The following is a 230686-nucleotide window of genomic DNA, read 5'->3' on the forward strand; positions in this document are numbered from 1 at the left end:
TCATCTTCTGCTGATTCAGCTTGCTCAACTTCTTTATCCGTTTCTGTAACAGAGTCAGTTTGTGTATCATCAATTAATGCATCTATATCAAACTCATCATCCTCGGCTGATTCATCACTATCAAGCAGATCATCAATCTCAACATTTTCATCTACTTCGTCTTCATTTATAGGTTTATTTTTTGCCATATCTTCATCTAATAATGAATCTAATTCATCATCATCTAAATCATCAGGCTGAGTCGCAGAGTTTTGTTGGGTATCATCAATTAATGAGTCTATGTCATTTTCATCAATTAATTCAGTTGCGTTAGAAACTTTTTCTGCATTAGATATTGGAGGTAATAATTCGTCCTCATTATCATCATTTAAACCATTAAATAATGAATCAAGCTCATCTTGAGATAACTCACTAGATTCTTCTGTAGGCTCTTTTTCCGCTTGTTTATCTACTTCTGGAGTTAATGGTTTTTGATTAGATTCCCCAACTGTTTCGAGTAAAGCATCTATATCATCTTCAGACACAATATCGTCCAAATCATCATGTGATTCATCATTAACTAGATCATCAAGAGACTGGTCTAAAATATCATCACCAAAATTAACATCTGCACTGTTTTGTTTTGCTGAGTTTACTTCCGAGTTCATAGGTGAATCTAATAAATCATCATCATCCATTAATAACTCATGATCCATAGATGAAAGCAGATCGTCATCATCTAACCGAATACTTTGCTCACTCGAAGATGATTGAATCGGACTGGCTGAAAAATCATTCGCCTGATTTTCAAATAAATCATCTGTCGGCATTGAGCTATTGCTTGGCGTAAACTCAGGCTCTGTTGTTTGAGATTGATTAAAATGATTGGCTTGCTCTTGCTGATCTGGTTGTTTTTTCCGAACAAGCAGCCACCAAATTAATAAACCAACCAGAATTAACCCCGGTACTGTACCTAATAAAATTAAATATAAAATATTTGAACTAACCGCTTTCCAAAAATGAGTTAATGCACTGTCATTCTTTTCAGCTAACTCTTTGCGTTGCTGCTCAAGCATTTCAGTCTGTTGAGCTAATATGGTTTCCATTTGCAGTTGTAATTGACTGCCCTGTCCTACTTGCGAACGCAAGTCAGTGACTTCTTCGTTAACAGAAGCTAGGCGATTTTTTAGCCGTTCATTTTCTTCAATCAGCGCTTGAATATTGGTTAACGAAGCAGAAAATTGCTCTTTTAATGACTGATAAGATTTTAATTGTTCTTGCTGAAGTTGCTGTAATCTGTCCTGAATTGCATTTTTTGCCGTTTCTAAGTCAGCTTGCTTGGCAGTTTCTTGCCGTTTTTTCTCTTGAGGATCTTGCTGAGCAGCAATAGCTTTGTTTTGTCGGTCAGCCCAAATTTCATCATCCAGATCAGATTTATTTTTTGCTGCGGTTTTATTCACTTTACGCATCGCGCTTAAAGTTGGCACCTGTAAAATCGCACCACTGCGCATGCTATTCAAGTTATTGTTATTAAATGCATTTGGGTTAGCTTGATAAATAGCAACCATCACCTGATAAGTCGAGATACTACTATCTGGTTTCAGTTGTTCGGCTATTTTCCACAATGTATCTTGCCCAGTAATTGGACCATAAGTTTGTGAGGTTAAGCCTGTATCGTTTTCTTTATCACCACGAATTTGGATTTGCGCATACGCTTTAGGAGCAGAAATAAGCTCTACAAAGCCGATATAAGTACCTATTAACGCCAGCCAAACGACAGCCAAACCAATTTTTCGATACAAGCGCATTATTATTAATCCTAAATCTTGCGAAAGGTCGCATCTAAAACAAATGTTTTTGCCTACAAATAGTGTTAAAACATTAAGTTAGCTAAATATATTATTACTCACTGTCTGTTTGTTTGTTAACGTCTATTTTTTGACACTATTGTTAAAAAGAGGCAAAAACTATTCCAATGTTATTATTTTATATTGTTATTAATCCGACAGATTAACTTTTTAAGCTGGTATTAAACCCTAAATCAGTAAATATTGGCAATAAACTTTGGTCACATTTCACTTTAAGTGAAGTAACTTCACGTCTAATCGCATAATTTTTTCTAAGTTTATCAAAACTATCCGGTGCTTTGGCTAAACCCATTCTAAAGTCTAGATCATCATTACGAATATCATAAATTAAATTCATAATGGCTCTGTACTGACGCTGACTTAAAGTGTAATTATCAGTTAAAGTCATATGCTCAATTGCCAGTGCTGGCAATAAGTTCTGAAGTTGGACTTTGGCTTCAATTCCTAGCCTTTCACAAATCATTTGATAAAGAATTTCTGTCCCTCTGGCTTTCCCCTCCAAGCTATGCCCAGCAATATGAGGCGTGCCGTACTCTAAATAAGGTAATAATCCAAGTTCAATTTCTGGCTCGTTTTCAAACACATCTAAAATCACATGAAGCTGTTTACCGGATTCAAAAAATTTAAGTAAATCCTGATTATGTACAACTTCACCACGGCAAGCGTTAATTAAAATGGTATTTTCTTTTAATTTAGATAAGGTTTCAAAATCAAACATGTGTTCGGTTGCATGTGGACCATGTTTAACTAAAGGAACGTGACAAGTTATTAAATCGCATTTCAGGATGTCTTCAAATTCTGCGCTAATAAAATTAGGGTTTTCAGCTGCTTTCACTGGATCGTATTGCACCACTTGACAGCCAATTGCAGAAAAACGTCTAACCAAACGCTCGCCTATCTGACCAACCCCAACAATGCCAATGACTTTATCTTTTAATTCAAAACTATATTTGTTTGCTAAATTAAAACCTGTGCTTAATACATAATCTGCTACTGCATCGGCATTACAACCGGGCGCTGCGCTCCATGGAATATTACGCGAAGCCAGATAATCGCTGTCAATATGGTTATATCCAGCGGTTGCCGTCCCAACAAAGCGTAACTTGTGGCAATCTTTTAACAGCGTTTCATTTACTTTAGTGGTTGAGCGGGTTAATAAAAAATCAGCCTGAGCAATTTCTTCACTGGTGACATCCCGCCCTTTAAAACGTGTAATTTGCCCAAGTTCAGAAAAAAATTCTTCAGCATATAAAAGAGAATCTTCAATAAAAAAATGCAATTTGTCGCTCATGATAATCCTAAAGTGTTGTTATTCTAGTTGCTCTGATTAGCGCTGGTTATTAAATTGTGATAACTAAAAAGCCGCACTGTGGCGGCTTTTTAATGCAGGTGTAACAATAAGTTATTTTTACGCGTTTTGGTAGCGTTTAAAAATAAGGGTTGCGTTTGTACCACCAAAACCAAAGCTGTTAGACATTACAGTATTTAACTCAGCTTCGCGTGTGCTGTTTACTATGTCTAAACCTTGTGCTTTTTCATCTAGTGTTTCAATGTTAATTGAAGGTGCAATAAAATTATTTTCCAACATCAACAATGAATAAATTGCTTCGTGTACACCAGCAGCACCAAGTGAGTGACCTGTCATCGCTTTAGTTGCACTGATTGCCGGTTTTTGCTCAGAGAAAACCGTTTGAATCGCTTCTAATTCTTTTACATCACCAACCGGCGTTGAAGTACCGTGTGTATTTAAATAATCAATTGGTGTATCGACTGTTGCCATAGCTTGTTGCATACAACGGATCGCCCCTTCACCAGACGGAGCAACCATATCATAACCGTCAGAAGTGGCGCCATAACCTACAATTTCGCCATAAATTTTAGCGCCACGAGCTAAAGCATGTTCTAGTTCTTCAACTACAACAATACCGCCGCCACCAGCAATAACAAAACCGTCACGCTCTGCGTCGTATGTACGCGATGCTTTTTCTGGTGTTTCATTATATTTGGTTGATAACGCGCCCATACCGTCAAATAAACAAGCTAAAGTCCAGTGTAGTTCTTCACTACCACCAGCAAATACAACATCTTGTTTACCAAGTTGAATTTGTTCCCATGCATGGCCAATACAATGAGCCGAAGTCGCACAAGCAGAACTAATTGAATAGTTAACACCTTTAATTTTAAATGGCGTTGCTAAACAAGCTGATGCAGTTGAACCCATAGTTTTTGTTACCATGTAAGGGCCTACACGACGTACCCCTTTTTCCTGCATAGTTTGTGCTGCATTCACCTGATTTTCAGAAGATGCTCCGCCAGAACCAACAATTAAACCGGTTCTTGGGTTAGATACTTGCTCTTCTGTTAAACCTGAGTCAGTCACAGCTTGTTGCATTGCAATATAAGCATAAGCAGCCGCATCGCCCATAAAACGAAGTTGCTTGCGGTCAATGTGCTCAGAAAAATCTATATCTACGTTGCCCCATACCTGACTACGCATGTTTACGTCAGCAAATTGCTGAGAATGAGTAATACCTGAGCGGCCAGCTTTTAATGAAGATGTTACTTCCTGCGCATTGTTCCCTATGCTAGATACAATCCCTAAGCCAGTGATCACAGCTCTTTTCATAAAATTCCTCTTAGTGCGAAAGACACGACTTTATGCCTAATTAATTTTTCTGATATGCTAAAAGTTGCTTATTATCGGTTAATTTGAAGTAAAATGCGATGCTTGAAAAGCAATTGAGACGATAAAATTGACAAAAATTCAAACCGCCAGCTTAGAATTTCAACAAAACGGTACCCCAGTTTCAACTGAGTTTGACGATATTTACTTTTCTAAAGACAACGGCCTAGAAGAATCTTTGTATGTCTTTCAGCAAGGAAACGACTTACTCAACCGCTGGCAAAACTGGCAACAATCACACTTCACTATCGCCGAAACCGGCTTTGGTACAGGCCTTAATTTTCTTGCTGTTTGTCAAACTTTTAGTCAATTTAAACAAAACAATCCAAATCATCCATTAAAGCAACTTAATTTTATCAGTTTTGAAAAATACCCATTATCTAAAACTGATCTTGCGCAAGCTTTAGCCCCTTGGCAAATGCTTTCTTGCTGGTCAGAGCAGCTAGTAAATGCCTACCCTTATCTTGTAAAAGGGGCACACCGACTTGAGTTTGATAACCAGATAAAACTCGACTTATGGTTAGGTGATATTTTAGAGCAGCTGCCAGAAGTGCCTGATAATCACAATGGCGTTGTTGACGCATGGTTTTTAGATGGTTTTGCCCCTAGTAAAAATCAGGCAATGTGGCATCCAACTGTATTTGAGCAAATGGCCAGATTAGCTTCGCCAAACGGGACATTAGCGACTTTTACCGCGGCGGGTTTTGTCAGGCGGGGATTAATCGAAGCAGGCTTTACCGTAAATAAACGCAAAGGCTTTGGCTATAAACGTGAAATGCTTACAGGTATTTTCCAACCGGATTCAGCAAAACCAAAAACAACCGTACATGCGGCGCAATTTCCGGTTAGTTCAAGTTCAAGTAAACAGACTTGTATTGTTGGTGGCGGTATAGCAGCAATATGTAGCGCACTGACTTTAGCGTTACGAGGTCATCAAGTTCGTTTAATTTGTCAGGGAGAACTGGCAGACGGCGCATCTGGTAATCGACAAGGTGCTATTTATCCGTTAATTCAAAATAATCATAACTCAATTACCGACTGCCATTTAAAAAGTTATCAATATGCTTGCCAGTTTTATCAAAAATGGCGCAATACTTTTGAATTTTCGGCAGATTTTTGTGGTGTGGTTCAGCTCGCTTTTTCAGATAAAATGCAAGCCAGACAGCAAGCCTTGTTAGATAATCCAGTTTGGCCACGCGAAATTTTTGAGTGGGTAACTCAACCGGATATTGCCGAATTGACCGGCATACAATTTAACTTTGCTGGTTTACACTTTCCGGATGCAGGTTGGCTCAATCCTATGAGTTTTATTTTAGCTGCGATTAAGTATTTAACAGCTCAAAATAGTTTAACGGTTTCAGTTAATACACAACTGACTGAATTTAATCGTATTAATAATAGCTGGCATTTATCCTGTCAACAGAATGGTAAAACAGTTGAATTTAAAACAGATAATTTAGTGTTATGTCAGGGCTGGCAATTAAATCAAACCACCCAAACGCAGCATTTAAAGCTAGAACCAAGCCGTGGCCAGGTCAGTTATTTAACAGCAACAGAGCAAGTAACTTCACTAAAAAAAGTAATTTGCCATAAAGGGTATTTAACACCGAGTTGGCAAAATTTATTATGTGTGGGTGCAACTTTTGAGCAGGATAATACCAATTGCAATCATCTTTATCAGGATGATATTAAAAACCTTCAACTCCACCAAAAACATACTCCCGAGTTAACTGACTGGTTAATACCAGATAATTTGGACTCCAGCCGCGCCTCTATTCGAGCGACAACAAAAGACAGATTACCTATGATTGGTTGTTTTAGTCCAGTTAACAGTTTTACTGCCGATTTTGCTCACTTTGCCAAAGGAGGCCGAGCGCCTAAACAAGCGGCTCAGGTTTATCCCAATTTATATGTACTGGCAGGTTTAGGGTCGCGCGGATTAACTAATGCGCCGTTAATGGCAGAGTGTTTAGCCGCCATTATCAATGATGAAATTCTCCCTTTATCAATCAAAACGTTTGAAGCTCTGCATGCCAATCGTTTTATCATCAGAGAGATGAAAAGAAACGAGTATAGTAATTAATATTAAGCTGGTTGATTAACTGAAAAATCAACCGCGATATAATCTGTTTGATATTGCTTTTTTAAGGTTTCTATATTGTGATTTAGGGTTTTGATAGACTTAATCACATTATTAACAGCTGCCATTTCATCATATTGAATGGTTGGTTGAACAAAATCTGCTTGATCTAAACTAATAACTTGTGACATAAAAATACCTAATCAGCTAACATATTTGTTATATCGGCAAGCTGATTAAAAGTTTAAACATTTTTATATTTTAAATTTGCATATATGTGTTTGCGGAGGCGCTATGGATCATTTCGATGACTGGAAATCATTTAGCCTGGAAATGAGCGATGTTAAACCAATAGAGCAAGATACAGTTATCACAAAAGCCAAACATTGTGATTCTGAACTTGCTCAATTGAAACAGCTAAATGCAGCCAAATTCGATTATGAAGATGAAAACGAACTGACAACCGAATTTGTAGAACCAGTTGATCCTTACGATTATATTGAGTTTAAACAAAGTGGTGTGCAAGACGGTGTTTACCGTAAATTACGACTCGGTAAATACCCAATAGAAGCTCAGCTTAATTTACATCATTTATCAGTTAATCAAGCCAGAGTTGAAGTATTTAAATTTATTAAAGAATGTTACCAGTTAAATATCCGCAGTATTTTAATTATTCATGGGCTAGGTTTAAACGGTAAACCTTACCCCGGGGTATTAAAAAGTTACCTAAATAAATGGCTGCCCAGCTTAGAGCCTGTGTTAGCGATGCATACCGCATTAAAACACCATGGTGGCTACGGTGCAACCTATGTACTGATTAAAAAATCAGAAGACAAAAAACGTGAAAACCGCGAACGCCATTTAAAACGATTAGCTTGATTTTGCCCCAACAAAACAAGTTAGGGCTATCGATAAAACCGAACAAGGTTTACAATTAAATTAATTAGAAATGTAAATAAGACTTGAGATATGCTATTTCGACCTCACTTTAAGTGACATATTCAAGCTTGAAAAAATTGGAGAAAAAACATGAGCGAAGCCAGACATAGCCGTCTGTTGATATTAGGATCAGGCCCTGCGGGTTATACAGCCGCAGTATACGCTGCACGTGCAAACTTAAACCCAGTTTTAATTACTGGTATGCAGCAAGGTGGTCAGTTAACCACAACAACAGAAGTTGAAAACTGGCCGGGTGATGCCCATGATTTAACCGGTCCTGCATTAATGGAAAGAATGCAAGCGCACGCTGAGCGATTCAATACAGAAATTATTTTTGATCATATTCACACTGTTGATTTTAAACAAAAACCTTACCGTTTAACGGGTGATGCTGGTGAATATACTTGTGATGCGTTAATTATTTGTACCGGCGCATCTGCAAAATATTTAGGGTTAGAATCTGAACAAGCCTTTCAAGGCCGTGGTGTATCAGCTTGTGCAACTTGTGATGGTTTTTTCTATAAAAATCAAAAAGTCGCTGTAGTTGGTGGCGGTAATACTGCGGTTGAAGAAGCGTTATATTTATCAAATATTGCGTCTGAGGTACATTTAATTCACCGCCGTGATACCTTTAAATCAGAAAAAATTCTAATCGACCGTTTAATGGATAAAGTAGAAAACGGTAATATCACACTGCATACTGACCGTACTTTAGATGAAGTATTAGGCGATGATATGGGCGTGACCGGTGTACGTATTAAAGACACTAAAAGTGATGCAACCGAAGAGCTTGAATTAGCGGGCGTATTTATTGCTATCGGCCACAAACCAAACACTGATATTTTTGCTGGCCAGCTTGAAATGAAAGATGGTTATATCGTTATTAACTCAGGGTTAAACGGTAACGCAACCTCAACCAGTGTTGAAGGTGTATTTGCAGCTGGAGATGTATGTGATCATATTTACCGTCAAGCAATTACCTCAGCTGGTACTGGCTGTATGGCGGCGTTGGATGCTGAGCGCTATTTAGATGCGTTAAAATAATCCGTCATCTTTTGTATCAAGGGTAGAATCATTCTACCCTTGTTTTATAGACTAAAGTTATTGAGGTGTCACATAGCCTTATTTCAACTAGATGATGACAACATCACTTTCCCTCCGGCTCAACTTGCGCTGAAAAATCCAAACGGCTTACTTGCAATTGGTGGTGATTTATCACCAGAACGGCTGTTATCTGCTTACCACAATGGCATATTTCCTTGGTTTAGTCCGGGAGAACCTATTTTATGGTGGAGTCCAGACCCCAGAGGCGTGCTATTTTTAAATGATTTACACATCAGTAAAAGCCTAAAAAAGAGTATACGAAAAAGTGACTTTCGCTTTACGATTAACCAAGCATTTTCGCAAGTGATTCAACATTGTGCCCACATTCGCGCTGAAACCGATGGTACTTGGATAACCGATGAAATGATCTATGCTTATACACAGCTTAACCAAAAAAATCATGCCTATTCCATTGAGGTTTGGCAAAACGAACAATTAGTAGGTGGTTTATACGGTATTTTAGTTGGCGGATTATTCTGTGGGGAATCTATGTTTCATAAAGTAACGGATGCATCAAAAGCAGCATTTTGTTGTCTGGTTGATTTGTGTAAGCGCTCTGGCGTTGAGCTAATTGATTGCCAAATGCAAAATTCTCATTTACAAACACTTGGGGTCAGCGAAATTTCCCGTAATCGGTTTTTAGATAAACTGAATACACTCAAAACTAAACAGATTAATCGTTCGCTTTGGGAGGCTTGCACTAATGAGTCACTCAATCCCTATTAAATTTGGTATTAGTCAAAATTTTCCTTGTAATTATCTACCGCAGAAACAAGAAAGACTATTAGTTGCAATTGATAGCATTATAAAAACGGCTGAAAATTATGAGCAATTAATGGCGCTGGGATTTAGACGAAGCGGCGATCAAGTTTATCGTCCGCACTGTCAAAACTGTGATGCCTGTCAGTCAATCCGTATCCCTGTACAAACATTTTCAGCCAGCAAAAGCCAAAAACGAACCTTAAAAAAAGCGCGTGAGTTTACCGTTTATTTAAATCAAAACTGTAAAGATATTATGCGTTACTACCCTCTTTTCGAAAAATATATTAATCAGCGCCACTCTGACGGCAGTATGTATCCGGCTAATGTTGAACAATATACCAATTTTATTTTAATTAGCTGGTTGCCTGTTGCCTATATGGAAGTGCTTGAAGGGGATAAACTCATTTCTGTGTCTGTGGTTGATGTTCTCCCCAACAGTTACTCAGCGGTTTATACATTTTTTGATCCTGACTATGAGCATTTTTCACTCGGTCGCTTTGCCATTTTACAAATGATTGAACTGGCCCGTGCCAGTCAAAAGCAATTTGTCTATTTAGGGTATCAGGTTGATGGATGCAGGAAAATGAATTATAAAACCCAATACACCCCTCATCAGCGCCTCATTGGCGGCCACTGGATAGATAGCTAATAAATTAAAGGCTATAGCAACTGTTTATCCAGAGTTAAGGTTAAATAGAAAAGAAAATCGCTCAGTATAATCTTCAAATTTTAGCTAATTCGGAGAAAAAAACAGCTAAACCTTTACATACGCAGCTGCTTAGGGCATGATCTGCGCCAATTTTTATAGATACCCAATTTTGGGTTGATTTAAACACACATTCAATAACTGAGGTTTTTTATTTAGATGGCAAAAGAAGATTGCATTGAAATGCAAGGAACGGTTTTAGATACCTTGCCTAATACCATGTTCCGCGTTGAACTTGAAAACGGCCACGTTGTCGTTGCACATATCTCTGGAAAAATGCGCAAAAACTATATTCGTATTCTGACTGGTGACAAGGTTACTGTTGAGATGACACCTTACGACTTGTCAAAAGGTCGTATTGTTTTCCGTCAACGTTAATATCCGATTTGTCACAACTGAGCTTTGTCAATAATTGCTCTGCTAAATAAAAAAACCGACATCAGTCGGTTTTTTTATTGGCTCGGCTTTTAAGATCAAAGCTTAACAATATCATACTTAATGTGGCTCTGCTTCTGCCGGACAATCTTCATATTGAAACTGAAGTTCATCACCATTAACCGAAACCGTCACATTGCCACCTTTCACTAATTTGCCAAATAATAACTCATTAGCTAGCGGTTTTTTCAAGTGCTCTTGAATTACTCGTGCCATAGGTCTTGCGCCCATCGCTTTATCATAGCCTTTTTCTGCCAACCACTCTCTGGCATCGCTTTGTAAATTAAGAGAAACACCTTTTTTATCTAACAGAGTTTCAAGTTCAGCCACAAATTTATCAACAACCTGAACAATAATATCCGGGGTTAAATGGTTAAACCAAATAATATTATCCAAGCGGTTTCTAAACTCTGGACTAAATGTTCGGTTAATTTCATTCATTGCATCTGTGCTGTAATCTTGTTGCTGAAAACCAATTGATTTTTTAGTGGTTTCCTGCACACCAGCATTGGTTGTCATCACAAATACAACGTTTCTGAAATCTGCTTTTCGGCCATTATTATCCGTTAAAGTACCATGATCCATCACTTGTAATAAAACATTAAACACATCAGGGTGCGCTTTTTCAATTTCATCCAGTAAGACCACCGAATGAGGATGCTTAATGACCTGATCAGTTAATAAGCCACCTTGATCATATCCAACATAACCCGGAGGCGCACCAATTAAACGAGAAACAGCATGGCGCTCCATATATTCAGACATATCAATTCTAATTAACTCAACCCCAAGTATTTTAGCTAACTGCTGGGTAATTTCGGTTTTACCAACACCGGTTGGTCCAGCAAATAAGAAACTACCGACTGGTTTAGTTTCATCTTGCAAGCCCGAACGAGATAAACGAATCGCAGCGCTTAAAGTTTCAATTGCCGGATTTTGTCCAAAAACCATCATTTTTAAATTGCGCTCAAGGTTTTTAAGCAAATCTTTATCTGACGAAGATACTGACTTTTCAGGGATCCTTGCCATTTTAGCAATAATCAACTCAATATCGCTGACATTGATCGTTTTTTTGCGTTTGCTTGGCGCTAATAAACGCTGACTGGCACCCGCTTCATCAATAATATCGATTGCTTTGTCAGGCAAACGGCGTTCATTCATATATTTAGCAGACAACTCTGCAGCAGCTCGAACCGCTTTAGCAGTGTAACGAACACCGTGATGAGACTCGTAACGAGATTTTAATCCCATTAAAATTTTAGTGGTATCGTCCACTGACGGCTCGCTAATATCGACTTTCTGAAAACGTCGGACAAGCGCTCTGTCTTTTTCAAAAATGCCCTGAAACTCTTGATAAGTTGTTGAGCCAATACATTTAATTTTACCACCTGATAATAAAGGTTTTAGTAAATTAGATGCATCTAACACCCCACCCGATGCAGCACCCGCACCAATAATGGTATGAATTTCATCAATAAACAGAATCGCTTTTTCATCCCGCTCAAGTTCTTTTAATAAACTCTTAAAACGTTTTTCAAAATCACCACGATATTTTGTACCAGCTAATAAACCGCCCATATCTAACGAATAAATAGTGGCATCTTCAATCACTTCAGGTACTTCTTTATTAACTATCCGGTAAGCTAACCCTTCAGCAATCGCGGTTTTACCTACACCCGCCTCACCCACTAATAATGGATTATTTTTACGGCGACGACATAAAACCTGGATCGTCCGCTCAAGCTCTTGCTCGCGGCCAATTAAAGGATCAATTCTGCCCTTTTCAGCTTCCAGATTTAAATTAGTTGAAAACGAACGTAATACGCTGCCTTCTTCAGATTGGACTTCTTCACCATGTTCGGGAGCATTACTTTGTGATTCAAATCCATCATCGCTCTCTGTTTTTTTAATTCCATGCGAAATATAATTTACAACATCGAGACGATTTACATCTGATTTTTTCAATAAATAAACAGCTTGAGATTCTTGCTCACTAAAGATTGCAACTAATACATTCGCCCCAGTCACTTCAGATTTTCCCGAAGACTGGACATGGAATACTGCTCTTTGCAATACTCGCTGAAAGCCTAGTGTTGGCTGCGTTTCTCGATCCTGCTCATTTTCAGGAATTAAGGGGGTAGTTTCATCTATAAATTCAGATAATTCAGCTTCTATGCTTTCAAGAGGTGCCCCACAAGCAATCAATGACTCTCTTGCTGCCGAATTTTTTAACAAAGCGAGTAGTAAATGTTCCACAGTCATAAACTCATGACGGCTTTCTCTTGCTCTTCGAAACGCTTCATTTAATGTCTGCTCTAAATCTTTATTTAGCATAAGGTACTCCACAGGCTGAACAAAATTAGCGTCCTTACAACTCTAGGCTTGTTCCATGGTACATTTCAACGGGTGTTGATTCTCTTTTGAGTATTGATTGACTAAAGCTACTTTAGTTTCAGCGATTTCATAACTAAATACGCCACACACCCCCTTACCGTCATAGTGAACAGCTAACATTACTTGTGTTGCTTTTTCTGAATCCATTGCAAAAAATTTCATCAGGACATCAACAACAAAGTCCATTGGTGTGTAATCATCATTATTTAAAATAACTTTATATTTTGAAGGCGGTTTTAATTTAGGTCTGACCGCTTCACCAAGCTCATCAAACTGGCGACTTGGTTGGTTTAACTTACCCATAGTTAAAATATAGCTCTCGATTAATTTTATGCATAGCGAAATTTATTCTTAGCCAAAATAATATGTTTTTTTGCTTAAAAATGAAAATTAACTTGACTGAAAATATATTTTATCTACAGTGAATATGTAGGCTGTAATTTGATTTTCAATGTTCAATTTCAAATTAGCAGTATAGCCTAAGTAATATAGAACAAAACAAGTTTTAGATTTAGAAGGAATTAGCAGTATGGCTATCGGTAAAGTTAAGTGGTTCAACAATGCTAAAGGTTTTGGTTTTATAGTACCTGATGGTAAAGAAGAAGACGTATTTGCGCACTATTCAACTATCAGCATGGACGGCTATAGAACGTTAAAAGCAGGCCAAGAAGTTGAGTTTGAACTCGAAGAAGGCCCTAAAGGCCTACATGCAACGAATATCAAATTAACAGATATGGTAAAATAGAAATTTATTATATCTGTATTTAGCTTGATAAATTTAAAAATTATTTACTACGATTAAATAATTTTTGATTTTATGCTAAAAGCCGATAACAAAAAGCAGCTTAGCTGCTTTTTGTCTATTTTTGGAAATAGATAATCTGTATTAACTAATAACTCAAACGTTCAAAACTTATGATTTTATTTTGAGTATTGGTTAATAATCTAAATCTTCCTTTGAGCCCTCTACTATCTAGATGTTTCCTTAAATTAATGATAGGAATCTGAACTCTACACCCGTCTTCAGATATTAATAAAGCATGCTGTAACTGCCCTGTATAAAATACCTGACACTCAAGATAACTTATATTTAAACTAAAGAAGTATATATTATAAGGAAATGTCAAAACTTTTGACCTCTGCGAAAGACTAATCCAGTTTTATATGTAACTGGGACATTCATAAGAAATTTTGAGCAAAATAAACCTGATATTAGGGTTTGTTAACTCTTCTCTTTATGCCCTGATAGCTGTTTGTATAATAAAACATTTCTGACTAATAGTTTGCAATTAGTAATTAGTCAGAAAAATAGCTTGTAGGTTAGGTAGTTATGTACAGTTTCAATTATTTCACTTAGCTACTTCCATGTAATTAAGTTTTTTACTTGGCTTGCCTATTTAGGCAATGCCTTCGTAATTTTTTCAAATAAATCTTTTGATAAGCCAGGTAACTCTGCAAGCTGTTGTAGCTGTTCAATAATCAGTTGCTGACGAGCAGAATCTAACTTTTTATATTGGATTAACGGTGTAATCATTCTGGCTGCAACTTGCGGATTGATACTGTTTAATTTTTTAATAACTTTAGCTAAATACTGGTAACCACGCCCAGATGCATGATGGAATTGAGCATGGTTAAACATAGCAAACTGGCCAATTAACGCTCGTACTCGGTTTGGATTATGCCAGTTAAAGTCTGAGTGCTGTTGCAGCTCATCTAATTTATCTAATACAGAATCAGAATCGAGTTTGGCAAAGGTAGCAAACCATTTATCCATTACTAACGCATCACCCCGCCAGTGATTATCAAAATCTTGCATAATTGCATTAAATACACCTGCACAAGCTAATTTAGCCGCCGCAGACATAGCTGCCAAAGTATCTGTCATATTGCTCGCATTTTGATACTGCAGCTTAATTTTAGCATCAATATCAGCCTGATTTGACTCAGCTAAGATACACAAGCAGGTGTTAGCCAAAGCCCTTTGCGCAATCGCTTGCTGGTTATATTGATATTCAGCACAATAATTTGCCTGATAAACCTGAGTTAATTCTTCAGCTAACTCTGTACTAATCGCCAAACTTAACGCTTCTCTTGCCGCAAGAATTTTATCTACATCCGCTTGCTGATAGTGCTCAAGAATAGAAGCAAACGACGGCACTTTTAATAAATCAGCCAGTAAAGCTTTATCTAAAGCAGGATCCGCTAGTAGCTCTTTTAATAATCCAAAAATCGCTGCTGGATATTGATAATCTGAGTGTTCAATATTGAGTTTAAGGTGTTGAATATATAAAGTTTGCATGAGCTCCCATTTAGTATATTCACTCGACTCAGCCAAGATAAGTGTTCTTAGTTCATTATCATCATATTGATAATCCAGTTTGACCGGCGCTGAAAAATCTCTTAAATACGAAACAATCGGCTGCTGATTTACTTTAAAGCTAAAACTTTGCTCTGCTTGAGTGAGATTCAAAACCTGCTCGTTAGATTCTTCATTATCTAAAGTAACGGCAAGTGGCTCGCCTTTATCATTATAAAACGCAATATTAATAGGAATATGCAAAGCCGACTTTGCCTGTTGATCAGCAGTTGCTGGCGTATTTTGAGTAATATGAATAGTAAAAAGCTGAGCGGTTGGATCATAGTCGCTAGAGATCCCAACAACAGGTGTACCGCTTTGTGAATACCAAAGCTTAAACTGGGTTAGATCAATATTTGAAGCATCCTGCATTGCACTAACAAAATCATCACAGGTAACCGCCTGACCATCATGTCGTTCAAAATAAAGTTTCATACCGGCCTGAAATTTCTCTTCACCCAAAATGCTATGCATCATTCGGATAACTTCAGCGCCTTTATCATACACTGTGACCGTATAAAAGTTATTCATTTCAATCACAGATTCAGGGCGAATTGGATGCGACATTGGGCCAGCGTCTTCTGCAAACTGGTGTTCACGCATAATCTTAACCTGCTGAATACGATTAACTGCTCTTGAGCCTAAATCCATACTGAATTCTTGATCTCTAAATACAGTCAAACCCTCTTTTAAACTAAGCTGAAACCAGTCACGACAGGTCACCCGATTCCCTGTCCAGTTATGGAAATATTCATGCCCCACAATCGATTCAATACTTAAATAGTCACTATCGGTTGCACTTGCGCTATCAGCCAAAACACATTTGGAATTAAATACATTTAACCCTTTATTTTCCATTGCCCCCATGTTGAAAAAATCAACCGCAACAATCATGTAAATATCTAAATCATATTCTAGTGAAAAACGACTTTCATCCCATGCCATTGCTTGTTTTAACGATGCCATCGCATGATCAGCTCGGGCTAAATTGCCTTTATCGACAAATAATTCAAGTACCACTTCACGGCCAGATTTTGTGATAAATTTATCGCTTAACACATCAAAATTACCGGCAACCAAAGCAAATAAATAACATGGTTTTTTATAGGGGTCTTGCCAAGTCACTTTGGTTAAACCCGAATCTAATGTTTGCTCAGCAACCTTATTACCATTTGATAATAAATAAGGATATTGTGTTGGATCAGCAATAATATGTGTTGTAAAAGTGCTTAAAACATCCGGTCTGTCTTGAAAATAAGTAATGCGTCTGAATCCTTCCGCTTCACATTGAGTGCAATAAGCACCATCTGATAAATATAAACCTTCAAGCGATGTATTATTAGCCGGATCAATCTGGCTAATAATTTCAAGTTCAAACTCGGTTAAATCAGTTTTAATCACGATCTGCTCTTCGCTTAGCTCATAATCATTTGCTGATAAAACTTGCTGATTTATTTTTACAGAGATTAATTTTTGGTGTTCACCATTTAAAGTTAATGGCAAATCATGCTGACCATTTTTAATATATTTAACCGTTGCTGTTACTTGCGTAAAACCTGAATTCAGTTCAAAAGTTAACTCAGTATCATTCACTAAATAAGGCGGCACAGTATAATCTTTAAGATATCTGGCATTTGGCGCATTGGTCATTTCATTTTTCATTTAAAGGCTCCATCCTGATATTAAAATCAGTGTCAAAACTATTTTACCGCGCGACTCAAACTGTATGTTTAGAGCTATCACGTGGATATTTAATCTAAATTTACTTAAACAGATTGATTATTCTGGTCATATAAATAAATACGATCAATACAATTGCGGGTGTTACATATTTCAATAAGATAAAACTTAATTTAAAAGCATTTTCGGGTAATTTTAACTCAGCCGCTAAATCATTCTGTCTAACTTTCCAACCCACAAAAATGGCAATTAATAACCCACCCAGAGGCAACATAATATTCGAGGTCAGTTTATCAATCACATCAAATAAACTAAATTGTAATGACATAATGTCAAAATTAGCCCAAGTAGCTCCGGTAAAACTGAAAATACTTAATAAACTTAACAGCCATAAGCCTGTAGCAGATAAAACAGCAGAGGCTACACGGCCATATCCCTTTTTCTCAACAAACCAAGCAACACTGGATTCAATTAATGCGATAGCAGAAGTAAAAGCCGCAAAAACCAGCATCACAAAAAAGACAGTTCCAATAATCTGACCACCCGGCATTTGGCCAAAAGCCAATGGTAAGGTTTCAAAAATCAGACTCGGTCCTGCACTAGGGGTTAAATTATTTTCAAATACAATTGGAAAAATAGCTAAGCCAGCCAATAACGCGACTAAGGTATCTGCTATTGCAATCCAAATAGATGTTTTAACAATTGAGGTTTCATCCGGTAAATAAGCACCGTACATAATCATGACCCCAGAAGCTAAACTGAGCGTAAAAAATGAATGCCCCAAGGCTTCTAAAACCGCATGAACCGTTAGCTTGCTAAAGTCCGGCTCAAACATAAAGCTTAAAGCTTGAGAAAAATCACCATAACTGGCTGAATAACCGGCAATAACCAACAGTAAAATAAACATTGCCGGCATCATATAACGCACACAACGTTCAAGTCCTTGTTGCAAACCTTTCGCAACAACCGCAGCAGTAATTGCCAGCATAAAAGTCGTCCAGCCAATTAAAGTTAAAGGCGAACTGGTTAGTTCGGCAAAACCCGTTTGAATTTGTGCAGGCGTTGCATTATCGAACTGTCCGGTGGCCGATTGAAGCACATAAGCACAAGCCCAACCAGCAATCACTGCATAAAAAGATAAAATTAAATAACCCGCAGCAACCCCCATGCCACCAGCGTATTTCCAACAATTGCTGACAGAGTATTGTTTAGCAATAGTCGCCACTGCTCTCATTGGGCTTTGTCGGCCTTTTTTACCTAAATAAACTTCAGCTATCATCACTGGCACACCAACAATAGCAATGCAAAATAAATAGACTAAAACAAATGCACCACCGCCGTTTTCCCCAACAATATATGGGAATTTCCAGATATTACCTAAACCAACTGCAGCCCCTGTTGCTGCTAAAATATAGGCAAAACGATTAGACCATTGAGCATGAGTTTTATTAACTTTTGACATAATGAGTTTCCAATCAAGGTGACGACCTGTTTATCTTTATTATTGATAGGTGTGAGATTTTCTTAATAATTGTAAGTTTAGACTAAATTATAACGAATATAATTTGTGGGTTTTGATAATAAAAACCCCGAGTCAAAGCCCGGGGTTAGTCTGTTACTGTTTGGCTAGTTTATCTGTATTTGGCATAACCCTAGCATAGTCCAGTAAAATATTGGCAGCTTCATTTAAGAAAATATCATAATCGTTAATGTCTTCAGGAATATCATCAACGCTTTCTACCTTCTCTTTACCCATTCTAACTAAACGTTCATTCGCTCTTTTTAATCGCTCAACTTTAGCATCATCGCGTTCTTTAATGCGCTTGCCTTCGTTAAGTGACTCATATTTTTTATCTTTATTTTGCTGATATTCTTTAATATCTTCAAAGATATAGCCAAATTCAACATCTTGTTTAATTCGTTCAAGGTGCTTTTTATCTAGTGAGCTGATTAAGCCAGAATTTATTGCATCAACCGCAGTATATTCTGCACTTGGAATTTTATCCCAAGGCAAAGCATTATCTTCTTTACTTTCGCCCCAATCTGCCGGATCAATTGCTGATGGGAATTTAATATCAGGTTCAACCCCTTTATTTTGAGTTGAGCCGCCATTAATCCGATAAAATTTAGCAAAAGTATATTGGATATGACCAAGCGGTTTTTCTAAAATATCAAAACGGCGTTCTAAAGACCTGTGCTGCTGAACCGTACCTTTACCAAAAGTATGTTCACCCACGATCACACCTCGACCATAATCCTGAATTGCAGCAGAAAAAATTTCTGAGGCAGATGCACTGTATCTGTCGACCATCACAACTAAAGGACCAGAATAAAATACACGTGGATCTCTGTCTTGCTGAACATCAATTCGGTTGCCAACACTTCTTACCTGTACCACTGGCCCTTGCTCAATAAACAGACCCGTTAAATTAATAGATTCAGGTAAAGAGCCACCACCGTTACCACGTAAATCTATGATAACGCCTTCAATATTTTCAGCTTCTAATGACTTTAGCTCTTTAACAACATCACGTGTAATACCAGAATAAAAACTTGGAATTTCAATCACGCCAACTTTTTTATCCTTATAAATCCCTGAATCTGGGGTATACACTTTTGAGCTTGCGGCTCTATCTTCGAGTTTAATTTTATCTCGGATAATAGATACAATGACAGGCTTGTTATCAGCAGAGTCACCTTTTAGCAGTTGTAATCTCACTTTAGTCCCTTTTGGACCTTTAATCAGATCAACCACATCGTCTAAGCGCCAGCCAATAACATCAACAACTTCATCTTCGCCTTGGGCAACACCAATAATTTTATCTTCCGGTTTGATTTGCTGAGATTTATCCGCAGGGCCACCCGCTACTAAACTTTTAATGACAGTATAATCATCTTCGGCAAATAAAACGGCACCTATCCCTTCAAGCGATAAATTCATCTCCATCGCAAAACGATCCGCTCTGCGTGGGGATAAATAACTGGTATGTGCTTCAATACTGCGGGCAAATGCGTTCATCACAGCCTGAAAAACATCTTCACTTTGCGATTGTGACAAACGTTTAATTGCAGTTTGATAACGTTTGGTTAAACGCTCAACAATATCAGGCCACTCTTTACCTGTTAACTTTAAATTGAGTGCATCATATTTAACCCGTTCACGCCAATACTCTTTTAACTCAGCTTCCGACTTAGCCCATTTGGCTTCTTCTCTGTCGTAAAAATATTTATCATCCTGAGTGAAATCCATCGGTTTTTTTTCATCTAACAAAGATAAAGCGTAGTTATACATAGCTTCGCGTCTTTGTAGATTGCGATAATACATATCATAAACAAACGCTAAATCGCCGCGATAGAAAGCTTCATCAAATTTATTTTGATTAACCGACATAGCTTCAATATCTGAAGCTAAAAAGAACTGTTTATTGTAATCAAGCTGGTCGATGTAACGTTCAAATACTTTTTGAGAAAAAGTATCATCCATTTGAAAACGTTTATAATGTTCGCGGGTAAATAAGTGATAAATCCGTTTGCTAGCCAGTGCATGTTGGCTTTCTTGAGTCAATTTAGGTAGTGAGATTGGCTCTTCGGTTGCCGAAGTGGCAAAGGTTGGATTAACAAGAAAAATTGCAGATGACAGTAATAAACTGCGGATCGGCATTTTTATGGACATCAAGTACACTCCTAAATTATCAATTTAAGCCTGCATAACACTGCTCTAAAAAACACTCAACTTATTGCAGAGCTTATATAATGTGTTTATTAATCAAACCATCTGAACAATAAACACATTATTCATTAAATTATCGGTTTAGATAATTTTTTTCTTTTCAGTTTTTACAGTCATACCGGTTGCAGTTTCTACAACCACTTCATCACCGTTAATTTCTTTGAGTACACAGCTAAGTGGCGAGTTCCCTAATAAAACATTTACTTTCATCCCAACTTCAAGTGGAATTGAAGGATCACGTTTTTCTACTCTTTCAGCTTTAGGTGCTGGATTACGGCTAGTTTTACCTGCACCAGCTTTAAAATTAGCTTTAGCTGGTTTTTTACGGGCTGGATTAGCCTTTTTAGCATCTGCCGGTTTACGCTGTTGTTTGCGTTTTTCTGCCACTTTTTGTTTGCTTTCAGCTAAAGCTTGAGCTGCATGCTCAGCATGTTCTGCTTCAATAACAGCAACTTCATTACCATCAATATCAACTCGCTGAGCACCCTCTTTTATCGAAGCCAAATAACGCCAGCTTGAGGTATATTTACGTAACGCAGAACGCAAAACGGTTCTTGATAACTTTTCGTCATCATCAATACGTTCAGCAATATCCTGAAAAATACCTACTTTTAACGGTTTAGCATCGCCTTTAATTGAAAAACAATTTGGAAATAATTCAGCTAAATAAGCAATTACATCCTGTGGTGCTTTTAGTTTATTAGATTCGCCGTTTTGATTATCAGCTTGTGCAGTTTCAACTGCGTTTTCATTTTCTTGGTTTGTGTGTTGCATTATGTAATTTCACCATTGAATTATGTTTTATTGTTGAGCTTTTAAAAAAGTCTCAACCCATAACATAATTTCACTTTCATCTTCAAACTCGCACAAATATTCATCAGCAGCTAATGCATGCCATACCTGTTCAAGTAAACCTTCTAATTGCTCTGTTTCAATATCTTCATCAGCTAATTGATAAACTGTATGAATAACCTGATTGTAATTGTCAGCAGCAAGTTCGCTATTTTCATGCCAATCGGCTAAATCTTCTGCGCCCACTAAATAATGATGCACTGAGACTAATTCTTTCAACTCTTCACCCTTTGTGGCTTATTGTAAGCTTGGGAGGCGCTATTTCAGTTTTGCTATCCATCATACACTTAAATTGATATAAGTTTAATGTTTTAAAGCTGTGATAACGCTAATAAATACAGAAAAACGAGACAAACTTTACCAGCCCATAACATTTTTTACAAAAGGAATGGTTAACCGGCGTTTTTCAGTTAATGACTCTTTATCCAATCGTTCTAAACATTTCAAAATACTGGCATTGTCCTGCTGGCAGCGCAATACAATATAACTGGCTAAATCATCACTCATTGGAATACCGCGCGCTTCGCTTCTCAGCTGTAACATTGCTTGACGCTGAACATCGCTCAACGGCTTTAATAACCAGATTTCCCCCCAGTTTAACCTTGAGATAAGATCGGGTAATTCAAATCCAACATCCGATGCGGGTAACTTAGCACTAAATAATAATTTACAGCCTTGTTCTAAACAGCGGTTAATCAGGTCAAATAAAGCTTGCTGCCAATCATAATCAGACACTAATAAATCGACATCATCAATGACCAATAAATCATTTGATTCTAACCCTAAAGTAAACTCTTTAGGCAATTGCATCAATTGTTCGGCTGGTAAATATTGTGCTGTTTTACCCAATTCATCAGCAAAATGGCAAATAGCCTGCAAAATATGAGATTTACCACAGCCACTTGCCCCATGAATATATAATAACTGGCGACTATATTGCTGCGATTCTAAATTGATAAACTGTTTTAAATTAGCCACCAAAAGCGCATTATCGGCAGGGTAAAAATATTCAAAACTGGCTTCTGGTTCAAACGCAAAATTAATTGTTAACTGCTTCTTCAATGGTTTTAACCCTTCCATCGATAGAGATGTTCTTGCATCTTTGTCTCTTGCGAAAATTTTGGTACAACTTTTTCTATTCTATTATCAAATGCTAACGCATCAAATACATCTACAGCTTGGCCTAATAAATTAAGCTGATAATTAACACCTTGAGCGTTAAGCTGTTGAATCTGAACACTATCAACCGCAGAAATACTGGCTAAAAAGTTTTGAATTAACACAGCCTGAGCGGCATTATTCACATTTTCAACTGTTAAAACAATAGATTGAGAACTTGCTTCACCAGCTTTAATAGCATACTTTTTAGCAAGTAAATCAGTCACCTGATCAACTACCTGCACCCAAAGTTCATTTAAATCGGCAGAGCTTAATGCAATATTATGCATTTGTGAACCTTCAATTAACTGAAGTTCAGCAAACCATGCTTGGCTGGTAACAGAATCCTGAGAAGCGGGCTTAAATACTTTTCCGTAAACAATACCTTCAGCGCCATACCTCTGGCTGGCTGTGACAACGGGCTGTTCAAAACGCCCCCAAACATCTGTCACAGATACTTGCATTAAATCATCAAAATCCACTAGCGGAAACATAGATGGTAAACCACGGTTTTTGCTTTGCGTTAAAATAGGTTGAACAATCTCAGGTTCTCCGTCTGCCACTATATGCCGCTGCTGATTATCATCTAATGCAATCCACCAAATTAACTGAGGCCGTCTCGCTCCCCAAATCGCTTCACCAACCGATTTAATTAAATCATTCACCGCTTTTTCATTAAACTGGGCTTTTAAAAAAAGCTGGCTATTTTTATGCTCAAACTGGTATTGAGTTAAATAACGAGTAGGTTCTGCAATCGCTTGTTTTATTTGAGGATAAGTTAAAATTTGAGATTGTCCGCTTGCCCGGATAAACACAGTTTCAATCGCTTGTTGATAAGCTTTTTGTTTTTGCTGATAACTTTGCCCTTCAACTTGGATTTGTGCCATATATAAATCCTGCATTTCAATTGCATAACAGCTAAATGAAATCACAAGCGGCAAATAGCACCAAGCAGTAAATTTAATTATTTGTTTAAAAATCATCCTAATCAACATATTAAACCCAGCAAATAATAATGGCGTTAATGATAATGTATTTAACAACTAAAAACGACGTGCTTTTAACACAGAATGATAAAACCGTCTAAATAACACACAATCTTACGCTTTTATGATAAATATCCTGCAAAAGCTTTTTATTCCGATTTTATAATTGGTACAATATTGCAACTAAAATATGCCGCGCTAATTGAGTCATGTTAGAGGCCATTTTGCTACTCTAACAAAGAAAAAGTGTGACCATATCAACAATTATTAATTAATAGCTAAAACAAGCTGTTAGTTAAACGAACAACCTCTAATTCGCAATTAAAACGAGTTTGAGTATAATTATTTGAGATTTGATTTATTAATAGGAACCACTGTGGCCGATCAAAAAGCAACTTTAAATTATAAAGACGCTGGCGTTGATATTGACGCTGGTAATGAATTGGTTGAACGTATTAAAGGCGTTACAAAAGCAACCAGTCGCCCTGAAGTAGTTGGTAATATTGGCGGTTTTGGCGCGTTATGCCGAATCCCTGAAAAATATAAACGCCCACTACTGGTTTCCGGTACAGATGGTGTAGGAACAAAGCTCAGATTAGCAATCGATTTAGGGTTTCACGACACAGTAGGTATTGATTTAGTTGCTATGTGTGTGAATGATTTAATTGTACAAGGTGCTGAGCCTTTATTCTTTTTAGATTATTATGCAACAGGCAAATTGGATGTAGATATTGCAGCATCGGTTGTGAAAGGTATTGGTGATGGTTGTAGCCAATCTGGCTGTGCCTTAATTGGTGGTGAAACGGCTGAAATGCCGGGTATGTACGAAGGCTCAGATTACGATTTAGCTGGCTTTTGTGTTGGTGTTGTAGAAGAAGCTGACGTGATTGACGGTTCACGAGTTCAAGCTGGCAACAAGTTAATTGCCCTTGCCTCTTCCGGTCCTCACTCAAATGGTTACTCTTTAATTCGTAAAATTATCGAAGTGAGCCAAGCGGATGTAAATCAGGACTTAAACGGTCAGCCATTAAAAGAGCACTTAATGCAACCAACCCGTATTTACGTAAAATCTGTACTTAAATTATTAGAAAGCGTAAAAGTAAATGCAATCAGCCATATTACTGGTGGCGGTTTCTGGGAAAACATCCCTCGCGTATTACCTAAAAATACCAAAGCGGTTATTGAGCAAAAAAGCTGGCAGTGGCCTGATGTTTTCACTTGGTTACAACAAGCCGGTAATGTTGAAACCCGTGAAATGCTAAGAACCTTTAACTGTGGTGTTGGCTTAATTTTAGCAGTACACGAAGATGACGTTGAGCAAGCGCTTGTTAATCTTCGTCAGTCTGGTGAAAAAGCTTGGTTAATCGGTTCAATTGAAGAAGCTCAAGATAACGAAGCGCAAGTAGAGATGGTATAAGAGTGACAGCTGAAAGCAAAAAAATCGTTGTTTTGATTTCAGGCAGTGGCTCAAACCTACAAGCATTAATTGACAAACAACAAGCCGGCCAAATTTCTGGCCAGCTTGTTGCTGTTATCTCAAACAAACAAAATGCCTTTGGTCTGACTCGCGCTGAAAAAGCCAGTATCGCAACTCATGTTGTTGACCATACCCAATATTCAAGCCGATCTGAGTATGATCAAGCGCTTGCAAATGTAATCGATACCTACCAGCCAGATTTAGTTGTTTTAGCTGGATTTATGCGTATTTTAACGCCCGAATTTGTGCAAAAATATGTTGGAAAAATGTTGAACATTCATCCATCTTTGCTGCCTAAGTATCAGGGGTTAAATACACATCAACGTGCTATTGATGCCAAAGATGAAACCCATGGTGTAAGTGTTCACTTTGTTACCGAAGAATTAGATGGCGGCCCAGTTGTGTGTCAGGCTGAAATCCCAATTCTACCCGATGATACTGCTGAAACACTTGCTGAGCGAATTCATACAAAAGAACACATCATTTACCCTTTAGTGGTAGAGTGGTTTTGTCAAAATAAGCTAGTAATGAAAGCAAATCAGGCTTATTTTGATAATCAAGTGTTACCTTCAACAGGTGTGCCTTATGTTGAGAAAAGTTAATTGTTTTTCAGTTTCTTGTCTATTAGCTTTGAGTTTATTTAATTCTCAGGCTATCAGCTCAGAGCAAGCCGCTGTAGCTGAACAGTCTGAAAACAGTAGCAGTACAGAATCACCAAAAATGACTGTACTAACCCCTTTTAATGCAAAATATAAAGTGTCAAAAGGTAGATTAAACCTAGGCTCAGCCAAACGCCAATTATCACAAATAGGCGAAAATCGGTTTACCTTCTCCTACTTTTCTGACCTTTCATTTTTAATTTTAAGTGATCACAGGCGAGAAACTTCTGAATTAACAATTAACGAAGGCAATGTCACACCGATTCGTTATTTATTTAAACGCGAAGGGACCGGCAGCGATAAAAGTACAACATTAAGTTTTACTGACGGCCAAATTCTTGATTCTGAAGAAAATGCCAAAATTGAAGCAGCAGAAAATATCCACTGGTACGATGAAATTAGCTACCAGCTACAAATGAAAATGGATTTAGCTGCTGGTAAAACAGAAATGAAATACTACTTAATCGATCATAAAAAACGCGATAAGTTATATCATTTTAAAGTAGTCGCCGAAGAAATCATTGAAGTACCAGCCGGTAAAATTAATACAGTTAAGCTCCAACGTATTCGCCCAGGCGACGACAGATTAACTGAATTTTGGCTAGCACCTGATTTAGGTTATTTATTAGTGAGAATTCGTCAGGAAAGAGACGGCAGTGAAGTTGCTGACGCACAATTAGAAAAATACGTTTTTACCCCTATGTAATTTAACTAAAAATATAAATACATACAAAGAGATATAAAAAAGCCGCTTTTAAATTTAATTTAAAGCGGCTTTTTTATTGGCTGGATTTATCTTTAAATAACAAAAAGGCCGCTTACGCGACCTTTTTTAAGCAGTTAACTTGGCGATTGCCAAAGTTAGCAATTAAGCATTTCTGTTACGAAAACGCTCAATTAATGCATTAGTTGAGCTATCACCATCTAAAGCAATTGAGCTGTCTTCTAACTTAGCTAAAACGTCATTACCTAACACTTTACCTAATTCAACACCCCATTGGTCAAATGAGTTAATACCCCAGATAATGCCTTGTACAAAAACTTTATGCTCGTACATCGCAATTAACTGACCTAAAGCACGCGGTGTTAATTTTTCCATTAAAATCGTATTGCTTGGTTTGTTACCTTCAAATACTTTTTGTGGTGCTACTTTTTCAATTTCAGCGTCAGTTAAACCTTTGCCAGCAAATTCAGCTTTAACTTGCTCAACTGTTTTACCTTGCATTAAGGCCTGAGTTTGACCAAAACAGTTAGACGCTAACATCGCGTGGTGGTTAGTCATTTCGTGCTGTGAATGCAATGGCATAATAAAATCAGCAGGAATTAATACTGTACCTTGGTGAATTAACTGGTGGAAAGCGTGTTGGCCGTTTGTGCCTTCACCACCCCAAATAACTGGGCCAGTTGCATAATCTAAATAATCACCGGTTGGTGTTGCAGATTTACCGTTAGATTCCATATCTAACTGCTGTACGTATGCTGGGAAGCCACGTAAGTAGTGATCGTATGGTAATAAAACATGGCTTTGAGCACCAAAAAAGTTGATGTACCAAACACCTAATACACCTAATAATGCAGGCACGTTTTCTTCTAAAGGTGCGGTTAAAAAGTGCTGGTCCATGTCATAAGCACCGTCGATTAAAGCTTCAAAGTTATCAAAGCCTAATGCTAATGCAATTGGTAAACCGATTGCTGACCATAATGAGTAACGACCGCCAACCCAGTCCCACATTGGGAAGATATTGGCTTCGTCCATACCAAACTCAGTCGCAGCTTTAATGTTTGAAGATACACACATAAAGTGTTGAGCGATATCTTCAAATTTACCGCCGTTATTTAAGAACCAGTCTTTCGCAGTTAATGTATTTTTTAATGTTTCCTGAGTACCAAAAGACTTAGAAGACATTAAAACTAACGTAGTTTCAATTGGTAACTTAGCTAATACATCATGGATGTGAGAACCATCAACGTTAGCAACAAAATGTACATTTAAACCTTCAACTTTATAAGGCTTTAATGCTTCGGTCATGATCTTAGGACCTAAGAAAGAACCACCAATACCAATTGCTAATACGTCAGTGAATTTTTTACCTGTGTAACCAGTGCGAACACCGTTATGCACTTCTTCAACAAACGCTTTCATTTTAGCCAATGTTGCGCGCACTTCCGGCATTACATCAACACCGTCAACTAATACTTCTTTGTCTGACTTGTTACGTAAAGCTGTGTGTAATACAGCACGGTTTTCTGACGTATTAATACGTGCGCCATTAAACATGCCATCACGTTTTTCTTCAACTTTAGCTTCACGGGCTAAATCTAATAATAATGCTTTAGTTTCATCTGTGATGCGGTTTTTAGAATAATCTAATTCGATACCACAAGCTTTAGCAGAAAACTTGTTAAAACGCTCAGGATCTTGCGCAAACAAATCGCGCATGTGTAAATTTTTAGCTTGCTCAAAATGAGCTTGCAAAGCTTGATAACTTTTTAATTGGGTAAATAAAGCCATGTTTAAACTCGTAAAAATGATGTGCTATGAACAAATAAGGCGGTTAAAACCGCCTTATTTCCGAAATAGACTTTAAAAATTAAAGTTTAGCGCGAAGCATGTCTTCCAATTTGTTTTGGTCAACAGCGAAGTTACGAATACCTTCAGCTAATTTTTCAGTTGCCATTGCATCTTGGTTGTGTTCCCAACGGAACTCTTCTTCAGTCATACGAGCTGGACGCTCTTTAGTTTCGCCTTCGTAAGCTAATTTAACTGGTAATTCACCTTCAACTGCTTCTAACTCTTCTAATAAGTTAGGACCAATTGTTAAACGGTCACAACCTGCTAACTCAGTAATTTCGTCGATGTTACGGAAGCTTGCACCCATAACAACTGTTTCATAGCCGTGCTCTTTATAGTAGTTGTAAATGTTTGTTACAGAAACAACACCTGGATCTTCAGATGGTGCATAGCTGTCTTTACCTTCAGCTTTTTTGTACCAGTCTAAAATACGGCCAACAAACGGAGAAATTAAGTACGCACCTGCTTCAGCACACGCACGCGCTTGAGCAAATGAGAACAATAAAGTTAAGTTACAGTTGATACCTTCTTGCTCAAGAATTTCAGCAGCTTGGATACCTTCCCAAGTAGAAGCTAATTTGATTAATACACGCTCGTTAGAGATACCCGCTTCGTTGTAAAGCTTCATTAATTTACGCGCTTTAGCTAATGAACCTTCCTTATCGAAAGATAAGCGTGCATCAACTTCTGTAGAGATACGGCCTGGGACGATTTTTAAAATCTCTAAACCGATGTTAACTGCTAATTTATCACCAGCATCAATAATTTGTTGTTCAACATCATCAGATTGAGTTTTCGCCCAAGCAATCGCTTCGTCGATATATTTTACATATTCAGGAATTTGAGCAGCTTTTAATAACAAGCTAGGGTTTGTAGTTGCATCTTGAGGTTGGAATTTTTTAATTGCTTCAATGTCGCCAGTATCAGCAACAACTGTGGTTACTTTACGTAAATTTTCCAGCTTAGTAGTCATGTATAACTATCCTATAGGTTTCAATTGTTTTAACAAAACATCAGAAATTTAACCAAAACCGGCTGATTTAGCCAGCTTTGAGACGATAAAAATCGATTAATTCGATTATACAGAATTCGTATGTAGAGCGCTATTCATCATATATATATCAGATATATTGGGGATGAAAACCTGATTTGCAAGCACGCTCGGTAAAAATCCCATCACAGCTTGCCATTTTCGCGCTTTCTTGCGCGCGATTATAACATAAAAAAGCCCTGAGATTAGAAATTTATCTTTAGCCTAACCGATTAAAATGTCAGTTTTCTTAAATCTGGCAAATATCCTAAACAAGGTGGCGGCCACCGTCTAACTTCAAGGTTCGCCCTGTCATATATTCACTGGCCAGAATAAATTCAACGGCTTTGACCATCTCCTGAATACCCGGCTCAATACCTAACGCTGATTTTTGTAAAGTTTTTGCCCGGTACTCGGCAGAGTCGGTTTCGTTAAATACAATCAACGAAGGAGCAATGGTATTTACTTTAATATTGGGTGCATATTTTTTTGCAAAAGAAAGCGTTAGATTAGCCAGCGCGGCTTTGCTTGCCAGATAAGCAATATGCTTATCACTTCCCTTCTCCACCGCATAATCCGTGATATGAATAATGTCGCCAAGTTGATGATTTAAAAATAAATCAGCTAAGGCTAAATTGATTTGATAAGGCGCTTGCACATGCACTTGCATCATTTTATTCATTAGCTCACTGGGCGCAATTTTATCCGACTCAGCACACCAGTCACTGGCATTATGAATAATGGCCCTAATGCTACTCACTTTTTGTTTTATTTGGCGAATAAAATCATCTATGCCTGTTTGAGTGGCAAAATCAGCCTGAATACAACAAATTCCATGTTGCTGTAAAGTTTTAACACCTTGTTTGTCTGAGCGGTAAGTTACCACCAAGTTTTCACCTGCTTGTTTTAATGCAAGTGCGGTGGCCAAACCAACACGCTGCGCCCCACCTGTAATAATAATTGTATTTTGCAACTTCACTTTACTCCAAATAAACCCCAATCACGGATACAAGCTTGAGTATATGAACTATCCTAAAGTAGCTTGCCTAAAATATTCAAGGTGAAATCCAATGGGTGAAAATGATTTTTTACATATCACAACTCAACAATCCGACAACCCAACCGGTAAAGGCTATTGGAAAGTATTAGTGATTGATGATGATAAATTTATTCATCAGGTGACTTTACTGGTTCTCAAAAATTTGTTGATCGAGAATAAAAACATTCGATTATACAGTGCTTATTCGGCACAACAAGCCAAACAAATCCTCAGCCAACATAAAGACATAGCACTGGCTTTTATTGATGTGGTAATGGAAACACACGATGCCGGATTAACCCTAATCCGCTGGATAAGAGAAACGCTAAACAATCATTCAATCAGAATTATTTTGCGTACAGGCCAAGACAGCCATACCTTAGAAGAATACGCCATTAAAACTTACGACATCAATGATTACAAAGACAAAGCGGAATTGACCGCCAATAAACTCATCTCAACCACTTATACCGCCATTCGCTCTTATCGGGACATTATTAACCTTGAAAACCAGCTTACCCAATTAAATGTTTTAATAAAAAGTGCAGCAAACGATTGTTTATCAGAGTCTGCACATGAATTTTCTAATCATACCTTTATTCAATTAATCGATTTATTAACAATATCTAACGATGCACTGCATGTGCTCAAATTGGAGCCGTCTATCGTATCGCAACAGGAACAATTTCAAATATTAGGTCAACAAGGTGAGTTTACTCAGTTAAACGCGTTAAAAGATTTACCGCCACAAGTTTATGCGCTTATTTGCCGTTCGTTTAAACAGAAAAAAACACTTTCCCACCAAAATTACCAAATTATTTTTTCTGCCCAAAGTGAATATAGCCAGTCTGTTTTTGTTTTAAAAGATCCGATAAAACTGACTCAATTTCAACTCAGCAGTTTAAACTTATACTTGGTAAATATGGCGCTGAACTTTGAAAATATTAGCTTTAAATTACAGATGGAAGCTGCACAAATAGAGCTAATCAGAGTATTAAGTGATGCAATTGAAACTCGTAGCCCTTGTGCTGGAGAACACGGTAAAAAAGTTGCGCTATTCAGCCAAAAAATAGCGGAGCTTTTTGGCTGCGAACAAAAAATTTGTTCGGCTATTGCTTATGCTGCGCCATTGCACGATATAGGTAAAATTATGGTGCCCGAATCTATTTTAAATAAGCCAGCAAAATTAGACCAAAATGAGTGGCAAATTGTTAAACAACATAGCAGCGCTGGCGCTAACCTGCTCGCCCATTCCCAATACCCATTAACTCAAACCGCAGTAAAAATAGCACAGGCTCACCACGAAAGCTGGGACGGAACAGGTTACCCCAAAGGATTAAGTGCAGATGAAATTCCGCTAGAGGCACGCATTGTATGCTTAGCCGACGTTTTATCTGTTTTGGCAGAACCAAGCTGCTATCGCCAAGCTTGGCCAATGGATAAAATCAAAGACTATGTCACAGAACAAAGTGGGAAAAAATTTGACCCGACACTCGCTAAGCTAGTTATTCAAAACTTTGATACTTTTAAACAAATTCAAACTCAGTTAAGTGCTAGTTAGCGGCACAGCATCATTATCTTAATCGAAACTTATAACCTAGAAATAAAAGCTAGCGCCAGATAAAAACAAAAAACGGCAATTCAATGCCGTTTTTTGAGTTGATGTTACGCGTATGCGTTTTTATGCATTATCAGCTTGAGCTGAATTATGCACATTATGGTGTTTTCCTTTAGTTAAAAAGTATAACCCGGCAAAACACACAATTAATACCATAGGGAAATACATGATATTGGATAATGTAACCTGACCGGCTACAATTTCAGCCTGCGCACCAATGGCTCCAGCTTGTTCTGCTGCAACTCGGCCTTCATCAATCCAATTACCAATCACCGGATTCCACATACTCACCGAAAACATACCAGCACCGCCCATTAATGACATGCCAAGTGCGCCTGTTTTTGGCGTGTATTCACTAATAAAGCCTATCATAGTTGGCCAGAAATAAGTCACCCCAAGCGCAAATACAATGGCTGCAACATAAATTAACCCACCAGCCGCAATACTTAATAAGTAAATCCCCAGCGTTGAAATAATCGCAGACGTTAATAATACTCCAACCGGATTAAGCGCATGTACCAGTGGGCCTGCAAAAAAGCGCCCTAATGCCATAACACCGGTTGTCATTGCTAAAATAAGCATTGGATTAGCTTCGGTTGAGCCTAAAATACGATCAATCCACTGCTGAGGCCCAAACTCTGTGATAGCTGTTAATGTCATACAAAAAATCATAAACAAAAACAAAGGCGTAAATAAAGCTTTGATATTTTCAGGGGTTGAAGTTTCCACCTCATCATCTTTAGGAAAGGTTTGACCAAACATCAACCAACCATAAATTAAGGTAGGTAAAATCATCACCGCAATTTGAGATTGCCAGCCTAAATCTAATCCGGTCATAAAGTTAGAGGTAATCGCCCCAATCACAATCCCGCCCGGGAACCAAACATGGAACTTATTAAGCATGGTGGTTTTGTTGTTTTTATACATTTCGGCAATTAATGGATTTGCACCAGCCTCAACTGAACCGTTAGCAAACCCAACAAAAAAGCTGGATAAAAGTAACAGTACAAAACCATCTGCCATCATAGTTAACACTAAACCTAATAAATGACAGAAAAATGCTAAAAACATCAGTTTTTTCGCACCTAAAAAGTTATATAACAAACCGCCGACCATCATAGCGACTGGAAAGCCTAAAAATGCCATGCCGTTAATCCAGCCTAATTGAGTATCGGTTAACCCAAAGTCAGTCCCCAACTGGCCTAAAATACCTGCTCGTATTGCAAATGTCATCGCGGTGACAATAAGCGCAACACAACAAGCCAAGAAGATTCTTGATTGATTGATATTATTCATTTTATTTTTCTCTTGTTAGTGTTTTTAAAATTGTTGAATTTACTTTAAAAAAGCAGTGGTTGCTCACCACTGCTTAATCACTAGTTTAGACCTAAAACTTTTTTATTAAAGTTTTCATCAATTCCGGCAGCGGCAAAATCATCAAATGCTTTTTCAGTTACATTAATGATATGTTTAGCAATAAACGGCGCACCTTCTGCCGCGCCTGTTTCAGGATGTTTAAGGCAACATTCCCATTCAAGTACCGCCCAACCAGCAAAATCGTATTTTGCCATGCGGCTGAAAATACCATTAAAATCAACCTGACCATCACCTAAAGAGCGGAAACGTCCCGGTCTGTCGACCCAACCTTGATACCCGCCATAAACACCGGCTCTACCATTTGGTACAAATTCAGCATCTTTAACATGAAAAGCTTTGATTCTGTCATGATAAATATCAATAAACTCAAGGTAATCAAGTTGCTGTAACACAAAGTGACTTGGATCATACAAAATATTCGCGCGAGGATGGTTATCTACTGCCGCTAAAAAGCGTTCAAAGGTAATGCCATCGTGTAAATCTTCACCCGGATGCAACTCATAACAAACATCACAACCAGCTTCATCAAAGGCATCTAAAATCGGTAACCAACGTTTAGCTAGCTCAGCAAAACCTGTTTCAACTAATCCAGCCGGACGCTGCGGCCAAGGGTAAACCGTATGCCATAACAATGCGCCAGAAAAAGTCGCATGTGCAGTTAACCCTAAATTTTTACTGGCTTTAGCGGCAAACATCATTTGCTGTGTAGCCCATTCAGTTCTTGCTGTTGGATTACCGTGATATTCAGCCGGTGCAAATCCGTCAAACAGATCGTTATAAGCCGGATGGCAAGCAACTAACTGTCCCTGCAAATGTGTTGATAATTCTGTAATTTCAAGACCGTGTTCGGCTACAATTGACTGCACCTGCTGGCAATAATCTAAATCGGTTGCTGCTTTTTCTAAATCAAATAAACGTTTATCCCAAGACGGGATCTGAATGCCTTTATAACCTAAACTGGCAACCCATTCACAAATATTTGGCAGCGTATTAAACGGCGCTTCATCACCGGCAAACTGAGCTAAAAATATAGCCGGCCCTTTTAATGTTTTCATAATTTTGTCCTCTTAAAATTTAAGCTATTAATCGGTAAGCAGCGGTTTAATATCAAACCATTTTGTTTCGGTATTACTGCTGTCAACAAAAGACTGCACAATCGCCATCCCACGAACGCCATCGTCAATAGATGGAAAATCATATACTCTAGGATCAATTGACTTACCCTGAGCAAAATCTCCCACGGCCACAGCAAAGTTTTTATAAATATTGGCAAAAGCCTCTAAATAACCTTCTGGATGCCCTGCCGGAGTGCGGGTTGAATCAAGCGCATTTTGGGAGTTAACCAAACCAGTTCGTAAAATTTGCATTGCACCCGATAACGGTTTAACCATTAAACTGTTTGGTTCTTGCTGACGCCATTCAAGTCCGGCTTTTTCACCATAAATACGAATGGTTAAATTATTTTCTTCACCGGCAGAGATTTGGCTAGCTTGTAAAGTCCCTTTAACGCCATCTTGCATTTTGAGTAAAACAATGCCGTCATCATCTAATCTGCGGCCTTCAACAAAAGTAGATAACTCAGCACAAACATGCGTGATTTGTTTACCGCAAATATATTCAGCTAAATGCGCTGCATGGCTACCAATATCGCCCATGCAACCAGAAATACCGGAGCGCGCCGGATCGGTACGCCAGCTTGCCTGTTTATTATCTGCACTTTCCTGCTCAGATAACCAACCCTGAATATACTCAACCATTACCTTACGCACTTGGCCAATTTCACCATTGGCAACCATTTGTTGAGCATGTTTAACCAGTGGGTAACCCGAATATGTATGTGTTAATCCGTATAATAATCCGGTTTGTTCAACAATTTTTTTCAGTGATTTAACTTCATCTAAATTCAAAGTTGCCGGCTTATCTGATAACACATGAAATCCAGCTTCTAATGCCGCTTTTGCAACCGGATAATGCATGTGGTTTGGCGTTACAATAGCAACAAACTGCATACGCTGATCTGCCGGTAATTGAGCTTCCTGCTCAAACATAGTTTGGTAATCCCCATAAACCCGGTCTTGAGGTAAAAATAAGGCTTGGCCGGATGCTTTGGATTTTTCGGCATTGCTGGCAAATGCGCCACAGACTAATTCAATTTGACCATCAATATTAGCAGCGATTCTATGAACTGCGCCGATGAAAGCCCCTTGGCCGCCACCAACCATTCCCATTCTAATTTTGCTCATTTAATTCTCCAGTCTGTATTTGATGCTTAAAGTATCATTTGATCTTGGTTGAAATTCTGTAATAATTCAGTCTAATTTTATAACTAAATCAGCAAATGTAACTTAAAAGACAATAAAAGGTTTCTTTTTTAACATTTAAGATAAGTATATGGCAAATAAAATAGAGATGCTGGCATTTTATCAGCAAAACCAACTAGACAGACCCAGTCAGCTTTTTGATACTTTAAGTGATTGTTTCTATTTTGCTAAAAATTTAAAAGGTCAGTTTGTATACGCCAATCAATTATTTTTAGAACATTTTCAATTTAATCATTTAACCCAAATTTTAGGTAAAACCGATTTAGATATTTTACCCAAAAGCATTGGCGAAAAAATTCAGCAGGATGATCAGCATATCATGCAAACCGGTCAGGCAATTGCCAATATTGTTGAGCTAATCCCCGGCAACTCAAGCAAAATGCGTTGGCATGTAACCACAAAATCACCTTTAATTAACCGCTTAGGTGAAACAGTTGGGATTGAAGGCATTACCCGAGATTTATCGTTAGCCGATAAACAATTGGAGCCTTATAGCCAATTTAAAGATACCGTAGGCTATATTCAGCAAAATTTCAGTGAAAATATTGATATTGGAATTTTGGCAAAACAACTACACATGTCAATTAGTACATTTGAGCGCCAGTTCAAAGCTCGTTTCGCTTGTTCTCCCAGCCAATTTATCAAAAAAACACGAATTGCCGCGGCCTGTAAATTATTACGTGAGGGGCAAAATATTAGCTTAACCGCAACTCAATGCGGATTTTGTGACCAAAGTTATTTTACTAAAGAATTTAAATCTTTAATGGGTCTCACCCCTAAACAATTCCAAAAAAGCCTTGAAGTCACCACTCATAAAATTGATTTTATAAAATAAAGTTAACTAATTTTGAGTTTAAGTTCGTTTGCTAATGTTGAGGTTAAGTATATAAGCCAGACTTATTCAGTCTGGCTTATTAATTTTAAGTTAATGCAGGTTCAACAATTTTTTTAGTCGAATTAAAGCTTTGTATTGGCATACAGCCTTTGTATTCCGGTGGAAGTTGAGGATCAGGGTGCACATAACTGAACTGTTCCGGTAATTTATCCAGTTTATGTTTTAAATCAACTAACACAGCATCTTCAGCGGTTTCACTCGGGCTGATAAAAATCCCCATTCGGTAGCATAGACGGCCTAATCGCAAACTACTTGAATAACGAATAATGGGCGCTGCAATCACTAAACCAAATAATACAGGTGTCATCCACCAGAAAAAAACCGGTGCATAATAATAGGTTATTCCACCCCATACAGCAGCAATTAAAGTCGCCATTAAAGTATAATTAAATGCCTCTTTCCAAGGCACCATTCGCCCTTCTCTGGCTTGCGCATCCCAGCTCACTTTACGGCCAATAAATACGCATACAACAAAATAAGCGTGAAAAACCATCATCATAGGCGCAATTACAATGGCAAATATAGTTTCGATAACAAAACCAAAAATGAGCTTAAACACACCACCAAACTCAGCTCTGCGATGCACCAAGGCAATAATTAACCCCATTACTTTGGGTAATAATAATAAACCAGAGGTTAAAAATAACAGGGAGTAAATTAACTCGGTTTTGGCGATTTTCCAAGTTGGGAATAATTGATAAGCCTGCTCAAAAAATACATTACTGGTTAATGCTCTGGCAACCGCATCAATTGAGCTTAAAAGCAGCATAGATAACCAAATTAAAGACGAAATATAAGCCACAGCACCTAATAAAAAGTGAAACTTATTCATCCATTTAAGTTTTTTAGCCGGTAATAATGCAAGGTGTTGAATATTACCTTGTACCCAACGGCGATCACGCACTGCATAATCTAAGATATTACTTGGCACTTCTTCATAACTGCCCTCTAAATCGGCCAGTAAAATCACCTGCCAGCCTGAACGGTATAACAACGCCGCTTCAACAAAATCGTGACTTAAAATTTCTCCGCCAAAAGCCCCTTTACCCGTTAACTCCGGCAAACCACAATTTTGCATAAAAGCTTTGGTACGAATAATCGCATTATGACCCCAGTAATTTGCACCATCGGTTTGCCAAAACGCTAAACCAGTTGCTAACATCGGGCTATATAACTGCGCAGCAAATTGTAAAAAACGGCCAAAAAAGGTTTGTTGCCGCACAGGGATAGGAACCGTCTGAATCAAACCCGCCTGAGGGTTTTGCTCCATCGCATTTACTAAATTCAGCATACATTCGCCAGTCATCACACTGTCGGCATCCAGCACTATCATGTGTTCATATTGGCTGCCCCAACGTTCACAAAAATCGGTTAGGTTACCCACTTTTCGAGATTTATTATCGCTGCGGCGACGGTAAAAAACATGCTCAGATAATTCGCCTAAGCGTTCACATAAACCACCCCATGCATTACGTTCTGCGGTAGCAATTGTGCTGTCTTGTGTATCACTTAACAAATAAAAATCAAAGTTATGCAGTTTATTTAATTGTGCTAATGAGCGAATACAAGCTTCAAAGCCGCCAATAACTCGTTTAGTATCTTCATTATAAATCGGCATAACCACTGCCGTTTTATGTTTGCTAGACACCGCCATCGGGTTAAAATTTGGTTTAACTTGGCGTTTTAAAGTTAATGGGTCTAATTTAAACAACTGTAAAATAAAACCCAGTGCCCCGCTCCAAAATGCACTAACAATCCAGCTAAAAGTAATGCCAAATAATACCAACAGCGTAAACTCTAATCCGGTTGTGCCATTTGAACTTAAAATATCAAACATAATCCAGATGCCGTAAACAGCTGTAGCAATCACTAAGCTAACAAATAAGAGCTTTCTGGCTAATTTGAAGCGTATTTGTCCGCCGACTTGCTCGGCAATTTTATTATGATGCGTCATTGGTATACCAAACATAGTTCCATACCTCGCTGATTTGTTGATCTCTTAATTTAAGTGATAAGCGCATATCAATCACAGGTTTATCTTTTGGTGAAATTTTAAAACTGACACGCCAGCCTTGATTCTCCGGCAATTTAGTCACAGTTAAATCTTCAAAAGACCCACCCGATAAAGCTAAATCTGCGTTTAACGGTAATTTTTCAGATAAGTTTTCTAAGTCGCCACCTTTAAAATCAACAATAAACTGACGTTTAGATTTAGGTGGCGGATTATTTTCACCCGGCAAAGCCGCCCAGCCATTACGGGTTCGGATAGCCTGAGCTTGTTGGTGTTGCATTAAACTAGAATCAAAAGTGCTTAAAGTGTAACTAAAGTTTCGAGTTTGACCCGCTTTGAGTTTTTGATCCGACACCCAGTAGCTCACTATATTGTCATTGGTTTCAGTATTAGTTGGAATTTCAACTAGCTCAATTCGACCGTCTCCCCAATCATTATCTGGCTCAATCCAAATACTTGGGCGCTTACCATAATGCGCTTCAGCATCTAAATAATGGTTAAAATCTCTATCCCGCTGCAATAAGCCAAACCCTTTAGGATTAGTGTATACAAATGAAGTTACTCGTAATTCTTTAGGATTAGTTAATGGTCTCCAAGTCCATTGACCATCACTTGCCTGCATTAATAAACCATCCGAATCATGCACTTCAGGTCTAAAGTCATCCACAAACCGATTTGTATTTTCGCCGTGATGGAACATGCTGGTCAGTGGCGCAATACCCAATTTTTGAATATCCTGGCGGGCAAATAAACGCGCTTCGACTTTGAGTTTAGTAGTCGCCGCAGCTTGTAAATTAAAACGATAAGCGCCAGCTACAGATGGGCTGTCCAATAATGCATAAATCACTAAATTGCTTTGATTTTCTTTGGGTTTTACCAACCAGAACTGTTTAAAAGTTGGAAACTCTTCACCTGATGCAGCCGCAGTATCAATCGCTAAACCTCGTGCAGATAAGCCATAAATTTGATTAGGTCCAACTAATCTAAAATAAGAAGCGCCCTGGAAAACAGCCACTTCATCTTTATATTCCTGTGTATTGAGCGGGAAATGCACTCGAAAACCTGCATGGCCTAACTGAGTTGCACCTAATTGCTCTTTTATTAGCTTTTCAAGCGGGGCTGCGGTTTGTTCGTATCGGTATGCGTCTGGACTAAATGGAATTTTAGTCGCATCACCCTGCTCATTTACCGTTTCAATCGTAACAGGTTGTTTATATAAAAAGCCTGGATGAAAAAATTGAACTTCAAATAAACTTTGATTACGCCAAAGCGCATTTTCTGCTTTAAACCGGATAGCTCGATAAGCTTGATAATCAATATCTGTTAGCGCTTGCAACTCAATAGGTTTTGCTTCTTGATAAGGTTTTTCTGCAAGTGCTTTAGCTCTTGCACTCACCATATCAAATAAAATACTTTCTGGAGTTTTAGCCTGAAAATTTTCAGTATTGGCATAACTCGTATTTGTGAAAACCAAACCAGATAAACAAGCTACTGAGAATAATTGTTTACGCAAATGAACTGGGGTAATTTTTTTTATGACGTGATTAAACATGATGACCTCCTTGACCTGATTCAATTCACCTATGAAGCTCCCTTGCTACTGGCGAATCATTCCACTTTGCCTGATAAACTGGCTACATAGGTTGATATTTTGGCTTACCTATATCTAACTGCAAAACTTGCTGACAATCTAGTGATTTTATAGCTTGCTTTGTCAGATTGTTAACTCGGTAACAATTTCAATTTTTTAAATAAAATGAGTGAACTTACCTTGGCTTTAATTTAAAACTGAGCTAACTCAAAATTCGAGTTAGCTCTTACTCTTATGTTATTTAATTAAAAGGTATACGATAGAGAAATACCGGCATAATCAACCTCGGTATCTAAATCGTCAATTTCCGCAAAAATACCGATTTCATCTCGCTCAAACTCTAAATCAAAACGGGTATATTCAAGATTTAAGTCCCAACTTTCTGTTAAAGCAAATGAAGCGCCAACACCATAAAATAAGTCCTGACCGTCGACATCTTCACTATCGTTGGTATTACTTAAATCCGACTGCCACCAGAGCTGGCCACCTTTTGCATACAAAGTAATTCTTTCATGCAACGGAATACCCGCTTTTAATGCCAATGTATAACCATCTACTGATGAGTTAAAAACATCATTACCGTATTCACCAAAATCAATATAACCACCTTCTATCGATAAAATTTGGTTAAACTGCAGACCAGCAAATACATTGACTGCATTGTCTTCATCATCAAACTCATCATCACCTTTAACTTTTAACAAGCCATAACCAGCGCCCACATACAAACCATTATGATCAACACCTGTTGAGGAATCGGCATGAGCCAAACCAGATAATAATAAAGATGAACCGGCAAACATTGTCATTAAATACTGTTTTTTCATTTTAAAAATCTCCATTTTCAGTTTGAAGCACCTAAAATCGTTCACTTTAGGTTACAGTAGCAATAACAATAAATGTGCCAAAAAATAAATATCAAATAAAAACAATAAACTACAACACTTTTGGTTGATTGTTTTTGACGTGTTAATTTTTTTGAAATGTAATTTTGGCTGACGTTAAATGAAAAAATTACATTGTTGAAATCACAGAAATTATTCGGTTTCTATCCGAGTGCTTTAATTAAATAATGTTCAGAAGAATCAATCCAGACCTGAGATTAATAGCGCATATCCGGAGGAATTGGTAATTTACTAGGGCTAAATTGCTTAGGCCGTTTTTTAGCTTTACCTTTTTTATAATCTTTAAGCGCAAATACATAAGCTAATACTTGTGCAACCGCGGCAAACAGCTTTTCGGGGACTTCGTGTTCAAACTCGGTGGTGTGATAAATAGCACGGGCTAACATAGGCGCGGTTAAAATAGGCACTTCATGCGCTTCGGCAATTTTACGAATATGCAGCGCCATTTCATCCACCCCTTTAGCCACTAAAGTCGGCGCTCGGTTACCATTAGGGTCGTATTTTAATGCAACCGCAAAATGAGTCGGGTTAGTCACAACTACATCAGCCTTAGGCACCTCTTGCATCATCCTACGCTGAAAAGCCTGAAACATAGCTTTTCTAATCCGCCCTTTTACTATCGGATCACCCTCAGCATTTTTATGCTCATCTTTGACTTCTTGTTTGGTCATTTTAAGCTGTTCATTATTCTGATGAAGCTGATACGGTACATCAATCACAGTAACAATAATGAGCGAACTACTTAAAATTAAAAATACCCAAATTAGAATTTCTAACGCTTTAAATAAGCCCTGCGGCATAGCATCAACATTAATGTGTAATAACTCTTCATAAAATAAGTTAAAACACAGATAAGCCGTGCCAATTATGACTGCAACTTTGGCGATAGACTTAACCAGCTCAACCAGTCCCTGAACCCCAAAAATTCGTTTAAAACCATTAATCGGATTCATTTTGCTCCACTTAGGCGCCATCGCTTGAGTGGAAAAATTGTAGCCACCCAAAGCAATATTGCCGATTACAGCAAATACGACTAGTACGGCAATTAAAGCAATTGAAGGCCAAGCCACCTCGTACAACAGACTTTCCATCTGTACAAACATACGCGACATATCAAAAGCATCTTCACGCTCTAACTTAAATCCTTCCTGAAATATAGCAAATAAAGCAGTTGCCAAATAATGGCCATATAATAAAAAACCTAAGCCGCCGCCAACCAATACCATCATAGTACCCAGTTCACGGGAACGCGGAAGCTGCCCTTTTTTTCGGGCGTCTTCCAGTTTTTTGGAGGTGGGGTCTTCCGTGCGACCGTCGTCTTCTGCTGCCATAATTTACGCCTTTAACAACCTAAAATATCACACATTAAATATGCTGCATCTTGCCAAATCGTATCAAAATGCAGCATAAAGACAGACAAACTAATCCAAACGACAATTAAACCCGTAATTTGAGTCACCGGAAAACCAATAGAAAAAATATTAAGCTGAGGCGCTGCTCGGGTCATAATACCAAAGGTAAAGTTCACCATTAACATCGCGGTAATTGGGGTTAGCGCTAAAGTAATTGTCGCTAAAAATAGCCATTTACCCCACTCAACCACTTTATAAATTTGTTCAACAGACAACCATGTCCCAACCGGCATAGCTTCAAAGCTGAGCGCGATCATTTTGATCATCGTTAAATGGCCATCAACCGCCCAAAAAACTAAGGTAGCCAGAATGACATAAAACTGACCAATTGCCGCAGTATTAATGCCGTTAACCGGATCGACTAAAGTCGCAAAACCTAAACCCGTTTGTACTGCAATTGCCTGACCTGCCATGACAAAAGTATTTAGAAAAATTTGAGAGATAAAACCAATTGCAACACCGATTAAAATTTGCTGAATAACCAGCAAAAATCCAGTTAACGAAAACAGCTCAATAAAACCGGGAGATGGGATAGTAGGCGCGACCAAAAAAGCTATCATTAAAGCCAATAAAGCTTTGACTTTAGTTGAGACACTTCTGCCGCTAAAACCTATCATTGCAAATAAAAGTGCAGAAATACGAACAAAAGGCAACATTAAATCGGCCAACCATTGCATGATTAATGTTGTAGAAAACTCCATCTAGCCAACCACTTGCTGTACACGCATAAACATATCTATGGTGTATTCCATCATCTTATTTATGCCCCAATGGCCACCATAAATAATCGCCGCCAAAGTGACTAATAAACGAGGTAAAAAGCTTAATGTTTGCTCATTAATAGAGGTTGCAGCCTGAAATACGGCGACAATCAAGCCGACTATCATGCTCGGAACAATCACTAAACTAACCAGCAAAATCACCATGAACATGGCTTCTTGCAAAATATCAACAAAGACTTCTGGTTGCATAAAACGCCTCTTTGTTAGATCAAGTTAAGTGCCGACACCAAAGCTGGTTGCCAGCGTGCCCATAGTTAAATTCCAGCCATCTACTAAGACAAATAACATAAGTTTAAACGGCAAAGATACCATCATCGGCGATAACATCATCATACCCATAGCCATTAATACAGAAGCAACCACTAAGTCCAAAATCAAAAACGGAATAAATAACATAAAACCAATTTGAAACGCAGTTTTTAACTCACTGGTGACAAATGCTGGAATTAAAACCCGCATTGGCACATCTTCCGGCCCGTTTAAGTTTTCATAACCGGCAATTTCAGCAAAAGTAGCAATATCTTTAACCCGAGTTTGCTGAAGCATAAATGCTTTCATTGGCTCTTGGGCTTTAGTAAAAGCTTGCTGAATGGTTATTTCTTCAGCAATGTAAGGTTGCAAAGCTTCATCATTAATTTGTTCCAGCACTGGGCTCATAATAAAAAATGTTAAAAATAGTGCGATACCAACTAACACCTGATTTGGCGGAGATGACTGTAAACCAATTGCTTGTCTTAAAATACCTAATACAATAATAATCCGAGTAAACGAAGTCATCATAATCACAATGGCTGGCAAAAAGCTCAGCATTGTCATTAAAGCTAAAACTTGCAGGGTAATGGTGTAATTCTGCCCGCCGTCTGGATTATCCGTTATGGTTAATGCCGGTAATCCGGGTTCAGCAATTGCAATCGAGCTGAAAAAAAGAGAACTGAATAGCAGTCCACCTAAAAAAATCCAAATCGGGCTGAATTTACGCATAATTTAATCGTTCTTATTATCTTTTTGTTGAGGCTGCATAAACTTACTCAAAGTGTGTTTAAAATCCTGCTGCGGCATTTTAATGGGTTCATCCAGTTCTTTAATCAATTGGATAGACTGTGCTGTCACCCCAATCAACAACTGTTGTTTACCAACTTCGACTATCATCATTTTTTCGCGGCCAGATAAAGGCAATACAGACAACACCTTCATGCCGGGGGATTTTAGCTGCATAAAATTTGTTTTTTTAGCTAATCCAGCCAATAAATAAATTAACCCCAGCATAACGACTAAACCGACTAGCAAAGTAGGTATAGTACCCGCGATATTTGGCGTAGACGACTCTACTGCTCCCTGCTGAGCATAAACTAATGAACTAAAATTAAATAGCGATAAACTGGCAGCGATGGCAAAAATTTTCATTACTTAAGCTTTTTAATCCGCTCAATTTGGCTAATAACATCCGTTAGGCGAATACCAAATTTATCGTTTACTACAACAACTTCTCCATGGGCAATTAAAGTGCCATTAACCAATACATCTAAAGGTTCACCAGCAACCCGATCTAACTCAACCACGGATCCCTGATTTAACTGTAATAAATTACGGATACTGATTTTACTCCGGCCAACTTCCATCGAAATAGTCACCGGAATATCTAAAATTGTATCGAGTTTGCGTTTTTCTTCTGCGCTAATGGGTGCTGCGTTTTCGCTTAACTCTTCTAACTCTGCAACCTGAGCTTCACCTTTTTCGGCAGCTTCGGCTTGTGCTTCTGATTCGGCTTGCTCGGCCATTGCCGCTGCCCAATCATCCATTTCATCTGTCATAATTTACTCTCTGTTTGATACTAAGAATCAAAATCTTCTAGCTCGCGAAGCTCTGCTTCTGCGTCAATTCGTCGGCCACCACGTGTAACCATCTGTAACTCAGATTTAACTGACTGTGGCCGTTTAATTTTTTCAGTAATTTGTACTGCGATATTATCTTGAGAACGACCCATTTTGGCTCGGTAAGTCGGCAAGTCTTCTACAAATACAGTTAAGGTTTCTGGCATTTCAACCGGAATCACATCACCCGCCTGTAGCTCCATAATTTCGGCTAATGTTAGTTCAAAGTCTAACAATTTAGCAGCAACATCCACCTGAACATCCATAATTTCATCGCGTAGAGCTTTACTCCAGCGTAAATCTGTATCTTCTTTATCGCTTTGCACACCCGCATCTAATAATTCACGGATAGGCTCTAACATTGAATAAGGTAAACAAATGTGGAAATCGCCGCCACCGCCATCCAGTTCAATATGAAAAGAGCTGATAACAACAACTTCTGTCGGGCTAACAATATTCGCCATTGCTGGGTTAACTTCTGAATCCAGATACTCAAAAGAAACATCCATTACCGGCGCCCAAGCTTCTTTATAATCTTCAAATACCAGCTTTAACAACATTTGAATGATTCGGCGTTCAGTTGGGGTAAATTCACGACCTTCAATTTTTGCGTGGTAACGCCCGTCACCACCAAAAAAGTTATCCACCAGAATAAACACTAATCTGGCTTCCATGGTAATAAGCGCTGTGCCTTTGAGTGGACGAAAACGCACCATATTTAAACTGGTCGGCACAAATAAAGTATGTACATATTCGCCAAACTTAATCATTTGTACGCCATTAATCGACACCTCTGCGGTGCGGCGCATCATGTTAAATAAGCTGATCCGCATGTGTCTGGCAAAACGTTCGTTTACAATTTCAAGCGTTGGCATTCGCCCGCGAACAATTCTGTCCTGAGACGAAAAATCATATTCTGACGCGCTAGCAACACCGCTACCGGGTGTGCCGGCACTTTCATCTATGTCTTCTTCTTCAACGTCGTCAACACCATGTAAGAGCGCGTCAATTTCGTCTTGGGATAATAAATCACTCATAGGTTTTCAATCACTATTGCATTACAAAACCAGTAAACAGCACTTTTTCAATCACGGTTCTACCGGTAATGCTTAGCATTTCATCCTGAACTGCTTTTAAAGAGTCATTTTTTAATGCTTCTTTACCTGCAGTTGTACCTAATTGATCTGCACTTGCCCCACTAAATATACGCAATAAAGTCCCTTCAATTAATGGAATATGTTTTTTAGTCGTTTCTTCATTTTGTGCGCCGCGAACCAATAGCTGAACTTTAATTTGAACTAACCTATCCCGTTGACTGCCCGGTACATTAAATACAAAAGGACGTGGCATAGCGACATATAATGCAGAGCCCATCTGTACATCACCAGCTGTCGCACCATTTGCCGGATTCGCTTCGTCTAAACTCTCGATTGTGGCTGGTGCAGGTTCTGCTGAGTCTCCCGACAGTAAAAAGTATCCACCAGCAGCTAATAATAAAACGACAATAACCCCAATAATAATGAATAGTTTGCCTTTCCCGGCTGGTTTTTCTTCTACTTGTAATTCTTCTGGTTGCGCTGCCATAGCAAACTCCACACTAATACTTGAATATAACTGTCAATTTATCCGATTAAGACAATTCAAACGGCTAATTAATTTTATTCTTGAGTATAACAGTAAAACCTGAAATCGGGTTTTAATATGTAAATTAATTGCTTAAAATGCAATCAGTTATACTGCATCGTTAAGCTTATGCATAATAGTCTACCGCACCTAAGTGGCCGTTCGTAATATTTTGTTGAATATTTATTTCTTCGTCTTCATTACTTTGCTGACCGTTAGCATTTTGTCCGCCGTTTCCCTGCCCTTTAGCTGTTGATTCTCCGCGGCCATTATTGCCCTGCTCCGATACATTTGACTCACCAAGTTGAATCCCTTGCTGATCTAACATATCTCTTAATTTAGGCACTGACTGATCCAATAATTCTTTAGCTTGTTGGTTTTGCACCACGATGCTCACGCTAGCCTGGTCGCCATTCATCTGAATTTTAATTTGCATACTGCCCAGTTCTGGCGGATCAATGCGGATTTCTGCTGACTGAATTCGACTATTGATCATATATTTGACCGAATCATTAAGTGCAGAGGCCGCATCGTTTTTGGTTAAATTAATTTGCTCTTTAAGCTGTTGCTGAATGCTTTGTTGTTTTTCAACCCCTTTATCAGCCTGTACTGCCTGCTCTTGTTTGTGGATTTGCTGCACAGTTTGAATATGCTGAGTTTTAGTCTCTGTATTTTGCTCTGCGGCTTTGGTTTGGCCACTGCTAATTTGCTGATTCATTAAATCCTGCATTTGGCTTTGTTTATCCGCCAACTCAGCTTTGTTATCGTCCGGTTTAAGTTCAGTATTTAGCGCTTGCTCTTTGGTTTTTATATTCTCGATTGCTGAATCTTTGACACTTGTTTTGGTATCAGCCTGCTTGTTAGCAGAAGATTCTGTTTTACTATTTTGGGTTGCTGATTGAACTTGAGTTTTAACTTGCTCAGCCGCAGATTTATCAGCCAATTTTGTATCTAGCTGCGGATTATCTTTATTAATAGTAGTTTCTGAGTTAATCGCCTTATCCTGATTAACCGTTTGAGTTTGAGCTTGCGCTTTCACAGCATCTTTTTTGCTAGTTTGTTGCGCTTTTTCTGAGCTTGCTTTGCTATTAACTTGTTCTGCTGTAGTTAATTGAGCTTGTTCTACTGAGCCATTTGCCCCTTTATTTTCTTTGGTAGATTTTTCAGTTAATTTCTCATCTAATTGTTCAGCTTTTTGCTCTGACTTTTTATCTGTTCGCTTTTGTTCTGCTAATTTTTTATCCACCAATAAAGAAGATGCATTATCAGATTTATCTGTCGATTGAGTTTGCGCTTTTTGTTCAGCAGATTTCGCCGCATCAGCAATATGTGTTTTACTCTCAGTTTGAGCTTTAAGCTGAGCATCTTCTTGCTTTATTTCAGCTTTAGCCGATGTTTTCTGGTTTAGTTTTTCACTTTCAGTAGCGGCTGATTTTTCAATATTTTGCCCTGTTAGTTGCCCTTTAGTATCAGATTTCGTTTCAGTGGCAACCCCTAATTTTTGACCTGCCGCTTGTTTTTCTGCATTCACCATTAACTCAGATTCTGCACTATTTTCCTGCTGATTATCTTGTTTTAGTTTAGCTGCATCCTGCTCTGTATTTTTACTATTTTCCGGTTGTTTGCTTAATTTTGCTTTACTATTATTGGCTGACTGTAAAAAATTAAGAAAATCAAAATCATCTTGCTTTAAATCTGAGTCTTTTTGCGCCAGTGTAAAACCATTGTCATTTTGAGTTGATGATAATGCTGAGTCTTTTGAATCAGGCTGCTGAACTGATTTATTGGTTTTTTCTGCCTTTGATAATTTATTATCCGCTAAAGTTTCAGCTGACTCTGCTTTATTTGATTTTGGTTCTGCCTGCTGATCAGCCAGTTTTTGTTCTAAATTTCGCGATTCGTTTTGCGACTGTGATTGTCGATTCGATACTAATTGAGAGTCTGCTTTTGCAGGCGAGTTTGAACCAGGCGATAAATTATCATCTGCCGATCTAGCTTTATTATCAGCAACTAATGCTTGCTCTCTGCTTGTTTGTTTAGCGGTAGATTGTTTAAGGTTATGCGCTTTTAAAATATCCGAAAAATCCTGCTCAGACGATAATAAACCCGAACTTTGCCCAGCAGGCTGAACGGCACTTTTAACAGAAGCGGCAACATTTGTCTGAACACTGGCAAGATACTGCATGGTATTTTCCTATCCAATCAAAAAGATATTATAAATATATTTATATCAACAGGTTAAAAATATAAAAAACATATTTTTGACACTTAATCATGACTTTTATAGTCATTTCAAGATTTATACCAACTTAGTATTTTTGTCTGAATTGATTTTGTGAAAACTCGTCTAACAGGGCTTGTTCCTGTTTATTTTGCTTATGCAGGTACTGTTGCTCTTGTTTTTCGAGCAGTAATTCAACCGATTTTCGTTTTCTTTGCTGGGCGAGCCAAAGTGCGCGGCGTTGATCAACCACTTTTTGCGCTTTTTGGATTGTGCCTCTTTGTTGAGTGCAAGCTTTATCGAGTTGCGCGATAAAATTTTGAAACCTTAATAATTGCTCGGGTTTAATACCGCCTTGCGCATTTTTATGCATATTATTCATATAACTGCGCTGGTGCTGAATAAGCGCACTCAGTTTTTCTTGCTGCGCAGTTAATGCTTGTTGAGCTTCGGCAAATTGCTGAGCTAATTTATCTTCTTTATTCTGCTCGTTTTCGGCGATGAGTTTAAGCTGCTTATATTGCATTCATTCACTCCTAAATTAAGCTCTGAATGCGCTGGTTAAGTTAGCCAGTTGAGATAAACAATCATCGTAAGTAATCACTTCTTTCATTCCTTGCTGTAAAAACTTATCCATTTTAGGTTTAATTTTAATCGCAGCATCAATGGTAGGATCACTGCCTTTGTTATAAGCCCCTATCGCAATTAAATCTTTACTGTTTTGATAATTAGAATAAAGCTGCTTTACAATTCTGGCTTGCTGCTGGTGTTCATCCCTGGTCACGGCCGGCATAACCCGGCTGATAGATTTAGCTACATCAATTGCCGGATAATGACCTTCATCCGCCAATTCACGTGATAAAACAATATGGCCGTCTAAAATTGCACGCGATGCATCTGCAATCGGATCTTGCATATCATCACCTTCCGATAATACGGTAAAAAAAGCGGTAATCGAACCTTGTCCGTCACCACCGTTTCCGGCACGTTCAACTAACGCAGGTAATTTAGCAAATACCGAAGGTGGATAACCTTTAGTGGCTGGCGGTTCACCAACTGCCAGTGCAATTTCACGTTGAGCTTGCGCATAACGGGTAATTGAGTCCACCAGCAGTAATACATTTAATCCCTGATCACGAAAATATTCAGCAATCGTTAATGCAGTTTCGCAACCTTTTAAACGCATCAACGGCGCATTATCGGCTGGCGCAGCTACCACCACAGAGCGACTACGACCCTCTTTACCTAAAATTTCTTCAATAAATTCTTTAACTTCGCGGCCACGTTCACCAATTAAGCCAACCACTATCACATCTGCAGCGGTACCGCGTGTCATCATACCTAACAACACACTTTTACCCACACCAGAGCCAGCAAATAAGCCAATTCGTTGTCCCATACCAACTGTTAACATGCTATTTATGGCTCGAATACCGACATCTAACGGCTGGGAAATAGGTTTTCGGTGTAAAGGATTTAGTTTGGATGCGGGTTTAGTTTGTTCTGGATTGGCTGGAATTTTACCCAATCCGTCAAGTGGCTGACCTCGTGCATCAACAACCCGACCTAATAAATCCATACTCAATTGTAATTGTGACTGGCTAACCTGCGGAATCACTTTAGCTCCGGGTAATATGCCTTGTATATTTTCAGACGGCATTAAATAAATTTTATCCCCCTCAAAGCCAACCACTTCTGCGTCAATAAAGCCGGTGTTAGATTCAACCATACATAAACTGCCCACCGCAGCCTGACAGCCAATCGCCTCAAGTGTTAAGCCAATAACACGGGTTAAACGACCAGCCACCTGAGGTTTACTCTGAATAATTTTTTTTTGGTAATGATGTAATCTTTCACTTAATGTTAAGCTCATTGCAGATCACTTAATTAGATGGCGAACTAAATTGTTCAAGAATTTCTTTAACTCTTTGTTCCAGCGTATAACTTACGCTCGATAACTCTGTTTTAATTTCAATACCACCACGGGCAATGTTAGGATCGCTATGCAAATGCCACTGACGTCGTTCTAGTTCTTTTTCTCCATAGCTAGATTGGATTAGATCAAAATCCTCTGGGTTTACCAATAATTGGCATTGCTGAGTATTAAAAGGTAAATATTCCGCCGCTTTTTTGACTGTTTGTAAAATAATTTCTGGATTGGTTTTTAACTCAGTTTGAATCACGGCCTTGGTTAAATTAACCACTAACTCAATTAACTCTTGCTCAACCTGATTATCCAACTGCTTTAATGGTTCATCTAACCGCGCAATTAATTGATTCCAATGCTCGGCTTTTTCTTCCATTAAACTTGTGCCGCTGGCTAATCCTTCCTCATGGCCTTGTTGTTTGCCTTGCTCTAATCCAAGTTGATAACCTTGCTCTTTACCCTCAGCTTCACCTTTTTCAAAACCTTCGGCTTTGCCTTCTGCAAACCCCTCCTCGTAAGCGGCTTGCCTAATTGCTTCAACGTCTTCAATGGTTAAAGGCTTAATTTCTTCAGCTTCTTCGTCCGCTTCAGGTGGCTCATAAACCCAATTATATTTCTTGCCTAATGCGTTAGTATAATTTTCATCCCTTTTATGCGCATCTGCATCCATATCCGGAATATCCCATGCTTTGGCATCAGCAATCATATCGTCATCTCGACGAATGGATTTACGAAATTTAAAGTCATCAGCCATCAGTTAATCTCTGTTTTTGGACTCTTGAAATTGTGCGTTTACAGGAATTCTTCGCCGCCACCGCCGCCAAGCATAATCTCGCCTGCGTCAGATAATCGACGAGCCACACTCAATACTTCTTTTTGAGCCGCTTCAACTTCGCTAATTCTAATTGGCCCCATAGCTTCTAAGTCATCCATTAACATTTCCGCGGCTCGTTTAGACATATTACCAAGAATTTTCTCTTTAAGTGCTTCATCAGCCCCTTTAATTGCAGGCAGTAATACATCTTGCGGCACTTCACGTAATATTGCCTGTATCCCTCTGTCATCAACATCGGCAAGGTTATCAAATACAAACATAAGATCCTGAATTTGTTGGCTCATCTCTTCGTCATGTTCACGAATAGCATCCATCAACTGACCTTCAATGTTGGTATCTAAGTAGTTCATAATATCGGCCGCTGCTTTTAAACCACCCATTTTCGCAGCCTGAGCACCTGCCTGACCAGCAAATTGTTTTTCCATAATTTCGTTTAATTCTTGTAATGCCGCAGGCTGAACTTCTTCTAAGTTAGCAATACGCATCATTAGGTCTAAACGAACTTTTTCAGAGAATTGATTCATAATTTCAGCCGATTGCTCAGGCTCTAAATAAGCCAAAACAATGGTTTGAATCTGCGGATGCTCGTTACGGATAATATTGGCAACCTGTTTTGAGTCCATCCATTTAAGCGAGTCTAAACCTTTAGCACCGCTGCCCATTATAATTTGTTCAATTAAATTACCGGCTTTATCTTCACCTAACGCGGCAGTTAATGCTTTACGCACAAACTCGGTACTTTGGAAGCCAATGGTACTAAAGCTTTGAATATCATCGATAAAAAGTTTATGAATCGCTGTGATTTTGGCCTGACTAAAATCGTCGATTGAGGCCATTGCCATACCTACTTTTTGCACTTCTTTTGGCTCAAGGTGCTTTAATATTTGTGCAGCGTCTTCTTCCGATAAACTCAGTAATAATACCGCTGCTTTTTCTACACCTTCGAGGCGACTTACATCAAAGTCTTCAGTTTGATTATCAGGCATCTTCGTTTAACCACGCTTTAACAACTTGGGCTGATAAAATAGGTTCGTTAGCAACTAATGCACGAACCGCTTTTAAAATATCTTCATCTTTGTGCAGATCAGGTAACATTAAAGTACCGTCTGATGAGAAACCAACTGCACTGGCATCAAAATCATTTGATAACATATCCAGGGTTTCATCGCCTAAATCAACACCCGACGACAAAGTATCTTCTGAATAATCATCAACCACTTCTTCAGGATAGATTAATTTACGCAGCATAGGTCTTACCACCGCAATTATCAAGACGATAATAATTGCCGCCCCTAATACTAAACGGATTAACTTAGCAAACCAAGGCTGTTCAAAAATAGGGGTTTCGGCAATTTCGCCAATATCTTCACGTACAAATGGCATAGCGACCACTTCAAGTGTATCACCACGTTGTACATCAAAACCGATTCCACCTTGCAATAAACGACGAATATTAGCCAGCTCCGCTACCGGACGAGGCTCATAAGTGACTTCACCGGTTTCTGCATTAGTGGTTGCGGTATAATCAACCGCAACTGATACACTTAACCGACGAATAACCCCCGTTTGCTGACGAGTATGGCTAATGGTGGTATCCAGTTCATAATTACGGGTTGCTTCGCGGTGGCTTTTACTTGGCGCAGCATTGGCTTCACCATTTGTTGCCTCTTCCGGAATGTTAGATTCAAGCGGCGGTTGATTAGTTAATGCCCCCGGAATACCAGCAGCAATTCCACCTAAAGAATTGGTTTCTAAGGTCATTTCGCTGCGAACAGCTGGTAAATCTGGGTTATAACTTTTTTGGGTTTGCTCAACTGAGGTGAAATCCATAGTCACATCAACTTGTGCTGTGTAGTTACCCAAGCCAACCACAGGAATTAAAATAGTATCAATTTTTTCTAAATATTCAGTTTCGCGTTTTTGCTCTATTTCGTACTCTTTACGACTTCTTGCCGATAAATCATTTTGAGAGCCAGAATTTAATAAACGGCCATTTTGGTCTGTTACCGTTACTCTGTTCGGTTCTAGGTTTTGTACCGCAGAGGCCACCATATCAACAACAGAGTCGATTTCTTCTGAAGATAAAATAGCGCCACGTTTTAAAGTTAAAACAACGGTTGCACTTGGTTTTTTCTCATGACGGGCAAATACGTTTTCTTTTGGAATCGCCAGTAATACTTTCGCACGTTGAATCGAATGTAATTCTTCAATAGTTCGGGCTAAAGTTTGCTCTCGGCTATATTTTAAACGCTCAGTTTCAACGCGCTGACTTACCCCAAAGCCCATATCAGTTAATAAAATATCGGCACCGGCAGAAGGTTCGGCATTAACCGCTAAACCAGAGCGTTTAAGTTTTAATTTAATGTCCTGATACTCTTCTTCAATCACATAAATCACATCGCCTTCTAAGCGATAATCTATTTTTTCCTGATCTAGAAAGTCTAAGGTTTGGATTAACTCTTCGGTTTGCATTTTGCCTAACGGGCGATAATCCGGCTCGCTGGCCCAAACAATAATAAAAATGGCAATCGCCAAACAAATGGCCAATGCTAAAATTAATGTCACCTGACGCAATACATCAACACTGCTTAATGAGCTTAAAAAGCCAGATTTTTGCTCTTCATTAGCAATATCTGAACTGTCATTATTAGCGTCTGATACGACTAAATCATTACTTGCTGCTTGTTCGGCCACTGTTTGCTACTCCATACCTGTTTTGCGGATTAAACCGGCATGTTCATTATTTTTTCGTAAGCTTCTAAAACTTTGTTGCGCACCTGCACTGTCGCCTCAAAAGCTATGCTGGATTTACCTTTAGCTATCATTACATCAGCTAAAGAAATACTTTGATCACCCATTTCAAATCGGGTGGTTTTTTCTTTGGCTTCAACCCCTAATTCATTCACATTGTTGATTGCATCCGTTAATAACTGGCCAAATTTAGCCTGTGCAGGGTTTTCAACTTTAGGGGATTGATTTGGCGTGATCTCTAAATTAGGCGGCTGAATAGTAGAACCAGCGCCTATCGCCATTTTTTGCATTTCTGCGTATAAAGAATCAGAACCTATTTTCATCTTTATCCCCTCTGTCAATTTTTTGAATTGAAATATTTGTTATCAGAAGTTATGCACTTAATATGCCAAGCAAAATAAACAGCATCGAAAATAAACTCAAGGCATTGATTATAAATGGATATTTAAGTTAAAATTCAAAGAAAATAAGAATGTGAGAAAGGAAAAAATAATTAAACGCCAAAAATACGTCTACATCCTTGTAGACAAACGATTAGCTAGGCTATCAGGTTAGCTAATCTTGCAGGTAAAGATAAAATTTGATTTACAGTGGAATATCTATCCCATGTTCTTTCATTTTGGCAATTTTGTATCTAAGTGTTCTGGGACTAATCCCAAGCTTATCTGCGACTTGATTACGTTTTCCATGACAAGCAATTAGCGTATCAATAATAATTTGATGTTCCTGTTGTTTAAGTTCATTGTCCAAAGTTTCAGCTTGTGGCACCGAGTTGCTTTGAGTTTGATGCACAACCATGGCTGTATCGGTTTCAATTAAAATATCACAGCCATCAATTAGCTGATTTTGCGATAAAATAAGCGCCCGCTGGATCACATTATCTAACTCGCGCACATTACCCGGCCAATTATGCTGTTGTAATAATTGTTTGGCTGATGCTGATAATTCTGGCACAGTCTGTTTATTACGCTTGGCATGACGATTAATTAAATGCTCAGCAAGTGGCAAAATATCCAATTTCCGCTGATTTAACGGTAACCAATTAAGCGGAAAAACATTCAACCGATAATATAAATCCTCTCTGAATTGCCCACTACTTACAGCTTGTTTTAAATCTCGATTGCTGGTTGCTATCACTCTAACATCTAAATCAATTGTTTTTCGGCTACCAAGGCGCTCAACCTCACGCTCTTGCAATACTCGAAGTAACTTAGCTTGTAACGATAAATCCATTTCAGATATTTCATCCAACAAAATAGTGCCATGCTGCGCCTGCTCAAACTTACCCGGACAAGCTTGCAGTGCGCCAGTAAACGCGCCTTTTTCGTACCCAAATAATGTTGCCTCCAGCATGTTTTCTGGTATTGCGGCACAATTAATTGCAATAAAAGCTTGGTCTTTACGCGAAGACTGCTCGTGAATGAACCTTGCTAATACTTCTTTGCCAGAGCCGCTTGGCCCTAAAACCATGACTGATGCATCGGATTTAGCCACTCTGGCTGCCAGATTTAACAACTTAATACTCACAGGATCAGCCACAACAGGATTAAATTTAGGTGGTTCAACTTGCGGTAAATAACGGCTCACTAAATTGAGTAATACTTCAGGTGAAAATGGCTTAGCCAAATAATCTGTTGCACCTTGACGCATAGCATCTACGGCATCTTTAATATTGGCAAATGCAGTCATTAACAATACGGGTAATTGCTGGCTTTTATTTTTAATCACTTTTAATAAAGCTAAACCATTCATACCCGACATTTGTACATCGCTGATCACTAAAGCTATTTCTGCCTGATTGAGCTTAATTAAAGCTTGTTCACCGCTATCGGCTTCAATACATTGATAATGCGCAATTGCTAAGGTATCCACAATTGCTTCACGTAAATCTGCATCGTCTTCAACAACTAAAATGAATTGAGTCATGATTTACTCCGTTAGTTTTGGCCAACCGCTAAATTGGCAACTGTAATTTGAGCCATATCTAACTCAATTGAAAAAGTACAGCCTTGATCTGGTATTGAGTTAACACAAATACTGCCCTGATGCTGCTCAACCACAGCTTTAACAACAGCCAACCCTAAACCTGTGCCTTTACCCCGTGTTGTAAAAAATGGTTCAAAAATTTGCTGTTGTAAGTGAGGCGCAATGCCAGGGCCATTGTCAGTTACCTGAATTAAAACTTTGTTTTGCGTTGAACGCTTTGCCACTAATTCAATTTTGGCACCACTACCAATCATTTGAATACTGTTATGAATTAAGTTTTGAATGGCGCTGCACAGTGCATTTTTGTTGCCATAAATTTCAATGTCAGGCTCAGGTAAATTCAATATTAATTCACCTTGGTTTTGAATTATCATGGCTTCACAACCGGCTTGAATTTCCGTTAATAGCTGTTGGAGCGATAATTTTTCAGCAACCTGTTTTTGTCCACTTTTAGCAAATAGTAGCATGTCCGTAATCTGGCTTTCTAAGTCTTGTAATCTGGCCATTAATTTTTGCTGAAAGCTCGATTTGGACTGATTAGATAAAGAATGATTAGCTAAATTAGCTGCATATAACATAGCTGCAGAAAGTGGTGTACGAATTTGATGTGCCAGTGATGCCATCATTTTGCCAAGTACACTCAGTTGCTTAAACTGGCTGAGCCTTGCCTGTAATAACCGGGTATCTGTCATATCAGTTAACACAACAAGCTGGCCAGGCTCTGGCGTTAGTGCTGTTGTTTCCAGTTTAACTAAGCGCCCATTGCGTAATGATATTTCATGTCCGTCATCTGCTTTTGGATTAAATGCTCGGTGAATAATACTCACCCAAGTTTCCCCAACCAAAGGTTCACCTAATAAATCGACTGCAATTTGGTTAGCTTCTTCAACTCGGCCATTTGCCGATAAAATAACCACACCCGCCGGTAAAATATTAACCAAATGACGCAAACGAGCAGATTGCCCTCTCAGCTCATTTAGCTCTCCGGCATATCTTTCCTGTTCCAGTGATTGCTCTGGTTTATCACCTGAGTTATCGAATTTTTGGGTATTCAGTTGAGATAATGATTGCATTATTTAGCCTGCGTCAAAAGTTTAACGAAATATTTTAACAGGACAAATGCAAACCTAATGCCAACTAAATTTAAATTAAATATCAAGTAGTTAAAAAGTATTTTATAAGGTTATTTTTTTGACAGCTAAGCATGGTTACTCACACTTAGCTAAAAACAGGTTGGTTTTGGGAGTGCAGATACAAAAGTAAAGCAGCTTAAATATGAATAAATTTGAGTATTAATTTAATCCGTACTTACGCATTTTTTCAACCAGTGTGGTGCGTCGCATACCCAACATTTCAGCAGCTCTCGCAACCACCCCATCTTGCGCAGCAAGCGCTTGATTTATTAAATCAATTTCTAACTCCGCAAGATATTCTTTTAAATTAATACCGTCTTGCGGCAACTCAACTATCATTTGAGTTCCATTTTGCTCATCTTCACTTTCTTCTTCATCATCAGAAAATGAAAACAAATCATTGAGCGCTTCACGCTCAAGCATCGCTTCTGGATATTCAGGCTCAAATGCCTCTACTTCAATATGCTGATATTTTTTAGGCAATTCGGCAACATCAACTAACTGGTTAGGATATAAAATGGATAAACGCTCAATTAAATTAGCCAGTTCCCTAACATTGCCAGACCATTTGTGTTCCATTAACGACTGAATCGCATTATCTGTTAACTTAACAGATTCCTGCCCTTGCTCAGTTAACCTTCGGCTCAACTCATTAATTAATAAAGGTAAATCTTCTCGACGTTCACGCAAGGACGGAGTTTCTACCGGAAATACATTTAACCGATAAAATAAATCTTCACGGAATTTGCCTTCGTCCACTAGCTTTTCAAGCTCTCGGTGTGTCGCAGCTATCACTCTAACATCTGATTTTATTTGAAGTGCAGAACCAACCCGTTCAAATACACGCTCTTGCAAAACCCTAAGTAACTTAACTTGCATTTGCAGCGGCATGTCACCAATTTCATCCAAAAAGAGTGTACCGCCTTGCGCCAGCTCAAAACGGCCTTTCCGAGCACTAATCGCACCGGTAAAAGCCCCTTTTTCATGGCCAAATAATTCACTTTCCAGTAATTCACCAGGAATTGCGCCGCAGTTAACAGGTACAAACGGCCCTTTTGAACGTTTCGATAATCTGTGGATAGCTTGAGCCACAACTTCTTTACCTGTGCCAGATTCACCTAATACAAGCACATTGGCATCAGTAGGCGCAACCTGTTCAATCAGTTTACGGACTATTTGCATTTCATGGCTGTGACCAACCAGGGTATGTTGCAAATCTTTGGAAGATTTTAATTGCTGATTAGGTTTATTACGTAGATAAAGTTCGCAGCGATGTAAGGCTTGAGTAAAACCGGAATGCGTGACTTGAGTATCAAATGCCGCAACTACATTCGCCAACCCAGTTAAGTCTGATAAACGTTGATCAACAATAAAAGGCAATTCAGGCGCTTGATTAATCAGCATTTGACACAAGTCAAAATTTTGATGATCGGTACTCAGTAAAACTGCTTTCCAGTGATGATGTTGAGCTAATAAGTCAGACGCAGCGGTTAAATCGACGCAGTCAAAATCTTCATCCATAAATTTAAGAATGGTTTTTAGTGTCGAAAAATCGCCAGCAGTTGAGTCAATCAGTAAAATACGTCTATTACTTTGCATACGCCTGTCAAATTATTGTTATCAGCTTATCCGTTAGCTGAATTATTGACGAAAGCGTAAAATTAATCCAGTAAAACTAATAAAAACGTCAATTTTTTGTTGAATTGAAAGATAAATTTAAAATATATTTATCCGAGGTTTAATATAAAAAGCACGCCGAAGCGTGCTTATTTGAAATATTAACGACAAAAATCGGCAGAATTAGTTAGCTCAATAAATTTAAAACCTGCTGCTGATTTTGTCTGGCTTGTGCGGCAACAGCGGTTGAACTTTGAGTTAATACATCATTTTGCGCCTGAGCTGAAGCGGCTTGTGCATAATCAGTATCCTGCAAGCGGCTTTGCGCAGCCTGAACATTCACATTTGTAGTCGATAAATTATTAATGATTGAAGCAAATGCATTTTGCTGAGCACCTAACTCCCCACGTTCAGAGCCAATAAAAGACAAAGCACTATCTAAAGATTCTAAAGAACTGGTTAAATCGCTACCATTGGTCACATCAATATTTTGTAAACCGGATAATTGAGAAGCTAAATCGCTGGTATTAACCGACGTTTTTTGCCCTGCACCAGAGCCCACTTGAAAAGAAAATTCATTATCCTGATTGAATAGCGCCTGACCATTAAACTCAGTATTATTAATCGTATCCTGAATGTTTTGTTGAAGCCCAGAGATTTCAGATTGAATAGCTTGGCGATCAGCATCCGTTAAAATACCGCTGCCAGATTGAAGTGTTAGTTCACGAATGCGCTGCGCATCTTCATTTATACCTTGTAGCGCACCATCTGCTACCTGAGATAAAGAGATACCATCGTATGCATTACGCGAAGATTGCTGATAAGCATTTGATTCTGCTGTAAGTCTGTCAATAATTTGCTGGGCTGCGGCAGCATCAGCCGATTTATTCACCTTTTTACCAGATGCTAATTGTTCAAAAACAGTATCCTGCTTTTTATTCAACTGTTCTAAAATACTAGCATTATTAGATGAAACACCATTAACATTCATGACTACAACTCCTAAATCAAGATAATGCTCATATTATAGCCTATCAGGCATTGAGATCAATAATTCGCCCCAATATCACAGAGCATTCAACTAACCTTTAAGTGTAACGTCACTCATTTTGTAAACTAGTCACAACCTGCTCAATTTCGTCGTCTGATAAATAAGGATGCATGGGCAAGCTAAAGCAAGATCTGGCAATTTGCTCTGCATTGGATAAATCTAATCCTGCTGTATTGATATCTTTAAACACAGTTTGTTGATGCATGCATGTAGCATAATAAACTGCCGTTGGAATTCCTTTGTTTTGCGCTCGTTGAATATAAATGTCTCGATGTTTATCGACTGCCTGCACTGAATATTGAGCCCAACTACTATATGTATTCTCCCGACAAGTAGGAAGGATAAAATCGGATTGAGAGCTCAAATATTCTGAATATAAGTTTGCTACTTCATTCCTGCGGACTAGCTCAGATGGGAAAATTGCTAGTTTTTCTAATAAAATAGCAGCTTGCAAGGTATCTAGTCGGCTGTTAAGTCCAACTCTTACATTATCGTATTTGTCTTTGCCTTTTCCATGTAATCTGATTGAACGAATCAATTCAGCGTAATCATCGTTATCAGTAAAAATAGCACCACCATCACCGTAACAACCTAAAGGTTTAGCTGGAAAAAAGCTAGTGGTCGCAATATCCCCAAAACACCCTGCTTGCTTACCGCTGATACCGCCACCAAATCCTTGTGCAGCATCTTCTATCACTTTTAAATTATATTGGATTGCCAATCTATTAATTTTTTCATAGTCAGCTGGCTGACCGAATAAATCTACGGCCATAATTGCTTTGAGGTTAAGATCCGTACAATTAAGTACGTGCAGAATAGTAGCCTCTAGTTTAGAGGCATTTAAATTAAAACTCTCAAGATCACTGTCAATAAAAATTGGTGTAGCACCCGACAGAGCAATCACTTCGGCCGATGCGAAAAAGGTAAATGTCGGCACAATGACCGCATCTCCTTTTCCAATTCCCATAGTCATCAGTGCAATTTGCAATGCATCAGTGCCGTTTGCACAAGTAATTGCATGTTTAACACCAATATATTCAGCAAGTTTTACTTCTAACTCATGAACTTCTGGCCCCATGATATATTGGCCATGTGACAAAACATCAGCAATTCGTTTATTGATATTTACTTTGGATTGTTCGTATTGAGCTTTTAAATCAATAAATTGCATTAATTATCTACCTTCACTAGCTCATTATTAGTTAAGCGGTATTCGACATTTTGATGGGGACAGGTTGCGGATGCATTTCCGGTTAAGGGGAGATCCAGCTTTTCTCCAAACTCACTCATCCAACCAACTTGTTTTGCTGGTACTCCAACCATCAACGCATAGTCAGGTACATTTTTATTAATAACAGCACCCGCACCAACAAAAGCATATTTACCAATAGTGACGCCACAAACTATCGTACAGTTAGCCCCTAGAGTTGCTCCACGTTTAACATATGTATCTCTATATTCTGCTTTTCGTTCTATCGCACTTCTGGGATTATAAACATTGGTGAAAACCATACTCGGCCCGCAAAACACGTCTTCTTCAAGCGTAACATTGTCATAGACGGAAACATTATTTTGAATTTTACAATTGTTACCAATAACGACTTTATTACCTACAAATACATTTTGCCCCAAGGAACAGCATTTGCCAATTACAGCGCCTGAACATACATGAACAAAATGCCAAACTCGAGTGCCTTCCCCTATTTGAGCGCCTGCGTCAACGATTGCCGATTCGTGGATAGAAAAATTTACCATAGTTTATTAAATTAACCTTTGCAAAAAAGGATGGGCTTTCGCCTCTTCTGCTTCCACTATATCTCCTTTCTGAATCTGAGATACAGTTTCAACGCAATGTCTGGCATCTTCAATACCATAACCGCGGCCAGCTAGTATTTCCTGATAGCTAATGGTATGAAGATCGGTAAAGCCTTGTGAAAACTCGATTTCGTCACCATCAACGGTAATTGAACGATAGGTACTTTGTTTGCCTTGCACCAAATCCGGTAAGTCATTTGCGTCAATTGATAAAAACCAAGGAACAGTTGCATTCTCATACTCAAGATAACCACATGCTTTTTTGTCATCAGCATAGTGCAATTCGTTACATACTAATTCTCCAAACATGAAATGCAGCATATCAAAAAAGTGAACGCCAATATTAGTTGCAATACCAAATGATTTGCGAGGGTCACCTTTCCAGCTTTCCATATACCATTTGCCACGCGAAGTTATATACGTCAGTTCGACTTGATATTTTCCAGTTTTATCCTGCTTTTGAACTTTATCTTTTAAAGCTAGGATTGCTGCGTGGTGTCTAAGCTGAAGAATGTTATAAACTTTTTTCCCAGTTTCTTGCTCAATCAATTTAAGATCATCTAACAACTCAATACTTGGAACCAAAGGCTTTTCACAAATGACATCACAGCCTAAACGAAGCCCAGCTGCAATATGAGCGTGGTGTAAATAGTTAGGCGAACAGACTGAAACATAATCTAACTTTGTATCCGCTTCCCGCTTTAATTTAAAAGCAAAATCGTAAAATCTTTCAAACTCCGTAAAAAATTCACTTTGAGGAGAAATACTATCAATTATCCCAACAGAATCATTTTTATCGTAGCAAACAGCAAGGTGATTGTTGGTTTCTTTGATTGCTTTCATATGTCTTGGTGCTATGTACCCCGAAGCACCAACTAGGGCAAAATTTTTCATAACATGTTTCTTTTTAGTATTCTAAGCTTTAACGATTTTTGCAGACTGATGTTTAAAATAACCGCGAGTGTCTATGATTAACGAACTTGCTTTTTCTATTAACTTGTAATCAAACGCATCGTGCGCAGTGGCTAAAATAACAGCATCGTAAGAGCTTAAGATTTCAGTGGTTAAATTAATGCTACATAATTCAAAATTATATTTTCTAACTCTGGGTAAACATTTCACATGAGGGTCAGAATATTCAACATAAGCCCCTTTGTGCAAAAGCATATCCAGTAATTGAAGTGAAGGCGACTCTCGCATATCGTCCACATTCTTTTTGTAGGCCATACCCAGTATTAAGATTCGGCTACCATTAATCGCTTTTTTATGTTGATTTAACGCATCTGCAACTTTATCTACAACCCAGAGTGGCATTGCTGAATTAACCTCACCGGCAAGTTCAATAAAGCGGGTATGAACACCGTATTCTCGAGCTTTCCAAGTCAAATAAAATGGATCGATAGGTATACAATGTCCACCAATACCTGGCCCGGGATAATAAGCAGTAAAACCAAATGGCTTAGTTGCTGCGGCATCTATGACTTCGTGAATATCGATTCCCATTTTATCTGCAACTATCTTCATTTCATTAACTAAGCCAATATTCACTGCACGATGAATGTTCTCAAGTAACTTAGTCATCTCAGCCGCTTTAGTGCTACTAACAGGCACAACTTTATCAATTGCGTTTGAATACAGCGCAATTCCTACTTGCAAGCATTCAGCAGTATAACCACCTACAACTTTGGGGATGGTTTGAGTATTAAAATTGGGGTTGCCCGGATCTTCTCGCTCTGGCGAATAGACTAAAAAGAAGTTTTCCCCCACGGATAAACCTTGTTGCCTGATATATGGCAACAACTCTTCATCCGTTGTCCCCGGATAAGTGGTACTTTCAAGTGACAAAGCTTGGCCACTTCTAAAGTACGGTGCAACTTGTTGCATCGTATTCAACACAAAACTTAGATCTGGTTCGCGGTATTTATTCAGTGGAGTGGGCACGCACAAAATAATCGCATCACACTCACTTATTAATGAAAAATCGGTCGTTGCTTGAAAACCAGCTTTCTGAGCAAATTCGATTGATAAAGCCGAGATATGTTCGATGTGACTTTTTCCAGTATTTAAACCCCAAACCACCTTTTCAGATATATCAAAACCGATAACACGATAACCTATTTGAGAATATCTTAAAGCTAGCGGTAACCCGACATATCCCAAGCCAACAATTGCAATAACAGAGTGACAAGATTGCAAACTGGTTTGTAATTTTTCACTTATGTTCATAAGAACCTCATTCGTAAAATCGCCTTAAACCTTGTACGTTATACAATCTCTAAGCGCTTGCTGGTAACTTTCCAAGCTTCCAATATCTCTCAGGTAACCGTTAGTTACCCACACTTTAATTTTGGGAAGGATATTGGGGATCACATCCAAACTAATATCAAATAACTCAGTATCCAGATTAAAAAAACCAGCTAAATCACTGAATAGATAAATAGCCGCATTGGCTAAATTCCCAGGTGGGTTTTCTTTTTTTTCATGGAATGCTAATAAATTGTAATACTCATCACATTCCAAAATTCCACACAGTGATGGTTTATCCGTTTCAAATGCCATCAGGCTAACGTCTTTATCACTGCACTGATGGAATTCAAAAAAAGCCTTCCAATCACAAATGCATACATTATCGGCATGAGCAACTAAAACTGATCCATCATCAAAAATATAGTTCTGAGTTATATGTTTCACTGTACCTGCAGTGCCTAACAACTTTTCCTCATGAATTAATATGATGTTATCTAACTGTTTATATTGTATAAGTGTATCAACGACCGCATCTGCAAAATAATGGGTATTAACAAAAATACGCTCTATACCAACCGCCTGTAATTGTTCAATCCAAATAATCAATAATGGTTTTTGATTAATCGGCACCAAACATTTAGGCATAGTGTCTGTTAATGGTCTAAGCCTTGTGCCTAATCCTGCAGCAAGCAATATCGCGCTTTTAACTTGTTTCAAAATTCAATCTCATTAATCACTTGCAGTAATTCAGATTGCATTAACGGCATGTTTCCAACTCGATTCACTTGGCACGCAGCAGCAACAGAGCCTAAAAATGTAGCAACCCAAAAATCAGCACCAACCGCCAATGCCAATGTTGCAGAAGCTAAAAAACAATCACCAGCGCCCGCTGGGTCAACCGCTTTTTCAGCCAATGCAGCAAGCTTATCATTTAACCAAGAATCCCCATGTGACAACTCTGGATTAAGTTTATGCAAAAAGGCACCGTCTTCACCCAAAGTGATGACTATGTGCTTAGCTCGACATTTTTGTCTTAATTTTTCGGCCAATAAAACTAAACCGTCTTTGGCGTTATTCAGAGCTAATCGAGCTTCTCGCTCGGTTGGAGTCACTAAATCTACATCGGTGAAACGACTAATATCACCCACTTGCGATGAAGATTGGCTGTCCGCAGCAATCACTACGTTATGAGCTCGACAAAGCTGAGTAATTCTATCGACCAATGTTTGGGGCAACACGCCATAATTAAAATCAGAAAAAACCAATACATCTAACTGTGATATTTTTTGTTCTAATATAGAAAAAATCCGCTGTTGGATACGATCTTCAATATCATGGTTTCTTACCTCATTCACGCGTAACATGGTTTTATTACCAACACGGTAACGTGTTTTTAAATTGGTAGGTCGCGTATCGTCCTCAGTGATAATAGCTTCCACGCCATATTCACCTAACTTGCTTTGAGTATACTCACTGTAATCATCGACTCCTGTCACGGTAAATAAGCTAACAGACTTAGCCCCCAAACCTTTAGCATGAGCCGCAGTAATGCCCGCACCGCCTAAAAATAATGATTTGGAATTTGGAGTGACAACAATAGTAGGATCTTCTTGAGACATGCCAACCGCATTGCATTGAATATATTGATCGATTATCACATCGCCGATAACTGCCACATGTAAATTATTATATTTTTCAACCGTTTGCTTGCACATGCTCTTGCTAATTTTATGGCGTTTTAAAAACCCATTCAGTTTAGCAGTGCTAATAATGGGTAGTGGTGATGCGCTTTTTAGATAACTACTTGCATTAAATGAAGCATCCCCTGAGCAAAATATCAGCTTGCCGCCGCATGCTTCTATCACTGTTTTTTCTGGGTTTTCTTTAGATTGATATTCGAACCCTTTAACAACAACATTCGGTTTTAATTGCTGAACAACTTCTTCAACATGCTCTGTATTGATAAAACAGTAATCAACAATCCCTAATGCAGCCAACACTTCTACGCGATAGGCTTCATCCATATAATCTGGATTGTCTATAACCGAGTCGGAATTAATACCAACTACTAATTTATCGCCACAGTCTTTAGCAAATTTTAATAATCGAATATGACCCGGGTGCAGGGTATTAAAATTACCCATCACTAACACCACTTTTTTTCGCGTGAGTGACAATTGATCAATAATGTGGGGTAACGACAGTAATGTTGCCATAACTATTTCAGATTAATGAGGGCTCTAACAATTTGACGTTGTTCCAAATCGTTTAAAGCGTCGTTTATCTGCTCCAATGAATATTCATTTGATAAAAGTGTTTGCACAGGTAATTTATGCTTAACAATAATATCGGCAATGATGGGAATATCTTTATCGGGAACAGAGCCCCCGCCCCAGCTTCCTTCAATTTTTTTGCCACAAATCAATTCAAATGGATCAAGACTAATTTTTTGTCCATGTGGTGGGTGAGACGCAAAAATACAACGCCCGCCGCGTTTGATTAACTCAAATGCAATTTCGATAGATTTTGTTGAACCCGCCGCTTCAACAACGGCATCAACCCCATGCGGAAATTGTTTTTTAAATTCAACAATCCCTTCAGGCGTAGCACTAAAGCAATAATGAGCACCAAAGGATTCAGCTATGTTTAGTTTGTGCGCTTCGATGTCCATGGCAACTATCGTAATGTCATTAAAGTATTTAAGTGCCAGCAATGCACTTAAACCAATCCCGCCTAAACCATATACTAATACGGTAGAATTAGCTTGCGGTTGTAATTGATTTAACACAATTCCAGCACCTGTAGGCAACGCACACCCCAATAATACAGCAACTTTATCATCAAAAGTCTGCGGTACTTTGACAATTCGATTTTCGGATACCAAAGTATAATCACTAAAAGTCGTCACCGCACCCGCGTTAATTGACCCAATAGAGGATTGATAAACACTGCCCCCCGCATCAATACCTTCCCCTTTAATCCAGCCTAAAACCACTTTATCGCCAACTGTTACTTTTGTAACATCTTCACCAATCTGTTCAACAATACCTACACCTTCATGCCCAAGCATATGCGGTAAATATTTGTCCTCTCCACGCATGCCTCTAGCTTCCATTAATTGGCTATGACATACACCTGCATACATCACTTTCACCAAAACTTGGCCACGTTTTAAAGGAGGAATTTGAATGTCATCAAGAATGACGAGATCTTCGTTTAGTGTTTTGATAATTGCGGCTTTCACATCATTTCCTTCGGCTAAAATTGTTCAGCCCATGCTTTAAATAGCGCGGTATTTAACTTAAACGAGCGACCAAATTCTCTGGTGAATCGCTCAGTTGACACAATTATGTGTGGGCTATTTGGTACGTCTAAACATTGCACTTTATCAGAAGAAAGCAAATTTAACATTAAATTTTTCAATGAGTTAACAGGTTCATATGCAATATTGAATACCCCATTCACTAATTTCTGATGACTTAAAATAGAAATTAAGAAAGCACTTAGATCATCTGCATGGATAAAATTATTAAAAGGTTTATCTGCATTGGTTAACTTAATGAGCCCTTGTTGCTGGCACTGTTTCAGTAACCTTGCTATCAAATGTAAATCGCTATGGTCAGCTAATATCGCAGGAAAGCGAAATATCAAATGGTTGGAGTGAAAGCTTTTAATAAGCTCCTCGCCCATTTTTTTTGATTGTGCATAAATACTGCTTGGGCGTAACTCTAAAGTTTCATCCAGCAGTCCATTTAAGTGCTCATAAACACTGATAGTAGAAGCAAAAATAAGTAATGTATTAGGGTTGATTTTTGCCAAAATATCAGAAAGGTAGCTTAAATTTGAATGAATAATTTCAGCTTTAGATGCTAAGGGGGATTTGGCTGCTAAATGGATAAAAACATCACAATCAGCTGAAGGATAGCAACTTGGCTCTAGTCGTATATTTTGCTTAGCTGCATTTTTAATAAACAAACGGCCAAAGCGGCCGTTTTCACCTGAAATTTGAATTTTCATAACCTATCCATATAACGCAAATAACTAAGCTTAAAATGGCCCTTTAAAATATTCACCCGGAATGTCGTGGTGACCTTGCACGTTTAAACTATCAACCTGCGTAGGGTCAATATCGATACCTAGCATAGTCATTATTTTCTCAACTATTTCTTTTGCGCCAAAATAAAAGTCTTTAGTTAATGAGTAACTGGTCGGCTCTGGAATATCTGGCATTGCCATGCGAGCAGGAGCAGCTAACAATTGGTCAAATAACATTTCACTCACTTGAGCTACTATTTCACCCGATATAGACCCAGTTCTAGCACCTGCATCAATCACCAATACACGTTTGGTTTTAGCAACTGATGTATAAATAGTAGGCCAGTCAATTGGGTTCACTGTGCGTAAATCAATCAGCTCAACAGATACATCATGTTGTTCTAAAAATTCACAAGCTCTAATTGCTTCAACTGTTAAATAAGAACTAGACACTAAGGTTAACTCAGTTCCTTGCTTGACCACTGCTGCTTGCGAAAGCGTTGATTTATGGTTTGTATCTATGCTTCCCTTTTGGTTATGTAACCATCTATGCTCAATAAATACGACTGGGTTATTATCCTTAATGCTTTGTTTTAACAAATGATATGCGTCGTTAACCGAGGTTGGAATAATCACTTTCAGCCCAGGAATATGTGCAAACCAAGCATGTAAATGCTGAGAATGTGTTGGGCCCTGTCCCCAGCCTCTCCCAATAATTAAACGAATAACAATTGGCACCGTACTTTTGGCATCAAACATAAAATGCCATTTAGCCGCCGCGTTCACTAATTGATCCATAGCCAACAAAAAGAAGTCGAGCCGTTGGTGTGTCATGACTGGTCTTAACCCATTAAGTGCAGCACCAATTCCTACGCCTGTCATGCCATTTTCGGAAGTTGGCATATCAAATACCCGCTCAGGATAAAGCTCGACTAAGTCTTTGGTTGTAGAAAATATTCTTAATGGATCATCTGCACCTAACCCATAACAGATAACGGAATCATCTTCTACCATTGCATCTTTAAGTGCGCGGTTAATTGCTTGGGCAAAGGTAATTTCTGCAATTGAGTCAGTCATATAGTTAACCATAAATTGTATTCGCTAGTTTGTCAGCGCTTGGAAACTCCGACACTTCGGCAAACTCAAAGGCAGCATTAATCTTGTGCCTAATTTGCTGACGTATTTTAGCCATGTCAGTAGGTGACATTAATTGATAATCAGCCAACCATTGTTCAAATCGAGCAATCGGCTCTTTTGCTTTCCAAGCCAGATATTCTTCCTCAGTGCGGTAGCCAATATGATTGTCATAGTTTGGGCCGCAATGCTCACGCCAACGATAGGTTGAAAACTCTATAAATCTTGGCCCTCTCCCCTCGCGGATTTGCTGGATTTGTTCAGAAAGCACTTGGTAACATTCAACTACATTATTGCCATCTGCAATTGCAGTGTTTATCCCAATTCCATTGACAACATCAGTAATTTTTCGCCCTACTGGCTGCCTTTTAGATAACGGTGCATAAACTGAATACAAGTTGTTTTCACACACAAACAATACAGGTAATTGTTTGAGTGCAGCAAAATTGGCAGCTTCATAAAAGACACCTTCTTCAATGGCACCATCTCCCACAAATACCACAGATATATTGGTTTCTTGACGTATTTTTTGAGCGAGTGCCAACCCGACGCCAATAGGGATAGTATTACCAACAATAGCGGTGCTCCCTTTAAAACCAACAGACTCGTCAATTAAGTGCATTGAACCACCTCGTCCGCCCGAACACCCTGTTGCTTTTCCATATATTTCAGCCAACATAGCTTTAGGGCAACCGCCCTTGGCTAAATAATGCGCATGAGCTCTGTGGGTTGAAACAGCCAAATCTGTGATTTTTAATAATGGTGCTAATGCAGCTGGTACGCCTTCCTGCCCAATCGAAAGATGGGTTGGGCAACGCATTTTCCCTTGCGGATATCGCTCAGCAATACCTTCTTCAATATCACGAATGAGATATAAAGTTTCTAAAATCGTTTTTTGATGTTGTAGAAAATGTTTAAGATCGCTCACAAATCACCTATGGGATAAACCAATAATAATCACCTGTATAACCCACTTTTTTGAAGAATGCTTTCCACTCATCTACGTGCATCATGGTTTTTGCAGTTAAGTTCCAAGCTTCCATTCGCTCTTTTTCTTCATCGTTTCGGTAGGCATCAACCGTAATAAAACTTTTCCCCCGTTGTTTTAATACTCTCTCAATTTCCAATAACGATTTTGCCAAGTCATCTTCTTCTAAATTGTGTAACGTAGTAATTGAAAAAACCGCATCAAAACTGTTATTTTCGTAAGGTAACTCAACAGCACTGCCCACTAGTAAATGAGGTTTAACTGACTCTACAGCATGCTCTATCGCATACTCAGACACATCAATCCCACTTACTTGAATGCCAGGAATGAGTTGTTGAAAGTCATACAGCATAAACCCTTTAGCGCAACCAATATCCAAAATATGGCTGGTGCTATCCAACCCATAATGTGCCTTAAAATCTGGGATAACAGGTTGCCAAAACCTTGGCATATAACTAAACCCCCCATAGCCAGTATCACGAGAGCCATCAAAAAACGCTTTACCAAACTGACGTGCTATTGCTCTATCTTCGGGAGTTTTGGTGTGCCCTCTTCCAGATACATCACGTTTGGTTTTTGGATAATTCGCCATTAAATCAATTTCTTGACCCATGATTTTTTCCTTATTTATTTTGCATTGAGTTGCTCAGCAACTTGGATCACCGACTGGATCACATATTTCACTTGCTCGTCTGTCAACTCAGGGTAAATTGGTAAACTCATAATGCGTTCAGATTGATTTTCCGTGATAGGAAAATCACCTTTTTGATAACCCAAACTCTGCGCAGCCTGCATTAAATGTAAGGGAATAGGATAATGAATTTTACTCTCAACACCACGCTCTAGAAGTGCTTGCATAAAGGCTGAACGGTGGCTGACTTGAATGACAAAATTGTGAAATACAGCTTGGGAATCTGCTGAAATTTCTGGACAGATAACAATAGATTTTAAACCTTCATGATAGCGGTGAGCGATAGCTTGAAAGCGTTCAGTCCATTTAGAAAAATACGGTAACTTAGCATTGCCAATTGCTGCTTGCAGCGCATCACAACGACTATTTTGTCCCCAAAAACCTGCTTCATCACGATTTTTTAGCCCATGATTTCTGAGCATTTTCATTTTTTCGAAAACCACTTGATCTTGCGTAGTTACAAAACCAGCATCGCCCATTAAATGAAAATTTTTAAGTGGGTGTAAACTAAAACAAGCAACGTGTCCTAAACTACCCACTTTTCGCCCTTTATATTCGGCACCAATGGCCTGAGCTGCATCTTCAATCAAAATTAAATTATGAGCATGAGCAATTTGGTTTAGCTCATCCATCTTGGCTGGATTACCCGTTAAATGAACGGCAATGATCGCTTTGGTTTTCTCTGTAATTGCTTTTTCGACTTCTGCTGGGTCAAGGTTGTAATCAGTACCCACATCTGCAAATCGAATGGTTGCACCCACTTCATTAATAGCACCCGCAGAGGCAATGAACGAATTAGGTGCGGTAATCACTTCATCACCGCGGCCAATACCATAAGCCTGCAAAGCTAACACAATCGCATCAGTCCCGTTAGCTACACTCAACGCATATTTGCTTTGACAAATTTCAGCCAAGCCTTGCTCGAACTGTTCGACAGGCTGACCAAAAACATACATGCCAGAGCGTCCAATTTGCTTGAAAACATCAACTAGCTGATCTTCTAATTCAGCAAATTGAGCCGCTAAATTAACAAACGGCACGTTCATTTTTTTAGTTGAATTATGGCTTATTGGCGCATTCATTTTGAGTAAAACTCCTGGATACACTCCACCATATAATAAATTTCATCTCGAGTGATAAATTCGTGCACAGGTAAAGACAGACAATTATTTGCTAAAAACTCAGCCGTAGGAAAATCACCTACTTGATGACCAAGCGATTTTGCCGCAGGTTGTAAGTGCATAGGTACTGGATAATGAACTTTGGCATCAACGCCTTTTTGATTTAAGAATATCTGCAATGCATCTCGCTGCTCAAAGATAGCCATGTATAGGTGGTAAACACCGATTTTACTGCTATCTCTTGGAGGTAGAACAATCTGCGGGATTTCGCTTAATAATTGGTCAAATAAACCCGCATTTTCAATTCGTTTTTGGCTAATATGTTCAATTTTATTATCGAGTAAATGTTGGGCAACGACGGCTTGAATGGTGTCTAACCGCGAGTTGTATGCCCATTCTTGACAATAATCACGATTGATTAATCCGTGATTACGCATCGAATAAAGTTTTTGAGCGAGCTGTTCGTTATTGGTCACAATAACGCCACCATCCCCCCAAACATTCAAATTTTTAAGTGGGTGCATACTAAAACAAGCCACATCACACACTTGAGCCATCCCTTGACCTTGATAACGGCTTAAAATGGCATGGCACGCATCCGCAACTATCACTAAATTATATTGTGTTGCGATTGTTTGAATTTTATCCATGTCACATGGAATACCCGCCCAATGCACAGGCATTATAGCTTTTGTGCGCGGCGTAATGGCCGCTTCAATTAACTCTGCATTGATATTGTGATCATCACCAATATCCACAAAAACAGGTTTAGCACCCGCAGTGACAATAGCCCCAATAGTGGCAAAAAAGGTAAATGGGGTTGTAATAACCTCATCCCCGTCGCCAATGCCTAACGCTTTTAAACTTAAAAATAACGCATCGGTACCACTACCCACACCCACACCAAACCGACCATGATTTAATGCAGAAAAATCAGCCTCAAACTTATCGACTGCTTGACCAAGCGTAAAATCTCCATCAATCACCACTTGCTTAACTTTTCTCCAAATGTTTTCATAATCTGCAAACTGACTAGGCAAATAATTGTGATTAATGGGGTACTGGCCGGTTTTTGCGTACTGCTCAGGATAAAAATTATTCATATTAAACTTTGTGAATGTAGTTAAGTGGTTGAGTTTGAATAACGTCCCAGTGGCTTTCTATCCAATCAAGCGTATATAAAAGCCCTAGGCGTAAATTAACTTGCGGCTGCCAGCTTAACTCGGTTCTGGCTTTTGAGTCGTTCATTAAATATTGCAGGTCTTTTCCTAACCTATCTTCAGAGATTTGTACAAATTCATCAAAATTAACGCCTTGAACCTGATTAATTTGTTCAACCAAGTCACGAATACTGACAAATTCATCGGTTGAAAAATGGTAGCTTTGACCGATTTCGCCTTTTTCTAAGGTAAGCCTTAAACCATTTGCCGCATCATCGCCATAAATAAAAGCTCGAATTGCTCTGCCGCCACCGTGCAAAGATAATTTTTTTCCCAATTTTGCATAGATCATAGTTCTTGGAATAATGCGGTAAAGCTGCTGAGTTGGGCCATAAAAATTTGAAAAACGAGTCAATATAGCCGGAAAATCAAACTGTTTGTGATAAGCCATTAAGTGCATGTCTATCGTTGCATGGCTAATCGCATACGGAGTGCTTGGATTGTAATTTGACGATTCGGAGATCAATTGCTCTGTACTTCCATAAACCTCTGGAGTAGACACCCGAACATATTTTTCTAAAAAGTGTTTATCTTTTAAAAAGTTAATCAGTTTAGATTTGGCAACCACATTGGTTTGATACCATTGGTGCGGGTTTTGCCAACTTTCGGCTACCATACCTTGACCCGCAAAATCGACAATGTACTGCGGCGAACATTGCTCTATTAACTGGCAAATTTCGCTGTAATGTACATTAATATCGTATGGATAAAACTGGTAATATTGCCCCAGATTAGCCAATTTATAAGGCACAAACTCAGGTGTTTTTTCGTCGCTACGGTTAATTCCAACAACTTTATACCCATGCTGTAACATGTGAGCGACAAAACACCCACCCGCAAACGAGTTGGCACCTAACACAAATACTGTTTTGGCAGCGCGCATTAGCACGCCCCTTCGTCGCACAACATTCGCATTAACATGTGGCCGACAATTAACTGAAGGTCCTCAGATATTTGCATATCGTCAATTGCAAAATGGATCGGCAGGTCTACTAATTCTTTTGCTTTACCGCCTTTATAACCCAAAATACCCACTGTTATCATTTGTTTTTGTTTAGCGGCTAAAATTGCTTCAACAATATTTGCTGAATTGCCACTGCCCGATAATACGATTAGCACATCACCTACATTCCCTTTCACATCAATCTGACGAGAAAAAATATGCTGGTAACCTAAGTCATTCCCTAAACACGTCAACACAGAACAATTGGCTGAAAGTGCCTCGACTCTAAGTGACTTAGCTTTTTTAGGACTCACCCCATACAAAAAATCATTGGCAAGATGCTGTGCATTACCCGCACTGCCACCATTTCCACAAATATACAAAGCACGATTTTCAGTGATAGCATTTTGTAAAATTTGACCTAACTGCGTCACTTGCGACCAATCCGCAGATGTAAGCGCTTGGCTCAATTGAGAAGCATACTCTGGGCAACTGAAATTGTTCATAGCACTGTCTTTTGCATCCATTTTAAATTGTAGTATTCCTCTTTATCGGCAAGCAGTCCTTTTTGATAAGCCTCAATTAACTCTTCTATCGCAATTTCTACCGATTTTTTTGGCCTAAAGCCTGTCGCTAACAATTTATCCGAGTTTACACGGTACGAGCGGGGATCATTTGACGGAGTGGTTATTACTTCAGCACCTGTTCTGCGGGCTAATATTTCTGCAATTTCTGCAATGGTGATATTTTCAAAACCAGCGTTGTAAACACCTGTAACGTCCGGACGTTCCAATAAGAACACATATAAATCTGTAATGTCATCCATATGGATATTCGGTCTTGATTGGTCGCCACCAAATACGGTGATCTTGCCATTTTTAATCGCTTGCATGGTAAGCATATTAACCGCAACGTCTAACCTCATTCGCGGTGATAACCCGCAGACGGTGGCAGGGCGAACAATTTGAACAACCATTTTATCGCTGTAACTTAATAAAACTCGCTCAGACACCATTTTGGTTTTATTGTACTCAGACAAAGGTTCAAGCGATAAATCCTCTGTAACATTTTGTTCTTCTTTAACCCCATAAACGCTGCCTGAAGATGCATATACAAAATGTTTAACACCTTTGCGTACTGCATGATCAGCCAACTGCATAGTGGCTAATGCGCTTACTTCCCAAGTTAGTTTGGGATCAAGATCACCACACGGATCGTTAGCAATAGACGCTAAATGTACAATCGCATCAACACCTTCCAGCGGAACAGTTTCAACAAATCTTACGTCACCTTTTATCACGGTTAGATTGTCGTGCGGTTGTAAATGGTTACCAAACCACTGCGTATCAAACGCTATTACTTTATAACCCTGAGCTAAAAGCTTAGGTACTAACACTGTACCTTTATAACCTGTTGCACCTGTAACTAATATAGTTTTCATTTTAAATTGACTTCCAAAAATTGTTGTTCGTATTGTTCAAAAGCAGATCGCATGTTGTCAAAATTATCTGCTCCCCAATTAAATACTTGGAACTTTGAGAAAAACGTAGGGGTTTCCCCTTTATATAAACCAGTTTGATTAAAAAGTTGTTTTGCATCATACACTAAGGTTTCGTTAAAAAAGGAAATAAAACGACTTTTTTTATTGAGCATCAGTGTGACGGCAGCACCTGACGCAGCAGTCAGGTTAACTAAGCTGGCGGCTTGAAGTGCACATCGTAAATGCAGATTCAGTGCTGCTGGATAACAAATCTGCGTTCCTTTAAACAACTCAACAAATGCCTGACTCATGGTTTGTGAGATATCTGGCACTATATAAACTTGGTATCCCTTACAAAGTAAATAGGCAGATAATTTTGACCATTCATCAATTTGAGAATTTTTGCCTTGCACATAACTGCTTGCACGGATAGTCAAACAGACAGCTTTTGCTGAATCAAAAGCGGGAAAGATCCCTTTTAGATAATCAAACGCTTGTGGATTAATCTCTAAAGTTTGCACATTAGGCAAATGGTTTTTGATTTCATTCAAGCCTTTTAAAGTAATGCTGCAATAATCTTTACTTAAAAAGCCTTGTTTCACCGCGTTTTGAGGGAAAATATCCCGATCGTCATATTCCGCCGCTAAACCATTTTTTTCTTTTTCGCTCACAAATAAAATTTTGGAAAACAAGGGCACCATAGTCGCTAACGGGTGCAGCATATTTTCAAAACGCCACGCGTATTGCTGCGCACTATATTTGCGGCTGTCGTTTAACGACACCCGACTAAAATTGCCTTCAACCACAACAAAAGTGATAGCGTCGTAGCCAAAATGCTCAGCATAAGCTTGAGCTTTATTGACAAAATAAGCGAAATTAAACGAAAGGTGATACTGGTTTAAATCGTAAACTGCTAATAAATTTTTACGCGTGGGTTTGCGAGGATGGGACGCAACATCCGAAATAGGTAGCTCAACGAATGTTTTGTAATCAAACACAAATATCTGATCGATACAAAATGAAAAATTGATTAAATTTTTATAAATATCATTTACATACTGAGAGCATATAACTACTTTATCTGCCCAATTTAAATCATCTTGGGATAATTGATTTATCGGCAAGCCGTTAAAGTGTTGTCCTGTTAATGTGGAAACTATACGGCTATTTTGTGCGATACCGTGTTTAGTTAAGTTATCTATATATCGAGCAGCTAACCCACCCGCACCAATAATTAACAACTTCATATTTGGTAGCCTTTAGTTGCCGTGGTGATATTGCATAAGTACATTTGAAATTTGAATTGCCGCTTGGCCAGTCCCATAAACAGGTTTAAATGCCAAAGTGGGTATAGTGTCTGTCAAAACGGCGTTTACTTTTTCCAAGATCAATTCAGCATTTGATCCCACTAAAAAATTTACCCCCATATCAACCAACTCAACCCATTCGGTTTCGTTACGTAACGTCACACAATATTTTTGACTAAAATAGGCTTCTTTTTGCAAACCACCACTGTCTGTTAATACACATTCACAATGTTGCAATAGCCATAGCATTTCTAAATATCCAACAGGCTCAATCAATTGCACATTTGGTGTAAAACTAAGCAAATGCTTTTTAATGGTTTGAACCGTTCGAGGATGAATAGGAAATACTACCTGAATCTGCTCACTCAGCTGATTAATAGCATTCACTAGCTGAGTTAAATGCACCAAAGAATCGGTATTCTCTGCCCTGTGCATCGTTAACAGGACAAATTTTTCGGCAATCTCTGCTTTGGGCTGTACGCATTTATCTTTGTAAAACAACAACGCATCGTACATCACATCACCAATGTTTGAGATATGTTTAGCACGCTGAAACAAACCTTCCGTTTGTAAATTTTGAATAGCCGTTTCAGTTGGACAAAACAAAAAATCACTTACTTGATCAGTTAAAATTCGATTGATTTCTTCAGGCATTGCCATGTTAAAAGAGCGCAAACCAGCTTCAACATGAATAAGTTTTATATGTAATTTAGATGCAGTAATTGCTGCCGCTAATGTTGAATTGGTATCACCATACACTAATACAAAATCAGGCTGTTCAAGCAACATTACTTTTTCAAGTTCAACCATCATTTGAGCTGTCATACTTGCATGGCTACCACCATTGACCCCTAAATTATACTTGGGTTGAGGAATTTGCATTTGCTCAAAGAAAATCTGGCTCATATTTTCATCAAAATGCTGACCCGTATGGACTAATACTTCTGTGATCTGCGGATTTAATAAAAAAGCATGAGACACAGCCGCGGCTTTAATAAATTGTGGTCTGGCACCTATAACCGTTAAAATTTTCATCATTGTAAACCTGTTGCAACAAAGCGTGTCTGATATGGCCAACCGGGAGTGTTAGCGGAATGAACCGAATAAAAATTAAGCCAATGCTCAGACCACTCCAATAATTGATGCTGTTTGAGCAAATTAGCTAATATACGCAATTGAACGATATGTGTTTGATGGTACCCAAGATCAAAATTTGGGGGCAATTGAAAAATTAAATAACCTAAGTCATAACTACTTAACCCGTCGATATCAAATAAGGGTAATAGATTGCACAGTAAATCAACTTGCTCTGCTAAAAAATCTTCAGCAATTTGCCTTTCCCTCAAATGATTAAATTCAGGTAGATTAAGCAACTGCAACAAATCATAAACACCTAACAATGCGTACATCCAGCCGTTTAACGTAACTGCACTTTTAGTTAACGGATATTCTTCTACAAAATTTAAATGCTTTAAAGCTGGCGATACAGATGACAAATCGGCTAACACACCGCCCTCAATCACAGGTTTAAGCATAAAGTGAAACGCAGCTAACGCACTGTCCAAATATTTTTTTTCGCCAGAGGATTTAACCCCCCTAACCCAGACACTGATTGCTTGACCTTGAGCCATACCCGAGCACCAACCACTGGTTAAATAGTCATTTTTAATATAATAAAACCAGTCAAATAAATAGGGTAATTTCCCATCCAAAGTTTGTACATGGCATAACTGATCAGCTAATTGATAAAATATCGCTAATTGATCTGTTTGATGTTTATCGTTAGAGGTTGCTAATTTGGTTTGATTAAACGCACATAATGCTGCTTGGGCGGTAATGACTGGATTTTCAGCCAAATAAGACTGCCCATTTCTATCTTTGTAGTTCAGAAAAATACGGCCATCCGCTTCAACTTTGATGCGTGGATTTTGAACATAAACAAAATAATCTTTATCAGGATGCATTAAGCTGTAAAAACCAAATGCGCTATACAGATCTACAAATGTAAATGGCGGATAAGTATTGATATATTTCTCAACATATCTTGTGCATCCTTCTGATTTATCAAGCCATTTATTTTTTGAAACAGCAGATAACGGACTATGCTGTTTTAATGTTTTGACAATCTCAGTAACTGGGTTCATAGATTATTCCTGTGTCAGAATTTGCTCTAGGCGAGTAACCTCTTTATCAAACGTTAAATCCTGACGTACTTGCAAACTATTACTTTTATAAGTAGATATATCTTTATCGGTCAGCTGATTGAGAACATTAGCCACTTCTTGAATTTCAGGTAAATATTCAAAACCAACGCCGGTTTTGTATTGGTTGACTAGTGTGACCATTTCTTTAGAACCAGAAACAACCAACATTAAACCAGCCCCTACAAATTCAAAAAATTTGTTTGGCAGTGCAAACTCGTGCTGATTTCCACCTTGAGGTTCCATTAAATGGATACCTATATCATATTTAGTTAAATTATGAATAATGTGTTCAAAAGCAACAGGCGCAATAAACCTGATGTTACTAAATTGAGCCGCACGTTTTTTTAAATCGGTTAAATACGCAGGAACGGTAGGCATTAACATTAACGTCAGCTCAAACCCATCACCCAACACGCCAGCCAAATCAATTAAATGTTCAAGACGACGATTAGGCATAGCGCCACCATGATGAATTAATTTAATAGGTCGATTGATTTTTTGGTGTGGGTCAATCTGCGGCAACTCACCGTCCGGGTAGCTGCGAAATAACACAAAAGGTATGTCTAACCATTGCTCATACAATTCAACAATTGAACTCGATACTGTTAACCGTACTTTGCAATGTTTTAAATACTGCTCACATAAAGAATGAAAAACTCGACCGACTTGATATTGCCACTGTTTATCTTCACTGTTTTGTAGTGGATAAAACTCTCTAGCGTCAAAAACGACCTTGTGTAGTACCTTTTTAAACAATGGCAACAAATGAATGTCATGTACAAAAATCAGATCATATTGCTCTAGGTCATCTAAATTGTGTAAATACTTACGCATATCGAGCTGCGCAACCCACCCTAAACAATTCAATGTGAGACCAATAGAACGAAGCGTTTGTTCAAATGGAGAAAGCTGTGATTTCACCAGATAAAAATTACGCTTAGCAGGTGATATTTGACTGGGTGTGCGCGATAAAACATCTACTTTGTTTAAACGACTTAAATAATTTAATAAACGCTTTGGTCTTGGACAGGTAACTATAGGTGCGTCTACCGCAATCAAAATGGTTTTGCCTGTTAGCATAAATCTAATCCAATAATTTGAGAGGGTTGCACGCCTTGCTCTAATAAAAAATTTTTAATTTCAGACAAATACGCATTAGATGCGATCACAATGTAATCAAATTGTTTGGCATCTAATTGTTGAGGTGACTGAATATCAAAATCAAATACCGAAAACGGTTTGACCTGAGCTATCTTATCAAACCAAAAATCCGCCGTTAAATTATTCGCTAAAGCTCTAAAATAGAGATCTTGTCCTAACTCACCCGCACCATAAATAGAAAAAGTTTGATGACTCTTGATTTGTTTTTTTAGCAGATACAAAAGCCACGCTGCGTCAGAGTAAAAATGCGCACGCCATTTAAATAAACTCAAGCGCATGTTACTAGTCCTTCAATTGCTGCATGGCAGGGGTAATAGTTTCAATTAATAACGAACCAAAAGCAGACCAAGTTAGATTAGCTTGTGCATATTGGCGTATTTCATCACGAATATTCGTGTTTTGGTTTAGCTGCTCAACAAAATCGACAACCCGCTGAATCTCAATCGCGGCATTTGAGTTTGGGCAAACCAATTTATGCGGAAACTGGGTCAAATCAGGGTCTTCACACGCATAAACAATGGGTAAGCCATTCGCTAAATACTCTCTTACTTTCAACACACTGCTTTCAAATAAGTCAATCCTATACAAACCTAATGAGGCAATACCCACACTACTGCTATCCATAAACTCATTCAGCTCAACGCCTTGTTTAAAGCCTACAACATTCACGTACTGAGTTAAATTTAAAGATTTAATTAGTGATCTTAATTGCGCTAGTTCAGGACCTTCACCGACTAAATCATAGTATACAGGCCGTGATGGGTTATGCGCGTAATACTCCGCCAACCCATATAACAACCTATCAAACCCATGCCAATGACAATTATTGGCTATGGTTAACAATCGAATTGATTGGTCGGTATGCAGCAAAGGACGAATGCTTTGACTGGCATGTTTAATCAGTTGATCGCTGATTTTATTTGCAAAAAAGATATTTTTAACTTGTTGTAATGGTGGCTGTCTAGATGTACTAAACACTAGATCAACACAATCATTTAATTGCTCACGATGAGCGCGATCAGTGTCTATTCCTACTCGCCCTTGTAATTCATCCTCGTAAGGAAAAGTTGGAAACTCAAGCACTTTCAAACCGCAATTCGGTTTAACCTGCTGGTAAAAATCTAAGATAGAAGAGTTATCCAACATGAAATCATAACGAGCGTAAAGGCAATCAAAGCCCCCCTGATTAACCAGTTGAGTCGCATTTTCCCAGAATTGTTTTTTTTGGGTTGCAACCTGAATATCAGGCCATGCAGTTTGCTCAATTAATTGTTCGTTTTGCCATTTTGCTAATACTTGGCGGCTTTTAGACATATATACAGCATAGACATCCACACCTTGGCTAGACACTCCCACCATTTGACCTAGCAACTTTTTAAATATTCCTGCCAATCCAACTGAATATTGATTTACGTTGTATAAAAATAAAATTTTCATAAATAGATCAGCTCTAGCTTGTCTGTAATAGCTAAGGTTTTAGCCGTTTCATTAATGGTTTTAATAATGTCATGGCTAAACGCAAATGATAGGATCACAAACTGTCTTTTACCCTCTTTTAGAGCAGTTTCAATTGAAATAACTGGGTAGCCTTTTTCAAAATATGAACCATTTAAAGTTGCCTTTCTATCTACTACGGCCTCGATATAAAACGGATTAGAATCTAGATAAGGTAAAAATTTTTCAAAAATTTCACCCGCGCCATACACTGAAAACTGACTCCATTTTGCTTGCTTTACTTTATTGATTAATGCAACAAGCTCGGATGTTTCTTCTGATGATGCAGAACAATAATAACGCTTAAAAAAACCAGGGTCAGATAACGCAATAATTCCAGGTATCCAAGTTAAAATCCGCTTTTGCCAATTCAAATTCTGTTTGTACTTAATATAAGCAGCCTCAAGTCCTTCTGCTTGCAGAATTTCAATTTGAGTTTGATCGATTACAGGATACAAGTTATTTGCACCGAAGTTATCTTCGTGCAATAAATCTTTGATAATACTTGATTCTTCATAGGTAGGCGCTTGTATATATCGTGCAAGTATCGCAGTGACTTGTGACTGCTCGATATGCTTACCATTGAAATATTTAACAAAATTAGAAAAAAATGCAATAACTCCTTGAGTAAATTCTTCAACTGCCGACTGGTTTTCTTTAATTGTCTCACCCAGCATAGGGCATCCTGAAGATTCGTAATTTAGGGTTGTTCCGGTGTAACCTACAAGTAAAGCCTCAATGCATTCTGGAGAACGTGCAAATATCTCATTTATAGCCCAAGCGGCATTATGACTATCAATATAGCTGCAGTATTGAGTTTGATTGATGAATCTATATATACGCCTGTTCGCGTAAAACAATAAATTAGCCTTTGCTTGGCAATTTAATAGTTGCTCTAAATAATGCTGAGTGGTGCCGCCATAGCCCAAGTCAACCACGATAGAGTCTGATAGCTCGCAATTTAATGAATTGAAATGTCGTTTAAAAGCGCGATTTTGTGAATCGATAAATTGTGCGATTTTGTGTTTATTCTCATACGCTTTTAAAATGAGATTTTGATATAACGTACTAGACTCATACTTAATCGAGTCAGTATGCTTTAAGTTTAATTCGTAAAAATTATAAAACGACTTACTCGTAATTTGAAAGTCACGACAAAATGCCCTTACTGTGTACCCCATGACTTGCGTCATGGTTTGAAGTAACTGCTCAAACCATTTTTCAGATTCTGTTTCAACTCCCGCCCAAAATACAGATTTACGCGATGCAAATAACAAATTTACTTTTACGCCATCTTCACCTAAAGAGCGTATACGTGATTCAAGCAACTCTTTGAGAAGCTCCCCTTCACGCATAATACATAAAATATGTTTTGCTTGTAAAGAAAACGATTTTTCGATGATCCAATCTACAAACCCGAATAAAATAGGCCCCCAAACATACGCACCTAGTTGGTAAGAAAGGTTAAAATCTTTCTGACAACTCGCAGCAATGCATCGAGCTGAATTAAAACTACAACTAAATTGAAATCCTTTTTCTTCAATCTGAGTAATAGTCTGAAAGTCTAGACCTTGCTGTGTCAGTATGGCATTCATACCGAGTGAAATCGGCACTTTATAGTCAGATATAGCATGATCGCCAACATGCAACCAGCGCTTGTAAGTAATGTTGAGTTGCTTACGAACATGTTCAAATAACAAACCATTGCGCTTTGTCGCTTTAACTTCACTCGATACAAATATAGGTAAAGAACATAAAAAAGGATCTAACTGAAAACAGTATTGCTTAATTTGATCCGCCGACAGGTACATGTCAGAGATTAAAACTATTTGCTTGCCTGACCCCTGCATTGACTTGAGTAGTTCTACCAGTTCTTCGAAAACAAATGTTTGCTCGCTCTCGACGGCAAGCTCACAGTTCATTAATTGGGTTTGAAACGATTTATTTATTGGTAGCTGGTCATATATATCACAAAGAGAGACCTCTCTGTGCCCAACTAGCGATCTGCTTTTTCGTTCTGCATTGATACGATAAGAAACAAAGTCTTGTGCACTCCATCCTGTTTCACCCTGAATAGCGCATGTATTAAAAGCTAATTTAAATATATCAGTTGGCTTTGCTACTTTTCGAAAAACAATTGTGTCAAAAATATCTACGGAAATAGTATCAATTGACTGATGAGCTACATCGTTAAAAAACTTGTTTATTACCATAATTATAGGCGGCCAGATTAGTAGTTTAATAAAATTGCCTGTCGGGCTTCATCAATTCTAACGTTTCTTTTTTGGTAAAGTCATTAACAAATAATTTTGAATCTAGTTCAACTATGTCGCGCCAAATACCACGATTCCCCACAGAATCAACAAAATGATACTCACCCGCATTGTCGTCAAAACCAAGGTAATCATGGAATTCATAAAAACCTTTATATGCTTGAAGTTCTGACAATACAGCAGTTTCTTGCTTACTCTCTAAAAAGTTATTTTCCTCTATCCTAGAATAGAACATTTTAGGTATTAATAGGGATGGTTTGTGTTTGTTTATCATAAGCTTCAATAGCCACCACACATAATTACTTTCAAATAACCAAGGTTTTTTGGATTGTTCAAACAGCACCAAATCATTTTGCTCTTTGATGTAATCAACAAATAAGACACAACTTAACTTAGTCAAAGTTCCAGCAACCATATTTTTAAGAAAATCGACATATTCAAGGTTAGTCACTAATGCATAGATATGATTTATAAAGCTGTTGCCATCACTTTGGGAAAATAATTTTTCTTGGCAAAACTGGCTATTTAACGTGACTAAATCCTCATGACTAGTCACTATTACTGCCCAAGTCTTGTATTTCAACGGGGACAGTTCAGTAGTTTGTTCGATCGGATGTCCTAGCAGATTTTGAGTTTGCTCTTTGATCATGTCTGATAATCGAGAACTTGCCCACATTCCGAACTGAGCATTAAATTGCTTAATATGACTCAATTCTCTTTGAGTCGCCAAAGTGCTCGTGTAATCAAATTCGAACAAATTCAAACTGACATCTCGTTTAATCTTTTCAAGACAAGCAAGCCAATCACCTCGAATTAGATTCAGGTCCTGCAAATCAAATACTTCATTTGTGCAAATTTTGAGAAAGACAGAATTTACATAGTTTACTGTTCCATACAAAAGATAAAAAAGCAGTGACCGCCCACTTGAATAAGATTTAAATAGTATATGTTTTTGCTGATCAACATACGCTTCAACTTGCTCTTTTGATTCAAAGTCATTCTGAGCTAATTTCACGAAGCGGCGCAAATCCTCAATGAATCCCTCGCCCATAAATTTCTCTGAAAAAGCATCAGAAAAAGTGCCACTTCCTTGATATGCAGTAAAAGCTTCACTTTTGAGTTTGTTAAGAACAGTTGCCTTCCTTAAAGGGTCTTCCGAAAGAAGGATTAATTCGGGGTCTAAAGCTTGCGTACCTCTGATAAAGGCACCATCGCTACAATTGTAGCAATCGACTTTTGATCGAACAAGTAACTGTTCAATAATAGTTCGCGAAACTTTAAACTCATGCTTGGTAAATACTGTTTTCCTAAAATTCCCTTTCGTAGTTAGCGAAGTATTATTTTTCATCGCATAATTGTATATGCCCTTTCCACTCTCGTTATAGTAACCGGATTGTTTAGAATGATGTTTAGCTTGGTCATTAAATCCCAAATCAACCCCGAACAAATACAACTGATTAAAACCTAACTTAGTAAAAACGTTTAAAGCAAAATTACAAACAGTTGGAAAAGAGTACTGAAGCTCTTCATAATTAGCTCGCCCTAAAATTTCTAGGGAAGACACAGTAGATGATTCGCCTTCTTTAAAAGCAATATAAACATCTTTAAATAAATCACATGTATCAGGGTGAATACCATTACAACTAATCAGACTTATCTGTTTTAGGTATTCGGAGCTACCAGCCCGAGAACACCAATCAAATGTAGAACGATTTTGTTCTATCTCAGCGTGGAAATCAGGGACTATTCGATTTTTATACAGCGGCATCAAAGCCGTGCCACAGGACACAAGAATAACGCTATCTCGATATTGCTTGATGTATTCGATACCGTAGTCCAATGATGGACCATTACCAATGAAAAATACTGGAAGTTGCTTTTCGTAGCGATTAAATGTTGATTCAGAATCCTTTTTCAACATAGGATAATTGCGACATATACCTTCGATTGTATGGGCGATACCATATCTAGCATGGTCGTAATACTCACCCATTGAAATAACGATTTGAAGCTGTTCCCGCAATTGCGCAACAGCTTCAACCAACTCTGTATTGAAATAGCCCTGATAAAAATAGGTACTTGCTAGAATATAGGGGCCAATCGAATAAAATTGTTGCAAAAGATCACGAAATAAGTTGCGTCCGTCATCACCAATATTAATGTACAGGCGCCCACCGGTTTTATTAACTGTATCTAATATTTTTACCCAGTCCAATGCAAACAATGACGAATAGAAGAAGTCTCTATTAGGTTCACAAATAAAAAGATTTTCTACTGTATGAGAATTTAACAAATTTTCTAACTGGTAACCAACTCCAAGTCCAAAAACAATTAAAGACTTAATATTTTTTGGAAGTGATTGCGCTTTTTCATCCACGTTGGCCAAAAAAGATTCTGTTTTTGCAACAAATTTATAGTGAGTATAATGCTTAAGTTTTGTCCCAGTATATCCTAACACTAAACCATCTTTGTTTGGAAAACGTTTAAAAAACTCGGCACTAATATTACATTGTTCTTTTGGAGAAGCTCCATATAAAGTAGCTAACAACTCTTTGTGTAACAGGTTTACTTCACTATTTTCAGAAGTAATAGGTATCCAGTATTTAGGCTGGTACTCTTTAAATTCAGAATATATTTTCGGGAAATACGTTTTAAATGCAGCTAAATTTTTTGAGAATAAATCCGATCGTGACTGATTAACCAAACTATAACTATCCAACTTTACCCCTTCCGTCCAATGAGGCAAATATTGGTTAGGGTCTTTACGAAATTCAATCGATACACCTTTTTTACACAATGCTCTCCAATTTTCATTCAATAATGCCGAATGTATTTTATTGAATACTGGATGGTTGTAATGCTTATAATAATAAAAACCTGGTATATTGAAATGACTTTTCAACTCCTGCATATCCGCAAGTAAGTCTCTTCCATCTTTACCCAACTGTAAATATATATTTGTATTTTTGGATTTAATTTCTGAAAAGATGTGCGCCCAATTTAAAGCCAATATTGAGCAGTGAAAGTACTGCTCTTCAGGTTCATAAATTACCAAATGTTTGATTTCATAATTCTCTATTAAGTACTTCAAATGAGTTCCTAAACCAATACCAAATACAACCAAAACTTCTATCCGTTTAGACAAGGGCTTAAATGATAGATGTTTTTGATATGTTTCTAAAATATCAAGTCCATCAGGTTTCGACTCAGATTCTGAAATTTGAAGCGGATGACAATCAAAATCAATGTAATTTGCATGTTCTGAATATTCAAATATATGTTGAATAATTTCCTTATTTGGGTTCACCCCATAAAGCGTTCTACCTTGACCATAATCGACTATATTATACTCACCATTTTTGTTAACGAAAACCGATATGCTCTCAGCCGTTATGTTCTGGACGCTTGGCAACAAAGAGGGGATGTTCTCAGCAAAAGCTTGAATGTTGCGTAAATGATTACGCTGAATGTCCGCTGAGTTTTTCTCTTCGATCTCTGCCTGTTCTTGTTCGTCGTTCAAAAGATGAATACGTATATCTTTTAACATTTTTATAACCTTAAGTACTTTTCCAGCAGCGCTTTTATGCTTTGTAAGCTGCTAAACAGTTAATTTTTTCCAAATGTTGCTAATTTTCGTTTGGATAACGCTTCAATTGTAAGAGCCCTAATATTGTCAAAATTTGGCTTTCTTTTCGGGAATGAAGTTTCGAAATTAAAAATATGATTCTGAGATGATAACTGATCAATCCAGAAAAACTCGTCGTCGATCAATACACCAAAGTTAGCAGGAGAATTACCTTTGAGCGTCGCCGAGTGAAAAAAATATTGTTTTGCTCTATTAGTTAGTGCTAATGGGCTGCCTAAACAAGCGTAATTATAATCAATGCCCAAAAGATCAAAAAATGTTGGAAATAAATCAAAGTGACAAGAATGCTCAATATTCTTATCAGTTAATTTAGGGTGCGTCATCATAAACGGGACTTGAATCTGTTCTTTCACAACGGAGTTACTATGGAAACTGTACCCGTACTCTCCAAATGACTCACCATGATCACCGGTAAATACAATTAATGTGTTGGATAAATCAATCTTTTCCCCAAACTCGGTTAAAAATCGTTCGAGGATGGAATCAACTTCTTCTATTGCATTAAGATAAACTGACTTATTTGAATTGCCCTTATGGCGATTAAATTGCTCTTTCTTAACGACTTTATAGGGCATATGGGTTTGATCATTTATGATGTGTAAAAAAAACGGGCTATTGTCTATTTCTTGTACTAATGGCTCAATCATATTCAATAACCGATAATCGGCCATTTCCTTGTCACCAATCAAATCATCGGTTCCCCAAACTTTGTCAAATCCGATACGCTTCAGTAGCTTCCGATAGTCATACAGATTAGTATCTGCGGAGTCTAAAAAAAAGGTTTTGTAACCAGCATTTTTTAAAGTGTTGATATGCTCTGGAGAATCCCCCTCAAATATTGAATCTTCCCGATTATATGGGTTGTTGGAATATGCCCCAGTGTAAATTTGATTAGTAGACACTGTTGTATTGGGGCATAAACAAAAGTGGGATTTTGAAAACCATCGATTTTGACGAAACCTTTTTGACAACATTGACGGTACAGCGTCGCTGTATGGTTCGATGTAGGTTCCTAGAGATTCTAATGTAATTAAAATGATATTTGCACCTTGAAGTGAAGCAAATTCATTTGTCTTTATCTGTTTGATTTTTTCTGCATTTATGAAACTTTTCAATTCATCATTTAAATTTACATTGTCTTGCGGTTTATAAACAAGTGTATTTTTCCGAAATAAATTTATAACACTCAAGGGAGAAGAAAAGAAGGCCGTTTTAGCAGAAGTATATTTTTTAAACAAATTCATCACTAAGATAAACACCACAACACTTAAAAATATGGCATTACTAAATTTTCCATTGGGTTGGTAAATATAAACCAGTATATTGATTAAACCCAAAACAAGTAAAAGCAATTTCGACACATTTCGCTTAGTTAGAATTAAAGTCACAATTGAAGCAAAGATGAGTAGCGCAAATCCTACCGGAGACAAAAAGTACATAGGGAATATTGCAGGTAAAAACAAAGCTGGAGGAAATTGTTTGAAGACATCAACTAAGTGCGGAATACCTTTAATCAACCCCTTACTTCCAGTAAAAAACCAAAAAATAGATTGGGTATTAATTTCTATTTTATATTGCACAAATAACGCTGCATCTAACCACAATACAAATAAGTAAACAGATATAAGCGTAATTAAAATACTATTACCAATTCTTAGTTGTAGCATAAGTACTACGGGCAAGGTAAGTATAAAAATTACTGTTACATCTCTCAAACTCAAAAATGAAACTAATGCCCCTCTTAGCGATCTAAAAGACTTGATCATCTGAAAGCAAAACAAAAGATTTAGAAATAACAAACAAAAATCAGGAGTAATTTGTTCAAAATAATTCATCAAAGAATGCTCTGCCATTTATTCCTAAATAGATAAAAAAGATTTTATTAAATCAATACCATCCCAAACGGGATTAAATTCTAATGCTTTGCCTAACGGCGCAATCCGCTTAAACATACCAGACTCTTTGTTTAATTTTGCACCCACGTTGCCAAATAGACTGATAGTTTGCAGTTTTTCAGCAAAAGGTAATTCGTTGTCAGCCTGGATGTCCATTTCAAATACAAGGCCATTTCCAGTATGTTGGGCCAACATTTGCGCAGTCAAAGTTTTGACTTTTGCTCTGCCTAACTGGCCAATACTTTGTATTTTGGCAAAAGAAGCAATTTTGTTGCCAGAATTATCATTTAATTCAATTGCTTGAGCTGCCGCTAGCTTTTGCAGCAAAATATGCTGCTCAACCTTATTGCTCAGCCCTAGCTGATGCTCTTTATTTTTAAGTTGCTCTTTAATTGTTTGCCAAAATGCGTGCTGAATATTATCAGGTGTATTTAGCCAATAAATCGCTTTAGGAGAAGAACAGGCTTGCTGATTAAAAGGTAAAATATCGGTTAAAAATGCCTGAGCAACCGCCTGAATATCATCCTTATCCGTTAATTGTATGACCGCGATTGAAAATCGGTCTGGAAAACAGATTTGTCTGGTGCCTGGGGCAATTTTTGAAACTGCCTCAATCGCATTATCGCCACCCCAAACCACTCGTAAATCTGCCCAAACACTAAACTGTTCGGTGACCGTTTCTTGCAGTGAGGAATATTGGGTAATCGCAATTTTATCTTTAATGGGTTTGGCAACCGGCATCGCAAGATAGTGTTTCAGTAGTTCTACCAATACCCAGGTGACATCACCACTACGTTCGCTCACTCTGACAATATTCTGATTGCCCGTCAAAACAGATAACAGCACCGAATATAAAAAAACGGTATCCACATTAGCAGGCGCGATATGAAATACTTTATTAGCGTTAGTTGGTTGCGTATCTGTGATTTGATGTTTGCCAGATTCTGCCAGCTTGGTTAAATGAGATGCTCTGAACCAGAACGCAAGCGCGATAATTTCAGGGTACTGGCGAAGTTCTGCTTGTTTTAAAATAAAATCTGAAAAACCCGATACTGCTTTTAGCAGATCAGCATGCCACGGCGCATATACAACCGCCTCAGAGCTCGCAGGCCTGATATGCCATTTGACTTGTTCTGCAAATTTAAGCGAATGTGTCACTGCAGCCTCTCACCTGTGCTTTGGGTACTCGTCCGTGCACTGTAAAGTATTTACCTAAACGGCCACACTGACAATCATCTTCTCCAACTATCCTGCCTAAATCTTCGGTTAAAATGCAGTGCCCCGGATAGCTGGTCGCGAGCACAGAATTAACCTGAATTAAACCAATATCCCCCTGCTTGACTAAAGTTAGATCCTGAGGGTTTCTAATTAATACATCAGACCAAACCGGCGTGTGCAAATATCCGTGTTCGCATTGCATATATATAGTACCTGTCTGTTCTACCATACCGTAATAATCGTGCACCGAGACATTGCCCAACTGCATTTTAATTTGCTCGCGGAACAATTCATCTGACACAGCTTGCTCCTGCATTTTTTTCCAGCCGCCACCATGAATTAAAATAGCGTTATCAAGACTCAATTGAATATTTTTTGCTTTTAAAGCTTGAATGAACTGCTGCCACACAATAAAGGTAAAACCAAATATCAGTACAGGCTCATGCTTAAACTGTTCAGCAAACTCAGTTACTTTCTCAACATCCAGCTGCATATTGTCGTCCAGAGCGTAACAATGATTTCTGCCAAAAAATGATAGCCCCTGTAAACCTGCAGCTCGCGCTGACATGCCACCGCCAATTTTAATTGTGCTTGCTGAATCAATCAGCAACATGGGTCGTCTTTGTTTGCCCAGCCAGGCTTGTAAAATTTTAACCAGTATTTGACTTTGTCTTTTAGCCGAGTTGGCATCCAGTACAATTTTAGAGGCTTGCCCGCTTGTACCAGAAGATCGCATTTGTCTGAAAACATTTTGCGATTCAATACTACTTAATTCAAAGTCTTTAAATAATCTAGCGGCAAGTGGAATCAAATCTTGAGCCGTTTTTTGTTCAAATTCGAATCCGGAGCAGTCTATCAATCGTTTATAATGAGCTGAGTGCTGGTAATGATAACGACTTAAGTCGAGTAAAGTTTGATTGAGAAAAGCCTGCTTTTCTGCTTTTTTTAAGCCGTAAACCGGTAGAGTCAAAATATCGCTCTGATACTCAAACATTGACAGCATCCTGATTCAGACATTGACGATTAATCTCAGGGTAATCGCATTTTCCATTCGATAACCTTGGAATAACGGTAATCTGCTTTAATTGAACATACTTTTGATGAATAGCCAATAGTCCTGCAATCTCATTAACCAGTTTATCTTGCTGCTCATCGTCCAGTAAATCAGTTACAACCAGTAGCAAACGATCATCCTGCCCCACCACGCTATATGCAGTTTGAATTTGATTTTCAGTCAGCAAAGACGCAAAAATTTGCTCAACCTCATCAAGACTGATTCGTTTGCCGGTAATTTTGATAAATCGTTTTAAACGACCGGTAATATAAAAATCACCTTCTTGGTCAAATTTAGCTAAATCCCCCGTTGCCAACCAGTCGATTGCCTCTATATTCGCCAAATCAGCTCGATTTTCAGCAAGTCCTAAACAAACATTATCACCGCTATAATACAGCTCACCTATCGTTTGCGCTTGCACAATCTCTCGGCCAGCTTCATCGCACAGTTTAAGTTTACCACCCTGTATTGCCTGACCGATTGACTGCATTTTTTCAGCCAGTATTTCTGGTTTTAAATAGGCAATGCGTGCCGTGGCTTCGGTTTGCCCGTACATTATAAATAATGGTTTATGCAGTTCAGCACACCAGCTATGCATTAACTCAGTAATCTTCAGCGGCATTTTGCCACCAGCCTGAGCAAAATAACTAAAAGAATCCAGCGGTAAACGTTTTAACCCTAACTGTGTGAGCAACTGATAGCTGAATGGCACACCATAAAACCCCTGAGGCCGATACGTTTTTATCAATTCCCAAAATGGCTTTTGCATCAGGCTAAAATTATTCAAGACGATATTGGCACCTTGCTGTAAATGCGTGTGCAATACAGATAATCCAAAACTATAGTGCATAGGCAAAGTGCAAACTTGCGTATCGTCAGGTTTAACCGGTAAATAAGCTAGAATTGACTCACAGTTGGCGGCCAGATTTTTTAAACTGAGTTTAACCAGTTTAGGGCTGGCAGTTGATCCACTGGTTGATAATAAAAGGTTTATGTCGGCATGGATTGCTATATCACTTTGATAGCCAGTCTTTATAAATTGGGGTAATTGCTTATCTGATTCTGTAGTAGCCAAATCAAATAAAAATTCAACCTGATATTGATTTAGCAAAGTCTGTTTTTGTTCAGCATTAAGATTTGGATCAAGTAATAGAATACATTGCCCACTTCTCAGCAAGGCCAGATAAGTAATCAGCGCGGCTAAACTATTATTTGCCTTAACTGCATATAAAAATTTCCCTTCAGGGAAAGTATGAATCAGGTCTTCAATCTTTTGATTCAGTTCGAAATAACTGAGTTTAGTTTGCGACTCTGCATCAAATATAAATCCCTGCTTTATGGCAAGGTTATTATCACAGAAACCTTGCATTAATGAGTCCCATTGGTCAGTGTCAATCCACCATCAACCGCAAAATTCTGACCGGTAATATAGCTCGCAGCATCGGACGTCAGAAACAGAATAAGCTGTGCAACATCATCGGCTTTACCCAAACGTTTTAAACAGGTTTGTTCGGCAATTTGTTGTTTTTTATCCTGACTGTAGTGTTCAACTAAGGCCGTTTCAATAAATCCGGGTTCAACCAAATTTACCCTGATTTGCTGTGTGCCTAATTCTTTAGCCAAGCTTTTTGTTAAACCATGTAACCCTGATTTAGCACAGGCATATACACTTTGCCCTGCGCTGCCTTGCATAGCAACAACAGATGAGATAAAAATCATGCTGCCGCCATGTGTATTACGCACCATAAAACGACTGGCAAACTGGGCTAATAAAATACTCGAGGTTAAATGCTGTTGCAGTTGTAGCTGAATATCTTCAATTTTGCTGGTCATCAAACTGCTTTCATATAAAGTGCCCGCGCAGTTAACCAGTATATCCAGTCCGGCAAGCTGTTTTTGTACCTGCATAAATGCTGGCTTGAAGTCGTCAACCTGATTGACATCCAATATCGCGGTTTCCACTTTAACGGCAAACTCATCCTCTAACTGAGATTTAAGTTCACTCAGTTTGGTTGAATCTCGTCCGGTCAACATTAAACTGGCACCTTGTGCTGCGTAAAGTCTTGCGCAAGCTTTGCCTATGCCGCCGGTTGCCCCTGTGATAAAAACGCGTTTAGCCATAAATATAAAGTTAACTCAGTTTGTTATATTCAGTTTAGTCAAACTGCCTTCATTTTGCTTGGCAGGCCTAAAATTCAAGCTCGTATTTGGCTAGTATTTCTTTTGCTTTAGCAAAAGAGCTCATGTCGATGATATCGTCAGTATCCAGCATAATTTCAAACTGAGATTCTATTTCTGCAATGAGTACCATGTGGGCGGTCGAATCCCATTTAGCATGTTCGCTATATGCTAATGAATCTGTAACTTCAGAGTCTTCTATACCTAAAGCGGTTACAAAGGCTGTTTTCAATTGTTCTAATTTCGCCACTTTATCCTCTACTTAACCAAGTTTTTAATTGTTTAGTTGCATTGTTATAGTTATCGGCCGTCAGTTTGATTTCTGTAAAGTCTTCATCAAGTGGAGAAAACTGATAACCTAATTGCTGATTATATTTAATCGCCGCCTGATTTGTTAACCTGACTTTACTCGCTAAGTGATTGATGCCAAGATCGTTAAAGGCATAATCGTTAATCGCTAGTGACGGCGCAAACGCGAGAATATTATTTTTATATTTAGCCTCGGCAATATATAGACCCACTTCGGCTGAGTCAGCCTGATATAAATACGCTTGCCTTGTTCTGATATTAATTGAACCAATCGCTAAATCTTTATAATAAATAACAAAATGCTGCTGATTTAGCGCATGTTTAACTGATTCGTACCAAATTTGATGGGAAGACATTGAAATAAGCTGTTGATTAACCATTTGTTCGCGAATTTCGGGCTGATTACGCCACTGCTGCAACAGAGCATAATTGTTGTCGTCAATCTGTTTCAGCACTATTGAATAAGCTCGGATGTCAATTTTTAGGTCAGTCATAATTCTTAATTTTGTATTAACGCCTCAACCAGATTGTCTGCGCCCGCACGGCTGCTATTCGTCATAATTTCCTGCATTTGATACCTTACTTTATCCTGCATCATTTGCTTAACCGCATCGTTTAACTGCAATGCATCAAATTTTTGTCTGAAATCTAATACTTCAGCCCAACCCTGTAGTTGTGCGGCCTGACTGTTGCGCCATTGATTATCAAAAGAGACTAATAAAATGGCTGGCGTTTGCATTGCATACAACTCAAACTGAGTACCACCCGCAGCACTTATAACAAACTCCGCTTCGGCAAACAGTTTAGCTATATTATCAGCTTGATAAATATAACAAAAATTATTTGGTAAATGTTCTATTTGTTTGATTAAACTCTGCGCATGTTTAAAACCACTACCAATTAATACGGTGACTGGGGTATTTAAGTTAAGGCTTGCTAATACAGTTAAACAGTGTTCAGTATAATTGAGCGGATCACTTCCTCCCATGGTAACCACAATGCCGCGCTTTTGTGTAAACGCAAGCTGGGGTTGCTCAACAAACTCTTGCCTTAATAACCGATATTGCTCACCTGCAAAAACAGTTGCGTTTGGTGCTAATATTTTATAATCCGGGGTTGAATCTGCCATGCAGGTTGGGTTAATAATGACATCGGCACAGGTTAATGCACCCTCAATTTCTCCGCCATTGTCATCCATTATCGCAAGTTGTATTTGATGAATTTTTAATATGCTTTTTAAAAGTTGGCGATAATTTAAAGTGAAATGATAGCCATCTAAAATCAAATACTGAATCTGGTAATCCCGATTAAGCTTTTGTATAAGCGTGGTAAGTTCGTCTTCCTGATTCTGCTCTGTGTAATTGAGTTCGTTATTATGATGGTAAGCAAGGCTGTAAAACGGAAAATTAAACGCTTTTAAGGTATTAATTAAATTTTCAGTAACCGTATCTAATAAAAAAACAGCCGAAATTTTTGCTCTTTGACAAGCTTGAGCAAATGCAATGCATCGCATTAAGTGCCCCATGCCAATGTTATTACCGGCATCCACTCTTATAATAACGGCCTGCTCTAAATGTGGCTTCATTAATCAAACAAAGTTTCTGTTAACGCTGTGCCCGCCTGAATATCTTGATTTGCGGTTTTACCCAGCACTCGAGACCAGTGTTTTGGGGTAAGACCAATTGCCGGGCGAACAATTTTCAAATTATCACTGTTCAATATTTCCCCAGCTTTAATATCTTTGCAAACAAAAATTGAGCGACGATAATATTTAGATTTTTCTTCCGCAGCACTGCCGCCATAAGTTATTTTACCCAAGGCTTTATGAGCTAATTCAGCATTTTCAACCAAAGCTTTAAATTCACTGGGTTCAAGTGAAAACGCAGCGTCAACACCACCTGCATTTCGGTCTAATACAAAATGTTTTTCAATCACACAGGCACCCAATGCAACAGATGCAACGGCAACGCCAATACCTTGAGTATGATCAGACAAACCAACCAAACAACCAAATTTTAGCTGCATGTCTTTAATTGTAATTAAATTAGTATTTTCTGCGCTGGCAGGGTAAGTGCTAGTGCATTTTAAAATAATAATGTCGTGACAACCGGCAGCTTTAGCTGTGTTAATGGCTTCAATAATTTCAGTTTCAGTTGCCATACCGGTAGACATAATAAGAGGTTTACCTGTACTAGCGGCTTTTTTGATTAAAGGCAAGTCAGTTAATTCAAACGAAGCTACTTTGTAACAAGGTACATCTAAACTTTCTAAAAAATCGACAGCGGTTTCATCAAAAGGAGAGCTAAACGCAATTAAACCCAGCGCTTTAGCATAGGCGAATAAATCTTTATGCCACTCGTATGGAGTTGCTGCGTGTTGGTAAAGCTCGTGCAAATGGCGGCCATACCACAAAGAGTCCGGTTCCATAATTCTAAAATTATCAGAGTCAATATTCAGGGTCATTGAATCAGCAGTGTAGGTTTGCAGCTTAATCGCATCGACCCCTGCATCAGCAGCTGCTTTGATCATAGCTTTCGCTAACGCAAAGTCTTGACTATGGTTACCGGATAGCTCCGCAATAACAAATGGTTTGGTCTGTTCGCTAATTAAGCGTCCGGCAATAGTGATTTGTTTGTCCAACATAATAATCAATTAACTGTCAATTGAGTCTAATAATTCAGTAATTTGTTCAGCCAGCACTTGAGGCTTAATACAAACACATAGCAGTTCAGAGTGTTGTCCTTGTAAAGCTTGCAAACAAGCGGTACAAGTTGGAGTTGGCTCAGTCACAAAATCCGGCATAAGCACTGCTGGATCTGAATCCCCAGTGATCAGTAAGGTTTGACAATGAGCCGCTTTAGCCAGCCAATAAAACTCAGCCGGCGGGCTAACCAGTAAATCAGTTGCAGTTAGTTTTTCTAACTGGCGTTTAATTGGCTGTTCAGATAAAGCTTCAGACCACACAACATAACCTTTGGCTTGCAGCATGGTTTTTAATTCATTGAGATAAGGATAATTAGGCAGAGCATTGGATGTTAAAGCGATTACTTTTTGTTTTGCTGACGCTGCTTTTTTTGAGATTAAATCAGCATCGGCTGCTACTTGAATTTGCATATCAAACTCAAGCCGGTCAAACCCACAACAATTAGCCAAATAATATTCTGGGTAACCATTTTCCGGCACAAAGCTGGATTCCCACCAACGACTAAACCACCGGCTCATTAAAGCAAAAGTCGAGTCCATATAATGCGCTGGTGCGCTAACATATTCAGGTAGCAGGGTTTGCGCCTGAAAAGCTTCAATCAGTTCCTGCACCGACTGATTCATATAATTACCCATGACTCGCTCACCAGCATCTTTTAAAAATCGAGTTAAAAAACAAGCCATAAAGCTAGTATCCAGATTAATAATCTGGTCGTACCCTTCCCCAACGATTTGCTCTGCAAACCCTAAAAACGATTCCATTGCAGGTAATAAATTATCTGGCCAATCGGTTTTGTCCAGTTTGATTACATTGACACTCGGTTCGGCAAGCTCAATGATTTCTCCTCCTTGAGCAAAAGTCATAAAACTAATTTGTGCTTCAGGATACTGCTTTTTAAAATAACGCAGCGCAGGCACGCCAATTGACGCAACATCAGAGACATTTAATAAACGAATAATTAATATTTTTAATCTACTACTAGCTGTATTCATAGTCGTCCTAGGTTTTTAACCTGTTTTTGTAATGAGCTTATATAGTATTTCGGCCGTCTGCCAGTCTTCTAAAGTATCAATGTCCTGAACTAGGTATCTGGGCAGAAAAATTGGAAGGCTGTGTGGTGAAAATATACCCTTTGGAGATAAATAATCATTTGTGCGCCCCCAATAAAACTGGCCAGCATCATGAAAAGCTTCAGTTAAATCTTGTGAGCGACTGCCAATGTGTTCTGGGTACATAGGCGTTACACCATCGCCATCATGCTTAAGCGCTCTTTGCACAGGAAATGGAAAACTACAAACTGAAAAGGCAAATGCTTTATCTAACTGTTGTTGAAGTTGTTTTAGAGCGCCAGCCAGATAGTCAGCTTGTAAAAGCGGTGCAGTTGCATAAATGCAGCAGGTAAACTCAATTTGAAATCCTTTATCCAGATAATATTGAATGGCGTGATTAGTAACCGCTCTGGTGCCTGTGTAGTCATCCGATAGCTCTGCTGGGCGAATAAAAGGTACTTCAGCGCCATATTTAGTCGCGACCTCTGCGATTTCATCACTATCGGTAGAAACCATGATTTTATCAAAGCAATTGGATTCTATCGCTGTTTCAATACTGTGCGCAATAAGCGGTTTTCCGGCAAAAGATTTGATATTTTTTTTAGGAATGCGTTTACTACCGCCACGAGCCGGAATAATAGCTAAGTTCATAACAAAATTTGTTCCAAAGCAGTAATCACTTTATCCTGCTCTTCAAACGTCATTTGTGGATATAAAGGCAAAGTTAAAGTGCGAGAGTAATAAAATTCAGCATGAGGAAAATCCCCTTTTTTAAATCCAAGCTTTTGATAATAGGGTTGAAAATGGACGGGGATATAATGAACATTCACACCAATACCAGCCTGCTGTAATTTCTGATAAGCAAGTTTTCGGTCAAAGCCTTCAAACTCAATTGAGAATAAGTGCCAAGCACTGGTATTTAAATTGGCTTGGTCCGGTAAAACGAGTGGTAAATGGGCGAGCTTTGCGAAATATCGTTTTGCTAAAGTTCGTCTTTTCTGGATGAATTCATTTAATTTTTTGAGTTGTGAAATACCTAAAGCAGCATTTAAATCACTCATTCTGTAATTAAATCCAAGTTCAATTTGCTGATACGCCCATGGACCATCTAACTCGCCTTGAATCAACTCAGCGTCTTTAGTCACACCATGTTTAGCATACAGTGCGGCTTGTTTCATTAAACTTGCATTATTAGAAACGATTGCCCCACCTTCGGCTGTCGTCATAGATTTAACCGGATGAAAACTATACACGGTTAAATCTGAGTGCACACAACTCCCAATTTTTTGATTTAAATAATCACCACCTAATGCATGGCAGGCATCTTCAATAATAGCAATATTATATGATCGGCAGATTTGGCTAATTTGCTGCATATCACAACTTGCGCCAGCAAAATGCACACAAATAATCGCTTTGGGTAGCTGGTTATTTTTTTCTGCAATTTTTAATTTTTCTAATAATGCATTTGGGTTTAAATTTCGGCTCTGCGGATCTATATCAACAAAATCAACATCTGCACCACAAAAGCGAATACTGTTTGCTGAAGCAACAAAGGTAATAGGGGTTGTCCAAACAATATCGCCTTTACCAATACCTAAAACTAAACAGGCAACATGAAGTGCAGAAGTGGCACTGTTAACAACAAGCGCATAATCTGAACCAGAGTATTCAGCTAATGCTCGTTCAAATTGTGGGACTTGCTGGCCTTGAGTTAAAAACTGATTTTGCAATACATCAACAACGGCTTCAATATCCTGATTATCTATATGATGTTTACCATAAGGTATCATAAAACGCTTTTATCCAGCTCTTTTAGCTCTTCAACCGTTAAAAAGTGAGGATTAGTACCCGAATGATATTCAAATTGCTCAGCCACTAATTTACCTTTTTCTGCCAATTTATTTTTAGAGTAGTCTAGTTCACGCTCAAAAAATTTGATCGCTGGAGATATGACATAATGATCGTCAAATTCATAGGTTTGATGAGAAACTTCTTCTGGAACCATAACTTCATGCAGCTTTTCACCCGGTCGAATGCCTATAAGTTCATAATCTTTAGAGCCGCTCATAGCTTCAACTAAATCTAAAATACGAACCGAAGGTATTTTAGGAACAAAAATTTCTCCACCTTGCATACGTTCAAAGTTTTTAACAACAAACTCTACACCTTGTTCTAGTCTTAACCAAAACCGGGTCATTTCTGCATGTGTCACCGGAAGCTTTTGACAACCTTCTCTTAATAAATTCCGATAATAAGGTACAACTGAGCCACGTGAACCAACTACATTGCCATAACGAACAACCGCAAAACGAGTGCCTTTTGCCCCTGCTATATTATTTCCAGCAACAAATAATTTATCAGAAGCCAATTTAGTTGCACCATATAAGTTAACAGGGTTTGCAGCTTTATCAGTAGACAAAGCAATCACTTTATTAACATTGGCTTCTATCGCTGCTTCAATCACATTTTGCGCGCCCATAATATTGGTTTTAATACATTCCATTGGGTTGTATTCAGCAGCAGGCACTTGCTTTAACGCTGCAGCATGGATAACAAAATCAACACCGCGCATTGCGGTTAATAATCTGTCTTTATCTCGTACATTACCGATAAAATAGCGCATAGACTTATCAGTAAAGGTCTGCTGCATTTCAAATTGCTTAAGCTCATCACGGGAAAAAACAATCAATTTTTTAGGTTGGTAGTGGGTTAATACATATCTTATAAAGCACTGGCCGAAAGAGCCTGTACCGCCAGTAATTAAAATTGATTTATTGTTAAACACATCTTAACCCTACATGATTTATTCTTATACTTGGCTTGATTGTAATAGATAATTTAAATATTGCATCAACCAATCTCTAATTCTTTAATTTTTCAATTGTTTTTATGCAAAAATCACTTGTAATGCTTAATAGCTTTCTGACTTTTTTTTAAATTCACTAACTCTTTTTCAGTATTATTAAATAGTTTCTGGCATTGTTGAACCAAATAACGATTCACAATCAGTTCTTGTTCTATAAATTGCTTTTGAATATCAACTTGTCCATTCAACTTTTTTAACTCATCCGATATAAGTTCATCTCTTTTATCTATAAGTTTTAATAAAGTTGAAGAATCGATTTCAGTTTGCTTTAGAATAGAAGAGACCTGAGCATTTAATTGCCTTAATAGCTCAGGCGTTAAATCATGATCAAGCGCAATAGAGTTAAACTGCTGCATTTTGTTGACGTTGAGTTTCGTAAGCTTGCTGTTTAGCATCTTCCGGTATTTGAGACCAAGCTGTTTTAATCGGGAGCATTAAACCAATCACTTCATCAATAATACTTGTATTATTTTGAATATGGGCATCCGTTAATCGATTTATCATATACTCATATAAAGCATACAAATTATCAGCAACCTGATTATCTTCCTGGTTAAAATCCAGCGTATCTCTTAAATTAACTAAAATAGCTGATGCTCTGGATAAATGTTCCGATTTTGCTTCAAACTCTTTACGCTCCATCGCACCTTTAGCATAAGCCATTCTATCTAAGGCCCCTTGCATAAGCATAAGCGTTAACTGATGCGGGTCTGCTTGCGCAATTTGTTGTTTTAAATTGCCTTTTTTATAAGCATTGATACCGCGATTATACATATTAAAACCTCACAAATTTGTTATGCGTAACCTAAAGCTGCCATTAATGAGCTTTGTGTTCTTTGTAGCTTAGAAACTGTTAAATCAAGATTAATATACTTGTTACGCAATAATGTTTCATAATCTGCCATTTGTAGCTCAAAACGTTCGCGCTCATCGGATAACAAATCTTTTTCATCTTTCTTAGCACTCTCTCTTGTTCGTAAAAGACCACCATAGGTAGTGTATTCATGAACAAAATCATACATTTTATTAGCTATCCCTTCATCATCGTCAGAGAATAAAGCCGCAATTTGATCATAATTATCATCTAGAGCATCATCGAGTAAATCTTCACCACTGCCAAAACCAAAATCATCGGTTGAAGAAATTTGTAGTTTACCATCATCATCAAATGAAACGCCTATCTGAAATAGGGTACTTAGCGAAGAAGTACTAACTGAGCCACTCACGATTGAGCTTAATCCAGTTTGAATACTCCGAGCCATATAATCGCCAGCCAAAGGACCATCTTCTTCTAATTCAGATGTACCATATTTAGTTAGAGTAGCAATTTCATCCATTATAGAATTGTAGTTATCAACAAAATCTGTAATTTTGTTTTTTAGGCCATCTTTATCATAACCAATTTCGAGTTTCGAGGTTTTAAACTCGCCTAGAGCATCTTTTTCACTCACTTCTTCTGCTTCAAATGAAACATTTTCAATCACATTCTCAAATTCATTTGTCTGACTTTCAACCGCTATCCCATCAATATTAGCGATTGCATTTTTAGCTGCGGTTACATCCATGCCAGCAGTAGACACTTTATCTAATTCAGCATTATTATTAGTAACAACTAAGTCATTACCCTCACCAGTTTTATCTGAAGTAAACACTAACTTCGCACCTTCAGCTGTACCTGTATCTATAATGCTGGCTTTAATACCATATTCTTCACCAGCAGAATTAACTGCAGCACGTAATTGCGCTACCGTCATACCAGCTGTGACATTGATATCAAATGTATCTGAACCTGCGGTAAAAGTCATAGTGCCGGCAGTTGAACTTACTGCGGAAGAAGATGAGGTAAACCCGGCGCCATTAGTTTGTAAACGACTACCACTAGCTAGTTGCTCAATTGCAATTCTATATTCGCCTTTTACAGCACTATTTGAAGCTTCAGCCGTGAAAGGACCAGTTGATGATTCATCATCTGAGCTGATATTTGGGTGAGTGACTAATGCTTTACGACCTTGTAAATCATAACTGCTTCGCAATTCACGAACAGCCTCTTTAAACTCGTCTAACTTAGATTTTAATTTTCCAATGGCAGAAATTTCGCTTTCAAGTGTTTCTTCTCTTGTATCTAAGCGTGCTTGTTTAGGGGCTCTTTCGGCTTCAAGTAACTGTGTAACTAAGCCACTTAAATCTAAACCTGAACCAACACCAATAGATGAAACACTCATAATGACCTCGTACTAATTTACACTTGCCGATTAACTAAAACTCCTATCGCTTCTCCAGCATCAGTTTGAAGCTCTTTAATCCGCTGTGCCAATTTTAAAACATCTTCAGATGGGATTTGTCTAATAACATCACCTGAATCTGAATCGGTTACTTTGATGATAGAACGATTACTATCTTCATCAAAAGAAAAATTTAATTGTCGATTTTGTAATTGAATAAAATCCGTTACCTGAGATAACGCATTTTCAATTTGAGCAAAACCTTCTTCGGTTGTAATACTAAGTATATCGGCTGTATCTGTTGTAACTTTAGTATTTGAAACTAATTTTTGCTCCGATACACTACCTTTGGTATTACTTTCGTCACGCCCATTATCAACATTTTGGGTTGATGTATTTACTACACCAGAAGCTAAAGATAGTTTATCATCTGAGTGTGTCGAATTAGCTAAAGAACTCTGTTCACTCTCTAACTTTGTTTTGTTAGTAGTATTCTGCCCGTTAACTAAATTAGCAAAATAACCACTTATTTGTGAAGCTTGGATTTCCATAAAACCTCCCACAAATCAGTTACGGCTTATACTTTAAACAAATTAACTGGCTGAGACAATTATACCCAACCAGTTAATTTTAATCAGCCATACCAATTCGTACAACTTATCTAACTCAAAATTAACCTAAAAGCGATAAAGCACTTTGAGGTCTTTGGTTAGCCTGGCTTAATACAGAGATACTAGCTTGTTGTACAATTTGATTACGAGTTAGTTCAGCAGTTTCACTTGCGAAGTCTGTATCACGAATCTGCGAACGAGCTGAAGATACATTTTCAACTACATTACTTAAATTACGAATAGTTGACTGAAAGCGATTTTGAAGCGCACCTAAATCAGCTCGAGCAGCCCCAATTGTAGATATAGCGCTATCAATTGACGCTAAAGCGCCTGATGCACCTGTCGCAGTAGAAATATCAACAGAGCCTAAGCTCAAACCTGATGCGCCATAACCACCAGCTTGATCTAAGGAAATTGTAATATTCTGACCACCGTTTGCTCCAACTAAGAAAGAAGATGAATAATCACCTTTTAATAAGTCAACACCAGCAAATTGGGTATTTTGACCAATTCTGCTAATCTCTTGTTTAAGAGCAGATACTTCTTTTTGAAGTGCTGTACGGTCAGCAGAACTGTTAATACCATTTTGAGATTGAACAGCTAACTGACGAATACGTTGCAATGACGTTGTAATTTCTTGCATCGCACCTTCTGCTGTTTGCACAACAGAGATACCGTCGTTTGCATTTCTTACCGCTTGGTTTAAACCCTGAATTTGAGTTGTCATACGATCTGAGATTTGCATACCAGCTGCATCATCAGCAGCTCGGTTAATACGAAAACCAGATGATAAACGCTCAAAAGATGTATTCAATTGGGTGCCAGAATTCATTAATTGGCGTTGTGCGTTTAATGATGAAACATTAGTGTTTACAAACATACCAGACATATATATACCTCCTGAGAGCTGCTTCAGGTTCCCTCAAACCTAAACAAAACAGCTCGCCTATAAAATAAACTCGGAACGAGTCGCCTCTAACTGTGGTAGACAATTTGTCATGAGCCCCTCAACCCAAAAACAAATTACTTTTCCCCTCGTATAACTATATCGACTGATACTTGAGAAACTTTAGTAATTTTTTTTATTATTTTTTGAATCAATTCAAAATAAACGTAAACATCTGTTTTAATTTAAATTAATCTATTAAAAACATTAATCACCCTGCATCTATTTAAATTTTTTAAGACGTAAATTAAAAAATAATTTAAAATAACATCACTTATTAGCAATTAAGAGAAATGGTATGGAAGATATATTTAAAGGTGTCATGGCTTTTAAAAAGCATGGCTTTGAAGAACGTAAACAATTATTCAAAGAATTAGCCAACAGCCAAAACCCTGATGTTTTATTTATTACTTGTTCAGATTCTCGCATCGATCCTAACCTCTTAACCAATACTAATCCGGGTGATTTATTTATCTGTCGTAATGCGGGTAATATTGTACCTCCACACAGTAATGAAACCGGTGGTATGACAGCCTCTATTGAGTTTGCGGTTGCTGTATTAGGTGTTAAACATATTATTGTATGTGGTCATAGTGATTGTGGTGCTTTAAAAGGCGCACTCAACCCTGAAGCATTAAAAGATTTACCGCATGTAAAAGAGTGGATTGGTCATTGCCGTAGTGCAGCTGATATTGTTAAAGCCAAACATGGCTGCTTAGGGACTGAGCAACTAGATGAAGTTATTGAAGAAAATGTTGTTATGCAAATGCACCATTTACGAACTCATCCGGCTGTTGCTACTAAACTAGCATTAAACCAAGTTCAACTACATGGCTGGGTTTACAACATTAAAAAAGGCACAGTTAACGCTTATAGTGAAGCCAATAAAGGCTTTATTAGTGTTGAAGACGCTTATAAAGAGTGGTCTTCTCAAGAAAGTTAAAACTGCTAGTATTAGTTTATACCCAAGCGTTAATCCACTTGGGTATAAATTTTTAAATGATTAATCCTCATCCTGCGGAATATACTCAGTGCCCCAGCCGTCATACTGAATTTTATATTGCTGAGCAATTTTTTCCATTTGTGCACTTTGACGATTAATTTCTTCTAAATCTAATCCTGATTCGATAATTGCATCAAATGCAAAAATATCAGCACCATCATCTGTTTCAAACTCTTCTGCATCTGTCACTTCATAATTTAATTTAAAAACGGCAACAGCCGCTTTCTCTAACATATCAAAGTTAGTCGATGAAAAATGATGTTCTATTTCATACACAGCATCAGGATCACTGCCATCTTCTAATAAAGACTCAATAACAAAAGCAGTAAAGGCTTGAGGATCATCTTGGTATTCCATTATTTTTGCCCTTTTGTTTGGTTAATCTGTTCAACTTCGTCATCTAACTGACTAATTTTTTCCAGCATAATAGCGTGAAAATATTCGCAAGTTTGTTTTAAGTTAGCTTTTTGTTCATCTGTTAAATGATACGCAGGTAAGCTTTCAATAATAATCGTACCATTAGACCAGCGGTTTAGTTTAATTTTATCATGCGTGGTACTCATACACACAGGTACAATTGGAACATTTGCAGCTTGTGCAAGCTGAAAAGCCCCTCGTTTAAACGGTAATAAACCTCGTCCGTATGAGCGAGTACCTTCTGGAAACATCCAAATAGAGGTATTGCGTTTATTTAACGCATTTGCTGATATTTTTAAGGCCGCCATCGCTTTTTTGCGGTTTTCTCTGTCAATTAAAATATTCCCACTTAACCAATATATCTGACCAAAAAATGGGATCCACTTTAAGCTTTTTTTACCTATGGTTACTGTGTTGGGTAAAACCCCACGACACAAAGTAAAAATATCGTAACTGTTTTGATGGTTAGCAATAAATACAGCTGGCACATTTACTTTGGCTTCTGGGTGATGTCTGACAATCAAACGACACCCCAAAATCCAAGATGCTCTACTATACAAATGCCCTAGCCAATAAACATTGTTACGATGAAATGGCCTGATTAAACAAAAAAGAATGCCCAATAAACTGGCAACAATAACAAATAAGCCAATTAAGATAAGTCGAATTACTGCTAACAAGGTGGATTTTCCTGTCTAAGGTTTAAAATACTACTCCATAAGGGAGACGAAAATTAAAAAAGCCCAGTTGCGCTGGGCTTTTATCAATAAAAACTCAATAAATCTGGTTGAACTATTCGTTTTCGGCCAAAGGTTGCTCTATATCAGAAGTACCTTCAACATAAAGTTCATCAACTCGCTGCAAACCACGAGGTAGTTTATTGCCACGACGACCACGCTCACCTTTGTAATGAGACCAATCGTCCGGTTTTAGCGTCATTTTACGTTTACCAGCCACTAAAACCAATGATTCAGCTTCACCAACAACGGCTAAATGACGAACAAATTCCTCACGATTTCTGGCTCTTTCGCTACTAATGCTAATCATTTTATTACCCTTGCCTTTACCCAACACAGGCAATTCAGCTAATGGGAAAACCAGCATTCGTCCTTCATTTGAAATGGCCACAACCAACTGATTTTCTGGTTGGCTAACCACTACGGGCTGAAGCACTTTAGCATTTACAGGTAAAGTTAATACCGCTTTACCATTTTTGTTTTTACTAATTAAATCAGCATACTGAGTCACAAAACCATAACCAGCATCCGATGCAATTAAAAATTTCTGCTCAGGGTTAGCCAATAAAGCATGTTCAACTCTTTCACCTGCGGCAATCGTAAAACGACCAGATAAAGGCTCACCCTGACTTCTGGCTGACGGCAGGGTATGTGTTTCGGTTGAAAAAGCCCTGCCACTAGAATCAATAAAAACAGAAGCCTGATTTGAACGCCCTTTAGCTTGAGATAAAAAGCTATCACCTGCTTTATAGCTTAATCCTTGCACATCAACGTCATGTCCTTTTGCACAGCGTGCCCAGCCTTTTTCTGACACCACTAAAGTAACAGATTCACTTGGTACTAAATCTTTTTCACTTAATGCTTTCGACTCTTTACGCTCAACAATCGGAGAGCGCCTGTCGTCACCATATTTTTGTGCATCTTCAGTTAATTCTTTTTTAACCAGTTTTTTAAGTTCATCTTCTGAACCTAAAACAGACTCAAGCCACTGCCTTTCGGCTTCTAGCTCATCTTGTTCTGAGCGTATTTTAATTTCTTCTAATTTAGCTAATTGTCTTAATTTTAACTCTAAAATCGCTTCAGCTTGCTTATCTGTTAGCTGAAAACGATCAATTAACGCTTGTTTAGGATGCTCTTCGGTTCGAATGATATGAATCACTTCATCTATATTTAAGAAAGCAACTAATAAACCTTCTAAAATATGTAAACGCGCTAGCACTTTATCCAAACGGTAATTAAGCCGCTTGGTGACTGTGTCTAACCTAAAACTTAACCATTCAGTTAAAATATTAGCTAGGCTTTTAACCTGCGGGCGGCCATTTAAGCCGAGCATATTTAAATTAACACGGTAGCTTTTTTCTAAATCGGTTGTTGCAAATAAATGCGCCATTAAAACATCGGTATCAACCCGGTTTGAACGCGGAACAACAACTAATCGAACAGGGTTTTCATGATCTGATTCATCCCGTAAATCAGCGACCATAGGCAATTTTTTAGCCTGCATTTGCGCAGCAATCTGCTCTAACACTTTACCGCTAGAAGCCTGATGTGGCAGCGCATTAATGACTATTTCACCCTGTTCAAGTTCGTACACGGCGCGCATTTTAATTGAACCACGCCCAGTTTGATAAATTTTTCTGATTTCATCTGACGGGGTGATAATCTCAGCTTCGGTCGGAAAATCCGGCGCTGGTACAAACGACATTAATTTTTCAATGCCTGCGTTTGGATGATCAAGTAAATATTTTGCAGCCGAAACCACTTCTCTAACATTATGTGGCGGAATATCTGTTGCCATACCAACAGCAATACCGGTTACCCCGTTTAATAATATATGCGGCAACCGTGCAGGTAAATTAACTGGCTCTTTTAAAGTACCATCAAAGTTAGGCCCCCACTCAACTGTGCCTTGCCCTAACTCAGCTAATAAAACTTCAGAAAACTTAGATAAACGGGCTTCGGTATAACGCATCGCCGCAAAAGACTTAGGATCGTCCGGTGCACCCCAGTTACCTTGTCCGTCAACTAAAGGATAACGATAGGAAAACGGTTGGGCCATTAAAACCATAGCTTCATAGCAAGCTGAGTCGCCATGAGGGTGGAATTTACCTAAGACATCACCCACGGTTCGAGCTGATTTTTTATATTTAGCAGCAGCAGACAAACCTAATTCAGACATAGCATAAACAATGCGTCGTTGAACGGGTTTTAAACCATCTGATATATGCGGTAATGCCCTGTCCATGATGACATACATGGAATAGTTTAAATAAGCATCTTCAGTAAATTTTCTCAGCGCGATCTGTTCAACGCCGTCGGTATTAATAAGTATTTCTGACATAATTTTATAGAGTTATTAGCCTGTCAAAATTGGGAATTTATAACTGCCAATGTACATCATAGTTTAAACTAAACAAACTAAAACTTTGTTGAAGCGCTTTAACCGGCCTGATTTAATTTAATTTGTTTAAATAAATTATAGAAATTTTCTGTGGTCGCTTGCGCTAAAGTTGATAGTGGCACACCTTTTAAATCTGCAACAAATTGAGCAACTTCATGCACATAAGCAGGTTGATTTTGCTTTCCACGATACGGTTTTGGAGCAAGCCAAGGCGAATCAGTTTCAATTAAAAGCCTATCTAAAGGCAAAGCTCTTACCACCTCGCGTAGCTCAGTTGCATTACCAAATGTGACAATCCCAGATATAGAAACATAAAAATTTAAATCCATCGCTGCTTTTGCCATATCTAAAGATTCAGTAAAACAGTGCAGCACACCGCCACATTTATCCGCAGACTCTTGCGTTAAAATATCAATTGTATCTTTGCGTGCATCTCTGGTGTGGATAATTAAAGGTTTATTTAGTTCAACGGCAACCTGACAATGCTGACGAAAAGCCTGTTTTTGCCAAGGTTTGGTTTCCTCACTGTAAAAATAGTCCAGCCCAGTTTCACCAATTGCAACGACTTTATCTTGTTTAGCTAACTTTAATAGTTCATCTTGGGCAAACATATCTTCTTTATGCAGTGGGTGAACACCGCAAGATACAGAAACATCAGGATATTTATCAACCACCTCAGCCATTGCTTTAAAATCATTTAAAGTCACACAAACACATAAAAAATGTTCTATTTTTTTAGCTCGGGCTTTTTCAATAACAACATCTAAAGAACCGCCCAGTTCTTCCAGTTTTAACCTATCTAAATGGCAGTGTGAATCTACTAACAAATTTAACTCCGGAGGTTTTCTTTTAAAGTGTGTGGGTTGGCTCTGTCGATCCTAGCAATGTCCCCAGCTGAGTTTCAATCCGTTGTTTTAAATTATGTTGATCATCAACAAAAGCGACCCCAATTCCTGGCGGGGTATTATTATGGGATGCTGTAGAATTAATCCAGACCACTTTACCTGCTATAAATGTATACTGCTGCTCTTCTGGTAATAGTACTTTTAGGGTGACTGTCTGCCCTATCTCATATTCATCATTTGTAGCTACAAACAAGCCACCTTCCTTCATAAATGACATATATGCTTTATATAATAAATTTTTTTTACTAAATTCAAGTGTGAACTCTTCCATAATCACCCCAAAAACAGTTTAACTTTTAAGTTTATCCAGCATATTAAAACACAGGCTTTGAAAAACAATTTTTTTATTCACGCCAGACTGCAACATTTGCATTTTAGCTTGAACAATTAAAGCTAACAAATCACTGATAACCAGCCTTTTAATTGCTTGTTGATTATTTTGTACCTGAGTTTCCAGCTTAGCTCCTAACCAGCTTAATACAGCTTGATTCAGCCAATCTAATTGTTGTAAATAATAATTTTCATCAAAGGTTTGGCTAAATTCAAAAGCAGACGTTTTACCTGTGATTAATAATTTAAATTGTGCCAAAAAAGCAGCTTGCTGAGTTAAATAATCGCCTTGAGCATATTCGAGCGCGACTAAAGGCGCGCCATTCACTTTAGCAAAAATCTGGCTAAAAGCATCAATATCAACAGCTTGATTTTCTAACCACTGGCTCAAATCCGCTAGTTTAGGCGGTTTTAAAACATATTGTTGGCAACGGCTAATAATAGTGGCTAATAAACGATTAGCTGCACTTGTTGTTAAAATTAAATATTTATTATTACCCGGCTCTTCTAATGTTTTTAATAAAGCATTTGCCGAAGCTTCAGTCATTTTATCGCAATCAGGGATATAAAAAACTAAAGCGCCGCCCAGTTGTGACTTTTGCTGTGCACGATTAACAACTTGGCGAATCAAATCCACCCCAATACTTTTAGCATCTGCGTCTTCAGCAATAAAAAAGTCTGGATGAGCTTGAGTTTCCAGCAATAAACAAGACTTACACTGACCACACGGTAAACCTGTTTTCTTCTCGCACAATAAACCTGCGGCTAATTCAAGCGCAAAAGTACGTTTACCCATACCTTTAGCCCCACAAATTAATAAGGCATGGTGTAATTTATTTTGCTGATATTGAGCAGCTAATAAATCAATTAATGGATTAAGCCAAGGATATTGCACAATTAAACCTTACAAATGTTGAAAATGCTCTGATAACAAATTTTGTATCTGTTGCCCAACTTCAGTAGGGGTTTGTTGGGCGTCTATTATTTTAATTTTGTCATCCGCGTTCGCTATTTCCAAATATTTAGCTCGGGTTTTGCTAAAAAAATCCATCTGCTCTAATTCTATGCGATCTAACTCACCACGTGCACGCGCTCGACTCAAACCAATTTCTGGCGGGATATCCAAATAAAAAGTTAAATCAGGTTCAAATCCTTTTAAAACAGCTTGTCGTATAGGCTCTATTAACTCATCGGCAATGCCTCTGCCTCCACCCTGATAAGCTCTGGATGATAAATCATGCCTGTCGCCGACTACCCAGATGCCTTTTTGTTGCGCTGGTTTAATCACATTTTCAATCAGCTGAATCCGACTTGCATACATAATTAACAATTCAGCTTCTGGTGTTACTGTTTCATTTTCACGAATCGCTTTAACTAGATCTCTGAGCTGCTCAGCCATAGGCGTACCACCCGGCTCACGAGTTTGAATATACTCAATTTTTTGAGCTTCTAACCAAGCTTTTATGTAGCTTAATGCCGTTGTTTTTCCGGCACCTTCTAAGCCTTCGATTACAATAAAAGGAGCGTGTTGAATCATATTAAATTATCTATTTCTGATTTGTTTTAAGTAGTTTTGGACTGCTTTATTATGTGATTTAAGGTTAGTTGTAAATACATGCCCACCTTTGCCGTCTGCCACAAAGTATAAATAATCACTTGTTGCCGGATTAAGCGCAGCTTTTATTGCCGCAATGCCCGGCATCGCAATTGGCGTTGGCGGTAAGCCTTTAATTTGATAAGTATTATACGGCGTTTTTTCTTGTAAGTGCGAACGTTTTATATCTCCCTGATAACGCTCACCTAAACCATAAATAACAGTAGGATCGGTTTGCAAACGCATATTTTGATTAAGCCGGTTCACAAAAACAGAAGCAACCAACGGCATTTCACTTTCAATTGCAGTTTCTTTCTCAATAATTGAAGCCAGAATTAACGTTTGATACCAGTCTTGCTCAGACAATTGAGGTGCTAATTCAGCTCTGGTTTGTTGCATGCGATCAAAAGCTGCTTTAATCAATGAAAAAGCCGAGCTATTAGCAGTAAAGTAATAAGTGTCTGGAAATAATAAACCTTCTGCGGTTTGATAAGGCTGAATTAATTCAGCCAACTCTGCACTATAGTCTGTTTGGGTTAGCCAACTTTCTTGTTTTAAGGCTGCCTGCCATTGTTTAAAGTTAGTTCCTTCAACAAATGTGAGTTTAAATTGGTGCGGATGCCCTTGTGTTAAATGGTAAATAACATCCAAACTCGACATTTCACCTTGCAGCATAAAAGTACCAGCCTGAATATGAGCTAAGTCTGGGTTGAGTTTAGTTAAAACTTTAATTTGCCAGCCTGCACTTATTAGCTTTTTTTGTTCAAGCTCAGCTAGCAAAGTAAACAAAGATTCGCCAGGTTTAATCGTAATTAACTGAGGTTCAATTAGCTGTTTTTGTGAAAGTTGTTGGCTTATTTGCCAACCGATAACTAACACGACAGAACTTAATAAAAAAACACCGGCAATAAAACTGATTAATAACTTAACCGACAGCTTCATTTAGCTTCCTTGTAATTGTTTTGGCAAATTCCAAATTTAACTTTTTACCGTTTATATTGTTAATTGGAGTAGCTTTAATTAAAGCATTGGTAATAAAACCAGCTTGAATTGAATCTAATTCATTAATTGAAATATGAGCGACTTTTACTGATAAACCCAAAGCTTGAAGTTGTTCAAGTGCAAAAGTTCGCATAACACCACTCACGCCAGATAAACTTAAATCGGGTGTAATCCAACTATCACCTAGATAAAAAAACACGTTTGCTAAGCTGGTTTCAATTATGTTTGAACCTTGATCCAGTACCAAACCATCGGTTAATTTATTCGCTAATAATTCCTGTTTTATTAATACCTGCTCTAACCTATTACAGTGTTTTAATCCGGCTAAACTAGGTTGCTGACCAATAACCGTTTTTACAATACCCAGCTCAACCCCATCTGGATATTGAAACTGTTGTGGCAAATAATCTGAAATATACAAATAAACTTCAGCTTCTATCGCATCCGGCACTGCATATCCACGCGCACTGTTACCACGACTAATTAAAATTTTAACAATTTTTGAGAGCCCAGTTTGAGCAATTTGATTAAGCGATGCTTCGATTTGAGTAAAATCTAAATCAGGAAATAATAAAACTTGATTGGCATGTATTAATCTTTGTTTATGTAGGTGCCATAAATGCACGGTATAGTTTTCGATTAATAAAGTTGTGAAATGACCATCACCAAATTGAAACGCTCGGTTAAAAGCGCTAACTTGATGATGGTTTGAGTCAACCTGAATTAACTTCATAACATAAGGGCCTAAAATAAATTAGACCATTCAGGTTAAACTTTACGGAACAATAATGAACCGTTTGTACCACCAAAACCAAATGAATTACATAAAGCGTATTCAAACTTAGCCTGACGCGCTTCATGAGGTACATAATCCAAATCACAACCTTCATCTGGATTATCTAGGTTAATTGTTGGTGGAATGCTTTGATCTTGCAATGCTTTAACCGTAATAATCGCTTCAATTGCACCGGCTGCACCTAATAAGTGACCCGTCATCGATTTGGTTGAGCTAACCATTACTTTTTTCGCATGATCTTTAAATAGATTTTTAACTGCATTGGTTTCAGCTAAATCACCGACCGGTGTAGATGTACCATGAGCATTTAAATAACCAACTTGCTCTAAGCTAATTTGACCATCCGCAACAGCATTAGCCATAGCTTGTTGAGCACCTGCACCATCATCAGGTGGAGAAGTAATATGATTTGCATCACCACTCATACCAAAACCAGATAGTTCAGCGTAAATTTTTGCCCCGCGCGCTTTTGCATGCTCATATTCTTCAAGCATCATCACACCAGCACCATCACCCATGACAAAACCGTCTCTGTCTTTATCCCAAGGGCGGCTTGCGCGAGTTGGGTCATCATTACGAGATGAAAGTGCGCGGGCAGCAGCAAAACCACCTAATCCTAATGGAGTAGTGGCAGCTTCTGCGCCACCAGCTAATACTGCATCAGCATCACCATAAGCGATCATACGTGCTGCATGACCAATATTGTGAACACCTGTAGTACAAGCTGTAGTGATCGCGATATTAACGCCTTTCAAACCAAATAAAATCGATAAATGACCTGAAATCATGTTAATAATAGTTGATGGTACAAAAAACGGAGACATGCGCTTAGGGCCACTCGACAGGAGTTTGCTATGGTTTTCTTCGATAAGCGATAAACCACCGATCCCGGAGCCAACAGCAGCACCAATACGATGTGCATTTGCTTCAGTTACTTCAAGACCTGAATCTTTAAAAGCCTGGATACCAGCGGCTACACCATACTGGATAAAAGTATCCATTTTTTTAGCTTCTTTTTTAGGTAAATAATCTTCGAAGTTGAAGCCTTTAACTAAACCACTAATACGAGTTGAAAAGCTGCTAACATCAAACGTATCAATTAGTTGAATACCACTTTGACCTGCTAATAATGCTTTCCAAGAATCGTCTACTGTATTACCGACCGGAGATAACATCCCAAGACCGGTGACAACGACACGACGTTTTGACACTAGATAAGCCCCCAAACGGAGTATTTTGAAAGGTATAAAAAAGGCGGTCTAAAACCGCCCAGAGCATTAATTATTCTTTGTTAGCAACTACGTAGTCGATAGCTGCTTGAACAGTTGTAATTTTTTCAGCTTCTTCGTCTGGAATCTCAGTATCGAATTCTTCTTCAAGAGCCATTACTAATTCAACTGTGTCTAATGAGTCAGCACCTAAATCGTCAACAAAAGAAGCTTCGTTTGTGATTTCTTCTTCTTTAACGCCTAATTGCTCAACGATGATTTTGTATACTCTTTCTTGGATATTGTTACTCATAATATAAAGTTTCCCTCAGACAAAGTGCAGTATGCACAAATTTGCCGTAGTTTATTAAAATAAATTCGCTCGATGCAAGTTAAAACTTGCTTTTAAATACTGGTCTAACCTGTTAAAAATTAAACCATATTCAAACTCAAAACATTCGAATGGCGCAAATGATACCCGTAAATTCAAAAAGAATCTACACTCTATTGCACCTAAACGACGGCATTAAGCCATATACATGCCACCATTCACATGAATGGTTTCGCCAGTAATATATGCTGCTTCTTTAGCAGTTAAAAAAGCAACAGCGGCTGCAATTTCTTCAGGTTGACCTAAGCGACCTGCCGGAATTTGTGCAAAGATAGTATTTTTTTGCTCTTCGCTCAACTCTTTTGTCATGTCGGTGTCAATAAAACCCGGTGCAACTGAATTCACAGTAATACCACGAGACGCAACTTCTTTAGCCAAAGCTTTAGTAAAACCAATCAAACCTGCTTTAGCTGCGCAGTAATTAGCCTGACCAGGATTACCTGTTGAGCCAACAACCGAGCCAATATTAATAATACGGCCTGAACGTTTTTTCATCATCGCGCGCAGTACCGCTTTAGATAATTTAAATACTGAAGTTAAGTTAGTGGTTAAAATATCTTCCCACTCTTCTTCTTTCATGCGCATCATTAAATTATCACGTGTAATACCAGCGTTATTGACTAAAATATCAATATCACCAAAATCTGCTTTAATTTGTTCAAATAAAGCAGCGATAGAGTCATTATCTGTCACGTTTAAAGCTAAACCTTTGCCATTTTCGCCTAAATATTCAGAAATGGCTTCAGCGCCTTTTTCAGAGGTAGCCGTACCTACAACCGTTGCACCGGCTTCAACTAATTTAAGTGCAATCGCTTTACCGATACCACGGCTCGCACCCGTTACTAATGCAACTTGTCCTTCTAAGCTTGAAAACATAATTTTACCCGTTGATATAAGATTCTAAAGATGCTTCATCATTAACTGATACCGCAGTTAATGTTTTAACAATGCGTTTAGTTAAACCATTTAAAACTTTACCTGGTCCAACTTCAACTAACTGAGTCACGCCTTGGCTCGCAAGAAACTCAACTGTTTCTGTCCAACGTACTGGACAATATAATTGTCTAACCAATGCTTGCTGAATAGCCTCTGCATTGGTTTCAACTTTAACATCAACATTATTGATAACGCTGACAGATGGTGCTGAAAATTTAATATCAGCAAATGCCTGAGCCAGTTGTTCCGCTGCTGGTTTCATTAATTCACAGTGTGATGGCACACTAACAGGTAGAGGTAAGGCACGTTTTGCGCCAGCTTCTTTACACAATACAGATGCAGCATCTACTGCGGCTTTATGACCGGCAATAACAACCTGACCCGGTGAGTTAAAGTTAACAGCAGCTACAATTTCATTACCACTAGCTTGCTGACAAGCTGCAATAACCGCAGCATCATCTAAACCAATAATGGCTGCCATCGCGCCAACACCTTGTGGTACAGCTTGTTGCATTGCTTTACCACGTAACTCAACTAATTTAACAGCATCATCAAATGCAATAACACCTGCCGCGGTTAAAGCTGAATATTCACCCAAGCTATGACCAGCCATAAATGCAGGGGCACCAACACCTTTTTCGGTTAATAAACGATAGACCGCTGTACTGGCCGTTAATAACGCAGGTTGTGTGATTTCAGTTTTACCTAAATCTTCTGCTGGGCCATCTAAAATAATTTTAGCTAAATCATAACCTAATGCATCAGAGGCTTGTTCAAAAGTTTGTTTAACACAAGCATGCGCCTGATATAAATCAGCTAACATGCCAACGGTCTGTGAACCCTGACCCGGAAAAACAAATGCAATTTTTTGTTCAGACATGAATTTTCTCGTTCTTTTAAATCAAAATAAAACTTAATATTTAATGAGCGTTGAAGCCCAGGTAAAACCACCACCAAACGCTTCAAGTAATAAAGTTTGACCACGTTGAATACGGCCATCACGAATCGCTTCATCCAAAGCAGTGGCAACAGATGCCGCAGAGGTATTACCATGCTTATCTAAAGTGACAACTACTCTATCCATTGTCATGTTAAGCTTTTTGGCAGTTGCTTTAATAATTCGATAATTAGCCTGATGCGGAACTAACCAATCAACTTGTGATTTATCCAAATTGTTGGCTTTTAAGGTTTCTTCCACAATTTCACTTAATTTAGTGACTGCGACTTTAAAAACTTCGTTGCCTTTCATATAACCATAAGCTTCGTGTACACTGGCTTCATTACCACGAGTTGGTAAATCTGCCCCGAGTAAATCAGCAAAACGACCATCAGCATGTATGTGGGTAGATAAAATTCCCGGCTCTTCGCTGGCTTCTAAAATACACGCACCTGCGGCGTCACCAAATAAAACGATCATAGTGCGATCATTTGGATCTAATAAACGGGTTAATGCATCTGTACCAACCACTAACACTCTTTTTGCGCTACCGGCTTTAATAAATTGTTCGGCAACACTGAGTGCATAACAAAAACCAGCACAAGCAGCGCCAATATCAAAAGCTGGCACACCCGGTAAACCTAATAAATTTTGAATCTCACAAGCCGCACTCGGTAGCGCTTTTTCCCAGCTAGTTGTTGCAGATATAATTAAATCAATATCACTTGCTTCAATGCCAGCGGCTTCAATCGCTTTTAAAGATGCCTGATGACCCATGGTTGCTACGTTTTCATCAGGTCCTGCAATTCGGCGTTCACAAATACCAGTTCTTTCAACAATCCACTCATGGCTGGTTTCAACCATTTTTTCTAAGTCAGCATTTGTTCTGACTTGTGCAGGAAAATAACTTCCTGTACCGATAATTTTTGAATACATATTTTATTATGACCTGTCTGTTAACGCCGTTTCGATTCTATTACCTATTTTTTCAGGTACTTGAAGGCGAATTTCATTGATAGCTTCTTCAATTGCATACTTAAAAGCATCTTTAGAAGCATTACCATGACTCTTGATAACTATGCCGCGTAATCCTAACAGACTTGCGCCGTTATACTGGTCAGGGTTCATTTGCCGATATAGCTTTTTTAACATTGGCAACGCAATAGCTGCGAATATTCTACTGATCCAACTCCCAGATGCTACTGTTTTTATAGAATTAACAACGGTTTTAGCTAAGCCTTCACATGCTTTCATCGCAATATTGCCAACTAAACCATCGCAAACAACCACATCAACTTTATCTGTAAAAATATCATTACCTTCGACATAACCTATATAATTAACAGATTTGTCTTCTTTTAATAGCTTAGCGGCTTTTTTAATGGTTTCACTGCCTTTGATTTCTTCTTCGCCCACATTCAGCAAACCAACACGGGGGTTTTTACACTCGCTTTTTTCGATCAACACACTTCCCATCACCGCAAATTGGTGCAAAATATGTTCATCGCAAACCACGTTAGCACCTAAATCCAAGACATAAGTTTTGTGCCCTTCAACACTCGGAATAGCCGTCACTAAAGCCGGTCTTTTTATGCCGGGTAGCATTTTGAGCACCCGATAAGCCATAGTTAATAAAGCACCAGTATTACCTGCACTAACACAAGCCTGAGCTTTATTATCTTTAACTAAATCGAGCATGACCCGCATCGAAGAATCAGGTTTATTGCGCAAAGCAGCAGATGGTTTGTCACCCATAGCAACAACTTGGGAACAATGAATAATTTGGATACGTTGAGAAAAATTTTTGGATATGCCGGCTAAAAGCGGCTCTATCTGGTATTTATCACCGCATACCAGAAAATTTAATTGAGGGTTTTCGGCTAGCACACTGAGTGCAGCAGGAATAGTAACGGGAGGCCCATAATCGCCTCCCATTGCATCTAACGCTATCGTTAGATTCGTCAAAGCAGACTCTCTTATACAGAAACTACTTTTTTGCCTTTGTAGTAGCCATCAGCAGTAATGTGGTGACGACGATGAGTTTCACCAGAAGTACTATCGATTGACAAGCTAGCAGCAGTTAGCGAATCATGAGAGCGACGCATGTCACGCTTAGAACGAGATTTTTTGTTCTGTTGAACAGCCATTTCTTATCTCCTGTTTATTTTGGATTCTTTAAACTTTTCAGTACATCAAACGGATTAGCTGGCTTTTCTTGGGCAGCTTTATCAAGCTCCCCCCAACTCATGTCTTGCTCTGTAATTGCACACTCATTAACAGGGTGTTTAGGTACAAATGGAATTGCCAGCAAAAGCTCATCTTCAATCAAAGCTTTAAAATCTAACAATCCGTATTCATTTACATCTATAACACTGTACTCGTCAGGAATTAAATCCTCATCGGTACTCTTCAAGTTTGGAGTATAAGTAGCATTAACACTTATATCTAAGGTTAAATTACCACCACAGCGCTCACAAGAGACTTCAACAGCCGTTTTTGCATCGATGAGCATAATTGGTAATCTCTGCTCATCATAGGTACATTTAAGATTAACCTCAACTTGGCCGTAATCGGACAAGACGAATTCGTGTAAACGACTTAAATCTTTCAGTTGATATATACCTACAAAGTCAGAGCGTTTTTGCGCACTTTTTACAGGATCTAACTCAACTGGCATTTTTACCTTTTGCATAGGGCGCGAATACTAGCGATCTGCTATTGCTTAGTCAAATAAAAATCGGAGAAAATAGCGTATCATGAGAAAAAAAATTTTACTAACCCTAAATTAAGGTAAAAATATGCATCAGCAACCTCAAATTGTCCTCGCATCCACTTCACCTTTTCGCAAAGCTTTGCTTGAAAAATTCCAGATCCAATTTTCAACATGCAAACCACAAACAGACGAAACACCACTTGAAAATGAACAACCAGAGCAATTAGTTGCTCGTTTGGCTCAATTAAAAGCGCAAGCAGGTGCAAAATTACATCCAAATAGTTTTATTATCGGTTCTGATCAGGTTGCAGTTGTAAAAGGTCTAATTTTGGGGAAACCCGGCACAGTGGAAAAAGCACAACAGCAACTTGCTTTATTGAGTGGCCAAGCTGTAACTTTCTACACTGGCTTAACCTTGATTTCGCCCGATCAACAGATTAAAACCATTGTTGAACCGTTTAATGTACATTTTCGCCAATTAACCGAAAACGAAATCAACTCTTATATCGAAAAAGAGCAGCCGCTTAATTGCGCAGGCAGTTTTAAAAGCGAAGCATTAGGCATTTGTTTATTTGATAAATTGGAGGGCCGAGATCCAAATACGTTAATTGGTCTGCCATTAATTGCATTAAATGATTTATTTAAACAGTTTGGGTTTAATCCGCTCACTGCGCCCGCTGTATAATAGCGCTTGATTCAACCAAGGCAAAATTCATTTCTGCCTTGGTTTGTCTAAACTTAACCTATCAGGCAATTGATAAGCTCGGTTCTAGCTTTAAAATTGCGTATAACTCGCTAAGCGAATCAATAATAGCAACCGACTCAATTGTCTCAAGCTGATCGCGTGAGCTAGCGCCCATAGTGACCCCAACAGCCTGCATTTGAGCATTTTTTGCCATTTCCAGATCTAATAAACTATCCCCGACCATAATCGCCTGATCAGCAGAAATTTGATTTCGTTCAAGTAACGTCAACAACATATCCGGTGCCGGTTTTGAAACGCTTTCGTCAGCACAAATAGAATCATCAAAATAATCAGCAATACCTGACTGAGCTAATACTCTCAATAAGCCACTTCGCGCTTTTCCGGTTGAAATAGCCAGCTTGAAACCTGCATATTTTAAATCTCTAACCAATTGCTCTGCACCACCTAATAAAGGCGATGGTGTTTGATTATTTTCAATATACTGAAACTTATAAGCTTGAGCTAAAGCGTCTTTAGTCGCTGAATCAATTTCCGGAAATAAAGTATCAACCGCTTTAGGCAGACTCATACCAATAATTGCTTTTACTTCCTGATCGGACGGAATAGCTACCCCAACCTCTTGAGCGGCATCCTGTAATGACGAAACAATCCGCGCAATTGAATCCATTAAAGTGCCATCCCAATCAAAAATAACCCATTTAATCTCTTGCATTTACTACTCTCAATTCGATTCTGTTGCTAAATTATCCAAAGCATCTTTTAAACTTTGCTCCAAAGGTGCTTCAATTCTAACTTTTTCTTCGCTGCGCGGATGAATAAATGTCAAAGTCGCCGCATGTAAAAACAAGCGGTTTACGCCCATCCTTTTCATTTTTTTATCGAACTCAGATTCACCATACCTGTCATCTAAAGCAATCGGATGACCACTTTCAGTAGCATGAACCCTAATTTGGTGGGTGCGCCCTGTAACCGGAAAAGCTTCGACTAACGTCGCTTCACTAAAACGTCTTAAAACTTTAAACCGGGTTTGTGATGGTTTGCCATTAACCTGATCAACTTTAACATTACGTCCGTTTGCAGCGTTTTCATTCTTAAAAAGTGGTAACTCCACGCGTTTTAATTTACTTGGCCAAGCGCCACTGACCAATGCCCAGTAACGTTTATCGACCACTTTTTCCCGTAATTGCTGATGCAAATTACGTAATGCTGAGCGTTTTTTAGCGATCATTAAACAGCCAGAAGTTTCTTTATCTAAGCGGTGAACAAGCTCAAGTTGCTTAATATTAGGCCTAATTTGTCTTAATGTTTCTATGACCCCAAACTGTAAACCAGAGCCACCATGAACCGCAATGCCTGAAGGTTTGTTAATTACCAGCATCACTTCATCTTCAAATAAAATAGATTCTTCAATTACTTTTTGTAATCTGTCACCAACCGTAAATTCAGCTTCTTTTTTCTGATCCAGATGAATAGGTGGAATACGTAAAACATCACCCGCTTGAAGTTTATATTCAGGCTTGATTCGTTTTTTATTTACCCTAACTTCGCCTTTACGAAGAATTCGGTAAATTAAAGAAGTCGGTACACCTTTCAGTTCTCTTTTAAGCCAATTGTCTATTCTTTGACCAGAATTATCTTCATCTATGTCTAAAAAGGATACCGACCGGTGGTCATTTTCTTTCATAACTAATTATCTTCGCATATTTGGTTAAATTCGATTGCCGCTAGGGCAATAGCTTTGCTATATTTTCACTGATGGTATGAATTAATACCAGAGTTTTTGAAAAAACGTGTATAATAACACACGATTTGATGGTGACATTCTGACTGTGTAAGAGGTCTAAATTGCAGCACTAAATTTGAATGACGCAAAAATTTTTGTTCATTTTTAGATACGCATTTTTAAAACAACCGAAGTGAGTAATTTTTCAGCTTGTTTTAAAACAATTTACCCAACAGAGAATGCCAAGTTTATTGATAGAAACGCCACTACCAGTTAAAAAGTAAAGAACAGACTGACAAGTATACCAGCAAGGCCGATTGCCTGCTGTTATGAGTTTGACATAACAAAAATAAAGATGAAACAACAACGACCTTTTTCCTGTTGTTGGTAATTTTTAGCAAACAATGAGTCAATAGTTGATAGCCAAAAGCAACGGCTTTTGTGATCCATAAAATCTCTTGTTATGCAGTTGTAAGTCAAACAGCCAAGAGACTCGGGAGAGTGACTTAGTTCAGAAAACCGTGTATTTCCAACTTGGATATGGCGTTTCATTTGTGGTGAAAAGAACAATATGAAACGTATGTTAATTAATGCAACTCAAGAAGAAGAGTTGCGTGTTGCTCTGGTTGATGGGCAACGTCTTTATGATCTGGATATTGAAAGCCATGGTCATGAGCAGAAAAAAGCAAATATTTATAAAGGTAAAATTACTCGTGTAGAACCCAGTTTAGAGGCAGCTTTTGTCGACTATGGTGCAGAAAGACACGGCTTTTTACCACTTAAAGAAATTGCCAAAAGCTACTTCCCTGATGGCTATACATTCTCTGGCCGCCCTAACATTAAAGATGTTATTAAAGAGGGTCAGGAAGTTATCGTTCAAATTGATAAAGAAGAACGCGGCCAAAAAGGCGCGGCGTTAACTACTTTTATCAGTTTAGCGGGCAGCTATTTGGTTTTAATGCCAAACAATCCTAGAGCTGGCGGCATATCACGCAGAATCGAAGGTGATGAGCGCACTCAATTAAAAGAAACGCTTGCTAAATTATCTTTACCTAATGGTATGGGCTTAATTGTACGTACCGCTGGTGTTGGTAAAGCGTTTGAAGAGTTGGAATGGGATTTAAATGTTTTATTAAAGCATTGGGAATCTATCCAAAATGCTGCTAATTCACGCTCTGGTGCATTCTTAATTCATCAAGAAAGTAATGTGATAGTTCGAGCTATTCGTGACTATTTACGCCGAGATATTGGTGAAATTTTAATTGATCACCCACAAGTTTATGAAAATGCTAAATCGCATATCGCGTTAGTACGTCCTGATTTTGTTAACCGAGTTAAGTTATATCAGGGTGAAGTGCCTTTATTTACTCACTTCCAAATTGAAAGCCAAATTGAATCTGCTTTTAAACGCGAAGTTCGCTTACCATCGGGTGGCTCAATTGTTATTGATCCAACGGAAGCTTTAACTTCAATTGATATCAACTCGTCTAAAGCAACTAAAGGCGGCGACATTGAAGAAACCGCACTTAATACAAACTTAGAAGCCGCAGATGAAATTGCTCGCCAATTACGTTTACGTGACTTAGGTGGCTTAGTTGTTATCGACTTTATTGATATGGGTCCTGCCCGTAACCAACGAGAAGTTGAAAACCGATTACGTGAAGCGGTTCGTCCAGACCGTGCAAGAATCCAATTAGCACGAATTTCCCGTTTTGGTTTAATGGAAATGTCGCGCCAGCGTCTGCGCCCTTCTTTGGGTGAGAGTTCAAATATGAGCTGTCCTCGCTGTCAAGGTACAGGGGTTGTTCGTTCAACAGAATCATTAGCGCTTTCTATTCTTCGTTTATTAGAAGAAGAAGCAATTAAAGAGAATACAGTTCAAGTACAGGCTCAGGTTCCGGTTGAAGTTGCTACTTATTTGTTAAACGAAAAACGTGGTGCAGTCCGTTTTATCGAAAAAGGCCATGATGTTAGAGTAGTTGTTGTACCCAATCCACATTTGGATACCCCAAACTATGAAGTCTCACGTGTCAAAATTGATGATTCAGGTGATGAGTTAAGTTACAAACTGATCTCAAAACCAGAAGAAGATATGACTATTCCAATTTCTCCTTCAATTAAACCTTTGGAGAAAAAAGAAGAACCAGCTTTAAAAGGATTTGCAGCGCCAAGTGCCCCTGCTCCAACGGTAGCAGAAAAGCCGCAGGTTCAGATTAAAGCAGAACCAGCAAAACCTGGTTTATTAAGCCGATTATTTGGCTGGGTTAAATCTTTATTTGCAGGCTCTGATGAAACGGCCAAAAAAGAAGAAAATACCCAAAGAAAACCGGCGCCTAACCGTTCGAGATCAACTAACCGCAATAAACCTCGTTCGAACAAGCGTAATAATAAACGTACGCCTGGTAATCAAGCGAATAAAGATTCACGCTCGCAAGATGCAGATCAAAATGAGTTAGCGGATAATAAATCGCAAAAACCAAACCGTAATAATAAGAGTAATCCTCGTAAAAACCGCCCTAATAATAAAGAGCAAGGGCAGCAAAACGAGGTTCAGGAAGAAAGAGTAAAAGAGCGCAGAGCTCGCCGTCAGCAAAGACGTAAAGTCAGAGTTGATAAAAATACACAGCCTGAACAAGCTCAAAATACACAGGTTCAAGCTAAAGAATCAGAAAAACCACAAACGCAGGCTGTTAACCAAGCAGTCAACGAAGTGGCAAAAGAGGCTGTACCTGAAGCTTCAGTCCAGCCTAAACCACAAGTTAAGTCGGTTGAAGCGGAAGCAGTAAAAACAGATTCAGCACCAGTAACACCAGTTGAAAAACAGGATGAAGCTGTAACCAATCAGGTACATGAAGTAACACAAGCAATTACGCACTATACTTCTGAACCAGAAAAAGTGACGGAAGTTAATCATCAGGAAGTTGTTGAACAACTGACAGATGCTGAGCCTGAACTTCAGCTTGAATTGCATGAGCCACCAAAAGGTGATGCTAAAAACCGTCAACGTCGTGGTACGCGTCATTTAAGAGCAAATAGCCAACGTCGTCGCCGTAACCAAAACGAACAAGGTAATGGTGAAACGGCTAATTATGATGCTTATTACAAAAAAACAGAGCAACAAAACGAGCTTGAGTTTGAAGTAATGCAGCATGCTGAAATTACTGAAGATCCTGTTCAAAGCCGTTATCCAGAAGAGTCGGATACAACAGCCCAGCCAGAAACCGCTGCGGCAGAAACGATACAACCGGCAAAAGCCAGTGAACAAATGCAGCATAGTTTACCACTGGATGAAGAGGTAGATATTCCAGCAGCGGCGGCAGCTGAAATAGAGCCGCAAGTTAACCCTACCGAAATTGCTCAACCAGTAGAGGCTAAAGTAGAACCACAAGCTGAAACAGTGATTGAGGAAGTCGTAGTAAGTGAAACGGCTGAACAGGTGGAAGAGCAAGCAGCTAAGCCTCAGGACAGTGAAACAAAAACTGAAACTGTAGCGCAAGCTGAAACGCCAGAAATCACTGAAGCTGTAAAATCACTTAACGTGAAAAAACATCAGGTCAGTGGATTTGCCAGTGCACCAATGACCCAAACTACACCGGCACAAATTAATGTCGAACAGGCATTAGTGATTGAGTCTATTCCGGCTGAATTACGTAGTGTAGTTATTAAGTCAGGTAAATATGGTGGTGCAAACGCAGCAACGGCTCGCAGCGCTTCACCCGCGACTGACGCAAGATAGTATAGTAGTAAAACTAAATTATAAGCAGCCTGACCATCATCAGGCTGCTTATTTGACATTTCTCTTTCGCTTAAATCCCCTACCTACCGATCACATTACTTGTTTTAATGCTTGTTTAAATTTATAAGCTATAACCCGATCTAAAAACATAAAAGTAATTGCTCAACTAACAACCCATGACGGTTGCGCTATTGCTGATTCTGGCTTTGATTAATCAAAATATTAAAGTTAAAGAAAGAGACGAGTCAGAGCTGGATAAGGATGGGAAAAAATAGAAATAAAGCTATTCAATACTTGCTAAAGATTTACGAATATGAATATCGCTAAACACTTGATTTTGAACCAATGTGATTAGTTTCTCTTTAACTAATTCCATAATTGCTAAAAAAGTAACGACCACGCCAGACTTCCCTTCTGTTACCTCAAAAAAGTCAGCAAAAGGAATGTATTGATTAGCATCAATGCTGTCCAGATAATCCAAAATAGCACTCATTCTGGCTCTGGTAGATAATACCTCAGGGGTAATATGATGATGTTGAAAGTTATCTGCGCGCTTTAAAACAGACGCAAAAGCCAGCGCCAGTTCTTTAAGTTCAACTTCGGGTTGAATAATAACCGGTTTGCAATTTTCGGCTACAGCAACCGGAGCATAAAAAAAGTCTCTTTCATTACGAGGTAAATTATCTATGCCCTCAGCCGCCCTTTTAAAAATTTCATATTCCTGTAGCTGACGAATTAAAGCTGCACGTGGATCTTCCTCTTCATCTTCTTCAACTTTTAATTTGGGCAATAAAATTCTGGATTTAATTTCGGCTAACATCGCCGCCATTACTAAATATTCAGCCGCTAATTCCAAATTGACATCTTTCATTACCTCAACATATTCCATATATTGTTCAGTAATTTGATGAACCGGTAATTCAGCAATATCAAATTTTTGGCGGCGAATTAAATACAATAATAAATCAAGCGGCCCTTCAAAAGATTCTAAAATAACTTCCAGCGCTTCGGGTGGAATAAACAAATCCTCAGGTTTTTCAATAACAGCTTCACCCCTAACATAAGCTAAGGGTAACTGCTGCTGGATTTGAATTTGAGGGTTAGCTTGGTTCATAAATTGTCATTAAACAAAAGCAGATATATCGCCATTGCCTTCACGCAATACCACAACTTCATCTTCTGACATATCAATCACACTGGTAGGTGTTTCGGATAAATTACCGCCGTGAATAATTAAATCAACCTGATGTTCAAGTGCATCACGGATTTCTTCCGGATCAGCTTCGGCAAACTCTTTACCCGGCAAAATTAAAGTGGATGACATAATAGGTTCAGCTAAACAAGCCAATAAATCTAACGTGATTTTATTATCAGGCACTCGTAAACCAATTGTTTTTTTCTTTTTATTTTGCAATAACTTAGGTGCTTCACGTGTTGCTTTTAAAATAAAAGTATAAGGCCCAGGCACACTATTTTTTAGCATTCTGAAAGTTTGGTTTTCTACTCTGGCATAAGTAGAAAGTTCCGATAATTCACTACACACTAAAGTAAAATCATGATCTAACTCAAGCTGTCTTATCCGACAAATTCGCTCCAGGGCAGATTTATTACCAACCTGACAACCAATTGCATACCCCGAATCTGTCGGATACACCACAACACCGCCTTGTTTAATAATTTCACAGGCTTGTTGAATTAATCGTTTTTGTGGATTTTCCGGATGCACATAAAAAAACTGGCTCATTATTTACTCCATATTTATGGTTGCAGATACTTGCTCAAGGTGTGTCCAATTGCGCCATACCGGCTCACAAGTTTCTGGCAAATCTAAAGTTTTCCCTAATTCAGTATAAGGTGAAACTCGGTGAAAGTCAGATCCTTGTGATACTTTCAACTGAGCTTGATTCGCATAATTGACCAATTGAATGAGTTCATTTTTATTTTGCCTTGGTAAAGCAGCTTCTATTGCATCGCCACCTGCAAGCTTAAATTCTTCAATTAATTTTTTAACCCACTTATTGGTCATATCGTAACGAGTTGGATGAGCCAACACAGCTTCACCGCCGGCTTGATGAATCCAATTAATCGCTTCTTCAATACTAATCCACATTGGTGCCACATAAGCTTTGGCACGGCGAGCTAAATATTTATCAAACGCTTGTTGAATATGACTGACATGGCCTGCTCTGAGTAAATATTTGGCAAAGTGAACTCGGCTAATGCTTTGCCCTTGGGCTATTTTTTTTACTTCATCAAAACAATTTTCAAAACCTATCGCTGCCAGTTTACCTGCAATTTTTTCGGCTCGTAAGTTACGTGTCGCAATTTGCTGAGTCAGTCTTTGCTGTAATAAACTATTGTTGCTGTCTATATTTAAACCAACAATATGGATCTCAAAACCATGCCAACTTGTTGATATTTCAACACCTTCGATTAAAGTTAGGTTGAGTTTATGTTTTTTGATAGCGGCTTTTGCTGGGGTGATCGCCGAGACTGTATCATGATCAGTAATGGCTAAAACATCAATTGCTTTATTTTCAGCCCGTAATACTAATTCCTCTGGGCTTAGTTCGCCGTCAGAACAATTGGTGTGGCTATGTAAATCAAATCTCATTTAAAGCAGCTCATTTAATAAATCTAAGGTCATCTAACTGGCTAAATGAATAAAAATAAGCCAGTTACTTTTAAAAACAGTTGACTTTAACACAAATATGCGTTTCATTAGAGCTATTATTTTATCCAGCGAGAATTGAACATGAATTATACAACTTTAACTCACATTTGGTGGTGGCCTTCGTCTCGACGCGGGTAAGTTGTATTTATTGGATAAAGAAATACAAAAAAGCCCGCATTTGCGGGCTTTTTTCTTTTCTGGATAGGTTACAATACTGCGGCAAACCAGAAGACAAAATAAAACAGATAAATAGAAGTCGACAGAGTCAAATAAAATTCAAATCAGAAATAAAAGAGAGTACACCAGTGAGTTTATTGTTTAAAAATTTAGGTTGTTGGCGATGGCAAAACCAAACTTACTTTTTCAATCGAACCAATTTGAATTTTGCTAGCTAATATTAAGAGCCTGACATGAGTAAACAATTTACAACAACCCAAGTAACCACCCAATATATAGCCGATCCACTGGCTGTATATTCATCTTTAGCCAAAGATCATATCCATAGCCTGTTATTAGAATCGGCTGAAATCGACAGTAAAGACAATTTAAAAAGCATTTTATTGTTAGATGCTTGTATTAGAATTGAATGTAATGGCCAGCAAGTTGATTTACTGGCGTTAAATCAAAACGGTGAAGCCGTACTCAGCAAGCTAAAACAAACCTTAAAACATTACCTAACCACCCAAGAACCTCAACAAATCAGCTTTGTTTTTCCAAAACCTATTCAAGATTTAACCGAGGACGAGCGATTAAAAACAGCGAATCCATTTCAAGTATTGCGTAGCCTGTTAGCATTAAACACCCAAGATCAAACCCCGTTATTTTTAGGCGGTGTCTTTGGGTACGATTTAATTGGTGTGGTTGAAGAATTAACTCAGGTTGGTCAGGGTGAAAATACTTGTCCAGATTATGTATTTTATTTAGCTGAAACTTTATTAATAAGCGATCACCAAGATAAAACTGGTGAGCTAATTCATTTTAATTTTAGTGAGTCAGAACAAACACACGCAGATAAAGTATTAGCAGATTACCAACAGCAACTGGGTTTATTACAAGCGCATAATGAAGAAGCGATTTGCACTTATTTAACTCAAGACGATATCAAAGTCGATGTCAGTGATGAAACATTTTGTCAGTCTGTCGTTAAACTCAAAGAGCATATTCGCGTGGGTGATATTTTTCAGGTGGTTCCGTCCAGAACGTTCAGCCTACCCTGCCCAGATTCTGTAGCTGCTTACCGTAAACTCAAAAAACAAAACCCTAGCCCATATATGTTTTACATGCGAGATAAACACTTTGAGTTATTTGGGGCATCTCCAGAATCTGCTGTCAAATATACCAAAGCGTCTAACGAGGTTGAGATTTACCCAATAGCCGGTACACGTCGTCGAGGGTTTAACGATGATGGCAGTATTAATTTAGATTTAGATGCTCGTATTGAGCAAGAGCTACGCAGTGATAAAAAAGAACTAGCGGAGCACATGATGCTGGTTGATTTAGCACGTAATGATGTGGCCAGAGTATCAGAGCCCGGCACACGTTATGTTTGCGATTTACAAAAAGTAGACAGATATTCTTTTGTAATGCATTTGGTTTCTCGGGTTAAAGGCCAGTTGAGAGCCGATTTAGATGCGCTACATGCTTATCAGGCCTGTTTAAATATGGGAACTTTAGTTGGTGCACCTAAAGTAAAAGCCGCAGATTTAATTCGTCAGACCGAAAACAAACGACGCGGCAGTTATGGCGGTGCGGTTGGTTATTTAACCAGTGACGGTGATATGGACACCTGTATTGTGATCCGCTCAGCTTTTGTTGCTAACGGAACCGCGCATGTTCAGGCTGGAGCCGGTGTGGTATTTGACTCAGTCCCTCAATCTGAGGCTGATGAAACCCGCAGTAAAGCACAAGCTGTTTTAAACGCTATTATCGCATCGCAGGAGGCTTAATCATGTCAAATCCAACCAATACCACTGTTTTTTTATTAGATAATTTTGACTCATTTACTTACAACTTAGTGGATGAGTTAAAATCTATTGGTTATGAGCTTGTGGTTTACCGTAACAATGTTAATCCGCAACTGATTTTTGATAAAATGCAAGCCTGTAAAAACTCAGTTGTGCTGATGTTATCGCCAGGTCCTGGTAACCCAAAAGAAGCTGGCTGCATGTTAGAACTAATTAAAATGGCTCGCGGGCACTTTCCAATTATCGGCATTTGTTTAGGCCATCAAGCAATTGTTGAAGCTTATGGCGGCAATGTTGGTGGCTCGGGTGAAATTGTGCATGGTAAAGCATCACCAATTGAACATAATGAGCATCAGGTATTTGATGGTTTATCTAACCCACTCTTTGTTGCGCGTTATCACTCATTAATGGCAACTTTAGTCCCGGATTCTTTAGATGTGATTGCAAAAGTAAATGATATTCCAATGGCGGTTGTCAATGATCAAGAAAAAGTGCTTGGTTATCAATTTCATCCAGAAAGCATTTTGACCACTTATGGTTCTAAATTGCTGCGCCAAAGCCTGACGTTTTTAACCGAATCAAACTAATTTAAGGACAGCCCATGTTAGAATTTATCAATAATACATTTAATGGTCAGAATTCAACTAAAGCTGAAAGCTTGGCTTTTTTTAGCCAAGTTGTACAAGGTCAGGTTGACCCATTAATGTTATCTGCAATGTTAGCCGGCTTAAAAGTAAAAGGCGAAACGCCAGATGAAATCGCCGGCGCAGCGCAAGCCATGCGAGATAACGCACTGGCTTTTTCAAGACCCGATTATTTAATTGCAGATAGCTGCGGTACAGGTGGTGATGGTGCTGATACCATTAATATTTCAACCACTGCCGCAATTGTTGCAGCAGCTTGCGGTTTAAAAATGACCAAACATGGTAATCGCAGCGTTTCAAGTAAATCTGGCTCATCTGACTTACTTGAAGGCTTAGGCGTTAACTTAACGCCAAGTCCGGAGCAAGCCAGAAACTGTTTAGATAAGGCTGGAATTTGTTTCTTTTTTGCACCTCAATATCACTCAGGTGTAAAACACGCAATGCCGGTTCGCCAAGCGCTTAAAACTCGCACCATTTTTAATATTTTAGGACCTTTAGCAAATCCAGCAGCACCTGATATTCAATTACTTGGGGTTTATACGCCCGATTTATTATTGCCTGTGGCTAAAACATTACAGGCGCTTAATGCCAAACGCGCTATGGTTGTGCATGGCTCAGGTTTAGATGAAATAGCCATTCACGGTTCAACCTTAGTCGCTGAACTGATTGATGGTGAGATTAAACAATATTCATTATCTCCCGCAGACTTTGGGGTAGAACAAGCAACATTACTTGATATAAAAGGCGGCACACCGCAACAAAATAAAACTATTTGTGTCGATATGTTATCAGGCAAAGGCAAAGCAGCTCATTTAAATGCAGTGGCGATTAATGTATCTGCTTTATTAGTTATGGCAGGTATTGCGGATAACTTTAAACAAGGTGCAGAGTTAGCTTTAGATGCGATGCAATCAGGTAAAGCATTAAAAACTTTAGAATTATTTGTGGAACATTCAAATGGCTAATGTATTAGAAAAAATTTGTGCTGATAAACGCGAAGAAGTCGCTCAGCAAAAAGTGGATTTTCCGCTGGAACAATTTAAAGACACATTAACGGTCTCAGATCGCAGTTTATATAATGCGATTAAAAATGCGTCAACCGGCTTTATTTTAGAGTGTAAAAGAGCCAGTCCGTCCAAAGGTTTAATTCGTGAGCAATTTGATTTAGATGAAATGATTAACGCTTATTTACCTTATGCTTCGGGGATTTCAGTATTAACAGATAAAAAGTATTTTCAGGGTGAACATAAATATCTCGAATATGTTCGAGCTAATGTGCATCAGCCTTGTATCTGTAAAGACTTTTTTGTTGACCCTTATCAAGTGTATTTAGCTCGCTACCATAATGCTGATGCAATTTTATTAATGCTGTCGGTATTAAGCGATGAAGAATATCAAACGCTGGCCGCTTTGGCGGGTGAATATCAACTTGATATTTTAACAGAAGTATCCAACCAGCAAGAGCTTGAGCGGGCTATCGCATTAAATGCCAAAATTATCGGGATAAATAATCGCGATCTAAGAGATTTATCAACTAACTTACAGACAACCCGCGAGTTAGCGCCACAAATACCAGATGATAGGTTAATTATTTCAGAATCCGGCATTTATACCCATGATCACGTTGCCGAGCTATGTAATTATGCCGATGGCTTTTTAGTAGGCAGTTCGCTAATGGCGCAAACTGATTTGCCATTAGCGGTTAAAAAATTAATTGTGGGCGAAAACAAAGTTTGTGGTTTAACTCGCCCGCAAGATGCCAAAGCCGCTTTTGACGCAGGTGCGATTTATGGTGGTTTAATTTTTGCTGAAAAATCACCTAGGTTTGTTACTGTAGAACAGGCTCAAGCAGTTCAACAAGGTGCGCCACTTGACTATGTTGGGGTGTTTGTTAATGCACCGGTTTTAACCATCGCCGATACAGTTAAAGCGTTAAATTTAGCTGTAGTTCAGTTGCATGGTGATGAAGATCAGGCTTATATCGACAAATTAAAACCTAAATTACCTGCTAATGTGAAAATTTGGAAAGCACATAACCCAACACTTTCTGCGTTACCGGATTTATCTAAAATTGATCGTTGGCTACTGGATTCTAGTACAAAACAAGCTGCTGGCGGCACTGGCCAAACATTTGACTGGCAAAGTATCCAAGCACTTAAATTAGAAATACCCTTTATGCTGGCTGGCGGATTAACACCGGATAATGCCCAGCAAGCCGCCAGACAAGGCGCAATTGGATTAGATTTAAATTCAGGGGTTGAAGACCAACCCGGCATTAAATCAGCAAATAAATTAACTGCCGCATTTAATGCATTAAAACAATATTGAGGAAATTATGACACAACATCTTGATGCCTATTTTGGCGAATTTGGTGGTATGTTTGTTCCTGAACTTTTAGTTCCGGCTTTGGAGCAATTAGAGCAAGAATTTATCAAATCGCAAAACGATCCTGAGTTCCAACAAGAATTTCAGCAGTTATTAAATGAATATGCAGGTCGCCCTACACCACTAACATTAACTCGAAATTTTTCACCAAATCCTTTGGCAAAAATTTATTTAAAACGTGAAGATTTATTGCATGGTGGTGCGCATAAAACCAATCAGGTTTTAGGTCAGGCGTTATTAACTAAACGTATGGGCAAAAAACGTGTGATCGCCGAAACAGGTGCTGGTCAACATGGCGTTGCCACAGCTCTGGCATGCGCATTATTAGGGCTTGAGTGCAAAATTTATATGGGCGCAAAAGATTGCGAACGTCAGCAACCAAATGTATTCAGAATGAAATTAATGGGTGCAGAAGTTATTCCGGTTGATGCTGGCTCTGGCACATTAAAAGATGCAGTAAACGAAGCATTACGCGACTGGGCTGCTAGTTACGAAGACAGCCATTATTTATTAGGTACAGCAGCGGGTCCGCATCCATTTCCAACTGTAGTACGTGAATTTCAAAAAATGATTGGCGAAGAAGCAAAAGAGCAAATTGTCAAAGCAGAAGGCAGATTACCGGATTATGTTGTTGCCTGTGTTGGCGGTGGCTCTAATGCAATTGGTATGTTTAACGATTTTATTAAAGAAGAATCGGTTAAATTAATTGGTGTTGAACCCGGCGGTCATGGTTTATCTAGCCTTAAGCATGGTGCGACTATTTGTAAAGGGACTAAAGGTATTTTACACGGTGCAATCACTTATATTATGCAGGATGAGCACGGCCAAATCGAAGAATCTTATTCCGTTTCTGCCGGTTTAGATTACCCGGGTGTAGGCCCTCAGCATGCTTATTTACACGATATTGGCCGCGCAGAATATGTCGCAGCTAATGATGACGAAGCACTCGAAGCATTTCAACGTTTATGCCGCTGTGAAGGGATTATTCCTGCATTAGAATCTTCCCACGCGCTTGCCCATGCACTTAAACTTGCTGAAGCAGCGACAGAAGAAACGATTATTGTAGTTAATTTATCTGGCCGTGGTGATAAAGACCTGACCCACGTTCACCGTGTATTAGAGGCTGGAGGTCATTATGAGTAAACGTTACGCTCAGCTTTTTGCAAAATTAAACGATAAAAATCAGGGTGCATTTGTTCCTTTTGTTACAATTGGTGATCCAAACCCTGAATTGTCGTTTGAAATTATTAAAACCTTAATTGATGCTGGTGCTGATGCGTTAGAGCTAGGTATTCCTTATTCAGATCCGGTTGCCGATGGTCCAACCATTCAAAAAGCGAATATCAGAGCAATTGATGCCCAAGTAACCCCGCCACAATGTTTTGAGGTTCTTAAAAAAGTACGTGAATACAACGCTGATATTCCAATTGGTTTATTGCTTTATAGCAATATTGTTTTTGCCAAAGGATTAAATACTTTTTATCAAACCTGTGCAGATATAGGTATTGATTCAGTATTAGTTGCAGATGTACCAACCCGCGAAAGTAAAACGTTTTGTTTAGCGGCTGAAAAGCATGGTATTGCGCCAATTTTTATTGCGCCACCAAATGGCAAACCTGAAAAATTAAAACAGGTAGCAGAGCTTGGCCAAGGTTATACCTATTTATTAAGCCGCGCAGGGGTAACGGGTACAGAAACCGAAGCTAGCATGCCAGTTGAAAGCATTATCAATGCGTTAAAATCGTATAATGCACCACCAAGTTTGTTAGGTTTTGGTATTTCTAAACCTGAGCATGTAAAAGCCGCCATAACAAGCGGTGCAGACGGTGCAATTAGTGGTTCTGCGGTCGTTAAAATTATCGAAGAAAACCTTGATAATCCGTCCGAGTTACTTGCTCAACTAAACCAGTTTATTTCATCAATGAAAGCGGCTACTCAGCGTTAATTCTAAGCACTCAGATATCAAAGGTAACCTTTGGTATCTGAGTTGTCTGAATATTGAATTGAGTCATTTATGCAAAATTTATTTGAATACCTTCACATCGCTGTTTTTTTTATTGTTTACAAAACAGTTGATATCTATTGGGCAACCGCCGCATTAATTGCGACCACTGGCCTACATTTAATTTATGAATGGGTTAAACAAAAACAGTTACCTAAAAAGCAGCTGATTTTGTTTTTAATTGTACTAGTGATGGGTGGTTTAACCATTTATTTTCAAAACGATGAGTTTATCAAATGGAAAGTCACCGTTGTAAACGGTATTTTTGCACTTGGTTTATTTATCAGCCAAGCTGTATTTAAAATCAGCCCAATTGAAAAAATGTTAGGTAAAGAAATTGAATTACCAGCTAAAGTTTGGGCAAAAGTATCGTATGCATGGAGCGCATTTTTTGCAGTGCTTGCGATATTAAATCTTTATATTGCCTATAACTTTTCGCAGGACTTTTGGGTGAACTTTAAACTATTCGGTTTAATGGGGTTAACTTTAGTTTTTACTATTTTAACTATGGTATTTTTATACCCTTACCTACCAAAAGAAAGCACTAAAGAAAAAGAGGAAAATAAATAATGTGGTATGCCATTGTGAGTCAAGACGTAGCTAATAGTTTGCCGCTACGTAAAAAAGCAAGAGAAGCTCATTTAGCACGTTTAATTGACCTAAAAGAGCAAGGCCGTTTATTGGTAGCAGGTCCTAATCCAGCTATCGACAGCGAAGAGCCGGGTGAATCAGGGTTTACTGGCTCAACCGTGATTGCTGAGTTTGAGAGTTTAGAAGCCGCACAAAGTTGGGCAGATGCAGATCCATATATTGAAGCGGGTGTGTATCAAAGTGTTTCAGTAAAACCATTTAAAAAAGTATTACCTTAATCGCACATCAAAAATATAAATTAAAAAGGCGATAAAATTTATCGCCTTTTTCTTTTTATGCTTTTGTTTTAATTTATCTTTAAGTTGCCATCTATTACATATAATTTCGTTTGCGTTTAGTCGTAATGGTATCTAAATAACCATGCCAAGTGGCAAATCCTAATAAAGGCATAATCACCAAAAATGCAATAAAGTTAGTTAAAAAGCCAATTAATACGCCAACAAATATAATACCAGCCCACAGCAACATAACCCCTTTGTTAGACCATACCGCATTGATACTGCTTAAAACTGCGGTCATTAAATCAACTTTTCTTTCAATTAAAATTGGCTGAGTAAATGCGCTAATCGTAAATACAAATAAAGCTAACAGTGCACCAACACTCATCCCAACAGCTAAAAATGGAATTAACTCAGAATAATCATTCGAGATATAAGATGGATAAAAAGCATGAATTAACGAAGCAATTCTGAGCCAAAAGATCATGATCACCAGCAATAACACAGCAAATGCCCATTCGTGAACACTGTTTCTGTGTATGGCTTTTATGCTATGCCATAAACTGGGTTTACGACCTTTACCAAACTCCCAACTGGCATCGTATAATCCGGCCGCCAAAAATGGCCCTACTAACATAAAACACACCAGCGCCGGTGCAATCACTAAATGATTTTCGGTTAAAGAAACTAAATAAACGATTCCCATTGGAATTAACATAAAAATAATCCCATAAAATAATGTCACTAAAGGCGCCCGAGTTAAATCCAGCATAGCTAGCCTCAGCCAGTTAAATGGATCAGCCCAGTCTAACTCGTTGCAAGGTATGACCCGACCGAGTTCATTATCATGTAGCGCATTTTCCTCTTTTCTCATTGCATGTGACATAATATTTCCTCTACTCATTTACCGTTTAAGCAGACATAAACGGGTTATCAATTGCTTCGCGTGTTGCTAAAAATTGAGCTTCCGGATGTTTTTTAGACATAACACGTCGCACAATTTGCTCTTGTTCATTGGTAATATAAACCAACATGACCAGCTTGCCCTGTTTCAGCAGTTGATGAAAAGGGCTGATTTTGTAATTTTCAAAATGTAAACCAATAACCCCTCCTAACCATGAAAACAATACAGTAAATAATAAAAATGCGGCTAAATAGTTAACGATTGAAGCCTGCCAATCTATTGGCCGAAATACCAACAATAAAACAAAAAAGACAACTGAGGTTATTACCCCAAATAAAGCCCCCCTAATCCCTAAATGCAGCATATCGGTTTCTTCAATGGTGGATGCAGCATGTAAACCGGAGCGCGTTAATACTTTTTGATCATTGGCAACAAAATGAATATTGTCACTTTGAATACCCAACTCAACCAAGTCATGGTCAAGCACTTTACCTTCGCTATCGTTATTGACTAAATACTGAAGCTGTAACATAACGCCACCTCAATACAATTAAGACCTGAAACTTTGTAATATTTAAAGTATCAGGCGAAATAAAATTCCTTACCGTATTAGGTTAATTACGTATCCTTAGTTAATTTAACTATAGACACTAGAATTGCTAACGCGCAACATAAGGTTAAAGTTTTTTTAACTTTAAAGGCGTTTTTAAGTCGTTTTTTTAAGCAGCTTCTATTTGACATAAAATTTCTTTCAACAAGGCTTCACAACAGGCTTTGGTTAAGTTAACTTGCTGGTTCAAATTATTATTTCAGGTCATTTTTAATTCATGGTTTCAATTAAGCAGTCCAATAAACTCCAACACGTTTGTTACGATATTCGTGGTCCAGTATTAAAAGAAGCAAAACGTTTAGAAGAAGATGGACACAGAGTATTAAAATTAAATATTGGTAACCCTGCCCCATTTGGATTTGAAGCCCCAGACGACATTCTTAAAGATGTCATCCGTAATTTACCGACAGCCCAAGGTTATTGCGACTCAAAAGGGATTTATTCAGCCAGAGTAGCGATCATGCAATATTATCAGCAAAAAGATATCACTGGCGTTGATGTTGAAGACATCTATGTCGGTAATGGTGTTAGTGAGCTGATCTTAATGGCAATGAACGGGTTATTAAATCAATCTGATGAGGTATTATTACCCAGCCCTGATTACCCGCTGTGGACGGCTGCCGTTGCCTTATCGGGCGGTAAACCGGTTCATTACTTATGTGATGAGGAAAATGACTGGAATCCTGATATTGCGGATATGGAATCCAAAATAACTGAAAAAACCAAAGCCATTGTGATTATTAATCCAAATAACCCAACAGGCGCCGTTTATTCGCAGCAAACTTTAAAACAAATAATTGCATTGGCACGCAAGCATAACCTGATTGTTTTCAGTGATGAAATTTACGATAAAATTTTATATAACGATGCGACTCATGTGCCAACGGCTAGCTTAGCAGATGACGTATTTTTTGTAACCTTTAGCGGACTGTCAAAAAACTACCGAATTGCAGGTTTTAGAGCCGGCTGGATGGTATTAAGCGGCAATAAAGCCATTGCAGAATCCTATATTGAGGGTTTGGATATGCTCGCCTCAATGCGGTTATGTGCTAATGTTCCTTGCCAACACGCAATTCAAACTGCATTAGGTGGCTTTCAAAGCATTAATCAGCTAATTGTACCGGGTGGTCGCTTATATGAACAAACCATGTTTGCATGGCAGCGAATTAATCAAATTGATGGCGTGACTTGTGTAAAACCCAGAGGCGCTATGTATTTATTCCCTAAGTTAGATCAGGATAAATTTAATATTCAAAGTGATGAAAAATTTATTTTAGACTTTTTACGTCAAGAAAAAATTCTGATGGTTCATGGCACAGGTTTTAATTGGGAAAAACCGGATCACTTTAGAGTCGTCACCTTACCACATATTGATATTTTAGACGAAGCGCTGGATAAACTAGAAAAATTCCTCAGCCGCTACAAACAATAATATGGATAAATTTAGGAGCTTATATGTCTGACGCAAGTCATTTTTTTGCCTACATGGCCAGAATGAAACTGATTAACCGTTGGCCATTAATGCGTAATACTCAACTAGAAAATGTGCAAGAGCATTCATTGCAAGTAGCCATGATAGCTCATGCACTTGCCATTATTCACAACGAATATTTTGATGGTCAGGTCAACCCTGAAGCGGTTGCCACTTTAGCGATTTTTCACGATGCACCGGAGGTTTTAACTGGCGACTTACCTAACCCAGTTAAATATTTTAATCAGGATATTGCTCAGGAATATAAAAAAATCGAAAAAATTGCTGAGCAAAAATTAGTTGATATGTTACCCCAGCGACTTCAGGCTTATTACCGACCTTTGGTTTGTTCAGACGAACATGATCATCAACTATATAAATTTGTAAAAGCGGCAGATGTATTGTCGGCTTACCTTAAAACGGTAGAAGAAATTAACGCTGGTAATCACGAATTTGAACGAGCAAAAGACAGATTAAAACAAACATTAGATAAAATGGCGCAGCCCGAGATTGAATATTTTTTAAATGTATTTTTACCCAGTTTTAGCTTAACTTTAGATGCATTAACTGAATAACGATCCAATTCCTTTCATACTCCGTATTAACTCTACCAAGATGAGTGAATGCGGAGTACCAATTGATTTACCAGATTGCTTATTGGAGCAAAGCGGCTTTACCAATGAGCCAAAATGAGCTTAACAAGTTACAAACAACTAGCCAGATAAATAATCAAAATAAAGGCATAACGGGCTTGCTGCTTTATGCTAACCACACCTTTTTTCAATTAATTGAAGGGCCTTATCAGGCTGTTGCTGAGTTATATCAAATCATTGCGCAAGATCAACGCCATTATGACCTCACTTTAATTGGTCAGTGGACAACTCCTCAAAGGCAATTTACCAACTGGGATATGGTCTTAAAACAGCTACCTCCACCAGCGGATTATCCCGGTTTTCAGCATTTAACTCACTGGCGCGACAATGAGTTAACTAAAAATAAAGATGCATTACGCAGGTTGTTAATAAGCTATTCAAATCTGAGCGATCTAAAACTGGATAAGATGATGTAGCTAGCGGTTTTAATTAGCCCGAGGTTTCGCCGGTTTTAACCAGCATAAAGCGATGAGCACAGAGATAAAAACAAAAGTCCCTGATAATAAATACGTTTGCTGCTGAACATATTGCCAGCTATATCCAGAAACAAAGTTACCAACTGCACCGCCAACCCCAAATGAAAATGATAAATATAAAGCCTGCCCTTTTGCCTGAGCCTGATCCGGAAATTCATTATGGATAAATTTTTGCGAAGAAACATGGTACAAGCCATAGCTAAATGCATGAATTAATTGAATTAAGAGTAAAACAATCAAGTGTTCGCCAAATAGTCCTAAAGCAAACCAGCGTAAAGCGGTAATGGCCAAACAAAAAATAAATAAACTACGTAAAGAGAAACGATTTAAAATTTTGCCAGAGACTAAAAAAATACCGATTTCAGCAATCACCCCTAACGCTATCATGATGCCAATCTGATAACCGTTATAACCTAACGACTGTAGGTAAATAGAGAAAAAACCATAATAAGCGGCAAAACTCATTTGCAATAAAAACGAACAAATTAAAAATGCCTGTATCGGCTTTTGTTTTAGCTTATCTCTAATTTTAATCAGGGTTTGTTTATTATCAGCCACTGGATTAACTTTGGGCAATCTAAAAGTAGAGGCCAGCAATAAAGCTAATAATAAAAGGGTAAACCCTTCAATACTGTTAACTATGCCAAATACTTCAAATAACCAGCCAGCAACCACCACTAAACAAATAAAGCTGACACTTCCCCATAATCGGACATAACTATAAGCCGTTGAATCGCCTTTTAAAATAAACTGAGTAATCGCCTCAAGCTGAGGCATGACAGCAGACCAAAAAAAGGCAAAACCACCCAGGCTAATTAATAAAACCCAGTGTTGATGGCCAAATAAAAAAATGAGACTAAAAGAGAGTAATGCAAACAAACAACCCAGTTGAATGTTTTTTTCAGGACTATGTTTGAAGATTTTAAGATTTGCCCAAATACCCGGGCCAGCCACTCGCCCGACTGTCATCACAGCTAACACTACCCCAATTAAACTTGGCGGTAATGACAAGCTGTGAAGATATAACCCCAAATAATTTGAAATAATGCCCAAAATCGTAAAGTAGGCAAAATAAACTTGCGATAACCTCGCCTTATTTGAGTTAATCAGTGACTGCATTCAGGTTCTATTTACGGGCAATATCAGGTGTCTGAGTTTTCACATCTGCATTTTGCGCACTGTGACGCAACAAATGATCCATTAAAGTAATTGCCAGCATGGCTTCAGCAATCGGCACTGCCCGAATACCAACACAAGGATCATGGCGGCCTTTAGTCACCACTTCCATCGTATTGCCGTTAACATCTATTGTTTCACCCGGAATAGAAATACTGGATGTAGGCTTTAATGCAATACTAGCCACAATATCTTGTCCGGTTGAAATCCCACCTAAAATACCACCAGCATTATTAGAGCCAAAACCGTTAGGCGTTAACATATCTCTATGCTCTGAACCTTTTTGTTCAACCGACTCAAAACCAGCGCCAATCTCAACACCTTTAACCGCATTAATACTCATTAAAGAATGTGCGATTTCAGCGTCGAGTCGATCAAAAACAGGTTCACCTAAACCAACTGGTACATTTTCAGCAACAACCGTAACCTTAGCACCAACTGAATCACCCGCTTTTTTTAATTCACGCATATATTCATCTAACGCGTCAATTTTGCTCTCATCCGGAAAGAAAAACGGGTTTTGCTCAACAAAATCCCAGTTAAGTTGTTCCGGTTTAATCGGCCCTAACTGAGACAAATAACCTTTAATAACAATACCATATTTCTGTTTTAAATATTTTTTGGCTATCGCACCTGCCGCCACACGCATTGCTGTTTCGCGTGCAGAAGAACGACCGCCACCACGATAATCACGAATACCGTATTTTTGATGGTAAGTATAATCAGCATGTCCCGGACGGAACATATCTTTAATTTTAGAATAATCCTGACTACGCTGATCGGTATTCTCAATAATCATACCAATACTGGTACCTGTCGTTTGACCTTCAAAAATACCACTTAAAATACGGACTTCATCTGCTTCGCGTCTTTGAGTTGTATATTTTGATGTGCCGGGTTTACGTCGGTCTAAGTCAAACTGTAAATCCTGAGTAGAAATCTCGATTCCAGGAGGGCAGCCATCCACAATACAGCCTAAAGCCGCACCATGACTTTCCCCAAATGTTGTCACTGAAAATAATTTGCCGATTGTATTACCAGACATTTATTTGCCTCTTAATCTTATTCTGTTATGCACTAAAAGCAGCTTGGTGCGCAATTAAACTTGCTTTATCAATAGCAAATACACCATGGCCACCATGTTCAAATTCTAACCACTGAAATGGCACTTGCGGAAATGCAGCTTCTAAATGAATTTGGCTATTACCCACTTCAACCACTAAAATGCCGTTATCCGTTAAATAATCACTCGCCTGCGCTAAAATGGTTCTAACAATATCCAGGCCATCAAATCCGGCCGCTAAACCAAGTTCAGGTTCATGTCTGAATTCATCCGGTAAATCGTCCATGTCTTCTTGATCAACATAAGGCGGATTACTCACGATGAGATCGTATTGCTGATTGTCTAAACCGGAAAACACATCAGACTGAATTGGAATCACCTGCTGCCATAAACCATGCTGCTCAATGTTAATTTCGCATACTTCTAATGCATCTAACGAAATATCCGCTGCATCAATTTCAGCGTTTTCAAATGCATAGGCACAAGCAATGGCAATACAACCACTACCAGTACATAAATCCAATACACGATTAACCGAATTTGGATTTAATAATGTAGAAAATTTTTGCTGAATTAATTCTGAAATAGGTGAACGCGGCACTAATACCCGCTCATCGACATAAAATGGTAGATCACAAAACAGCGCATGATTAGAAATATAAGCAAGTGGTTTTTGCTCGTGGATTCGCTGTTTTACCCATTGAATAATAAGTGCTTTTTCAGCTGAAGTGAGTTTAGCTCTATCGAGTGTTTCCGAACGCTCAAAAGGCAAATGAATTGCCTGAAAAACCAAACTGTAAGCTTCGTCCCAAGCATTGTTTGTACCATGACCAAAATAAACATCGGCCTGATTAAAGCAAGATACAATCCAACGAACAAAGTCGAAAATTGTTTCCAGTTCGGCTTGTGCTACTTCGTATTGTTTGTCATCAATCATTGATTAGTTTGTCTGAATTTAGATAATAGCCCCATATTGTACACCAGATTCAAACAAAATGACTGATAAATCACAGCCAGACAACCAAGATTTTGATATTTTTGCGCAAGAAATGGCAGGCGTAAAACGAATCACTCAAGATACAGTTGAACCATCTCAACTCAAAAAGCCGAAAAAAACCAAAAAAGAAGTGGAAAAAGAAGCGGTTCAAACTGCTAACTTTTATTTTTCAGACAGCTTTGTGCCTTATTTTGATCCAAATAAAGCCATGCAATATGTGCAGGATGGCTACCCCAGCTTTTTAGCCAAACAATTAAGAAAAGGCCAATATTACCCAGATCTCATATTAGATTTACATGGCTTAACTCAAGCCAGCGCAAAATTAGAAATTGCCGCTTTAATTAACGAAGCTAAACAACAGCATGTGCAATGTGTTTGTGTGGTACATGGCTTAGGCAGCGGGATCTTAAAACAAAAAACACCGGATTGGCTGGTACAACACCCAAGTGTAGTGGCATTGCATCAAGCACCTTTAGAATGGGGCGGCGATGGCGCTTTGTTAGTTTTATTAGATATAGGGCAAGATTTTATTTAACTGCCCTATTTTTTAAATTAAAGCTTTTAAACTCGCAATTTTGCCTTAGCAATTTGACTTTTAACTACATTTAGCAGCATTGCCTCGTTCTAAGCTCTGGTTTATCCGTCAGTTCAGACGGTGATACCAAGGTCAATAAATGGCCTTTAATATCTTCTTCATCAATCTCAATTAAAGCCGTTGAGCCAGTTGCAAACAAAGGGCAAGTTTCGGTCACAAATTCATCGACCAAAAAACACACTAAAGGCAAATGAGAGACAACAATAACCTTATTTAACCCCTGACTATAGGCCTTAATAACGCAAGCAGCTTTTTCTGCATCACTATCGGGAGTAAGTTCTTGTAAAGTAACTAATTGTTTAGATGTCACACCTTGCTTTTGTAAAGCATTCCAAGTTTGTTGCGCTCTAACAAATGGACTCACTAACGCAATATCAAAGTCGGTACATTGTTCCGCTATCCAGTGACCGGTACTTTCGCATTCCTGCTGACCGTTTGAGTTTAACTGACGTGAACTATCTGGTTTAGTTTCAAATTCAGCTTCTCCGTGACGAACGATAAATAATTGCATAAATCAAAGGTTCCCACATCGACCCAACTAAAATAAGTCAATTAATTTTAACTTAAAGTTTGAATTAACTAACTTTTTATATAAAACCAGCCTAGACCGGTTGCGAATTCTATTTAGTGGCGTAATATTAGTTAAATAAAACAGTACAATTTTAAGCTTTATTTTAAAATAAAACACTTATTATAAAAAATATAGTTATTGAAGCTTAAATTATAATGATTTTCTAAATACTCTTTCCTTGCTCAATTAGCCGTATCAAGAGCTTTGTATGCAAAATTAAGGTACATTAGTGACAATTCAGACAAAAAATTATCTGGCTAATTTTAAAAGTGGTAAATTAGACAATGGGTTATCTTTACTAGCCATCCAAACAGAACATAAAAAAGCTGGTGTCGCTATGGCGGTAAAAGCTGGTAATTATCAAGATCCACCACAACACCTTGGTTTGGCTCATTTTCTTGAACATTTATTATTTTTAGGTTCAGAAAAATCACCTGATGAAGGTTTTCATGCCTTTATAGAAAAAAATGGTGGTAAATGTAATGCTTGGACCAGTCTGGAACACAGTAATTTCTTCTATGAAATATCACCGGATTTATTGACTAAAAGCTTAGAAAAATTTAGTGAACTCTTTACCTGTCCATTATTTTCTACATTCTGGATAGAAAAAGAAATTGAATCACTTGATGCTGAGTTTCATTTAAAAGTAAATGATGAAATCCGCCGCTTACATGAAGTGCATAAAGAAACCAGTAACCCAGATCACCCTTTTTCTCGATTTACCTCAGGCAATAAATCAACTTTAAATGCACCAGCACAAGAGCTTCAAGAAGCTTTATTTGATTTTTTTCAACAAAATTATGTTGGTCATAATTTAGCATTAGTCATAGTCACTCCAAGTGATTATGAACAAACTTTTCAAACAGCAAAAACATACTTTGACAAAGTTAGCTCGTCTAAACCGAAAGACTTACAATACCCAGAGCGTTTATATTTGCCAGAACAATTAGGTACTAAAATAGCTGTTCATTCGGATAAAGTTGAAAATCGTATGATTTTATCTTTCCCGATGCCTAGTGAAGCTAAAACAAGTCTAGCTAAAAGTTTAACCTATTTCACTTGCCTGTTTGGACATGAAGGTTACGGTAGCCTACTTTCTGGATTAAAAAACTTAAATTATGTTACTTCTCTTACGGCAAGTGGAGGATTAGATAATGGTTTTACTCAAGATTTTAACCTCAGCCTTCAACTAACGGAGCATGGCATAAATCATCTCGATGATTTATGCCAAGAAATATTCGGATATATTAATTTTATCAAAACTCAAAGTTACCAAAGCCATATATATACAGAAAAACAAAAACTTAGTAGCTTAGCTAATCAATATCAAGAAACAGGAAAAGCAATAGACCTAGCTAGTCAATTAGCATTAAAGTTACACTATTACACTGCTGAGTTTGTTTTTAGTGCTGATTACGTTATGTCTGGGATGGACTTGACTTGGTTAGAACAAGCTTACCAAAGCTTAGTACCCGATAATACCCGTTTGGTACTGGTTACCAATCAACCCGAACAACCTTATTTGTCTGAACATTATCAAGTCCCATATAATATTATTCCGATTTCGGAAGAGACTAAAGCAACTTGGTTAAATGCAACATGCCAACAAACATACCAACTTCCAGACCCGAACCCATATTTGCCAAATCCACAAAAAATAAATAAAAATGCTGAACTATTTGATAAAAAGCCTCAAAAAATAATCAATGAGCAAGCCTCTACAATTTGGTTTAAACAAGATCAAAGGTCTAATGCACCGTATGGTCATATATATATATCTTTAGACTTGCCAAATAGTCAGGGCAACCGTAAAAAAATAGCAATGACTCGCTTATTTATTGAAATGTTTATGGATGATATAGCTGAAGAGAATTACCCAGCTCTAGCTGCAGGTTTACATTATCAGATATCACCTCACCAGGCCGGAATGACTATTCACATTTCAGGCTACAGTGAAAAACAACCTGACTTTACAAAGCAATTATTAAAGCAACTTAGGCTCAGACGGTTTACTAAACAAAAGTACCTAAGTATTAAACAAGCAACGCTAACTAGTTGGCATAATAATCGCCATATAAAACCTGCTAACCAGCTTTTTAAGCAGCTAACCTATATGCTTCAAAATAATCAATATGCCTATCCAGATCTTGCTGATAGTATCAAAGAACTAACTTTTAGCGAATTTGCTGAATTTAGCGTACATCTGCTGGATAGAATAAACCTTGAAGCTTATATTGTTGGTAACTGGGATATAACTCAAGCATTACCTCTAGCTGATAGTATTAACAATACCGTGTATAGTCGTTCTAAACCTTGCACTGAAGTCACTCGTAGGGTACATAAGTTAACAAGTACACCCCAGATATATCATATGCAAACTCAGCACCAAGGGGTTTGTGTAGTGAATTATTTTCAGGCAGAAACCATTAACGAGCATAGTGTCGCGCAATTTATGCTACTCACCGAATTACTCTCCCCGATTAGTTTTCAGGTATTACGTAGTGAAAAACAATTGGGGTACTTAGTCGGCTGTGCGTATTTTCCTGTAAATCGTTGCCCTGGGTTAGTAATTTATGTCCAATCAAATTCAAAATCTTTAGATACTATCCAGCGCCATATTGAGCAAATGTTAAAAGATTTACCGGAATATATGCTTCAACTTGAAGAAAGTGATTGGGAACAAATCAAACAATCTCTAATCTTTCACTTAGCAGAAAAACAAAGTAGTTTGGCTACCAGCGCTCAAAATGACTGGATGTCGATTGGTTTAAAGGATACCGATTTTAGACGCCAACAGTCAATTTGCCATTGGATAGAACAAATGCAACTGGATGATATAAAAGCACTGATTTCACATATATTTTGTTCTACAGAGCAGAATAAACGTTTAATTCTCAGTGCAGCTCCACCAGATAATAGTGGCTTAACATCAAACAAAGCCATGAGCTCTGTTGAAATAATCAAACATTTTCAGAACCTTGCAGACCCTATAGAAATATAAGGCTAAGCGTGGAATATATTCACGCTTCCCACTATTTGCAATTTAGGATTTAAGGTATAATCCACCCAGTTTTTTAATTACCTATCCAGTGCATAAACGAATGACAGTTAAAACATTTCATCCGGAATTAACCGAGAACAAAACCACTACTTTATCAACTCCAGCTAGAACGCTGTCTCAAAATCAGTCAGAGCTAACCGGTAAAGGTTCAAAAATTGGTTTTGTTTCATTAGGTTGCCCCAAAAATTTAGTGGATTCTGAACGTATTTTAACCCAACTCAGAACTGAAGGTTACGAAGTAGTGCCAAGTTATGATGACGCTGATATGGTGATTGTTAACACCTGTGGTTTTATCGACTCTGCCGTGCAGGAATCGTTAGATACCATTGGTGAAGCTTTGGCCGAAAATGGTAAAGTATTGGTGACCGGCTGTTTGGGTGCAAAAGAAGATGAAATTAGAGAAGTGCATCCAAATGTATTAGGCATTACCGGCCCACATGCGTATGAAAATGTTTTATCTCAAGTGCATCAGCATGTGCCAAAACCAGCCCATAACCCGTTTATTAATTTAGTGCCCGATCACGGCGTTAAACTAACCCCAAAACATTATGCTTATTTAAAAATATCCGAAGGCTGTAATCACAGATGTACATTTTGCATCATTCCGTCTATGCGAGGGGATTTAGACTCTCGCCCGATTGGTGATGTTTTAAATGAAGCGAAACGTTTAGCCGCTGCCGGTGTTAAAGAGTTATTGGTGATCTCACAAGACACCTCTGCCTACGGGGTAGACACTAAAGGCAAAACTTCTTTTTGGGACGGCATGCCACTAAAAACAAACTTTATGACTTTATGTGAGCAGTTAGGACAATTAGGGATTTGGGTTCGCCTGCATTATGTTTACCCATATCCGCATGTGGATGATGTTATTCCGTTAATGGCTCAGGGTAAAGTGCTCCCTTATTTAGATATTCCGTTTCAACATGCCAGTAAACGCATCTTAAAATTAATGAAACGCCCCGGTAATGTCGACAAAGTATTAGAACGAATTAAAAACTGGCGAACCATCTGCCCTGAGCTAGTTATTCGCTCAACCTTTATTGTTGGTTTTCCGGGTGAAACTGAAGAAGAGTTTGAAGAACTGTTGGAATTTTTAAAAGAAGCTCAACTTGACAGAGTTGGCTGTTTTAAATATTCACCGGTAGAGGGCGCGCAAGCAAACGAATTACCAGATCCGGTTTCAGAAGAGATAAAAGAAGCGCGATTCCACCGTTTTATGCAGCTTCAGCAAGAGATCAGTACAGCTCGACTAGCCACCCGAGTTGGTCAAACTTACGATATTTTAATTGACGAAGTAGATGAAGAAGGCGCAATTGGTCGCTGTTTTGCTGATGCGCCTGAGATTGATGGTTTAGTTTATTTAAATGACCAAACTCAACTTAATGTAGGTGATGTCGTTAAAGCTAAAATTGTTGCATCTGACGAATACGATCTTTGGGCGGAGCTAGTTTAACTAATCATCCCAAAATTAAACATAACGGCAGCTAAACTTTCAGTTAGCTGCCTTCCAGCCCTTTAGTTTTATTACATAAAAAACACAAATATTCCACCTCAAAAAAACATAAAACACATTTAACAAACCTTTAAAAAATAAATACTTATAAAGCATGTCTAAATTATTGACGAGTTAATTGAATTCTTTATGATAAATAATGAAAGCTAACAACTGCGTATAAGAATAGTCAATAAGCTACGAGCATAATGAAATAAGATTCGATTTATTTCACAAGCTAAAGGAGAAATAAATGAAAGCCGATGAGCAGGCAGACAAGGATCCAGCAATTGAACAGCTACTCAATAAAATGCCAAAAAACGTTGCCAATAGTTTTACGCAAGAACAACTTAATTATTTAACGTTGGCATTGAGTGCCCGTAAATGGGGACGGCACAAAATTGATCTCCGCAGAACCCTAAGCCTGCCCTTTAGTAGCCGCCAGTTCTATTTTGTATTCCTGTTTGGTAAAAATAGTCGAACTCTGTCACGAACTGAAAAGAATATATCAGCTCTGAGTGCGGTATTATGTATTAGCCTAAGTTTGATCCTGTTATCTGTAATTGGATTATTAATTTTATACTTAGCCAAATCTGCACTTGGCATAGATATATTTTCTGGCTTTTCACTAGGGATTTGGCACGATTTAAAGGGTTATTATGATGAATAAGATGGAACTCAACTCAACAATAAAACACAATCGTATATGTCAATTAAAACCAAACCTGTTAACAACCACAATTAGCGCAGCGTTATGTACTACAATCATGTTACCGGGGCAAGCTTTGTCTGCGCAGGAAAACGGCGTTAGCGCAAGGTTAAGCGGTGGTTTTAACTATGCTGATAATTTATTTCGCTCTACTGGCAATAAGCTCAAAGATAATTTCTTTTCTTTATCACCTAACCTTTATTTAACCGGTTTATCAGGTAAACATGAATTTAAATTCAATTATTTAGGTGATTATTATCAGTATAACGAATACGACAATTTGGATTATAACGAACACAAACTCATTGCCATCGCCGATTTAGATCATGGTTACCGCACTCAATCTAAATTCAGAGTCAGCTATTATACCGAGCGTGAAACCCCAGGCAGTAACGATGCGCCAAACGATATTCGCACCGAGTTTAATTTACGTCAGGCATTTGTTGCCAATGGTGAATTCAGTTACGGCAGAGACAGCAGCACAGGCCAGCTTGTTTTAGGTGTAGAGCACTTTAATTTAAACTATACCAATAACCAGCAAAGTTTCCGGGATTATGACCGCAATTCACTCAATGCGACTTTTTATTACAGAGTTGCACCAAAATCTCGCATTTTATTTGAAACCCGCTGGCAAGATTATCAATACGAGCCTCCTGCTGGGTTAATTGATAAATCCAGCAGCCGACAGTTTTTTTTAACCGGTTATGAATGGCAAATGACCGGACAAACCAAAAGCATTATCAAACTCGGTTACCGTAAGCAGGATTATAAAGATTCAACATTGAGTGATCAGGATAGTTTTTCACTTGAATCATCAATTCAGTGGCGCGCTAACGACTATACCCGCTACACCTTTATCGCCCGCCGTGAAGCTATTGAATCATCGTTAATTAATCGCCCAAGTTATATTCGTAACACTTTGAGATTAAACTTAAATTATGATGTTTCAGAGCGTAGCGAGTTAAGACTTGCATTAGCTATGTTAAATGATGAATTACAAAGTAACGACCCGGAATCAGAAGATTTAGGCGAAAACAATCGCTATCAATCCAGTATTACTTACACTTATTCATTTACCCGTAGTTTAGATGCTCAATTTAACTATTTATTTAATAAACGACGCTCAGATACCAATATAAATGAGTACACAGCTAATCAGTTCGGCTTAACCTTAACTGCAAAATTTTAACTGGTTAACAGATATGAATGACAAGCACAGATCATAAAATTAAGTTTGGTATCATACTTGCCTAAATTTTTTATAGGGTAACAAATGAGAGTAGTCATAATTTCTAAAAATTTAACGCGCAGAATAGATAGAGCTAAACCAATATAAATAGCGGTAATCAGCTCGTAATTCATATTGATTTAGCTCAAAAGGACTGTTTATTGAAGCTAATTAATTTTTAATAAACCAAGGTTAAATACAAAAAACAGGCTCTTAACTTCACAGAATGGAATTTACACAATGAAATGTATTGCCAAAATAATTTTATTTACAGCGCTTTTATTTCAACTCAGCAGTTTATATGCACAGGAGTTAACTAATTATCAGCTAGGCCCGGATGATAAAGTTAACATTAGCATTTTTAACGAACCTGATTTGGGTATTAACAATGCCAAAATTTCGGTTAATGGAACAGTATCTCTCCCCTTGATTGGGCAAGTAAAAATTGCCGGATTAACCACAGAACAAACAGAACAAAGACTGATAGGCATTTATCAAGATGGCTATTTAAAAAATCCCAGAGTGACAGTCTCGATTATCGAATACCGCCAGTTTTACATTAACGGTGAAATTAAATCGCCCGGCGGATACCACTACCGCGAAGGGTTAACCATTCAAAAAGCAATTTCTCTGGCGGGCGGTTTTACGCCCAGAGCAGACAAAGACAAAATAAAGCTGATCAGAGAAAATACAAATGGCAAAGTTGTATCGGTCAAACTGACAGATTCAGTTCAGCCCGGTGATCTTATTACCATTGATGAAAGTTTCTTTTAAGGAAGAAGATAAATGACTCAAAATTCCAAGTATACCTCATCGAAGGAAATTAACTTTGTAGAGCAAAGTCAAGGCATTGCCTTATTTGATATTGCAAAATTCTGGATGATCTTAAAACGCAATAAATGGATTATTGTATTGTGTGGCTTAATAGGTTTAGGCATTGCCGGTTTTTTAGCCCATAAAGCGATTCCAATCTATCAGGCCAGTGTAAAAATTCAGGCAGACCCGAATACGCCAAGTGCTATTTCAGGTAATCAGGCAGTATCGAGTACACCCCTTATTTTATTTTATGAAACGCAATACGAGATCATTCAATCCAGAACGGTTGCACAAAGTGTTGTTGAAAAATTGAATCTCGTTGAACGATACAAACAAGCACAGCAGGAGAAACGCTTACAAGCGGAAGATAAAAGTGTTTTAGAGGGCATAATTAGCCAAGCTAAACTCAAAGTAAATCAATTAATTAATGGAGAAAAACAAGCTGGCAATGGTACAGCCGTAGAAAAAGCTAGCCCGAGTGATGAACAAATTGCTCTACAAATAGCTCAAAAAATTCAGTCCGGCATCAAAGTCAGAGGCGGTAAAAAAAGCCAGATGATTGATATTAGCTATCAATCTGATGATCCAACGGTTGCGACAGAAATCGTCAATGCCGTTGCTGATGCTTATATTTCCTTTGAACTGCAAACCCGTTTAAGCCAAATCAAAGATACAGCTGGTTGGTTAAGCGATCAACTCACTGATCTAAAACAAAATTTAAAAGTATCAGAAGATAAATTACAAGCTTACAAACAGGATCAAGGCTTAGTTAATACTCAGCAACAACAGCAAATTGTCAATACACAACTATCTAACTTAAATACTGAGTTAATTAAGGCACAGACCCAGCATGCCGCAGCAAAAGAGTTATATAGTCAGGCGATGGAAGCACAAAACCGACACAATGGTTATTTATCACTCAGCCCTGTTATGCAAAATGCGGTAGTTAAAGACTTAGTTGCACAAGAAACCATGCTCTCAAATAAAGTTATCGAATTATCTGAGCGTTATGGTGAAAAGCATCCAAAAATGATTGCTGCCCGTTCAGATTTAAAAAATGCAACTGCCAACTTACAGCAAGAAGTTGCGAAAGTGATTAATAACATTGAAAAGCAATTTAATCTGACTCAGCTTCAGGTTAATAATATCAAAGCGTTAATTGAGCAAAACAAACAAGAGATTCAGTCTTTACAGGGTAATAATTTTGAACTTGCCCGTTTAGAGCGTGAAGTTGAAGAGAACCGCAGAGTATACGATTCGTTTGTAAAACGCTTAATGGAAGCCGATTTATCAGGCGAATATGAAGCCTCAAATATTAAAATTATTGATAAAGCAACTTTACCTAAAAAGCCAATTAAGCCGAATAAAAAAATGATGTTAGCAACTGGCGTAATTTTTGGGCTTATTTTTGCAGCGGTTTTAATCTTTGTAAAAGAATCACTTGAACGTAGTTTCCAAACCCCAGAAAACCTTGAAAACAAACTTAAAATTTCAGCGTTGGGGATTACTGAAAAAATTAAAAGTGTGAAGAAACAAGGCAAACCAGAGGTCCAGTATTTAACGAATAACCGCTCTACTTTTGCCGAATCGATTAATACGATCAGAACTGGGATTCTATTTAATCAAATAGATAATCCACCAAAAACCATTCTGATCACCTCAAGTACAGGCTCAGAAGGTAAATCAACTTTAGCAGCTAATTTGGCATTTGCGTTTAGCCAACTCGATAAAACTTTATTACTTGAGTTAGATTTACGTAAGCCATCTCTAGTTAATACCTTAAAACTGGACAATCCACTTGGGTTAAGTGAAATATTAACTGAGCGAGTAGATTTTCTTCAAGCGACTAATCAAATGCCCGGTTTAAATAACTTAGATATTATTCACTCTGGCGAAATTCCAAAAAATCCGCTTGAGTTAATTTCGTCGAAACGTTTTAGTTATTTTTTGGAAAGCTTAAAGCAAGAATATACTCATATTATTATCGACAGCCCGCCCGTTTTACCGGTTAGTGATGCCTGTGTATTAGCGCAAATGTCTGATGCAGTTATTTTAGCGGTACAAGCAAACAATACTAAAATATCAACTGCACAAGAAAGCATAAAACGCTTGCACAAAGCCAATGCCAACATTACCGGTGGTGTACTAACCGCAGTACATCCAGAAAAAATGTACTATTATGGTGAGTATCAATATCAGGCGGAATATTATGGTTATCAGGCGACCTAACTCGCAACTATGATAGATATTCACAGTCATATTCTACCCAGAGTAGATGATGGTGTTCAAAACCTGAATGATGCGTTAGACATGCTCAGCTTAGCTGAGCAAAACGGGGTAACCACACAAGTGCTTACCCCGCACATTCATACCGATCGTTACCCAAACGATCTAACCAGTTTAACCCCTCAATTTTTAAGCTTTCGCGATATTGTCGCGTTAGAAAATATCAATATTAAGCTACTACTGGCGGCTGAAGTCAGACTAGAACCTAATCTCATTCAGCTGGTTAAAAAAAACACATTACCTATTTTAGGCATACATCAAGGCTATAAAATATTTCTGCTGGAATTTCCGCGATTAGGTTTACCAGCCGGTTATAAAAACTTAATTGAATGGCTGTTAATCCAAAAATACAAACCCGTGATTGTCCACCCTGAGCGCATTCAAGCTTTTATCGATAATCCTCAAATTTTGCTTAGGCTAATCAATTTAGGCTGCTTAACTCAAGTGACAGCGTCCAGTTTATTAGGTAAATTTGGCAACCAAGCACAATTTTTAGCAGAACAGCTCTTGCTCGATAATCATGTACATGCAATTGCATCGGATTGTCATAATATGAAAGGAAGAGCACCAGATTTGCTACAGGGAGTGACTGCAGCCAGTGAAATTATTGGGGAAAAAGCTGCGCTTAATTTAGTCTCTAATCAAACACAGCAATTAATTACAAAAAATCCTTTTTTAAATTAACTGGCTGGGGTTTCATCCATTTCAATTACTTCTGCCGGTTTATTAACCCCAGTTCCAGCGCTACCACACCGTTTACTTAAGGCTATTCCCTCGCCTGTATACTGATTAGCTCTTAGCCAAACCGTTTTAAAATAATCATTAACAAAAGTAGTAACTAAACAAACACCTATTGCTTTTTTATCAAAAATATTAATTTTATTATCAAAAATTTGAGTGTTTCCGTGTCCGACTGAAATCCCCAGCGGGCGATACCCAGAGCGATTAGTCACACCTGAAATATCATTATTAATCACCTGATAATCACCACCTATCAAAAAGTTATCTTCAATACCAACAGTAATCGCTCCATTAAACTTCAAATTTATATCCCTGATAATGTTATTTTCAATTCTTACCTGCTGCGCATTGGTTTTTATATCAATAGCCTCTGCGGTGGTATGAGTAATTGTATTATTCCTAACCATAATATTACTGACAGGGACGGTAGCTTTAAGTGAACCATCTCCAACATATATAGCTTCTCCGTACTGAGCATTTTTTTTACCTGTTTGCTCTATATAATTGTCTTCAATAATATAATTTGAGCCGCCCGCATGTTTTGGTCTAACGGATAAGGCTTCCTGTCCAACATTATAAACATGTAAGTTTGCTAGTCTTATGTCACTGGAATCAACAACTCGAACCCCGTATAACCCTCCATGAATTGAAAAGCCAACTAGCTCAATATTTTTACTTGATTCGATCAGAACGCCTGCACCACGGTAATCTGAATTTTCAATATTAACGACGTGCTCACCTGTCACAGGCTGAATAGTCAGTTTACCTACACCTGGAGTAAAATTTTTGATTTCAAATGAGGCTTGCTGTTGATTGGTCAAACAAATAACATCATTGGCTTGATATACACCAATGGCTTGTTCTACTGTTTCATACACTGGAATATTATTACCACCTAGGTTACTTGAAGTAACCCCATTTTCTACATGGGCATTAACAAGTTTTGTACAAGTTTTTAAGTTCAATTCTGCACATGCACTAGCACAGAAAAAAAATGAGCTTAAAAATAACAATTTTAAAATTGACTGAAATTTATAATCTGCTTTTGGACTAAACATAGTCATGACTCCTCTTCTATTGGATTAACGAGTCCTTCTTACAATTGACTATACTGACAACTGTAAGTTCTCCATTGATAATTCAGATTATTATTGTTGTTAGATAAATGTGCTGTTATGCATATAACAGCACAAAGTTAAGATTTTATAGAGACATTCAGCATCGAACGTGTAGGCATAAATCGGACAAACATAAAATCAGTACGAGCGACAATTGCAATCAACACAAACCAAGAAAACTTATATAGCATCATAGAGCTTTCAAACATTGAATGCAGCATAATAAAAGCCAGAATGAGTAGCTCATATCTTTCAAATAAATACTGCCCTTTATAAATACTAACAAACATTGCCGAAAATAAAACCAATAAACCAACTGTTCCGATGTTTGTAATAATATGCAACATGCCATTGTGCGCACTGTTTAAAACCGTAAAAAAGGAATACTCAATATCAAAAATTTCCCGAACTTCACCAACCGCCCAGTATGCCCCATAACCAACGCCATAGAGCTGTTTAACGCCCATATCCTCAAAAATCATACTCCAGATTTCGCCGCGGCCAGTAAATAGTTCAGGATCAAGAATACTGGCATACCAATCTAAAATATTTTCCCCAATCAAATAAAAGTAAATCGGAAAAATAGCAAAGATAAAAATATAAATAGCCAGTACAGAGATAACAAACCGGAAAATGTATTTATTTTGAAATAAAGCAACCCCAGCCAATAAAATGGAAAATGCAATACTACTTTTTGAATGGCTTGCTAATAATAAAAGCAACCAAATAACAGCCAATACTAAAATCCAAAAATTGCGAGCCACTCTAGATTGTAAATATAAGCCTAAACACATTAAAAAATTCACCGAGGCAATAGCTCCAAATGCATTTTTGCTCGATGCAATCCCTTTAAATGCCCCAGATAAATCCACGCCACCAAAAGGTACACTAGCAATATTAGCGAACAGTAAAACCCCTGAGTATAAAATTAAATAATATTCGAGCTTTTCACTTTGATAAGTTAGCCCATACAAAATCACAATCGAATAACTGGCTAACAATAATAATAAACAGCGAGTAGTCGAAATAGCCGGATATTCGCTGTATAAAACAGAGCCAAACGCTAAAATAATACTGATAAGCCAAGTTGAGGTTAACCCTGGGCGAAATACATGCTGAACGGTTGCTAATGCGTACAAAGCAACCGTTCCTAAAAATAAACCAATCCAAAATAACGACCGGGTATTAAAGCCGCCCCCAGATGAACCAGCGCCTCCTATTTCGGCGTTCATAACCGAGCCGGTTTTTAAGTCAGGTGTAAAAAAGTCACATAAAAACAGTAGGGCTAATACCAGCATCAGCCCATGAATCCAGTGGCCACGTTCACCTAAATGATTGATCATTTACTAACCCTTTTCACCATTATACGTAAATAATAAGCGCCAAAACCGGATACGATTAACATGACAAACAAGTACGGGAAACTGACCAAGTCATAATGTTTTAAAACAAACGTCACCGGTAAATGTACCAAATAAATTTCCAGACAATGATCAGACATAAACTTAATGGCTTTTTTAAGTGGTGAAATCTGATACATCACCTCGCCCGGCTTTGTTCTGGCTACAGATAACATAAACCAACAAAAAGCAATAATCCCTACGTGCTGAATTAACTGAGTTTCAGTTGCAATAGATTTAGTTAACAGGTACTTACTCACATACACAGACACAAACCCAATAATCACAATTGCTAAAGCCGCAGTCCAGTTAATTGTTTTAAAACGCTCAGCCGCTAACATACCTAACATCATAACGATAAAATAAAATATCAGTCTGAAAGGTAAAGATTCAATCACAAATCTATCTAAGTCCAATACAGTGCAATAAACAGCCAAGTAGCTAATAATACTTAAAATCAGAATAGTTTTTACCGACGAAATTTGAACTGGGAATACTTTAAACACCAGAAAAATAACAATGTAAAAAATTAAAATGGCCCGTAAAAACCAATAAATTCCTAACGGATAAAAAATGTGGCTGGCTAACCCTAAAACGTTATTAAACTGAATAGCACCAATTAACCATAATACCGGAATGGTTAACACCAAACCGCCCCAATACGAGGGGTAAATACGTGAACATCGCTTATGAAGCCACTGCGAAAAAGTAATATCCGGTGTCGACTTTAAGCTAAACCATAAGCCATAGCCCGATGCAAAAAAGAAAAGTGAATTACCTAATGCCCCGCCAGTTGCTAACGGACGAATTGCTGAAGGTAAAAAAGCATCAATATGGGATAAAACAACAAAAAATACAGCAAGTGCCTTTAACACTTCCGTGTCAAACCGAACACTCGATAAATTAACCTTATTCATACAAGTTTCCTTTCATTATTATTAACTTGATTTAAGTTTTGTGTGTGATTCCATTAACCCTTTGGTTGCGAAATAGATAAGCGCGACCAGAGCAAAACTAGCTGCACTGATAACAGATGATTGATACAGGGCTGACAGCATAGTTTCTGCATTTTGCTCAACCCGCCAATGGATGAGTAAGTTACAATACGGCAATAAAATTAAAAGCGAAATAAGCCAGAACCTAAAATGCAAACCAGTTTTGAAAACCATAAATTGCAGCAAAATAAAACACTGTAAGTAGTTAATAATAAATGCACTTACCAGTAGTAAACATAAAAGTTCAAGGTCATGCCAATACACCCCTAAACTAATTGCAGTCACATTAGTTGCCGCCGAAAATAAACCACACCAAAGCTGCTGTTTGGTAAAACCAAACGCCTGATACACCCCACCGGTTGAACTTAATACCATTTGCAGCGGAATACTCACAGCTAACAAGCTTAATATAGGTGCAGTTTGATGCCACTGAGCGCCAAACATAATAAATACCACATCATCGGCCGCCCAAAACAATACAAAAGCAACCGCACAACCCAATAAAGCCAGCTTATAAATCACCCGATAATAAGCCGTTTCTACCAGCTCTGGTTGCCCTTTATATTTAGTTAAAACCGGCTGTAATGCAGGCGTGATTGCAAAAGTAAATAATTGCAGTGGATACCGCATCACCTGATACGATTTTTCATAAAAACCTATGGTCGCAGCCCCAAAATATTTAGTGATTAATAACGTATCTAAATTCCGCGAGAAAAAGTTAACCAACTGAAATAAAAACTGAAATTTAGCAAAATCAAAAAAGAGCTTAATCGCACCAATTTGTTTACCAAATTTAGGTCGGCCTAATGTGGTATTACCTGCTTTAAGGTAATAAAAAATCAGCCTAAATAATGGGGTTAAAGCAAATTTCATTGCTAAAGCGATAAACCCAAAATCGGCATAATACATAGCAATACAAACCGAAAACGCGACTAATTCAGCAAAAATTTCAGCTTGTGCCATTGCTAAAAACTTAGCATCTTTTTGCAAACAAGCCGCAGGCAACATAGATAAAGCAGATGAAAATACCGACACCGCCAACACATAAACTAAGGTTTCATATTCAGCTAACCCTAACCAGTTTAATAACCCTGAACCAAATAATAAAAAGATCAGCGTTAAACCGCAGGCAAATAAAAAGGTAAACGAAAACAAACCATCACGAATATCGCGATCAATTTTATCCTGATAAACCACTGCCGGGGCTAAGCCAGAGTTAGAAACCAACTGAAAAAACATCACCAGCATTTGCACCGCAGCCAGCGCACCAAACATTTCAGGGGTAAAAATACGCGACAATACAGCCAGCGATAAAATCTGGAAAATATACAAACTATATTTTCCAGTTAAGCTGTGAATAATCGCGCGGTTAAGCTCTTTATTAAGTTTGCTCATGTATCAGACTCATACCCTAAAATTAAGCAGACAAAAACTGATTCATCTGTTTTGCCATTGAATAATTAATGGTATCTACCGGCTCAGCTAAAATAGGCTGGCGTTTTAAGTCGGATACATCCAAAGCCGGAAATGCCTGCTCCGGCATAATTACATCAAATAAATGACTTTTTATTTCATTCGCAATTTGTAATTGATGATCGTCCGAAAACTCATTGTATTTAGCTACCCGCGGTACAAAAATGACTTTTTTCTGATAACTCAGCATTAAATTAATACTGCCAATACCACAGTGACTAATCACTAAACTGGCTTGTTTCACCCAATCTTCCATCTCAGAGCGACTCATCATTTCCACCACTTTAGCATTAGGCGGTAATTGAATTAATTTGTTATGGCCAACTTGTAAAACCCAATAAACAGAATCGTCTGCATATAACGGATTTTGATACAAAAGCTCAAACAAACGCTCAAAACCATACTGATTTGTACCCACAGTCACTAAAATGACCGGTTTATCCGCCGGAGCCTGCTGTTTAGTATTATTCACTGGGTTTTCACCCAAAATATCAAAACACTTACCAATAAACTGCACATTATTTTGCTGAGCAATATTTTCCCACTGGCTAAAAAATTGATCATACAATTTATATTTTTTAATCAGTTTACCGGTATTAGAAAGCTCAACGACCCGCGATAAAGTATCTAAATAAACAAATTTAATCGGTAATAATTTACACAATAATGCAAACGGTAAAACAATCGGACCACCGGTTGAAAACACTGCTTTCGGGCGCTCTTTTAACAAAACATAAAGTGCAAAAAAGATATTAAAAAAGTGAATTAGTGCATTATGTTGAGTATCTTTAATCTGATAAATTTTACTCAGTTTAGGGTGGCTAATATTGACTTTATTAGACACCAAAACCAGATTATCGCAGCAACTGGTTGCACACATTGCCTGTGTTAAATGCCCGCCCGCTGAAGCAACTACCAATACTTTATTTTTACTTGTATTTTTTTGTGCGCTCATACCGAGTACCTCCCTAAAATAATATTAAGCTGTTAATCTTACTTGCTCATACAGCTTGTCTAACTCAGCAATGGTTTTATCCTGCCAGTCTTTTGGCATTTCTTCGCCCAAACAGTTTTCAAGCTCTATGGTTAAGCTGACAAAAGACAAAGAATCAGCATGCAAAGAGTTAAAACTATCAGCAGGCTGAATATCTTTTTTATTTAAAATGTCACGGTAAAGCTGCAAGATGCTTTCCCAATCAGATTGATTAAGCTCTAAAATATCGGTGATTTTGCCAATCAAAGATTGCCACACTGGTGGTTTTTCTTTAATTTCGTCATCGGCCAGTATTTGTTTAAAATCATATTTGCCACTTGCCATTAAAGGCAGTTCTGAATAAAAACGTACGGTAAAGACTGATTCAGGTAATCCATAACGGCTGGCAACATCACTGATAAGCTGCGCTGAAATTTGCTCATTGTTCGCCATTTCCAACGCAATAATGACTTTTTGGTCGGTGCCTGTGACCGCACTTTGGCTATAGGTTAATTTGATATAACTTTGAATTTCATCCAGATTAATTCTTAAACCATATAATTTTACAAAGCGCTTAGTTCGGCCAACGATATAAAATAAATCATGGTCAGTAAAACAAGCAATATCACCGGTTAACAGCCGATCTGGCGTTTCATCTAACGCTAAATCCGCTGGTTTTTCGGCATAACCCATCATCACGTTTGGCCCTTGATAAACCAGCTCGCCGGGTTTGTCTTTTTCGGTAATGGTTTGGCCGTTTTCATCCAATAAACTTAATGTACCGCCCGGAATCGCCCGACCAATACAACCCGGATGCGTTTCAATTAATTCTGGAGGTAAGTAGGAAATGCGTGGCGCTGCCTCGGTTTGGCCATACATCACAAAAAATTCAACTTCTGCGGCTTTACACAGATTAGAAAATTCTGTCACTAACTTAGCTTCCAGTTTGCCACCCGCCTGAGTGATATAGCGCAGGCTCGGATATTTAGTTATCTCAAAGTTTTTCTGCAATAAGCTTTCAAAGGTATAAGGCACACCTGCAAAACTGGTTGCATGATAGCTATTTACATCGTCCCAAAACTCAGCGCTAATCACGTTATGCTGAGTTAAAATAACACTTGCGCCTACCGCCAAGTGTGAATTTAAAACTGATAGGCCATACGAGTAATGCAGCTTAAGGTGAGATAAAGCTTTATCTGCTGCAGTTAATTTTAAATATTCAGCAATAGAAGCAGCATTTGCCTGAATATTTTGTTGTGAAAGCTTAACAAACTTAGGTGTACCAGTTGAGCCAGAGGTAGATAACAATAAAGCCAAATCAGAATGTAGCTCAAATGCTTCACGGTTAAACTCAATAATATCACCATCGGCTTTTAACAATAAATTGGGGCGATATAAATCAATCAGTTGTTTGGTTTTTACATCATCCATTTTCTCTAATAGATAAACAACATGCAGCCCTCTTAAACAAGCCAGATAATCGACAATCGACTGAATATTGTTGTTCGCTTCTACAAAAATGAGTTTGCGCTGCTCGCCTAAGTCCCGCATGCGGGCGTTTACTAATTCATTTAACTGGGCATAAGTGACCGACTGATTAACGGCCACATCATGCACCGCAATATTATCTGCATATTCTGGGTTATAGTTAAAAAACATAGCCTTTCCTCCGTCCATGTATTAATTGATTTTATTTGGCCAATAGATAACGATTGACTGGTTTTTCAAGTATTCGGGAAAGTAAACTGCAAATACCAACAACAATCGCCGCAGCTAAACCAACCCATAAAAGCCCTGCTAATCCATTTGGAAAGTCCACCATCCGGCATAACTTAACAAAATAAATATGAGTGCTGAAAATGATCAAAGTGTGTTTTGCTAAAAACTGCATTACCGGATTACTCGGCAACCAACTTGCAACTAATACTGCAAGCCAAGTACCAAACATCGCAGTGAATAAATAAATAAGTGGATTCTCACCAAATTGACGGGCATTTAAATTACTGCGGCCATTTTGCAACGTAAAATATAGCCAAAGCACAGTAGCGAATGCGATACCGACTAATACAATGATTCTTTTTTTCGTCAATAAATCGGTTAATTGGGGCAAAATATAAGGGCTTAAGGTTTGATAATGCTGCTTAAATAAAGCGCCCAAATACATAAAAAATACGGCTACTCCGGCAATATCAAAACACCAAGGCAACCTTAATCCTTGATAACTCACACTAAAAATAAAATAAGCCGAAACTAACAGCATTATTATTTTTTCAGGCAATTTAAGTAACAAAAAGAATACGGCTAAACTGGTTATTAATAGAGGGAAATACCAAAGTGGCCCATTTCCATGAATAAACCACCTTTGCTCACCATGCACTCCATATAAACTGGCAAAAAGTGCAGTAAATACATCGGCCATTTGCCCACTGTTAAACCAAACAATCGCCATCCACAATAAAATCGAAAGTAAAGAGAAGCCAAGATACAAACGCAGATAAGGCGATAAGTAGTGTTTATTAAATGCGTCTAAATTGGATGATTTTAATTTAGCCGAGACCAAAAAGCCGGTTAAGAACAAAAAAACAGGTAAATGAAATACATATATTAAGGTTTTAACATGCCCGTGTAGCGCAGCAAAATGCCCAAGTACCACTAAAAAAATGGCGATGGCTTTAGCATTATCAACCCATAAATAACGACTCATATATCCTGTTTTCCTATCCCTTTGTTTATAAATTATTATTTTTTAGTTTAAACACCGATAAAACGCTTGGTGTGATGGCTAAACATTAATTTCAACACAACAAATACTGAAAGTGATGCCAGTGTAATGATCACAAATGACATTAAAACGGCAGCCAAACCTTCAAATTCAAGATGTGTTACCCGATAAAATACGCGGATTGCACCGGAGAAATAGCCGTGGATAAAAAACAAAAAGAAACTTAACCGCGCAAACATATCAAGCCATCTATTTTTATAGTCAAAATACTGTTTGCAAAAGGCCAGCATTAATACCGTCAAACCTAGCTTAAGCAGTAAATCGATTGACGATGTCATTTCAACCGATAACGACACCATCACAATAAAGGCTAACCAAACTAACCCTAATACCAAGCTGAATGGACTAAAGGTTTCATAGATTTTTTTGTATTTAACCAACAACATCCCTAACAAATAGGCCGGCATAAAATACACAAAAGATTCTAGCGCGTTTTCATTAAATTCCGGACGGCCAGTGTAATAAGCTGCTACCAGGCTCACAAAAAAAGCAATTGGCAGAGTCCATTTATTATTAATCATCAGTAATAAAGGGCTGGAAAGGTAAAACAAAATAATCATTGGAATAAACCAAAGTGGCCCTAAGTGAGCACCTGTCACTAATAAATAACCCGCCTGCTCAAAAACATTAAGCTGTTGCAACCAAGCCAAATCAACCCAGCGGTGTACCTGTTTATATTCAAAAATAAATAACATAATAGCCGGAATTGAAATAAAGAAATAAGGTACAAGTACCGCATAAAACTTATTTTTTAAAAACTGAACATAATTAAAATTAACGGATAAAAAAGAAAACAAATAACCCGCTACCGCAACAAACAGCAAGGTTGAGTTCTCTAATAAAACATCCAGCATATAAACCAAAAATGAATCATTTGATGGCACAGCAGACACAGCATGTGCCATCATGACCATTAAGATAGCGATCCCTCGAAAGTTATTTACAAATTGCATGGTTAGCTCCTTGTTCTCCAATTCAGGCTTGTCGATACAAGCTGATATTTATTAATGTAATTTTATTAAGCTTGTTTAAGCTCGGTTATCTCGCCTGTATGCTCGCGCATTTTGATAACTTTTGCAGGCACACCAGCTACAATTGCGTAGTCAGGCACATTTTTTGTTACCACAGCACCAGCCCCCACAATCACCCCTTTCCCAATTGACACTCCAGGCATAACCACAACATTGCGCCCAAGCCAAACATCATCACCAATAACCACGCCTTTTTCTTCACGATAGCCTTGCAACGACATTGGAATATCAGTGCGAGCAAATTCATGCATCCGGCTCATAATGGTGACATTCGGCGCAATTAACACATCATTTCCAATATCCGCTTTTTCAATATAAACATTCTCATTAATCCGGCAGCCGTACCCAAACGAAACACGCTTGCCATTGGCAATATAAATATTGTGTCCCAACATGGATTCATTCGGCCCTTTTTGCATAATTTTCAGAATGTTTTCAAAGTACCAAACTCGCCATTTTGAAAATAAACTAGTAAAACGTGCCGAAGGTAATTTGGCAAATATGGCATAATAAATAGCAATTTTAAGCATTGTTAAACCACCTGCTTTAAATGAGTTAAATAATGATTAGCGGCAAAATCAGCGGTGAATTCACGTAAATAACCTTCTTTCATCAGGCGTTTCACATTGTTTTGATATTGTGCGTAATGCTTTTCCAGCTGACGAAGCGCGACAAAAATTTCATCAATGGTTTGTTTAGCTACTTTGACTCCCGGCTGAACTTGCTCAAAAAAGCCATCCACCCCGGTATTTTGATGATATAAAATCGGACAACCGCAAGATAAAGCTTCAATATAAGCCATGCCAAAAGTTTCATTTTCAGCAGGCAATAAAAAGCCTTTACTTTGTTTCATTAAGTCTAAAATTTGTTGATGCGATACCTGCCCAAGCAGTTTGACCTGTTCAGTTAAACCAAGCTCGTCAATTAATGAACGAATGGTTTTTTCTACCTGCTCATCACCTGAGCCACAAATATTCAGTTTAATTTCAGTACCGGCTTGTTTAAGCTCTGCAATGGCCTCAATTAAAGGCAAAATACCTTTGCGCTTATATTGATGAAAACTCAGTGCGGTTAAGTATTCTGCTCGATGCTCCGGTAATTCTTTAAACTCTGGATCTATCTGACAAATATTGGCAAAACGCGCATTGTTTTTGTCCCGTTCAACATCCAGCTTTTCTTCCACTCTTTTTTTAGCCCAGGGGCTTACCCAAAATACAAAAGCGGCTTTTTGATAAATTTTCTGAAATAAGCGTTTGCAATCAAACAACCGCCCCAAATTATGTAAATCAGAACCACCTCTTACCGAAATTAAAAACGGTACATGCCATGAGCGACTTAAAAAGTAAGCAAATACCCCTTCACTAGTCATTTTGTGTGCATGAATTGCACTAAAACCGCACCTTGCTAATTTTTTTGAAATCAGCCAGCTCCATAAATACAAGGTAGGCGCATATAAAAAAGGCAGCGGTAAAGCCCAATAAACAATGCTCACCCCTTGCTTAAAAGTAGAAAACGATACTTTAAACGGATTAGAGGTACGGTTAATTGACAATACAAAATGTAAAGTACCGGCATCTTTTTGCTGGCTCGCCTGAATCAGGTTATAGACAGCTTTGGTATTCGGGAAAGGTCTGCCATCAGGATAGTCCTGATGGATATGCAAAATTTTCATCCATTGGCCTCTTGCGTACGAACAATTAAGTTTTCCAGATTTTGCCGGAATGACTCCACCGAAAATTTCTCGGCATTCTGACGCACTCTGGCGTAATCAAATGTTTGCTCCGAGCTTTCAAAATTATGTACTGCCTGAGTTAAGCTCTCAACCGTTTGTGCTTCAAAATGTATGCCAGAAACACCCGCACTAACAGTTTCTAAACTACCGCCTTTACCATAAGCAATGACTGGTGTACCACAAGCTTGAGCTTCAACCGGAATAATGCCGAAGTCTTCTTCTGCGGCAAATACAAATGCCCGTGCACCTTGCATGGTTTTAATAAGCACCTGATTAGACTGAAAACCCATTAACTCAATATTACTATGCCCCTGTGCTAGTCTTTTTAGCTTTTCCATTTCTGGGCCATCGCCTATTACTTTGAGTTTTTTATCCGGCATTTTAGTAAAAGCTTCAATCACCAGATCAATGCGTTTATATGGCACTAAGCGTGAAGCGGTTAAATAATAATCTTGTTTTTCGCCACAAAATTGAAATTGAGATAAATTAACCGGCGGATTAATTACCTCAGCTTCGCGGCGGTAACATTTAAAAATTCGCTTTTTAATAAACTTAGAATTGGCAATAAATAAATCGACACCATTTGCGGTGCGGATATCCCAGATTCTAAATTTGTGTAAAAAATAACGCACTATCATCGACTTTAAACCACGGGTTAAACCGCTTTCTTTTAAATACTGTGCTTGTAAATCCCATGCATAACGTGCCGGTGAGTGACAATAGCTCACATGCGTTTGCTCAGGACTGGTGATCACTCCTTTGGCAACACAATAACTTGATGAAACAATTAAGTCGTAAGCTGATAAATCAAATTGCTCAATTGCCAGCGGAAAAAACGGAAAATAATTACGATACTGTGTTTTAGCAAACGGCAATTTTTGAATAAAAGAGGTATAAACTTTATTTCCTTTTAGCCAATCCCGGCTGTCTTGCGGCAAATAATCAACCAAAGTGTAAATATCTGCATCTGGGTAAAGCGCCAGAATTTCTTCTAAAACTTTTTCGGCGCCACCATTTACTACTAACCAATCGTGGATAATCGCAACTTTCATTTTACTTCCTTCATAATCAATTTTGATTTTGCGTTATTCTTATATGTGTCCCACATATAGATAAATAGGTAAATCACTAATAACATTAAGAAAAAGCATAAGATTTCAAACCAAACTGCGGGTTTGTATAACTTCGCCAGAACAGATGGTAAATACAGGGTGTAATGCAATACATACGCAACTAAAGTATTACGTCCAATCACCCCTAAAATATAAGTTAACGAGTCAGGACAAATTTTTCGCTCAATTAAAAGCGCTAATAACATCACTAACATTAAGCTCACCCCAGCGTACAAGGTCAGGTAAAAAAAGTGAGGCGGCGCTTTAAAAGCAGCAATGGCTAAATCATGAATTGGCTGGTTGCTTAGATAAGCGATCCCGCTGGCACCAAGCACAAATAAAACAGCGGCAAGTGGTAAAAATACTCTGACTCGCTCGGCATTTGATTCAACTGAAAAGTAAAATTTACCCGCTAACATGCCAAAAGCAGCTAATGTCATTAATGGGAAAAATGGATAAACATCAAAAAATAGCAACTTAAACAAGCCAACATTTTGATATTCAACAAAATGAGTTCCAATAAAATAAGCACAGCTATACAGCACTAGCCAAAATACAATATACAATTGTCCTTTTAGCTTATTTAACAGCCAGATATTGATTGGTGCAAAAGCCAGCGCAATTAAATAAAACGTTAGGATTTCACCACCAATAGAAAAGCTTTGATATAACAAAATATCCATCAAATTTTCAGCCTGCTTAGGAAAGCGGGTTGCTGAAATTAAGACAATAATTTCTCTGGCAATAAAGATTTGAACCAATCGCTTAAATAATTTTTGATTATAAAAATCTGCAATTGAATTTTTTGCAATCAACTTTCGGTTAGCCACAAAATAAGTAAACCCAAAAGTGAATACAAAAAATGGCGTTGCCACTCTTAAAAACGCTTGTAGCAATTCGAGTATATCTCTGGAAATAAAATTCCGACTTTCCAGTGCGCTCACATAGTGAATAGCAATCAATAACAAAATTGCCATTCCTCTACATGAATCTAACCATTTAATTCTGGACATTAAACTAACCTTTACCTTTTCCAAATTTTAATTTGCCGGAGCGAATTAACTTCCCTAACCTAAATAATCTTTACGGATTTTTTGGCATCCGTGTTACCTATTAACTTTCCTTATGCCGTCACTCTACGTCCGAGAAAACAACGGCTTAACAAACTTTTTTTAGTAAATAAATAATGCAAACCTAATGGACATAACAGCGCAATTAAGCTGACAATCATTAAGTTTTGCTGCAAATAATGTTTAGTTAAAAAATGAAACGGTTGGTGCAAATACATAATGGTTAATGAGGCCGCACCGAGCGGACATAACAACCGTGCAATCCCTGTTGCTTGGACTAACTTTTGGCATATAAACATAATGCTTAAACTGGCTGAAACAGCGTATAACATCACTAATGAAATTGAGTTGATTTGGGCAAATTTCATATCTAACTGATACCACTGAGGCGCAATGAACAAATGTACAGATAAACCCATCCAGAGCAGAGCAACACAATAACCCACAACAGCACTGTCAAATATGTGTTTTTGACGGCAAATAAACCCTAAATAAAACAAAGGCAAAGACAAAGTAAGCGCATTTAAACCTAACCACCAAGAGGCTGTTGAACTTGCCGTAAAGTTAATCCAGTATTGGATCAGCAATAGCAACCCCATCACAGCCGTTAAAGCCGTTGGATTTAAATACTTTTGTAATGCTGCAAAAATAGATTGAGTAGCCAATAAACAAGTCACAAACCAAAATACTGTCATTAATCCGGTTAAATAAGTGCCGCCTTTAACCGCGTTAACCCAGAGCTGGATCAAACCAGCAAAATCGGCATGTAAAATCGGCTTTAAAGATAAAGTGGTTGTAAATATTAATAAAAATGTGATGTACGGGATCAGCAAAGACAATGATTTTTTATTGATATACTCAGACAAACCATAGTTCGGGTTAAATAAATAACCGCTTAAAATAAAAAACATTGGCATGTGAAATAAATAAATAACTTCGCTTAGTTGGTTTTGGTAAACATGCCCTACCACAACCAATGCAATCCCTATCGCTTTATAAATATCAATTGCTTTAGTGTGCACCATAGCAAATACCTCAATACGCTTTATTCTTGTTTTAATTTTTATGACTATCTTTTAGCTATCAGTTAACCAGCACAGTAAACGCACACAGAGCTGCAATTAATACATGGTTTTAACTTTGCCGGTCAGCAAAAATTTAAGTTTTCCGTATTTATCTATAAAATTCAGATACTTGTTGTAATAAACTGCTTTACCTAGTGGCAAACAAAATAAAGTTGTTAATAATCCGGTGATTGCCAAACAAGCATTTTTTGCCACATAAATACATTTTTGAGCTGCACTTTGCTGGCTAAATCTATATTTACTGTAGGTTGCGCCAATGCGCATTTTGCGAGTAATTAAATAACCTATATTCAGTCTATTTTTTTCTACTTCTTCACTGACTAAAGCATCATCACAATAAACAATTTTGCATCCGCTTAGGTGTAATCCATTAAAAAACTCGGCATCTTCACCACCGGTGCGGCCATAAGATAAATCAAAGCGGCGACCATTAATTTTAGCGGCATTAATCAAAGTACAATTGGCTGCACAACTGGTTAACACTTTGCCGTTTGCATGGCGTTTTCTGTCAAAAAAACCACCTTCAATAATCCATTTTTCAGTTCCCGCCGGATAAGTAGAATGCACTCGCCCACACACAATATCAGCCTGATATTGCAGTGCCGAAGAATATAAATTAAGTAGCCAGTTTTCATCCGCTACTTCATCATCATCCATTAAGGCAATCCATTCACCGCTGGCTTTGTCTAAACATAAATTGCGCGCAGCTGAAATGTTTTGCTCATTTTGGGTTAAGTAATAAAGCGGATATTTGAAATCGATTCTCACTTGCTCAATCAGTTCTTTAGCAAATTGAGCTGAATCATTATCAACTACAATGACTTCCAATGAAGCCAGTGGCGGTAAGTTAAGTCGATTTATACTCGCCAGCGTATTCACTATATGCGCGCGTTTATAAGTACAAATACATACCGAAATTAACATAAAGTATCCTTTCTTCAATCAAGCCACTTGCTAGATAACAAGCGGGCTTAAAGTTAAAACTCTGGTTTACACAAATAATTTAAAGACTCTACTTCTATTTTTAAGGTTTTGTTTAATAAACGTTTTTACCAACAAACCCTTTATAGAAGGTGTAAAACACAATTTTAAAATCCATCCATAATGACCAGTTTCGAATATAGTCCAAATCAAACTGAATACGCATCTGCATTTTATCTAATGTATCCGTTTCACCACGCCAGCCATTAATTTGTGCCCAGCCGGTAATACCTGGTTTTACTTTATGTCTCAGCATGTAGTAATCCACCACTTTGCGATATTGCTCATTGTGCGCAACCGCGTGTGGTCTTGGCCCAACAACAGACATAGTGCCTTGTAATACATTAATAAACTGAGGTAATTCATCTAAAGATGTGCGGCGTAAAAATGCCCCAAACCAAGTGACACGGGCATCGCCTTTTTTAGCCTGAGTTACAACATCACTGTTTTCAGTTACTGTCATGGTTCTGAATTTCCATATTTTTATCCGTTTGCCATCCATACCATATCTGTCTTGTTTAAAGATCACCGGGCCTCTTGAGCTTAATTTAACGCCCAGCGCAATAAACATCATGGGGATAGCAATAATCGATAAAATAATGCTGGATAAAATCACATCTTCAATTCGTTTAATCATTGAAGCGCCGCCATGCATTGGTGTGTCATACACACTCACAGTTTGGATTTCACCAACATGCGCCATGCGAGAATGTAATAAGTTGTAGGTAAAGAAATCTGGGATGACATGAACATCTAAAGTGGTATCGCCAAGTGCCAATAAAATGCTTTCAACTTTATCTTTTAAACTGAGCGGCAGAGCAATAAACAGTACATCTAAGTCACCGGCTTTGGCCTGTTCAATTGCATCTTCAACTTTTCCTTTATACCAAGCATGATAGGTTTTACTGAATCGCTCCGGAGACCTATCATCATAAATTGCGCTCAGCTGATAACCCGTTTCTGGATGTTCTAAAATTTCCTGTGCTAGTTTTTTACCCGATTCAGTGACCCCGATAATACCAACAGAACGGGTATTGATTCCTTTTTTACGAATAGCAAATAAAAAATAACGAAACAAAACACGCCACGATACCAGAGAGGCTAAACTTAGAACTAACCAACTTCCCAATGCAAGACGTGAATAATAATCAGCTGTTTTAGTAAAAAAGATAAGTAATAAAACCGGAATTAACATTACCAGCCAGCTTATGCAGGTGTAGAACAAGATTTCTTTTAATGCCCCGGCTCGCCATGAGCGATAAAGCCAGAATGCCTCGGCCGTAAAAAAATATCCTATGCTGGCGGTCAGTGCTAATACGAAATATAAAAAGTCGTATCGCACATCAAGTAGGTAACATGCCACTAATAAAGTGATTTGAATAAAATATAAATCAACCGCCCTGTACATAAAAGCAAACTGATTAATATTGTTTCTGACAAATCCTTTCGAAGCCACGATGACTCTCCCCCTAGGTAACAATATAATTTATTAAATAATTCAAATCATGATTAGTACTACTCACCTCTAATTAAAACTCGAAATTGACAAATTTTATGAATAGATAAGCTAAGCACTAAGAATTTCAAAAATATTAAACTTAATTGACTAAACCATTATGTTTTTAGCAGTACCCAAATATTGGTACCAAACAGTGAATAATTCAGAGGCCTAGATCTAACCAATAAATACTTTGTAATTCAAAAGCTCAGTTTCATTTTTTAGAGTTCAGTCACAAGATTTTTAAAAACTCAAATTAAACAGTAACTTATGACATTGATGAAATTTTGTTTGGCCGTTGAACCACAAACCACAACCATTCCTGACAAAGATAGTAATGCATAAAACAAACCAGAGACTGACCATAACCCACAAAAATATAAATGACCAAAAGTTCAATTAATTAAACATATCAATATCATTAACTTATATTTTAATAAACGAGTTAGCCAACTTAGAAAAAAGAAAATGACAACAACAAAATGACCATTCGTCTTACTAACTACTATCACAATAAGAGTGCAAGTCTAGCTAAACGAGTGCCTAAAATGGACAAGAGGTTAAAAATTAATCTTTAAAAACAAAAGCTTAAAATCGAAAAAGTTAAAATAAAAACATCTTTTTTGGTTTAATGAAAAAGAAATGTAACAAATAGATGAATGGAGTTTTATTAAATAACAGGCAGCCAATAAATTAAATTTTACCGCTGCCTGCTTGATGCGCGAATGAGCCTAATTACAAACTAAATTGCGCTTTTATGGGGAGAAAATATTTTTCTAAATCGATTCTAATCGGCATAAAGTAGCAATTAGAGTCGTGTTTTTTACAATGATTTAATACATCAATTGCAAATTGGGTGTTCCATTCGTAGTCTGGACGAAAATCTTTTGGAAAAACCACTTTATTTACGTTCTCCCAATAAAGCTTACTTTTTTCAGTAATAACAGGTGAAACACCCCAATATACTCTATCTGCCGGAATAAAATCTGAGTATACGTCTAATAAGCGCATATCAAAAAATGGCTGAGATAAAATAAAATCACAACCAGCTTCAAATTTATCGTGAATATAATCTTTTTCTTCTTTAACACCACTTCGATATGGGTCAAAACCACAATAAATTTCGATTGATGGAAAATCTTTACGGATTTGTCTAACCATATCAACAACATGAGTCCGGTAAATTTTGTGTGAACGATCAGGTGGTGGATCGCCCGTTACAATTAAGACTTTATCCAGCTCTTTTGCTTCTATGATTTGCTGTAAACGGGTTTCTTTTAAATCAAAATCAATTGAACGAATGTGAGGAATAAACCGGTATTTTTCGCGGTTCACATAATCAACGCCATCCCAACTACGAATGGGCAGTCTTAATAAATCCGGTACATTGATCGTATCAATAAAAGGCAGTTGCTCTGCAACAAAGTTCAACTGCTCATGTGTTGCTTCAGCTGTTCGTGGAACAACCTCAAATGAAATATTCATAAACGAAAGTCTTGCTTATTTCCTGATTAAACTTTTAATTTTCGGTTAAATAACTCAACCGACATTTGATAAACCTGCATCGCTAACGCGGCATCGTATCTGTCTAACCCTTCATCACGCATAAATGCGTGAGCAGCATTAAACTCGTGCCAGCTAAAGTTTGCCCCAGAATCAATTAAATTGTGGTGAACTTTAAAACGACCTTCATTCGGAACATGCGGATCTTGCTTACCCCAAACCATTAATAACTCACCTTGAATGTCTTTGGTGCGACTTAATGAGTCATTTCCGGCATCACTAGGTAATGTGCTGGAGTGAATATCAGTGGCATATAAACAAGATGCAGCCAAAATATTCGGGTTAATTGCCGCGCGATACGCTAAATGTCCGCCAATACAAACCCCCATACTCCCAACTTTACCTGTACAGTATGATTGTTGTGCTAAAAACTCGATCATCGCTTGGGTATCTGAATCATGCGATTCCAGTGGTTTAGCAAATTTATCGGCATTGCCTTTATCTTTACCTTCATCGTCATAACCCAAAACAGTACCAATTGGATTTAACTCATGAAAAACCTCTGGTACTAAGACAACAAAACCATGACCTGCCATAATAGCTGCTGAACGTGCAATTGGCGCAGTTTGTTGAAAAATTTCTGAATAATAAATAATTGCCGGATATTTCCCCTCAGCCTGCGGACGATAAATATAAGTACGCATCGTGCCGGTTGGGGTTGGTAAATCCACAAATTCAGTTTGAATAATCACGTCAGCTATCCTTTAAAGTGCAAAATTAGCCGCATTATACAGAAACTCAGCTTGAGATTGTGTTTTTTTTATAAACCCAAGCTGCGTATAAAAAATGTTGATATAAAATAAATTTAATCGGCTCATGTAGATTGCTGGCAACATACTTGCTTAATACCACAATTGTGAACTTATACGTTTAACTTATGCACCATAATTAGACAGGAAACATATCAAGGAGAATTATATGCCAGCTCAGCAACTCATTCACGAGCTTATTGAAACCCATAAACTTCCTGCTCACTTTAGCCAAATTGTCGAGCACTACTATTTACCTTTATGTGCCCGCTTGGTTCAGCTTAAAAAGGCTAAATCAGATACCTTATATGTTGCAATTAATGGTAGCCAAGGCAGCGGAAAATCAACGATGGCTGCTTTTTTAACAGATTTACTCAATAAAATCTGGCAACTCAAAGTGGCTAACTTATCAATAGATGATTTTTATTTAACCCGCAAAGAACGCAAACATTTAGCTGAACATATTCACCCATTATTAATGACCCGCGGTGTACCCGGTACCCACGATATTCCACTGGCTTTGCAAACCTTAAAAAAACTGGCTAATCCTAATAAATCCGTGCCGGTTGTGCGCTTTAATAAAGCAATAGACGACAGAGCCAATGAAACTCAGTGGAGCTATATTGACGGACCTGTCGATATTGTAATTTTAGAGGGCTGGTGTATGGGCATTGAAGCCCAAAGTGAAGCTGATTTATACACCCCAATTAATAAGCTTGAAAGTGAAGAAGACAGTAATGCTAAGTGGCGACATTATGTAAATGATCAACTCATGAATCACTACCCCAACCTATTTAAACAATTTGATTATTTAATTATGCTAAAAGCGCCCAGCTTCGATTGTGTATACCAATGGCGCAAGCGTCAGGAAGATAAACTTAAAGCCAATGCAGGATTACAAACGCATGTTATGTCAGAGCCAGAATTAAAACGCTTTATTGAACATTATCAAAGATTAACAGAACATGCGTTAACTGAATTACCAACTAAAGCCAATGTGGTATTTAACTTAGACGAAAGCCAACATTTTACCCAAGTAACAGGACTGCATTAATGTTAAATCCAAACTACCAGTTAATGATATTTACCGATATGGACGGTACGTTATTAGATCATGATACTTACTCATGGCAACCGGCAATAGCTAGGCTTAGCCAATTGAAACTATTAAATATTCCAGTTATTTGCAATACTAGTAAAACCTATGCAGAAGTAACCCAGCTACACCAAAGTTTAAGCTTGGATGCGCCTTTTATTGTTGAAAATGGCTCGGCCATTTTTTCACCCGCACCAAAAAATAGCAGTTCCCAAAAACCAATTCCCGACAATAAAGCACTGCACCAACTTGGTTCAAAACGAGCAGAGATATTGCAACTTTTAACTCAATTAAGACAACAAGGCTATTTATTTGAGGGCTATAGTGACTGGTCTTTAGAGCAAATTATTCAACATACCGGCTTAACCAAACAACAAGCGCAAGAAAGTGCCACCCGAATTTACTCAGAGCCTTTAATTTGGCTGGATAGCGAAGCCAAAAAACAAGAATTTATTCAACAAGTTAACCAAGCTGGTTTTTCAGCATTGCAAGGCGGACGGTTTTTATCTGTGCAAGGTCAATGTGATAAAGGTCAGGCATTAAACTGGTATAAAGAACAGTTTGAGAAAGATAAACAAAAGCCAGTGATTACAGTGGCTCTGGGCGATAGTGCTAATGACATTGCAATGCTGGAAGCAGCCGATGTATCTGTCTGGATTAAATCGCATAAAGCCTTCCCAAGTTTAAAAAAATCAAAGCAAGTTTTCACGTCATCTAAATTAGGTCCGGATGGCTGGCAACAAACAATGGCACACATACTGCATTTATATTCAACAGATCAACTTGTTAAGCTGAGTTAATCTGATTTTTGTTTAAATTAAGTGTCATAAAAGTTTGCCATAGTGACATAGCAACTAAACTACAGATTAACAGGTATGTATAACAATACGCACAGCCGCGTACCACTACTTTAAGGAGCAATCATGGGCGATTTCTACCAAAACGGGGTTATTACAACTTTACACAACTTATCTCGCGATACCATTACAGTAGAAGAATTAGAAGCACAATTAGTCGAATTTGCTAAAGTCCGTCCTTTGTCTTTAGTTTTACCCTCTTTATTTTCTGAACTGCAAGGCCCTGCTTTAGCGAATATAATTGACGAAATATCTAAAGTTCCTTATCTCAAACAAATTGTGATTGGTTTAGACAGAGCCAGTGAAGAAGAATATAAATATGCGTTAAAGTTTTTTGCTAAGCTGCCACAAAACATCAAAGTATTGTGGAATGACGGTCCTCGCCTGCAAGCATTAGATGCTGAATTACAAGCGGCCGGTTTAGCCCCTAAAGAGTTGGGTAAAGGCCGAAATGTCTGGTATTGCCTCGGCTATGTATTAGGCTCGGGTGAAGCCGAATCAGTCGCCTTACATGATTGTGATATTTTAACTTACGACAGAAAAATGCTTGCACGTTTATTGTATCCGGTCGCCAACCCAAACTTTAACTATGAATTTTGTAAAGGTTATTACGCCAGAGTTGCAGACGGCAAAATTAATGGCCGAGTAAGCCGTTTATTAGTTACACCGCTGCTGCGTGCCCTGAAAAAGATATTTGGTAACTTAGATTATTTAGAATACCTGGACAGCTACCGTTATCCGCTAGCTGGTGAATTTTCATTCCGTACAGACGTGATCAACGATATTCGTATCCCAAGTGACTGGGGACTTGAAATTGGTGTGCTCTCCGAAATGGATAGAAACTACTCCAATAACCGTTTATGTCAGGTTGATATTGCAGATACTTACGATCATAAACATCAAGATTTATCACAAAATAATGATGATGGTGGTTTATCTAAAATGTCGATTGATATTTCCAAAGCCATTTTCAGAAAACTAGCAACCAATGGGGTTGTATTTAATAGCGAAACTTTCCGCTCAATAAAAGCAACCTATTACCGGATTGCACTGGATTTTGTTGAAACTTACCGTAACGATGCCATTATCAATGGTCTTAATTTCGACATTCATAGCGAAGAAATGGCAGTTGAATTATTTGCCCATAACATTTTAAAGGCTGGTTTGCATTTTCTTGAAAATCCAATGGAAACCCCATTTATTCCTAGCTGGAACCGGGTAACAAGCGCGGTACCAGATATAGCTCAACGCATGATGGATGCCGTGGAGCAAGATATGGCCCAGTATGGTACGGATAATTAGCAAGGCAGGTAATCAAAGCACAGCAATCATAATCCGTAGCCTAACCGAGTGCGTGTATTAATACTGTTTTCATCAGTTAATTTTGAATGTTGTTAATTGTAGGTCGGCGTTTACGCCGTGAAACACAATATAGCGGCATAAAACGGGCTAAAGCCCGAACTACAATGTAGATACTAGGTTAGGCTAAACATCTGTAATTTTTCAACGGAGCTTATTATGGCAGAGCAAACTATTTCGGAATTAAGCCACAGAATTAAAACCCATATTGAATTTATTTACCCTAACTTAAATGCCGAAGATGTTTGCCAGCAACTACTTGGGTTAATGCGTTTAACCGATACAACCCCAACCCCAGCCAATCATCAAAATCACTGGTCACAGCAAGATATTATTGCAATCACCTACGGTAATAGTCTGTTAAAAGAAGGTGAAAAACCACTACAAACGTTACACCGTTTTTTTAATAAACATTTAGCTGGCACCATAAACAGCATTCATATTTTACCTTTTTATCCGTACAGCTCAGACGATGGATTTGCAGTAATGGATTATTCAAAAGTAAATGATTCTTTAGGTGATTGGGGCGATGTCAATGGTATTGCCAAAGATTACAACTTAATGGCCGACTTAGTTGTCAATCACTGCTCAAGCCGAAGTTTATGGTTTGAAAACTTTAAACAAGGCAAAGAGCCGGGCAAAAACTACTTTTTCACCGCCTCTGTAGATGATGATTTACAAGAAGTAGTACGCCCACGCACCAGCCCATTATTACGCGAAGTTGTCACGCCGCAGGGCACTCAATATGTCTGGTGTACTTTTAGCCATGATCAGGTCGATTTTGATTTTAGAAACATTGATGTTTTATACGAATTTATCAAAATCATCCGTTTATATTTAGATCACGGCGTTAAAATATTCAGATTCGATGCCGTTGCGTTTGTCTGGAAAGAAGCTGGCACAAATTGCATTCATTTAGCTCAAACCCATGAATTAATTCGATTAATGCGCTGCTTAGTAGAGCATTCAGTTAATGATGCTGTCATTATTACTGAAACCAATGTGCCCAATCACGAGAATTTGAGCTATTTTGGTAATGGCAACGAGGCGCATTGTGTTTATAATTTTTCGCTGCCCCCTCTGCTACTCAATACTTTAATTAGCGGCGATTGTCGGCACTTAAAACGCTGGATGATGACAATGCCACCATCACAAATGGGCACAGCTTATTTTAACTTTATAGCATCACACGACGGCATTGGTTTACGTCCAGCCGAAGGGTTATTAAATGAAGAAGAACTCGGCACTCTGGTTAATACCATCAGCCAATTTGGCGGTAAAGTATCGTGGCGAAGTGCCAACGGTATGCAAAAACCTTATGAGCTAAATATTAGCCTATTTGACGCCTTGCAAGGCACCTATAAAGGCCCAGATAAATATCAGATAGACAGATTTATTTGTGCTCATGCAATTATGCTTGCTTTAGAGGGCATTCCCGGCATTTATATTCATAGTTTGTTTGGCACGAATAATGATTATGAAAGAGTCGAAAATACCAGCCAAAACCGCAGTATTAATCGTCACCAGTGGCAGGTAGATAAACTGGAAGCTGAATTAACAAATCCGTATAGCCATCATTCCAAAGTATTTTCGCGCTTAAAAAGTTTAATTCATAAACGTACAGAGCAACCGGCTTTTCACCCAAATGCAGTGCAATTTACCTTGCAGTTAGGCGAGCAATTAGTTGGTTTTTGGCGACAAAGCCAAAACCGTAATCAAAGTATTTTCTGTATTTTTAATATCAGTGATCAGGAACAGATTATTAAAATGACAGATATTAACTTAATTGATACTGAAAGTTGGTTTGATTTAATTTCAGAGCAAGATATTGCCGATTTACATGGTGAATTAAAATTAGCACCTTACCAATCAGTTTGGTTAACTAACTGGCGAATAAATACCTAAACGACTTGGATATAAATTTAATTGGGGAATACTCAGTTATGGGTTATTCCCATAAATTAACTTGCCTTTCAATCGCTAAACACCTACCTTATAAAAATAATTAAACAAATCTTCAATTAACCAGAAAAATCAGCTCTGTTGTTCAGGACCTATCATAAATGAATAAACCAGCAATCAAACCTAACAATAAAACCACAGTTGTGACTACTGATGATATTTTAGTCATGCTGTGTAAATCGGTAACCGATGTATTAGCTAATGCCAATGCCAACATGGTGACTTATTCAGCGTTAGTACAAAAAATAACGAAAACCAGCTTAAAACCAGATATTGGCTCATTTGTTTTATTTGATGGCGGTTTTTCGGGTTTAGTTGTGATTAACTTTAGCGCAGCAGCAGCCATTGAAATTTATCAAAGCTATATGACTAACATGGGCATTCCATTATCTGAGCTATCGACTCAGCATACTTCAGATGATGTTGGCAATGTAATGGGTGAATTACTTAACCAAATTTTAGGCGATTTCACCAGCTTAGTAGGTAAAGAGTTACAAACTTCAATTACTCAAAGCCAACCGAAAATGCTAACGGTCAATAAACAACTGATTATTTCTATTGATACTAATTTAGACAGGCCACAAGCCCGCCGCGTTACTTTTACCACCCAAAACGGCAATATTTTTTATTTAGAACTGGCAATGGACAGAACTGAATTTATTAAATTGCACGACTTTGTACCAGAAGAGTTTGATCCAGACGAGATTATTCGTGGTGCAAGTGAACAAGCTAAAACGAATCAAACAGACAACAAATCAGGGCCAGACTTTGATCAAGATTTGTTAGATGAGTTAGGTATTTAATCCCGCTAAACAACTCTGATATACATGAGTTTGGTATTAAGCCAAACTCATCAGACCTTTAATAAAATTCAAATAAACAACTTGTATTTGTCATCATCCTAGCTAGAGTTACTAAAGTTGGTAAGATAAGCTGCAAGGATATGCAATGTTTTCTTTATTAAAATGGATTGACCAAGTCTCCTCACCTAAACCTTTGATTAAAGCCGAGCTGGATAGCAATGAATATTTTGCTGGTCAGGCAATTGGATTAACCATTCGCCTTCATCCTGATCCACACAAAGAGTATGGTTTGATTCAAATCTCTGCAAAATTGATCTGTGAAATCAGCGATCATGATGATAGCTTTGCAAATAAACCTTTTACTCTGGCCGAAAAAACATTAGAGAATCAACTGTTCTTAAATCAGCAGGATACGCAGGATTTTTATCTTTTTCAGTTACCTTTTAACTGTCCTTGTTCTGGTCATTCAGCCAAATTTTCATTGGTGATAACTGCCACCGCAGAAAATAACGAGCAAGAACAGCATACTTACCCAATTAATATTCAATTGCCAGAACTCAGCCAAGCTTTTATCAATACCTTAACGTATTTAGGGTTTGAAGAAGATATGTGCTGGTTTAACCATAACAAATCGTTTGAAAATCATACATTTCCTTATTTGCAAAAATTCAAATATTTAAATGCTACCAACCCGAATTTGCCGGATAAAATGACGGTTATTTTTTATTTTGAAAATTTTAGTGACTATGTGGATATTTATATGCAGGTTCATGCCTCTAACCACAGCTTGCAATACAATATTAGTAATCATAGATTTACCGTTTCGCACCCAAATATTGAAGACAGCGCAGTCGCATTATTAACCTTTTTACAGAATCAATTAACCGAAACTGTTTAAAAACAATTAATTAAGGTTAAAATATACCCGTGCTACCTCAAGATGCATGTTTCAGAGCTATCACAGCGCTTTCAATACAAAACAGATTGGTGAAGGAATGTAGGCCACCTTTCAAACCAATATGATGCAGTAGTGGAAGCGCTGTGAAGCTCCCGAAGGGCCGGGCCAAAAATGCCTGATGCTGCGTCAAATTGTTTTGATGTACGACCGCATGGATGCGGGAGGTAGTATAACGCAGGAGCAGTTATCGAGAATGACTATACCTACAACAATTTGTCTTGCCTCATTCATTTTTTTCTCCGGCTGAAATCAAGCATCTTAAGGTTGCACGGGTATACAATATTAACAAAATCAGAGATATATTGGATTTAGCTTTAATCATGCCGGATATTGAAATTTCCCCCGCGGTTTATCAACTGCCACTTGCTCAATTAAATCAGCATGGCTGGCGTTTACCTGTGGTTATAGCAGGAGAACCAAACTGGCGCGGTAATCAAGCCAATGCCATTTTACAATTATTAACTGGCAAAAATGGACTGGCTTTTAATAGCGAGTTTGGCTCTAACCTAAAACATTACCAGCAATATTTAGGACAAGAATTTGATTTTGTCTGGATTGATAGCCAAAGTGGATTAAACCCAGATGCTATTGCTGCACTTAGCGGTACGATTAAAGCGGGCGGATTATTAATATTAACCGTATCAGCTCAAGTATTAACTGACGATCCGGATATGCAGCGGTTTTTACCTTGGCAAAGTGCTCAAACTCACAACCATAGTTATTTTAATCAACGTCTATTACAGTTAAATCAACAGCTTAATCTCGGCTGTTATTTCAGCCAGCAAACAATCTCGACGGTTCAAGCGCAAAATCAGCTTTATCAAATTGCACCTAACACCCCAAGCTGGCGACAAATAACCGAGCTGACCTGTGAGCAAACCCAAATTATTGAAGCCATTTGCCAGAATCAGCAAGGTCACTTTATTATTACCGCCGACAGAGGGCGTGGTAAATCAGCTACATTAGGTGCGATTGCTGCACAGCTCAATCACCCTAAAAGCTGTCGAATTATCATCACTGCACCAGCCAAAAACTGTGTACAAACTGCGCAGCTTTGGTATCAAAAACGAATCGAAAATCATAACGCTATGAGTTTTTATGCGCCGGATTATTTATTATTAAACCAGCCAGAAACCGATGTATTAATTATTGATGAAGCAGCGGCTATTCCAGCCCAAATTTTGCAGCAATTAGCCAAAATTTACCCATTTATTATTTATGCCACCACAGAACATGGTTACGAAGGTTCGGGCAAAGGCTTTAGCCAAAAATTTATTAATCAGCTCAAATCCGCCAAATACACTTTAGCTGAATTTCGGTTAACGCAGCCGATCCGCTGGGCAGAGCATGATCCGCTCGAAAACTGGCTGAATCAAATTTATTTATTAAATGCTGAGCCCACTGAGGTTAGCTCAGTCACAACCACCAAAATTGAATGGTTAAACAAAAGCCAGCTCAGCCAAAATGAGCCACAATTAACCGCATTATTTGGCTTATTAATCCAAGCGCATTACCGCACAACGCCATCGGATTTACGTTATTTATTAGACAGTCCTGCAATGCAAGTCGCAGTTATGAAGAACCAAGCAGATCAAATTATTGCCGCTTGTATCGTCTCTGATGAAGGGCCACTACCAGATGAACTTGCTAACGATTGTATGCAGGGAAAACGCCGCCCTAACGGACATTTAACTCCGCAGTTAATTGCCGCGCAAACGGGTCATACTGAATTTGCTCGACTAAAAGGCTGGCGTATCGTGCGCATTGCCGTGAGTCCCAAATGGCAACAACAAAATTTAGGTAGTGTATTGATAAAATGGCTTGAACAACAGGCGCAAAATAAACAACTGGATTATGTTTCAACCAGTTTTTCAACCCATGCTAAATTACTCAGCTTTTGGCAAAAAAATCAGTTTCAACTAGTACGCTGCGGTTTAACCGCAGAAACCAATACGGGTTTATTCTCTAGCTTAATGATAATGCCGCTTAATTCGACTAGCCAATCCATTTGTAGTTTGCTGAGCAAACAAAATAAACAACAGCTTAATTATTTATTGCCAACTTTATATCAACATTTGGATTGTGACGTTATCTGGAATTGGCTAAGTATATTGAATAATACATCCGACATAGTGCCAAACGATTCATATTTAGCTGCTTTTATGGATGGTTTTGCTAATGCTCATACTAATTATTTTTCAGCTCAACCTGTGCTGGCAAATTACTGTTTGGCTCATCCTGAAATCATCTTACAAAACTTGTCTCAGTCAGAACGAGCTCTGCTCTGCCGGGCATTATTATCGCAGTGGCCTGTCACCAAAATCTGTAAACAATTTAAGTTAAGTGGAAAAAAAGCCCTAATAAATCAATTAAGAAGTCTATTTTATAGGCTGATAAAATAGACTGAAATTATTGGATATATTGCAATGCCCTACTGGGGTAATCCGTAAAAATAGCGTCTACACCTAAATCCAGCATGGCTTGAATATCTTCGATTTGGTTAACCGTATAAACCCAAACTTCTAATCCTCGCTGATGCGCATCATCAACAAAAGCCTGATCAATAAAATCAATACAGGCATTCACCGAAAAAGCATTTAACTGGCTGGCAAAAGCCGCGTATTCAAGTGGTAAATTTGCCGTTAATGCGCCCAATTTGAGCCAAGGCACTAACTGATTAATTTTGCGTAAACTAAAATGATTAAATGATGAGATAATAAATTGATCTTGCTTAAAATTAAGCTGTTTTAACGCATAATCAATATCCGCCAATACAGCCAATTCGCAATCTGGCGCCTTTAATTCAATGTTAATTAAACAAGCTCCATTAATTAAAGTGAATACCTCTTTTAATGTCGGAACTCGCTGGCCGCCTCCGGCATCTAAAGATTGTAAATAATTAAGGTTAATTTGCTGAGTTAAACCAAGTCCATTTGTGGTTTTTTGCAGCCATCTGTCATGTAAAACCACGGCTGTGCCATCAACCATTTGAATATCTAATTCAATCCCATCAACGCCCGACTCAAGCGCTAAACGAAACGCTGCCAGCGTATTTTCAGGTGCAATTCCACTTGCGCCGCGATGTGCGATAATTTTCAAGGCATAGCTCCTGTATTAACTAACCTAACTCAGTAAAAATAGTACAGTTTAAAATAGTTAACTGAACCATCATAAAAATTACCCCGAACTCTCGAACTAAGGTTAATTATTTTTGTTTATGCACAACCAAAGTTTCGTATATTGCCGCCGAAACAACCAGAGCACCACCCAACATGGTTTGCCAGTTAGGATGCTCAGCTAAAATAATAGCCGCTAAAATCATGCTATATAAAGGGGCTAAACAAGAGACTAAGCTCATGGTTTTGGCCTTCACAAATCTTAACCCACTCACAATTAAAGAATGTGGCAAAGCGGTGAATACAATCCCCAATAAAACCAACAAGCCCCAAGTTGACGCTGAGATTTGCGAGTTAAAATGATGAATTTCAAACGGCAGCAAAACAATTGCAACCACCATAGCCTGAAACATCATATTTTTAGTCCCGCTGTAATGCGAAAATACCCGACTATTCATGATATTACGCGCAGCAAATAACGCGGCTGAAAATACCCCTAACAAAATCCCTAATGTATATTCACTTTTTAAACTAAATTCTGGCACCAGCAAAATAACGCCAATCAAAACAATAAAAGCCATTAACAAATCTTGTCTGGCAATTTTTTGTTTATGCAATAACGGCTCAAATAAAACCACCATAACCGGATAAGTGTATAAAGCAATCACTCCGGTTGCGACAGTTGAATACTGCATCGCTAAAAAATAAGTTACCCAATGCACCGCCATTAAAACGCCTAAAATAATGCCGTTTTTAACGTCTCTGGCATTATTTAATCTTATTTTGCCTTCGGTTGATTTAACCAAAACCATTAAAAATAGTGCAGCAATAACTGAACGGGCAAACGTAATAGCATCACCCGGTAGTGGAATTAATTTGGAAAATAAAGCAGTGCCGCCGAGCAGTAATACGCCCAGATGAATTTGCAGCAGAGCCATTTTTTGCTCTGCTGCCGGTGAAGTTAAAGACATAAATACAGGTTACGACTAAGCGCCGGTGACAGTTGAAATAGTAGCGATAGACTCGCCCAGTTTTACTTTAGCTTCGGCTTTAAAGTAGTGGTCAAACTCGACTGTATTTTCTGGCATCGCCAGAATCACGGTTGAACCAAGTTTAAAGCGACCCATTTCTTGCCCTTTTTTCAAGGAGATCTGATCTTTTCCGCTATAATGCCAAGTAAAACTACGAGAACCAGCCGGCGGCGTAATATTGCCAGCCCAAACGGTTTCAATACTGGCGACTATCATAGCGCCCACCAGCACCATTGCCATTTCACCAAATTCTGTATCAAAAAAGCAAACCAGTCTCTCGTTACGGGCAAATAAACCAGGAACATTGCGAGTTGTCGCCTGATTAACCGAAAATAATTTACCCGGTACATAAATCATTTTAGTTAGCGTACCGTCACATGGCATGTGAATTCTGTGATAATCACTTGGCGATAAATAAATAGTTGTAAACTCACCATTTTGAAACGGTCTGGCATTTTCTTCGTCACCACCTAATAAAGTGGTTAAACTATAATCGTGACCTTTGGCTTGAATCAATGAATCCTGATTAATTTTTGCCGCTTGGCTAACCTCACCATCCACCGGGCTTACCAGAACATTTTCAGTAAAGTCAATCGGCCTGGCATCGGGTTTTAATGCTCGGGTAAAAAACTCATTAAACGATTTAAACTCAGCAAAGTTTTCGATTTGAGCTTCAGATAAATCAATATTAAACGCCCGCGCAAACTGCTTAATAAAAGTTTGACTGATAAATTTATTTTTAGATGCAGCCAGTGAACCAACAATTCTCGACAATGTATGCTGCGGCGTACAATATTGCAGCGCAACTTTAAATTTTTCTAACGACACAAACATTCCTTACTCAATTATCTTTTTAATTATCTGGTTTATCTATTTTGTACGAGGGTTTATTCTCGCTAACGGATTGCAAAATTTTATGGTAATGCTCTAAACGTGATGCCTTAATTTCGCCTTTTTCAACTGCATCTCTTAATCCACATTTAGGATCATCTAAATGTTTACAATCTCTAAATTTACATAAATGACGATATTGCTCAAACTCAACAAACCCATCAAAAATTTCAGCTTCGGTTAAATGCCACAAGCCAAATTCACGTACGCCCGGAGAGTCAATTAAATCGCCACCCGAAGGTAAATGATATAAACGAGCAACTGTGGTGGTATGAGTACCTAAACCAGAATTATCTGAGATTTCATTGGTTAATGCATCAATCTCCGGCAATAAGCGATTCACCAACGACGATTTACCCACCCCAGACTGACCAACTACAATAGAAGTTTGCTCTGCTAAAATTTGCTCAACCTGAGAAACGCCCTCTGCTTGTTTAACACTGAGCCAATAAACCTGATAACCAATGGTTTGATAATAAGCCAGCTCAGCTTCTAATCGTACTCTTTCATCTTGAGTTAATAAATCCGCTTTATTAATTGCAATCACGGGCGTTGCGCCCATATTTTCAACCGCAACTAAATAACGGTCAATAATATGTAAAGATAGCTCAGGGCGAATAGCCGACAAAATAACCACCTGCTCGATATTGGCAGCGACTGGCTTTACACCATCATAAAAATCGGGGCGGGTCAATAAAGATGAACGAGGCTTAACAGCTTCAATTACCCCCTGATTCCCGCTTTCAGCATGGTTTTCACGCCAAATGACTAAATCACCTGCAACTAACGAATCTATGGTTCGACGAATGTCGCAGCGACGCAGCAAACCTTGTTCATCTTCTATGTCTGCATGTTGGCCAAAACGGCTAATAACACGGCCATTTAACGCATCGCCCAACAAACCAGAATCAAACTGAGTTTGTTCAGTTTGATTGATTTTTTTGTTACGATTAGACTTCATTCGTCTAAGTTGTTGTTTAGTTAATTTCGTTTTTTTTGCCACAGTGCTACTTTTAATAAATAATAATTAGATAACTCAAATGAGTCGTTTTTATCTTGCTAAGATACACTGAATTTAGCCTTAGATAAAATTGCGTTTAACCACTTTCTTTATTTGTCTGGTCATTGTACACCAAGCAGTATCAAGAAAGGATGTTGTTTTAGGAAGATATATGTCATTTAGTGAAAATAATCTGGTTTGGCTAGATTTAGAAATGACTGGTTTAGAACCAGACACAGATAAAATATTAGAAATAGCAACCATAGTAACCGACAGTGAACTGAACGTTATTGCCGAAGGCCCTGTTTTTGCCATTCATCAAACCGATGAAGTGCTGGATAATATGAGCCAGTGGTGTATTGATCAACATGGTAAATCAGGCTTAACTCAGCGTTGCCGTGAAAGCGAAGTAGATTTAGCCACCGCTAGCCACAAAACAATAGAGTTTATTGCTCAATATGTTCCCGCTGGTAAATCACCAATGTGCGGCAACAGTATTAGCCAAGACAGACGTTTTATGTTTGTCCACATGCCAGAACTTGAACAGTTTTTCCATTATCGAAACTTGGATGTGAGTACCGTAAAAGAACTTGCCAGACGCTGGAAACCAGACGTACTCAACAGCTTTAAAAAACAAGGCAGCCATTTAGCTTTAGACGACATTAAAGAATCGATTGCTGAATTAACGCATTATAAAGCGCACTTTTTTAAATTTTAAAGACAAAGCTGCAAACAAAAATTTTCCAATTCTACATAAGAGGATGCTTTTAAAATAAGCATCTAAATATCAGAACTCATTGTCATAATTATTCCCGCGCACGATTCAATGGATTTAGGAAGTTGAATAACGCATGGCGCAGCTATCGAGGCGGGAATCTCTCCTTAATACTGTGCAGGTATAACCCAACACCAAATAACATATTTAATGTAAGTTGAATTCACATAAAATCTATTTATCGACTAAACTTATTTTTATAACTCAAATAAACCGGACAAGGTTGCAGTTAACTTTAACACAGGCGGAGTTCTCGCTATGGAACGATACAATATTTTAAAAGTATTGATGTTTGTTGGCTGTTTTCTAGTGGCACACTCTGCTGTGGCCATTGATTTGCAAATCAATCAACCACTTTCCACATTAGATTATTTTCAACTTGATCCAACCCATAAAATAGATGAGAAGCCAGATTTTAAACATAAAAGTAAACTGTACGTGATAGCACAAACCACTCAATATAGTTCAAATCAACAAGCGGGTGTGGGTTATGCTTATTCCATAAACCCCTACTTTACCGTCAAAACCAGTGTCAGTTATCAAAACTATTACCAACAGACGATTTTACCTGGTACACAATTAAATGATTCGGTTGAGCTAGAATCCGGTACTCAAATTGGTTTAAATTCACAAATCCAACTTTACTCTGCTGTTATTTACCGCCTGCCAAAAACATTAAACAATGATCAACTCGGGTTAAAATTATCAGGAGATTATTATTTTAACCGCTATATTTCAGCTGGCATGCATACACAAATCATTGAAGAACAAAATATATATGGTGTACATGGCAGTTTTCATTTTTAAACAAAAATGAAAAATTTCATTCACAAATGACTTGATAATTAAATCTGTTAAGCATTAAGATGCAACTTTACTCTTTATGCCAAAATATTTTTGCATAAATAACAGGACTTTATTTATTAGGGAATTTATATGCACTTTACTGTAAAAACTAGCTTGTGTGCCCTTTCTATTGCTGTTCTTTCTGCCTGTGGCGGTTCTTCATCATCAGAGTCAACACCATCTAAAGCTGAAGTTCAGCAAAAATGTACCAAACAAAACTTACATAGTTTTTGGTACGATACTTTAGAGTTTGAATATTTATGGTTAGATGAATTAGCCAATCCAACTCTTAATTTTTCTGAGTACATAGAAACCAACCACTTACTTTACGATGTATTACCCGCCAGAGATAGGTTTAGTTTTGCACTGCCAACAGATCAATGGAATGCCACCATTTCAGGTGAATCATTCGGTTTTGGAGCCGAATTTGGCCCAGTCGGTAATGAGTTAATTGTTTATCAGGTTTATAAAAACTCCCCAGCTGAAACAGCAGGACTTAAACGGGGCGATAAAATTATAAAAATAGCCGATGTAGATGCACCCACTATTATCGCTTGGTTAAATACTTATAACTCAGAAGCTATTGCTGATCTTTTTGGCCCAGATACCAAAGGGTATAAAGTTAAGTTTCACTGGCAAACACCAACTAATTCAACCAAAGTAGTGGCAATACCAAAAGACGAAATAGATATTAATACAGTCGCACATTATTCAGTGCAAAACACTAACGCAGGGAAAGTAGCTTATTTAGCATTTCCTACTGGCTTTTACCTTAATTCAGCTAAAGAAATAGATGAAGCCTTTGCTTATTTTAAAGCTGAGCAACCAGACCAATTTATTCTGGATTTACGTGATAATGGCGGCGGTTTATTAAGTGTTGCGGCAAGATTATCTTTATATTTAGCAGGCGATAAATTAGGTAAAAACACTTTTTTACAAATTACACACAATTATCGACTAGCTTCGTTTGATAGTGTCTACAGTGCAGATACTATGATAGATCCTGAAAACGGTGCGAGCTATAACACCATACTCCAAAACAGTTTGAATTTAGATAAATTAATTGTATTAACTAATGGCTATACCGCTTCTGCCAGTGAATCTGTAATTAATGGCTTAACGCCTTATTTAGACATTTATCAGATTGGTCAGCGCACTTATGGTAAACCCGTTGGATTTTATGCAAATGATGGTTCCTACGATAAACGTGGCGAAAAAGCTGGTTTTGAGGTATGTAATGAAACCTTACTTGCGCTGAATTTCCAAACCGAAAATGCGAACGGGTTTGCTAATTATATGAATGGCTTACCTGTAAATTGTGCTGTCACCAACGATTACCCCACAGGTGACTGGTCTACGCTTTCAGATCCTGCTCAGATAACCGCGCTGAATTATGCCCAAAATAATAGTTGTATTAGCTCTGCCGCTAAAGGGATAAAAACAAAAAACACATTACAACAAGGTATTAAATATCAAGAGGTTAGTCTACCAGGCATGATTTTAGATAAATAACCTCAACGGGGTAATAAATATGTTCAAACTAAACAAGCCGGATTAATCCGGCTTTTTAATTAACCTGAACTGCGTATAAGAAATGTTGAAGTAAATTTTTCAACAATTCGATTAAACAATAACAAACCTACCTTAATTTACGTTCCAACGAGTATAGTTTTTGTCTATCAAGGCATTTTTCTGTACCTAATAGTGAGCTATTAGTCAGAAAAATAACGATGAGAGGCGGAAAAGTAGCCCGTTGGGCAAATTCTATTATGTGCAGTTCAGGTTAACTAAAGCCGAAAGACCTGATTATAAGTATCCTTCACATTTAAATTATCAGGTTGTAATTTAAGAGCCTGTTTAGCCCAAACTTCAGCTTTAGATTGCTGACCTTGTTTAAAATAAAGCCAAGCTAAATTATTTGCTAACACCCAATCTGTATATCGAATACTTTCCAATGTGCCGGACTCTAATATTTGCAACGCAAGCTGAGGCTCTTTTTGTATAAACCAATCAGCAATGTACTTGTAGGCTTCAATATTTTGTTTGTTTTCGTTTAAATAAGTTAATGCCAGTGCTTTAACCTCTTCGGTTTTATCTACTTTATCAGCCAACCTAAATAAATAACTTAGCCGGTGGAAATCTTCAGCTAATTGATAAGCCTGTAAAAAATAAAAATAAGCTTCTTTATTAGATTGTTTTTTTAAGGCTAGCTCAGCTGCTAAATCATAATAAAAAAGGCTATTTGCTTGGGTATGCTTTAGTATATTTTCAGCTTTGGTTAAATGATTACTAAGCAGATAAGCTTTCGCTGTTAATAGGTTAAGTTGTGGAATTGCTAATTTTTTTTGAGCAGCCAGTTCAGTTAAATTTAGCACCAAATCAGTTTGTTCAATGTGAAAGGCTGCATTAATCATGGCCTGCATCGCATCAGGACCATTTGAGGTATCTTTTAAAATAAATTGTTTAATACCAGCCGCTACCTCTGAAAAATTATCAGTCGCTAATTTTGTTTTAATAAAAGCTATCCAGTTTATTTCAGGCCATTTTGTCATATCCGTTTGAGCTAAATATTTAAGTAATAATAAATACTGCTCCTGATTTAATAAATAAAGGCAATTTAAGCGGTTAAAATCTAATCCAACTGGCAAAGTTAATAGCTCATTTAAATGCTTTAAGTTTAGTTGATTAAGCTTATTTAATGCATCCAAGCGAGCGGTATACATTAAACTATCAGGATAAGATAATTTAATAATTTGATTAGTAAGATCTAATACTTGTTGGTTATTTTGCTCAACTAATGCTTTTTGCAAAAAATATTTTAGGCTCGGTACATTATCTGGCTCTATTTTATAAGCCTCAGTTAAAGCATGCTCAAATTCAATTAAATTCTTATTTTGCATCGCTAACCAAGCTTTTGTGTAATAGGTATATAAATTCTCGACACCTGAGCTTTGCCACTGCTCTAATAAGCTTGTGACCTGATATTTATCAGCAGGATTTAATAGCGGTATTAACACCAACTGTTGTGATTGATATAAACGGTTTTTTTGCGTTATGGCTTTTAATAAAGCCTGCTCTAAATAATCAAACTGAATTTTTTTGATGTTTGCGACTTTAAGCTGCTGTTTATGGGCTTCATTTAATTGAGTTTGATTAGCATGTAATTTAATTTGTTTTGCCAGCTCAGGTTGATTTAGCTGTTCCAACTTATTATTTAACTGAATAGCTAAAGCAACATCTAAAATACCTTGGGTATCAAACTCTTTATAAAGCTCTGCAGCTGTATCGATTTCATTTAAATGCAGCTTAGCTGTAACCAACATACGTAGCGCGGCATGATTCTCTGGTAAAACTTGGCTAATGCTTTGTAAGTAATAATTAGTTAACTCCCAGTTATGTAAATAAAAAGCGCTCATTCCGGCAATTAAACGATTTAAAGGTGAATCTAACCCCCAAGCAATAGATTGCTCTGCCAAAGATTTTGCTTTGTCATAATCCTTATCATAAAACGCAAGTGGTGCTGCTAATTGATCAAATAATGCGTTTTGCTCTTTTGCTTGGCCAAGCTGTTTAACTAAATCTCTAGCTAATTCATATTGCTCCGTTTTATATGCAATTAAAATCAGCATTACTTTGGCATCTAATCGATCAGGTCTGTGCTTTAAAAAAGCGACATAATGTTTAATTGCAGACTGATAAAGTGCCTGCTTTTGTTCAATTTGAGCTTGTAGAAGAATAGCTTCAGGCAATTTATAAGCCGTGTCAGATAAGCTGGACAGGATTTCTATCGACTGCTGAGGATCAACCTCTGAAATGACAGCAGCATAATGATATTTGGCATATTGGTCAGCCAGTTCCGGTAATTTTAGCGGCGCGAGTGGAACAGTTGAATCGATGGCTTTAGCTGCCTGTTTATTATTTTTTGCCCGCTGTAATTGATAGTGCGCCTGATAGATATTAAAACTATCTGGATCAAATACGGTTTTTGTTTTTGATAAAATCGAGTCCGTCAGGGTTAGTGAATCTTCACTTATTAAGCTAACATGAATAAAACAAGACCAGTCAGACTTACTTATACCAGCCAAATCAAGCATCTGATTATCAATACTCGACTCAAGCAAAGGTTGATAAAATCTGAGCGTATTCACAAAATCCCCTTTCAAATAGTAAATTCTAGCCAATAGAATCCGGGCATTGAGTATTTGCTGGTTATCATTTGTATTGATAGCTGATTGTAATAAAGTTTTGCTTTTAATTTCAGCATCCGCTAATGCATTTTGTTTTATATCCTGTTCAATTTCAGTAAATATTTGTGCTGTGGGTGCAGGCTCGCATGCCAATAAACAAACACCAAATAGGACAACAATTAAATTTGCTAATTTCAAAAACGAGCTCCTTAGTTAAATTTAAATTATTGGGATTTCAGTAACTTAAATAGAACTTGCTGACTAAAGTCATCGGTAGAATTAACATTGGCTTGTTGTTTAAATTTGTTTAACGCATCAATGAGTCCATCAGATACCTTACCATTTACCTCCCCCTGATAGAGCCCCTGAGCTTTTAGGCTCTTTTGTACTCTTCGAATTGTTTGAGTATAAACCTGTAAACCTTGACCGTTTGATTCTTTATGTTCTGCGCCAATAAATTCAATGATTCTGACATCATATAAAGAGCTCAGCATTTGAGTGGTGGCCTGATAAAAACTAATCGACGGATTTTTTCGGCAATGTGATAACAAATAATTCCCGAGCGTTTCAATATTCTCCCAAGAAACTATATCGAAAGTTTCAGCCAAGTATTGATTATGACCCGTTATATATCCATTAAGCCAACCAGCAAATAAATATTTTTCACTTTGATTATTTTCGGTAATTTCAACAAATTGGCTGCAAGGTAAATTTCCAACACCTTTAACTGCATATTTACCATTTTTATCAATTGCACAGAGGTTAAAACTACAACCTAATAATAAACAAAACAAAAACTTAGAGTATTTCATAGTCATCTCCTAAAAAACTTGTTAGCCAGTTTGACTAACAAGTTTTATATGTGGACTAATTCAACATCATTTTTTTACGATTAATTAATATAAAAGCAGCAAAAGCCAGCAAAAATAGCACCTGAGGCTCGGGCACATCTACAGGCCCTACCGATGCAATTATTGCACTCATTAACAATGTAGAGGCGCTACCCGTCCAATCCAGAAAAACAGGAAAAGCTGTCGCAAAATCAGGATCAGCAATGTCTAATAACATATCTAATCCAACTAATTTAAACGACGAGACCGCAGTAGCTAGCGTTGAAAAATCAAAAGTATCACCGGGGTTTAATGTCGCAACGACAACACCATCCACAACTACATCGACATCACCAAAACCATAACTTGCATCTGGGGTTGTCACTAAATCAAATACAGCGCCACCAGTTAATTCATATTCAAACCCATCTGAAAACGGTGGATCGAACCAGTTTGCAGGCTCAGGTTCAGTAAATACAAATTCACCTGGAGCTGGTACAAATGGTAATATTGGATTAGCCGGATTAGTACCCGGTTCAACTCCACCAACGCCACCAAAAGCAAATAAGAATGTGGCCGGCGTACCATCAAGTGGATTCCCAATATCAGTATCAATACCTGAATATTGACCTAACGAATAAACATTAGCGCCTAAAAATGAAATTGCAGACAGAGCATCAGCTTCAGTTGCTGTAGAACCATAAAAAATATTAAACGTTCTGGTATCTCCAGCCGCTAAATCACCAAAAGCAAAATCAAAGACAGAGCCATGGTCAGTAGGACCATTATCTTCAAAGTTAGAGTTTACCGTATCAAAGTTAATCCAACCTGCATTGACAGTAGGATCAAGCGAAGCAAAGCCGTTATCGCTGGCGAACCTGACATTACCACCAACAGATTCAAGGTTTTCAACTACGCCGCCATGGGTAACAAATTCGTTAAACTCATCATTTGGAATATCCCAGTCCATTGCCCGGCGGTAAACCAAATCTGTTATAGTTTCTAATGAATTATTACGAATAGTCACCGAAGCTTGAAAAACACCATCGGCAAGTGATGGGCCAAAAGCATGCCGAACACTTACTTCAGCGTCACTCAGATGAACCAAAGAGGTAGCTGTACTGCTGGTAGAGCCAAATTCACCACCAGAAATACCACTAATACCACTATTGTCGATACTAGCACCAGCGCCAAAACGTCCGACTGAGGTGGTTAATGCAATCCCCCAACCTTCACAGAGGCAACCTGGAGATGTTGCATCACCAACTCCATTGCGATAAAGCCCAAAAGGAATATTATCAGGCGAAGTACCATCAAACTCACTACCAGGTAAAGGTGCAACAAAACCAGCTGGTGCTGTTAACCCTTCGTTACTTGGAGTGAAGTTTAAATGCCCTTCATTATTAACCCCTAAAATCGTATCACCGTACTGAATAACGGCACCCGCTATCGCTAAACTTGAATTGAGCTGCAGCCCAATTGCAGCTGTGTACACAACTAACTTACACAGTATTTTTTTATTTATACCCATGTATCTTCTCCAGAAATTAGCTTGTTAATTTCCAGGTAAAGCAATACCCGTGGAAACGGCCAAATTGGTACACTCATAAACCGCCAACACCAAAAGCTACTAAGCAAGATACAAACCAGTAATTAAATTATTGATATAGCTACAATAAAAAAATAGGAATGAAAAAACTGTAAAAATCTTGGACATTATTTCGCTTAACAAAATAAGTCTAAAAGCAATTTAACAGGGCTTTAATACATTTATATTTTTGAATAAGCATCAACTAACTGAACTACCATCATTTAAAACAAAATATAAAAACTACCGTTAATATTGAAATAAAAATATTAGATATCATTGAAGTATTGGTAATTGTTTCTGCCAGACATTTTAGCTAATTAAATACCCAACTGAGATTACGCATCACGCGATTACCTCACTTATACCGAATAACAAAGTCAAAGTAACGTCATTCCAGAGACGTCGGGAATCTACTGTCGCCTGCAGCAACAAATATGGAAACTAACTTTCCAAATAAAAATACCGCACAAAAGATATAATTTAAGAATTGTATATGATGCAAGAAATAACCTTAAAAAAGGTAAGCAATGGCTTCGCTCTCAATAACTCAGACCACATACCTGCGTGACAGACCGCTGTTTTTTTAATACAAGCTAACCAACCGAACTACTGCCATTTACGACAAGATATACCAGTTTGATTTAAGGTCGTTTTTAAAAGAAGAAATTTAATATTGATTAAAAATATAAAATGAGAATTGTATAAAATAAGGAAGTTGTAATCTCTAAAGGATAAGAGATGGCGGAGTGGACGGGACTCGAACCCGCGACCCCCGGCGTGACAGGCCGGTATTCTAACCAACTGAACTACCACTCCGCAGTGGTGCTTTAAATTTAAAGCAAATCGTTCTGAATTTAAATATAAATGGCGGAGTGGACGGGACTCGAACCCGCGACCCCCGGCGTGACAGGCCGGTATTCTAACCAACTGAACTACCACTCCGCAGAGATATATTTAAATATTGTTTGATAATGATGGCGGAGTGGACGGGACTCGAACCCGCGACCCCCGGCGTGACAGGCCGGTATTCTAACCAACTGAACTACCACTCCGCAGTATTATCAAAAACTTTACACTAAGTTGGCGGAGTGGACGGGACTCGAACCCGCGACCCCCGGCGTGACAGGCCGGTATTCTAACCAACTGAACTACCACTCCGCATATTCTTAGCAAAAGCTTTGCTTTCTTAACTTTGGTTGCCCTCCGTCAGAAGCGGGCGCAATAATAAGGACTGAATGGGGTAGAGTCAACAGCTTTTTTAAAAAAAGTGAAATTAAGTTTCTTCTGGCAAGGTCAAGTCGATAATATCATCAGTTTCTGATGAAAAATCATTCACTTCTGTATTTTTCTCCTCAGCGGGAGTCGTTTTATCTGCTTTTTTCTTAGATTTAAATTTCAGTTTATTAAAGCTGATTTTTTTCCAAAACGGTGTTTTTGCCATAAAACCGAATTTAATGAAGACAAACGCCAAAATAAAAACAGTCAAATTCCCTAATACAACAATCAAAGTTATCTGACCCGCAGACATTTCAGGCTCAGGCTCTGCTTCAGGCAAACTTTGCATATTTTGCTGTGCTAATTGAGCTTCCAGATCAACGATAGGTTCAGGCTCTACCACAATAGGCGCGATATTAAAGGTAAACTCAGGGACATGAATCATTAAATCTCGTCCGTTAATATCTTTACCAAAAGCCGATAATTTAATTTTGTATGTGCCTGCACCATAGTTAAATAACATAAAGTGTTTTTCTGGTTCACTATCTTCTGAGATAGCAAAGCGCTGAGACTCACCGGTCGGATAAAAAACTTCACCGCTAAATGCAAATGTTGAAAAGTCGATTAAATCTGTATTTGGGGTGATTTTAAGATTATGCAGCTGATTGTCTTCTAAAGCTGATTCAATTTGTAAATCAAACGGATTTGGCTGTAATACAACAGGATTGAGTGTCAGTTCCCGATTAAACAACCCTAAGTCCAAAAATAAACTTGGCAACCATTCACCAGAGGCAATATTTAATCTGAACTCACCGGTAAAAATGCTATCTTTTCTTTTTTTATCAAATCCCTGCCCGTCATCTTTAAATTGAGCGACTTTCACTGCATCGGCAGCAAAATTTTCATACTCATTATTATTGGTGCTGGCAAATGTTACATCAAGCGATACCACATCACTAAAATCAGCATATTCAACCGGCTTACCGGCATTAAGTAAAGAAGCTGTTAGTTTAATAATTTCACCAGAAAACATTAACTCAGGAAAAGGCTGTGCTTGCAATTGAATATCTGACAGCACCATAATTTTACTATTACTATCGATCCGCCCAACCACTTGCCACGGCCCGACCATAGGGTTTTTAAGCCTAACCATATCGTAAGTTAGATCGTCATACCACTGGCCTTCGCTTTCATCTATAGTGGGCGCATAAAGTTTACTGCCATCGGGACGAATTAAAATAACGGGAGCCGAACCATATTTACGAAAAAACACCATGACAATTTCGTCAACATAATGATCAATCCGAAAGCGGTTTTCGATTAATTGAATGCCGGTAAGGTGCTCGGGGGAACCAATTAAACTAATAACATCCAGTGGGCCTAAGGTTTGTTTAGTTTGATTTTGCTGTGAATCTTCTGCCGGAATATCAGAGGTTGCTTGAGTAATAAGAGCTTGGCTCAGCACTGGCTGGGAATTTATAATTTGTTGCTGAGCCAATAAAGCAGGGCTTGTGAAAACAAGTAATATTAAAAAATAAAATGGCTTTAAAATAAGTTTCATACCTGCCTTCAAAAGTGCTAAAAGTTTAACTACGCCATAAACAATTCCCGGCGCTTTTTTCAATTAAATCAAGCCTTGCCTGATGTGCTTCTATTTCATCGGCAGTTGCAGCTAAAACCTTTAGTGGTTTTCTGTCTTGATCTAAACGAATAATTTTACCAACATCTTTGCTGTCACCAGTTTCTGCAGTTAAATTTAGCGCGGTTTGTCCACCTGTCATTAACAGGTAAACATCGGCTAAAATTTCAGAATCCAGCAAAGCGCCATGCAGCGTACGGTGAGAATTATCTATTCCGTAGCGGTCACACAATACATCCAAGTTATTACGCTTACCCGGAAATATTTCTCTAGCCATAGCCAAAGTATCGGTGATCCGGCAAATATCAGTTGTTTTTAAGCTTAATCCTAATTTTTCAAATTCATAATCCATAAAGCCAACATCAAACGGCGCATTATGAATCACCAGCTCTGCACCTTTAATAAACTCTATAAAATCATCTGAAATTTGTGAAAACGCAGGTTTATCTGCCAACATTTCATCGGTAATACCGTGAACTTCTATCGCTTCTGGGTCTACACTTCGGTCAGGTTTAACATAAACATGAAAATGATTACCGGTCAGTTTTCGGTTAATAATTTCAACACAACCAATCTCAATAATCCGATGACCTAAATAAACAGGGCCACCACTTTGGTTCATCCCCGTGGTTTCTGTATCCAATACGATTTGTCGTGACATAACTCAATTTATCCAAAAAATTGTAAATAAAATCAATCAATACCCAAATAAAATCTGGAATCTGGGTATACTATCCTTATTTTAACACAGTGATACTGCAAACTAGGATTTAAAATGAAAACAGTCGAACTTTACACTGACGGTTCATGCTTAGGCAACCCCGGAGCTGGCGGATATGGTGCAGTTTTACGTTACGGCAAACACGAAAAAGAGCTTAGTCAGGGCTATAAATTAACTACGAATAACCGCATGGAGCTACTGGCTGCTATTGCAGGTTTAGAAACACTTAATGCAAAATGCAAGGTAATTTTAACCACAGACAGTCAATACGTAAAAAATGGCATCACCCAGTGGATTTTTAACTGGAAAAAAAAGGGCTGGAAAACTGCAGATAAAAAACCGGTAAAAAATATAGATTTATGGCAAAGGCTAGATCAACAAACTCAGCGCCATGAGGTTGAGTGGCGCTGGGTTAAAGGCCATGCAGGACATGCAGAAAACGAACGTTGCGATGTACTAGCTCGCAATGCAGCCAGCAGTGATAACTTACTTGAAGATAGCGGCTATCAGGCTTAAATATTCGATTATTTAACCTGAGGTGCGTATGAGAAATGTTGAAGTAAACTTCTCAATAATTAGATTAAATAATGCCAAATCAAGCTTATTTTACGTTCCAACGAGGATAATTTTTTGTCTATCAAGGCATTTTTCTGTACCTAATAGCGAGCTATTAGTCAGAAAAATAACGATGAGAGGCGGAAAAATAGTCCGTTGGGCAAATTTTCTTATATGCAGCTCAGGTTATTTATAAATCCAGCCAGGGTTATTTAAAACTGGTACTTGAGCGAATTCCGCTTCTGATTCTAACGCCCTGCCCAACCGGCTGTAATTTAGGTTTCACTTTCCATTTTGCTTTAGTTGGCGTAAGCGGTAACTCCCGTTTACGCGCCACTAATAAATAAACAGCGCCAAAATGGGATAAATACTGGTGGGTGATCCCCGGGATCCAGCGCTTAGTATAATTACTCGGCTGTTTAGATAAAGAGCCATAAATAAATCTTTGATCGGCAACAACTTCACACCCTAATAGATTTAACCAGTCGCGTATTCGGTTAGGATTAAAAAAGCGAGATTGGGCAATAGGCGAATGTTTTAATTTAGGAAAAAACCTAAATAACCCAGTTAAACTAAATGGATTAAACCCAGTAATAAAAATATAACCGTTGGCTAAAACCGCTCTGTGCGCTTCGCGCAATACCTGATGTGGATCATGAGTAAAATCTAATGTATGCGCCAGCAATACAGCATCTACAGAATTTTCTCTAAAAGGTAAATGATGTATATCCGCAATAATGCCTTGTTTATCACCACTCACCCCAGCTAAATTGATTTGATGTTTAATTGGACAAACACTGGTATTGATTTCAGAGCTTAAAGCACCCACTTTTAATAAATGATAACCAAATACCTGCGGCCACCAAGGGTTTAAATGGCGTTCAATTTGCTTTTGCACAAATTTACCCTGCGGCAATTGTTGCCAGTTAAGCGGTGATTCTAATTGTAGATCTTGCAATGCAGGTTTCATCAAGTATTCAATTTAAGTACAATTTATCCTATCAACAGATATTAAATTAAATCAGTTATGAATCAAGTTATTGCATTAAAAGCCTTTGAAGATAATTATATTTGGGTGATCCACAACTCAAAATATTGCGTTTTTGTTGATCCCGGCGATGCTGGTGCAGTGCAAACGTTTTTAGCTCAAAACCCAGCTTTATCACCCGTTGCTATTTTAATTACCCATCATCACTGGGATCATACTCAAGGCGTAACCGAAATAAAAAAGTGTTTTCCAGCAATCACTGTATATGGACCGGCCAACAGCCCATTTAAAGCGATAGACAAACCCCTTATTGATGGCGACACCATTAACATTCAAGCACTTCAGCTCACACTGGATATTTGGCATACACCCGGACATACACTCGATCACATTGTTTATTTTAATCAACAATGGTTATTTTGCGGCGATACTTTATTTTCGGCAGGTTGCGGCCGTATGTTTGAAGGCACTCCAGAGCTATACAGCAGCAGCTTAAATAAACTCTTAACCCTGCCAGACAATATTAAAATATATTGCACCCACGAATATACACAAGCCAATATTCGCTTTGCAATTAGTGTTGAACCAACCAATCAGCAATTAATTCAATATCAGTACAACGTAAATCAATTGCGTGCGCAAAATAAAATAACTCTGCCAACCACCCTAGCGTTAGAAAAACAAATAAATCCTTTTTTACGTTGTAACAATCATAAGCTGGTTGAGCAAATTCGACTACAAAGCAAGCAGCCGCTTCAAAATCCAATTGAGACATTTGCCGCACTCAGAGCATTAAAAGACAAGTTTTAACCTCTACAGGACTGCTTTTAATTGCTTTAATGAGCAGTAATCAGTACCATTTCGCGCAGTTTTTACCGATTTATCCAAACTCTATTTAAGGTTTGTTATGCATAAAAAAGCAATTGCGTTTATTGCATGCTCAATACTGATGGGCTGTCAGCAATTATCAAAAGAACAACAAAGTGACCAGTCATCAGCAAAATTAAACAATAAAGAAATTCAAAATAACTTTATTGCGGCTGAAGTGAATCCTCAAAACCTGAGCAGTATTATTGATGTGACTAGCAGCGAGCCGCTTAATTTATCTGACGAAGACAATAGCCAAATTTATGGTGATGTTTGGAAGCGCATTCAGGCTCAACTCAATTTTAAGATCCCAGAAAACCGACGCTTACAAATTCAGCGTGCATGGTATGCCAAACATCCTGCTTATTTAAACCGAGTCGCTAAACGTGCTGAGCCTTTTTTATACTATATAGTAGAAGAAATCGAAAAACGCGGATTACCAATGGAACTGGCATTATTGCCAATTGTTGAAAGCGCATTTGACCCTTACGCCCACTCCCATGTAAATGCTTCTGGTTTATGGCAATTTGTGCCCGGCACAGCGCTGCATTTTGGGTTAGCCCAAAACTGGTGGTACGACGGCAGACGTGACATTGTTGCAGCAACCAAAGCGGCATTAGATTATTTAGAAAGGCTCAATAAACAATTTGACGGTAACTGGCTACATGCTTTAGCAGCCTATAACTCTGGCGAAGGTCGAGTTGCGCGTGCGATTCAAAAAAATTATCGCGCTGGTGAAAATATTGACTACTGGTCACTCGAACTCCCGCGAGAAACAGATGCTTATGTGCCTAAATTATTAGCGCTGGCCGATATTATCAGACAGCCACATAAATTTGATTTAGAGCTATACAGCATTCCCAATGTACAAACGCTCGATGTAGTAGAAATTGATCACCAAATAGATCTGTCATTAGCTGCCAAACTAATTGATATTCCAGTAGATGAATTAAAAGCCTTAAACCCGGGCTACAACCACTGGGCAACAGCCCCAGAAGGTCCACATAGGTTTTTATTACCCATTGAAAAAGCAGAGTTACTGGCCGAAAAAGTTAAAAACCTGCCACCAGAGCAATTAGTGACTTGGACCCGTTATAAAATTAAAAGCGGCGACAGTTTAAGTTTAATTGCCCAAAAGCATAAAACAACGGTTGAAGTGATCCGCAAAGCCAACAAAATTAAAGGCAATAATATTAGAGCCGGTAAGTTTTTAATGATCCCCGGACAAGGCGCCAGCAATCAACAAATTGCTCAAGTTGCCGCCCAAGGCTCACCACAAACGATTGCTAAAGCAACCCCGACCGAAATTGAATACATTGTGCAATCTGGCGACAATTTTTGGGAGATCAGCAAAAAATATAATGTCTCTGTAAAAGATATTGTTAAATGGAACAACTTGGCTTCTAATCAGGCAATTTATCCCGGCCAAACCTTAGTCATAAAACAAGATAACAGCGATTCAATTGGTTTTGCTCAAGGCGAAACCACCCGAAAAGTAAAATATAAGGTGCGAAAAGGCGATTCATTAGCTCGCATTGCGCAAAAATTTAATGTTAGCATTAGCGATATAGAAAGCTGGAATAAAATCAATCGCCGTAAATATCTGCAACCGGGTCAAACATTAGATTTACACGTAGATATCACTCAAATTTAACCGAGGATAAAAATGTTAGTTGTTATTTCACCTGCAAAAAACTTAGATTACGAAACTTCTGCGCCAACCAAACAATATACGCAGCCGGAGTTACTTGAACAGAGTCAAGAGTTGGTTAAAGTGTGCAAACAACTAACCCCTGCCGATTTATCATCGCTGATGAAAATCAGCGATAAATTAGCTGGTTTAAATGCCGCCCGATTTGCCGACTGGCAGCCAGATTTTAATTTAGATAACGCCAAACAAGCTTTATTTGCATTTAATGGTGATGTTTATACTGGTTTGAATGCAACTGAATTGACTAAATCGCAAATAGATTACGCCCAGCAACATTTACGCATTTTGTCTGGCTTATACGGTGTATTAAAACCGTTAGATTTAATGATGGCTTACCGCTTAGAAATGGGCACTAAACTTAAAAATGAGCGTGGTGATAACCTATATCAGTTTTGGGGTGAGATAATTACTCAAAAACTAAACCAGCAACTCAGCGAGATTCAGACTGACTATTTAGTTAATCTGGCCTCTAATGAATATTTTAAATCGGTTAAACCAAAAGCGCTTAACGCCACTTTAATTACCCCAGAGTTTAAAGACTGGAAAAACGGCCAATATAAAATCATTAGCTTTTATGCCAAAAAAGCGCGCGGTTTAATGGCGCGATACATCATAGAAAACAAAGTAAAAAAGCAAGCTGACTTATTAAAGTTTGATTTAGGCGGCTATCAATACGCACCAGATTTATCCAAAGCAGATAAGCCCGTATTTACCCGTAGATTAGAAGACTAAACCAACGCTTGGTTTATTTAGTCGGCTCAAACAATCCATTGTTATGCTTGGGGTGAGCCTGAATTCTAACATTGATAGTGTTAAATAAATTGTTGGGATTCACTTCGTTCGTCCTAACCTAAGCGGACTTTGTAACAAACAAAGCAAGAAATAGGTTTGTTTTTGGTAATAACTTTAAAAATAGACCAGATAAACTATTAAATATAAATCAGATGCGATTAGTAGGTCGCCATTTATGGCGAAATAGAGCTAGATTAAAAAGCGGTTTAATTTGGCGGCTTACGCTGCTTTGCAGCTAAACCGCCCTACAATTCAAACCAGCAGTTAACAGGGTGACTCACTGCTGTATTTATACCACTCTTCCAAAGCTCGGCTCACTAAGCCAGTACAAAATAAAATAAGCCTGCGCCTAAAATTAAACGATAAATAACAAATGGCAACATGCCCATTTTTTCAATTAATGCTAAAAAGAAATAAATACAAGTATACGCACTAATAAAAGATAACAATGTGCCTAAGCCAATTGCGCTCCAGTCTACTATTTCGTTAGATGAAACCAATTTAAGGGTTTCATAACCACCGGCAATTAAAATAATCGGAATCGACATTAAAAATGAAAATCTGGCGGCTGCCACTCGGTTTAAACCTAACATTAAACCCGCAGTAATGGTAATACCTGAGCGTGATGTACCTGGGATCATCGCAATTGCTTGCGCAAAACCGATAAATAAGGCTTTTTTCCAGCCTAACATTTTCATATCCAGATTTTGTTTAGCTTTGGCATCAGCCCACCAAAGTAATAAACCAAATACTATGGTTGTGGTGGCGATGACTAAGCTAGAACGGGCATATTCTTCAATAATATCTTTAAAAATTAAGCCAAAAACTAAAGCAGGAATGGTGGCAATAATAATCCACCAAGCTAACTGGCTATTTTCGGTTTGTTGTTTGGTGGCTAAGCTTTTAAACCAAGCAGATAAAATTTCAACTACGTCTTTTCTAAAATAAATTAAAACCGCAGCCAGCGATCCAATATGTACCGCAACGTCAAACGCTAAACCTTGATCCTGCCAGCCTAAAATTTGTGACGGTAAAATTAAGTGTGCAGAACTTGAAATAGGTAAAAACTCAGTAAAGCCCTGTAATAAAGCTAAAACGACAATTTCCAATATGCTCATTTATTATTCCAATTAAAATCTATTTTCCAAAATTTTTGATTTGGGTTGTTAAAATTCTGCCAAAGCTGCGCATAACTCTGGCCATTTTGCGGGTGATTTTTATCAGCATAAACATCGGCCAAAGGTTTCAAAACAAACGCATTATTTAAAATTTCTGCTCTGGGTAAAACCACCGGCTGCTGACATACTAAATCATCATAAAAAAGGAGATCTAAGTCGAGTGTTATTTGTGTTTTATTCTGTTTTTGTCGATTACGTTGGTATTGTTTTTCAATTGCTTTTAATAAACTTAAAGTTTGCTCTAAATTCAGTTCTACTTCGCCACCAAATACAATATTTAAAAAGTTTTGGCCACCAAAAGCCACTGGCTCAGTTTCATACACAGGCGAAATCAACAGTTGCTTAAAAAACGGACGCAATAAAAAAATGGCTGTTTTTAAATGAAACTCAGGGTTTACGTTACTCCCTAAACTAACGGCTATTTGCGGCATTTAAGCTTTTCTCCGTTCAATTTGCACACCAACAACCGCATTTTTAATCGCACCGGGTTTTCTGATTTTAAGTTTAATGTACTCAATATTAAATTTTTTAATTAACAATGCGGCAAGTTCTTCAGCAAAGGTTTCAAGCAGTTCAAACTGGCGGCTGGATGCAAATATTTGAATAAACTCAACCACTGCACTGTAGTCTAACGCTAAATGAATATCATCGGTTTGGGCTGGCGGCTGGTTTGGCCATGCTAAATCTAAATCTAAAATGAGTTTTTGTTCTATGTGATGTTCCCAAGCAAACACACCAATTTGGGTGGTTAGCTCAAAATCATGAATAAAAACAATATCCATGTTCATTTACCCTGTCATCAATTATTTTGGAGCATAAGAATAATGAATTATATTCAAATATAAGGTAAGCTCTTTTTTAACAAGGCAGTTTACCTTGTTTTTTAAACGGAAAAAACTCAATCTATGTCAATAATGCTGTTTGTTCTCATCACTGTAAGCTATTTGATGGGCTCTTTGTCAGGAGCACGAATTGCGCAGCGTATTTTTCAAACAGGTGACCCAACTAAACTAGGTTCAGGTAATCCGGGTGCAACAAATATGTACCGGGTTTCAGGCTGGAAAGCTGCGCTGTTTACCTTGCTTTTTGACATTTTTAAAGCGGTTATTCCTTTATGGGGATCTTACTTTTTACACATCCAACCAATTGAGCTTGGCTTTATCGCTATTGCTTGTTGTTTAGGCCATATATTCCCGATTTATTATAAATTTAAAGGTGGTAAAGCTGTGGCGACTGCCTTTGGTGCGTTATTACCAATTGGCTTAGAGTTAGGCGGACTATTGATTTTAACTTGGGCGATTATCGCTTATAAATTTAAATATTCTTCTTTAGCCTCTATTGTTGCGGTGAGTTTAGCGCCACTTTATGTTTATTGGCTAAAACCTAAATATACCTTTGCGGTTATTATGCTCACTATTTTAATTTTGATACGCCACCTGCCTAATATTAAACGTCTATTAGCCGGCCAAGAACCTAAAATTCACGAGCGCAGAAAAGGTTAATATAAAATTTAAATTAAGTTGCAAAAAATTTAAAATTAAAACATAGTGTTATTTTTACTAATTGATTAATAATAAAAATAATACAGGAAGCTTCAGGATGAAGATTTTTTGCCACCCTCTAATTCTACTTTTATTTACCCTAATTTCATTTAACTCACACTCAGCTCAAATTCCAATTTCAGCCTTTGCCAGTAAACCAGATGTAACCAACGTACGAATTTCACCAGACGGAAAATATGTTGCTCAATTTGTTAGCATCAATGATCAAGGTGTTACTGGTACTGGGCTACATTGTATGGATATTAAAGCGCAAGATTCTGGTTTTGTTACTTTCACCGATGATAAAAAGTTTATTATGCTTGATTTTGAATGGTTAAATAATCAAGATATTTTAATCACAGTGAAATACCCTGCTGCCCGTTACGGCACTCCTGTGGATGAAATCAGAGTTATTAAAGTTAATATTTTTGATAAAAAAATTACCCCAATCCTTACCCGTACATTCTTAAAACAATTAAACTATGTTTCTAATGTCTTATCTGATGTCGTTGATTATTTAGAAGATGAACCTGAACATATTCTGATGTCTATTCCGGGGAAAATGACAGGTACGGAGCCAAGTGTATATAAACTATCAATCAATGGCTCTAACCGGTATGAAACCGTTCAATATGCCAAAGAGCATGTACATGATTGGATTACAGACCAGCAACATAATGTAAGAATAGGTATATACAGAGAAGACACTCATTATAAAATTTTAGAAAAAAGTCCAACGAGTGATTCATTCCGCACACTATGGGAATTTAATGCATTTAGTCAAAATGAAATCTGGCCACTTGGATTTGATATTGAACCAAACATTTTGTATGTACGCGCGCTACATCAAGGAAAAACAGCCGTTTTCAGAGTGGATTTAAATGATCCTAAATTACCTCTTACTCTAGTTCATGCTCACTCTAATTATGATGTTTCCACCAAATTGGTTCGCTCGTATAAAACGGGTGAAGTCATTGGCGTAGGAAACCATATATGGGACTCTAGTTATAAACAGTTTCTTGCCAGCATAGACAAAGCACTTCCAGACACCAAAAATAAATTAGTGAGTATGAGTAAAAATGAAAATCAGTATGTGATTTATGCTAGTAGTAATAGTCATCCTGGCATGTATTTACTTGGAGATAAAAAAGAAAAATATCTGTCATTTTTATCTTCTAAATATGCTGCACTTAACCCCGAAAACTTGGCAAATAAAACACATATTGAATATAAAGCACGTGATAATTTAGTTATTGAGGGTTATTTAACTAAGCCCAAACATACCAACAATAAACCACTGCCTACAATTATTTTTCCTCACGGTGGACCAATCTCACAAAATATTAATGACTTTGATTATTGGAGTCAGTTTTTAGCTAGCCGCGGATACGCTGTTGTGCAAATGAATTTTAGAGGCTCTTACGGACGAGGTTTTGAATTTATGCAGCATGGCCTAGCAGCTTGGGGGCAAGCAATGCAGGATGATGTTGAAGATGCTGCATTATGGGCTATAAAAGAAAGCATTGCCGATCCAGAAAAAATCTGTATTTTAGGTGCTAGCTATGGCGGTTATGCCGCTATGATGGGGATTATAAAATCTCCCAAATTATATCAATGTGCAGTTAGTTTTGCCGGAATTAGTGACATAGAGCAATTGGTCAGAGCGTCTAAAAATTTCACTAATTTTGAATTAGTCAAAAAACAAGTTGGTGATGACTACAGCAAACTTTGGCAACATTCCCCTTTAAAATACGCAGAGCAAATTAATGTTCCTTTGTTACTGATTCATGGTAAGCAAGATAGAAGTGTCAGGGTAGAGCAAAGTCAAGAAATGTATGATGAGCTAAAAGATTTTGATAAAACCGTGTCTTACCTTGAGTTGCCTAATGCAGACCATTACTTAAGCAATACCGATGATAGACTCAAAGTATTTACAGAAATAGCCGAGTTTTTAGATACCTACTTAAAATAAACAAAGAAACCTACAGCTAAACTTCGTAAAAAATAGCTGTAGGTTTTTAAACAACCACGGCTTATTCTTTATTGTCAACCACACTTATATTTTTAGCTAATTTAATTGGCTGAGTTTTTTTCGCATGTCTTGAGCGCAGCTTAATATTAAGTAATTCAACAATAAACGAAAACGCCATTGCAAAATAAATATAACCTTTTGGTACATGCACATCAAAGCCTTCGGCTATCAGCGTAAAGCCAATTAAAATCAAAAAAGAAAGTGCCAGCATTTTAATGGTTGGGTTAGCGTCAACAAACTCGCCTATCGGCTTAGCCGCAAATAACATAACCCCGACCGAAATAACAACAGCAATCACCATGATAGATAAATGATCAACCAAACCAACGGCTGTAATCACAGAGTCCAGAGAAAAAACAATATCCAAAATTGCGATTTGAACTAATATCGAAATAAAGTTAGCTTTGGCTACGCTGGAATGAGCCTCTTCGGTTACCTCTAAACTGGCGTGTATTTCATGAGTGGATTTAGCTAATAAAAACAAACCACCTAATATTAAAATAATGTCCCGTCCTGAGATAGCATGCTCAAACACCGTAAATAAAGGTTCAACCAGCCCCATTACCCAAACTAAACTAAAGAGTAATAATAGTCGGGTTGCCATTGCTAAACCCAAACCTAAACGCCGCGCCTGATTACGTTTATTTTCTTCGAGCCGCCCAACCAGAATAGAAATAAAAATAATATTATCTATGCCCAGTACAATTTCTAATGCAATTAAAGTGGCCAGTGCAATCCAAGCTTCTGGCTGATAAATCCATTCAAACATAATTAACCTTTAGACAATAATGAAATTGAAAATAAGATAGCTTGGATTCAGGTTAATTAGCAATCGAAAACTGTCGCTTAAAGCTCAGTTACGTTAACTGAGCTAAATGGATATGTTGATATTCAGCGACGATTTGCTCTTTTTTGTGCTTGGAGAGTTTTTTAAAGCCAGCTTCGAGTTTACTGGCTTCTGAACGGCTGGTTGCTATTTGCAAATAAGCAATGCTCAAAGCCTGACGCCCTTTAAAATACTTGGCCTGTTTTTTAGGATCTGTCTGGTGCTCAGTTAAACGGCGTTTAGGATCTGTTGTAATCCCAGTATAAAGCGAGTTATCGCTTGAGCGGATCATGTAAACATACCAAACCGAGTTTGTCTTAGCCATAAATCAGAGTTGGATTTCGATTGAGGTTCGGTCTTTTTTAGGCATGCCTTGTACAACTAATAAAAACGAATTATCTATCATTCTTTTAATTTCGTTATCCGGCACTCCGCCATCTAAAATAATAGTATTCCAATGTTTTTTATTCATGTGATAACCGGGCTTTACTGAGGCAAAAATATCGCGCAAGGCAAGCGCTTCTGCCGGATCACATTTTAAATTCATATTGGCAATACCATCTTGAGCCGAAAGTGTCGCAAACATTTTATGCTTCACTTTAAATACTGCCACCTCAATGCCAAACGGAAAATCTTCAATGGTTTCTGGTTTAGCTAATAAATAGTCACGAATTTGATGTCTATCCATTGTATTTACCCTTTTGAGTTACCCGTTTGGCTTTTGGTTTATTTACTTTTCAGTTTAATCATCGGTATCCACACCAATAAAACCACCTGTTTGATGTGCCCAAAGCTGAGCATAAATACCACCTTGCTCAATTAATTGTTGATGTGACCCTTGCTCAACAATCTCACCTTTATCCAATACAATCAGTCTGTCCATTGCCGCTATAGTTGATAAACGGTGAGCAATCGCAATCACAGTTTTACCTTCCATTAACTGATAAAGACTTTGCTGAATTGCCGCTTCTACTTCTGAATCCAGTGCTGATGTTGCTTCATCCAAAATCAAAATTGGCGCATCTTTTAATAATACTCGGGCGATTGCAATACGCTGGCGCTGACCACCAGAGAGTTTAACCCCACGCTCACCCACTTGAGCATCATAACCTCGGCGTCCTTCAAAGTCGGTTAAATCCTGAATAAATCCATCGGCTTCTGCTTGTTTAGCGGCACTTAATAATTCAGCTTCGGTAGCGTCTTTTTTACCGTATAAAATATTTTCCCGCACTGAGCGATGAAGCAGCGATGTATCTTGTGTCACCATACCAATTTGTGCGCGTAGGCTTTCTTGTAAAACGGCTGAAATATCTTGTCCGTCAATTAAAATTTGGCCCGAGTTAATATCATAAAAACGCATTAATAAGTTAACCAGACTCGATTTACCCGCACCAGATCGCCCGACTATACCAACTTTTTCGCCCGGTTTAATGGTTAAATTTAAATTGTTAAATACGCTGTGCTCATCGCCATAGTTAAACTTAACCTGTTTAAATTCAATTTTGCCCTGGGCTACGGTTAATGGCTCAGCTTGCGCTTTATCTTGTACATCGCGTGGTTTAGCCAGCGTTGTCATGCCATCGGCAACTGTCCCGATATTTTCAAATAAACCACTGATTTCCCACATAATCCATTGCGACATGCCATTGAGTCTTAATGCTAAACTGACAGCAACTGCAATTGCGCCTACGGTAATTAAATTATCTTTCCATAGCCAGATAGAAACCGCACACACCACAAACGCCAGCACATAATTGGTAATTTGCACCAATGAAATCATGCCTGTTGCAATCCGCATTTGTTTATAAACCGTTTTTAAAAAGTCGTTCATGCCATCTTTTGCATAAGTGGCTTCTTGCTCAGTATGGGCAAATAACTTAACGGTATTGATATTAGTATAGCTATCAACAATCCGTCCCGACATGACAGAGCGCGCATCGGCCTGCTCCATTGAGGCTTGTTTTAATTTAGGTACATAATAAATCTGTAAGCCAATGTAAGCCGCCATCCATAATAAAATAGGTAATAATAAGCGCGGGTCAGCTTGCGCAATTAACACCAGCATGCTAATAAAATAAACAATCACATACATAAATACATCAAGCAGTTTCATTACGCTTTCACGTACTGCCAATGCGGTTTGCATCACTTTAGTCGCAACCCGACCAGCAAAATCATTTTGGAAAAAGCTAATGCTTTGTCCTAACAAATATCTATGTGCCTGCCAGCGAATAATCATAGGATAATTCCCTAACAAGGTTTGGTGAACAATCACCGTATGTAACCAAATGCAAAGCGGTGCAATAACCAAGACCAGTACTGTCATGGCGATTAACCGGGTAGATTGCTCAGCAAAAAATGCATCCGGTGTTGATTTTGCTAACAAATCAACCAATTGGCCTAAAAACCCCATTAACGAGGCTTCAATAATCGCCAGCCCAGCAGTTAATACCGCCATTAATATAAGATGAACTTCAATGCCTTTAGTATAGTGACGGCAAAATGCAAACAAAGTAGCCGGTGGCTGCTCTGGTTGCTCGGGCGGAAACGGTTTAACTAAACGCTCAAAAAAACCATACATTAAAAATTCACCTTAGATTGAAGCGGATTTAGATGACAAACAAGTTTGGAAATTGTTTAACTTAACTCTTTGTAAAAGCTAGCTTTTTTTTACAAAGAGCAGGTACAAAAATCAGGCTATTTGGCTGTTAATGCTTGACCTTTAAATTCAATGCCTTGCCAGCCATATTGAATAAAGTTACGAATATTCTGGTGATCATCACCTTGTGGATTTTCAAGTACATCTTTACGGTAATAATCGCCAAATAAAGCTAATGTCTGCTCTGGGTTTAATTGATGAATTTGAGCAAAAGCAAATACTTTACATGATCCATTATTTTGACCGGCTGCATTAACTGTATCGCCGTTTTTAAACTCAGTTTCAGTAAATACATAATTATCTTCAATTACTTGCATAGTATCTGCAAACTGAACTGTGGCCGGTTGTTGTTTTAAGTTAGCTAAAAAAGTATCAAGCATAATGGTATCGTCTTTATAGTCATTTAAATAAAAAGAGGCAATATTCTACGCCAAAATCAAAATTAAGTCTGCCTGTAATCCAGGCAAAAAGCCAAAACTGACTCTAACTTTGCTTAACTTATCCTTTGCAATAAAACTGACATGTCAGTTTAAAATTCCCGTCACGCTAATGTCACACAAAATCCCTACCGTAAGCGCTGCGCTAAATCTAACAATAAACAACAAGAGAACAATTATGTTTAAACAAACTATGCTATCGCTTGCAGTAGTGGCTTCACTATCTGCTTGTACTCTGGAAATCACTACTGACGAAGAACAAGATAACGCAACACAAGAGCAGTCGCTGTCAATTAATTTAATTGGTCGCTCGGTATTAAATGCAGAATCACCGGAAGGGGCTGCTGAGATTGTGGCATTTCATAAAAAAACGGGTTATATCTACGCAGTAAATAGTTCAGGCGATACCGCAACAGTTGAAATTTTAGACGCCAACAGCTTAGATTCTGCGGCGTTAACTGCCGACAGCGAAGGTGTTGTAAATAATACAAACATGCCTATTTTACAGACCATTAATGTGTCTGACGATGTAGCCGGTGACGCTAACAGTATTGCAATTGACGACAATAATAATTTATTAGCCGTTGCAATGGCTGCGAAAACCACAGGTGAAGCTGGTCATATCGCATTTTATGATTTATCGGGTGCAGCTCCAAGTTTTATTAAATCAGTCGAAGTTGGCTTTTTACCTGACATGGTTACCTTTACTCATGACGGTAAAAAAGTATTAGTTGCCAACGAAGGTGAGCCTAGCCAAGATTATAAAATTGATCCAATTGGCAGTGTTTCAATTATTGAAGTAAGCTCTGCAGTTCCGGCTGACACCGCAATTACCGTTAGTTTTGCTAGTTACAACTCTATGAAAGCTGATCTACAGGCCCAAGGCGTTAAATTTGCCAGCCCAAATGCAGACACTACAGTTGAACAAGATTTAGAACCTGAATATATTGCTGTTTCAGAAGATAACAAGATTGCTTTTGTTTCATTACAGGAAAGCAATGCAATGGCGGTGATTGATTTAACCGACAATAGTTTACAGAACATTTTTGGTTTAGGGTTTAAAAACTGGAACAACTATAAATTAGACGTTTCAGATAAAGACGACAGCATTAATTTACAATCATACTCAAACCTTTATGGTATGTATCAACCTGACACTGTTGCAAGTTACCAAGTTGATGGCCGTAACTATGTATTAACAGCCAACGAAGGTGATGCACGCGAATATATAGACCCTGCATTTTCTGGTGGCGAAGTTGAGGATGCCAATAAAGATGCATGTTTAGCGGCCCACCCTAACGGCATGTACGATTTTGACGATGAAGAAATCTGTTTTGCTTATTTAGAAGAATCTCGCATTAAAGATTTAGAAGATATCGCACCCTTAAGTGCTGATTTAGACGCTTTACTTACAGCCAGTGGTGGTAAAGATGGTTTAGGTCGCTTAATTGTTACAACAGCTCTTGGTTATAGTGAAATCAATAACCAATATGAAGATTTTTATACGTATGGTGCCCGTTCATTCTCAATTTTTGCAGAAGATGGCAGCTTAGTTTTTGATTCTGGCGATGATTTTGAAACCATGACAGCACAGTTCCACGGCATGGCTTTTAATAACAACGAAGACGAAAACGCAAACGATACCCGCTCGGATGCAAAAGGCCCTGAACCAGAAGCATTAACTGTAGGTAAAATTGGTGAGCGGACTTATGCCTTTATTGGTTTAGAACGCATGGGTGGTATTTTTGTTTATGATATTACCAACCCTTACGAAGCATCGTATGTTGATTATTTTATCAACCGTGGTTTAGTTGAAGATGCGGATATTACCGGTGATTTAGCACCAGAAGGCATGAAGTTTGTAAGTGCAGATAATAGCCCAACAGGCGAAGCGTTATTAGTTATCGGTAATGAAATTTCAGGCTCTGTAGCTGTTTGGGAAATCAAATTAGACTAAGCTAAGCCAGCTAAGGCTAAACCTGCCTAAAACGGGTTAACCCATAATAAAAATGCCAGCACTTAATAAGATGCTGGCATTTTTTATGAGTAGCTTTTTTATAAAGTAAAAAGTATTAAGAATAGCAACAAGCCTAAAAGTTATAGTACGCCCTGCTCTATTAAACAGTGTTTCACCTGCTCAAAACCAACAGTTCTAAAAGCAGTTATGCCACACGCTTTTGCTGCATCAACATTAATTTGATTATCATCAATAAATAAAACCCTTTCAGCCGGTACATTCAGCTCTGCCAGCATTTTTTGGTAAATCGCCGCTTCTGGTTTTACTTCACCCATTTCAAATGAAACAAACGGCTGATCAATCCAATTTAAAATGCCAGTTGCTTCAACTTCCGGCCAATGCAGGGTGTTAGTATTGGTTAAACATGCCAGTTTGTAGTGTACTTTAAGTTGGATTAACAATTCTGGAATACCATTAAAAATGCCTTTAATCCAACTGGCATAAGAGTTTTTAAAAGTGGCAAAATCAACCGGTAATTCAAACTCATTAATAATGTTTTGAATAAAGGTATCTGCATCCATTTGGCCAGATTCAAAAGCACGAACCGAGCTTGAATTAATCCATTTAAGCCAGAATTCGGGTAAACTTTCCTGATTATTTCGCCAGTTTAAAATATCCTGAACGCCAGAAATATCCAGCAGCACTCCGCCCAAATCAAAAACAATCACATCAAATTTTTTCATTTTTCGCTTTTACCTTTACGGTAATTCTTCTCCACGAGCTAATTCAAATAAATGATACCAATGTTCTGCACTGAGTTCGATGTTTTCAACCTGAGCGCAGGCTTTAATCCGGCTTTCGTTTAAGCTGCCAACCACGGTTTGCATCTTCATTGGATGACGCCATAAAAAACCAAGTATAATTGCCTCAACACTGGTTTGATATTCAGCCGCCAACTCAGCAATCAAAGCAGCAGTTTGCTGAACCGCTATGCTTGAGCTATTGGTTTTGTCGCCACCGCTAAATAACCCTTGAGCTAAGCTGCCCCAACTTTGCATTTGAATTTTATTTAACCGGCTGTGCTCTATTGTGCCAGCATTAAACCCAATATTGGCCATGCTATTTTGATTAGCACAAACCCCTTCATTTAACCAATCTAACTGTGCCATGCTCATTTCAATTTGATTAGCGATAATTGGCATAGCGCAAGCCGATTGCAATAAATCGATTTGATAAGCATTCATATTCGATACCGCAAAATATTTTACTTTGCCGCTGCGTTTTAATTGGCTAAATGCTTCGGCTACTTCATCCGGTTGCATTAGCGGATCAGGCCGGTGTAAAAATAACACATCCAAATAATCGGTATTTAACCGGCTTAATGAGTTATCAACACTGTTTAAAATCCAGTCTTTAGAAAAATCAAAGCGCTTAACTTTTTGATCTGCGCCATTTGCAAAACGAATTCCGCATTTAGACTGAATAATCATACTATCGCGTAACTGACTTTGTTGTTTTAATGCACCGCCAAACGCAGCTTCAGCTAAACCATGAGAATAAATATCTGCATGGTCAAACATATTAATGCCGTTTTCCAAACAAACATCTATCATTTGTCTGGCGGTATGAATATGCTCATTTTGCAAACCATTGGCCTGCCAATTGCCCCCCAAACTCATACAGCCATAAACAAGTCTGCTAGCATGTGGTAAATAATCATGTATTGGTAATGACTGCATTAGATTTGCCCTTTGTTTTTCATCTTATTTTTCAATTTTTTGATAAGTTAATTTATCGTTTAACTCATTGCCGGATACGGCTCAGTTTAATCCAGATTTGGCAAAAGTGAAAAGTGAGACTTAGTGCATACGATTGTAATTATTCAGGTTACATTCATTTAAACTCGTTATAATAAACTAAAATGATAAACTGAATTGAGTTTCATACAACATAATGGAGTTTTTATGATTTCGAAACCACTTACCAAAATATGTATCGCTTTAACCGCAACTACTTTATTAGCCAGCTGTGCTGCCACTAACACAGAAAAAGGATTAGCAATAGGTGCCGCTGCGGGTGCAGTTTTAGGTAAATCGACAGCTAACCACTCAACTAAACGGACAATTTTAGGCGCTGGTATTGGTGCAATTATTGGTGGCGCTATTGGTAGTTATATGGATAAGCAAGAAGAAGAATTGCGCGAAGAGTTAAGTGACTCAGGCATTCAAGTTATCCGCGAAGGTGACACATTACGTTTGGTGATGCCGTCCAACATTACGTTTGCGACAGGTCAGGCAAGTATTTCAAGTAGTTTTAATCCAATTTTAGATGATTTAGCTAAGGTATTAACTCATTACGATAAAACCATTTTATATATTGAAGGCCATACTGATGATGTCGGCAGTTATGAAATGAACCAAAATTTATCTGAAATGCGCGCGATAAGTGTCAGAGATGGTTTATTAGATCGCCAAGTTCATCCAAACCGTTTAGCGACCCAAGGTTATGGCGAAACCCGTCCTTTAGTGGCTAATACTAGCGATCAAAACCGTGCAATGAACCGCCGGGTGGAAATTAAAATTATCCCTAACGAACAAAAATAGTCAGCTAGTAAACAAAAAAGCTAAAAAACAGGAAAGCGGCTCTGATTAACCTAAGCCGCTTTTTTAATCTAAAAAATGGGCCTGAATGCGTTTTAACTCACTATCAAAAATAAGGTTAACTGACTCGATTGTTTTGGTTGCTAAGTTAAAATAAATATCCCTGTCGAGTACAATTTTGTTGGTTTCAATGAGTTCATGTTCCATCGCTGAGCATAAATAGCGAGTTTGTTTGCTCGCATTAGCAACCACAGTTGATTGCTCTGTATCTAATCCGCGTTCAGCTAGTTTTTGGTAAATTTCTTCACCCAACTCTGTTATCTGGTGGCGTAAATAAATCAGTTTATTGCGTTCAACCCGATCCGAAGAATGTAAAGTGGCCATCCCAGTGCCTAATGCTCTAGCCTGCCCAACAAACTCAGATAAATGCAACAAATCGCGCCACATCATTTTATCGGTTTGCGATTTTTCGGCTAACTCTTCCGTTAAACTATAGTGCTGCGCTATATCCTCTAACAAATACAGCATGCAGCCAACTAACTGAGTATGCTGTTTAAAATTATCATTGGCCGATAACGAAAAAGAATTAAATGATAATCGTTGCCAGTGCTCAATATAAGCCTGCCATCTATCATATTGATAAAGCGTATACTTTTTTTCAAGTTCGCTATTTTTGTTTTTAATGTTTTGATTAAGCTCAATTATTTTACGATTTACATTAGTATCGCCATTAGCCAAAGCAGCCGACCAACCTCGGTGTTTTTGCACCAGCACCACTAAATCCCGCACTTCAACAATCGCGGTTAATCCTTGTTTAATTTCCAGCTTAGTTTTAAGAGATTGATGACGAATAAAAGCCACAGCTATAGCTAAAAATATTAATCCCGCAATCACCGATATTAATATAGCCTGACTCATAAACGCATCATACCTCTGTACATTTGCCTGTTAGATAATTTCAAAATAGAAAGTAGTAAATAAAAACATAACCTAACTGTTATTAAAGCAAAAACAGAGCCAAAAGTATTTTCTGATCAGATTAACTTTCACCCCTCATCCATCAAGGCTTACACTCATTAAGATTTAAGCGGCTTAAATCACAAACTACATTCATCCAGCAATTCGCACTAAAACATGGCATGCCATTGCACTCATTTTACCCCAACCTCTCCATTTTGGTGCTATTTTGGTGCTACAACGAACTCCCCAGTATTAAATAAACCGACAAGACTTGACTGATAAACAAGCTAACGTACAATGAGCTTATCTCAATTTATTCTTAGAAAAATTGAATATTATTCATGTTAGAAGTCAAACACTTAAAAACCATTAGAGCGTTAGCACAAACCGGTAGTCTGGCTAAATCGGCTGATTGGCTACATACCACCCCATCAGCTTTATCTCATCAGTTAAAAGAGCTAGAAAGCCGCGTCGGCAATCCGGTTTATGTTCGCAAAACCTCACCGGTTAAATTTACCGTTGAAGGTGAGTTATTACTCAAACTCGCCAATGATATTTTACCGAAAATTCAGGATACCGAAGCCCGTATTCAAGATATAAAACATCAGGATAAAGGTCAGCTACGTTTAGCCATTGAGTGCCATAGTTGCTTTCAGTGGTTAATGCCTGCAATTAGTCAGTTTCATGCAAGCTGGCCTATGGTTGAGCTAAATTTTGACAATGAATATACCTTTGATGCTATGCCCGGTTTAACTCAAGGTGATTTAGATTTAGTGATCACGGCAGATAAATTTGAATCTGACGAGTTTTATTTTGAGCCTTTATTCAGTTTTCAAATGGTACTGGTCACCGCACCAACTCACCCGTTTGCCCAATTAAAATTTATTTCAGCAGAAGATTTAGCCAGTCAGACTTTATTAACTTATCCGGTTGCGCCGTCAAGGCTCGATATCTTTAAATATTTATTGCATCCTGCCAACTGTCAGCCTGCTAAAATAAAAACGGTTGATCAAACATTAATGATTCTGCAAATGGTAACCGCTAATTTAGGGGTTGCAGCTTTGCCGTCATGGGCAGTCACAGAATATGAACAGCAAGGTTTGGTCAAAACAGTTGCGCTTGGCGAAAGCGGTATACAAAGTAAGCTTTATGCTGCGGTTAAAAAACGTGAAAAAAATAAAGCCTATATTCGTTCTTTTTTTGAAATCAGTAAAACTGTCAGTTTAAATAATTTAAAACAAGTTAAACCGCTCAATGATTAAATTAACCGACCATTAGGAAAAGAATGCAAAGCCTTCAAAATCATTTATTAATTGCGATGCCATCGCTAAAAGATGCTTATTTTTCACGCTCTGTCACCTACATTTGTGAACATAGTGAAACCGGCGCAATGGGGATTGTTATTAATCAACCTATCGAGATGAAAATTCACGATTTATTAGCTCAGGTAAGCGATGATTTAAAAGATAAAAATATTCACCCTGATACACCTGTTTATGCCGGAGGACCGGTTAATTCCGAACGTGGATTTATCTTACATACCCCGCAGGAAATCTGGAAAAGCTCGCTACAATTATCTGACGATTTTATGGTGACAACCTCCAAGGATATTCTCGAATCTATCGGCACAAAACTTGAGCCGGAAAACTATTTAATTTGTTTAGGTTATGCCGGTTGGCAGGAAGGCCAGCTAGAGCAAGAGTTATTAGAAAACAGTTGGATTACGATTCCGGCTGAAAAAGAGCTGGTTTTTAATACTCCAATAAGAGACAGGTGGCAAAAAGCGACCGAAAAACTGGGCTTTTCACCGTGGCAACTTAGCGACGATGTTGGTCATGCTTAAAACCCGCTACAACTGACAAATTAATATTAAAGAGTAACAACAGATGCAAACTAAATCTCCGATTGGACAGCGCACAGTAATCGCGTTTGATTACGGCTTAAAAAGTATAGGTGTTGCTGTAGGTCAGGAAATGTCTTATTCCACCCGCTCACTGCCCGCACTTAAAGCTCAGGACGGTATTCCAAACTGGCAGTTAATAGAGCAGCAATTAAATGAGTGGCAACCCGATTTATTAATTGTTGGTTTACCACTGAACATGGATGGCACTGAACAGGAAATTACCCAGCGCGCCAAAAAATTTGCCAATCGTCTACATGGCCGTTTTGGTTATCAGGTAGAAACTTGGGATGAAAGGCTGACCACGGTAGATGCCAAAGCCTATTTATTTGAAGTTGGCGGTTATCGCAATTTAACCAAAGATAAAATTGACTCTAAATCAGCCGAAATTATTTTAATGAGCTGGTTTGAAAATACCTTTGGTTAATTACTTCGGCTAATTACTTTTTTGTTCACTTAATAAACTGCGTTTAGCAAACTCAAATAGTACCCGATGAAAAACAACCTGTGAAAATGGCTGTTTAATGCAAAGTTCAGCCTGTTCTTCATCCAATAAAACAATGAATTCAAATCCATTTTGGGATGATTTATATAAAGCCTTATATAAATCATCCTGCCCTTTTTGCCTAATTTTAAGCAATACAAATTCATTTGCTAAAGCTGGCGCAAGTTTGGCAAATTCATCATCCGATACAATCTTAAAATGATGCTGACGAATAGCTGCTTCGTCTGCATACCAATTTGCCGATAAACCTTGAAAATTTAACCAAGCTTCAACTTGCCCAAAATAGTGCAACAGCGCTTTTTCCGCTTTAAAATGAGCGCTGTTTAAGCTGACCGTGATCGGCAGATCATTCATATTGGGCAAATCTATTATTTAAATAAGCAATAATATCATTTGATTCATACATCCATTGTACCCCGCTTTCATCCTCAATTCGTAAACAAGGCACTTTAACCCTGCCTCCGCCTTGTTCTAAATTTTGTCTATGTGGCTGCGTTTTTGCATCCCTGTATTCTATAGGCACGTTAAGCTGGTGAATCGCACGTCGAGTTTTAACGCAAAATGGGCAAGCATAAAATTGATATAAAGCTAATTGTTTAGCCGCCTGATCAACAGCTTGTTGAGCTTGTGGTGTTCGTTTGATTGGTTTGGGTCGGGTGATAAAACTCACAAATACAATAACTCGGCCTAAACCTTCACGCAGACCTTTTAATAATAAGTTTTTCAAAATAAATCCTAAAGTAAATAAAAGTAGGTAAATAAAGTGAAGTTTAACAAGTTAACTTAATAACTTCACGGTATAAGCTCAGCTAAACAGAATAACCAGCTGGCTTAACTGAAAAATAGTCAGTATTAACCGATATTATTTTAATAAACCTAAATAGTTAAGGTTAAATAACCTCAAAGCAACGGAGCTAAGGAAATACAATGGGTGATATTCAAACCGATGGTGAATTAATTTTAAGAACTCAGGCCATGCCAGCAGATACCAATGCGAATGGCGATATTTTTGGTGGCTGGATCATGTCCCAAATGGATATTGCTGGCGGCATGATGGCAAAAGCAGTCGCTAAAAGCCGCACAGTCACAGTCGCGGTCGATCATATTCGATTTATAAAAGCTGTGCATGTGGGTGATATTTTTAGTTGCTATGGCAAAGTGAGTCACATTGGTAATACATCTTTAAAAATTACGCTGGAAGTTTGGGTTGAACCTGTGCTGCGTAGTAATTTAGCCTCTAAAGATAGTTTTCAGGTTTGTGAAGGTGAATTCACTTACGTAGCAATTGATGATAACGGTCAAAAACATAAAGTGGTTAGATAAGAGGTTATAATGACAAATATTTTTACCTATGGCTCGCTGATGTACGCTCCCGTTTGGCAAACCATAGTGGCCGGAAATTACCATAGCGAACCAGCTTGTTTAGACGGATTTATTCGCTATGGTGTAAAAAATGAAGAGTACCCAGTGGTAAAACCCAACCCACAAGCTCAAACTCAGGGTTTAATTTATTTTAATGTCAATTCACAAGACTTGACCCGGCTCGATATTTTTGAAGGCGAATATTATCAGCGTCAAACTAAAAATCTGGTGTTAGCTAAAGGCGAAACCATTCAGGCTGACTGTTATATTCTTAAACCGGATTATTATGATATTTCGGATAACCTTGACTGGTCGATTCAAAAATTTGAACAAGTTGGCTTACAAAATTTTTTAGCTAAGTATAATGGCTTTAATGCCATTCAAAGCCAGTAAGATAGAAATAAATAAGTTGTATTATGCCTAAAATAGCTCAGTTTGATGCCGTTTTATTTGATATGGACGGCACTATTTTTGACAGTGAAAGCCTATATAGTCAGGCATGGGTTGCCAGTGCCGCGCACTTTAATCAGCACTTTACGCCGGATATGTATAAATATTTTGTTGGTGTGCGTTCAGCCGAGTGCTATCAAATAGCTCAAGGCATGTTTGGCGAAGCATTTGATATGCAGCCATTTATTGAGTTTTTCCGACGCTATTTAAGCGCTGAAAAAGCGAAGAACATGCCACTAAAACCCGGCTTTAAATTTATTTTTGAACAGCTAAAACAAACCGGTGTGAAACTCGGCTTGGTCACCTCATCCAGACAAGCCTCAGTAGCCGAAAATTTTGCCAACCTCCCCTACTTGCAATACTTTGATTTGGTTATTTCGGGTGATGATGTAACTGAAGCAAAACCGGCTGCCGAGTGTTATTTAAAAGCCTGTAAACAGTTAAATGTTTTACCACAGAAGACTTTAGTATTTGAAGATTCTAACCCGGGTGCGCTGGCTGCAATCAGAGCCGGATGCCACACCATTGTTATCCCAGATTTATTGCCTATTCAAACAGATATTCAGCAGCAAGCTCATGCTCTGTTCGACGATTTTTATCAAGTGCAGCAGGCTTATTTTTAAGCCCTAGTTAACTTCTTAACCAGAGCTGAAGATATGGCAGGCTTGATCTGGATCAAATATCATTTTGAATCCGGTTTAACTTGCGTTAAAAATTGATCTGGCTCAATTCTTTAAATCCCTCATTTAGCTATTGTTTAGTTGTCGAAACAAACAATAACGAGGTGAGTTATGAGCAGCTTACAAATGTTACTGGCCGATCCGGTTGTCTGGGGATCTTTATTAGGCTTAACCGTAGTGCTGGCTTTATGTGGTTATTACGTTTGGTTATTTTTAACCAATATTGCCAAATCAGAAGAAAAATAATAATTAAAATATCCTAAAGCACTTGCAGCACAACGTCCGTTTAACCTTAGCGTGTCATTGTGCTGCCTTTTTCCTTTCAACTCCCCAATTAGCTTTACTTCAACATTAAAAACTACTTATTCTTTTATGTCTGCTGTGTTACATTTGCCAGTTAATTTATGGTTTAAGTCTCTCTAGTTATCTCATATACAGATAACTAGAGTGAACTGATTTTAGGTGTATACAAGTGGAATACGATTTTTATCGCACGCCAGATGGCTTATTTGAAGCAGAATTCTCAACCGAGCAAGAATATTTTGGTCACTGGTTAACATATCAGTTAACAACAGATAAAAACCAAATTGTTGAATTACTCAATGTTATTACCCAACTTAAAAAACGTCAGTTAAAAGAGCATAAAATACCAGGGGCTGAATACACACTTTACCTCAATCAGGATGAAGCAGTTATTCAAACTAACGCCAAACCGGTATTAAAGGATGATGCTAAAAACCTCGAAGAATTTGAAGATGACGAGCAAAGCGAAACTAACGCGGATGACAGCGAGGTAGATCCAGACTTATTGCAAAACGGCTGCGGCATTGACGATTTTGAAAAAGTCATTCAAGCTTGGCTAAACTTTATTCAGGAATAAACCTTTAATCACTGGCAGCTTTTAATGAAATTAACCAATCCGGTCACCCATATTTCAAATAACTTAGATAAAAAAATCCGCGAATCAGCGATTCAGGCGGCTAATTCCCGTATTATTTTGGCCGGACGAAAAGCCGAAGAGTTAGATCCTGATGATTTAGAAATCATAGTTAAAGAAGAGGAAGATAAAATCCGCAGCCGGATTAAAGAAAAAGGATTATTAGCTGTGGCAGCCTTATTAGGTTTAGGTTGGTGGATATAGCTTGTTTAATTTAAGGATGATGTGTGTTTAAGCCTCTGTTAAGACTAAGTATTTTAGCCACTATTTGGGTTAAATTTGGCCGCCAGATTTTAATTGGTTTGGTGGTTATTCTGGCTATTTTTTTACTTCAATTTATCGCAAATGATATTAACGAGTATTTAAACAATACCGGGCAAACTCAAAATTTAGGTTATGTGTTGCTGGCAAAATGGGGATTAATTTTAACCATCATCATTAGTTACTTTTTTTACGTAAAAGTATCCTTAACTAAAAAAACCAAAGTTAAAGCAGAGCCGTTAAAAAATCAGCCTACAGCAACAAAAACACCCAATTTACCCGCCACGTCTGACCCATTTGCTCATTTACGAGATAAAAAAACTTTACGCTCAAAAGGCGATATTTTAATAGAAAAGCAACAAGCAAAAAATAATAAAAAATGATTATAGAAAGTCAGTTTAAGCCTGCATGGTGGCTCAAAAACAAACATTTACAAACCGTTTGGCAAAAAATTGAACGCCGTAACTTAACGTGTCCTGTTGTAACTGAGCAATTGGAATTAGCAGACGGTGACTTTCTGGAAATAAACTGGACAAAAAAACCAGCAGCCAATACTCAAACCCCAATAGTTGTTGTATTACACGGGTTAGAAGGTTCAGTAAACAGCACTTATTCTAAAGGCATGATGAATGCAATCAAAGCCGCTGGCTGGACAGGTTTATTAATTCATTTTCGCTCTTGTGGTGGCAAAGCAAATCGTTTGCCCAGAGCTTATCATTCGGGTGAAACCGGTGATTTAGCTTTTGTTTGCAACTGGGTTAAACAGCATTTTAAACAAGCTCCACTAGCCGCGATTGGGTTTTCTTTAGGGGCAAATGTATTATGTAAATTTGCTGGTGAAACGGCAGAGGATAATCCATTTTTAGCCAGTGTTGCTATTTGCCCTCCCTTAGATTTAGCCGCAAGCTGCCGCTATATTCAAACGGGCTCGTCACAAATTTACCAAAAATATTTATTGGATATGTTATTAGACAACTTATCGAGAAAATTACAAAGGGTGAATTTAAATCCGTATGTGAATATCACACCGGAGCAATTTCATAATATAAAAAACTTGTGGCAATTTGATGATTTAGTCACTGCACCGCTCCATGGCTTTAAAAATGCACAGGATTATTATGATAAATCTAGTGGTAAACAATTTTTAAAAACAGTCGCCAAACCTCTATTGGTGATCCATGCAGCGGATGATCCTTTTTTATCTCCTAGCAGTATTCCAGCCCTCAATGAATTGGCTGAACCTGTTACTTTTGAGTTGAGTCAAAAAGGCGGGCATGTTGGTTTTATCAGTGGCAATTGTTTATTTAAAGGGGAATATTGGCTAGAAAAAAGAGCATTGGATTATATATCTGAGCTCATTTAATCCAATGCTAATTCAAGTTATTTGTAAGTACGTGGCTTAGCCAGTTTTTCAGGTTGTAATAAAGCCTCTAACTCAGCTCTGTCTAAATCCGTTTTTTCCACTGCAACATCCAAAATACTACGTTTAGATTTAAATGCTGCTTTTGCAATTTCGCTGGCTTTTTCATACCCAATAATTGGATTGAGCGCAGTGGCCAAAATTGGGTTTTGTGCTGCCTGCTCTGCTAATTTTTGCTGATTCACTTCTAAATCCGTTAACGCTGTACTGGCAAAAGCTTGGCTGGCATCCGTTAAGTTTTGAATCGAATTTAACATTTTATCTGCCACTAAAGGCAACATAACATTTAATTGGAAATTACCGGATTGGTTAGCGAGCGTAATACAAACATCGTTAGCTATGACTTCGGTTGCCAGCATAATAATGGCTTCGGGGATCACCGGATTAACTTTTCCGGGCATAATACTAGAACCCGGCTGTAAAGCTTTTAGATGTAGTTCGTTTAATCCGGCATTCGGGCCTGAATTCATCCAGCGTAAATCATTTGCTAATTTAATATAAATACTGGCTAATAATTTAAGTTGGTTATGTAGCTCAACACTCATATCCTGCGCGCTGATTCTGGCCGCTAAATTATCACATGGGCTAATTTTTACCCCGATTAATTCTGTTAAATGCTGGCTAACTGTGGCTGAAAAATCAGGGTGAGCGTTTATCCCTGTGCCAATAGCCGTGCCGCCTAAAGCTATTTGGCTGAGTCTGGGTAACGTTTCCAATAAACGATTTTTACATTCAGTAATCTGAAAAGCCCAAGTTGCAAATTCATCACCCAATGCCAGTGGCATTGCATCCATTAAATGTGTTCTGCCTGTTTTAATCACAGATTTGTATTCCGCTGATAACTCATTCAGTTTTAGAATCAGCGAATCTATCGCCGGAATTAAGTTTTTGATTACACTATATAAACTGCTGAGCTGAATACAAGACGGGATCACATCATTACTACTTTGGCCATAATTAACCTGATCATTTGGGTGTATTTTGACTACTTGATTATCGGTTTCAGCAAGCTGAACTGCCAAATTAGCCAGCACTTCATTCATATTCATATTTGTGCTGGTGCCAGAACCGGTTTGAAATACATTAACCGGAAATTGCTCACTGTAATCTTGCTGAATAATAAGCTGGGCTGCTTTTTTAATATAATCGGCCTGAAGCTCTGTAATGCAATTGAGGTCAGCATTTGCCTGAGCTGCGGCTTGTTTAATCAGCGCCAATGTTTTAATAAATATGGCCGGCATTGGCCGAGGCGAAAAATTAAAATTATTAACCGCTCTTTGCGTTTGAGCGCCATATAAAGCATTTTGAGGTAATAATAATTTGCCAAAACCATCTTCTATTTCTCGAAATTTTGTCGGCTTGTTCATATATCCTCCTTTATCTTTGCAATAATTTGCAGTTAATTAATTTTTTTGGCTTGAAACCCATACAAAAGATCCCTAACTTAATTATATACGTACAATTTTAGAGCAATCAGATTTAAAAAAATTCCACGTTAAAATTTCAGCCACGAGGGAAACACAATGCAAAAAACATGGCAGGCAGTTAAACCACTCACAATAGGCAATAAAACCTATCAAACCATTAGTTTTGAACAAGTTGAAACACAGTTTGATACCAACAGGCTCCCCTACTGTATCAAAATTTTATTAGAAAATTTACTCAGGCATGAATCAGCAGAGTTTGTTCAAACCTCAGATATTGAAACTTTAGCCAAGTGGGATACCCAAGCACAAACAGAAACTGAAATTGCGTTTGTACCTTCGCGGGTAATTTTGCAGGATTTTACAGGTGTACCAGCAATTGTAGATTTAGCTGCAATGCGTAATGCGATGCAAAATTTAAAAGGCGATCCGCAAAAAATTAACCCGTTTAATCCGGTTGAATTAGTGATCGACCATTCTATTATGGTGGATTATTTTGCTCAGCCTAACGCGTTTGAAAAAAATACTCAGGTTGAAGTTGAGCGTAATAAAGAGCGTTATCAATTTTTAAAATGGGGGCAAGAAAATTTTGATAACTTTAAAGTTGTACCGCCCGGACGCGGCATAGTTCATCAGGTAAACCTTGAATATTTAGCCCGCTGTGTATTTTCTAAAGAAACAGATGAGCAGCTATGGGCTTACCCTGACACCTTAGTAGGCACTGACTCACATACCACAATGATTAATGGTTTAGGTATTTTAGGTTGGGGTGTTGGTGGGATAGAAGCTGAAGCGGCTATGTTGGGGCAACCAGTGAGCATGCTGCTCCCTAAAGTTGTCGGGTTTGAGTTAACTGGCGAGTTAAATGCGGGAGTCACCGCAACCGATTTAGTATTAGCTGTCACCGAAAAACTCAGAAAACATGGTGTTGTTGGTAAATTTGTTGAGTTTTATGGCTCAGGGCTCAAACATTTATCCACCGCAGATCGTGCAACTATAGCTAATATGGCACCTGAATATGGCGCTACTTGCGGGATCTTCCCAATGGATGCCGAAGCGATTAATTACTTAAAATTAACTGGCCGTAAACAAGCACAAATCGACTTAGTTGAAACTTATGCAAAACAACTCGGAATTTGGCATGATGATAATACCCAACCAGCGAGTTATCATGAAACCCTAAGTTTGGATTTAACCAAGGTTGTACCTTCGATTGCAGGCCCTACCCGCCCCCAAGACAGAATTGCATTAACACAGGCTGCGGATGAATTTAAACACTGGTTAGATCAACGGATCGCGATTACCGAACAGCCACAAGGTGCTGATTTTGCCGCAGAAGGTGGTGATGAATTAGATGCTGCTCAGCCTCAACAAGCTGAATCGGGCGTAAGTGTAACTTACAATAATCAAACGTTTGAGTTATCAGCTGGCGATATTGTGATTGCGGCAATTACAAGCTGTACCAATACCTCGAATCCATCGGTATTAATTGCCGCAGGTTTAATCGCTCGTAAAGCTAAAGCTTTAGGGATCAGCCAAAAACCTTGGGTAAAAACCTCTTTTGCCCCTGGCTCACAAGTTGTGACTGAATATTTAACCAATGCCGGTTTAATGGATGATTTAGATGCGCTTGGCTTTAATTTAGTCGGTTATGGCTGCACCACCTGCATTGGTAATTCTGGCCCATTACCGGATGAGATCAGTGATGCAATCAGAATCGGTAAATTACCTGTATGTTCTATTTTATCCGGTAACCGTAATTTTGAAGGGCGTATTCATCCAGATACGGCAGCCAATTATTTAGCTTCCCCTCCTCTAGTTGTTGCTTATGCCATCGCCGGTAATATGAAAATAGATATTACAAAAGAGCCCATTGCCAAAGATAAACAGGGTAAAGATGTTTATTTAAAAGATTTATGGCCGAGCGAGCAGGAAATTCAGGCTATTAGCCAGCAATATGTCACCAATGAAATTTTTAGCAGTAAATACGCAGATGTCTTTAAAGGTAATTCAAGTTGGAATGAGTTAGATGTTTCAAGTCAAAAAACTTAT

The 230686-nt window shown here is 38.1% G+C and carries 217 protein-coding genes and 4 tRNA genes (1 of these 221 cut by a window edge); 64 read left to right on the forward strand and 157 right to left on the reverse strand.

Annotation, left to right across the window (positions count from 1 at the left end; translation table 11 throughout):
• The 3 genes from N7931_RS03395 to fabB all read right to left on the reverse strand — a co-directional run.
• Positions 1-1787: FimV/HubP family polar landmark protein (locus tag N7931_RS03395; RefSeq protein ID WP_316250563.1), on the reverse strand; the 1787-nt coding region annotated here is incomplete at its 3' end.
• 202 nt (positions 1788-1989) lie between these two features.
• Positions 1990-3138, reverse strand: a complete 1149-nt coding sequence (locus N7931_RS03400; RefSeq protein ID WP_262791936.1) for a 4-phosphoerythronate dehydrogenase — start codon at positions 3136-3138, stop codon at positions 1990-1992.
• Positions 3139-3255: 117 nt separating this feature from the next.
• Positions 3256-4473, reverse strand: a complete 1218-nt coding sequence (gene fabB / locus N7931_RS03405) for a beta-ketoacyl-ACP synthase I (protein WP_262791937.1) — start codon at positions 4471-4473, stop codon at positions 3256-3258.
• 127 nt (positions 4474-4600) lie between these two features.
• Between fabB and mnmC the strand changes: the two genes are divergently transcribed.
• A complete protein-coding gene (mnmC, locus tag N7931_RS03410) occupies positions 4601-6613 on the forward strand; it encodes a bifunctional tRNA (5-methylaminomethyl-2-thiouridine)(34)-methyltransferase MnmD/FAD-dependent 5-carboxymethylaminomethyl-2-thiouridine(34) oxidoreductase MnmC (RefSeq protein WP_262791939.1) in 2013 nt (670 codons plus the stop codon).
• A gap of 2 nt (positions 6614-6615) precedes the next feature.
• On the opposite strand, the gene N7931_RS03415 is transcribed toward mnmC, so the two are convergent.
• The gene (locus tag N7931_RS03415; RefSeq protein ID WP_262791940.1) at positions 6616-6801 is read right to left on the reverse strand and encodes a hypothetical protein; all 186 of its coding nucleotides are present in this window, start codon (positions 6799-6801) and stop codon (positions 6616-6618) included.
• A 103-nt stretch (positions 6802-6904) separates the two neighbouring features.
• On the opposite strand from N7931_RS03415, the gene smrA reads away from it, so the two are divergent.
• The 5 genes from smrA (at position 6905) to infA (ending at position 10499) form a co-directional block, all read left to right on the forward strand.
• Positions 6905-7489, forward strand: a complete 585-nt coding sequence (gene smrA / locus N7931_RS03420) for a DNA endonuclease SmrA (RefSeq protein WP_262791941.1) — start codon at positions 6905-6907, stop codon at positions 7487-7489.
• A 150-nt stretch (positions 7490-7639) separates the two neighbouring features.
• Complete coding sequence (gene trxB, locus N7931_RS03425; RefSeq protein WP_262791943.1) at positions 7640-8593, forward strand: thioredoxin-disulfide reductase; 954 nt, start codon at positions 7640-7642, stop codon at positions 8591-8593.
• Between the two features lie 39 nt (positions 8594-8632).
• Positions 8633-9379 carry a leucyl/phenylalanyl-tRNA--protein transferase gene (aat, locus tag N7931_RS03430; RefSeq protein WP_262791945.1) on the forward strand — a complete coding sequence of 249 codons (747 nt, stop codon included), beginning with the start codon at positions 8633-8635 and terminating at the stop codon, positions 9377-9379.
• Positions 9357-10064: an arginyltransferase gene (locus N7931_RS03435; RefSeq protein ID WP_262791946.1), complete on the forward strand. Its 708-nt coding sequence runs from the start codon at positions 9357-9359 to the stop codon at positions 10062-10064. Before aat ends, N7931_RS03435 begins: the two co-directional genes overlap by 23 nt.
• Before the next feature lie 216 nt (positions 10065-10280).
• Positions 10281-10499, forward strand: a complete 219-nt coding sequence (gene infA, locus N7931_RS03440) for a translation initiation factor IF-1 (protein ID WP_262791947.1) — start codon at positions 10281-10283, stop codon at positions 10497-10499.
• A 117-nt stretch (positions 10500-10616) separates the two neighbouring features.
• Here the strand turns inward: infA and clpA are convergent, their stop codons facing one another.
• Both clpA and clpS read right to left on the reverse strand, forming a co-directional pair.
• Positions 10617-12890, reverse strand: a complete 2274-nt coding sequence (gene clpA / locus N7931_RS03445; RefSeq protein ID WP_262791949.1) for an ATP-dependent Clp protease ATP-binding subunit ClpA — start codon at positions 12888-12890, stop codon at positions 10617-10619.
• A gap of 42 nt (positions 12891-12932) precedes the next feature.
• Positions 12933-13253: an ATP-dependent Clp protease adapter ClpS gene (gene clpS, locus N7931_RS03450; protein ID WP_262791950.1), complete on the reverse strand. Its 321-nt coding sequence runs from the start codon at positions 13251-13253 to the stop codon at positions 12933-12935.
• Positions 13254-13479: 226 nt separating this feature from the next.
• On the opposite strand from clpS, the gene cspD reads away from it, so the two are divergent.
• A complete protein-coding gene (gene cspD / locus N7931_RS03455) occupies positions 13480-13695 on the forward strand; it encodes a cold shock domain-containing protein CspD (protein WP_262791952.1) in 216 nt (71 codons plus the stop codon).
• A 145-nt stretch (positions 13696-13840) separates the two neighbouring features.
• Here cspD and N7931_RS03460 read toward each other — a convergent pair whose 3' ends face one another.
• The 8 genes from N7931_RS03460 to N7931_RS03495 all read right to left on the reverse strand — a co-directional run bounded on the left by N7931_RS03460 (position 13841) and on the right by N7931_RS03495 (position 23721).
• Entirely contained in the window at positions 13841-14077 is a 237-nt protein-coding gene (locus N7931_RS03460; RefSeq protein WP_262791953.1) for a DUF2835 domain-containing protein, read from the reverse strand.
• A 266-nt stretch (positions 14078-14343) separates the two neighbouring features.
• Positions 14344-16956, reverse strand: coding sequence for an aminopeptidase N (gene pepN, locus N7931_RS03465; RefSeq protein ID WP_262792242.1), 2613 nt, complete (start codon positions 16954-16956; stop codon positions 14344-14346).
• A gap of 112 nt (positions 16957-17068) precedes the next feature.
• On the reverse strand, positions 17069-18448 hold the full coding sequence (locus N7931_RS03470) for a sodium-dependent transporter (protein WP_262791954.1): 1380 nt from the start codon (positions 18446-18448) through the stop codon (positions 17069-17071).
• A 153-nt stretch (positions 18449-18601) separates the two neighbouring features.
• A complete protein-coding gene (prc, locus tag N7931_RS03475; protein ID WP_262791955.1) occupies positions 18602-20659 on the reverse strand; it encodes a carboxy terminal-processing peptidase in 2058 nt (685 codons plus the stop codon).
• 138 nt (positions 20660-20797) lie between these two features.
• Positions 20798-21490 carry an RNA chaperone ProQ gene (proQ, locus tag N7931_RS03480; protein WP_262791956.1) on the reverse strand — a complete coding sequence of 231 codons (693 nt, stop codon included), beginning with the start codon at positions 21488-21490 and terminating at the stop codon, positions 20798-20800.
• A 27-nt stretch (positions 21491-21517) separates the two neighbouring features.
• Positions 21518-21787: a hypothetical protein gene (locus N7931_RS03485; protein WP_262791957.1), complete on the reverse strand. Its 270-nt coding sequence runs from the start codon at positions 21785-21787 to the stop codon at positions 21518-21520.
• 138 nt (positions 21788-21925) lie between these two features.
• Positions 21926-22630, reverse strand: coding sequence for a DnaA regulatory inactivator Hda (gene hda / locus N7931_RS03490; protein ID WP_262791959.1), 705 nt, complete (start codon positions 22628-22630; stop codon positions 21926-21928).
• A gap of 5 nt (positions 22631-22635) precedes the next feature.
• Positions 22636-23721: a DUF2066 domain-containing protein gene (locus N7931_RS03495; RefSeq protein ID WP_262791961.1), complete on the reverse strand. Its 1086-nt coding sequence runs from the start codon at positions 23719-23721 to the stop codon at positions 22636-22638.
• Positions 23722-24088: 367 nt separating this feature from the next.
• Here N7931_RS03495 and purM point away from each other — a divergent pair, with 367 nt between their 5' ends.
• Genes purM through N7931_RS03510 form a run of 3 tightly spaced genes read left to right on the forward strand, consistent with a single transcriptional unit; the run spans position 24089 to position 26554 of the window.
• Positions 24089-25129 carry a phosphoribosylformylglycinamidine cyclo-ligase gene (purM, locus tag N7931_RS03500; protein WP_262791962.1) on the forward strand — a complete coding sequence of 347 codons (1041 nt, stop codon included), beginning with the start codon at positions 24089-24091 and terminating at the stop codon, positions 25127-25129.
• 2 nt (positions 25130-25131) lie between these two features.
• Positions 25132-25791 carry a phosphoribosylglycinamide formyltransferase gene (gene purN, locus N7931_RS03505; RefSeq protein WP_262791964.1) on the forward strand — a complete coding sequence of 220 codons (660 nt, stop codon included), beginning with the start codon at positions 25132-25134 and terminating at the stop codon, positions 25789-25791.
• On the forward strand, positions 25775-26554 hold the full coding sequence (locus N7931_RS03510; RefSeq protein WP_262791966.1) for a DUF3108 domain-containing protein: 780 nt from the start codon (positions 25775-25777) through the stop codon (positions 26552-26554). Before purN ends, N7931_RS03510 begins: the two co-directional genes overlap by 17 nt.
• Positions 26555-26716: 162 nt before the next feature.
• Here the strand turns inward: N7931_RS03510 and pgi are convergent, their stop codons facing one another.
• The 3 genes from pgi to folM all read right to left on the reverse strand — a co-directional run bounded on the left by pgi (position 26717) and on the right by folM (position 30423).
• A complete protein-coding gene (gene pgi, locus N7931_RS03515) occupies positions 26717-28360 on the reverse strand; it encodes a glucose-6-phosphate isomerase (RefSeq protein ID WP_262791967.1) in 1644 nt (547 codons plus the stop codon).
• Between the two features lie 79 nt (positions 28361-28439).
• Complete coding sequence (gene tal / locus N7931_RS03520) at positions 28440-29393, reverse strand: transaldolase (RefSeq protein ID WP_262791969.1); 954 nt, start codon at positions 29391-29393, stop codon at positions 28440-28442.
• Positions 29394-29718: 325 nt separating this feature from the next.
• A complete protein-coding gene (gene folM, locus N7931_RS03525; RefSeq protein ID WP_262791972.1) occupies positions 29719-30423 on the reverse strand; it encodes a dihydromonapterin reductase in 705 nt (234 codons plus the stop codon).
• 97 nt (positions 30424-30520) lie between these two features.
• Between folM and N7931_RS03530 the strand changes: the two genes are divergently transcribed.
• Entirely contained in the window at positions 30521-32050 is a 1530-nt protein-coding gene (locus N7931_RS03530; protein WP_262791974.1) for an HD domain-containing phosphohydrolase, read from the forward strand.
• Between the two features lie 120 nt (positions 32051-32170).
• Here N7931_RS03530 and N7931_RS03535 read toward each other — a convergent pair whose 3' ends face one another.
• From N7931_RS03535 to N7931_RS03545, 3 genes are all read right to left on the reverse strand, one after another.
• The gene (locus N7931_RS03535) at positions 32171-33403 is read right to left on the reverse strand and encodes an MFS transporter (RefSeq protein ID WP_262791976.1); all 1233 of its coding nucleotides are present in this window, start codon (positions 33401-33403) and stop codon (positions 32171-32173) included.
• Between the two features lie 80 nt (positions 33404-33483).
• Positions 33484-34539: a sugar phosphate isomerase/epimerase family protein gene (locus tag N7931_RS03540; protein ID WP_262791977.1), complete on the reverse strand. Its 1056-nt coding sequence runs from the start codon at positions 34537-34539 to the stop codon at positions 33484-33486.
• A gap of 27 nt (positions 34540-34566) precedes the next feature.
• Positions 34567-35727 carry a Gfo/Idh/MocA family protein gene (locus N7931_RS03545; RefSeq protein WP_262791979.1) on the reverse strand — a complete coding sequence of 387 codons (1161 nt, stop codon included), beginning with the start codon at positions 35725-35727 and terminating at the stop codon, positions 34567-34569.
• A 148-nt stretch (positions 35728-35875) separates the two neighbouring features.
• Between N7931_RS03545 and N7931_RS03550 the strand changes: the two genes are divergently transcribed.
• Positions 35876-36640, forward strand: coding sequence for an AraC family transcriptional regulator (locus N7931_RS03550; RefSeq protein ID WP_262791980.1), 765 nt, complete (start codon positions 35876-35878; stop codon positions 36638-36640).
• 85 nt (positions 36641-36725) lie between these two features.
• Here N7931_RS03550 and mdoH read toward each other — a convergent pair whose 3' ends face one another.
• The 64 genes from mdoH to N7931_RS03870 form a co-directional block, all read right to left on the reverse strand.
• Positions 36726-38669 (reverse strand): glucans biosynthesis glucosyltransferase MdoH, encoded by a 1944-nt coding sequence (gene mdoH / locus N7931_RS03555; protein WP_262791982.1) that lies wholly within the window; start codon positions 38667-38669, stop codon positions 36726-36728.
• Entirely contained in the window at positions 38641-40263 is a 1623-nt protein-coding gene (locus N7931_RS03560; RefSeq protein ID WP_262791984.1) for a glucan biosynthesis protein, read from the reverse strand. Before N7931_RS03560 ends, mdoH begins: the two co-directional genes overlap by 29 nt.
• Positions 40264-40547: 284 nt before the next feature.
• Positions 40548-41129, reverse strand: coding sequence for a porin family protein (locus tag N7931_RS03565; protein ID WP_262791985.1), 582 nt, complete (start codon positions 41127-41129; stop codon positions 40548-40550).
• 275 nt (positions 41130-41404) lie between these two features.
• Positions 41405-42538, reverse strand: a complete 1134-nt coding sequence (flhB, locus tag N7931_RS03570) for a flagellar biosynthesis protein FlhB (protein WP_262791986.1) — start codon at positions 42536-42538, stop codon at positions 41405-41407.
• A gap of 11 nt (positions 42539-42549) precedes the next feature.
• Complete coding sequence (gene fliR / locus N7931_RS03575) at positions 42550-43320, reverse strand: flagellar biosynthetic protein FliR (protein WP_262791987.1); 771 nt, start codon at positions 43318-43320, stop codon at positions 42550-42552.
• On the reverse strand, positions 43321-43590 hold the full coding sequence (gene fliQ, locus N7931_RS03580; protein ID WP_262791988.1) for a flagellar biosynthesis protein FliQ: 270 nt from the start codon (positions 43588-43590) through the stop codon (positions 43321-43323). It lies immediately after the preceding gene.
• 24 nt (positions 43591-43614) lie between these two features.
• Complete coding sequence (gene fliP / locus N7931_RS03585) at positions 43615-44382, reverse strand: flagellar type III secretion system pore protein FliP (protein WP_262791990.1); 768 nt, start codon at positions 44380-44382, stop codon at positions 43615-43617.
• A 3-nt stretch (positions 44383-44385) separates the two neighbouring features.
• Positions 44386-44805 (reverse strand): flagellar biosynthetic protein FliO, encoded by a 420-nt coding sequence (fliO, locus tag N7931_RS03590; RefSeq protein WP_262791991.1) that lies wholly within the window; start codon positions 44803-44805, stop codon positions 44386-44388.
• Positions 44805-45212 carry a flagellar motor switch protein FliN gene (fliN, locus tag N7931_RS03595; protein WP_262791992.1) on the reverse strand — a complete coding sequence of 136 codons (408 nt, stop codon included), beginning with the start codon at positions 45210-45212 and terminating at the stop codon, positions 44805-44807. Before fliN ends, fliO begins: the two co-directional genes overlap by 1 nt.
• A gap of 20 nt (positions 45213-45232) precedes the next feature.
• A complete protein-coding gene (fliM, locus tag N7931_RS03600) occupies positions 45233-46309 on the reverse strand; it encodes a flagellar motor switch protein FliM (RefSeq protein WP_262791993.1) in 1077 nt (358 codons plus the stop codon).
• Positions 46310-46322: 13 nt separating this feature from the next.
• A complete protein-coding gene (gene fliL / locus N7931_RS03605; protein WP_262791994.1) occupies positions 46323-46856 on the reverse strand; it encodes a flagellar basal body-associated protein FliL in 534 nt (177 codons plus the stop codon).
• Positions 46857-47022: 166 nt separating this feature from the next.
• Positions 47023-49080 (reverse strand): flagellar hook-length control protein FliK, encoded by a 2058-nt coding sequence (locus N7931_RS03610; RefSeq protein WP_262791995.1) that lies wholly within the window; start codon positions 49078-49080, stop codon positions 47023-47025.
• Between the two features lie 124 nt (positions 49081-49204).
• Positions 49205-49642, reverse strand: coding sequence for a flagellar export protein FliJ (fliJ, locus tag N7931_RS03615; RefSeq protein ID WP_262791996.1), 438 nt, complete (start codon positions 49640-49642; stop codon positions 49205-49207).
• Between the two features lie 15 nt (positions 49643-49657).
• On the reverse strand, positions 49658-50989 hold the full coding sequence (gene fliI / locus N7931_RS03620; protein WP_262791997.1) for a flagellar protein export ATPase FliI: 1332 nt from the start codon (positions 50987-50989) through the stop codon (positions 49658-49660).
• Positions 50990-50999: 10 nt separating this feature from the next.
• On the reverse strand, positions 51000-51797 hold the full coding sequence (gene fliH, locus N7931_RS03625; RefSeq protein WP_262791998.1) for a flagellar assembly protein FliH: 798 nt from the start codon (positions 51795-51797) through the stop codon (positions 51000-51002).
• Between the two features lie 38 nt (positions 51798-51835).
• A complete protein-coding gene (gene fliG / locus N7931_RS03630; RefSeq protein WP_262791999.1) occupies positions 51836-52864 on the reverse strand; it encodes a flagellar motor switch protein FliG in 1029 nt (342 codons plus the stop codon).
• Positions 52857-54509, reverse strand: a complete 1653-nt coding sequence (fliF, locus tag N7931_RS03635; protein ID WP_262792244.1) for a flagellar basal-body MS-ring/collar protein FliF — start codon at positions 54507-54509, stop codon at positions 52857-52859. Before fliF ends, fliG begins: the two co-directional genes overlap by 8 nt.
• 92 nt (positions 54510-54601) lie before the next feature.
• The gene (gene fliE / locus N7931_RS03640; RefSeq protein WP_262792000.1) at positions 54602-54952 is read right to left on the reverse strand and encodes a flagellar hook-basal body complex protein FliE; all 351 of its coding nucleotides are present in this window, start codon (positions 54950-54952) and stop codon (positions 54602-54604) included.
• A 262-nt stretch (positions 54953-55214) separates the two neighbouring features.
• On the reverse strand, positions 55215-56555 hold the full coding sequence (locus tag N7931_RS03645) for a sigma-54-dependent transcriptional regulator (RefSeq protein ID WP_262792002.1): 1341 nt from the start codon (positions 56553-56555) through the stop codon (positions 55215-55217).
• A gap of 11 nt (positions 56556-56566) precedes the next feature.
• Positions 56567-57688, reverse strand: a complete 1122-nt coding sequence (locus tag N7931_RS03650) for a sensor histidine kinase (protein ID WP_262792003.1) — start codon at positions 57686-57688, stop codon at positions 56567-56569.
• Positions 57689-57907: 219 nt separating this feature from the next.
• Positions 57908-59347, reverse strand: coding sequence for a sigma-54 dependent transcriptional regulator (locus tag N7931_RS03655; RefSeq protein ID WP_262792004.1), 1440 nt, complete (start codon positions 59345-59347; stop codon positions 57908-57910).
• A 205-nt stretch (positions 59348-59552) separates the two neighbouring features.
• A complete protein-coding gene (locus tag N7931_RS03660; protein ID WP_262792005.1) occupies positions 59553-60356 on the reverse strand; it encodes a flagellin in 804 nt (267 codons plus the stop codon).
• 109 nt (positions 60357-60465) lie between these two features.
• Positions 60466-61587, reverse strand: coding sequence for a DegT/DnrJ/EryC1/StrS family aminotransferase (locus tag N7931_RS03665; protein ID WP_262792006.1), 1122 nt, complete (start codon positions 61585-61587; stop codon positions 60466-60468).
• Positions 61587-62171, reverse strand: coding sequence for an acyltransferase (locus N7931_RS03670; protein WP_262792008.1), 585 nt, complete (start codon positions 62169-62171; stop codon positions 61587-61589). The genes N7931_RS03665 and N7931_RS03670 overlap by 1 nt, the downstream gene beginning before the upstream one ends.
• Before the next feature lie 6 nt (positions 62172-62177).
• The gene (locus tag N7931_RS03675) at positions 62178-63125 is read right to left on the reverse strand and encodes a Gfo/Idh/MocA family oxidoreductase (protein ID WP_262792009.1); all 948 of its coding nucleotides are present in this window, start codon (positions 63123-63125) and stop codon (positions 62178-62180) included.
• 21 nt (positions 63126-63146) lie between these two features.
• Positions 63147-64457 (reverse strand): nucleotide sugar dehydrogenase, encoded by a 1311-nt coding sequence (locus N7931_RS03680; protein WP_262792010.1) that lies wholly within the window; start codon positions 64455-64457, stop codon positions 63147-63149.
• Positions 64458-64481: 24 nt separating this feature from the next.
• Positions 64482-65195, reverse strand: coding sequence for a nucleotidyltransferase family protein (locus N7931_RS03685; RefSeq protein WP_262792011.1), 714 nt, complete (start codon positions 65193-65195; stop codon positions 64482-64484).
• Positions 65192-66694: a PfkB family carbohydrate kinase gene (locus N7931_RS03690; protein ID WP_262792013.1), complete on the reverse strand. Its 1503-nt coding sequence runs from the start codon at positions 66692-66694 to the stop codon at positions 65192-65194. Before N7931_RS03690 ends, N7931_RS03685 begins: the two co-directional genes overlap by 4 nt.
• Positions 66695-66696: 2 nt before the next feature.
• A complete protein-coding gene (locus tag N7931_RS03695; protein ID WP_262792014.1) occupies positions 66697-67722 on the reverse strand; it encodes an alcohol dehydrogenase catalytic domain-containing protein in 1026 nt (341 codons plus the stop codon).
• Positions 67723-67736: 14 nt separating this feature from the next.
• Entirely contained in the window at positions 67737-68495 is a 759-nt protein-coding gene (locus N7931_RS03700) for an NAD-dependent epimerase/dehydratase family protein (RefSeq protein WP_262792016.1), read from the reverse strand.
• Positions 68496-68525: 30 nt separating this feature from the next.
• On the reverse strand, positions 68526-69590 hold the full coding sequence (locus N7931_RS03705) for an alpha-ketoacid dehydrogenase subunit beta (protein ID WP_262792017.1): 1065 nt from the start codon (positions 69588-69590) through the stop codon (positions 68526-68528).
• A 4-nt stretch (positions 69591-69594) separates the two neighbouring features.
• Positions 69595-70575, reverse strand: coding sequence for a thiamine pyrophosphate-dependent dehydrogenase E1 component subunit alpha (locus tag N7931_RS03710; RefSeq protein ID WP_262792018.1), 981 nt, complete (start codon positions 70573-70575; stop codon positions 69595-69597).
• A 7-nt stretch (positions 70576-70582) separates the two neighbouring features.
• Positions 70583-71248 carry a class I SAM-dependent methyltransferase gene (locus tag N7931_RS03715; protein WP_262792019.1) on the reverse strand — a complete coding sequence of 222 codons (666 nt, stop codon included), beginning with the start codon at positions 71246-71248 and terminating at the stop codon, positions 70583-70585.
• A gap of 14 nt (positions 71249-71262) precedes the next feature.
• Positions 71263-72408, reverse strand: a complete 1146-nt coding sequence (locus N7931_RS03720; RefSeq protein WP_262792020.1) for a DegT/DnrJ/EryC1/StrS family aminotransferase — start codon at positions 72406-72408, stop codon at positions 71263-71265.
• Entirely contained in the window at positions 72405-73550 is a 1146-nt protein-coding gene (locus tag N7931_RS03725) for a DegT/DnrJ/EryC1/StrS family aminotransferase (RefSeq protein WP_262792021.1), read from the reverse strand. Before N7931_RS03725 ends, N7931_RS03720 begins: the two co-directional genes overlap by 4 nt.
• Position 73551: 1 nt before the next feature.
• Entirely contained in the window at positions 73552-74550 is a 999-nt protein-coding gene (locus tag N7931_RS03730) for a GDP-mannose 4,6-dehydratase (RefSeq protein WP_262792023.1), read from the reverse strand.
• A complete protein-coding gene (locus tag N7931_RS03735) occupies positions 74550-75116 on the reverse strand; it encodes an SIS domain-containing protein (RefSeq protein WP_262792024.1) in 567 nt (188 codons plus the stop codon). The genes N7931_RS03730 and N7931_RS03735 overlap by 1 nt, the downstream gene beginning before the upstream one ends.
• Entirely contained in the window at positions 75113-76051 is a 939-nt protein-coding gene (locus tag N7931_RS03740; protein ID WP_262792025.1) for an NAD-dependent epimerase/dehydratase family protein, read from the reverse strand. Before N7931_RS03740 ends, N7931_RS03735 begins: the two co-directional genes overlap by 4 nt.
• Complete coding sequence (locus tag N7931_RS03745) at positions 76048-77337, reverse strand: hypothetical protein (RefSeq protein ID WP_262792026.1); 1290 nt, start codon at positions 77335-77337, stop codon at positions 76048-76050. The genes N7931_RS03740 and N7931_RS03745 overlap by 4 nt, the downstream gene beginning before the upstream one ends.
• Before the next feature lie 12 nt (positions 77338-77349).
• Positions 77350-78435: a non-hydrolyzing UDP-N-acetylglucosamine 2-epimerase gene (gene wecB / locus N7931_RS03750; protein ID WP_262792027.1), complete on the reverse strand. Its 1086-nt coding sequence runs from the start codon at positions 78433-78435 to the stop codon at positions 77350-77352.
• The gene (locus tag N7931_RS03755) at positions 78432-79541 is read right to left on the reverse strand and encodes a D-glucuronyl C5-epimerase family protein (RefSeq protein WP_262792028.1); all 1110 of its coding nucleotides are present in this window, start codon (positions 79539-79541) and stop codon (positions 78432-78434) included. The genes wecB and N7931_RS03755 overlap by 4 nt, the downstream gene beginning before the upstream one ends.
• Before the next feature lie 3 nt (positions 79542-79544).
• Positions 79545-80681: a hypothetical protein gene (locus N7931_RS03760; protein ID WP_262792029.1), complete on the reverse strand. Its 1137-nt coding sequence runs from the start codon at positions 80679-80681 to the stop codon at positions 79545-79547.
• Positions 80675-81040: a hypothetical protein gene (locus N7931_RS03765; protein ID WP_262792030.1), complete on the reverse strand. Its 366-nt coding sequence runs from the start codon at positions 81038-81040 to the stop codon at positions 80675-80677. Before N7931_RS03765 ends, N7931_RS03760 begins: the two co-directional genes overlap by 7 nt.
• 4 nt (positions 81041-81044) lie before the next feature.
• Positions 81045-82199 (reverse strand): glycosyltransferase, encoded by a 1155-nt coding sequence (locus tag N7931_RS03770; protein WP_262792031.1) that lies wholly within the window; start codon positions 82197-82199, stop codon positions 81045-81047.
• Complete coding sequence (locus N7931_RS03775; protein WP_262792032.1) at positions 82196-84469, reverse strand: hypothetical protein; 2274 nt, start codon at positions 84467-84469, stop codon at positions 82196-82198. Before N7931_RS03775 ends, N7931_RS03770 begins: the two co-directional genes overlap by 4 nt.
• Before the next feature lie 25 nt (positions 84470-84494).
• Positions 84495-88076 carry a 6-hydroxymethylpterin diphosphokinase MptE-like protein gene (locus tag N7931_RS03780; RefSeq protein WP_262792033.1) on the reverse strand — a complete coding sequence of 1194 codons (3582 nt, stop codon included), beginning with the start codon at positions 88074-88076 and terminating at the stop codon, positions 84495-84497.
• A gap of 59 nt (positions 88077-88135) precedes the next feature.
• The gene (locus N7931_RS03785) at positions 88136-90028 is read right to left on the reverse strand and encodes a sulfatase-like hydrolase/transferase (RefSeq protein ID WP_262792034.1); all 1893 of its coding nucleotides are present in this window, start codon (positions 90026-90028) and stop codon (positions 88136-88138) included.
• 6 nt (positions 90029-90034) lie between these two features.
• Positions 90035-91228: an acyl-CoA reductase gene (locus N7931_RS03790; RefSeq protein WP_262792035.1), complete on the reverse strand. Its 1194-nt coding sequence runs from the start codon at positions 91226-91228 to the stop codon at positions 90035-90037.
• Entirely contained in the window at positions 91212-92282 is a 1071-nt protein-coding gene (locus N7931_RS03795; RefSeq protein ID WP_262792037.1) for an acyl-protein synthetase, read from the reverse strand. The genes N7931_RS03790 and N7931_RS03795 overlap by 17 nt, the downstream gene beginning before the upstream one ends.
• Complete coding sequence (locus tag N7931_RS03800; RefSeq protein ID WP_262792039.1) at positions 92275-93711, reverse strand: AMP-binding protein; 1437 nt, start codon at positions 93709-93711, stop codon at positions 92275-92277. Before N7931_RS03800 ends, N7931_RS03795 begins: the two co-directional genes overlap by 8 nt.
• Positions 93711-94463 carry an SDR family NAD(P)-dependent oxidoreductase gene (locus tag N7931_RS03805; protein WP_262792040.1) on the reverse strand — a complete coding sequence of 251 codons (753 nt, stop codon included), beginning with the start codon at positions 94461-94463 and terminating at the stop codon, positions 93711-93713. The genes N7931_RS03800 and N7931_RS03805 overlap by 1 nt, the downstream gene beginning before the upstream one ends.
• Positions 94464-94530: 67 nt before the next feature.
• Positions 94531-94770, reverse strand: a complete 240-nt coding sequence (locus N7931_RS03810; RefSeq protein WP_262792042.1) for an acyl carrier protein — start codon at positions 94768-94770, stop codon at positions 94531-94533.
• 1 nt (position 94771) lies between these two features.
• A complete protein-coding gene (locus N7931_RS03815; RefSeq protein ID WP_262792043.1) occupies positions 94772-95284 on the reverse strand; it encodes a GNAT family N-acetyltransferase in 513 nt (170 codons plus the stop codon).
• Positions 95285-95328: 44 nt separating this feature from the next.
• Entirely contained in the window at positions 95329-96414 is a 1086-nt protein-coding gene (gene pseG / locus N7931_RS03820) for a UDP-2,4-diacetamido-2,4,6-trideoxy-beta-L-altropyranose hydrolase (protein ID WP_262792045.1), read from the reverse strand.
• Positions 96414-97472: a pseudaminic acid synthase gene (gene pseI, locus N7931_RS03825; RefSeq protein ID WP_262792047.1), complete on the reverse strand. Its 1059-nt coding sequence runs from the start codon at positions 97470-97472 to the stop codon at positions 96414-96416. The genes pseG and pseI overlap by 1 nt, the downstream gene beginning before the upstream one ends.
• Before the next feature lie 9 nt (positions 97473-97481).
• Complete coding sequence (locus tag N7931_RS03830; RefSeq protein WP_262792049.1) at positions 97482-98525, reverse strand: glycosyltransferase family 9 protein; 1044 nt, start codon at positions 98523-98525, stop codon at positions 97482-97484.
• 15 nt (positions 98526-98540) lie between these two features.
• Positions 98541-99233, reverse strand: a complete 693-nt coding sequence (pseF, locus tag N7931_RS03835) for a pseudaminic acid cytidylyltransferase (protein ID WP_262792051.1) — start codon at positions 99231-99233, stop codon at positions 98541-98543.
• A complete protein-coding gene (gene pseC / locus N7931_RS03840) occupies positions 99230-100375 on the reverse strand; it encodes a UDP-4-amino-4,6-dideoxy-N-acetyl-beta-L-altrosamine transaminase (protein WP_262792052.1) in 1146 nt (381 codons plus the stop codon). Before pseC ends, pseF begins: the two co-directional genes overlap by 4 nt.
• Entirely contained in the window at positions 100372-101370 is a 999-nt protein-coding gene (pseB, locus tag N7931_RS03845) for a UDP-N-acetylglucosamine 4,6-dehydratase (inverting) (RefSeq protein WP_262792053.1), read from the reverse strand. Before pseB ends, pseC begins: the two co-directional genes overlap by 4 nt.
• A gap of 113 nt (positions 101371-101483) precedes the next feature.
• Positions 101484-101807 carry a hypothetical protein gene (locus N7931_RS03850; RefSeq protein WP_262792054.1) on the reverse strand — a complete coding sequence of 108 codons (324 nt, stop codon included), beginning with the start codon at positions 101805-101807 and terminating at the stop codon, positions 101484-101486.
• A complete protein-coding gene (fliS, locus tag N7931_RS03855; RefSeq protein ID WP_262792055.1) occupies positions 101794-102225 on the reverse strand; it encodes a flagellar export chaperone FliS in 432 nt (143 codons plus the stop codon). The genes N7931_RS03850 and fliS overlap by 14 nt, the downstream gene beginning before the upstream one ends.
• 20 nt (positions 102226-102245) lie before the next feature.
• Complete coding sequence (fliD, locus tag N7931_RS03860) at positions 102246-103673, reverse strand: flagellar filament capping protein FliD (protein WP_262792057.1); 1428 nt, start codon at positions 103671-103673, stop codon at positions 102246-102248.
• A 17-nt stretch (positions 103674-103690) separates the two neighbouring features.
• The gene (locus tag N7931_RS03865) at positions 103691-104224 is read right to left on the reverse strand and encodes a flagellar protein FlaG (protein ID WP_262792058.1); all 534 of its coding nucleotides are present in this window, start codon (positions 104222-104224) and stop codon (positions 103691-103693) included.
• Positions 104225-104345: 121 nt separating this feature from the next.
• Positions 104346-105173 carry a flagellin gene (locus N7931_RS03870; protein ID WP_262792060.1) on the reverse strand — a complete coding sequence of 276 codons (828 nt, stop codon included), beginning with the start codon at positions 105171-105173 and terminating at the stop codon, positions 104346-104348.
• 355 nt (positions 105174-105528) lie between these two features.
• Between N7931_RS03870 and N7931_RS03875 the strand changes: the two genes are divergently transcribed.
• Positions 105529-106173, forward strand: a complete 645-nt coding sequence (locus tag N7931_RS03875; protein ID WP_262792061.1) for a carbonic anhydrase — start codon at positions 105529-105531, stop codon at positions 106171-106173.
• A gap of 60 nt (positions 106174-106233) precedes the next feature.
• Here the strand turns inward: N7931_RS03875 and rraB are convergent, their stop codons facing one another.
• The 17 genes from rraB to N7931_RS03960 all read right to left on the reverse strand — a co-directional run bounded on the left by rraB (position 106234) and on the right by N7931_RS03960 (position 120579).
• Positions 106234-106590, reverse strand: coding sequence for a ribonuclease E inhibitor RraB (gene rraB / locus N7931_RS03880; protein WP_262792063.1), 357 nt, complete (start codon positions 106588-106590; stop codon positions 106234-106236).
• The gene (locus N7931_RS03885; protein ID WP_262792064.1) at positions 106590-107330 is read right to left on the reverse strand and encodes a 1-acylglycerol-3-phosphate O-acyltransferase; all 741 of its coding nucleotides are present in this window, start codon (positions 107328-107330) and stop codon (positions 106590-106592) included. Before N7931_RS03885 ends, rraB begins: the two co-directional genes overlap by 1 nt.
• 112 nt (positions 107331-107442) lie before the next feature.
• A complete protein-coding gene (gene parC, locus N7931_RS03890) occupies positions 107443-109728 on the reverse strand; it encodes a DNA topoisomerase IV subunit A (RefSeq protein WP_262792066.1) in 2286 nt (761 codons plus the stop codon).
• Positions 109729-109826: 98 nt separating this feature from the next.
• Positions 109827-110615: a TatD family hydrolase gene (locus N7931_RS03895; RefSeq protein WP_262792068.1), complete on the reverse strand. Its 789-nt coding sequence runs from the start codon at positions 110613-110615 to the stop codon at positions 109827-109829.
• Positions 110616-110637: 22 nt separating this feature from the next.
• A complete protein-coding gene (locus N7931_RS03900; protein WP_262792070.1) occupies positions 110638-110964 on the reverse strand; it encodes a PilZ domain-containing protein in 327 nt (108 codons plus the stop codon).
• Between the two features lie 18 nt (positions 110965-110982).
• Complete coding sequence (holB, locus tag N7931_RS03905; protein ID WP_262792072.1) at positions 110983-111918, reverse strand: DNA polymerase III subunit delta'; 936 nt, start codon at positions 111916-111918, stop codon at positions 110983-110985.
• A gap of 9 nt (positions 111919-111927) precedes the next feature.
• Positions 111928-112560 carry a dTMP kinase gene (gene tmk, locus N7931_RS03910; protein WP_262792074.1) on the reverse strand — a complete coding sequence of 211 codons (633 nt, stop codon included), beginning with the start codon at positions 112558-112560 and terminating at the stop codon, positions 111928-111930.
• A 6-nt stretch (positions 112561-112566) separates the two neighbouring features.
• Entirely contained in the window at positions 112567-113559 is a 993-nt protein-coding gene (mltG, locus tag N7931_RS03915; RefSeq protein ID WP_262792076.1) for an endolytic transglycosylase MltG, read from the reverse strand.
• Positions 113543-114352 carry an aminodeoxychorismate lyase gene (gene pabC, locus N7931_RS03920; RefSeq protein ID WP_262792077.1) on the reverse strand — a complete coding sequence of 270 codons (810 nt, stop codon included), beginning with the start codon at positions 114350-114352 and terminating at the stop codon, positions 113543-113545. Before pabC ends, mltG begins: the two co-directional genes overlap by 17 nt.
• 35 nt (positions 114353-114387) lie before the next feature.
• Positions 114388-115626, reverse strand: coding sequence for a beta-ketoacyl-ACP synthase II (gene fabF, locus N7931_RS03925; protein WP_262792079.1), 1239 nt, complete (start codon positions 115624-115626; stop codon positions 114388-114390).
• 70 nt (positions 115627-115696) lie between these two features.
• The gene (gene acpP, locus N7931_RS03930; protein WP_262792080.1) at positions 115697-115936 is read right to left on the reverse strand and encodes an acyl carrier protein; all 240 of its coding nucleotides are present in this window, start codon (positions 115934-115936) and stop codon (positions 115697-115699) included.
• A 213-nt stretch (positions 115937-116149) separates the two neighbouring features.
• Entirely contained in the window at positions 116150-116890 is a 741-nt protein-coding gene (gene fabG / locus N7931_RS03935; protein WP_262792081.1) for a 3-oxoacyl-ACP reductase FabG, read from the reverse strand.
• Between the two features lie 4 nt (positions 116891-116894).
• Positions 116895-117830 carry an ACP S-malonyltransferase gene (fabD, locus tag N7931_RS03940; protein WP_262792082.1) on the reverse strand — a complete coding sequence of 312 codons (936 nt, stop codon included), beginning with the start codon at positions 117828-117830 and terminating at the stop codon, positions 116895-116897.
• Positions 117831-117863: 33 nt separating this feature from the next.
• Positions 117864-118823 (reverse strand): beta-ketoacyl-ACP synthase III, encoded by a 960-nt coding sequence (locus tag N7931_RS03945; RefSeq protein WP_262792084.1) that lies wholly within the window; start codon positions 118821-118823, stop codon positions 117864-117866.
• A gap of 6 nt (positions 118824-118829) precedes the next feature.
• Positions 118830-119852 carry a phosphate acyltransferase PlsX gene (gene plsX, locus N7931_RS03950; protein ID WP_262792085.1) on the reverse strand — a complete coding sequence of 341 codons (1023 nt, stop codon included), beginning with the start codon at positions 119850-119852 and terminating at the stop codon, positions 118830-118832.
• Between the two features lie 11 nt (positions 119853-119863).
• On the reverse strand, positions 119864-120034 hold the full coding sequence (gene rpmF, locus N7931_RS03955; RefSeq protein WP_262792087.1) for a 50S ribosomal protein L32: 171 nt from the start codon (positions 120032-120034) through the stop codon (positions 119864-119866).
• A 14-nt stretch (positions 120035-120048) separates the two neighbouring features.
• Positions 120049-120579 (reverse strand): YceD family protein, encoded by a 531-nt coding sequence (locus N7931_RS03960; RefSeq protein WP_262792089.1) that lies wholly within the window; start codon positions 120577-120579, stop codon positions 120049-120051.
• 106 nt (positions 120580-120685) lie between these two features.
• Between N7931_RS03960 and N7931_RS03965 the strand changes: the two genes are divergently transcribed.
• Positions 120686-121285: a Maf family protein gene (locus tag N7931_RS03965; protein WP_262792090.1), complete on the forward strand. Its 600-nt coding sequence runs from the start codon at positions 120686-120688 to the stop codon at positions 121283-121285.
• A 61-nt stretch (positions 121286-121346) separates the two neighbouring features.
• Here N7931_RS03965 and N7931_RS03970 read toward each other — a convergent pair whose 3' ends face one another.
• Both N7931_RS03970 and rluC read right to left on the reverse strand, forming a co-directional pair.
• On the reverse strand, positions 121347-122018 hold the full coding sequence (locus N7931_RS03970; RefSeq protein WP_262792092.1) for an HAD family hydrolase: 672 nt from the start codon (positions 122016-122018) through the stop codon (positions 121347-121349).
• Between the two features lie 9 nt (positions 122019-122027).
• A complete protein-coding gene (gene rluC / locus N7931_RS03975; protein ID WP_262792093.1) occupies positions 122028-122990 on the reverse strand; it encodes a 23S rRNA pseudouridine(955/2504/2580) synthase RluC in 963 nt (320 codons plus the stop codon).
• Positions 122991-123600: 610 nt separating this feature from the next.
• Here rluC and rne point away from each other — a divergent pair.
• Entirely contained in the window at positions 123601-126765 is a 3165-nt protein-coding gene (gene rne, locus N7931_RS03980; protein WP_262792095.1) for a ribonuclease E, read from the forward strand.
• A 283-nt stretch (positions 126766-127048) separates the two neighbouring features.
• Here the strand turns inward: rne and N7931_RS03985 are convergent, their stop codons facing one another.
• The 3 genes from N7931_RS03985 to N7931_RS03995 are packed head-to-tail and all read right to left on the reverse strand — an operon-like array spanning position 127049 to position 129379.
• Positions 127049-127879, reverse strand: a complete 831-nt coding sequence (locus N7931_RS03985) for a segregation and condensation protein A (protein ID WP_262792096.1) — start codon at positions 127877-127879, stop codon at positions 127049-127051.
• A 9-nt stretch (positions 127880-127888) separates the two neighbouring features.
• Positions 127889-128509, reverse strand: coding sequence for an L-threonylcarbamoyladenylate synthase (locus N7931_RS03990; RefSeq protein ID WP_262792098.1), 621 nt, complete (start codon positions 128507-128509; stop codon positions 127889-127891).
• Positions 128510-128512: 3 nt separating this feature from the next.
• Positions 128513-129379 carry a PHP domain-containing protein gene (locus N7931_RS03995; protein ID WP_262792099.1) on the reverse strand — a complete coding sequence of 289 codons (867 nt, stop codon included), beginning with the start codon at positions 129377-129379 and terminating at the stop codon, positions 128513-128515.
• A gap of 470 nt (positions 129380-129849) precedes the next feature.
• Between N7931_RS03995 and N7931_RS04000 the strand changes: the two genes are divergently transcribed.
• The 8 genes from N7931_RS04000 (at position 129850) to N7931_RS04035 (ending at position 137304) form a co-directional block, all read left to right on the forward strand.
• Entirely contained in the window at positions 129850-131385 is a 1536-nt protein-coding gene (locus tag N7931_RS04000; protein ID WP_262792100.1) for an anthranilate synthase component 1, read from the forward strand.
• Between the two features lie 2 nt (positions 131386-131387).
• Positions 131388-131990 carry an aminodeoxychorismate/anthranilate synthase component II gene (locus N7931_RS04005; RefSeq protein ID WP_262792101.1) on the forward strand — a complete coding sequence of 201 codons (603 nt, stop codon included), beginning with the start codon at positions 131388-131390 and terminating at the stop codon, positions 131988-131990.
• Between the two features lie 14 nt (positions 131991-132004).
• Positions 132005-133012 (forward strand): anthranilate phosphoribosyltransferase, encoded by a 1008-nt coding sequence (gene trpD, locus N7931_RS04010; protein ID WP_262792102.1) that lies wholly within the window; start codon positions 132005-132007, stop codon positions 133010-133012.
• The gene (gene trpCF / locus N7931_RS04015) at positions 133005-134375 is read left to right on the forward strand and encodes a bifunctional indole-3-glycerol-phosphate synthase TrpC/phosphoribosylanthranilate isomerase TrpF (protein WP_262792104.1); all 1371 of its coding nucleotides are present in this window, start codon (positions 133005-133007) and stop codon (positions 134373-134375) included. The genes trpD and trpCF overlap by 8 nt, the downstream gene beginning before the upstream one ends.
• 7 nt (positions 134376-134382) lie before the next feature.
• Complete coding sequence (gene trpB, locus N7931_RS04020; RefSeq protein WP_262792106.1) at positions 134383-135576, forward strand: tryptophan synthase subunit beta; 1194 nt, start codon at positions 134383-134385, stop codon at positions 135574-135576.
• Positions 135569-136378 carry a tryptophan synthase subunit alpha gene (gene trpA, locus N7931_RS04025; protein ID WP_262792107.1) on the forward strand — a complete coding sequence of 270 codons (810 nt, stop codon included), beginning with the start codon at positions 135569-135571 and terminating at the stop codon, positions 136376-136378. Before trpB ends, trpA begins: the two co-directional genes overlap by 8 nt.
• A 69-nt stretch (positions 136379-136447) precedes the next feature.
• A complete protein-coding gene (locus tag N7931_RS04030; RefSeq protein ID WP_262792108.1) occupies positions 136448-137005 on the forward strand; it encodes a septation protein A in 558 nt (185 codons plus the stop codon).
• On the forward strand, positions 137005-137304 hold the full coding sequence (locus N7931_RS04035; RefSeq protein WP_262792110.1) for a YciI family protein: 300 nt from the start codon (positions 137005-137007) through the stop codon (positions 137302-137304). Before N7931_RS04030 ends, N7931_RS04035 begins: the two co-directional genes overlap by 1 nt.
• Positions 137305-137398: 94 nt before the next feature.
• Here the strand turns inward: N7931_RS04035 and N7931_RS04040 are convergent, their stop codons facing one another.
• A complete protein-coding gene (locus N7931_RS04040; protein WP_262792111.1) occupies positions 137399-138190 on the reverse strand; it encodes a DUF2189 domain-containing protein in 792 nt (263 codons plus the stop codon).
• Between the two features lie 25 nt (positions 138191-138215).
• A complete protein-coding gene (locus N7931_RS04045; protein WP_262792113.1) occupies positions 138216-138740 on the reverse strand; it encodes a hypothetical protein in 525 nt (174 codons plus the stop codon).
• 295 nt (positions 138741-139035) lie between these two features.
• Here N7931_RS04045 and N7931_RS04050 point away from each other — a divergent pair, with 295 nt between their 5' ends.
• The 3 genes from N7931_RS04050 (at position 139036) to N7931_RS04060 (ending at position 141358) form a co-directional block, all read left to right on the forward strand.
• On the forward strand, positions 139036-140250 hold the full coding sequence (locus tag N7931_RS04050) for a pyridoxal phosphate-dependent aminotransferase (RefSeq protein ID WP_262792115.1): 1215 nt from the start codon (positions 139036-139038) through the stop codon (positions 140248-140250).
• Between the two features lie 23 nt (positions 140251-140273).
• The gene (yfbR, locus tag N7931_RS04055; RefSeq protein ID WP_262792117.1) at positions 140274-140864 is read left to right on the forward strand and encodes a 5'-deoxynucleotidase; all 591 of its coding nucleotides are present in this window, start codon (positions 140274-140276) and stop codon (positions 140862-140864) included.
• A 62-nt stretch (positions 140865-140926) separates the two neighbouring features.
• A complete protein-coding gene (locus tag N7931_RS04060; RefSeq protein ID WP_262792118.1) occupies positions 140927-141358 on the forward strand; it encodes a BLUF domain-containing protein in 432 nt (143 codons plus the stop codon).
• A 9-nt stretch (positions 141359-141367) separates the two neighbouring features.
• Here N7931_RS04060 and N7931_RS04065 read toward each other — a convergent pair whose 3' ends face one another.
• The 3 genes from N7931_RS04065 to prmB are packed head-to-tail and all read right to left on the reverse strand — an operon-like array spanning position 141368 to position 144594.
• Positions 141368-142537, reverse strand: coding sequence for an MFS transporter (locus N7931_RS04065; RefSeq protein WP_262792119.1), 1170 nt, complete (start codon positions 142535-142537; stop codon positions 141368-141370).
• 7 nt (positions 142538-142544) lie between these two features.
• Positions 142545-143639, reverse strand: a complete 1095-nt coding sequence (gene aroC / locus N7931_RS04070; protein ID WP_262792121.1) for a chorismate synthase — start codon at positions 143637-143639, stop codon at positions 142545-142547.
• Positions 143640-143664: 25 nt separating this feature from the next.
• Positions 143665-144594, reverse strand: coding sequence for a 50S ribosomal protein L3 N(5)-glutamine methyltransferase (gene prmB, locus N7931_RS04075; protein WP_262792123.1), 930 nt, complete (start codon positions 144592-144594; stop codon positions 143665-143667).
• A 58-nt stretch (positions 144595-144652) separates the two neighbouring features.
• Between prmB and smrB the strand changes: the two genes are divergently transcribed.
• Complete coding sequence (smrB, locus tag N7931_RS04080; RefSeq protein WP_262792125.1) at positions 144653-145189, forward strand: endonuclease SmrB; 537 nt, start codon at positions 144653-144655, stop codon at positions 145187-145189.
• 70 nt (positions 145190-145259) lie between these two features.
• Here smrB and sixA read toward each other — a convergent pair whose 3' ends face one another.
• Entirely contained in the window at positions 145260-145760 is a 501-nt protein-coding gene (gene sixA, locus N7931_RS04085) for a phosphohistidine phosphatase SixA (protein ID WP_262792126.1), read from the reverse strand.
• A gap of 289 nt (positions 145761-146049) precedes the next feature.
• On the opposite strand from sixA, the gene N7931_RS04090 reads away from it, so the two are divergent.
• The 7 genes from N7931_RS04090 to N7931_RS04120 all read left to right on the forward strand — a co-directional run bounded on the left by N7931_RS04090 (position 146050) and on the right by N7931_RS04120 (position 156096).
• Complete coding sequence (locus N7931_RS04090; RefSeq protein WP_262792128.1) at positions 146050-148821, forward strand: insulinase family protein; 2772 nt, start codon at positions 146050-146052, stop codon at positions 148819-148821.
• Between the two features lie 100 nt (positions 148822-148921).
• Positions 148922-150334, forward strand: a complete 1413-nt coding sequence (rimO, locus tag N7931_RS04095) for a 30S ribosomal protein S12 methylthiotransferase RimO (RefSeq protein WP_262792130.1) — start codon at positions 148922-148924, stop codon at positions 150332-150334.
• A 292-nt stretch (positions 150335-150626) separates the two neighbouring features.
• On the forward strand, positions 150627-151043 hold the full coding sequence (locus tag N7931_RS04100; protein WP_262792132.1) for a 3-phosphoshikimate 1-carboxyvinyltransferase: 417 nt from the start codon (positions 150627-150629) through the stop codon (positions 151041-151043).
• Complete coding sequence (locus N7931_RS04105) at positions 151033-152271, forward strand: outer membrane beta-barrel protein (protein ID WP_262792133.1); 1239 nt, start codon at positions 151033-151035, stop codon at positions 152269-152271. The genes N7931_RS04100 and N7931_RS04105 overlap by 11 nt, the downstream gene beginning before the upstream one ends.
• Before the next feature lie 279 nt (positions 152272-152550).
• On the forward strand, positions 152551-153084 hold the full coding sequence (locus N7931_RS04110; protein WP_262792135.1) for a polysaccharide biosynthesis/export family protein: 534 nt from the start codon (positions 152551-152553) through the stop codon (positions 153082-153084).
• A 12-nt stretch (positions 153085-153096) separates the two neighbouring features.
• Positions 153097-155355, forward strand: coding sequence for a GumC family protein (locus N7931_RS04115; protein WP_262792137.1), 2259 nt, complete (start codon positions 153097-153099; stop codon positions 155353-155355).
• Positions 155356-155364: 9 nt separating this feature from the next.
• A complete protein-coding gene (locus N7931_RS04120) occupies positions 155365-156096 on the forward strand; it encodes a tyrosine-protein phosphatase (RefSeq protein ID WP_262792139.1) in 732 nt (243 codons plus the stop codon).
• Here the strand turns inward: N7931_RS04120 and N7931_RS04125 are convergent.
• The 17 genes from N7931_RS04125 to N7931_RS04205 all read right to left on the reverse strand — a co-directional run bounded on the left by N7931_RS04125 (position 156093) and on the right by N7931_RS04205 (position 175658).
• Positions 156093-157166 carry a right-handed parallel beta-helix repeat-containing protein gene (locus N7931_RS04125; RefSeq protein WP_262792141.1) on the reverse strand — a complete coding sequence of 358 codons (1074 nt, stop codon included), beginning with the start codon at positions 157164-157166 and terminating at the stop codon, positions 156093-156095. The genes N7931_RS04120 and N7931_RS04125 overlap by 4 nt on opposite strands.
• Positions 157167-157348: 182 nt before the next feature.
• Entirely contained in the window at positions 157349-158614 is a 1266-nt protein-coding gene (locus N7931_RS04130) for an O-antigen ligase family protein (protein WP_262792142.1), read from the reverse strand.
• Complete coding sequence (locus tag N7931_RS04135) at positions 158611-159588, reverse strand: acyltransferase family protein (protein WP_262792143.1); 978 nt, start codon at positions 159586-159588, stop codon at positions 158611-158613. The genes N7931_RS04130 and N7931_RS04135 overlap by 4 nt, the downstream gene beginning before the upstream one ends.
• 21 nt (positions 159589-159609) lie before the next feature.
• Positions 159610-161061 carry an oligosaccharide flippase family protein gene (locus N7931_RS04140; RefSeq protein ID WP_262792144.1) on the reverse strand — a complete coding sequence of 484 codons (1452 nt, stop codon included), beginning with the start codon at positions 161059-161061 and terminating at the stop codon, positions 159610-159612.
• 22 nt (positions 161062-161083) lie between these two features.
• Positions 161084-162094 (reverse strand): glycosyltransferase, encoded by a 1011-nt coding sequence (locus tag N7931_RS04145; RefSeq protein ID WP_262792145.1) that lies wholly within the window; start codon positions 162092-162094, stop codon positions 161084-161086.
• 24 nt (positions 162095-162118) lie between these two features.
• Positions 162119-163771, reverse strand: coding sequence for a non-ribosomal peptide synthetase (locus tag N7931_RS04150; RefSeq protein WP_262792146.1), 1653 nt, complete (start codon positions 163769-163771; stop codon positions 162119-162121).
• A gap of 31 nt (positions 163772-163802) precedes the next feature.
• On the reverse strand, positions 163803-164816 hold the full coding sequence (locus N7931_RS04155; RefSeq protein ID WP_262792147.1) for an acyltransferase family protein: 1014 nt from the start codon (positions 164814-164816) through the stop codon (positions 163803-163805).
• Positions 164817-164863: 47 nt separating this feature from the next.
• Positions 164864-165847 carry an acyltransferase family protein gene (locus N7931_RS04160; protein ID WP_262792148.1) on the reverse strand — a complete coding sequence of 328 codons (984 nt, stop codon included), beginning with the start codon at positions 165845-165847 and terminating at the stop codon, positions 164864-164866.
• 65 nt (positions 165848-165912) lie between these two features.
• A complete protein-coding gene (locus N7931_RS04165; protein ID WP_262792149.1) occupies positions 165913-166455 on the reverse strand; it encodes an acyltransferase in 543 nt (180 codons plus the stop codon).
• A gap of 2 nt (positions 166456-166457) precedes the next feature.
• Positions 166458-167597: a glycosyltransferase gene (locus N7931_RS04170; RefSeq protein ID WP_262792150.1), complete on the reverse strand. Its 1140-nt coding sequence runs from the start codon at positions 167595-167597 to the stop codon at positions 166458-166460.
• The gene (locus N7931_RS04175; protein ID WP_262792151.1) at positions 167594-168709 is read right to left on the reverse strand and encodes a glycosyltransferase family 4 protein; all 1116 of its coding nucleotides are present in this window, start codon (positions 168707-168709) and stop codon (positions 167594-167596) included. The genes N7931_RS04170 and N7931_RS04175 overlap by 4 nt, the downstream gene beginning before the upstream one ends.
• On the reverse strand, positions 168706-169782 hold the full coding sequence (locus N7931_RS04180) for an acyltransferase (protein WP_262792152.1): 1077 nt from the start codon (positions 169780-169782) through the stop codon (positions 168706-168708). The genes N7931_RS04175 and N7931_RS04180 overlap by 4 nt, the downstream gene beginning before the upstream one ends.
• 110 nt (positions 169783-169892) lie before the next feature.
• Positions 169893-170864 (reverse strand): acyltransferase family protein, encoded by a 972-nt coding sequence (locus tag N7931_RS04185; RefSeq protein ID WP_262792153.1) that lies wholly within the window; start codon positions 170862-170864, stop codon positions 169893-169895.
• Between the two features lie 96 nt (positions 170865-170960).
• Positions 170961-171848 carry a glycosyltransferase family 2 protein gene (locus N7931_RS04190; protein WP_262792154.1) on the reverse strand — a complete coding sequence of 296 codons (888 nt, stop codon included), beginning with the start codon at positions 171846-171848 and terminating at the stop codon, positions 170961-170963.
• Between the two features lie 112 nt (positions 171849-171960).
• Entirely contained in the window at positions 171961-173364 is a 1404-nt protein-coding gene (locus N7931_RS04195) for an undecaprenyl-phosphate glucose phosphotransferase (protein ID WP_410369331.1), read from the reverse strand.
• Between the two features lie 774 nt (positions 173365-174138).
• Positions 174139-174888: a methylenetetrahydrofolate reductase gene (locus tag N7931_RS04200; RefSeq protein ID WP_262792155.1), complete on the reverse strand. Its 750-nt coding sequence runs from the start codon at positions 174886-174888 to the stop codon at positions 174139-174141.
• A gap of 26 nt (positions 174889-174914) precedes the next feature.
• Complete coding sequence (locus N7931_RS04205; protein WP_262792156.1) at positions 174915-175658, reverse strand: dienelactone hydrolase family protein; 744 nt, start codon at positions 175656-175658, stop codon at positions 174915-174917.
• Positions 175659-175884: 226 nt separating this feature from the next.
• On the opposite strand from N7931_RS04205, the gene N7931_RS04210 reads away from it, so the two are divergent.
• From N7931_RS04210 to N7931_RS04240, 7 genes are all read left to right on the forward strand, one after another.
• Entirely contained in the window at positions 175885-176769 is an 885-nt protein-coding gene (locus N7931_RS04210) for a hypothetical protein (protein ID WP_262792157.1), read from the forward strand.
• A complete protein-coding gene (locus tag N7931_RS04215) occupies positions 176769-177611 on the forward strand; it encodes an HAD-IIB family hydrolase (protein WP_262792158.1) in 843 nt (280 codons plus the stop codon). Before N7931_RS04210 ends, N7931_RS04215 begins: the two co-directional genes overlap by 1 nt.
• A 123-nt stretch (positions 177612-177734) precedes the next feature.
• Positions 177735-178970, forward strand: a complete 1236-nt coding sequence (locus N7931_RS04220) for a glycosyl transferase (protein ID WP_262792159.1) — start codon at positions 177735-177737, stop codon at positions 178968-178970.
• Between the two features lie 216 nt (positions 178971-179186).
• Positions 179187-180932: a sugar phosphorylase gene (locus N7931_RS04225; protein ID WP_262792160.1), complete on the forward strand. Its 1746-nt coding sequence runs from the start codon at positions 179187-179189 to the stop codon at positions 180930-180932.
• A gap of 158 nt (positions 180933-181090) precedes the next feature.
• A complete protein-coding gene (locus N7931_RS04230; protein WP_262792161.1) occupies positions 181091-181792 on the forward strand; it encodes a DUF3334 family protein in 702 nt (233 codons plus the stop codon).
• A 145-nt stretch (positions 181793-181937) separates the two neighbouring features.
• The gene (locus N7931_RS04235) at positions 181938-182690 is read left to right on the forward strand and encodes a sporulation protein (protein WP_262792162.1); all 753 of its coding nucleotides are present in this window, start codon (positions 181938-181940) and stop codon (positions 182688-182690) included.
• A 362-nt stretch (positions 182691-183052) separates the two neighbouring features.
• Positions 183053-185152, forward strand: coding sequence for a tRNA(Met) cytidine acetyltransferase TmcA (locus N7931_RS04240; protein WP_262792163.1), 2100 nt, complete (start codon positions 183053-183055; stop codon positions 185150-185152).
• Positions 185153-185159: 7 nt separating this feature from the next.
• Here the strand turns inward: N7931_RS04240 and N7931_RS04245 are convergent, their stop codons facing one another.
• The 4 genes from N7931_RS04245 to rsgA form a co-directional block, all read right to left on the reverse strand.
• The gene (locus N7931_RS04245) at positions 185160-185849 is read right to left on the reverse strand and encodes a glycerophosphodiester phosphodiesterase (RefSeq protein WP_262792164.1); all 690 of its coding nucleotides are present in this window, start codon (positions 185847-185849) and stop codon (positions 185160-185162) included.
• A gap of 106 nt (positions 185850-185955) precedes the next feature.
• The gene (locus N7931_RS04250) at positions 185956-186837 is read right to left on the reverse strand and encodes a DMT family transporter (RefSeq protein WP_262792165.1); all 882 of its coding nucleotides are present in this window, start codon (positions 186835-186837) and stop codon (positions 185956-185958) included.
• Between the two features lie 15 nt (positions 186838-186852).
• On the reverse strand, positions 186853-187725 hold the full coding sequence (gene asd / locus N7931_RS04255; protein ID WP_262792166.1) for an archaetidylserine decarboxylase: 873 nt from the start codon (positions 187723-187725) through the stop codon (positions 186853-186855).
• Positions 187726-187750: 25 nt separating this feature from the next.
• Entirely contained in the window at positions 187751-188791 is a 1041-nt protein-coding gene (rsgA, locus tag N7931_RS04260; RefSeq protein ID WP_262792167.1) for a small ribosomal subunit biogenesis GTPase RsgA, read from the reverse strand.
• Between the two features lie 169 nt (positions 188792-188960).
• On the opposite strand from rsgA, the gene orn reads away from it, so the two are divergent.
• From orn to N7931_RS04275, 3 genes are all read left to right on the forward strand, one after another.
• Entirely contained in the window at positions 188961-189506 is a 546-nt protein-coding gene (gene orn / locus N7931_RS04265) for an oligoribonuclease (protein ID WP_262792168.1), read from the forward strand.
• 315 nt (positions 189507-189821) lie between these two features.
• A complete protein-coding gene (locus tag N7931_RS04270) occupies positions 189822-190370 on the forward strand; it encodes a hypothetical protein (protein ID WP_262792169.1) in 549 nt (182 codons plus the stop codon).
• 129 nt (positions 190371-190499) lie between these two features.
• Positions 190500-191921, forward strand: a complete 1422-nt coding sequence (locus N7931_RS04275) for a S41 family peptidase (protein ID WP_262792170.1) — start codon at positions 190500-190502, stop codon at positions 191919-191921.
• A gap of 275 nt (positions 191922-192196) precedes the next feature.
• On the opposite strand, the gene N7931_RS04280 is transcribed toward N7931_RS04275, so the two are convergent.
• The 9 genes from N7931_RS04280 to dnaQ all read right to left on the reverse strand — a co-directional run bounded on the left by N7931_RS04280 (position 192197) and on the right by dnaQ (position 200532).
• Positions 192197-194794, reverse strand: a complete 2598-nt coding sequence (locus N7931_RS04280; protein WP_262792171.1) for a hypothetical protein — start codon at positions 194792-194794, stop codon at positions 192197-192199.
• A gap of 26 nt (positions 194795-194820) precedes the next feature.
• Positions 194821-195408, reverse strand: coding sequence for an HdeA/HdeB family chaperone (locus N7931_RS04285; protein WP_262792172.1), 588 nt, complete (start codon positions 195406-195408; stop codon positions 194821-194823).
• A 55-nt stretch (positions 195409-195463) separates the two neighbouring features.
• Positions 195464-196957, reverse strand: a complete 1494-nt coding sequence (locus tag N7931_RS04290; RefSeq protein ID WP_262792173.1) for a hypothetical protein — start codon at positions 196955-196957, stop codon at positions 195464-195466.
• A gap of 799 nt (positions 196958-197756) precedes the next feature.
• Positions 197757-197833 (reverse strand) — tRNA-Asp (locus N7931_RS04295).
• Between the two features lie 49 nt (positions 197834-197882).
• Positions 197883-197959, reverse strand: a tRNA-Asp gene (locus N7931_RS04300).
• 33 nt (positions 197960-197992) lie between these two features.
• A tRNA-Asp gene (locus tag N7931_RS04305) sits at positions 197993-198069 on the reverse strand.
• A 29-nt stretch (positions 198070-198098) separates the two neighbouring features.
• Positions 198099-198175 (reverse strand) — tRNA-Asp (locus N7931_RS04310).
• A 115-nt stretch (positions 198176-198290) separates the two neighbouring features.
• Complete coding sequence (locus tag N7931_RS04315) at positions 198291-199793, reverse strand: TIGR03503 family protein (RefSeq protein ID WP_262792175.1); 1503 nt, start codon at positions 199791-199793, stop codon at positions 198291-198293.
• A gap of 25 nt (positions 199794-199818) precedes the next feature.
• Positions 199819-200532, reverse strand: coding sequence for a DNA polymerase III subunit epsilon (gene dnaQ / locus N7931_RS04320; RefSeq protein WP_262792177.1), 714 nt, complete (start codon positions 200530-200532; stop codon positions 199819-199821).
• 114 nt (positions 200533-200646) lie between these two features.
• Between dnaQ and rnhA the strand changes: the two genes are divergently transcribed.
• The gene (gene rnhA / locus N7931_RS04325) at positions 200647-201108 is read left to right on the forward strand and encodes a ribonuclease HI (RefSeq protein WP_262792178.1); all 462 of its coding nucleotides are present in this window, start codon (positions 200647-200649) and stop codon (positions 201106-201108) included.
• 247 nt (positions 201109-201355) lie between these two features.
• Here the strand turns inward: rnhA and N7931_RS04330 are convergent, their stop codons facing one another.
• Positions 201356-202117: a class I SAM-dependent methyltransferase gene (locus N7931_RS04330; RefSeq protein WP_262792179.1), complete on the reverse strand. Its 762-nt coding sequence runs from the start codon at positions 202115-202117 to the stop codon at positions 201356-201358.
• Between the two features lie 57 nt (positions 202118-202174).
• On the opposite strand from N7931_RS04330, the gene gloB reads away from it, so the two are divergent.
• The 3 genes from gloB (at position 202175) to yaaA (ending at position 205445) form a co-directional block, all read left to right on the forward strand.
• A complete protein-coding gene (gene gloB / locus N7931_RS04335) occupies positions 202175-202945 on the forward strand; it encodes a hydroxyacylglutathione hydrolase (RefSeq protein WP_262792180.1) in 771 nt (256 codons plus the stop codon).
• Between the two features lie 97 nt (positions 202946-203042).
• Positions 203043-204656 (forward strand): LysM peptidoglycan-binding domain-containing protein, encoded by a 1614-nt coding sequence (locus N7931_RS04340; protein WP_262792182.1) that lies wholly within the window; start codon positions 203043-203045, stop codon positions 204654-204656.
• Between the two features lie 12 nt (positions 204657-204668).
• Entirely contained in the window at positions 204669-205445 is a 777-nt protein-coding gene (yaaA, locus tag N7931_RS04345) for a peroxide stress protein YaaA (protein WP_262792184.1), read from the forward strand.
• A gap of 377 nt (positions 205446-205822) precedes the next feature.
• Here the strand turns inward: yaaA and N7931_RS04350 are convergent, their stop codons facing one another.
• From N7931_RS04350 to folB, 3 genes are read right to left on the reverse strand one after another with little or no spacing between them, the layout of a single operon-like run.
• The gene (locus N7931_RS04350; RefSeq protein WP_262792185.1) at positions 205823-206623 is read right to left on the reverse strand and encodes an undecaprenyl-diphosphate phosphatase; all 801 of its coding nucleotides are present in this window, start codon (positions 206621-206623) and stop codon (positions 205823-205825) included.
• Positions 206620-207114, reverse strand: a complete 495-nt coding sequence (gene folK, locus N7931_RS04355; RefSeq protein ID WP_262792187.1) for a 2-amino-4-hydroxy-6-hydroxymethyldihydropteridine diphosphokinase — start codon at positions 207112-207114, stop codon at positions 206620-206622. Before folK ends, N7931_RS04350 begins: the two co-directional genes overlap by 4 nt.
• Positions 207115-207465, reverse strand: coding sequence for a dihydroneopterin aldolase (folB, locus tag N7931_RS04360; RefSeq protein ID WP_262792189.1), 351 nt, complete (start codon positions 207463-207465; stop codon positions 207115-207117).
• A gap of 129 nt (positions 207466-207594) precedes the next feature.
• Here folB and plsY point away from each other — a divergent pair, with 129 nt between their 5' ends.
• A complete protein-coding gene (plsY, locus tag N7931_RS04365; RefSeq protein ID WP_410369332.1) occupies positions 207595-208185 on the forward strand; it encodes a glycerol-3-phosphate 1-O-acyltransferase PlsY in 591 nt (196 codons plus the stop codon).
• A 97-nt stretch (positions 208186-208282) separates the two neighbouring features.
• Positions 208283-210196, forward strand: a complete 1914-nt coding sequence (locus N7931_RS04370) for an alpha/beta hydrolase family protein (protein ID WP_262792191.1) — start codon at positions 208283-208285, stop codon at positions 210194-210196.
• Positions 210197-210257: 61 nt separating this feature from the next.
• Here N7931_RS04370 and N7931_RS04375 read toward each other — a convergent pair whose 3' ends face one another.
• From N7931_RS04375 to N7931_RS04395, 5 genes are all read right to left on the reverse strand, one after another.
• Positions 210258-211025 carry a TerC family protein gene (locus tag N7931_RS04375; protein ID WP_262792193.1) on the reverse strand — a complete coding sequence of 256 codons (768 nt, stop codon included), beginning with the start codon at positions 211023-211025 and terminating at the stop codon, positions 210258-210260.
• An 88-nt stretch (positions 211026-211113) separates the two neighbouring features.
• Positions 211114-211407: a GIY-YIG nuclease family protein gene (locus tag N7931_RS04380; protein ID WP_262792194.1), complete on the reverse strand. Its 294-nt coding sequence runs from the start codon at positions 211405-211407 to the stop codon at positions 211114-211116.
• Between the two features lie 3 nt (positions 211408-211410).
• Complete coding sequence (locus N7931_RS04385) at positions 211411-211770, reverse strand: MmcQ/YjbR family DNA-binding protein (protein WP_262792195.1); 360 nt, start codon at positions 211768-211770, stop codon at positions 211411-211413.
• A gap of 54 nt (positions 211771-211824) precedes the next feature.
• The gene (locus N7931_RS04390) at positions 211825-213663 is read right to left on the reverse strand and encodes an ABC transporter ATP-binding protein (protein WP_262792196.1); all 1839 of its coding nucleotides are present in this window, start codon (positions 213661-213663) and stop codon (positions 211825-211827) included.
• Between the two features lie 116 nt (positions 213664-213779).
• Entirely contained in the window at positions 213780-214121 is a 342-nt protein-coding gene (locus tag N7931_RS04395; RefSeq protein ID WP_262792197.1) for a HopJ type III effector protein, read from the reverse strand.
• A 235-nt stretch (positions 214122-214356) separates the two neighbouring features.
• Here N7931_RS04395 and N7931_RS04400 point away from each other — a divergent pair, with 235 nt between their 5' ends.
• On the forward strand, positions 214357-216135 hold the full coding sequence (locus N7931_RS04400; protein WP_262792198.1) for a choice-of-anchor I family protein: 1779 nt from the start codon (positions 214357-214359) through the stop codon (positions 216133-216135).
• A 140-nt stretch (positions 216136-216275) separates the two neighbouring features.
• Here N7931_RS04400 and N7931_RS04405 read toward each other — a convergent pair whose 3' ends face one another.
• Both N7931_RS04405 and N7931_RS04410 read right to left on the reverse strand, forming a co-directional pair.
• Positions 216276-216878, reverse strand: coding sequence for an HAD family hydrolase (locus N7931_RS04405; protein WP_262792200.1), 603 nt, complete (start codon positions 216876-216878; stop codon positions 216276-216278).
• 15 nt (positions 216879-216893) lie between these two features.
• A complete protein-coding gene (locus N7931_RS04410; RefSeq protein WP_262792202.1) occupies positions 216894-217874 on the reverse strand; it encodes an aldo/keto reductase family oxidoreductase in 981 nt (326 codons plus the stop codon).
• Between the two features lie 225 nt (positions 217875-218099).
• Here N7931_RS04410 and N7931_RS04415 point away from each other — a divergent pair, with 225 nt between their 5' ends.
• A complete protein-coding gene (locus N7931_RS04415) occupies positions 218100-218738 on the forward strand; it encodes an OmpA family protein (protein WP_262792203.1) in 639 nt (212 codons plus the stop codon).
• Positions 218739-218801: 63 nt separating this feature from the next.
• On the opposite strand, the gene N7931_RS04420 is transcribed toward N7931_RS04415, so the two are convergent.
• Positions 218802-219653, reverse strand: coding sequence for a nitrate- and nitrite sensing domain-containing protein (locus tag N7931_RS04420; RefSeq protein WP_262792204.1), 852 nt, complete (start codon positions 219651-219653; stop codon positions 218802-218804).
• A 383-nt stretch (positions 219654-220036) separates the two neighbouring features.
• Here N7931_RS04420 and N7931_RS04425 point away from each other — a divergent pair, with 383 nt between their 5' ends.
• The 3 genes from N7931_RS04425 to ruvX are packed head-to-tail and all read left to right on the forward strand — an operon-like array spanning position 220037 to position 222022.
• Positions 220037-220957 (forward strand): LysR substrate-binding domain-containing protein, encoded by a 921-nt coding sequence (locus N7931_RS04425; protein WP_262792206.1) that lies wholly within the window; start codon positions 220037-220039, stop codon positions 220955-220957.
• A gap of 23 nt (positions 220958-220980) precedes the next feature.
• Positions 220981-221538: a YqgE/AlgH family protein gene (locus N7931_RS04430; RefSeq protein WP_262792208.1), complete on the forward strand. Its 558-nt coding sequence runs from the start codon at positions 220981-220983 to the stop codon at positions 221536-221538.
• Between the two features lie 43 nt (positions 221539-221581).
• Complete coding sequence (gene ruvX / locus N7931_RS04435) at positions 221582-222022, forward strand: Holliday junction resolvase RuvX (protein ID WP_262792209.1); 441 nt, start codon at positions 221582-221584, stop codon at positions 222020-222022.
• Between the two features lie 9 nt (positions 222023-222031).
• Here the strand turns inward: ruvX and N7931_RS04440 are convergent, their stop codons facing one another.
• Together N7931_RS04440 and N7931_RS04445 are read right to left on the reverse strand one after the other, a co-directional pair.
• Complete coding sequence (locus N7931_RS04440; protein ID WP_262792210.1) at positions 222032-222454, reverse strand: hypothetical protein; 423 nt, start codon at positions 222452-222454, stop codon at positions 222032-222034.
• Entirely contained in the window at positions 222447-222827 is a 381-nt protein-coding gene (locus tag N7931_RS04445) for a glutathione S-transferase N-terminal domain-containing protein (protein WP_262792212.1), read from the reverse strand. Before N7931_RS04445 ends, N7931_RS04440 begins: the two co-directional genes overlap by 8 nt.
• A 200-nt stretch (positions 222828-223027) precedes the next feature.
• On the opposite strand from N7931_RS04445, the gene N7931_RS04450 reads away from it, so the two are divergent.
• The 8 genes from N7931_RS04450 to N7931_RS04485 all read left to right on the forward strand — a co-directional run bounded on the left by N7931_RS04450 (position 223028) and on the right by N7931_RS04485 (position 227153).
• Positions 223028-223423, forward strand: coding sequence for an acyl-CoA thioesterase (locus tag N7931_RS04450; protein WP_262792213.1), 396 nt, complete (start codon positions 223028-223030; stop codon positions 223421-223423).
• A 9-nt stretch (positions 223424-223432) separates the two neighbouring features.
• Positions 223433-223855 (forward strand): gamma-glutamylcyclotransferase family protein, encoded by a 423-nt coding sequence (locus N7931_RS04455; RefSeq protein WP_262792214.1) that lies wholly within the window; start codon positions 223433-223435, stop codon positions 223853-223855.
• Positions 223856-223878: 23 nt separating this feature from the next.
• On the forward strand, positions 223879-224535 hold the full coding sequence (locus tag N7931_RS04460; RefSeq protein WP_262792215.1) for an HAD family hydrolase: 657 nt from the start codon (positions 223879-223881) through the stop codon (positions 224533-224535).
• A 168-nt stretch (positions 224536-224703) separates the two neighbouring features.
• Positions 224704-224838 carry a hypothetical protein gene (locus tag N7931_RS04465; protein WP_262792217.1) on the forward strand — a complete coding sequence of 45 codons (135 nt, stop codon included), beginning with the start codon at positions 224704-224706 and terminating at the stop codon, positions 224836-224838.
• A gap of 226 nt (positions 224839-225064) precedes the next feature.
• Positions 225065-225472, forward strand: a complete 408-nt coding sequence (locus N7931_RS04470) for a YacL family protein (RefSeq protein ID WP_262792219.1) — start codon at positions 225065-225067, stop codon at positions 225470-225472.
• A gap of 24 nt (positions 225473-225496) precedes the next feature.
• Positions 225497-225733, forward strand: a complete 237-nt coding sequence (locus tag N7931_RS04475) for a hypothetical protein (RefSeq protein WP_262792220.1) — start codon at positions 225497-225499, stop codon at positions 225731-225733.
• Between the two features lie 23 nt (positions 225734-225756).
• A complete protein-coding gene (locus tag N7931_RS04480; protein ID WP_262792222.1) occupies positions 225757-226173 on the forward strand; it encodes a hypothetical protein in 417 nt (138 codons plus the stop codon).
• Positions 226170-227153, forward strand: coding sequence for a hydrolase (locus N7931_RS04485; RefSeq protein WP_262792224.1), 984 nt, complete (start codon positions 226170-226172; stop codon positions 227151-227153). Before N7931_RS04480 ends, N7931_RS04485 begins: the two co-directional genes overlap by 4 nt.
• 17 nt (positions 227154-227170) lie before the next feature.
• On the opposite strand, the gene N7931_RS04490 is transcribed toward N7931_RS04485, so the two are convergent.
• A complete protein-coding gene (locus tag N7931_RS04490) occupies positions 227171-228577 on the reverse strand; it encodes a class II fumarate hydratase (protein ID WP_262792225.1) in 1407 nt (468 codons plus the stop codon).
• A 156-nt stretch (positions 228578-228733) separates the two neighbouring features.
• On the opposite strand from N7931_RS04490, the gene acnA reads away from it, so the two are divergent.
• Positions 228734-230686: the 5' portion of an aconitate hydratase AcnA gene (gene acnA, locus N7931_RS04495; protein WP_262792227.1), read on the forward strand. The gene runs 786 nt beyond the window's last position; only the first 1953 of its 2739 coding nucleotides appear in the window; it begins with the start codon at positions 228734-228736; the stop codon falls past the right edge of the window.

It is taken from the genome of Catenovulum sp. 2E275 (assembly GCF_025515275.1).
Classification (GTDB): Bacteria; Pseudomonadota; Gammaproteobacteria; order Enterobacterales; family Alteromonadaceae; genus Catenovulum.

Excerpts from the sequence above, each read along its gene's own strand:
- fliD (WP_262792057.1), bottom strand. The coding sequence starts at position 103,673 with ATGAGTGTTTCATCTATTGGTGTTGGTTCAGGTTTAGATTTAAGTGGC.
- N7931_RS04230 (WP_262792161.1), top strand. The coding sequence starts at position 181,091 with ATGAATAAACCAGCAATCAAACCTAACAATAAAACCACAGTTGTGACT.
- fliS (WP_262792055.1), bottom strand. The coding sequence starts at position 102,225 with ATGTATAATCGCGGTATCAATGCTTATAAAAAAGGCAATTTAAAACAA.
- N7931_RS04110 (WP_262792135.1), top strand. The coding sequence starts at position 152,551 with ATGAAATGTATTGCCAAAATAATTTTATTTACAGCGCTTTTATTTCAA.
- trpD (WP_262792102.1), top strand. The coding sequence starts at position 132,005 with ATGTTAGAATTTATCAATAATACATTTAATGGTCAGAATTCAACTAAA.
- N7931_RS03870 (WP_262792060.1), bottom strand. The coding sequence starts at position 105,173 with ATGTCTGGTATGTTTGTAAACACTAATGTTTCATCATTAAACGCACAA.
- N7931_RS03560 (WP_262791984.1), bottom strand. The coding sequence starts at position 40,263 with ATGTTTAATCACGTCATAAAAAAAATTACCCCAGTTCATTTGCGTAAA.
- pseC (WP_262792052.1), bottom strand. The coding sequence starts at position 100,375 with ATGATACCTTATGGTAAACATCATATAGATAATCAGGATATTGAAGCC.
- N7931_RS04430 (WP_262792208.1), top strand. The coding sequence starts at position 220,981 with ATGCAAAGCCTTCAAAATCATTTATTAATTGCGATGCCATCGCTAAAA.
- N7931_RS03680 (WP_262792010.1), bottom strand. The coding sequence starts at position 64,457 with ATGAACATAAGTGAAAAATTACAAACCAGTTTGCAATCTTGTCACTCT.
- mltG (WP_262792076.1), bottom strand. The coding sequence starts at position 113,559 with ATGAAGCTGTCGGTTAAGTTATTAATCAGTTTTATTGCCGGTGTTTTT.
- N7931_RS04420 (WP_262792204.1), bottom strand. The coding sequence starts at position 219,653 with ATGAGTCAGGCTATATTAATATCGGTGATTGCGGGATTAATATTTTTA.
- rpmF (WP_262792087.1), bottom strand. The coding sequence starts at position 120,034 with ATGGCTGTTCAACAGAACAAAAAATCTCGTTCTAAGCGTGACATGCGT.
- tmk (WP_262792074.1), bottom strand. The coding sequence starts at position 112,560 with ATGATTCAACACGCTCCTTTTATTGTAATCGAAGGCTTAGAAGGTGCC.
- N7931_RS03540 (WP_262791977.1), bottom strand. The coding sequence starts at position 34,539 with ATGAAAACATTAAAAGGGCCGGCTATATTTTTAGCTCAGTTTGCCGGT.
- N7931_RS03765 (WP_262792030.1), bottom strand. The coding sequence starts at position 81,040 with ATGCGCTTGAGTTTATTTAAATGGCGTGCGCATTTTTACTCTGACGCA.
- mdoH (WP_262791982.1), bottom strand. The coding sequence starts at position 38,669 with ATGTTTGGTATACCAATGACGCATCATAATAAAATTGCCGAGCAAGTC.
- N7931_RS03985 (WP_262792096.1), bottom strand. The coding sequence starts at position 127,879 with ATGAACCAAGCTAACCCTCAAATTCAAATCCAGCAGCAGTTACCCTTA.
- N7931_RS04460 (WP_262792215.1), top strand. The coding sequence starts at position 223,879 with ATGCCTAAAATAGCTCAGTTTGATGCCGTTTTATTTGATATGGACGGC.
- N7931_RS04425 (WP_262792206.1), top strand. The coding sequence starts at position 220,037 with ATGTTAGAAGTCAAACACTTAAAAACCATTAGAGCGTTAGCACAAACC.
- folK (WP_262792187.1), bottom strand. The coding sequence starts at position 207,114 with ATGCCGCAAATAGCCGTTAGTTTAGGGAGTAACGTAAACCCTGAGTTT.
- N7931_RS04215 (WP_262792158.1), top strand. The coding sequence starts at position 176,769 with ATGTTAAATCCAAACTACCAGTTAATGATATTTACCGATATGGACGGT.
- smrB (WP_262792125.1), top strand. The coding sequence starts at position 144,653 with ATGACTGATAAATCACAGCCAGACAACCAAGATTTTGATATTTTTGCG.
- N7931_RS03965 (WP_262792090.1), top strand. The coding sequence starts at position 120,686 with ATGCATCAGCAACCTCAAATTGTCCTCGCATCCACTTCACCTTTTCGC.
- N7931_RS04405 (WP_262792200.1), bottom strand. The coding sequence starts at position 216,878 with ATGAAAAAATTTGATGTGATTGTTTTTGATTTGGGCGGAGTGCTGCTG.
- N7931_RS04045 (WP_262792113.1), bottom strand. The coding sequence starts at position 138,740 with ATGTTACAGCTTCAGTATTTAGTCAATAACGATAGCGAAGGTAAAGTG.
- yfbR (WP_262792117.1), top strand. The coding sequence starts at position 140,274 with ATGTCTGACGCAAGTCATTTTTTTGCCTACATGGCCAGAATGAAACTG.
- trpB (WP_262792106.1), top strand. The coding sequence starts at position 134,383 with ATGACACAACATCTTGATGCCTATTTTGGCGAATTTGGTGGTATGTTT.
- N7931_RS03990 (WP_262792098.1), bottom strand. The coding sequence starts at position 128,509 with ATGAGCCAGTTTTTTTATGTGCATCCGGAAAATCCACAAAAACGATTA.
- N7931_RS04115 (WP_262792137.1), top strand. The coding sequence starts at position 153,097 with ATGACTCAAAATTCCAAGTATACCTCATCGAAGGAAATTAACTTTGTA.
- rnhA (WP_262792178.1), top strand. The coding sequence starts at position 200,647 with ATGAAAACAGTCGAACTTTACACTGACGGTTCATGCTTAGGCAACCCC.
- N7931_RS03875 (WP_262792061.1), top strand. The coding sequence starts at position 105,529 with ATGGAAGATATATTTAAAGGTGTCATGGCTTTTAAAAAGCATGGCTTT.
- N7931_RS04050 (WP_262792115.1), top strand. The coding sequence starts at position 139,036 with ATGGTTTCAATTAAGCAGTCCAATAAACTCCAACACGTTTGTTACGAT.
- N7931_RS03545 (WP_262791979.1), bottom strand. The coding sequence starts at position 35,727 with ATGAGCAAAATTAGAATGGGAATGGTTGGTGGCGGCCAAGGGGCTTTC.
- N7931_RS03755 (WP_262792028.1), bottom strand. The coding sequence starts at position 79,541 with ATGAACCCAGTTACTGAGATTGTCAAAACATTAAAACAGCATAGTCCG.
- N7931_RS03400 (WP_262791936.1), bottom strand. The coding sequence starts at position 3,138 with ATGAGCGACAAATTGCATTTTTTTATTGAAGATTCTCTTTTATATGCT.
- N7931_RS04485 (WP_262792224.1), top strand. The coding sequence starts at position 226,170 with ATGATTATAGAAAGTCAGTTTAAGCCTGCATGGTGGCTCAAAAACAAA.
- N7931_RS03510 (WP_262791966.1), top strand. The coding sequence starts at position 25,775 with ATGTTGAGAAAAGTTAATTGTTTTTCAGTTTCTTGTCTATTAGCTTTG.
- N7931_RS04145 (WP_262792145.1), bottom strand. The coding sequence starts at position 162,094 with ATGAGCGCACAAAAAAATACAAGTAAAAATAAAGTATTGGTAGTTGCT.
- N7931_RS03495 (WP_262791961.1), bottom strand. The coding sequence starts at position 23,721 with ATGTTGATTAGGATGATTTTTAAACAAATAATTAAATTTACTGCTTGG.
- fliJ (WP_262791996.1), bottom strand. The coding sequence starts at position 49,642 with ATGCAATATAAGCAGCTTAAACTCATCGCCGAAAACGAGCAGAATAAA.
- N7931_RS03550 (WP_262791980.1), top strand. The coding sequence starts at position 35,876 with ATGGCAAATAAAATAGAGATGCTGGCATTTTATCAGCAAAACCAACTA.
- N7931_RS04440 (WP_262792210.1), bottom strand. The coding sequence starts at position 222,454 with ATGAATGATCTGCCGATCACGGTCAGCTTAAACAGCGCTCATTTTAAA.
- N7931_RS04155 (WP_262792147.1), bottom strand. The coding sequence starts at position 164,816 with ATGAGTCGTTATTTATGGGTTGATAATGCTAAAGCCATCGCCATTTTT.
- N7931_RS04250 (WP_262792165.1), bottom strand. The coding sequence starts at position 186,837 with ATGTCTTTAACTTCACCGGCAGCAGAGCAAAAAATGGCTCTGCTGCAA.
- dnaQ (WP_262792177.1), bottom strand. The coding sequence starts at position 200,532 with ATGTCACGACAAATCGTATTGGATACAGAAACCACGGGGATGAACCAA.
- N7931_RS03945 (WP_262792084.1), bottom strand. The coding sequence starts at position 118,823 with ATGTATTCAAAAATTATCGGTACAGGAAGTTATTTTCCTGCACAAGTC.
- N7931_RS03660 (WP_262792005.1), bottom strand. The coding sequence starts at position 60,356 with ATGAATGTTAATGGTGTTTCATCTAATAATGCTAGTATTTTAGAACAG.
- N7931_RS04490 (WP_262792225.1), bottom strand. The coding sequence starts at position 228,577 with ATGAACAAGCCGACAAAATTTCGAGAAATAGAAGATGGTTTTGGCAAA.
- N7931_RS03770 (WP_262792031.1), bottom strand. The coding sequence starts at position 82,199 with ATGAAAATTTTATTTTTATACAACGTAAATCAATATTCAGTTGGATTG.
- N7931_RS03675 (WP_262792009.1), bottom strand. The coding sequence starts at position 63,125 with ATGAAAAATTTTGCCCTAGTTGGTGCTTCGGGGTACATAGCACCAAGA.
- N7931_RS03865 (WP_262792058.1), bottom strand. The coding sequence starts at position 104,224 with ATGGAAATCCAAGCTTCACAAATAAGTGGTTATTTTGCTAATTTAGTT.
- N7931_RS04200 (WP_262792155.1), bottom strand. The coding sequence starts at position 174,888 with ATGAATATTTCATTTGAGGTTGTTCCACGAACAGCTGAAGCAACACAT.
- N7931_RS03800 (WP_262792039.1), bottom strand. The coding sequence starts at position 93,711 with ATGCAAGGTTTCTGTGATAATAACCTTGCCATAAAGCAGGGATTTATA.
- N7931_RS03670 (WP_262792008.1), bottom strand. The coding sequence starts at position 62,171 with ATGGTAAATTTTTCTATCCACGAATCGGCAATCGTTGACGCAGGCGCT.
- N7931_RS03535 (WP_262791976.1), bottom strand. The coding sequence starts at position 33,403 with ATGAATAATATCAATCAATCAAGAATCTTCTTGGCTTGTTGTGTTGCG.
- fliQ (WP_262791988.1), bottom strand. The coding sequence starts at position 43,590 with ATGCAACCAGAAGTCTTTGTTGATATTTTGCAAGAAGCCATGTTCATG.
- clpS (WP_262791950.1), bottom strand. The coding sequence starts at position 13,253 with ATGGGTAAGTTAAACCAACCAAGTCGCCAGTTTGATGAGCTTGGTGAA.
- N7931_RS04210 (WP_262792157.1), top strand. The coding sequence starts at position 175,885 with ATGCCAGCTCAGCAACTCATTCACGAGCTTATTGAAACCCATAAACTT.
- trpA (WP_262792107.1), top strand. The coding sequence starts at position 135,569 with ATGAGTAAACGTTACGCTCAGCTTTTTGCAAAATTAAACGATAAAAAT.
- N7931_RS04040 (WP_262792111.1), bottom strand. The coding sequence starts at position 138,190 with ATGTCACATGCAATGAGAAAAGAGGAAAATGCGCTACATGATAATGAA.
- N7931_RS04160 (WP_262792148.1), bottom strand. The coding sequence starts at position 165,847 with ATGCAATTTGTAAATAACTTTCGAGGGATCGCTATCTTAATGGTCATG.
- N7931_RS03745 (WP_262792026.1), bottom strand. The coding sequence starts at position 77,337 with ATGAAGTTGTTAATTATTGGTGCGGGTGGGTTAGCTGCTCGATATATA.
- acpP (WP_262792080.1), bottom strand. The coding sequence starts at position 115,936 with ATGAGTAACAATATCCAAGAAAGAGTATACAAAATCATCGTTGAGCAA.
- N7931_RS03690 (WP_262792013.1), bottom strand. The coding sequence starts at position 66,694 with ATGGCAACATTACTGTCGTTACCCCACATTATTGATCAATTGTCACTC.
- prc (WP_262791955.1), bottom strand. The coding sequence starts at position 20,659 with ATGTCCATAAAAATGCCGATCCGCAGTTTATTACTGTCATCTGCAATT.
- N7931_RS04465 (WP_262792217.1), top strand. The coding sequence starts at position 224,704 with ATGAGCAGCTTACAAATGTTACTGGCCGATCCGGTTGTCTGGGGATCT.
- fliO (WP_262791991.1), bottom strand. The coding sequence starts at position 44,805 with ATGAAAATTTTTGCCATCGCTGCCAGTTTATCGCTATTTAATTTTAGT.
- rne (WP_262792095.1), top strand. The coding sequence starts at position 123,601 with ATGAAACGTATGTTAATTAATGCAACTCAAGAAGAAGAGTTGCGTGTT.
- N7931_RS04190 (WP_262792154.1), bottom strand. The coding sequence starts at position 171,848 with ATGTTAATTTCGGTATGTATTTGTACTTATAAACGCGCGCATATAGTG.
- pgi (WP_262791967.1), bottom strand. The coding sequence starts at position 28,360 with ATGGCTTTATTTACCCAATTAAAAAGTTATCAAGCTTTGCAAGCTCAT.
- fabD (WP_262792082.1), bottom strand. The coding sequence starts at position 117,830 with ATGTCTGAACAAAAAATTGCATTTGTTTTTCCGGGTCAGGGTTCACAG.
- N7931_RS04120 (WP_262792139.1), top strand. The coding sequence starts at position 155,365 with ATGATAGATATTCACAGTCATATTCTACCCAGAGTAGATGATGGTGTT.
- N7931_RS03805 (WP_262792040.1), bottom strand. The coding sequence starts at position 94,463 with ATGGCTAAACGCGTTTTTATCACAGGGGCAACCGGCGGCATAGGCAAA.
- N7931_RS04375 (WP_262792193.1), bottom strand. The coding sequence starts at position 211,025 with ATGTTTGAATGGATTTATCAGCCAGAAGCTTGGATTGCACTGGCCACT.
- fliG (WP_262791999.1), bottom strand. The coding sequence starts at position 52,864 with ATGCCTGATAATCAAACTGAAGACTTTGATGTAAGTCGCCTCGAAGGT.
- N7931_RS03995 (WP_262792099.1), bottom strand. The coding sequence starts at position 129,379 with ATGAGATTTGATTTACATAGCCACACCAATTGTTCTGACGGCGAACTA.
- proQ (WP_262791956.1), bottom strand. The coding sequence starts at position 21,490 with ATGCAACACACAAACCAAGAAAATGAAAACGCAGTTGAAACTGCACAA.
- cspD (WP_262791952.1), top strand. The coding sequence starts at position 13,480 with ATGGCTATCGGTAAAGTTAAGTGGTTCAACAATGCTAAAGGTTTTGGT.
- fliI (WP_262791997.1), bottom strand. The coding sequence starts at position 50,989 with ATGAGCTTAACATTAAGTGAAAGATTACATCATTACCAAAAAAAAATT.
- N7931_RS03530 (WP_262791974.1), top strand. The coding sequence starts at position 30,521 with ATGGGTGAAAATGATTTTTTACATATCACAACTCAACAATCCGACAAC.
- fliL (WP_262791994.1), bottom strand. The coding sequence starts at position 46,856 with ATGGCAGCGCAACCAGAAGAATTACAAGTAGAAGAAAAACCAGCCGGG.
- N7931_RS04140 (WP_262792144.1), bottom strand. The coding sequence starts at position 161,061 with ATGAGCAAACTTAATAAAGAGCTTAACCGCGCGATTATTCACAGCTTA.
- N7931_RS04185 (WP_262792153.1), bottom strand. The coding sequence starts at position 170,864 with ATGGTGCACACTAAAGCAATTGATATTTATAAAGCGATAGGGATTGCA.
- N7931_RS03775 (WP_262792032.1), bottom strand. The coding sequence starts at position 84,469 with ATGGTAATAAACAAGTTTTTTAACGATGTAGCTCATCAGTCAATTGAT.
- N7931_RS04165 (WP_262792149.1), bottom strand. The coding sequence starts at position 166,455 with ATGCTTAAAATTGCTATTTATTATGCCATATTTGCCAAATTACCTTCG.
- N7931_RS04380 (WP_262792194.1), bottom strand. The coding sequence starts at position 211,407 with ATGGCTAAGACAAACTCGGTTTGGTATGTTTACATGATCCGCTCAAGC.
- fliP (WP_262791990.1), bottom strand. The coding sequence starts at position 44,382 with ATGCGTAAATTCAGCCCGATTTGGATTTTTTTAGGTGGACTGCTATTC.
- gloB (WP_262792180.1), top strand. The coding sequence starts at position 202,175 with ATGAATCAAGTTATTGCATTAAAAGCCTTTGAAGATAATTATATTTGG.
- N7931_RS03700 (WP_262792016.1), bottom strand. The coding sequence starts at position 68,495 with ATGAAAATTCAAATTTCAGGTGAAAACGGCCGCTTTGGCCGTTTGTTT.
- wecB (WP_262792027.1), bottom strand. The coding sequence starts at position 78,435 with ATGATGAAAATTTTAACGGTTATAGGTGCCAGACCACAATTTATTAAA.
- fliH (WP_262791998.1), bottom strand. The coding sequence starts at position 51,797 with ATGGCTGATGACTTTAAATTTCGTAAATCCATTCGTCGAGATGACGAT.
- N7931_RS03960 (WP_262792089.1), bottom strand. The coding sequence starts at position 120,579 with ATGCAAAAGGTAAAAATGCCAGTTGAGTTAGATCCTGTAAAAAGTGCG.
- N7931_RS03665 (WP_262792006.1), bottom strand. The coding sequence starts at position 61,587 with ATGCAATTTATTGATTTAAAAGCTCAATACGAACAATCCAAAGTAAAT.
- N7931_RS03785 (WP_262792034.1), bottom strand. The coding sequence starts at position 90,028 with ATGGCAGAGCATTCTTTGATGAATTATTTTGAACAAATTACTCCTGAT.
- fabG (WP_262792081.1), bottom strand. The coding sequence starts at position 116,890 with ATGTTTTCAAGCTTAGAAGGACAAGTTGCATTAGTAACGGGTGCGAGC.
- N7931_RS04135 (WP_262792143.1), bottom strand. The coding sequence starts at position 159,588 with ATGAATAAGGTTAATTTATCGAGTGTTCGGTTTGACACGGAAGTGTTA.
- rimO (WP_262792130.1), top strand. The coding sequence starts at position 148,922 with ATGACAGTTAAAACATTTCATCCGGAATTAACCGAGAACAAAACCACT.
- N7931_RS04415 (WP_262792203.1), top strand. The coding sequence starts at position 218,100 with ATGATTTCGAAACCACTTACCAAAATATGTATCGCTTTAACCGCAACT.
- N7931_RS04290 (WP_262792173.1), bottom strand. The coding sequence starts at position 196,957 with ATGGGTATAAATAAAAAAATACTGTGTAAGTTAGTTGTGTACACAGCT.
- N7931_RS04175 (WP_262792151.1), bottom strand. The coding sequence starts at position 168,709 with ATGAAAGTTGCGATTATCCACGATTGGTTAGTAGTAAATGGTGGCGCC.
- N7931_RS04400 (WP_262792198.1), top strand. The coding sequence starts at position 214,357 with ATGTTTAAACAAACTATGCTATCGCTTGCAGTAGTGGCTTCACTATCT.
- N7931_RS04065 (WP_262792119.1), bottom strand. The coding sequence starts at position 142,537 with ATGCAGTCACTGATTAACTCAAATAAGGCGAGGTTATCGCAAGTTTAT.
- N7931_RS04150 (WP_262792146.1), bottom strand. The coding sequence starts at position 163,771 with ATGTTTTTTAACTATAACCCAGAATATGCAGATAATATTGCGGTGCAT.
- orn (WP_262792168.1), top strand. The coding sequence starts at position 188,961 with ATGTCATTTAGTGAAAATAATCTGGTTTGGCTAGATTTAGAAATGACT.
- pseF (WP_262792051.1), bottom strand. The coding sequence starts at position 99,233 with ATGAACTTAGCTATTATTCCGGCTCGTGGCGGTAGTAAACGCATTCCT.
- pepN (WP_262792242.1), bottom strand. The coding sequence starts at position 16,956 with ATGACCAATGCGCCAAATGCCAGATATCTTAAAGATTATACTGTGCCG.
- N7931_RS04395 (WP_262792197.1), bottom strand. The coding sequence starts at position 214,121 with ATGCTTGATACTTTTTTAGCTAACTTAAAACAACAACCGGCCACAGTT.
- N7931_RS03645 (WP_262792002.1), bottom strand. The coding sequence starts at position 56,555 with ATGACTCAATTCATTTTAGTTGTTGAAGACGATGCAGATTTACGTGAA.
- N7931_RS03830 (WP_262792049.1), bottom strand. The coding sequence starts at position 98,525 with ATGAATACAGCTAGTAGTAGATTAAAAATATTAATTATTCGTTTATTA.
- N7931_RS04275 (WP_262792170.1), top strand. The coding sequence starts at position 190,500 with ATGCACTTTACTGTAAAAACTAGCTTGTGTGCCCTTTCTATTGCTGTT.
- N7931_RS03730 (WP_262792023.1), bottom strand. The coding sequence starts at position 74,550 with ATGCGCGCTGCCAAAACAGTATTTGTGTTAGGTGCCAACTCGTTTGCG.
- N7931_RS04235 (WP_262792162.1), top strand. The coding sequence starts at position 181,938 with ATGTTTTCTTTATTAAAATGGATTGACCAAGTCTCCTCACCTAAACCT.
- yaaA (WP_262792184.1), top strand. The coding sequence starts at position 204,669 with ATGTTAGTTGTTATTTCACCTGCAAAAAACTTAGATTACGAAACTTCT.
- N7931_RS04385 (WP_262792195.1), bottom strand. The coding sequence starts at position 211,770 with ATGGATAGACATCAAATTCGTGACTATTTATTAGCTAAACCAGAAACC.
- flhB (WP_262791986.1), bottom strand. The coding sequence starts at position 42,538 with ATGGCAGCAGAAGACGACGGTCGCACGGAAGACCCCACCTCCAAAAAA.
- N7931_RS03740 (WP_262792025.1), bottom strand. The coding sequence starts at position 76,051 with ATGAAAACTATATTAGTTACAGGTGCAACAGGTTATAAAGGTACAGTG.
- trpCF (WP_262792104.1), top strand. The coding sequence starts at position 133,005 with ATGGCTAATGTATTAGAAAAAATTTGTGCTGATAAACGCGAAGAAGTC.
- N7931_RS03850 (WP_262792054.1), bottom strand. The coding sequence starts at position 101,807 with ATGCAGCAGTTTAACTCTATTGCGCTTGATCATGATTTAACGCCTGAG.
- N7931_RS04180 (WP_262792152.1), bottom strand. The coding sequence starts at position 169,782 with ATGTCCAGAATTAAATGGTTAGATTCATGTAGAGGAATGGCAATTTTG.
- N7931_RS04105 (WP_262792133.1), top strand. The coding sequence starts at position 151,033 with ATGATGAATAAGATGGAACTCAACTCAACAATAAAACACAATCGTATA.
- N7931_RS03435 (WP_262791946.1), top strand. The coding sequence starts at position 9,357 with ATGAGTCACTCAATCCCTATTAAATTTGGTATTAGTCAAAATTTTCCT.
- N7931_RS04450 (WP_262792213.1), top strand. The coding sequence starts at position 223,028 with ATGGGTGATATTCAAACCGATGGTGAATTAATTTTAAGAACTCAGGCC.
- N7931_RS04410 (WP_262792202.1), bottom strand. The coding sequence starts at position 217,874 with ATGCAGTCATTACCAATACATGATTATTTACCACATGCTAGCAGACTT.
- N7931_RS03610 (WP_262791995.1), bottom strand. The coding sequence starts at position 49,080 with ATGCAGTATCTTGCCAGTGTTCAGACAAATGTTGCCGCTTCTGTTAAA.
- parC (WP_262792066.1), bottom strand. The coding sequence starts at position 109,728 with ATGTCAGAAATACTTATTAATACCGACGGCGTTGAACAGATCGCGCTG.
- N7931_RS03780 (WP_262792033.1), bottom strand. The coding sequence starts at position 88,076 with ATGTTAAAAGATATACGTATTCATCTTTTGAACGACGAACAAGAACAG.
- N7931_RS04130 (WP_262792142.1), bottom strand. The coding sequence starts at position 158,614 with ATGATCAATCATTTAGGTGAACGTGGCCACTGGATTCATGGGCTGATG.
- N7931_RS04350 (WP_262792185.1), bottom strand. The coding sequence starts at position 206,623 with ATGAGCATATTGGAAATTGTCGTTTTAGCTTTATTACAGGGCTTTACT.
- N7931_RS04390 (WP_262792196.1), bottom strand. The coding sequence starts at position 213,663 with ATGTATGGTTTTTTTGAGCGTTTAGTTAAACCGTTTCCGCCCGAGCAA.
- trxB (WP_262791943.1), top strand. The coding sequence starts at position 7,640 with ATGAGCGAAGCCAGACATAGCCGTCTGTTGATATTAGGATCAGGCCCT.
- fabB (WP_262791937.1), bottom strand. The coding sequence starts at position 4,473 with ATGAAAAGAGCTGTGATCACTGGCTTAGGGATTGTATCTAGCATAGGG.
- N7931_RS03900 (WP_262792070.1), bottom strand. The coding sequence starts at position 110,964 with ATGGAAGAGTTCACACTTGAATTTAGTAAAAAAAATTTATTATATAAA.
- tal (WP_262791969.1), bottom strand. The coding sequence starts at position 29,393 with ATGACTACTAAGCTGGAAAATTTACGTAAAGTAACCACAGTTGTTGCT.
- N7931_RS04030 (WP_262792108.1), top strand. The coding sequence starts at position 136,448 with ATGCAAAATTTATTTGAATACCTTCACATCGCTGTTTTTTTTATTGTT.
- infA (WP_262791947.1), top strand. The coding sequence starts at position 10,281 with ATGGCAAAAGAAGATTGCATTGAAATGCAAGGAACGGTTTTAGATACC.
- N7931_RS04170 (WP_262792150.1), bottom strand. The coding sequence starts at position 167,597 with ATGAAAATTTTGCATATCCATCAGGACTATCCTGATGGCAGACCTTTC.
- smrA (WP_262791941.1), top strand. The coding sequence starts at position 6,905 with ATGGATCATTTCGATGACTGGAAATCATTTAGCCTGGAAATGAGCGAT.
- N7931_RS04315 (WP_262792175.1), bottom strand. The coding sequence starts at position 199,793 with ATGAAACTTATTTTAAAGCCATTTTATTTTTTAATATTACTTGTTTTC.
- folB (WP_262792189.1), bottom strand. The coding sequence starts at position 207,465 with ATGGATATTGTTTTTATTCATGATTTTGAGCTAACCACCCAAATTGGT.
- fliN (WP_262791992.1), bottom strand. The coding sequence starts at position 45,212 with ATGACAGATGAAATGGATGATTGGGCAGCGGCAATGGCCGAGCAAGCC.
- N7931_RS03415 (WP_262791940.1), bottom strand. The coding sequence starts at position 6,801 with ATGTCACAAGTTATTAGTTTAGATCAAGCAGATTTTGTTCAACCAACC.
- aroC (WP_262792121.1), bottom strand. The coding sequence starts at position 143,639 with ATGTCTGGTAATACAATCGGCAAATTATTTTCAGTGACAACATTTGGG.
- N7931_RS03970 (WP_262792092.1), bottom strand. The coding sequence starts at position 122,018 with ATGCAAGAGATTAAATGGGTTATTTTTGATTGGGATGGCACTTTAATG.
- fliE (WP_262792000.1), bottom strand. The coding sequence starts at position 54,952 with ATGAAAATAGGTTCTGATTCTTTATACGCAGAAATGCAAAAAATGGCG.
- fliM (WP_262791993.1), bottom strand. The coding sequence starts at position 46,309 with ATGAGTGATTTATTATCCCAAGACGAAATTGACGCGCTCTTACATGGT.
- N7931_RS03650 (WP_262792003.1), bottom strand. The coding sequence starts at position 57,688 with ATGCAATCATTATCTCAACTGAATACCCAAAAATTCGATAACTCAGGT.
- pseG (WP_262792045.1), bottom strand. The coding sequence starts at position 96,414 with ATGAAGCCACATTTAGAGCAGGCCGTTATTATAAGAGTGGATGCCGGT.
- ruvX (WP_262792209.1), top strand. The coding sequence starts at position 221,582 with ATGCAAACTAAATCTCCGATTGGACAGCGCACAGTAATCGCGTTTGAT.
- N7931_RS04270 (WP_262792169.1), top strand. The coding sequence starts at position 189,822 with ATGGAACGATACAATATTTTAAAAGTATTGATGTTTGTTGGCTGTTTT.
- N7931_RS03725 (WP_262792021.1), bottom strand. The coding sequence starts at position 73,550 with ATGAATAATTTTTATCCTGAGCAGTACGCAAAAACCGGCCAGTACCCC.
- pseI (WP_262792047.1), bottom strand. The coding sequence starts at position 97,472 with ATGTTGGACAAACAAATCACTATTGCCGGACGCTTAATTAGCGAACAG.
- pabC (WP_262792077.1), bottom strand. The coding sequence starts at position 114,352 with ATGAAGTTAATTCAGGTTGACTCAAACCATCATCAAGTTAGCGCTTTT.
- N7931_RS04220 (WP_262792159.1), top strand. The coding sequence starts at position 177,735 with ATGGGCGATTTCTACCAAAACGGGGTTATTACAACTTTACACAACTTA.
- fliR (WP_262791987.1), bottom strand. The coding sequence starts at position 43,320 with ATGGAGTTTTCTACAACATTAATCATGCAATGGTTGGCCGATTTAATG.
- N7931_RS04330 (WP_262792179.1), bottom strand. The coding sequence starts at position 202,117 with ATGAAACCTGCATTGCAAGATCTACAATTAGAATCACCGCTTAACTGG.
- N7931_RS03470 (WP_262791954.1), bottom strand. The coding sequence starts at position 18,448 with ATGTCAAAAGTTAATAAAACTCATGCTCAATGGTCTAATCGTTTTGCC.
- N7931_RS04225 (WP_262792160.1), top strand. The coding sequence starts at position 179,187 with ATGGCAGAGCAAACTATTTCGGAATTAAGCCACAGAATTAAAACCCAT.
- N7931_RS04005 (WP_262792101.1), top strand. The coding sequence starts at position 131,388 with ATGTCAAATCCAACCAATACCACTGTTTTTTTATTAGATAATTTTGAC.
- N7931_RS04370 (WP_262792191.1), top strand. The coding sequence starts at position 208,283 with ATGAAGATTTTTTGCCACCCTCTAATTCTACTTTTATTTACCCTAATT.
- N7931_RS04100 (WP_262792132.1), top strand. The coding sequence starts at position 150,627 with ATGAAAGCCGATGAGCAGGCAGACAAGGATCCAGCAATTGAACAGCTA.
- N7931_RS03565 (WP_262791985.1), bottom strand. The coding sequence starts at position 41,129 with ATGAAAAAACAGTATTTAATGACAATGTTTGCCGGTTCATCTTTATTA.
- N7931_RS03735 (WP_262792024.1), bottom strand. The coding sequence starts at position 75,116 with ATGAACAATTTCAGTTGCCCAGAGTATGCTTCTCAATTGAGCCAAGCG.
- N7931_RS04455 (WP_262792214.1), top strand. The coding sequence starts at position 223,433 with ATGACAAATATTTTTACCTATGGCTCGCTGATGTACGCTCCCGTTTGG.
- N7931_RS03795 (WP_262792037.1), bottom strand. The coding sequence starts at position 92,282 with ATGTTTGAGTATCAGAGCGATATTTTGACTCTACCGGTTTACGGCTTA.
- N7931_RS03720 (WP_262792020.1), bottom strand. The coding sequence starts at position 72,408 with ATGAATGCGCCAATAAGCCATAATTCAACTAAAAAAATGAACGTGCCG.
- prmB (WP_262792123.1), bottom strand. The coding sequence starts at position 144,594 with ATGATTGATGACAAACAATACGAAGTAGCACAAGCCGAACTGGAAACA.
- N7931_RS03705 (WP_262792017.1), bottom strand. The coding sequence starts at position 69,590 with ATGACTGACTCAATTGCAGAAATTACCTTTGCCCAAGCAATTAACCGC.
- N7931_RS03715 (WP_262792019.1), bottom strand. The coding sequence starts at position 71,248 with ATGGGTCAAGAAATTGATTTAATGGCGAATTATCCAAAAACCAAACGT.
- N7931_RS03655 (WP_262792004.1), bottom strand. The coding sequence starts at position 59,347 with ATGCAAAGTAATAGACGTATTTTACTGATTGACTCAACTGCTGGCGAT.
- N7931_RS04000 (WP_262792100.1), top strand. The coding sequence starts at position 129,850 with ATGAGTAAACAATTTACAACAACCCAAGTAACCACCCAATATATAGCC.
- rluC (WP_262792093.1), bottom strand. The coding sequence starts at position 122,990 with ATGAAAGAAAATGACCACCGGTCGGTATCCTTTTTAGACATAGATGAA.
- N7931_RS04340 (WP_262792182.1), top strand. The coding sequence starts at position 203,043 with ATGCATAAAAAAGCAATTGCGTTTATTGCATGCTCAATACTGATGGGC.
- N7931_RS04475 (WP_262792220.1), top strand. The coding sequence starts at position 225,497 with ATGAAATTAACCAATCCGGTCACCCATATTTCAAATAACTTAGATAAA.
- sixA (WP_262792126.1), bottom strand. The coding sequence starts at position 145,760 with ATGCAATTATTTATCGTTCGTCACGGAGAAGCTGAATTTGAAACTAAA.
- N7931_RS03760 (WP_262792029.1), bottom strand. The coding sequence starts at position 80,681 with ATGCTAACAGGCAAAACCATTTTGATTGCGGTAGACGCACCTATAGTT.
- rraB (WP_262792063.1), bottom strand. The coding sequence starts at position 106,590 with ATGGAATACCAAGATGATCCTCAAGCCTTTACTGCTTTTGTTATTGAG.
- clpA (WP_262791949.1), bottom strand. The coding sequence starts at position 12,890 with ATGCTAAATAAAGATTTAGAGCAGACATTAAATGAAGCGTTTCGAAGA.
- N7931_RS04285 (WP_262792172.1), bottom strand. The coding sequence starts at position 195,408 with ATGAAATACTCTAAGTTTTTGTTTTGTTTATTATTAGGTTGTAGTTTT.
- N7931_RS04035 (WP_262792110.1), top strand. The coding sequence starts at position 137,005 with ATGTGGTATGCCATTGTGAGTCAAGACGTAGCTAATAGTTTGCCGCTA.